191 protein-coding genes, 5 tRNA genes, 1 other RNA gene and 2 pseudogenes (2 of these 199 running past the window's edge) are annotated in these 230686 nt (G+C 61.8%); 102 read left to right on the top strand and 97 right to left on the bottom strand.

The features are described 5' to 3' along the window. Nucleotides 1-1418 carry the 3' portion of a selenium-dependent molybdenum cofactor biosynthesis protein YqeB gene (gene yqeB / locus ACB032_RS05395; RefSeq protein WP_060389307.1) on the top strand. It extends 175 nt beyond the left edge of the window, so the window shows 1418 of its 1593 coding nt (coding positions 176-1593); the start codon falls outside the window, past its left edge; its stop codon occupies nucleotides 1416-1418. Between the two features lie 66 nt (nucleotides 1419-1484). On the opposite strand, the gene ACB032_RS05390 is transcribed toward yqeB, so the two are convergent. The 10 genes from ACB032_RS05390 to ACB032_RS05345 form a co-directional block, all read right to left on the bottom strand. Continuing rightward, nucleotides 1485-2408 carry a DMT family transporter gene (locus ACB032_RS05390; RefSeq protein WP_060389306.1) on the bottom strand — a complete coding sequence of 308 codons (924 nt, stop codon included), beginning with the start codon at nucleotides 2406-2408 and terminating at the stop codon, nucleotides 1485-1487. A gap of 181 nt (nucleotides 2409-2589) precedes the next feature. After that, nucleotides 2590-3522, bottom strand: a complete 933-nt coding sequence (gene arcC, locus ACB032_RS05385; RefSeq protein ID WP_060389305.1) for a carbamate kinase — start codon at nucleotides 3520-3522, stop codon at nucleotides 2590-2592. Between the two features lie 95 nt (nucleotides 3523-3617). After that, the gene (gene hydA, locus ACB032_RS05380) at nucleotides 3618-5042 is read right to left on the bottom strand and encodes a dihydropyrimidinase (RefSeq protein ID WP_324016651.1); all 1425 of its coding nucleotides are present in this window, start codon (nucleotides 5040-5042) and stop codon (nucleotides 3618-3620) included. Between the two features lie 118 nt (nucleotides 5043-5160). Continuing rightward, nucleotides 5161-6378, bottom strand: a complete 1218-nt coding sequence (locus ACB032_RS05375; RefSeq protein WP_324016652.1) for a YgeY family selenium metabolism-linked hydrolase — start codon at nucleotides 6376-6378, stop codon at nucleotides 5161-5163. Between the two features lie 96 nt (nucleotides 6379-6474). Continuing rightward, complete coding sequence (gene dpaL, locus ACB032_RS05370; protein ID WP_077095483.1) at nucleotides 6475-7674, bottom strand: diaminopropionate ammonia-lyase; 1200 nt, start codon at nucleotides 7672-7674, stop codon at nucleotides 6475-6477. Nucleotides 7675-7801: 127 nt separating this feature from the next. Continuing rightward, nucleotides 7802-8989 (bottom strand): knotted carbamoyltransferase YgeW, encoded by a 1188-nt coding sequence (gene ygeW, locus ACB032_RS05365; protein WP_324016653.1) that lies wholly within the window; start codon nucleotides 8987-8989, stop codon nucleotides 7802-7804. Between the two features lie 427 nt (nucleotides 8990-9416). Next, entirely contained in the window at nucleotides 9417-11351 is a 1935-nt protein-coding gene (locus ACB032_RS05360; RefSeq protein ID WP_371137513.1) for a sigma 54-interacting transcriptional regulator, read from the bottom strand. A 51-nt stretch (nucleotides 11352-11402) separates the two neighbouring features. Further along, complete coding sequence (locus ACB032_RS05355) at nucleotides 11403-11759, bottom strand: phage protease (RefSeq protein ID WP_371137512.1); 357 nt, start codon at nucleotides 11757-11759, stop codon at nucleotides 11403-11405. 207 nt (nucleotides 11760-11966) lie between these two features. Further along, a complete protein-coding gene (locus tag ACB032_RS05350) occupies nucleotides 11967-12458 on the bottom strand; it encodes a hypothetical protein (protein WP_029302950.1) in 492 nt (163 codons plus the stop codon). A 222-nt stretch (nucleotides 12459-12680) separates the two neighbouring features. After that, nucleotides 12681-12881, bottom strand: coding sequence for a Mor transcription activator family protein (locus ACB032_RS05345; protein ID WP_230581446.1), 201 nt, complete (start codon nucleotides 12879-12881; stop codon nucleotides 12681-12683). A gap of 350 nt (nucleotides 12882-13231) precedes the next feature. Between ACB032_RS05345 and ACB032_RS05340 the strand changes: the two genes are divergently transcribed. Both ACB032_RS05340 and ACB032_RS05335 read left to right on the top strand, forming a co-directional pair. Then, a complete protein-coding gene (locus ACB032_RS05340) occupies nucleotides 13232-13609 on the top strand; it encodes a hypothetical protein (protein ID WP_029302949.1) in 378 nt (125 codons plus the stop codon). A gap of 70 nt (nucleotides 13610-13679) precedes the next feature. After that, the gene (locus tag ACB032_RS05335; protein WP_371137511.1) at nucleotides 13680-14480 is read left to right on the top strand and encodes a toll/interleukin-1 receptor domain-containing protein; all 801 of its coding nucleotides are present in this window, start codon (nucleotides 13680-13682) and stop codon (nucleotides 14478-14480) included. A gap of 106 nt (nucleotides 14481-14586) precedes the next feature. On the opposite strand, the gene ACB032_RS05330 is transcribed toward ACB032_RS05335, so the two are convergent. The 5 genes from ACB032_RS05330 to fadI all read right to left on the bottom strand — a co-directional run bounded on the left by ACB032_RS05330 (nucleotide 14587) and on the right by fadI (nucleotide 20126). Then, a complete protein-coding gene (locus ACB032_RS05330) occupies nucleotides 14587-15471 on the bottom strand; it encodes an AEC family transporter (protein WP_371137510.1) in 885 nt (294 codons plus the stop codon). Nucleotides 15472-15482: 11 nt separating this feature from the next. Continuing rightward, complete coding sequence (locus tag ACB032_RS05325) at nucleotides 15483-16040, bottom strand: YaeQ family protein (RefSeq protein WP_016350817.1); 558 nt, start codon at nucleotides 16038-16040, stop codon at nucleotides 15483-15485. A gap of 192 nt (nucleotides 16041-16232) precedes the next feature. Continuing rightward, on the bottom strand, nucleotides 16233-16373 hold the full coding sequence (locus ACB032_RS05320; protein ID WP_005301193.1) for a TIGR02808 family protein: 141 nt from the start codon (nucleotides 16371-16373) through the stop codon (nucleotides 16233-16235). 295 nt (nucleotides 16374-16668) lie between these two features. Further along, nucleotides 16669-18816 (bottom strand): fatty acid oxidation complex subunit alpha FadJ, encoded by a 2148-nt coding sequence (fadJ, locus tag ACB032_RS05315; RefSeq protein WP_043162545.1) that lies wholly within the window; start codon nucleotides 18814-18816, stop codon nucleotides 16669-16671. Beyond that, nucleotides 18816-20126 (bottom strand): acetyl-CoA C-acyltransferase FadI, encoded by a 1311-nt coding sequence (gene fadI / locus ACB032_RS05310; protein WP_371137509.1) that lies wholly within the window; start codon nucleotides 20124-20126, stop codon nucleotides 18816-18818. The genes fadJ and fadI overlap by 1 nt, the downstream gene beginning before the upstream one ends. A gap of 193 nt (nucleotides 20127-20319) precedes the next feature. On the opposite strand from fadI, the gene ACB032_RS05305 reads away from it, so the two are divergent. The 11 genes from ACB032_RS05305 (at nucleotide 20320) to ACB032_RS05255 (ending at nucleotide 32710) form a co-directional block, all read left to right on the top strand. Continuing rightward, nucleotides 20320-21270, top strand: a complete 951-nt coding sequence (locus ACB032_RS05305; RefSeq protein WP_029302946.1) for a MoxR family ATPase — start codon at nucleotides 20320-20322, stop codon at nucleotides 21268-21270. 34 nt (nucleotides 21271-21304) lie between these two features. Further along, the gene (locus tag ACB032_RS05300) at nucleotides 21305-22195 is read left to right on the top strand and encodes a DUF58 domain-containing protein (RefSeq protein ID WP_371137508.1); all 891 of its coding nucleotides are present in this window, start codon (nucleotides 21305-21307) and stop codon (nucleotides 22193-22195) included. After that, nucleotides 22180-22755, top strand: coding sequence for a DUF4381 domain-containing protein (locus tag ACB032_RS05295; protein ID WP_371137507.1), 576 nt, complete (start codon nucleotides 22180-22182; stop codon nucleotides 22753-22755). Before ACB032_RS05300 ends, ACB032_RS05295 begins: the two co-directional genes overlap by 16 nt. Further along, nucleotides 22752-23765, top strand: coding sequence for a VWA domain-containing protein (locus ACB032_RS05290; RefSeq protein ID WP_166463733.1), 1014 nt, complete (start codon nucleotides 22752-22754; stop codon nucleotides 23763-23765). The genes ACB032_RS05295 and ACB032_RS05290 overlap by 4 nt, the downstream gene beginning before the upstream one ends. Next, a complete protein-coding gene (locus tag ACB032_RS05285; protein WP_371137603.1) occupies nucleotides 23765-25261 on the top strand; it encodes a tetratricopeptide repeat protein in 1497 nt (498 codons plus the stop codon). The genes ACB032_RS05290 and ACB032_RS05285 overlap by 1 nt, the downstream gene beginning before the upstream one ends. After that, nucleotides 25258-26778, top strand: coding sequence for a hypothetical protein (locus ACB032_RS05280; protein WP_371137506.1), 1521 nt, complete (start codon nucleotides 25258-25260; stop codon nucleotides 26776-26778). The genes ACB032_RS05285 and ACB032_RS05280 overlap by 4 nt, the downstream gene beginning before the upstream one ends. 33 nt (nucleotides 26779-26811) lie before the next feature. Continuing rightward, nucleotides 26812-27402 (top strand): sigma-70 family RNA polymerase sigma factor, encoded by a 591-nt coding sequence (locus ACB032_RS05275; protein ID WP_371137505.1) that lies wholly within the window; start codon nucleotides 26812-26814, stop codon nucleotides 27400-27402. After that, nucleotides 27395-28138 (top strand): DUF3379 domain-containing protein, encoded by a 744-nt coding sequence (locus tag ACB032_RS05270; protein ID WP_323962988.1) that lies wholly within the window; start codon nucleotides 27395-27397, stop codon nucleotides 28136-28138. Before ACB032_RS05275 ends, ACB032_RS05270 begins: the two co-directional genes overlap by 8 nt. A 410-nt stretch (nucleotides 28139-28548) precedes the next feature. Next, nucleotides 28549-29847, top strand: coding sequence for an outer membrane protein transport protein (locus ACB032_RS05265; protein ID WP_371137504.1), 1299 nt, complete (start codon nucleotides 28549-28551; stop codon nucleotides 29845-29847). Between the two features lie 253 nt (nucleotides 29848-30100). After that, nucleotides 30101-31357, top strand: a complete 1257-nt coding sequence (locus ACB032_RS05260) for an OmpP1/FadL family transporter (protein WP_371137503.1) — start codon at nucleotides 30101-30103, stop codon at nucleotides 31355-31357. A 129-nt stretch (nucleotides 31358-31486) separates the two neighbouring features. Then, the gene (locus ACB032_RS05255) at nucleotides 31487-32710 is read left to right on the top strand and encodes an EAL and HDOD domain-containing protein (RefSeq protein WP_371137502.1); all 1224 of its coding nucleotides are present in this window, start codon (nucleotides 31487-31489) and stop codon (nucleotides 32708-32710) included. Here ACB032_RS05255 and ACB032_RS05250 read toward each other — a convergent pair. Then, nucleotides 32707-33870, bottom strand: a complete 1164-nt coding sequence (locus ACB032_RS05250) for an acetyl-CoA C-acyltransferase (RefSeq protein WP_371137501.1) — start codon at nucleotides 33868-33870, stop codon at nucleotides 32707-32709. The two genes, ACB032_RS05255 and ACB032_RS05250, sit on opposite strands and share 4 nt — an antisense overlap. 121 nt (nucleotides 33871-33991) lie before the next feature. Here ACB032_RS05250 and ACB032_RS05245 point away from each other — a divergent pair, with 121 nt between their 5' ends. Next, complete coding sequence (locus tag ACB032_RS05245) at nucleotides 33992-34387, top strand: MerR family DNA-binding transcriptional regulator (RefSeq protein WP_016350830.1); 396 nt, start codon at nucleotides 33992-33994, stop codon at nucleotides 34385-34387. Between the two features lie 60 nt (nucleotides 34388-34447). Here ACB032_RS05245 and ACB032_RS05240 read toward each other — a convergent pair whose 3' ends face one another. Then, nucleotides 34448-35686: a dicarboxylate/amino acid:cation symporter gene (locus tag ACB032_RS05240; protein WP_371137500.1), complete on the bottom strand. Its 1239-nt coding sequence runs from the start codon at nucleotides 35684-35686 to the stop codon at nucleotides 34448-34450. A gap of 269 nt (nucleotides 35687-35955) precedes the next feature. Here ACB032_RS05240 and ACB032_RS05235 point away from each other — a divergent pair, with 269 nt between their 5' ends. From ACB032_RS05235 to ACB032_RS05225, 3 genes are all read left to right on the top strand, one after another. Beyond that, nucleotides 35956-36240, top strand: a complete 285-nt coding sequence (locus tag ACB032_RS05235) for a pyrimidine/purine nucleoside phosphorylase (RefSeq protein ID WP_371137499.1) — start codon at nucleotides 35956-35958, stop codon at nucleotides 36238-36240. A 203-nt stretch (nucleotides 36241-36443) separates the two neighbouring features. After that, the gene (locus ACB032_RS05230; RefSeq protein WP_371137498.1) at nucleotides 36444-37826 is read left to right on the top strand and encodes an L-serine ammonia-lyase; all 1383 of its coding nucleotides are present in this window, start codon (nucleotides 36444-36446) and stop codon (nucleotides 37824-37826) included. A gap of 277 nt (nucleotides 37827-38103) precedes the next feature. Next, a complete protein-coding gene (locus ACB032_RS05225; protein ID WP_011705996.1) occupies nucleotides 38104-39474 on the top strand; it encodes an L-serine ammonia-lyase in 1371 nt (456 codons plus the stop codon). Nucleotides 39475-39635: 161 nt separating this feature from the next. On the opposite strand, the gene ACB032_RS05220 is transcribed toward ACB032_RS05225, so the two are convergent. Together ACB032_RS05220 and ACB032_RS05215 are read right to left on the bottom strand one after the other, a co-directional pair. Beyond that, on the bottom strand, nucleotides 39636-40595 hold the full coding sequence (locus tag ACB032_RS05220; protein WP_371137497.1) for a lytic transglycosylase domain-containing protein: 960 nt from the start codon (nucleotides 40593-40595) through the stop codon (nucleotides 39636-39638). Continuing rightward, a complete protein-coding gene (locus tag ACB032_RS05215) occupies nucleotides 40592-40873 on the bottom strand; it encodes a YcgL domain-containing protein (protein ID WP_011705994.1) in 282 nt (93 codons plus the stop codon). The genes ACB032_RS05220 and ACB032_RS05215 overlap by 4 nt, the downstream gene beginning before the upstream one ends. Nucleotides 40874-40980: 107 nt before the next feature. On the opposite strand from ACB032_RS05215, the gene minC reads away from it, so the two are divergent. From minC to ACB032_RS05185, 6 genes are all read left to right on the top strand, one after another. After that, nucleotides 40981-41703, top strand: coding sequence for a septum site-determining protein MinC (gene minC / locus ACB032_RS05210; RefSeq protein ID WP_371137496.1), 723 nt, complete (start codon nucleotides 40981-40983; stop codon nucleotides 41701-41703). An 18-nt stretch (nucleotides 41704-41721) separates the two neighbouring features. Then, complete coding sequence (minD, locus tag ACB032_RS05205; RefSeq protein ID WP_011705992.1) at nucleotides 41722-42534, top strand: septum site-determining protein MinD; 813 nt, start codon at nucleotides 41722-41724, stop codon at nucleotides 42532-42534. Nucleotides 42535-42536: 2 nt separating this feature from the next. Continuing rightward, nucleotides 42537-42803 carry a cell division topological specificity factor MinE gene (gene minE, locus ACB032_RS05200; RefSeq protein WP_011705991.1) on the top strand — a complete coding sequence of 89 codons (267 nt, stop codon included), beginning with the start codon at nucleotides 42537-42539 and terminating at the stop codon, nucleotides 42801-42803. Between the two features lie 188 nt (nucleotides 42804-42991). Continuing rightward, on the top strand, nucleotides 42992-43318 hold the full coding sequence (locus tag ACB032_RS05195; RefSeq protein WP_016350836.1) for an HI1450 family dsDNA-mimic protein: 327 nt from the start codon (nucleotides 42992-42994) through the stop codon (nucleotides 43316-43318). Nucleotides 43319-43377: 59 nt separating this feature from the next. Next, on the top strand, nucleotides 43378-44085 hold the full coding sequence (gene mtgA / locus ACB032_RS05190) for a monofunctional biosynthetic peptidoglycan transglycosylase (protein ID WP_113995313.1): 708 nt from the start codon (nucleotides 43378-43380) through the stop codon (nucleotides 44083-44085). A gap of 297 nt (nucleotides 44086-44382) precedes the next feature. Then, complete coding sequence (locus ACB032_RS05185; protein ID WP_016350838.1) at nucleotides 44383-44706, top strand: HI1450 family dsDNA-mimic protein; 324 nt, start codon at nucleotides 44383-44385, stop codon at nucleotides 44704-44706. A 41-nt stretch (nucleotides 44707-44747) separates the two neighbouring features. Here the strand turns inward: ACB032_RS05185 and ACB032_RS05180 are convergent, their stop codons facing one another. Further along, complete coding sequence (locus ACB032_RS05180; RefSeq protein ID WP_201973768.1) at nucleotides 44748-45059, bottom strand: DUF1289 domain-containing protein; 312 nt, start codon at nucleotides 45057-45059, stop codon at nucleotides 44748-44750. Continuing rightward, entirely contained in the window at nucleotides 45060-45932 is an 873-nt protein-coding gene (locus tag ACB032_RS05175) for a S1 RNA-binding domain-containing protein (protein ID WP_039214397.1), read from the bottom strand. A gap of 212 nt (nucleotides 45933-46144) precedes the next feature. Between ACB032_RS05175 and ACB032_RS05170 the strand changes: the two genes are divergently transcribed. The 4 genes from ACB032_RS05170 to ACB032_RS05155 all read left to right on the top strand — a co-directional run bounded on the left by ACB032_RS05170 (nucleotide 46145) and on the right by ACB032_RS05155 (nucleotide 48526). Continuing rightward, on the top strand, nucleotides 46145-47359 hold the full coding sequence (locus ACB032_RS05170) for a UPF0149 family protein (protein ID WP_371137495.1): 1215 nt from the start codon (nucleotides 46145-46147) through the stop codon (nucleotides 47357-47359). 168 nt (nucleotides 47360-47527) lie between these two features. Next, complete coding sequence (locus ACB032_RS05165; protein WP_016350842.1) at nucleotides 47528-47998, top strand: MarR family winged helix-turn-helix transcriptional regulator; 471 nt, start codon at nucleotides 47528-47530, stop codon at nucleotides 47996-47998. Continuing rightward, nucleotides 47995-48183, top strand: coding sequence for a DUF4250 domain-containing protein (locus tag ACB032_RS05160; RefSeq protein ID WP_016350843.1), 189 nt, complete (start codon nucleotides 47995-47997; stop codon nucleotides 48181-48183). The genes ACB032_RS05165 and ACB032_RS05160 overlap by 4 nt, the downstream gene beginning before the upstream one ends. A 163-nt stretch (nucleotides 48184-48346) precedes the next feature. Then, nucleotides 48347-48526 carry a hypothetical protein gene (locus tag ACB032_RS05155; RefSeq protein WP_039214394.1) on the top strand — a complete coding sequence of 60 codons (180 nt, stop codon included), beginning with the start codon at nucleotides 48347-48349 and terminating at the stop codon, nucleotides 48524-48526. A gap of 96 nt (nucleotides 48527-48622) precedes the next feature. On the opposite strand, the gene ACB032_RS05150 is transcribed toward ACB032_RS05155, so the two are convergent. Next, the gene (locus tag ACB032_RS05150; protein ID WP_026080124.1) at nucleotides 48623-49210 is read right to left on the bottom strand and encodes an FMN-dependent NADH-azoreductase; all 588 of its coding nucleotides are present in this window, start codon (nucleotides 49208-49210) and stop codon (nucleotides 48623-48625) included. A gap of 225 nt (nucleotides 49211-49435) precedes the next feature. Here ACB032_RS05150 and ACB032_RS05145 point away from each other — a divergent pair, with 225 nt between their 5' ends. The 4 genes from ACB032_RS05145 (at nucleotide 49436) to ACB032_RS05130 (ending at nucleotide 52852) form a co-directional block, all read left to right on the top strand. Further along, nucleotides 49436-50326 carry a DMT family transporter gene (locus ACB032_RS05145; protein ID WP_252452353.1) on the top strand — a complete coding sequence of 297 codons (891 nt, stop codon included), beginning with the start codon at nucleotides 49436-49438 and terminating at the stop codon, nucleotides 50324-50326. An 85-nt stretch (nucleotides 50327-50411) separates the two neighbouring features. Then, nucleotides 50412-51590, top strand: coding sequence for a formate-dependent phosphoribosylglycinamide formyltransferase (gene purT, locus ACB032_RS05140; RefSeq protein ID WP_324016662.1), 1179 nt, complete (start codon nucleotides 50412-50414; stop codon nucleotides 51588-51590). Between the two features lie 129 nt (nucleotides 51591-51719). Further along, a complete protein-coding gene (gene hxpB, locus ACB032_RS05135; RefSeq protein ID WP_371137494.1) occupies nucleotides 51720-52379 on the top strand; it encodes a hexitol phosphatase HxpB in 660 nt (219 codons plus the stop codon). Nucleotides 52380-52648: 269 nt separating this feature from the next. Further along, nucleotides 52649-52852: a CPXCG motif-containing cysteine-rich protein gene (locus ACB032_RS05130; protein ID WP_005301298.1), complete on the top strand. Its 204-nt coding sequence runs from the start codon at nucleotides 52649-52651 to the stop codon at nucleotides 52850-52852. A gap of 89 nt (nucleotides 52853-52941) precedes the next feature. On the opposite strand, the gene ACB032_RS05125 is transcribed toward ACB032_RS05130, so the two are convergent. Continuing rightward, nucleotides 52942-53559, bottom strand: a complete 618-nt coding sequence (locus ACB032_RS05125; protein ID WP_324016664.1) for a riboflavin synthase subunit alpha — start codon at nucleotides 53557-53559, stop codon at nucleotides 52942-52944. Nucleotides 53560-53689: 130 nt separating this feature from the next. Between ACB032_RS05125 and ACB032_RS05120 the strand changes: the two genes are divergently transcribed. The 7 genes from ACB032_RS05120 to ACB032_RS05090 all read left to right on the top strand — a co-directional run bounded on the left by ACB032_RS05120 (nucleotide 53690) and on the right by ACB032_RS05090 (nucleotide 56155). After that, entirely contained in the window at nucleotides 53690-53896 is a 207-nt protein-coding gene (locus ACB032_RS05120) for a YaeP family protein (RefSeq protein ID WP_005301307.1), read from the top strand. A 146-nt stretch (nucleotides 53897-54042) separates the two neighbouring features. Further along, on the top strand, nucleotides 54043-55422 hold the full coding sequence (locus tag ACB032_RS05115; RefSeq protein WP_011705975.1) for an MATE family efflux transporter: 1380 nt from the start codon (nucleotides 54043-54045) through the stop codon (nucleotides 55420-55422). Nucleotides 55423-55582: 160 nt separating this feature from the next. Further along, nucleotides 55583-55659, top strand: a tRNA-Val gene (locus ACB032_RS05110). Between the two features lie 12 nt (nucleotides 55660-55671). Further along, a tRNA-Val gene (locus ACB032_RS05105) sits at nucleotides 55672-55748 on the top strand. Between the two features lie 17 nt (nucleotides 55749-55765). Beyond that, nucleotides 55766-55842, top strand: a tRNA-Val gene (locus ACB032_RS05100). A 121-nt stretch (nucleotides 55843-55963) separates the two neighbouring features. Further along, nucleotides 55964-56040: transfer RNA gene (locus tag ACB032_RS05095), tRNA-Val, on the top strand. A 38-nt stretch (nucleotides 56041-56078) separates the two neighbouring features. Next, nucleotides 56079-56155: transfer RNA gene (locus tag ACB032_RS05090), tRNA-Val, on the top strand. A 114-nt stretch (nucleotides 56156-56269) separates the two neighbouring features. Here ACB032_RS05090 and ACB032_RS05085 read toward each other — a convergent pair. Further along, nucleotides 56270-58708 (bottom strand): DNA polymerase II, encoded by a 2439-nt coding sequence (locus ACB032_RS05085; protein ID WP_371137493.1) that lies wholly within the window; start codon nucleotides 58706-58708, stop codon nucleotides 56270-56272. Between the two features lie 188 nt (nucleotides 58709-58896). Between ACB032_RS05085 and ACB032_RS05080 the strand changes: the two genes are divergently transcribed. The 3 genes from ACB032_RS05080 to ACB032_RS05070 all read left to right on the top strand — a co-directional run bounded on the left by ACB032_RS05080 (nucleotide 58897) and on the right by ACB032_RS05070 (nucleotide 61368). Then, nucleotides 58897-59388 (top strand): prolyl-tRNA synthetase associated domain-containing protein, encoded by a 492-nt coding sequence (locus ACB032_RS05080; RefSeq protein ID WP_242798937.1) that lies wholly within the window; start codon nucleotides 58897-58899, stop codon nucleotides 59386-59388. A gap of 208 nt (nucleotides 59389-59596) precedes the next feature. Further along, the gene (locus ACB032_RS05075; RefSeq protein WP_242798935.1) at nucleotides 59597-60835 is read left to right on the top strand and encodes a GGDEF domain-containing protein; all 1239 of its coding nucleotides are present in this window, start codon (nucleotides 59597-59599) and stop codon (nucleotides 60833-60835) included. Then, nucleotides 60835-61368 (top strand): GNAT family N-acetyltransferase, encoded by a 534-nt coding sequence (locus ACB032_RS05070; RefSeq protein ID WP_242798933.1) that lies wholly within the window; start codon nucleotides 60835-60837, stop codon nucleotides 61366-61368. The genes ACB032_RS05075 and ACB032_RS05070 overlap by 1 nt, the downstream gene beginning before the upstream one ends. A gap of 51 nt (nucleotides 61369-61419) precedes the next feature. Here the strand turns inward: ACB032_RS05070 and ACB032_RS05065 are convergent, their stop codons facing one another. The 4 genes from ACB032_RS05065 to ACB032_RS05050 form a co-directional block, all read right to left on the bottom strand. Continuing rightward, nucleotides 61420-62280: a PA4780 family RIO1-like protein kinase gene (locus ACB032_RS05065; RefSeq protein WP_043161761.1), complete on the bottom strand. Its 861-nt coding sequence runs from the start codon at nucleotides 62278-62280 to the stop codon at nucleotides 61420-61422. A 141-nt stretch (nucleotides 62281-62421) separates the two neighbouring features. Then, the gene (locus ACB032_RS05060; protein WP_324016666.1) at nucleotides 62422-63417 is read right to left on the bottom strand and encodes a lauroyl-Kdo(2)-lipid IV(A) myristoyltransferase; all 996 of its coding nucleotides are present in this window, start codon (nucleotides 63415-63417) and stop codon (nucleotides 62422-62424) included. A gap of 172 nt (nucleotides 63418-63589) precedes the next feature. Beyond that, the gene (gene lpxM / locus ACB032_RS05055; RefSeq protein WP_011705968.1) at nucleotides 63590-64579 is read right to left on the bottom strand and encodes a lauroyl-Kdo(2)-lipid IV(A) myristoyltransferase; all 990 of its coding nucleotides are present in this window, start codon (nucleotides 64577-64579) and stop codon (nucleotides 63590-63592) included. Nucleotides 64580-64846: 267 nt separating this feature from the next. Then, nucleotides 64847-65830: a TDT family transporter gene (locus ACB032_RS05050; protein WP_139705420.1), complete on the bottom strand. Its 984-nt coding sequence runs from the start codon at nucleotides 65828-65830 to the stop codon at nucleotides 64847-64849. 99 nt (nucleotides 65831-65929) lie between these two features. Here ACB032_RS05050 and ACB032_RS05045 point away from each other — a divergent pair, with 99 nt between their 5' ends. Continuing rightward, nucleotides 65930-66838: a LysR substrate-binding domain-containing protein gene (locus tag ACB032_RS05045; protein WP_101614901.1), complete on the top strand. Its 909-nt coding sequence runs from the start codon at nucleotides 65930-65932 to the stop codon at nucleotides 66836-66838. A 115-nt stretch (nucleotides 66839-66953) separates the two neighbouring features. Here the strand turns inward: ACB032_RS05045 and ACB032_RS05040 are convergent, their stop codons facing one another. The 3 genes from ACB032_RS05040 to ACB032_RS05030 form a co-directional block, all read right to left on the bottom strand. Further along, nucleotides 66954-67943, bottom strand: a complete 990-nt coding sequence (locus ACB032_RS05040) for a Gfo/Idh/MocA family oxidoreductase (protein ID WP_324016667.1) — start codon at nucleotides 67941-67943, stop codon at nucleotides 66954-66956. A 33-nt stretch (nucleotides 67944-67976) separates the two neighbouring features. Then, nucleotides 67977-68822, bottom strand: a complete 846-nt coding sequence (gene nfo, locus ACB032_RS05035) for a deoxyribonuclease IV (protein WP_324016668.1) — start codon at nucleotides 68820-68822, stop codon at nucleotides 67977-67979. Between the two features lie 164 nt (nucleotides 68823-68986). Further along, nucleotides 68987-69940, bottom strand: coding sequence for a LysR family transcriptional regulator (locus tag ACB032_RS05030; RefSeq protein WP_324016793.1), 954 nt, complete (start codon nucleotides 69938-69940; stop codon nucleotides 68987-68989). A gap of 126 nt (nucleotides 69941-70066) precedes the next feature. Here ACB032_RS05030 and ACB032_RS05025 point away from each other — a divergent pair, with 126 nt between their 5' ends. Next, nucleotides 70067-70822 (top strand): SDR family NAD(P)-dependent oxidoreductase, encoded by a 756-nt coding sequence (locus ACB032_RS05025; protein ID WP_118881147.1) that lies wholly within the window; start codon nucleotides 70067-70069, stop codon nucleotides 70820-70822. 45 nt (nucleotides 70823-70867) lie between these two features. Here ACB032_RS05025 and ACB032_RS05020 read toward each other — a convergent pair whose 3' ends face one another. Then, nucleotides 70868-72157, bottom strand: coding sequence for an HD domain-containing phosphohydrolase (locus ACB032_RS05020; RefSeq protein WP_324016669.1), 1290 nt, complete (start codon nucleotides 72155-72157; stop codon nucleotides 70868-70870). 302 nt (nucleotides 72158-72459) lie between these two features. Here ACB032_RS05020 and ACB032_RS05015 point away from each other — a divergent pair, with 302 nt between their 5' ends. Together ACB032_RS05015 and ACB032_RS05010 are read left to right on the top strand one after the other, a co-directional pair. Beyond that, a complete protein-coding gene (locus tag ACB032_RS05015) occupies nucleotides 72460-72945 on the top strand; it encodes a molybdopterin-dependent oxidoreductase (RefSeq protein ID WP_323966275.1) in 486 nt (161 codons plus the stop codon). Continuing rightward, nucleotides 72945-74870: a bifunctional diguanylate cyclase/phosphodiesterase gene (locus ACB032_RS05010; protein ID WP_324016670.1), complete on the top strand. Its 1926-nt coding sequence runs from the start codon at nucleotides 72945-72947 to the stop codon at nucleotides 74868-74870. The genes ACB032_RS05015 and ACB032_RS05010 overlap by 1 nt, the downstream gene beginning before the upstream one ends. Before the next feature lie 113 nt (nucleotides 74871-74983). Here the strand turns inward: ACB032_RS05010 and ACB032_RS05005 are convergent, their stop codons facing one another. Next, nucleotides 74984-76417 carry a glycoside hydrolase family 1 protein gene (locus ACB032_RS05005; RefSeq protein WP_241417835.1) on the bottom strand — a complete coding sequence of 478 codons (1434 nt, stop codon included), beginning with the start codon at nucleotides 76415-76417 and terminating at the stop codon, nucleotides 74984-74986. A 157-nt stretch (nucleotides 76418-76574) separates the two neighbouring features. Here ACB032_RS05005 and ACB032_RS05000 point away from each other — a divergent pair, with 157 nt between their 5' ends. Further along, entirely contained in the window at nucleotides 76575-77477 is a 903-nt protein-coding gene (locus tag ACB032_RS05000; protein WP_324016671.1) for a LysR substrate-binding domain-containing protein, read from the top strand. A gap of 327 nt (nucleotides 77478-77804) precedes the next feature. Here ACB032_RS05000 and ACB032_RS04995 read toward each other — a convergent pair. The 10 genes and pseudogenes from ACB032_RS04995 to ACB032_RS04950 all read right to left on the bottom strand — a co-directional run bounded on the left by ACB032_RS04995 (nucleotide 77805) and on the right by ACB032_RS04950 (nucleotide 88628). Further along, nucleotides 77805-78768: pseudogene (locus ACB032_RS04995) on the bottom strand (IS1595 family transposase). 324 nt (nucleotides 78769-79092) lie between these two features. Continuing rightward, an RNA gene (gene ffs / locus ACB032_RS04990) (signal recognition particle sRNA small type) lies at nucleotides 79093-79189 on the bottom strand. A 102-nt stretch (nucleotides 79190-79291) separates the two neighbouring features. Then, complete coding sequence (locus tag ACB032_RS04985) at nucleotides 79292-80080, bottom strand: sulfite exporter TauE/SafE family protein (protein WP_011705953.1); 789 nt, start codon at nucleotides 80078-80080, stop codon at nucleotides 79292-79294. 90 nt (nucleotides 80081-80170) lie between these two features. Then, nucleotides 80171-81607 (bottom strand): arginine-ornithine antiporter, encoded by a 1437-nt coding sequence (gene arcD / locus ACB032_RS04980; protein WP_324016672.1) that lies wholly within the window; start codon nucleotides 81605-81607, stop codon nucleotides 80171-80173. A gap of 389 nt (nucleotides 81608-81996) precedes the next feature. Beyond that, nucleotides 81997-82758, bottom strand: a complete 762-nt coding sequence (locus ACB032_RS04975) for an SDR family oxidoreductase (RefSeq protein ID WP_324016673.1) — start codon at nucleotides 82756-82758, stop codon at nucleotides 81997-81999. Nucleotides 82759-82817: 59 nt separating this feature from the next. Then, on the bottom strand, nucleotides 82818-83750 hold the full coding sequence (gene mmsB, locus ACB032_RS04970; RefSeq protein WP_324016674.1) for a 3-hydroxyisobutyrate dehydrogenase: 933 nt from the start codon (nucleotides 83748-83750) through the stop codon (nucleotides 82818-82820). Nucleotides 83751-83777: 27 nt separating this feature from the next. After that, nucleotides 83778-84881, bottom strand: coding sequence for an enoyl-CoA hydratase/isomerase family protein (locus tag ACB032_RS04965; protein ID WP_324016675.1), 1104 nt, complete (start codon nucleotides 84879-84881; stop codon nucleotides 83778-83780). 59 nt (nucleotides 84882-84940) lie between these two features. Further along, nucleotides 84941-85753, bottom strand: a complete 813-nt coding sequence (locus ACB032_RS04960; RefSeq protein ID WP_039214369.1) for an enoyl-CoA hydratase — start codon at nucleotides 85751-85753, stop codon at nucleotides 84941-84943. Nucleotides 85754-85893: 140 nt separating this feature from the next. Next, on the bottom strand, nucleotides 85894-87051 hold the full coding sequence (locus tag ACB032_RS04955; RefSeq protein WP_324016676.1) for an acyl-CoA dehydrogenase family protein: 1158 nt from the start codon (nucleotides 87049-87051) through the stop codon (nucleotides 85894-85896). Nucleotides 87052-87116: 65 nt separating this feature from the next. Next, a complete protein-coding gene (locus ACB032_RS04950) occupies nucleotides 87117-88628 on the bottom strand; it encodes a CoA-acylating methylmalonate-semialdehyde dehydrogenase (protein ID WP_324016677.1) in 1512 nt (503 codons plus the stop codon). Nucleotides 88629-88873: 245 nt separating this feature from the next. On the opposite strand from ACB032_RS04950, the gene ACB032_RS04945 reads away from it, so the two are divergent. The 9 genes from ACB032_RS04945 (at nucleotide 88874) to ACB032_RS04905 (ending at nucleotide 100970) form a co-directional block, all read left to right on the top strand. Next, a complete protein-coding gene (locus ACB032_RS04945; protein ID WP_324016678.1) occupies nucleotides 88874-90022 on the top strand; it encodes an isovaleryl-CoA dehydrogenase in 1149 nt (382 codons plus the stop codon). After that, on the top strand, nucleotides 90019-91620 hold the full coding sequence (locus ACB032_RS04940; protein WP_324016679.1) for a carboxyl transferase domain-containing protein: 1602 nt from the start codon (nucleotides 90019-90021) through the stop codon (nucleotides 91618-91620). The genes ACB032_RS04945 and ACB032_RS04940 overlap by 4 nt, the downstream gene beginning before the upstream one ends. Nucleotides 91621-91629: 9 nt before the next feature. Beyond that, nucleotides 91630-92469: an enoyl-CoA hydratase-related protein gene (locus ACB032_RS04935; protein WP_101150071.1), complete on the top strand. Its 840-nt coding sequence runs from the start codon at nucleotides 91630-91632 to the stop codon at nucleotides 92467-92469. Between the two features lie 109 nt (nucleotides 92470-92578). Next, a complete protein-coding gene (locus ACB032_RS04930; RefSeq protein ID WP_371137492.1) occupies nucleotides 92579-94543 on the top strand; it encodes a biotin carboxylase N-terminal domain-containing protein in 1965 nt (654 codons plus the stop codon). Further along, entirely contained in the window at nucleotides 94540-95496 is a 957-nt protein-coding gene (locus tag ACB032_RS04925; RefSeq protein WP_101150069.1) for a hydroxymethylglutaryl-CoA lyase, read from the top strand. Before ACB032_RS04930 ends, ACB032_RS04925 begins: the two co-directional genes overlap by 4 nt. An 11-nt stretch (nucleotides 95497-95507) precedes the next feature. Next, nucleotides 95508-95930, top strand: coding sequence for a MerR family DNA-binding transcriptional regulator (locus tag ACB032_RS04920; protein WP_016350898.1), 423 nt, complete (start codon nucleotides 95508-95510; stop codon nucleotides 95928-95930). 37 nt (nucleotides 95931-95967) lie between these two features. Next, nucleotides 95968-96729 (top strand): ABC transporter substrate-binding protein, encoded by a 762-nt coding sequence (locus ACB032_RS04915; protein ID WP_203091832.1) that lies wholly within the window; start codon nucleotides 95968-95970, stop codon nucleotides 96727-96729. Between the two features lie 48 nt (nucleotides 96730-96777). After that, nucleotides 96778-99678: a DUF748 domain-containing protein gene (locus ACB032_RS04910; RefSeq protein WP_371137491.1), complete on the top strand. Its 2901-nt coding sequence runs from the start codon at nucleotides 96778-96780 to the stop codon at nucleotides 99676-99678. A gap of 695 nt (nucleotides 99679-100373) precedes the next feature. After that, complete coding sequence (locus ACB032_RS04905; RefSeq protein WP_011705937.1) at nucleotides 100374-100970, top strand: GPR1/FUN34/YaaH family transporter; 597 nt, start codon at nucleotides 100374-100376, stop codon at nucleotides 100968-100970. Nucleotides 100971-101052: 82 nt separating this feature from the next. Here the strand turns inward: ACB032_RS04905 and ACB032_RS04900 are convergent, their stop codons facing one another. Then, nucleotides 101053-101862 carry a zinc-dependent peptidase gene (locus tag ACB032_RS04900; RefSeq protein ID WP_371137490.1) on the bottom strand — a complete coding sequence of 270 codons (810 nt, stop codon included), beginning with the start codon at nucleotides 101860-101862 and terminating at the stop codon, nucleotides 101053-101055. 18 nt (nucleotides 101863-101880) lie between these two features. After that, nucleotides 101881-102318, bottom strand: coding sequence for a GNAT family N-acetyltransferase (locus ACB032_RS04895; RefSeq protein ID WP_371137489.1), 438 nt, complete (start codon nucleotides 102316-102318; stop codon nucleotides 101881-101883). Nucleotides 102319-102632: 314 nt separating this feature from the next. On the opposite strand from ACB032_RS04895, the gene ACB032_RS04890 reads away from it, so the two are divergent. The 5 genes and pseudogenes from ACB032_RS04890 to ACB032_RS04870 all read left to right on the top strand — a co-directional run bounded on the left by ACB032_RS04890 (nucleotide 102633) and on the right by ACB032_RS04870 (nucleotide 109448). Then, the gene (locus tag ACB032_RS04890; RefSeq protein ID WP_011705934.1) at nucleotides 102633-104132 is read left to right on the top strand and encodes a sodium:alanine symporter family protein; all 1500 of its coding nucleotides are present in this window, start codon (nucleotides 102633-102635) and stop codon (nucleotides 104130-104132) included. Nucleotides 104133-104224: 92 nt separating this feature from the next. Beyond that, nucleotides 104225-105195 (top strand): annotated as a pseudogene (locus ACB032_RS04885) (replication endonuclease); the annotation flags it as partial. A 315-nt stretch (nucleotides 105196-105510) separates the two neighbouring features. Then, the gene (locus ACB032_RS04880) at nucleotides 105511-105915 is read left to right on the top strand and encodes a hypothetical protein (protein WP_371137488.1); all 405 of its coding nucleotides are present in this window, start codon (nucleotides 105511-105513) and stop codon (nucleotides 105913-105915) included. 67 nt (nucleotides 105916-105982) lie between these two features. Further along, nucleotides 105983-108472 (top strand): hypothetical protein, encoded by a 2490-nt coding sequence (locus tag ACB032_RS04875; RefSeq protein ID WP_371137487.1) that lies wholly within the window; start codon nucleotides 105983-105985, stop codon nucleotides 108470-108472. Further along, entirely contained in the window at nucleotides 108459-109448 is a 990-nt protein-coding gene (locus tag ACB032_RS04870; protein ID WP_371137486.1) for a hypothetical protein, read from the top strand. Before ACB032_RS04875 ends, ACB032_RS04870 begins: the two co-directional genes overlap by 14 nt. Before the next feature lie 247 nt (nucleotides 109449-109695). Here ACB032_RS04870 and ACB032_RS04865 read toward each other — a convergent pair whose 3' ends face one another. Then, on the bottom strand, nucleotides 109696-109947 hold the full coding sequence (locus tag ACB032_RS04865; RefSeq protein WP_371137485.1) for an ogr/Delta-like zinc finger family protein: 252 nt from the start codon (nucleotides 109945-109947) through the stop codon (nucleotides 109696-109698). A gap of 164 nt (nucleotides 109948-110111) precedes the next feature. Between ACB032_RS04865 and ACB032_RS04860 the strand changes: the two genes are divergently transcribed. Beyond that, nucleotides 110112-110276 (top strand): hypothetical protein, encoded by a 165-nt coding sequence (locus tag ACB032_RS04860; protein ID WP_244832183.1) that lies wholly within the window; start codon nucleotides 110112-110114, stop codon nucleotides 110274-110276. Nucleotides 110277-110359: 83 nt separating this feature from the next. Here the strand turns inward: ACB032_RS04860 and ACB032_RS04855 are convergent, their stop codons facing one another. Then, nucleotides 110360-111166 (bottom strand): crotonase/enoyl-CoA hydratase family protein, encoded by an 807-nt coding sequence (locus ACB032_RS04855; protein ID WP_371137484.1) that lies wholly within the window; start codon nucleotides 111164-111166, stop codon nucleotides 110360-110362. 176 nt (nucleotides 111167-111342) lie between these two features. On the opposite strand from ACB032_RS04855, the gene ACB032_RS04850 reads away from it, so the two are divergent. The 5 genes from ACB032_RS04850 (at nucleotide 111343) to ACB032_RS04830 (ending at nucleotide 117661) form a co-directional block, all read left to right on the top strand. Continuing rightward, nucleotides 111343-113130: a putative nucleotidyltransferase substrate binding domain-containing protein gene (locus ACB032_RS04850; protein ID WP_371137483.1), complete on the top strand. Its 1788-nt coding sequence runs from the start codon at nucleotides 111343-111345 to the stop codon at nucleotides 113128-113130. A 2-nt stretch (nucleotides 113131-113132) separates the two neighbouring features. Further along, a complete protein-coding gene (locus ACB032_RS04845) occupies nucleotides 113133-113759 on the top strand; it encodes a 3'-5' exonuclease (protein ID WP_371137482.1) in 627 nt (208 codons plus the stop codon). A gap of 109 nt (nucleotides 113760-113868) precedes the next feature. Further along, entirely contained in the window at nucleotides 113869-114180 is a 312-nt protein-coding gene (locus ACB032_RS04840; protein ID WP_011705924.1) for a DUF485 domain-containing protein, read from the top strand. Continuing rightward, nucleotides 114177-115832, top strand: coding sequence for a cation acetate symporter (locus ACB032_RS04835; protein ID WP_017408234.1), 1656 nt, complete (start codon nucleotides 114177-114179; stop codon nucleotides 115830-115832). The genes ACB032_RS04840 and ACB032_RS04835 overlap by 4 nt, the downstream gene beginning before the upstream one ends. A gap of 236 nt (nucleotides 115833-116068) precedes the next feature. Further along, nucleotides 116069-117661 (top strand): ABC-F family ATPase, encoded by a 1593-nt coding sequence (locus ACB032_RS04830; protein WP_011705884.1) that lies wholly within the window; start codon nucleotides 116069-116071, stop codon nucleotides 117659-117661. Nucleotides 117662-117887: 226 nt separating this feature from the next. Here the strand turns inward: ACB032_RS04830 and ppiD are convergent, their stop codons facing one another. The 6 genes from ppiD to tig form a co-directional block, all read right to left on the bottom strand. Next, nucleotides 117888-119801, bottom strand: a complete 1914-nt coding sequence (gene ppiD / locus ACB032_RS04825) for a peptidylprolyl isomerase (protein WP_323937965.1) — start codon at nucleotides 119799-119801, stop codon at nucleotides 117888-117890. A gap of 151 nt (nucleotides 119802-119952) precedes the next feature. Next, nucleotides 119953-120225 carry a nucleoid-associated protein HU-beta gene (gene hupB / locus ACB032_RS04820; protein ID WP_005315375.1) on the bottom strand — a complete coding sequence of 91 codons (273 nt, stop codon included), beginning with the start codon at nucleotides 120223-120225 and terminating at the stop codon, nucleotides 119953-119955. A gap of 240 nt (nucleotides 120226-120465) precedes the next feature. Then, nucleotides 120466-122820, bottom strand: coding sequence for an endopeptidase La (gene lon, locus ACB032_RS04815; RefSeq protein WP_011705882.1), 2355 nt, complete (start codon nucleotides 122818-122820; stop codon nucleotides 120466-120468). A gap of 141 nt (nucleotides 122821-122961) precedes the next feature. Further along, nucleotides 122962-124236, bottom strand: coding sequence for an ATP-dependent protease ATP-binding subunit ClpX (gene clpX, locus ACB032_RS04810; RefSeq protein WP_005301524.1), 1275 nt, complete (start codon nucleotides 124234-124236; stop codon nucleotides 122962-122964). A gap of 146 nt (nucleotides 124237-124382) precedes the next feature. Further along, on the bottom strand, nucleotides 124383-125006 hold the full coding sequence (gene clpP, locus ACB032_RS04805) for an ATP-dependent Clp endopeptidase proteolytic subunit ClpP (RefSeq protein ID WP_005301526.1): 624 nt from the start codon (nucleotides 125004-125006) through the stop codon (nucleotides 124383-124385). Nucleotides 125007-125092: 86 nt separating this feature from the next. Continuing rightward, a complete protein-coding gene (gene tig, locus ACB032_RS04800; RefSeq protein ID WP_102988637.1) occupies nucleotides 125093-126403 on the bottom strand; it encodes a trigger factor in 1311 nt (436 codons plus the stop codon). A 428-nt stretch (nucleotides 126404-126831) separates the two neighbouring features. On the opposite strand from tig, the gene ACB032_RS04795 reads away from it, so the two are divergent. After that, nucleotides 126832-127266 carry a YccF domain-containing protein gene (locus ACB032_RS04795; RefSeq protein WP_011705879.1) on the top strand — a complete coding sequence of 145 codons (435 nt, stop codon included), beginning with the start codon at nucleotides 126832-126834 and terminating at the stop codon, nucleotides 127264-127266. Nucleotides 127267-127339: 73 nt separating this feature from the next. Next, nucleotides 127340-127930: a 5'-deoxynucleotidase gene (gene yfbR, locus ACB032_RS04790; protein WP_371137481.1), complete on the top strand. Its 591-nt coding sequence runs from the start codon at nucleotides 127340-127342 to the stop codon at nucleotides 127928-127930. An 83-nt stretch (nucleotides 127931-128013) separates the two neighbouring features. Here the strand turns inward: yfbR and lolE are convergent, their stop codons facing one another. The 3 genes from lolE to ACB032_RS04775 all read right to left on the bottom strand — a co-directional run bounded on the left by lolE (nucleotide 128014) and on the right by ACB032_RS04775 (nucleotide 131265). Then, nucleotides 128014-129255, bottom strand: a complete 1242-nt coding sequence (gene lolE / locus ACB032_RS04785; protein ID WP_024943966.1) for a lipoprotein-releasing ABC transporter permease subunit LolE — start codon at nucleotides 129253-129255, stop codon at nucleotides 128014-128016. Further along, entirely contained in the window at nucleotides 129255-129953 is a 699-nt protein-coding gene (lolD, locus tag ACB032_RS04780; RefSeq protein ID WP_020480138.1) for a lipoprotein-releasing ABC transporter ATP-binding protein LolD, read from the bottom strand. Before lolD ends, lolE begins: the two co-directional genes overlap by 1 nt. Nucleotides 129954-130029: 76 nt before the next feature. Further along, nucleotides 130030-131265: a lipoprotein-releasing ABC transporter permease subunit gene (locus ACB032_RS04775; protein WP_371137480.1), complete on the bottom strand. Its 1236-nt coding sequence runs from the start codon at nucleotides 131263-131265 to the stop codon at nucleotides 130030-130032. A gap of 76 nt (nucleotides 131266-131341) precedes the next feature. Between ACB032_RS04775 and ACB032_RS04770 the strand changes: the two genes are divergently transcribed. Together ACB032_RS04770 and mfd are read left to right on the top strand one after the other, a co-directional pair. Next, complete coding sequence (locus ACB032_RS04770) at nucleotides 131342-131917, top strand: hypothetical protein (protein ID WP_011705874.1); 576 nt, start codon at nucleotides 131342-131344, stop codon at nucleotides 131915-131917. A 9-nt stretch (nucleotides 131918-131926) separates the two neighbouring features. Then, a complete protein-coding gene (gene mfd, locus ACB032_RS04765; RefSeq protein WP_371137479.1) occupies nucleotides 131927-135388 on the top strand; it encodes a transcription-repair coupling factor in 3462 nt (1153 codons plus the stop codon). A gap of 217 nt (nucleotides 135389-135605) precedes the next feature. On the opposite strand, the gene fbp is transcribed toward mfd, so the two are convergent. Next, on the bottom strand, nucleotides 135606-136640 hold the full coding sequence (fbp, locus tag ACB032_RS04760; RefSeq protein ID WP_011705872.1) for a class 1 fructose-bisphosphatase: 1035 nt from the start codon (nucleotides 136638-136640) through the stop codon (nucleotides 135606-135608). A 384-nt stretch (nucleotides 136641-137024) separates the two neighbouring features. Here fbp and ACB032_RS04755 point away from each other — a divergent pair, with 384 nt between their 5' ends. Next, on the top strand, nucleotides 137025-138641 hold the full coding sequence (locus ACB032_RS04755) for a peptide ABC transporter substrate-binding protein (RefSeq protein ID WP_371137478.1): 1617 nt from the start codon (nucleotides 137025-137027) through the stop codon (nucleotides 138639-138641). 49 nt (nucleotides 138642-138690) lie between these two features. On the opposite strand, the gene ACB032_RS04750 is transcribed toward ACB032_RS04755, so the two are convergent. The 3 genes from ACB032_RS04750 to sixA form a co-directional block, all read right to left on the bottom strand. Further along, a complete protein-coding gene (locus tag ACB032_RS04750; protein WP_024943970.1) occupies nucleotides 138691-139608 on the bottom strand; it encodes a DMT family transporter in 918 nt (305 codons plus the stop codon). A gap of 201 nt (nucleotides 139609-139809) precedes the next feature. Then, nucleotides 139810-140016, bottom strand: coding sequence for a DUF1107 domain-containing protein (locus ACB032_RS04745; protein ID WP_016350921.1), 207 nt, complete (start codon nucleotides 140014-140016; stop codon nucleotides 139810-139812). 133 nt (nucleotides 140017-140149) lie between these two features. Next, complete coding sequence (sixA, locus tag ACB032_RS04740; protein ID WP_371137477.1) at nucleotides 140150-140617, bottom strand: phosphohistidine phosphatase SixA; 468 nt, start codon at nucleotides 140615-140617, stop codon at nucleotides 140150-140152. Nucleotides 140618-140779: 162 nt separating this feature from the next. Between sixA and ACB032_RS04735 the strand changes: the two genes are divergently transcribed. Then, a complete protein-coding gene (locus ACB032_RS04735; RefSeq protein ID WP_371137476.1) occupies nucleotides 140780-143554 on the top strand; it encodes an insulinase family protein in 2775 nt (924 codons plus the stop codon). A 308-nt stretch (nucleotides 143555-143862) separates the two neighbouring features. Here the strand turns inward: ACB032_RS04735 and ACB032_RS04730 are convergent, their stop codons facing one another. Together ACB032_RS04730 and ACB032_RS04725 are read right to left on the bottom strand one after the other, a co-directional pair. After that, complete coding sequence (locus tag ACB032_RS04730; protein ID WP_371137475.1) at nucleotides 143863-144516, bottom strand: thiopurine S-methyltransferase; 654 nt, start codon at nucleotides 144514-144516, stop codon at nucleotides 143863-143865. A gap of 215 nt (nucleotides 144517-144731) precedes the next feature. Continuing rightward, nucleotides 144732-146081, bottom strand: a complete 1350-nt coding sequence (locus ACB032_RS04725) for a leucine-rich repeat-containing protein kinase family protein (RefSeq protein ID WP_371137474.1) — start codon at nucleotides 146079-146081, stop codon at nucleotides 144732-144734. Between the two features lie 324 nt (nucleotides 146082-146405). Between ACB032_RS04725 and ACB032_RS04720 the strand changes: the two genes are divergently transcribed. Together ACB032_RS04720 and ACB032_RS04715 are read left to right on the top strand one after the other, a co-directional pair. Then, the gene (locus ACB032_RS04720) at nucleotides 146406-147170 is read left to right on the top strand and encodes an SDR family oxidoreductase (protein ID WP_201355901.1); all 765 of its coding nucleotides are present in this window, start codon (nucleotides 146406-146408) and stop codon (nucleotides 147168-147170) included. A gap of 51 nt (nucleotides 147171-147221) precedes the next feature. Then, complete coding sequence (locus tag ACB032_RS04715) at nucleotides 147222-148049, top strand: bifunctional transcriptional activator/DNA repair enzyme AdaA (RefSeq protein WP_371137473.1); 828 nt, start codon at nucleotides 147222-147224, stop codon at nucleotides 148047-148049. Nucleotides 148050-148455: 406 nt separating this feature from the next. Here ACB032_RS04715 and ACB032_RS04710 read toward each other — a convergent pair whose 3' ends face one another. The 6 genes from ACB032_RS04710 to guaB all read right to left on the bottom strand — a co-directional run bounded on the left by ACB032_RS04710 (nucleotide 148456) and on the right by guaB (nucleotide 155250). Continuing rightward, complete coding sequence (locus tag ACB032_RS04710) at nucleotides 148456-149373, bottom strand: phage exclusion protein Lit family protein (RefSeq protein ID WP_371137472.1); 918 nt, start codon at nucleotides 149371-149373, stop codon at nucleotides 148456-148458. A 147-nt stretch (nucleotides 149374-149520) separates the two neighbouring features. Further along, nucleotides 149521-150057: a hypothetical protein gene (locus ACB032_RS04705; RefSeq protein ID WP_371137471.1), complete on the bottom strand. Its 537-nt coding sequence runs from the start codon at nucleotides 150055-150057 to the stop codon at nucleotides 149521-149523. Between the two features lie 91 nt (nucleotides 150058-150148). Then, on the bottom strand, nucleotides 150149-150940 hold the full coding sequence (locus tag ACB032_RS04700; protein ID WP_371137470.1) for a hypothetical protein: 792 nt from the start codon (nucleotides 150938-150940) through the stop codon (nucleotides 150149-150151). 522 nt (nucleotides 150941-151462) lie between these two features. After that, nucleotides 151463-151735: a hypothetical protein gene (locus ACB032_RS04695; RefSeq protein WP_371137469.1), complete on the bottom strand. Its 273-nt coding sequence runs from the start codon at nucleotides 151733-151735 to the stop codon at nucleotides 151463-151465. A gap of 378 nt (nucleotides 151736-152113) precedes the next feature. Further along, nucleotides 152114-153703, bottom strand: coding sequence for a glutamine-hydrolyzing GMP synthase (gene guaA / locus ACB032_RS04690; protein WP_371137468.1), 1590 nt, complete (start codon nucleotides 153701-153703; stop codon nucleotides 152114-152116). 83 nt (nucleotides 153704-153786) lie between these two features. Then, nucleotides 153787-155250 carry an IMP dehydrogenase gene (gene guaB / locus ACB032_RS04685; RefSeq protein ID WP_011705859.1) on the bottom strand — a complete coding sequence of 488 codons (1464 nt, stop codon included), beginning with the start codon at nucleotides 155248-155250 and terminating at the stop codon, nucleotides 153787-153789. A 465-nt stretch (nucleotides 155251-155715) separates the two neighbouring features. On the opposite strand from guaB, the gene ACB032_RS04680 reads away from it, so the two are divergent. From ACB032_RS04680 to xseA, 6 genes are all read left to right on the top strand, one after another. Next, nucleotides 155716-157584 carry a potassium transporter Kup gene (locus tag ACB032_RS04680; protein WP_323970848.1) on the top strand — a complete coding sequence of 623 codons (1869 nt, stop codon included), beginning with the start codon at nucleotides 155716-155718 and terminating at the stop codon, nucleotides 157582-157584. Between the two features lie 251 nt (nucleotides 157585-157835). Further along, a complete protein-coding gene (locus ACB032_RS04675) occupies nucleotides 157836-158606 on the top strand; it encodes an energy transducer TonB (RefSeq protein ID WP_371137467.1) in 771 nt (256 codons plus the stop codon). A 2-nt stretch (nucleotides 158607-158608) separates the two neighbouring features. Continuing rightward, complete coding sequence (locus ACB032_RS04670; RefSeq protein WP_371137466.1) at nucleotides 158609-159364, top strand: MotA/TolQ/ExbB proton channel family protein; 756 nt, start codon at nucleotides 158609-158611, stop codon at nucleotides 159362-159364. Continuing rightward, a complete protein-coding gene (locus ACB032_RS04665) occupies nucleotides 159364-159783 on the top strand; it encodes an ExbD/TolR family protein (RefSeq protein ID WP_371137465.1) in 420 nt (139 codons plus the stop codon). The genes ACB032_RS04670 and ACB032_RS04665 overlap by 1 nt, the downstream gene beginning before the upstream one ends. A gap of 138 nt (nucleotides 159784-159921) precedes the next feature. Continuing rightward, nucleotides 159922-160851, top strand: a complete 930-nt coding sequence (locus tag ACB032_RS04660) for a DMT family transporter (RefSeq protein ID WP_371137464.1) — start codon at nucleotides 159922-159924, stop codon at nucleotides 160849-160851. Between the two features lie 107 nt (nucleotides 160852-160958). Beyond that, the gene (gene xseA, locus ACB032_RS04655) at nucleotides 160959-162323 is read left to right on the top strand and encodes an exodeoxyribonuclease VII large subunit (protein ID WP_208201252.1); all 1365 of its coding nucleotides are present in this window, start codon (nucleotides 160959-160961) and stop codon (nucleotides 162321-162323) included. Between the two features lie 73 nt (nucleotides 162324-162396). Here xseA and hutW read toward each other — a convergent pair whose 3' ends face one another. Next, entirely contained in the window at nucleotides 162397-163767 is a 1371-nt protein-coding gene (hutW, locus tag ACB032_RS04650) for a heme anaerobic degradation radical SAM methyltransferase ChuW/HutW (protein WP_371137463.1), read from the bottom strand. Between the two features lie 261 nt (nucleotides 163768-164028). Between hutW and ACB032_RS04645 the strand changes: the two genes are divergently transcribed. Then, entirely contained in the window at nucleotides 164029-165624 is a 1596-nt protein-coding gene (locus ACB032_RS04645; protein WP_371137462.1) for a methyl-accepting chemotaxis protein, read from the top strand. Between the two features lie 104 nt (nucleotides 165625-165728). On the opposite strand, the gene aroG is transcribed toward ACB032_RS04645, so the two are convergent. From aroG to ACB032_RS04620, 5 genes are all read right to left on the bottom strand, one after another. Next, entirely contained in the window at nucleotides 165729-166784 is a 1056-nt protein-coding gene (gene aroG / locus ACB032_RS04640; RefSeq protein ID WP_011705850.1) for a 3-deoxy-7-phosphoheptulonate synthase AroG, read from the bottom strand. Nucleotides 166785-166997: 213 nt separating this feature from the next. Beyond that, nucleotides 166998-168281 (bottom strand): 3-phosphoshikimate 1-carboxyvinyltransferase, encoded by a 1284-nt coding sequence (gene aroA, locus ACB032_RS04635; RefSeq protein WP_010633771.1) that lies wholly within the window; start codon nucleotides 168279-168281, stop codon nucleotides 166998-167000. 171 nt (nucleotides 168282-168452) lie between these two features. Next, complete coding sequence (serC, locus tag ACB032_RS04630) at nucleotides 168453-169541, bottom strand: 3-phosphoserine/phosphohydroxythreonine transaminase (RefSeq protein ID WP_024943986.1); 1089 nt, start codon at nucleotides 169539-169541, stop codon at nucleotides 168453-168455. Between the two features lie 223 nt (nucleotides 169542-169764). Continuing rightward, nucleotides 169765-170691 (bottom strand): electron transfer flavoprotein subunit alpha/FixB family protein, encoded by a 927-nt coding sequence (locus ACB032_RS04625; RefSeq protein ID WP_371137461.1) that lies wholly within the window; start codon nucleotides 170689-170691, stop codon nucleotides 169765-169767. 100 nt (nucleotides 170692-170791) lie between these two features. Next, nucleotides 170792-171541 (bottom strand): electron transfer flavoprotein subunit beta/FixA family protein, encoded by a 750-nt coding sequence (locus ACB032_RS04620; protein ID WP_039213551.1) that lies wholly within the window; start codon nucleotides 171539-171541, stop codon nucleotides 170792-170794. Between the two features lie 124 nt (nucleotides 171542-171665). Here ACB032_RS04620 and ACB032_RS04615 point away from each other — a divergent pair, with 124 nt between their 5' ends. The 3 genes from ACB032_RS04615 (at nucleotide 171666) to ACB032_RS04605 (ending at nucleotide 175388) form a co-directional block, all read left to right on the top strand. After that, the gene (locus tag ACB032_RS04615) at nucleotides 171666-173309 is read left to right on the top strand and encodes an electron transfer flavoprotein-ubiquinone oxidoreductase (protein ID WP_371137460.1); all 1644 of its coding nucleotides are present in this window, start codon (nucleotides 171666-171668) and stop codon (nucleotides 173307-173309) included. A gap of 511 nt (nucleotides 173310-173820) precedes the next feature. Continuing rightward, entirely contained in the window at nucleotides 173821-174768 is a 948-nt protein-coding gene (gene corA, locus ACB032_RS04610; RefSeq protein WP_011705843.1) for a magnesium/cobalt transporter CorA, read from the top strand. A gap of 149 nt (nucleotides 174769-174917) precedes the next feature. Next, on the top strand, nucleotides 174918-175388 hold the full coding sequence (locus tag ACB032_RS04605) for a DUF2919 domain-containing protein (RefSeq protein WP_041218541.1): 471 nt from the start codon (nucleotides 174918-174920) through the stop codon (nucleotides 175386-175388). Between the two features lie 60 nt (nucleotides 175389-175448). On the opposite strand, the gene ACB032_RS04600 is transcribed toward ACB032_RS04605, so the two are convergent. Then, a complete protein-coding gene (locus ACB032_RS04600) occupies nucleotides 175449-176201 on the bottom strand; it encodes a hypothetical protein (protein WP_371137459.1) in 753 nt (250 codons plus the stop codon). A 250-nt stretch (nucleotides 176202-176451) separates the two neighbouring features. Between ACB032_RS04600 and ACB032_RS04595 the strand changes: the two genes are divergently transcribed. From ACB032_RS04595 to ACB032_RS04575, 5 genes are all read left to right on the top strand, one after another. Continuing rightward, nucleotides 176452-177681 (top strand): siderophore amonabactin export MFS transporter, encoded by a 1230-nt coding sequence (locus tag ACB032_RS04595; RefSeq protein ID WP_016350952.1) that lies wholly within the window; start codon nucleotides 176452-176454, stop codon nucleotides 177679-177681. A 57-nt stretch (nucleotides 177682-177738) separates the two neighbouring features. Next, a complete protein-coding gene (locus ACB032_RS04590; RefSeq protein ID WP_045789626.1) occupies nucleotides 177739-179712 on the top strand; it encodes a siderophore amonabactin TonB-dependent receptor in 1974 nt (657 codons plus the stop codon). A 67-nt stretch (nucleotides 179713-179779) separates the two neighbouring features. Beyond that, nucleotides 179780-180796, top strand: coding sequence for an amonabactin ABC transporter permease subunit 2 (locus ACB032_RS04585; RefSeq protein ID WP_011705838.1), 1017 nt, complete (start codon nucleotides 179780-179782; stop codon nucleotides 180794-180796). A 13-nt stretch (nucleotides 180797-180809) separates the two neighbouring features. Further along, nucleotides 180810-181877, top strand: coding sequence for an amonabactin ABC transporter permease subunit 1 (locus ACB032_RS04580; protein ID WP_043123393.1), 1068 nt, complete (start codon nucleotides 180810-180812; stop codon nucleotides 181875-181877). A 43-nt stretch (nucleotides 181878-181920) separates the two neighbouring features. Beyond that, the gene (locus tag ACB032_RS04575; RefSeq protein ID WP_371137458.1) at nucleotides 181921-182724 is read left to right on the top strand and encodes an amonabactin ABC transporter ATP-binding protein; all 804 of its coding nucleotides are present in this window, start codon (nucleotides 181921-181923) and stop codon (nucleotides 182722-182724) included. A gap of 61 nt (nucleotides 182725-182785) precedes the next feature. Here ACB032_RS04575 and amoD read toward each other — a convergent pair whose 3' ends face one another. Then, nucleotides 182786-183571 (bottom strand): amonabactin biosynthesis phosphopantetheinyl transferase AmoD, encoded by a 786-nt coding sequence (gene amoD, locus ACB032_RS04570; RefSeq protein WP_341771269.1) that lies wholly within the window; start codon nucleotides 183569-183571, stop codon nucleotides 182786-182788. Between the two features lie 156 nt (nucleotides 183572-183727). Here amoD and ACB032_RS04565 point away from each other — a divergent pair, with 156 nt between their 5' ends. Then, nucleotides 183728-184672: an amonabactin ABC transporter substrate-binding protein gene (locus ACB032_RS04565; protein ID WP_371137457.1), complete on the top strand. Its 945-nt coding sequence runs from the start codon at nucleotides 183728-183730 to the stop codon at nucleotides 184670-184672. Between the two features lie 68 nt (nucleotides 184673-184740). Here ACB032_RS04565 and amoH read toward each other — a convergent pair whose 3' ends face one another. From amoH to amoC, 7 genes are all read right to left on the bottom strand, one after another. Continuing rightward, on the bottom strand, nucleotides 184741-186285 hold the full coding sequence (gene amoH, locus ACB032_RS04560; protein WP_371137456.1) for an amonabactin biosynthesis glycine adenylation protein AmoH: 1545 nt from the start codon (nucleotides 186283-186285) through the stop codon (nucleotides 184741-184743). Continuing rightward, nucleotides 186282-192581 (bottom strand): amonabactin biosynthesis non-ribosomal peptide synthetase AmoG, encoded by a 6300-nt coding sequence (gene amoG, locus ACB032_RS04555; protein WP_371137455.1) that lies wholly within the window; start codon nucleotides 192579-192581, stop codon nucleotides 186282-186284. Before amoG ends, amoH begins: the two co-directional genes overlap by 4 nt. A gap of 14 nt (nucleotides 192582-192595) precedes the next feature. Beyond that, complete coding sequence (gene amoA, locus ACB032_RS04550; protein ID WP_214005762.1) at nucleotides 192596-193345, bottom strand: amonabactin biosynthesis protein AmoA; 750 nt, start codon at nucleotides 193343-193345, stop codon at nucleotides 192596-192598. Nucleotides 193346-193365: 20 nt separating this feature from the next. Next, nucleotides 193366-196482: an amonabactin biosynthesis non-ribosomal peptide synthetase AmoF gene (gene amoF / locus ACB032_RS04545; protein WP_371137454.1), complete on the bottom strand. Its 3117-nt coding sequence runs from the start codon at nucleotides 196480-196482 to the stop codon at nucleotides 193366-193368. Beyond that, on the bottom strand, nucleotides 196479-197402 hold the full coding sequence (gene amoB / locus ACB032_RS04540; protein WP_124253025.1) for an amonabactin biosynthesis bifunctional protein AmoB: 924 nt from the start codon (nucleotides 197400-197402) through the stop codon (nucleotides 196479-196481). The genes amoF and amoB overlap by 4 nt, the downstream gene beginning before the upstream one ends. 24 nt (nucleotides 197403-197426) lie before the next feature. Further along, complete coding sequence (gene amoE, locus ACB032_RS04535) at nucleotides 197427-199088, bottom strand: amonabactin biosynthesis (2,3-dihydroxybenzoyl)adenylate synthase AmoE (RefSeq protein WP_371137453.1); 1662 nt, start codon at nucleotides 199086-199088, stop codon at nucleotides 197427-197429. Between the two features lie 76 nt (nucleotides 199089-199164). Further along, nucleotides 199165-200358 (bottom strand): amonabactin biosynthesis isochorismate synthase AmoC, encoded by a 1194-nt coding sequence (amoC, locus tag ACB032_RS04530; protein ID WP_371137452.1) that lies wholly within the window; start codon nucleotides 200356-200358, stop codon nucleotides 199165-199167. A gap of 325 nt (nucleotides 200359-200683) precedes the next feature. On the opposite strand from amoC, the gene ACB032_RS04525 reads away from it, so the two are divergent. After that, nucleotides 200684-201235 (top strand): lipoprotein, encoded by a 552-nt coding sequence (locus tag ACB032_RS04525; protein WP_324015433.1) that lies wholly within the window; start codon nucleotides 200684-200686, stop codon nucleotides 201233-201235. A gap of 145 nt (nucleotides 201236-201380) precedes the next feature. After that, nucleotides 201381-203381 carry a hypothetical protein gene (locus tag ACB032_RS04520; RefSeq protein ID WP_371137451.1) on the top strand — a complete coding sequence of 667 codons (2001 nt, stop codon included), beginning with the start codon at nucleotides 201381-201383 and terminating at the stop codon, nucleotides 203379-203381. Between the two features lie 77 nt (nucleotides 203382-203458). Here the strand turns inward: ACB032_RS04520 and glgC are convergent, their stop codons facing one another. Beyond that, nucleotides 203459-204733: a glucose-1-phosphate adenylyltransferase gene (glgC, locus tag ACB032_RS04515; protein WP_011706313.1), complete on the bottom strand. Its 1275-nt coding sequence runs from the start codon at nucleotides 204731-204733 to the stop codon at nucleotides 203459-203461. A 188-nt stretch (nucleotides 204734-204921) separates the two neighbouring features. Between glgC and ACB032_RS04510 the strand changes: the two genes are divergently transcribed. Beyond that, the gene (locus ACB032_RS04510; RefSeq protein ID WP_371137450.1) at nucleotides 204922-206562 is read left to right on the top strand and encodes an EAL domain-containing protein; all 1641 of its coding nucleotides are present in this window, start codon (nucleotides 204922-204924) and stop codon (nucleotides 206560-206562) included. On the opposite strand, the gene ACB032_RS04505 is transcribed toward ACB032_RS04510, so the two are convergent. From ACB032_RS04505 to ACB032_RS04445, 13 genes are all read right to left on the bottom strand, one after another. Continuing rightward, complete coding sequence (locus ACB032_RS04505) at nucleotides 206525-207019, bottom strand: hypothetical protein (RefSeq protein ID WP_017408190.1); 495 nt, start codon at nucleotides 207017-207019, stop codon at nucleotides 206525-206527. The two genes, ACB032_RS04510 and ACB032_RS04505, sit on opposite strands and share 38 nt — an antisense overlap. A gap of 168 nt (nucleotides 207020-207187) precedes the next feature. Then, the gene (locus tag ACB032_RS04500; RefSeq protein WP_010674427.1) at nucleotides 207188-207550 is read right to left on the bottom strand and encodes a DUF2750 domain-containing protein; all 363 of its coding nucleotides are present in this window, start codon (nucleotides 207548-207550) and stop codon (nucleotides 207188-207190) included. A 187-nt stretch (nucleotides 207551-207737) separates the two neighbouring features. Continuing rightward, nucleotides 207738-209042 (bottom strand): inosine/guanosine kinase, encoded by a 1305-nt coding sequence (locus ACB032_RS04495; protein ID WP_011706316.1) that lies wholly within the window; start codon nucleotides 209040-209042, stop codon nucleotides 207738-207740. 179 nt (nucleotides 209043-209221) lie between these two features. Beyond that, on the bottom strand, nucleotides 209222-209614 hold the full coding sequence (locus tag ACB032_RS04490) for an MAPEG family protein (RefSeq protein WP_011706317.1): 393 nt from the start codon (nucleotides 209612-209614) through the stop codon (nucleotides 209222-209224). Nucleotides 209615-209686: 72 nt separating this feature from the next. After that, nucleotides 209687-210661 carry a ferrochelatase gene (hemH, locus tag ACB032_RS04485; RefSeq protein WP_026080103.1) on the bottom strand — a complete coding sequence of 325 codons (975 nt, stop codon included), beginning with the start codon at nucleotides 210659-210661 and terminating at the stop codon, nucleotides 209687-209689. Between the two features lie 114 nt (nucleotides 210662-210775). Continuing rightward, the gene (gene adk, locus ACB032_RS04480) at nucleotides 210776-211420 is read right to left on the bottom strand and encodes an adenylate kinase (protein ID WP_011706319.1); all 645 of its coding nucleotides are present in this window, start codon (nucleotides 211418-211420) and stop codon (nucleotides 210776-210778) included. A gap of 254 nt (nucleotides 211421-211674) precedes the next feature. Continuing rightward, nucleotides 211675-213588 carry a molecular chaperone HtpG gene (htpG, locus tag ACB032_RS04475; RefSeq protein WP_029300565.1) on the bottom strand — a complete coding sequence of 638 codons (1914 nt, stop codon included), beginning with the start codon at nucleotides 213586-213588 and terminating at the stop codon, nucleotides 211675-211677. 210 nt (nucleotides 213589-213798) lie between these two features. Then, nucleotides 213799-214401 (bottom strand): recombination mediator RecR, encoded by a 603-nt coding sequence (recR, locus tag ACB032_RS04470; RefSeq protein ID WP_010633741.1) that lies wholly within the window; start codon nucleotides 214399-214401, stop codon nucleotides 213799-213801. Nucleotides 214402-214526: 125 nt separating this feature from the next. Then, nucleotides 214527-215384 carry a formate dehydrogenase accessory sulfurtransferase FdhD gene (gene fdhD / locus ACB032_RS04465; protein ID WP_371137449.1) on the bottom strand — a complete coding sequence of 286 codons (858 nt, stop codon included), beginning with the start codon at nucleotides 215382-215384 and terminating at the stop codon, nucleotides 214527-214529. Nucleotides 215385-215395: 11 nt separating this feature from the next. Then, a complete protein-coding gene (locus tag ACB032_RS04460; protein WP_371137448.1) occupies nucleotides 215396-217525 on the bottom strand; it encodes a sigma 54-interacting transcriptional regulator in 2130 nt (709 codons plus the stop codon). Between the two features lie 354 nt (nucleotides 217526-217879). Continuing rightward, nucleotides 217880-218278 carry a hypothetical protein gene (locus tag ACB032_RS04455; RefSeq protein ID WP_005301849.1) on the bottom strand — a complete coding sequence of 133 codons (399 nt, stop codon included), beginning with the start codon at nucleotides 218276-218278 and terminating at the stop codon, nucleotides 217880-217882. An 81-nt stretch (nucleotides 218279-218359) separates the two neighbouring features. Then, the gene (gene fdhF / locus ACB032_RS04450) at nucleotides 218360-220504 is read right to left on the bottom strand and encodes a formate dehydrogenase subunit alpha (protein ID WP_371137447.1); all 2145 of its coding nucleotides are present in this window, start codon (nucleotides 220502-220504) and stop codon (nucleotides 218360-218362) included. Nucleotides 220505-220550: 46 nt separating this feature from the next. Continuing rightward, nucleotides 220551-221150: a 4Fe-4S binding protein gene (locus ACB032_RS04445; RefSeq protein ID WP_005301859.1), complete on the bottom strand. Its 600-nt coding sequence runs from the start codon at nucleotides 221148-221150 to the stop codon at nucleotides 220551-220553. A 769-nt stretch (nucleotides 221151-221919) separates the two neighbouring features. On the opposite strand from ACB032_RS04445, the gene ACB032_RS04440 reads away from it, so the two are divergent. From ACB032_RS04440 to ACB032_RS04405, 8 genes are all read left to right on the top strand, one after another. After that, a complete protein-coding gene (locus ACB032_RS04440) occupies nucleotides 221920-222828 on the top strand; it encodes a hypothetical protein (protein WP_080973211.1) in 909 nt (302 codons plus the stop codon). A 189-nt stretch (nucleotides 222829-223017) separates the two neighbouring features. Further along, nucleotides 223018-223404 carry a hypothetical protein gene (locus ACB032_RS04435; RefSeq protein WP_127908169.1) on the top strand — a complete coding sequence of 129 codons (387 nt, stop codon included), beginning with the start codon at nucleotides 223018-223020 and terminating at the stop codon, nucleotides 223402-223404. 167 nt (nucleotides 223405-223571) lie between these two features. Further along, nucleotides 223572-224156, top strand: a complete 585-nt coding sequence (locus ACB032_RS04430; protein WP_152691924.1) for a hypothetical protein — start codon at nucleotides 223572-223574, stop codon at nucleotides 224154-224156. Nucleotides 224157-224698: 542 nt separating this feature from the next. Continuing rightward, nucleotides 224699-226567, top strand: a complete 1869-nt coding sequence (kup, locus tag ACB032_RS04425) for a low affinity potassium transporter Kup (RefSeq protein ID WP_011706326.1) — start codon at nucleotides 224699-224701, stop codon at nucleotides 226565-226567. A 474-nt stretch (nucleotides 226568-227041) separates the two neighbouring features. Continuing rightward, on the top strand, nucleotides 227042-227707 hold the full coding sequence (locus tag ACB032_RS04420) for a 4Fe-4S dicluster domain-containing protein (protein ID WP_371137446.1): 666 nt from the start codon (nucleotides 227042-227044) through the stop codon (nucleotides 227705-227707). After that, nucleotides 227707-229590 (top strand): hydrogenase 4 subunit B, encoded by a 1884-nt coding sequence (gene hyfB / locus ACB032_RS04415; protein ID WP_371137445.1) that lies wholly within the window; start codon nucleotides 227707-227709, stop codon nucleotides 229588-229590. The genes ACB032_RS04420 and hyfB overlap by 1 nt, the downstream gene beginning before the upstream one ends. Before the next feature lies 1 nt (nucleotide 229591). Next, nucleotides 229592-230545 carry a respiratory chain complex I subunit 1 family protein gene (locus ACB032_RS04410; protein WP_190284188.1) on the top strand — a complete coding sequence of 318 codons (954 nt, stop codon included), beginning with the start codon at nucleotides 229592-229594 and terminating at the stop codon, nucleotides 230543-230545. Between the two features lie 80 nt (nucleotides 230546-230625). Next, nucleotides 230626-230686, top strand: partial view of an NADH-quinone oxidoreductase subunit C gene (locus ACB032_RS04405; protein ID WP_049047265.1) — the 5' end (the start) only. Its footprint extends 1658 nt past the window's final position; 61 of the gene's 1719 nt are visible here — the first part of the coding sequence; the start codon lies at nucleotides 230626-230628; its stop codon lies beyond the right edge, outside the window.

Here is a 230686-nt window from a genome sequence, read left to right as displayed (position 1 = left end):
AGGAGGCAGTGGCCGCCATTGCCGAGCGCAAACCGCGCATCTTCCACGGTCGGATGGCCCGCAACGGCGAACATGCAGTGGGCTCGGATTGCGGCGGCGCCATGTCGGTCTATATCGATGTCTATGGTCTGCGACCACGGCTGGTGCTCATTGGCGCCGGCCACGTCAACCGGGCGCTGGCCCATGCCGCGGCGCCGCTCGGCTTTGATATCCACGTGGGGGATTGCTTCGAGGGGAGCCTCAGCCCCGATCTCTTCCCGGCCGGCACCCATCTGCAGCAGGCCGATACCATCAGCGCGGTGATCGAGAAATTGGCCATCGAGCCCGCCAACTTCGTCATCATCGCCACCAACCATCAGGACAAGGAGGCGCTGGATCGGCTCATCAGCCGTCCCCTTGCCTACCTGGGGCTGCTCGCCAGCAAGCGCAAGGTGCAGACCTTCACCCAGGCCCTGCGCCAGCAAGGGGTGAGTCAGGAGCAACTGCAGCGGCTGCACGCCCCCATCGGCTACAACATAGGTGCCGAAACCCCCGAGGAGATCGCCATCAGCATCCTCGCCGAGCTGCTGCAGGTGAAAAACGGCAAGGCTGGCGGCCTGATGCAGGATGACGTGCGCCTCAAGCGGGATCAGCTGGTGGTGATGCGCGGCTCCGGCGATATCGCCACCGGGGTGGCGCTGCGCCTCTACCATGCCGGCTTCAAGGTGGTGATGCTGGATCTCGACAAGCCAACGGTGATCCGCCGCACCGTGGCCTTCGCCCAAGGGATGTTCGACGGCGAAACCAGCGTCGAGGGGGTGCGAGCCAAGCGGGTCGAGAGCGTCGAGCAGGCGTTCGAGCAGCTGGATCTGGGCATCATACCGCTGCTGGTTGACCCCGAGGGCGCGACCCTCGCCGAGCTTAAGCCCCGCTATCTGGTGGATGCCATCCTCGCCAAGCAGAATCTCGGCACTCACAGAGAGATGGCCCCCATCACGGTGGCCCTTGGCCCGGGTTTTGAGGCGGGGCGCGACTGCGATGCGGTGATCGAGACCAACCGCGGCCACCATCTGGGGCGGGTCATCTATCAGGGCCCTGCCCAGCCCAATACCGGCATTCCCGGGGTGATCGAGGGGCACTCCGCCCGCCGGGTGGTGCGCGCCCCCGTCGCCGGGGTGATGAAGAGCCTGATCAAGCTCGGCGATCTGGTGCAGGAGGGGGACGTGATTGCCCACGTGGGGGATGCTCCCATCATTGCGCCGCTCTCCGGCATGGTGCGGGGGCTGCTCAGCGATGGCATCGAGGTCACCGTCGGCTTCAAGATCGGTGACATCGACCCCAGGGGCGAGCGGGCCGATCCCACTACCGTCTCTGACAAGGCGCGGGCGATCGGCGGCGCCGTGCTGGAGGCCATGATGCATCTGGCCCAGCGCAGGTAAGCCAGTGCGCAACACAAAGGGCCCGCCATGATGGCGGGCCCTTTTTATTTTTTTCCGACAATCGACTTAGCCGTGCTTGATGCGGGTCTCCCCCGCCACCGACACCACGGAACGCTTGCCTTTGCGGCTGATGACGATCAAGGCCAGCACGATAAGGCCGATGCCACTCCCCTCCACCGGTCCCGGATTTTCACCGAGCAGCCACCAGGAGAGCAGCACGCCACTCACCGGCACCGCCAGGGTACTGAGCCCGGCGATCCCCGCCGGCAGCTTTTTCAGCACGAACAGCCAGAGGCTCCAGGCCAGCGCGGTGGCGAAGATGGCGCTGTAGGCGAGCGCACCAAACACATAGGGCTGCCAGTCGATGGGTCGCTCCGGCACCAGCGCCGCCACCAGCGCCATCACCAGGGTGGCGTAGATCATCTGCCAGGTGGTGAGAGACATCAGATCCACCGACGGGTGGCGGGCATACATCCGCTTGGCGATGATGGCGCTGATCCCCCAGCAGATGCCGGAGGCAATCCCCAGCAGCGCGCTCTTCATGGAATCCAGGTGCAACTGCCAGGGCTCGATCACCAACAGCAGGCCGCAGGCCGCCACCCCGACCGCCAGATAGTGCAGTTTGCGCATCCGCTCACCCAAAAAGAGTGCCGCGAAGATCACCACCCAGAACGGCATGGTGTAGCTCAGAATGGCCACCTTGCCCGCCCCGCCGCTGATCAGCGCCCACTGGGCCAGCCCCACCATGCCGCAGGTCTGGAACAGGGCGATGGCGAGGGTATAGCGAAACGGGGTGGGTTTGAGATAACGACGGCCGCGCAGGCACTGCACCAGCAGCAACACCAGGGATCCGCACAGGCAGCGCAGGGCGGTGAACTCGAACGCCCCCGCGTAGAGCATCACCTGCTTCATCACGATCCAGCTGTAACTCCAGATGGCGGTGAGCAGGACCAATCCCCCCAGCGCCGCCATGTTCAACTTGCTATTCATTGTGCTGCCTTGTTGCTGCGGTCGGTGCGTCCGCCATTCGGGGCGCAATCTTACTCCTCTGCCGCCCCTCTGCCCACCGCGGATAAGAGCTGGCCGCCCATGCTTTCCCTCTGCCAATCCCCTGCACCAGCCAACAGAAAGGGGGCCTTGGGCCCCCTGTTTGCAACCATCAAAGACGAGGCTACAGGCTGATCAGGGTACCGGTCTTGCCGGCAATGCCGTCGGCGGCCTTCTCCAGCAGGGTGATCAAGGATTTGCGCCCCACCATGGAGGTGGCGAACGAGAGAGCCGCCTCCACCTTGGGCAACATGGATCCTTTGGCAAACTGCCCCTGTGCGATAAAGCTGTTGGCATCGGCCACGCTCAGGGTATCGAGCCACTGCACCTCGGGCTTGCCGAAGTTGATGGCTACTTTTTCTACCGCAGTGAGGATGATCAGCATGTCGGCATCGATGAGCTCCGCCAGCCTGGCACTGGCCCAATCCTTGTCGATCACCGCGCTGGCACCGCGCAGGTGGTTGCCCTCCCGCAGCACCGGAATGCCACCACCACCGACGGTGATCACCACCTGACCGGCGGCCAGCATGGCAGAGACGGTCTCCTTCTCGATGATGTCAATGGGTTTGGGGGATGCGACCACCCGGCGATAGCCGCGGCCGGCATCCTCTTTGAGCCGCTCGCCCCTGACCATCAATGCCTCGGCCTCCTCCTTGCTGAAGAAGCCACCGATGGGTTTGCTGGGGTCGAGGAAGGCGGGATCGTTTTTATCCACCTCCACCTGGGTCACCAGGGTGGCCACCGGCTTGTGGATGCCGCGCTCAAGCAGGGCCTCGCGCAGGGCGTTTTGCAGGTCATAGCCGATGTAGCCCTGACTCAGGGCCACGCAAACCGACATGGGCAGATGGGGCGCCTTGGGATCGTGGCGGGCCGCCACCTCGAACGCCTGCTGGATCATCCCCACCTGCGGGCCGTTGCCGTGGGTCACCACCACCTCGTGCCCCTGGGCAATCAGGTCGGCAATGGTGCCCGCCGTGCTCTGCACCGCCTTCATCTGCTCGGGCAGGTTGTTGCCCAGCGCATTGCCGCCAAGGGCCAGTACGATTCGCTGTTTCATCTTGTTATCTCCAGTGAGGGGACAAGCCGGTGCGATACCGGCCCACCTTTCGTTGTTCACATAACCTTGCTGAACTGCGTGTTTCGAACGGATTGTCAGCCTGCCACCACGGGGCAAGGCGAGTGCAGCTCCGGCGCCAAGGCCGGGTCAAAGGGCGCTCTGGCCAAAAAGCGGCCGTGACCACGCCGCCCCAGAAACTCACCGTCGCGAGCCACTATCTCACCGCGACTCAGGGTCAGCCTGATCCGGCCCGGGCAATGCATCCCCTCGTAGGGGCTGTAGTCGCCGTTGTCGTGCAGCAGTGGGTGAGAGATCAGGGTGTCACCGCGGGGATCCATCACCACCAGATCGGCGTCAGACCCAAGTTGCAGGTTGCCCTTGCGCGGCCAGAGGCCAAACAGGCGCGCCGGATTGGTGCTGGTGAGGGCCACAAAGCGGGACGGCGAGATGCGCCCGCCGAGCACTCCGTGGGCAAACAGCAGCAGCATCCGGTTCTCCACCCCGGGCAAGCCGTTGGGGCAGCGGCTGAAATCGCCGCCAGAGAGGGTCATGCGCTGGGCGTGGGAGAAGTTGCAGTGATCGGTCGCCACCGTATCGATGTCACCAGCTGCGATGCCGACCCACAGCTTGTCCTGCTCGCTGCGCCCCCGCAGCGGCGGACTCAGCAGATAGTCGACCCCGTTCTCCTTGTAATAACACTGCTCATCGAGCAGCAGATATTGCGGGCAGGTCTCCACCCAGACCGGCTGCCCCTGGCGGCGCGCCAGTTTCAGATACTCCAGCCCCAAGCCGTTGGAGAGATGGACGATATAGAGCGGCGCATTGCCCGCGAGCCCCGCCAGATTGATCATCCGGGCGATCGCCTCGGCTTCACACTGCAGCGGACGGCTTTGCGGGTGATACCAGGGCTCACAGTGGCCGGCGGCCAGCAGGGCCGCCCGGCGCGCCGCGATGGCGGCGTCGTTCTCGGGGTGGACGGTGGCAAGCGCCCCCACCTCCTTGAGGCGGGCCAGGGCACGCAGCACGTCGTGGTCCCCCAGCTTGTACTGGTAGGTGAGATAGAGCTTGAAGCTGCTGATCCCCTCCTCCTGCACCATGGCGGCCATCTCGTGGAGGATGGCGTCATCCACATGCTGAACAACGCCATGAAAGCTGTAGTCGATCACCGCCTGCTCGGCGGCGTAGTCGTGATAGCGGGCCAGCTGGTGATGCAAATTGCACCCTGCCGGGCCAAATCCCATGTGATCGACAACTGTGGTGGTGCCACCACAGGCGGCGGCACGGGTACCGCTGAAAAAATCATCGCAACTGCGGGCAATCCCGACATCGATGTTGAAGTGGGTATGGACGTCGATACCGCCCGGCATCACGTAGCAGCCGCTGGCATCGATCAGCTCGGTCTCGCCATCGGGCTCGATAGCGGCGGCGCGCTCAAGGATCACCCCGTTCTCGATCAGCAGATCCTGACGATATTCACCCTGCGCATCGACCAGCACACCGTGTTTGATCAGCCGTTTCATCCCCACCCCCTCGCACATCCGATCGCGTCAAACAGCAAGGCCCCGCCTGCGAAAGACGGGGCACTGGCCACACTTGCAACAGCCGGGCGGTGATGGCAGTCACCACCCGGCAGCCCCCTTACTTGTCCAGCTCGGCCAGATAGAGCATGGGGATCACCGCGTACATGGCGGCGCACTTGACCAGATGCTCCTTCCAGGTCTTCTCGTTCGGCGCGTGAGCTTCCGGCTCTTTACCCGGGCCAAAACCGATGACCGGGATGCCGTGACGACCCATGATGGAGACCCCGTTGGTCGAGAAGGTCCACTTGTCCACAACCGGCGCCTTGTTGAACAGCTGGGTGTACGCCTTGGAGAGGGTCTTGACGGTGATGTGATCCTCTTCCACCTTCCAGGTCGGGAAGTAGCACTCGGTCGGGTAGACCAGGCCGGTGTAGGCCGGACGGTCGTACTGGTACATGGAGACCTCGGCGCCGGCGGCTTTCACCGCAGGCAGGGCGCGGATCTCGTCGAGCGCCCCTTGCCAGGTCTCGCCCCAGGTGAGACGGCGGTCGATGGAGACGGCGCAGCTGTCCGCCACGGCGCAGCGGCTTGGCGAAGTGAAGAAGATCTCGGAGACGGTCAGGGTCCCCTTGCCGAGGAAGTCGTCATTGCCAAGGTTGTGGCTCAGCGCCTGCAACTCGCCCAGGATGGGGCCCATCTTGAAGATGGCGTTGTCACCGCGCTCCGGCGCGGAGCCGTGGCAGCTGACCCCCTGCACCTCCACGCGGATCTCCATGCGGCCACGCTGGCCACGGTAGATCTGACAGTCCGTGGGCTCGGTACTGACCACGAACTCGGGGCGGATCTTGCTCTGCTCGATGATGTACTGCCAGCAGAGGCCGTCGCAATCCTCCTCCTGCACGGTACCGGTCACCAGCAGGGTGTACTCGTCTTCCAGCCCCAGATCCTTGATGATCTTGCCGGCGTAGACCATGGAGGCCATGCCCCCTTCCTGATCGGAGGCGCCACGGCCACCGATGATCTCGTGATCTTCCATCCCCTCATAGGGATCGAAGGTCCAGTTGGCCATGTTGCCGACCCCCACGGTATCGATGTGGGCATCCATGGCGATCAGGTGCGGGCCGTGGCCGATATAGCCCAGCACGTTGCCCATGGGGTCGATCTCGACCTTGTCAAAGCCGACCTTCTCCATCTCCTGCTTGATGCGCAGCACCACCCGCTCTTCATCGCAGCTCTCGCTCGGGATGGCGATCATATCGCGCAGGAACTGAGTCATCTCGGCCTTGTACTGGTAGGCCTTCTCCAACACCATTTCAAACGGAATTTGCTTGCTCATTGTGTCTCTCCATAACCAACCTGGGGTGCGGGAGTACGCCTCCCGCCCGCTACTCGTCATGGCACCCGCCGGGCACCATCCTGTTTCAATTCGTGCCTAGTCGCAGGCGGGGTGCTTGCCTTCCCACACCACTTCCCGGTAATGGGCCACGTCGGTGTCCCCTTCGGTGTTGATCACCAGCACCACCGACTGCTCATCGAGCCCCAGCCGGGCCATCAGCGCCGCGCGATCCGGGTGATGGCGCACCGCCGCCAGCACGCCGGTGCCGACCGAACCGGATTCGCCGGAGATGATGCGGGGATCATCGCCAAGGGGATTGCCGAGCACGCGCATGCCGAGCGCCGAGACCTTGTCGTGACAGGAGATGAACTGGGTGGTGCAGCCGCGCAGCACCGGCCAGCCGAGGGGATTGGGTTCACCGCAGGCGAGACCGGCCATGATGGTGCGCATGTCGCCCCCCACGTTGACCATCTCCCCCGCCACGCCGGAGCGGTAGATGCAGTCGGCCTGATCCGGCTCGACCACGATACTGTGCAGGTTCTTCGCCCCGAAGCAGTCCACCAGATAGCCGAGCACGCCGCCCGCCAGCGCCCCGACCCCTGCCTGCAGCAGCACGTGGGTGGGTTGTTTGATGCCCATGGCCTGCATCTGCTCGACCGCTTCGTCGGCCAGGGTGGCGTAGCCCTGCATGATCCAGGTCGGGATCTTGGTGTAGCCCTCCCAGGCGGTGTCCTGCACTATGTACCAGCCGCGCTCCTCGGCCATCTTCATGGTCAGGCGCACTGTGTCGTCGTAGTTCATGTCGGTGACGATGCACTCGGCCCCCAGCGCCAGAATGTGATCCACCCGCTCCTGGGCAGAGCCCTTGGGCATGTAGACCACCGCATGCTGGCCCACCTGCTTGGCGGCCCAGGCGACGCCACGACCGTGGTTGCCATCGGTGGTGGTGGCGAAGGTCATCGGCTCCTTGATGGTGCGCTTGATGAGATCGAAGGTGAAATCCTCTACCGCCACCCCGTATTTTTCACAGAGCAGGTTGGCGATGGCGTAGACCCCCCCCAGCATCTTGAAGGCATTGAGGCCAAAGCGTTTGGACTCATCCTTCACCAGGATGTTCTTCACCCCGATATAGCCGGCGAGCGCTGTCAGATCGCACAGGGGGGTGGGTTCATAACCGGCCAGTTTTTTATGAAAGGCGCGGGCCTTTTGCGCCTGCGCACGGGAAAACAGGGGCAGCGACTCACCGGTAAAGAAACGGTTATCGGCAATCTCCATCTTCAGGGAAAATTGGGACATGAATACCTCGCAAAGAGTCATCTCGCCGGGGATCATCGAGTGAAAAGCGCCCCGGGGAGAGAACCCGTGACAATAATTGCGTGATGACGACGGCCGGGCGGGACTTATTTCCCGCCCGGTCAGGCCATTATTTGACGCGTTTTTGAGCCTCTTTTATCAAACCATCGAGGGCGGCGCCCGGCGCCGAGAATTTACGGGCGACAATCATGGCGGCGATAATATAGGGCTTCCAGCTCGCCTCTTTATAAGTGGCGATCCGGTATTTCTCGAATACCCCTTCACTCACTTCCCCTTCCTTGCAGGAGACACCGGAAATATCCGCCGGCAGGCAGTGCATATAGAGCGCCTCGCCCCCCTTGGTGAGGGCCATCATCTCTTCGGTGCAGTGCCAATCCTTGTGCTTGGCGTTCTGTGCCAGGCAATGCTGCTCCAGCTCTTTGAGGCCAGCGTGATCGTTGGCCCGCAGCAGCTCGGTGCGCTGCTCCATCACCTGATAGGGCGCCCAGGACTTGGGATAGACGATGTCGGCATCCTTGAAGGCCTCTTCCATGGAGGTGACCTGGCGGAAACTGCCGCCGGAGGCCTTGGCATTCTCCTTGGCCACCTCGATCACGTCCGGGATCAGGTCATATCCCTCTGGGTGGGCCAGGGTCACGTCCATGCCAAAGCGGGTCATCAGGCCGATGATGCCCTGCGGCACGGAGAGCGGCTTGCCGTAGCTCGGCGAGTAGGCCCAGGTCATGGCAATCTTCTTGCCCTTGAGGTTCTCGAGGCTACCGAAGTGCTCCTGCAACCAGGCGAGATCAGCCATGGACTGGGTCGGGTGATCAATGTCGCACTGCAGGTTGACCAGCGCCGGGCGCTGGGGCAGCACGCCCTTCTCGAACCCCTCGTCGAGCGCCGCGCCCACTTCACGCATGTAGGCGTTGCCGGCCCCCAGGTACATGTCGTCGCGAATGCCGATGGCATCGGCGCAGAAGGAGATCATGTTGGCGGTTTCACGGACCGTCTCGCCGTGGGCAATCTGGGACTTGCCCTCGTCCAGATCCTGCTGGGTCAGACCGAGCAGGTTGAGGGCGGAGGCGTAGGAGAAACGGGTACGGGTGGAGTTGTCACGAAACACCGAGATGCCAAGGCCGGTATTGAACAGCTTGGTGGCGATGTTTTCGGCGCGCAGTCCCTTGAGGGCCTCGGCCAGTTTGAGCACCAGCGCCAGCTCCTGAGGGGTCTGCTCCCAGGTCAGCAGGAAGTCTTTTTCATGCAGGTTGGACTTGAGTTCATTGATCTCTTTGATTAACTGGTTCACTGCTTTCATCGTTAGCCCCAATCTGTTGATGAGAAATGCATTGCTCCCCTTCCACTCACAGGTCACCGAAACAAGGGCCATTGGGTGAGTTCATCGGTCAGCGTCAAATAAGGGCAATCAATAAGCGTGCCAACGCATAAATAAGCGGGAAATAACCAGAAAATTCGTCTTGAATGTGAGCCGGCGCACAGCCTGAGGCTATATGCGCCCCGCCAAGGCAGGTGAGATAGCTTATTTTCAAGCGGATGGCTGCACGCCACAGAAATAGCGCGAGAATAGTGCAAGAAGAGACGAAGCCGGCCCTGATAATTATCAGTCCGGCTATCACCAGAGCCTGCCAATTGATAGAAAGCGGGACCATATTCTCATAATGATAACGCCGCGATTGTCGGTCGCGGCGCGGTCAAGCGGGGCCGTCAGGCGACCCGAAGCGGGCTCAGGCCTGCACGGCTATCTCGTACTTCTTGATCTTGCGATAGAGGGTGGCGATGCCGATCCCGAGTGCCTGGGCGGCCAGCTTCTTGTTGCCAAGACGCAGCAGGGTCTCCTCTATCATCTGCTTTTCCATGTTCTCCAGCCCGTTTTCGCCAAGTGGCAGCGCCAACCCGCGCTCGACCTGGCCGGCAGCCGGCTCTGGCAGGCTTGCCTCTGGCGATGACCAGGGCGTCCCGCTAGCCGATGCCGGGTTGCCAGCGGCAGGGCTAAGCCCAGCATCGGTCAGCACGCCATGGGAATAAGGGTCGGGCGAGAGCGGCATGCGCGCGATCTGCGCCGTGCTGCGTGACGGTTCGTCCGCCCCACTGCGCTGGTTGCGCAGAATATTGGGGGGCAGCAGGATGCTCTCGATCACCTCCCCCGCCTGCACCACGTTCACCAGGTACTCGATGAGGTTGCTGAGCTCGCGCACGTTGCCGGGCCAGCGGTAGCCCTCCAGCAGAGCCATCACCTCCGGGCTCAGTCCCGGATACAGCAGGCCGATGCGGCTGGTGTGCAGGTTGAGGAAGTAGTGGGTCAGCAGCGCCACGTCCCCCTCCCGCTCGCGCAGGGGCGGCAGGTGGATGGGAATGACGTTGAGGCGATAGAAGAGATCCTCGCGAAACTTGCCCTCGGCGATGTACTGCTCCAGATGCTGATGGGTCGCGGCTATGATGCGAATGTCCACCGGCACCGGCCGGCTGGCGCCGATGGGGGTCACCTCCCGCAGCTCCAACACCCGCAGCAGCTTGGCCTGCATGGTGAGCGGCATGTCCCCTATCTCGTCGAGAAACAGAGTGCCCTGCTGGGCGGCCTGGATCAGCCCCTGCTTGCCGGTGCTGGAGGCCCCGGTGAAGGCCCCCTTCACGTAGCCGAACAGCTCGCTCTCGAGCAGCTGCTCGGGGATGGCGGCGCAGTTGATGGCGATGAAGGGCTTGTCGCGGCGCGGGCTGAGCCGGTGGATGGCGCGGGCCACCACCTCCTTGCCGGTGCCGCTCTCGCCGCACACCAGCACGCTGGAGGGGCTCAGGGCGATGCGATGGAGCAGCTTTTTCAGGGCTCGCATCGGCTTGCTCTCCCCGATCAGCATGCTGACTCCCTCATCAGGCTCCAGCGGCTGGCTCGGCGTGCCGTGGGACTGGTGAAACGCCATCAGAAACAGCTGCTGGCCCTGCACGTGGTGCAGCTGGCCGATGATCAGCTCCTGACGATCCCCCAGGGTGACGATGTGCTGCAGGTGGCCGGTCAACCCCTGCTGGGCAAAGGTGAGCGGTCGCAGCCCAATCTCGCAGCCCAGCAGCGCCTCCTGCTGGCAGTTGAGCTGCTTGAGCGCTACCTCGTTGGCGTAGAGCACCTGACTCTTCTCGTCGAGCAGCAGGCAGCCCTGATCCATGTGGTTCATCAGGCTCAGAAAGACCTTGTTGACCCCGTCCGACAGGCCGCGCGAGTCGAGCAGCTTGGCCACGAAGATGCTGGAGATGTGCTGCACATAGTCGCACACCTCCTGCAGGTTGTTGTTGAGGCGGGCCTGCTGCTCCGGGTTGAAGGCCACCAGGCTGATCACCCCGATGCAGTTCTCCTCCACCATGATGGGTACCCCGAGAAAGGCCCGCTCCCGGCAGCTCTCCTTGCAGCTGCACCCCTCGCAGACCGGATCCTCGCTGGTGTGGGTGACGATCTTCTCGCGCTGATGCTCGATGACGTAGCGCAACAGGCGGGAGTCCCCCTCCAGCTGGCGACCGAAGAACTTGCCGTAAGGACCGGTTCCCGCCACCCGCACCATGTTGGCGTCCACGATTTCCACTTCCAGTTGCAGCACGCTGGCCAGCATCTTGGCAAAGCGCAAAATGGTGGGCTGGATCTGCATCAACAAACATTGGTTACTGACGGACATCATGTTGTAAATCCCCTGGCTCCCACCCCGGGTGGGATTCATGCTGGCCAGATATTATGCCAATTCGATGGCAGCGACTTCGCCGAGGATCACGAAAAGGGAACTTGCACCCGCCCCGCAACCGGGAGTGAGAGCTGGCGCAGGCTGGCCATTCTGGTCAATCTTGAGGGTCTGGTGGTCGTAATCGATCAGGATGTCTTGCCCAAGGGCTTTGCCACGGGCAATCAGGGCTGCAGCGATCTGCCAGTCCAGTTGCCAATGGCCACTCGCCATATCGACCGGACGGCCATCATGAGCCTTGAACGGGCCAACCGGCAGCAGCTGGTACCAGCCATCGCCTTGGGGGGTGAGCTGCGCATCGAGCACCGCCAGCCACTCCCCGCTGACGGGGTTGGCTTGGAGGATGACCACGAAGGGCGCTGAGTATGGGGTCTTGGATATGTTCATGCCGCCATAGTGCGGCGGCATGAAGGGGGATGGGGTTTATAGTGGGTTACTTCAATAACCTATAGCTTAGGTTGTTAACCCTACTATTTATTATCAACTGGCTGCAATATTGTTTCCGAAAAAATCAGAGCAGTACCTTACACCGTGTTCCAGTTAAACTATTTACGATATTCACTGTGCAAATAGCTTCCCCATCAAGTCACCAAAACCCCAGACTATAGTTCCTACAAACCCAATTAAAAATTGCGTTCTACGAACATCGGAAAAAATCTTTCTTTCGAGAACCAAGTTTATATTAGTCATTCTTTGTGCATGTTCTTTTTTTGTAATCTGATCGATTTCATCTTCAGATTCATTGCCGGTCAGACCATACATATGTGGTTGACGAAGAACCTGCATTTTCACAATTTCTTCAGTGAGAGCAGCTGAAAAATAAATTATTTTATCTATATATTTTTGAACTACCCCAGATGCTTCAATTAACAAAGAAACGATTACAATCAATGCCCCAAATCTGGCAAACCACATCCAATCCGCACTCGTGTAGCTTAAAAAGCCGCCTGCCAATAAAATAATAAAAACAATAAACCAAGTAATTAAAAAATATAAACGAGGTATTTTTAAAGAGTCCAAAAATGACTTTGGCAATTTCTGATAATACAAGTTACTCTCCACATCTATTTGTTAACATGAAATTTCATCAGGCATAATATGTACCTACACGGCAAGCCGATTATGTAAGACCTGAGCTTACGGTCTTTTTTGTAACAAAAAAACGTCAACTTCTCAATAGACTTTTAGTTCTTCTGCACTATAGCGAAAAGTTAAATAAAACTACCTTCACTGATGAAGAAAACCCGACGAGAGTTAAATATTTTAAAATAACTAGAACAATTCCGCCTGAATTCGTTTCCTCATCAGCTGTCGTTGTTCAGCCACCACCGCATAAGTCTGCGGCACTGAGAGGCCGTGCTTGCGCGCAAGCTGGTCGATATTACGGCCATTGAACTCGTCCCAGATGGCACGGTCGCACAGCGCTGCCTTGAGATGATCCCCGGTGGAGATGTAGTAGGCACGGCCGCCCATATATAGTGGCCTGTACCAGCGCCAGCTTTCGGGCCTGAGCCTTGGCCTGCTCGGGCCCCATCCCCCCTCTAACCAATTCGCAGGATAGCACATCCACTAGCTCGCTCAGGGCTTTGGGCCATTTGGCCGTCAGTTTGGAGGCCGGGATCTAGTCGAGGCGATCGACCTGCTGCCCCAGCGAGGCGTGATCATCAGCAAAGAGATCCTGATTCTGTTCCATGACTCCCCCGGCAAAATAAAAAAAGCGGTGCGCCGATTAGAACACAGGCCACTTTACGCGCACATTTTTTAGCGCATACTGAGTCCCTTAACTCTCTCTCCAACAAGATTCATGGAAAGGTCTTTGAACTATGAGCCGACGGTACTATCGACGGAGAAACCAGTCACTTATCACCGGCACCGCCAACACTATGCTGATGAGTTCCTGGTGGGGTGCTCTACTGCTGGGACTGATCGGATATGGGCTTTTCTACTGGCTACTACCCGCATGGATCATCAGCAAGATTCAAGAAATCCCTCAGCTCACAACCGGTTTGGATATCCGCACCATGGCCTTCCAAGCTGTTGCGCGCAGACTACATTGGTCTGAGTTCATTGGAATGGCATTCCTATGGTTAGGTCTCCTGATTGCAGGTATCAAGCTGTTGGCAACGGAACTGGAACCGAGCCAACACCATTCAGGGCTGCTCGGTTTTCTAGCTCGCTTGCTGGCGCGGTGGAGTGACTAGGATTCTGCTGGCCCCTGTTTCACCCATCAGATAAAATCCTCCTTCAATCAGCAGGTTAATGGGGTAAGCGATGAAGGTATTTCTGAGTTGGTCGGGAGAACGCAGCAGATTGGTGGCCACCTTGCTGGATGAGTGGCTGCGTTGCGTATTGCAGGCGATCCGCCCGTGGATTTCGACCAAAGACATTGATCGTGGAGCTCTCTGGTTTAATGAAATTCAGGATCAGCTGCAAGATACTACTACCGGTATTATTTGTCTGACCCAAGAAAACAAGGAAAGACCTTGGATACTTTTTGAGGCGGGTGCGCTTGCCAAGGGACTATCCACTTCTCGAGTCTGTACCCTACTTGTAGATCTAAAACCCAGCGATATCAAAGACCCACTTGCTCAGCTAAATCATACCCTACCCGATCGGGAGAACATGTTTGAACTCGTTCGAACTCTCAACAACAGATTGGCGAATCACGCATTGGACCCCCGGATTCTGGAAACAGTATTCAATACCTATTGGATGCAGTTTGAACAAGATTTCAAAGTTATTCTAGAGCGAACAAAAAACCCTGAAAATCCAATTCCACGCACTGATCAAGATCTTTTAGGCGAAATACTGGACATCACCAGATCCCTAAATAGCAGGGTTAACCATATAGAAAAATTTACAGCATTAAGAACACATATTGCTCCGCCCCCTCCACCGCCACATGTGTCCTCAAAGAGGACTGAGTTTAACATGACTGATGCTGACATATGGATGTCTTACAAGTCAGGAAAATCGGTTTCAGAAATATGTGAAATGTTCGATTTAACCCATCAAAGGGTTCAAGAGGCCATCAATAAGTCTTCGTTTCCTAATATTAGTACGGCTACCTAAATATCACTCTAGCAGGACCGTAGGTTCGATTAGCGAAGCGTAATCGGACTTTCGTGGTAGCAACAAAAAGGACGCCCTCAGGCGTCCTTTTTGTTGCTGAACACGATCAACTACCCAGATGCAGGGCCAGCCAGACTGCCAGCGGGATCACCAGGACCGAGAGCGCATTGCCGCCGAGCACGATGCTGGCCACCTTCTCGGGCTGGCACTGGTACTGCTCGCACAGCATGTAGTTGAGCACCGCCGGGGGCAACGCCACCGACAGCATCAGCAGCGGGATCCAGGCCGGCTGCAGCGGCAGCAGCCAGACCGCCAGACCCAGGGAGATGCCACCGGCCAGCAGATAGAGCAGGTTGCACTTGAGGGCGAGCCCCAGGTGATCCAGCTCCCCTTCCATCAGCCGGATGCCGAGGGCAAACAGCATCAGCGGCACCGATATCTGGCCGAGCAGAGAGGCGCTGGTCACCAGGTATTCGGGCAGCGGGATGTGCAGATTGGCCACCAGCAGGCCGGCGAGGGCGGCCCACAACACAGGGCTTTTCAGCCAGAGCCAGCGGGAGGTGTTGGCCGAGAGGATGAACATGCCCACCGAGAAGTGGAGCAGGTTGGAGAGCACGAACAGTATGATGATGGCGCCCAGCTGCTGCTCGCCGAAGGCCAGCACCATCAGCGGAATGCCGAGGTTGCCGGTGTTGCGAAACATGGCGGGCAGGATCAGGGCCGGTCGGCTGATGCTGCGAAGCCTGAGCAGGGAGAGCAGCAGCCCCGGCAGCAGGATCACCAGGGCCCCCGCCGCGATGAGCGAGAGGTGGGCCATCAGATCCAGCGGGTATTTGACCAGCGCCGAGAATACCAGCGCCGGGGTGAACAACTCGATATTGGCCCGGTTGACGTAACCCAGCACACCGCCCGGACGCAACCGGCCGTAGAGGGCGCCAAGCCCCACCACCGCAAACACCGGAATGACGATATTGAGCAGCGCGCTGAACATGGGCGAGTCCTTTACAGTTCGCGGGCGGGGGTTCCCATCAGCAGCACGGGATCCAGGGTCACTTCTTGGCGGCCGTTGCTCACCCAGAGCTGGCCGTCGGAGATGGTGCAGGTGAGTTGCATGGTACGCTCCACCATTTCGGTCAGCGGCAGGGTCTGGCTGTCGGAGAGCTCAATCACGGTGAGGTTGTCGTGCAGACCGAGTTTGCCCTGGTTCTGCTTCCACCAGACGCTGGTGCCACGGCCGCCGTAGAGGTAGAGCACCACATGACGGGAGCGGTTGCACGCCTTCTTGAGACGGCGCTCGTCAGGCTGACCGAGTTCGATCCAGAGTTCAATCTCGTCGGAATAGTTCTTGCGCCAGAGTTCCGGCTCGTCATCGGCAGAGAGGCCCTTGGTGAACTCCAGTCGCTCGGCGGCGTGCCAGGCGAAGGCCGCCAGCCGGATCATCATCCGCTCGTCGGTCTCGGAGGGGTGACGGGCCAGGGTGAGAGAGAAGTCCTGATACAGATTGCGATCCATGTCGGACAGGCTGAGCTGAGCCTTGAATACGGTTGCCTTGAGAGCCATAGAAAACCTTGAATACCTTGGGAAGCGGGCCGAAACGAAAAACTGCGCGCCAGTGTAATCAAAATCGGCGGCCGGTTCGACCTCAAGCAGCACACATTTGGCCCCTGGAGCGCAGATAACTGCCTGCCAAGGCTCAAAAAACAAATGCCAGTCCGAAGACTGGCATTTGGCGGTATGAACGAAAGAAGCGGATCACTTCTCGGCGGACTTGACCCCGAAGGCATTGAGCAGCAGGCAGCAGGTCACTGCCACCGCCACAAACCCGCTCAGGAAGATAAAGGGCATGGCCCCGTATCCCAATACAGTCCAGATGGTTTGTTCAAGCAGACTCATTATGTGTCCTTCATCCAGTGAAATGGGTGTCCCTTTCGTGACGGGGTTATCCCCCCGTTCCTGATGATGCTATTTGACCCCAACCAGCGCCTGAGTCCTATGCCACCAAAGTAATAAATAGGGGGCTAGTTTGAGTTGGATCAACAATTTATCCCTTGCCGAGGGAAAATATGGACGGGATTCAACCAGTTGTCAGCCTGCGGCCCCCGCATTTTCCATCCAGGCGCCAAAAAGAAGGAGGCGGCCCCGGGGTCGCCTCCTTGTCGGTTGGTCTGTTGCCGCGAGCGGCGCACCCTCAATAGAAGCGCTGCTGCTCCGCCGCCATCGCCTTGAGGCGATCGCAGGGGGCGAAGCGGTCACCGTAGCGCTTCTGGTAGTGCTCAAGGCGCCCCACCAAGTGCTCGATGCCGAGGCTGTCCATGTAGCGGAACGGGCCACCCAGGAACGGCGGAAAGCCGATGCCGAAGATGGCGCCGATGTCGCCATCGCGAGCCGAGGCCACCACGCCGCTGTCCAGCGCCATGGCCGCTTCGTTGAGCATCATCAGCACGCAGCGCTCGGCCAGCTCCGCCTTGGCCAGCTTGGCCTGGGGCGAGATGCCGAGCACACCGTAGACGCTCTCGTCCACCGTCTTCTTGCCCTCTTTGCCGGTGAGCTTGCTGCGCGGGGCCGCCTTGCCGTAGAGGTAGAAGCCCTTGCCGTTCTTGCGCCCCTTGCGATCGTTTTGCAACAGCTTGTCAAAGGCCGCCGGGGCCTGGAACTGCTCGCCCCCCAGCTCTTTTTCGAGGATCGGGGAGATCTTGGCACCCACGTCGATCCCCACCTCGTCCAGCAAGGTGATGGGACCCACCGGGAAGCCGAAATCGAGCAGGGCGCCGTCCAGCACCTCCACCGGCTCCCCTTCCAGCACCAGGCGCGCCGCCTCGTTCATGTAGGGCGCCAGGATGCGGTTGACATAGAAGCCCGCCTCGTCCTTGACCACGATGGGGGTCTTGCCCTGAGCGCGGGCAAAGGCCAGGGTGGTGGCGACCGTCTCGGCACTGGTGCCGGCGTGGGGGATGATCTCCGCCAGCGGCATCTTGTCCACCGGGCTGAAGTAGTGCAGCCCCACCACCCGCTCCGGGTGCGCCGCCGCCGAGGCGATCTGGTGGATAGGCAGAGAGGAGGTGTTGGAGGCAAACACGGTGTGCTCGCCGCACTCGCGCTCCACGTCCTTCACCATCTGGTGCTTGAGGGAAAGATCTTCAAACACCGCCTCCACCACCATGTCGACCCGGTGGAAACCGGAGTAGTCGAGGGTGCCGGTGAGCAGGCTCATCTGCTTCTCAAGCTCACTGCGCAGCAGTTGGCGACGCTTGAGCTTCTTGGCCAGGATGTCGTAGCTGTAGCGCATGGCATTGCCGATACCGCTGCTGGCCACGTCCTTGATCCGCACCGGCACGCCCGCCTTGGTGGCGGTGACGAAGGCGATACCGCCCCCCATCAGACCGCCACCCAGCACGGCGGCATGACCCACCTTGCGCGGTTCGGCCCCCTGATAGGTGACCTCCTTCTTCATCTCTGTGGTGGCAAAGAAGATGGAGCGCAGGGCGGCGGATTCGCTGGTCATCACCAGCTCGCCAAAGTGGCGGGATTCGGCAGCAAGGCCTGCCTGCATCCCCTCTTCCACCCCGATGCGCACCACTTCCAGGATCAGATCCGGGGCCGGATAGTTGCCGCGGGTCTTCGCCTTCACCCCCTTGCGGGCCTGATCGAACAGCACCTTGCGGCCCAGCTTGTTGGTCTCCAGCAGCTTGCCCTGCAGATCCCGCTTGAGCTCATGACGGGGCTTGCCCTTCTTGGCCAACTTGATGGCGGCATCCAGCAGAATGGAGGGCGGCACCACGTCGTCCACCAGCCCCAGTTTCTTGGCCTGCTTGGCCCGCACCTGCTTGCCGGTCAGCATCAGGTCGAGCGCCTTGGCCACCCCGATGAGGCGCGGCAGACGCTGGGTCCCGCCGGAGCCCGGCAGCAAGCCCAGTTGCACTTCGGGCAGGCCGAGTACCGTCTTGCCGTGATCGGTGACCACCCGGCCATGGCAGGCCAATGCCAGCTCCAGCCCGCCGCCGAGGCAGGGGCCGTGAATGGCGGCGATCACCGGAATGGGCAGCGACTCGATCTCGGCGAAGATAACCTGCCCTTCCCGCGACAGCGTCTCGGCATCCTTGGCGCTGGTACAGGCTGCCAGCATGCTGATGTCGGCGCCGGCGATGAAGGAGTCCTTCTTGCCGGAGACCACCACCAGGCCGATCAGCTCTTTATTGGCTTTCACCTCGGCCAGCACCGCGCGGATCTCCTCCACGAAGGCGGCCTTCAGGGTATTCATGCTCTCGCCCGGCACATCCATGGTGAGAATGCCAATGCCATCCTGGCGCACTGCCAGGGAAAAAGTCTTCTCGCTCATCACTCTACCTCCAACACCATGGCCACGCCGAGACCGCCCGCCGCACAGGCGGTGTTAAGCCCCAATCCCCCACCCCGGCGCCGCAGCTCGTGCAAGGTCTGGGTGATCATGCGCGCACCGGTCGCGGCAAAGGGGTGACCAAAGGCCAGGGAGCCACCGAGGACGTTGAACTTGTCCATGTCCACCTCGCCGATGACCTGATCGCGGCCCAGCTTGCTCTGGGCAAACTCTTTGCTGGCAAACATCTTGAGGTTGGCCAGGGTCTGGGCGGCAAAGGCCTCGTGCATGTCGATCAGGGTGAGATCGCTGAGCGTGATGCCGGCGCGGTCCAGCGCCAGCGGGGTGGCGTAGGAGGGGCCCATCAGCATGTCCTGCCACACGTCGATGGCAGAAAACGCGAAACTGCGGATATAGCCGAGCGGCTCGAGGCCAAGCTCTTTGGCCCGCCCTTCGCGCATCAGCAACACGGCGGCGGCGCCGTCGGTGAGCGGGGTGGCGTTGGCGGCAGTGACGGAGCCGTGTACCCGGTCAAACACCGGCTTGAGCTTGGCGTAGCTCGCCAGATCCGAGCTTTCGCGGATGTTGTTGTCTCGCTCCAGCGGCGCCTTGTAGGGCGGCACGTGGGCGGTAAACACCTCGCCACTGAGCTTGCCATCGGCCCAGGCCTGCGCGGCCAGGGTGTGGGAGCGGTGCGCCAGCGCATCTTGCGCCTCGCGGCTGATCTGGTGGCTCTTGGCCATCTGCTCGGCGGTCTGCCCCATGGAGAGACCGGTGGAGTACTCAGCCACGGCGGGCGGCACCGGCAGCAGATCCTTGACCCGCAACTGACGCAGGATATTGAAACGCTGCTGCAGATTGCGCGCCTTGTTGAGATCCACCAGGGTGCGAGCCAGCTTCTTGCTCACCCCGATGGGCAGCACGGACGAGGAGTCGGCGCCGCCGGCGATGGCGATGTCCACCGTGCCGGCCATGATGGATTCGGTGACGTTGGCAACGGCCTGGAAACTGGTAGCGCAGGCGCGCGACACGCTATAGGCATCGGTGCTGACGCTCATGCCGGTGCCGAGCACGATCTCGCGGGCAATGTTGGGGGCTTCCGGCATCTGTACCACCTGGCCGAACACCAGCTGGTCGATGAGCTTGGGATCGAGATCGGTGCGAGCGAGCATCTCGCTCACCACCAGTTTGCCCAGATCCACCGCAGGCACGCCGTGAAAGGCGGTGGCCTGCTTGGCAAAGGGAGTGCGCAAACCCGCCACGACGGCAATCCGTTCGCCCTGGCGAGTCGTCAGTTTCAATGGCTCTTTCATCCTGGCTCCTTGGTTAAACGAGAAGACTAAAGGGAGAGGTCTGACCTCATTGCGCCACATCTTAACAATCCACTCACAAATTTCATACGGCTGATTGAAACTAAATTGCCGCCATCTTGGCCCCCTCCCTCGCCCTTGTACGCCAACTGGAGTATAAAAAGATCAACTTCTATGAAAACAACGGGTTTATTGCATGGCAGCGGCCGAGTTCAGAGCGCTTGGAGACTATCTGGGTAGTCAAATTCTGGGACAGGGCCCCCTCATCGAGGGGCTGCTGATCGCCCTGTTATGTGAAGGACATGTGTTGATCGAGGGCGCCCCCGGTCTTGCCAAGACCCGGGCCGTCAAGGCGCTGGCCGGCGCGGTGGAGGGGCGCTTTGCCCGCATCCAGTTCACCCCCGACCTGCTGCCTGCCGATCTCACCGGCAGCGAGGTGTTTCATCCCCAGGATGCCAGCTTCGTGTTTCAGCCCGGCCCCCTCTTCAACCACCTGGTGCTGGCGGACGAGATCAACCGGGCGCCGGCCAAGGTCCAGTCCGCCCTCTTGGAGGCGATGGCCGAGCATCAGATCACCGTGGGCAAGAAGAGCTGGCGCCTGCCGCCGCTCTTTATGGTGGCCGCCACGCAAAACCCCATAGAACAGGAGGGGACCTATCCCCTGCCGGAGGCCCAGCTCGATCGCTTCTTGCTCAAGCTGCTGGTGGACTACCCTAGCCCCGCCATGGAGCTGGCCATCCTCCAGCTCAACGCCCGCGGCGACACCCTGCCGACGCCGCCGCTCACCCTGAGCCAGGCCGATCTGCTGGCGGCCCGCAGCGCGGTGCAGGCGGTGCAGATGCAGGGGCGCCTCGAGCACTACCTGGTGCAGCTGGTCTGTGCCACCCGGCCGGGCAGCGGCCTGTGTCCGGAACTCGAACCCCTGGTCGCGGTGGGCGCCAGCCCCAGGGCTAGCATAGGTTTGGCCAGAGCGGCTCGCGCCAGGGCCTGGCTGGCCGGACGGGATTTCGTGCTGCCCGAAGACATTCAGCAGCTGGCACCGGCCGTGCTGCGCCATCGCCTCATCCCCAGTTATCAGGCGCTGGCGGACAACCTCGACAACGAGGCGCTCATCACCCTGCTGCTGGACGCGATCCCATGCCCCTGAGCCCGCTCGTTTCCTCTGTGCGGGCCCTGTTGCCATGACGAACGTCGCCGATCCCCTCGCCCATCCCGATATCGCCCTGCCGCTCGCCAGACTGCTGGCGATCAGGCTGTGGGCCCGGCAGGGGCCGCGCTCGCGCATTCAACCGGTGGCGCAAGGCCGGCTTGGTCGCACGCCGGGGCTCACCTTTCGCGAGCTGCGCGCCTATCAGGCCGGTGACGAGGTGCGCCATATCGACTGGCGGGTGACCGCCCGCCTTGGTCGTCCCTATACCCGGCTCTACAGCGAAGAGCAGGATCAGGCCCACTGGCTGCTGCTCGATCTCTCTCCGGCCATGTACTTCGGCTCTTGCCACCAGCTCAAGGCGCGCCTGGGTTGCGAGCTGGCCGCCGCCCTGCTCTGGCAAGGGGAAAAGCAGGCCAATACCCTGATCTGCCACGGTGTGGAGCCGCATCTGCAACACCAGCGCGGCCCCCTAGTGCCCTTGCTGGAGGCCCTCTGCCACCACTACCGGCTGGGGTTGGCGCGCACGCCGCCCCCCCACGCCCTGGCCCATACCCTGGCCCGGCTCAACCTGCCCCACGGTGCCAGACTGACTCTCATCACCGATCACAGCCCTCTCGACGAGGCACTCTGCCGCCAGTTGCAACTGCTCGGCCGGCGCCACGACCTGCATTGCTGGCAAATTCGGGATCCACTGGAGGCAGCCCTGCCGGCCCAGGGCCGCCTGGCAGTGCGCGCCGGCCAGCAGAGTGGCTGGCTCGAGGCTGGCGAACCGGGGTTCGCCTGGCGCTATCAAGAGGCTGCCGAACAGCTGGCCCGCCAGAGCCATCAGCAACTGCTGCCGCTGGTGCAGCGCCTCTACCGGCTCGACAACGGCCAGCCGCTGCAACGCCAGTGGCAGGAGGGGGCATGCCGTCAATTCTGAACTGGCTCGCCAGCGCCGTGCCGGGCAGCAGCGTCCACACTTCCCCGCTGGCGGCCCAGCTGCGCGACATTCACCCCGGCCCGCCGCTGCAGCTGGCCTCTGATCCCCGCCTGCTGGGCTGGTGGTGGCTGCTGATCGCGCTGCTGGTCGGCGCCATGATCATCCTCGGCGTGCAGAGCCTGCTGCGTTATCACCGCTGGCGGCGACAGCTCGACTGGCAGTCCCCCGACCTGGTGCCCCAGCTGCAGGCCGTGTTGCGCGAGGCCGTGCTGCCCCGCTGGCCCGAGGCGGCCGTATTGCAGGGCGCGCCCTGGCTCGCCTTTCTCGATTCTCTGGGGCTCAATTCTTTGGGGGGCAGCCGCTTTCGCGAGCTGGCCCCGCACTGGTCTGCCTGGCTCTACGGCGGTCAAAGCCCGGATGCGCAGCAGCGCCAGGCGCTGCGCCGGGCCTACCTCGCATGGGGACGCAGCTGCATCAGCCCGCCAGCCTGGTTGCTGGACCTGCGCACTCGCCGGCGGCGGGCCCGCACCAGCGACGCGCACGCCGGGAGACGGCCATGATCCTCGCCTGGCCCTGGTTTGCCCTGGCGCTGGTGTTGCCGCTGCTGGTGCGCTTTGGTCTGCCGCCCCGCCCCCGCGGCGCACATGATCCTGGCGTATTGACCCATGCCGGCTTTCCCCTGCTGCGCCCCCATGCCGGCCAGCCCCTGTGGCGAATGGCACTGTGCTGGTGCGCCCTGGTGCTGGCGCTCTGCCGCCCCCAGTGGCAGGAGCCGCCTCAGGTAAGCTATCAGAGCAGCCGGGATCTCATCCTGGCGGTGGATCTTTCCGACAGCATGCGCACTCAGGACATGCTGGATGAAGGGGAGCAAAAAGACCGGCTCAGCGCGGTGCGCCAGCAGATAGACAGGCTCATCGCCGCCCGCCCCGGCGATCGTATCGCCCTCATCGTGTTCGCCGATCACGCCTACCTGCTCTCGCCCCTGACCCAGGAGACCAACGCCCTGCTCGGCCTGACCCGCGAGCTCGATTTCGAGCTGGTGGGACGCACCACCGCCCTCGGCGAAGCCATCCTGCTTGCGCGCCAGCACAAGGCCCCCAATCGCTCTACTGCCCTGTTGCTGGTCACCGACGGACGCAACACCGCCGGCAGCGCCGATCCCCTGCGCGAGGCCAAGCAGGCCGCCGCCGCAGGCATTCGCCTCTATACCCTGGGGGTGGGCGCTGATCCGGATACCTTTGCCGAGGCGATGGCCCCCACGCAGGCCCCGGCCCAGAGCGACCCCAGCGCCGAGCTGGACGAAGCCCTCTTGCAGCAGCTGGCCGAGGTGGGCCATGGCCGCTACTTTCGGGCGCGCACCCAGGGGGATCTCGAGGCCATCAATCAGGCGCTGGACACCCTGGAGCCCGTCGCCACCGCGCAGACCCGCTATCGCCCCAACCAGGAGCTCTACCCCTGGCCGCTGACGCTGGCCTGGCTGCTGCTAAGCTGGCCCGCCCGGTTGCGCTGGCCGCGGCGGCTGAGCCGCAAAACCACTGTGCCTGACAGACCGTCCCGAGGCGCCCCATGATGGAGCTCACTCTGCTGCGCCCGCTCTGGTTGCTGGCCCTGCTGCCCTGGCTGTGGCAGGGATGGCGCCGTCGTCGCCAGGCCCCGCTGCTGGCCCCCGCCATGCAGGCCTATCTGCTGCCGGGGCAGCGGCGCCACTTTCCCTGGCTCTGGCTGGCCTGCCTGCCGCTGATCCTGGCCTTGAGCGGCCCGGCCCTGCGCCAGCAGAGTCAGAGCACTCCGAGCCCGGCCCTCGACATCTGGCTGCTGGATCTCTCCCGCTCCATGCTGGCCACCGATCTGCTGCCGGACCGGGCCACCCGGGTGCGGGTGTTGCTGCAGGATCTGCTGGCTGACCGAGCGCAGCAGGAAGCGGCCCATCCCATCGCTCTCATCCTGTTTGCCGGGGATGCCTACCTCGCCATGCCGCCGACTCGGGATCACCAGGCCCTCGCCCTGCTGCTGCCCGACCTGCGCCCGGCCATCATGCCAAGGCAAGGCAGCGCGCCCGAGCGTGCGGTGACGCTGGCGCTCAAGCAGATCCCCGTCGGCCAGCAGGCCCGCCTGCTGTTGATCACCGACGACCTGACCGCCCGTCAGGCTGAGCGGATCAAGGCGGTGTGGCCCTGCCAGGGCAGCCTCTTTTGCCACGCCCAGGTACAAGCGCGCCTCGACGTCTTGCTGGTCAACAGCGGCCAGGCCAGTCGCCTGCCCGCCACCCTAGGCGGTGGCTTCGGCCGTGCCCTGCCGGCCCCCGACGTGGCAACCCTGCAACAGCTGACCGGCGATCTCGGCGGTCAACTGCAGTGGCTGCAACAGGGGGCGCCACGCTTTGCCCCCCTGCCCATGAGCCAGAGCACAGGTACGCACCAGGCCATGGATCTCGGCCCCTGGCTGCTGCTGCCCCTGCTGCCGCTGGCGCTGCTGGCTCGTATCGGCACCCTCTGGCTGGTGCTGGTGGGGGCGCTGCTGCTGACGCCACCCTCTCTGCAGGCCAATCCGGCGGTTGCCAACCCTCCCCCGGTCGGGGACAACCTGGCCTGGCAGGCCTTCTTGCAGAAGCGCTATCAGGAGGCCGCCCGCGCCTTTGCGGATCCCGTCTGGCAGGGCAATGCCTGGTATCGGGCAGGCGACTATGCCAAGGCGGCGGCCGCCTATGGCCGGGCCAGTACCGCCACAGCCCATTACAACCGGGGCAATGCCCTGGTGCAGCTCGGTCAGCTGGCGGCGGCCGAGCAGGCCTATCTGGCGGCGCTGACGCTGGAACCCAGCCATCAGGATGCGCGCTACAACCTGACCTTGCTGCGCGCCCAGCCGCCCGAGGCAACCCCACAGGCGCAGGATCCCAAGCCCATCGATGCCCCCGAGCAGGCCGCCGCCCCGGATGCCCCCCTGCCTCCGTCGCCTCCCGTCCTGCTGCTGGAGCAGCGGCTGCGCAAGGAAGATCAGCGCAGGCGCCAGCAGGAGAGCGATCGCGGCCTCGCCCCTGGCACATTGAAGGGAGAGGATCCTTGGTGAGCCGCCTCTTCGCCCCTGGCCATACCCTGTGCCTGTTGCTGCTCTGGCTGATGACGGCGCAGGTTTTTGCCGCCCCGCCCCGGGCCGAGCTGCTGCCGGGGGCCGATCGCCGCGACTGGTTGCTGATCATCGAAGCGGACGGCGAGCGCCAGAGCAGTGAGCTTGCCATCACCCCTCTGCTGCGCCAGTTTGCGGTGGGCAAGGTGACCATGAGCCGGGTCAGTACCCCGCAGCAGAGCCTGACTCGCTGGCAGATCCCCCTGCACCTGCTGGATACCAGCCCGCAGCAGGTGCCGGCCCTGCCACTGGGGGCGGAGCAGACTCCGTCCATCCCCTTTCCACCACGCAGCGAAGCCGGCAACCTGGCGCCAGCGCCTGCCATCTCCCCCATCGAACTGCAGGCCCGGGTGCTGCAACAGGGGCCGCTCTACCCCGGCCAGCCGTTTGTCTATCAGCTCAGCCTCTGGCTGCCGGCCAACATGGAGGCCCCCAACCTCACCGAGCCGACCAGCGATGCCTTCACCATTCGCCGCCTCGGCAACGATCAGTGGCAACCACCGGCAAGCCCCGGCCTGCCCGGCCGTCTGACCCGCAGCTGGCTGCTGCAGGCCAAAGAGGTGGGGCGCCATCCGCTGGAATCTCCCCGATTTCAGGGGCGCCTGCCGCAGGATGACGGTGGCAGTGATCCGCTCTCGGCCCGGGCGGCCACCCTGTTCGTGCAGATCGACGAGCCCCCGCTGCAACCGGTGGCGAGCCAGCTCACCCTGAGCCAGCGGCTGGATCCGCCCACGGCGGCCAGAGCGGGTGAGCCGGTGATCCGCACCCTGACCCTCACCCTGGAGGGGGGGGATGGCAATCGCCTCAATCTGGCACGCCTGATCGGCTCATCCGGCCTGCCCGCCGGCATCCGGGCCAGACCGGATGGGGAGCAGCAGCAGGAGCGCTATCTCGCCAAGGGGACGCTGCGCTTCGAGCGCGAGTGGCGCCAGGCCTTGACCGTGGACGAACCCGGTGACTACCTGCTGCCCGCCATCGAGCTGGCCTGGTTCAACACCCAACGCGGGCGCATCGAATATGCTCGGCTGCCCGCCACGCCCCTGCACATCGCCGCAAGCACGCAGGCGCAGCCGGTGCAGGATGGGCCGAACGACGAGAGCCTGCTGTGGGTGATCTGGGCCCTGCTGCTGCGGGCCTGCTGGCGCCACGGGCCGCGCTGGTACGCCTTCTATCGCCTGCAACAGGCGCTGTGTCGGGCCGATGCCGAGCAGGCCCGGGCCCGCTTGCTGGCGTGGGCCAGCCTGCGCTGGTCACTGCCCCATCCCCGCCTCGATGCCCTGCCCTGTCGCCGCGATCCCGTCCTGGCGCCCCACTTCGCCGCCCTGGAACGAGCCTGTTTTGCCGCCGCGTCCCCTGCTGAAAGCCACCCGCCAACCTGGACGGACTTTTCCAGCGCCCTATGCGGCCACGAAACTTTTGCGATAGCCTATGGCCTCAGGCAACTGGCCAGGATCGGTTGATCCTGGCCTTCATTCAAATAAGGAAGCCCAGCGATGGCTTTAGGTTTTTTCAGAAAAAAAGGTGCCACGGTCGGAAAGGATCCCACGGCCTCCCCGGTCTATGGAGGCATGGCAGACAAACAAACCAAATACGAAGCCTTGGTACATGCCCTGCACGGGGACATCTACCGCTACGCCTACTGGCTGTGCCGGGATCCGCAAGTGGCGGAAGATCTGGTGCAGGAAACCTTTCTGCGCGCCTGGAAGAGCATCGACGCCCTGCTCGACGACAAGGCCGCCAAGGCCTGGCTCATCACCATACTGCGGCGGGAAAATGCGCGCCGCTTCGAGCGCAAGCAGTTTGACCTCGTCGATCTCGACGAGCATCCCCAGAGCGATCAGGAGGCACTGCACAGCGAGCAGGAGATGGAGAACGAGTGGCTCAGACGCCACATCGCCCGCCTGCCGGCCGAATATCAGGAACCCCTGCTGCTGCAGGTGCTGGGGGGCTTTAGCGGCGACGAGATCGCCGCGCAGCTGGGGCTCAACAAGAACACCGTCATGACTCGCCTGTTTCGGGCCCGCAATCAGATAAAAGAGGCCATGGAGTCAACGACCCAACAGAGAGGACACACCAATGGATGAGCTGGAATTTCGCCGTCGGGCCATAGCCCATCCACAGGAGCAGGATCCCGCGTTTCTCGAGCAGGCCCAGCGCTCCCCTGCCAACCGCAAGCATCTGGACGAGATGAAGCAGCTCGATCGCAGCCTACAGCGAGCCATGGAGGTCGAGGTGCCTGCCGGGCTGGCCGAGCGCATCCTGCTCAGACAAGCGCTGGAAGCCGATCAGCCGCAGGTGGTTCCCCTGCCGGTGCGCCCGCGCAGCAACTGGCGTGCGCTGGCCATGGCTGCCTCGGTCGCCTTCCTGCTCGGCATGAGCACCCGCTGGCTGAGCTGGCCGCTAGCAGCTCCCGACGAGCTCTCGCTGGCCCAGGTCGCCATGGCCCACGTCTATGGCGAGGAGCCCTTCATCAAGGATGTGGACGAGCAGGTGAGCCTGCGCACCATCAACGCCAAGATGGAGAAATATGGCGCGACCTTGATGGGCATGCAGGGGCTGAAGATCACCTATGTCAACCACTGTTCCTTCTATCAAGGGCCGGCACTGCACATGGTATTGCAGGGCAAGATGGGCCCGGTCACCCTGTTCCTGGTGCCCAAGCACGTGCCACTCACCCTGCAGCCCACCTTTGAAGATGGCCAGCTCAAAGGCGAGATCCTGCAACTCAAGGGGGCCAACATGGTGCTGATCGGCGAGATGGAGGAGCCGCTGGCGCCGGTGGCAGAGCAGCTGGAATCCCGGCTGCACTGGTCGATTTAACAGGCATTAACCCAATCTTGACTCGCCTCGTAGCGGGTCAAGCCAACGGGCAGACCAATCAGGTTGGCTGCCCGTTTATCTCCTTTCCCGTCACGATTCTCCCCTATTCGCCGCTCATTCCCCGCAAATACCCAAAAATATTTTTGTGATGCAGATCGCTGTATGTGGGTGTTTTTTATCCAATTAATGGTAAAAGAGACTATTTAAGCGGCGAATTCAAACAAATGATTAACACTCTGGAAACTTTTATGTATTCTGCTGTCACTGGTCTGATTTCTTACCTCCTACCAGATCCATAGAATCACGCCAGAATTGAATGGGAAGAAGCTGAAATAACAACAGATCTTGTCACATACAGAGGCAAAATAGCCCTGATGCCGACGGAAAATCTGCCTACAAGAGAGAACACTATGACAACTGCCTTTTTCAAAAAGAGCCTGATCGCTGCCGCCGTCACCCTGGCCAGTACCCAAACCTTCGCCGCCGCGTTCCAATTGAACGAACACTCAGCCTCCGGCCTGGGTCGTGCGTATGCAGGGGAAGCCGCCGTGGCGGACAACGCCTCCGTGTTGTCCCGCAACCCGGCAGCCATGACCCAGTTTGACAAGATGGCGTTCTCTGTCTCCGGTACTTATATCAAGCCGGACGTGGATGTAAATGGTGACATCTATGCAGGACCAGTAAATAAAGGAAACGCGAGTGAAAGCGGCATCGCCCCAAGCGCCTTCGTGCCTGCCACCTACTTCATCCAGCCGCTGAACGACCAGTGGGCCTGGGGTATCGGCCTGTTCTCCAACTACGGTCTGTCGACCGAGTACACCGAGAACTTCAACGCTGGCTCCATTGCTGGCAACACCGAACTGCTCACCTTCAACATCAACCCGAACATCGCCTACCGCGTCAACCAGCACTTCAGCTTCGGCGCCGGTCTGAATCTGGTCTATGCCAAGGCTGAACTGAACCGCCGCGCCGGCGTACTGGCCGCCGTGCCGCCGCTGAGTGGCGTGCCGGGTATCGGCAAGGACACCATCGTCAGCCACCTGAAGGGCGACGACTGGGGTTACGGCTGGAACGTGGGCACCATGTATGAAGTGAACGAGAACAACCGCTTCGCGCTGACCTATCGCTCCCAGGTAGACCTGAAGTTCAAGGGTGACTATCAGGGCACCTCTTCCGGCTTCAAGACCGTCGGTGGCGAACTGCCGCTGGATCTGCCGGCCCAGGCCGAGTTCGCCGGTTACCACCGTCTGAACCAGCAGTTTGCCGTGCACTACTCCGTCAACTGGACCGACTGGAGCGCCTTCCAGGAGCTCAAAGCCACCAGCGGTCAGTGCAACAGCACCGACGGTGCCGGCGTCTGCCTCTACAAGCCGGAGAAGTTCAAGGACTCCACCCGTTACTCTCTGGGTGGTACCTGGTACGTCAACCCGTCCTGGGAAGCTCGTATCGGCTTTGCCTACGACAACACCCCGATCGAGCCGGAATACCGCAGCCTGAGCATCCCAGATTCCGACCGCGTATGGTATAGCGCTGGTGCCACCTACCACATCGACAAGGACATGAGCGTCGACTTCGGCATGGCCTATCTGGACGGCAAGAAAGTGGACGTCAACGAGAAGCTGGTCGAAAGCAACGAAGCCCTGCGCTGGAAAGGCACCTCCCACGGCAACGCCTTCCTCGCTTCCGCTCAGTTCAACATGAAGTTCTGATAATCAGCGAATTGACCAGAGCGCCTGCGGGCGCTCTTTTTTTATTCCGAATTCATGTTTCAGCGTACATCTGTAGTAAACAACTGTACGCTTTTCTTTTTTTATCAAGCTATTAGCAGCACATCCCCCAGCATTTAATCCCGTTTTCATCCGCTCGTCCCCACGCCCGTTGCCTTACTGGTCATACCATATAAAATCCTGCCTCCAACCATAAGAACGTTCGAACTCCAGGTTCATTTTCAAGGACAATGCAATGCACTCCATCATGAAGCCGTCTCTCATCGCCCTGCTGGTGCTGTCGAGCCAGGCCCAGGCGGCAGGTTTTCAGCTGGCCGAACAATCCGCCACCGGCATGGGCCGCGCCTTCGCCGGCGAAGCCGCCATCGCCGACAATGCCAGCGTGCTCTCCCGCAACGCCGCCGCCATGACCCGTTTCGATACCATGGCCTTCTCCGGTGGCTTCATCTATGTTCGCCCCGACGTCAACATTGAGGGCACCACCCGGGTGCCGACCCCCAAGGGGCCGGTCAGCCTGGATGCGGCGGCCCACGACATCGCCGATGATGCCTGGGTACCCAACGCCTACCTCATAGTACCGCTCAACGACCAGTGGCGCCTGGGGCTGGCTGCCACCTCCTATTACGGGCTCGGCGTCAAGATGCCGGACAACTACAATGCCGGTCACTTCGGCAATGTCTCCGACATCAAGACCGTGGATCTGGGTGCATCGCTGGCCTACCGCGTCAACCGCGTCTGGTCCGTCGGCGCCGGCCTCTCCGCCATTCAGGGCGAAGGGGAAGTGGGTGGCACCTTCCCGTCCAACAACCAGATCGCCAAGCACCTGAAAGGAGATGGCTGGGCCATGGGCTGGAACCTGGGCACCCTGCTGGAACTGTCGGAGGCGACCCGCATCGGCCTCTCCTACCGCCATGACGTCACCCTGAAACTCTCCGGCGACGCCATCGGCATCGACCAGAACGGGCAGCCCTTCACCGATACCGGCAGCCTGGATCTGCCGCTGCCCGCCACCGCCGAGCTGGCCCTGTTCCATCAGCTGACGCCGGCACTGGCGCTGCATTCGAGCATCAACTGGACCAACTGGAGCAAGTTCGTGCAGCTGGAGTCCGAGCTCGACCATCACGGTGTCATGCATATCAAGGACGAGCACTGGGAAGACAGCTGGCGCTACGCGCTGGGCCTGACCTACCAGCTGGCGCCGCAATGGCAGCTGCGCTCCGGTCTTGCCTACGACCGCAGCCCGGTCCCGGCGGATCGCCGCACCATCTCCATCCCCGACTCGGATCGGGTCTGGTACAGCGCCGGGGTGGGTTATCAGATCTATCGCAACCTCTCGCTGGATCTGGGGGTGACGCTCATCGATGGCAAGAAGGTGGACGTGAGCGAGACCATGCAGCTCAAACCCGGCATCCCGCAGACCACCTCCACCTTCCAGGGCACCTCGGAAGGGGATGCCTGGCTGGCCGGCCTGCAGCTCAATTACCTGTTCTGAAGCGGGCGGGCATCCCCTGCCCGCCCACTCAAGCACTATGCCAGTTATTGACCGTTTCTGGCCTCCAAGCGCTGGCATAGTGCGCGGCTTCACAATAAAATCAATCCAGTACACACGCTGGAGAGATGCATGTATTCATACGTAGCAAGGCAGCCCATCCTGGATCGGGAGTTGAACACCCACGCCTATGAGCTGCTGTTTCGCGACAGTCTGGATAACGTGTTCCCCCCCATCTCCTCCCAGCAAGCCACCGCCAGACTGGTGGTCGAACAGTTCCTGCAACAGAACATCGATCAACTGCTCGGCGGTCGCCCCTGCTTCATCAACTTCCCTCATTCGCTGCTGCTGGAAGGGCTGGCCGAGTGTCTGCCGCCGGAGAAGGTGGTGATCGAGATCCTGGAAGATGCCGATCCCGACGATGCGCTGCTGGCCAAGGTGAAACAGCTACACGGGCTGGGCTATCAGCTCGCCCTCGACGACTTCACCCTGTCGCCGGACTGGGAGCGCTTCCTCCCCTACATCCACATCATCAAGTTCGATCTGCGCGCCACGTCGCTGCTGCAGATCAAGGTGTTCATTCAGCAGCACCAGCAGCTCAAGCTCACCTATCTGGCGGAGAAAGTGGAGGACAAGGCGGAGTTTGAGCGGGTCAAGCGCCTTGGTATCGACCTGTTCCAGGGCTTCTTCTTCAGTCGACCCGAGATGGTCAAACAGGCAACCATGGAGCCGGCCCAGGTGGTGGTGATGCAACTGCTCAACGTGGTCAACCAGCCTGAGCCCGACCTCAACCGCATCGAGCAACTGCTGAGTCAGGACATCTCCCTGTCCCTCAAGCTGCTGCGTTACGTCAACCACCTCAAGAGCCACGCCAACCCCATCTCCTCCTTTCGCCAGGCCGCCGTCTATCTCGGCCACACCCAGCTCAAACGCTTCGTGACCCTGGTCGCCGCCACCAGCGCCGGTTACGGCAAGAGTGCCGAGCTCTATCAGATGTCGATGATCCGGGCCCGCTTCTGCGAACTGCTGGCCCACACCCATGCACCAACTCAGGAAGCCCAGCAGGCCTTCATCACCGGCCTCTTCTCCCTGCTCGATGTGTTGATGGAACAGCCCATGGACAAGCTGCTCGGCACCATTCCGCTGATCGAGGAGATCCGGGTCGCCCTGCTGGAACGCAAGGGCAACCTGGGATTCTACCTGTCGTTTTGCGAGGATTACGAGAGTGCGAACTGGCAGCGGATCACGGCCAGAACGGCCCGGCTCGGGCTCAATGAAGAGAAGGTCAGTCAGCTCTATCTGACCGCCACCGCCTGGGTCAACCAGCAACTCCAGGCGATGGCGGAGACAGATTAACCCAGCTCGATGGCGACCGCCGTCGCCTCCCCGCCCCCGATACACAGACTGGCCACCCCGCGTTTGAGACCGCGCTCGCGCAGAGCATGGATCAGGGTCACCAGGATCCTGGCGCCACTCGCCCCCAGCGGATGACCGAGCGCGCAGGCGCCGCCATTCACGTTGACCTTGTCATGGGGCAGCTGGCAACCAGCCATCGCCAGCAGGCTGACCATGGCAAACGCCTCGTTGACCTCGAACAAGTCCACCTCCTCCACCCGCCAACCCACCTTGGCCAGCAGCCCCTTGATGGCCCCTATCGGTGCGCTGGTAAACTCGGCCGGCAGGGCCGCGTGGCTCTGATAACCCACCAGTCGCGCCAGCACCGGCAGCCCCAGCTGCGCGGCAGTGTCGCCCCGCATCAGGATCAGCGCAGCCGCCCCGTCCGAGATGGAGCTGGCATTGGCCGCCGTGATGGTACCCGTCTTGCTGAAGGCCGGCTTGAGCTGGGGGATCTTCTCGGGCCTGGCCTTGGCAGGCTGCTCATCCTCGGCCAGCAGCAGGGTATCTCCTACCATCACCGGTGCCAGCTCCGCCGCAAAGGCACCGCTGCGCTGGGCCGCCAGCGCCCGCTCCAGCGATGCGATGGCAAAGGCATCCATGTCGGCACGGGTCAACCCGGCGCGATCGGCGCTCAGCTGGGCATAATGACCCATCAGCTGCCCTTCGTAGGCATCCTGCAGCCCGTCGAGGAACATGTGATCGAGCACGCTCTGGTGCCCCATCCGAAAACCGCTGCGCGCCTTGTCGAGCAGATAGGGGGCGCGGCTCATGCTCTCCATCCCGCCGGCGATCACTACCTTGGTATCGCCGAGCCGCAGCCCATCGGCTGCCAGCATCACCGCCTTCATGCCGGAGCCGCACACCTTGTTGACCGTGGTGCAGGGGATGCTGTCCGGCAGGCCCGCCTTCAGCACCGCCTGACGGGCGGGTGCCTGGCCGACCCCGGCACTCAGCACGTTGCCCAGATAGGCTTCATCGATCTGCTCTCCCCTGAGCCCGACCTCTGCCATGGCCGCAGCAATGGCACAGGCGCCTAGCTCGGGAGCCGTCAGGTTGGCCAGGGCTCCCTGGAAGGCCCCCATGGGGGTACGTTTGGCCGCAACAATCATGATATCCATCAATTGCACTCTCCTTGTTACATTGGAATAACATATGCTGCCGCCGCTGCGGGAACAAGACTTGCGGGGCAGTTGACGTTTGGGTAAGGTGCCAGCCAGGATTGACAGCCAAGATAGCGCCATGAACCGAACCAAGGATGACACGCGGACCTACAGCATCAGCGAACTGGCCCGTGAATTTGATGTTACGACCCGAAGTATTCGTTTTTATGAAGATCAGGGACTTTTGAATCCTGCCCGTCAGGGACAGACCCGGATCTACAGTCGGCAGGACAGAGTGCGGCTCAAGCTGACCCTGCGCGGCAAGCGACTGGGCTTCAGCCTGGCGGATATCCGCGATCTGTTCGATCTCTACGATGCGGACAAGAGCAGCCGTACCCAGCTGCAGACCATGCTGGGGCTGGTAGCCGACAAGCGGGAGACCCTGCAGCAGCAGCTGGAAGACATCAAGATGGTGCTGCTGGAGCTGGACGCCGCCGAGCAGCGCTGCCAGCAGGCACTCGCTCAGCTCGGCTGACGCTCACAGCAACAAGCATAAATAAAGGGGCCCGCGGGCCCCTTGTTCATTGCAGCTGGATTATTTGTTCCAGCGGTTCGGATCGTAATCCGGGCTGTAGCGGTCGACGATGACGGCGCAGGCCGCATCGCCAGTGATGTTGAGGGCGGTACGGATCATGTCGAACAGACGATCCAGCGCAAACAACAGCGGCAGCCCTTCGATGGGGATCCCGGCGGCCAGCAGCACGGCGACCACCAGGAAGCTCGGGCCCGGCACGCCGGCCTGACCGATGGCTCCCAGGGTGGCGGTCACTATGATGGCGGCCCAGGCACCCATGGAGAGATCGATCTGGTAGACCTGGGCGAAGAAGATGGCAACCAGACCGTAATAGATGGCGTTGCCGCTCATGTTGATGGTGGCGCCCAGCGGCAGCACGAAAGAGGCCGTGGCATTGGTCACCTTCAACTCCTCCTCGCAGGTCTCCATGTTGACCGGCAGGGTCGCCATGGAAGAGGCGGTGGAGAAGGCGACGATCTGCGGCTTCTTCATGGCAGACAGGTATTTGCGTACCGGCGTGTTGGAGAAGAGCACGATCAGCAGCGGATAGACCACGAAGGCGAAGATCAGGATGGCGGCCAGATAGACCACGAACAGCTTGAGCACCAGGGTCAGCACGTCGAAACCGTAGGTGCCGATGGCATCGGCCATCAGGCCGAACACGCCGAGCGGCGCGATCAGCATCACCTTGTTGATCATCCAGACGAAGGCATCCACCAGGGTGTTGAGGCCGTCCACCAGGGGTTTGGCCCGCTCGCGGGGTTGCTTGGCCAGAGCGATGCCGAGGAACATGCAGAACACCAGGATCTGCAGGATGTTGGCTTCGTTGAGCGACTGGAAGACGTTGGTCGGGATCATCCCGAGCAGGGTGGCGACCGCATCAGGCAGCGCGCCCTTGTCGGCATAGTCACCGGAGAACATGGAGGCCATGGAGCCGAACTCGACCCCGACACCGGGCTTGAAGATCTGCCCCATCACCAGGGCCAGCAGTACCGCCAGCGCCGAGGTACCGAGGAAGAAGGCCAGCGTGGTGACGCCAATCTTGCCTGCCGCCGGGCTGGCGCCGAGGTTGGCCGCCCCCGACAGGATGGCCACCGCCACCAGCGGGATCACCAGCATCTTGATCAGCTGGATGAAGAGAGTACCGAGCGGCGCAAATACGGTGGCTTGTTCACCCATGAACGCCCCTACCAGTGCCCCCAGCACCATGGCGACCACTACCTGGAAGCCAACGTTCTTAATGAGTCCTTTTGTTAACACAGAATGTTCCTTTAAGTAGCAAATATTCGCACTTTCCCAGTGCAATCAACCAAACAGGGGATGAACAGCTGTCCATTCCCCTGAGCGCGCGCTTTATCTCATATTTATTCGCTGTTTTAAATCGTCAAATCGTTAACGGGAGTTATTGATAAGTTTGCAACAAAGTAAAGATTCAAAAGGCTCACGGCGATTTTTCCCGCTTTATTCATGACAACTGGCAAAAGATTGTGCTACTTTGGCTGGGCAAACGTGCATACAGGGATGAAAACATGCTGAAAGTTAACGAGTATTTTGATGGAAATGTAAAATCCATCGGTTTCGATCAAAAAGGCGACAAAGCCACCGTGGGTGTGATGGAAGCCGGTCACTACCAGTTCAATACCGCCGCCCCCGAGCGGATGACGGTGGTCAAGGGTGCGCTCACCATCCAGCTGGCCGACGAAGATGAATGGCATACCTATGAGCAGGGTCAATCCTTCGACGTGGCCGGCCACTCCTCCTTCAAGCTGGAAGTGAAAACCCCTACCGCCTATCTGTGCGAGTTTCTCGATTAAACCGCCAGCAACCCTTGCCTGAACACGCACAAAGGAGCAGCCCCCGGGCCGCTCCTTCTTTTTTTGGCACAAACTGCCCTCCTCTTTGCTGCCCATCCTTGCTTTCATTTGCGTGCCGCCATCACACCCCTCGGTTTTCCCGCTTTCCATCGACTACAAAAAATTTACAATATTTAGACGAAACCCATAATCGGAGTGGTGTCATGATCAGTGTCTTCGACCTGTTTTCCATCGGGATCGGTCCCTCTTCTTCTCATACCGTGGGGCCGATGCGCGCCTCCTATGCCTTTGTCACCGCGCTCAAGCAGCAGGGAGTGCTGCCCAGTACCGAACGGGTAGAAGTGGAGTGCTACGGCTCGCTCGGTCAGACCGGCAAGGGCCATGGCACCGGCAAGGCCATCATCCTGGGACTGGCCGGTTTCGAACCCGAGTCGGTGGACATCGAAGCCATCCCCGCCTTTTTGACCGAGGTGGAGCGCAGCCAGTCGCTGCTGCTGGCAGGTGAACAGCCGAGCCAGTTTGCCCGCAGCGGCGCCATCATCTTCAACCGGCGCAAGACCCTGCCCGCCCACTCCAACGGCATGACCCTGCGCGCCTTTGCCGGGGAACAGCTGCTGTTTAGCCAGACCTACTACTCCATCGGCGGCGGTTTCATCATCGAGGAGAGCCACTTCGCCAACGCCAAGGAGGAGGCCGCCCGCTTCGATGCGGCCCACCCCATTCCCTACCCGTTCGAGAGCGGCGCCCAGTTGCTGGCCCACTGCCAGGAGAGCGGCCTCTCCATCTCCGGCGTGATGCTGGCCAACGAGAAGGTGTTTCGCACCGAAGCCGAGATCAAGGCGGGCCTGCGCAAGATCTGGCACGCCATGCAGGGCTGTGTCGAGCGTGGCTGTCGCAGCGAAGGGGTGCTGCCCGGCGGCCTCAAGGTGAAACGGCGGGCCCCGGCGCTCTATCGCCAGCTCAGCTGCGAGACCAATTTCAACAAGGATCCGCTGATGGTGATGGAGTGGGTGGATCTGTTTGCACTGGCCGTCAACGAGGAGAACGCCGCCGGCGGCCGGGTGGTGACCGCCCCCACCAACGGCGCCGCCGGCATCATTCCCGCCGTGCTGCACTATTACGATCGCTTCGTGCGCAAGGTGGATGACGAGCTGCTGCTGAGCTACTTCCTCGCCGCCGCCGCCATCGGCATCCTCTACAAGAAGAACGCCTCCCTCTCAGGTGCGGAAGTTGGCTGTCAGGGGGAAGTGGGGGTGGCCTGCTCCATGGCGGCGGGGGCGCTGACCGAGATCTTGGGCGGCAGCCCGGCGATTGTCGAAAACGCCGCCGAAATAGGCATGGAACACAACCTGGGGCTCACCTGCGATCCTGTGGGTGGCCAGGTGCAAGTGCCCTGCATCGAGCGCAACGCCATGGGCGCGGTCAAGGCGATCAACGCCGCGCGCCTGGCCCTGCGCGGTACCGGCGAGCACAAGGTATCGCTGGACAAGGTGATCAAGACCATGTGGGAAACCGGCAACGACATGAAGACCAAATACAAGGAAACAGCCCGCGGCGGCCTGGCAGTTAACATTACCGAGTGTTAAAAATCGGTAACTTGCTCCATTTGATTCCTAAATACCCGGCATTGTCGGGTATTTTTATGGGCAAACGCTTAACAAAATGGATAAGCATCAAAATAAATTTTATACTCGCCCGCTCTGATTCAACAAAAATAGATCTATTTCAACTTTTTTTGGGCTTTGAACCGTTACACTGTGGTTATCTGGTTCATTGACCTCGGCGACGACGCCCTCGTCCCATGGATCACCCCGTTTCTGCGAGTGGGCATGGCGCCCCCTTCTATCCTGAGGTAATTGTTACATGATCAGCGTTTTTGATATCTTCAAAATCGGTGTTGGCCCCTCCTCTTCCCACACTGTCGGCCCGATGAAAGCAGCCAAACAGTTCGTGGATGAACTGCGTGCAGGCGGCAAGATCCGTGACATCACCCGGATCCAGGTCGATGTCTACGGCTCACTCTCCTGGACCGGCAAAGGTCACCACACCGATACCGCTATCATCATGGGTCTGGCGGGCAACCTGCCGGAAAATGTCGACATCGACGGCATCCCCGAGTTCATCTCCCGCGTCGAGCAGACCGGTCGTCTGCCCATCGGCCTGCACTGCCATACCGTCAGCTTCCCGCGCGATGCCATGGTGTTCCATGACGAAGCCCTGCCGCTGCATGAAAACGGCATGAAGCTGACCGCCTTCATCGAAGATGCTGCCGTCTACAGCAAGACCTACTACTCCATCGGCGGTGGCTTCATCGTTGACGAAGAAAACTTCGGCAAGGCCGACAGCGGCGACATGTCCGTCAGCTACCCGTTCAAGAGCGCGGCCGAGCTTATCGCCCACTGCAGCCAGACCGGCCTCTCCATCTCCGCCCTGATGATGGAGAACGAGAAGTGCTTCAATACCCCGGAAGAGATCTACAAGAAGCTTGGCAAGATCTGGACCACCATGCGTGAAGGGATCGAGCGTGGCTGCCGCACCGAAGGCGTTCTTGCCGGCCCGCTGCGCGTACCGCGCCGCGCCGCGCCGCTCTATCGTCAGCTGACCACCAACGAGAACCTCTCCAACGATCCGATGAACATCGTGGACTGGGTCAACATGTTCGCCCTGGCGGTGAGTGAAGAGAACGCGGCCGGTGGCCGTGTAGTGACCGCACCGACCAACGGTGCCGCCGGCATCATCCCGGCCGTGCTCGCCTACTACGACAAGTTCATCCAGCCGGTTGGCCGCGACGACTACACCCGCTTCTATCTGGCTGCGGCTGCCGTCGGCATGCTCTACAAGATGAACGCCTCCATCTCCGGCGCCGAAGTGGGCTGTCAGGGTGAAGTGGGCGTCTCCTGCTCCATGGCCGCCGCCGGTCTGACCGAGTTGATGGGCGGTAGCCCCGAGCACGTCTGTGAAGCCGCCGAGATCGGCATGGAACACAACCTGGGTCTGACCTGTGACCCGGTCGCCGGTCAGGTGCAGGTGCCCTGCATCGAGCGCAACGCCATCGCTGCCATGAAGGCGGTCAACGCCTCCCGCATGGCGCTGCGTCGCACCTCCAAGCCGCGTGTCTCGCTGGACAAGGTGATCGAGACCATGTACATCACCGGCAAGGACATGGACTCCAAGTACCGTGAAACCTCCCGCGGTGGCCTGGCCATCAAGGTGATGCAAGTCGCCTGCGAATAAGTAGGCATGACAACAATAAAAACGGCGGGAATTCCCGCCGTTTTTATTGTCTGCCGTTTGGATATTGCGCCCCGTCTCGCCCGGCGAGTTCGCCGCATCCGATCGTTATTCCCACGCTGGCTGCTTGCCCACCGCGGCAAATTCGGCGCTACTGAGATCGATTATTCCACGATACGATCGGCCAGGGTGCCCACCGCCACCACGAAATAGTGGGAGCGATTCCAGTCGCGCAGCACCCGATAATTGGGATAGGCGAGATAGGCAGCCCCACCCTCCCCATCGGGCTGCACCAGCGAGGCTTGCAGCGACGCCCGCGGCAAGTCTGCCCCATCCGCTTTGCGCACTCCGAGGGCCTGCCATGCCGATAGCGCCCGGGTCTCCTCCAGCCCGACCAGCGCAGGATCCAGCCCTGCCGGTGCCCTTACCCGACGACCCCAGGTTTCATCCCCGTGCCAGCCGTTCTGATGCAGATAATTGGCTGCCGAACCAAACACATCCGCCAGATTGCCCCACAGATCCTGCTTGCCGTCCCCGTCCTGATCGACCGCATATTTGAGATAGGACGAGGGCATGAACTGCACCTGCCCCATGGCGCCGGCCCAGGATCCCTTGAGATCGGCTGGCGCCATTTTCTGCTGCTCCAGAATGCGCAGGGCGTCAAACAACTGCCCCTTGAAGAAGGCTTCACGGCGCCCCTCCCAGGCCAGGGTCGCCAGCGACGACACCAGCGGATATTTGCCGGTCAATTTGCCGAAATTGGTTTCAATGCCCCATAGCGCGACAATAAAACGAGGTTGCACATCATATTCCGCCCCTATTGTTGTGAGCAGCGGCAAATACTGACGATATAGCCGTTTGGCTTGATTGACTTTCCATTGCGGCACGGCGCGAGGAATATAAGTGGCGAGGGTCTGTTTAAATTCCGGCTGATTTTTATCGTGCCGAATGGCGACCTCGATCAGGTGAATATCGGCGAAGGCGATGGTGACCGTCGCCGGCGAGATCCCGGCGGCCAGGGCCTCTTGTTTGAGACCCGTCACATAATGTTCAAAATCGGGGCTGGCCTGCAGCGGGTAACTGACGATCCCGCTTATCAATAACAGAGCCAGCCGACCCTTCATTCCCGTTCGGCCTTTAATTGGGCCTTGTGTTGTTCCAGCAGGTTTTCCGGTGGCGGTGGCACCTGCAGATAGAAGCCCTGGCTCTGCAGCGCCTCCATCACCCGGCTGGTGGAGGCGATCCCCAAGGGCTTGGCTGGGTCCAGTTTGGTCATCAATACCAGTTCGGGACGGCCGAATGCACTCATCAGCACCTCGGGTACGCGGGAAAAATCCTCTCTTCTTTCAACAAAAAGATAGGTCTCGGCTTTTTTGCGACTTTTATAGACTGCACACAACATGGAAATTGATATAATCCAACCGGTTTATTGCCTCTGAGGATGGCAAACTATAACATCGGGAATTGAATAACAATAACGGATTACCGTCTCTGTCTCGGGGAAGATTCATGGTTGAGCGCGATAACGAATTGAAAGGGACCACCTTCACTATTTCTGTGTTGCATATCAGCGATGGCAAACCTGAGCGGATCCGCCAGTTGCTGGCGGCCAAAGTGGCTCAGGCGCCCCAGTTTTTTAATTGTGCCCCCCTCGTCATCAATGTGGAACGGCTCACCGATATCCCCGACTTCGAACAGCTCAAGGAGCTGGTGGAATCGGAAGACTTCGTGCTGGTCGGGATCACGGGGGCCCAGAGCGAGGCGATGAAGACGGCCGCCAAGGCGGCCGGACTGGCGGTGATGGCCTCCGGCAAGAGCCGCAAGGCCGAGCCGCAACCCCAGCCAGAACCGGCACCAGCCCCGGCCCCCATCGGCGAGGTGAAAGCCGTGCCGGCTCCGCTGATAGCGAGCAAGGTACATGTGGGCCCGGTGCGATCCGGCCAGCAGCTCTATGCCGCCGGCACCTCGCTGGTGGTGCTGGGTTCGGTCAGTCCGGGCGCCGAGGTGATCGCCGACGACAGTATTCATATTTATGGCACTCTGCGCGGCAGGGCCATTGCCGGTGCCAAGGGCAACCCCCAGGCACGGATCTATTGCCAGCAATTGCAGGCCGAGCTGCTCTCCATCGCAGGCACATTCCAGCTGAGCGATGCATTGCCGGCCGGCCTCATCCAGCAGCCGGTTCATGTCCGGCTGGATAACGAACAACTCCGTATAGACCGTATCAAATAGAGTTACAAGGAAGCGAGAATGGCGCGAATCATAGTCGTTACATCGGGTAAAGGTGGCGTTGGCAAGACCACAACCAGCGCGGCCCTGAGTACCGGTTTAGCTCAGCGTGGCCACAAGACCGTGGTCATCGATTTTGACATTGGTCTGAGAAATCTGGACCTCATCATGGGCTGCGAACGGCGCGTGGTGTATGACTTCGTCAACGTCATCAATGGCGAGGCCAACCTTAACCAGGCCCTCATCAAGGACAAGCGCTGCGAAAACCTGTTCATCCTGCCCGCCTCCCAGACCCGGGACAAGGACGCCCTCACCCGTGAAGGGGTTGAGAAGATCCTGGATCAGCTGACCGAGATGAAGTTCGACTACATCGTCTGCGACTCCCCGGCGGGGATCGAAGCGGGTGCCCTGATGGCGCTCTACTTCGCCGACGAGGCCATCGTCACCACCAACCCGGAAGTCTCGTCGGTGCGCGACTCGGACCGCATCCTCGGTATCCTGGCCTCCAAGTCCCGCCGCGCCGAGCGTGGCGAAGACCCGATCAAGGAACACCTGCTGCTCACCCGCTACTGCCCTACTCGCGTCAACCGTGGCGACATGCTGAGCGTGCAGGACGTGCAGGAGATCCTGGCCATCAAACTGCTCGGGGTGATCCCGGAGTCCCAGGCGGTGCTGCGTGCCTCCAACTCGGGGGAGCCCGTCATCCTGGACAAGGAGTCCGATGCCGGTCAGGCCTATGAGGATGCCGTTGCCCGTCTGCTGGGCGACACCAAGGATTTTCGTTTTCTGGAAGAAGAAAAGAAGGGCTTCTTTAGCCGACTGTTCGGGAGTTAAGCATGTCATTATTGGATTATTTTCGTTCCAACAAGAAACAGAGCACCGCACAACTGGCCAAAGAGCGGTTGCAGATCATCGTGGCTCACGAGCGTTCATCCAGAGGGGGGCCGGATTACCTGCCCCAGCTCAAGCAGGATATCCTCGACGTGATCCGTAAATATGTGCAGATAGACCCTGACAAGATCACGGTCCAGCTGGACAAGAAGAGTGATGAGTTGTCCGTGCTGGAGCTCAACATCACCTTCGCCGATGACAAGAAGGGATGAGCTGACGCCCTATGCGTGACCCCTTCCCCCAATGAAGACCGGATCCTGTGCCAGGATCCGGTTTTTTATTGCCACGGCGCCGCCAGCCGTACTCGCCAAGCAAGCAGGGGCCAGCTAAAATACCGCGCGCCACCGCCCGGCCTTACCGACGGGGTTTTTCTTTTATTTTCAGCTGGAACAGACCGCTTATGTCTTTGAACGACGAAATGCACAGCGTCGAGGAACTGCTCGACACCGCTCTGGAACTCTTCATGGAACTGGCCTCCGACAACCTGCCGGAGCAGGAGATTGCCCGCTTCAATCAGGAGTTCAACGATCGCGGCCTGCTGGCGGAAACCGATCCGGCCGATGACTGGGAAGCGGATGTCGGGTTCGAAGTCAGCGACGCCGACTATGCCGAAGTCTGGATCGGGCTTGGCAACGAGCAGGAAGAGTACGAGCACCTGTTCGCCCGCATGCTGCTCTCCCGCCGTGTTGACGAGAAGTTCTGCCACATCGAATGGCTGCCCCAATAATTCCGGATCCCGATGATCCCAGCCACTACGTCTGGGAGCCAGAACCGGAGCCCGACCCCGTGCGTCCCGCCCTCGCCAGACGCCTGCTGAGCGGGCTCGGCAAACTGCTGCTGGCGGCGCTGCTCAGCACCATCGTCTCGGTGGCATTGCTGCGCTTCATCGATCCGCCCATGTGGACCTGGCGCCTCGAGCGGGCGCTGTTTCCACCGGCCAAGGTGGCCGAGGTGAAGCACGACTGGGTGCCGCTCGAGCAGATCTCCCGCGAGCTGCAATTGGCCGTGATCGCCGCCGAAGATCAACGCTTTGCCGAACACAATGGCTTCGACATGGATGCCATCAGCTCGGCGCTCAAGCACAATCAGCACAGCGAGCGGGTGCGCGGCGCCAGTACCCTCAGCCAGCAGACCGCCAAGAATCTCTTCATGTGGAGCGATCGCAGCTTCCTGCGCAAGGGGATCGAGGCCTGGTTCACCCTGCTGATGGAGCTGGGCTGGGACAAGTCCCGCATCCTCGAGATGTACCTGAATATCGTGGAGTTCGGGCCCGGCATCTACGGCGCCGAGGCCGCTGCCAAGCACTACTTCGGTAAACCGGCCGCCCGCCTGACCCGCTACGAGGCCTCCCTGCTGGCCGCCGCCCTGCCCAATCCCTGGCGCTACCGGGTCAAGCCTCCCTCGCCCTACGTTCAGCAGCGCTCGGCCTGGATCCGCCGTCAGATGGGCCAACTCGGTCAGATCACCCTCAACAAGGTGCATGAGGCCGATTGACCAACTGGCCGCCAAGGCTCAACTACTGGCGGCCGGATCGTCTGCCGGCGGGCCCAGATGGCCACCTATAGTGCCCCGGTGCAGCGGCAGATAGTGCCACCACCAGGCCTCTCGCCGCCGTTTGATCTGCTGTCGCCTTGTCCGTCGTTTCATGGCACCTCTCCCTTGGCCATCCCCCTTCAACCATACCCCTTTGCCGGCGTCCTTGCCCAGACCTGGCGCACCATGGCCACTGGTCTGGCCGCCACCGCCAATAATTGCTACAGTAGCGAACCTCGATGTATCTGGAGTGATTTCATGGAACAGCGTACCCCCGATCAACTGGTCGAATGGGCCTATGATCAGTTTCTTGAGCAGGCCGCAGACATGCTGGCCCCCGAACAAATCGTCGACATCACCCTGGAGTTCGAACAGCGTGGCGCCGTCGAGGCGACCCTGCCCAACGCCGACTGGTCAGCCGAACTCGGTGTGCCGGTCGACATGGAGCGCTGGGTCGAGGTGTGGGTCGGCTTGCTGGATCATCAGGAGGAGTTTGAGGTGATTTTTGCCACCTTCCTGCTGCCCCGCCATCTCAATGAACACGATGTCCATGTGCGCTGGCACCGCCAGCAACAGGCATGAAAAAGGCGCCCTCGGCGCCTTTCTCTTTTCTGCAGAGCCCCTCAGGGGCGGGCCGCCATGGCCTTGACCAGACAGCGGCGGCACCAGCAGGCGCTGGCCTCCCCCATGGGCAAGGCCGGCAACTGGCTGCACCAGCACTCCGTGATGGTCGCGCCGGCTGACACGGCGCAAAAGGCCGGCTCACCGCAGCCGGGGCAGCGGTGGGTGCTGGTTGAACCGTCCAGCTGTGCCATCACCGCCAGCTGGGCATCACTGTCCATGGCGGACCAGCGACCTATCTCGGTCAGGGTACGGCCGCAGCCAAGACAGAGGCCATCTTTCGCCTGGCAATGGCCAATGCAGGGGCTCGGCACTTATTCGCCATCCGGCGCGTTATCGGCAGCCACGAGTGTGATACAGTTATCCTCGAGCACAATCTTGCCCTGCTTGTAGAGGCCGCCGATGGCCTTCTTGAAGGTGCCCTTGCTCATGCCGAGCAGCTTGTAGATGAGCTCGGGTTCGCTCTTGTCACCCACCGCCAGGCTGCCGCCCTGCTTCTTGAGACGGGCCAGGATCAGCTCACCGGCATCGTCCATCCGCGCCATGCCCGGCTTTTGCAGGGTCAGGTCCAGCTTGCCGTCATCACGCACCTGCTTGACCCAGGCGGTCAGCGGCCGGCCCGTGGTCACCCGGCCGAACACCTCGTTCTTGAACAGCATGCCGGCGTATTCGCCGTTGACGATCGCCTTGATACCGAGTGGCGTACGCTCGCCGGGCAGGGCAGTCACTTCGTCACCCGCCTTGAAGGGGGGCTTGTCGGTGCGCAGGAAGCGCTCGAGGCGGCTGGTGCCTACCATGCGCCCCTCGTGATCGAGCATCAGCCGCACCAGATAGACGTGGCCCACCTGCATCGGCTTGTTCTGCTCACGGGTCGGCACGAACAGATCCTTCTTCATGCCCCAGTCGAGGAAGGCGCCGATCTTGTTGGCATTGACCACCTTGAGACCGACGATGTCGTCCACCATGGCAAACGGCTTGTCGGTGGTGATCACCGGCTCGCAGTCGGCATCCAGATAGAGGAAGACCTTGACCTCACTGCCTTCGGCCACCCCTTCCGGCAGTTGGCGTTTGGGCAGCAGCAGCTCGCCATATTCGTCGGCCGCAAGCCAGGCGCCGCGCTCTTCGAGCTCGACTACGGTAAGGGTGTTCATCTTGCCAATCTGTAGCATGGTGTTCTCTTCTTTCATTGTCCGGATGGCCAATTTTTCATTGCCCGTATGGGCGCGCATGTTACCCCAAGAGCGGTAACAGGGCCTAGTCCCTTGCCCTGTTCACGGGTGATTTTCAGGGCCTTTTGGCAGCGTCACGGCGATATAATCGCCAGTCAGCCGCCCTTTAGCTGCAAATAACCCCACTTTTGGGTAGACTTCGCCGCTGTCAAAATCCAGAGGAACTGTCGATGAATCCATCCACTCGTACCCGTCATCTCAATCAATGGATCCAGACCCACAGTGGGCAGGACATGACCTACCCGGCGCTGCACGGCTTTTTGTGCGCCCGCCTGGTCGGGCCGGATGCCCCTGACTGGCAGGCCCCGCTGGCCAGTCTGTTGCCCCATGACGCCGAGCTGGATGAGAAGAGCCGCGACGCGCTGCACCATCTGATCGCCGAGCTGGAAGCCCAGGCCGATGAGGCCCAGCTCGCCCTGCCGAGCCAGTGCCGCCTCTCCACCGAGAACCCGGAGCAGGTCTTCGAGCAGAGTCACCCGCTCGGTCAGTGGTGCTACGGCTTCAGCCAGGGCTTTGCCACCTGGCCCAAGCCCAAGGATCTGAACGACCCGACCACCCAGTACCGCTTCAGCCTGGCCGCCGAGCTGAGCCTGTTTCGCGACAAGCCCATGGCGCAGATGCTGCACTCGGCCGCCGGCAGTGACCTCCCCTTCATGGAGTTTTGCAAGCGCCAGCGCCAGAACATGAAGACCGCCCTCAACCAGCTGCTGCAACTGGACGAGTATCAGGCCGTGCCAAGCACGCAGCAGACCCTGGACAGCGAGCAGGCAGAGCAGTGGCAGCAGTGGTTCGAACTGGCCGATGCCAGTCGCGATCCGCACAGCCGTCTCGGCTGGTTTGACAAGGTGATCGCCGACGCCGAGCCGCTGTTCGACGCCGCCTTCTGGCAGCAGATTGCCGGCCATGGCTGGAGCGCCCACGAAGCGCGCCCGCTGCTGGCTGCCCGGGCCGGACGGGCCGACTGTCTGCTGCGCCTCGGCCAGCTGGAACAGGCGCGCAGCGAATATCTGGCGCTGCTCGAGCTGTGCGTGGCCGACGAACTGGGTTGCCGCTATCCCCTCTCCAGCCTCTATGCCCTGCAAGGGGAGTGGCAGGCGCTGCAGGACCTGCTGGTACGCTTTGATGAGGCCTCCAGCTGGCTGCTCTACAACAAGGCGCTGATGACGTTCGTCTGCGCGGGGGCCGAGGCTGCGCAGCCGCTGCTGAGCGCCGCCATCAAGGCCAACGCCCATGTGCCGGCCTGTCTGCTGGGCCAGCGCAAGCTGCCCAAACAGGAGCCCCACAGCTGGCAGGCGGGCAGTCGCGACGAGGCGGCGCTCTACACCCTGCAAAGCCGCGAGGCCTGGCTCAAGCACAACGCCTTGATCTGGCTGCGCAAAGGCTGAGCCGCAGCCACAAAACCAGCCTCGAACAGACCCGGTTGCGGCGGATGACGTGCGCAACCGCACATTTCTCTGGTGCATGTTCAGACAAACGGCCTTGTGTTACGTATCATCAAGGCCAAAGTATCAAGAGAAACTGCACCCGATGCAGCCGTCACAGCAGGATGTCATATGTCAAAGATCATAGAGCTGCTTGCCCACTATCCCCCCTATCAGCTGGTTCACGCCGCCGAGATGGTGCGCGACACCTTTGAGCAGTTTTACCAGCAGCGCTATCAGCTGACGGTGCCCCAATGGCGCCTGATGATGGTGCTCGGCCCCAACTATCCCATCAGCCAGAAAGAGCTGGTCGAGGCAAGCGGGATGGACAAGGTGCGGATCTCCCGCGAGATTCACCGACTGGTGGAGAAAGGGATCCTCTTTACCGAGAGCAGCGAGCACGACAAGCGGGTCAGCCTGGTTTCCTTCACCCAGGCGGGGCTCACCCTGTTCCAACAGCTCAAGACCGAAGCGGGCAGCTGGCAGCACACCCTCACCGACTACCTGCCGGCCGAGGCGCGCCAATCCATTCGCCTGCACCTGCAAAGCGTCAGCGACGCCATCGAACAACTTCACCTGCTGGATAGCGAGCGCCCCTCATGAACCTGAACAACTTTGCCACCATGGACGTCAACATGCTGCTGAGCCTGGTCAACATGCAGCTGCGTGATCGCTTCGATGATCTCGATGATCTCTGCAAGGCGCAGGATCTCGACAAGGCGGCGCTGGTCGCCAGGCTGGCCAGCGGTGATTTCCACTATCAGGAAGATCAGAAACAGTTCAGATAGGGATCCGGATCACAACCCGGCCCATGCCGCTGGCTCCGGCGGCAAAAGCTGCTATGGTGATGGCTACCCCGGTCAACTGACCTGCGGCAAGAGGTACGGATACATCTTGCTGTCACAGACCGCGGTTAGCCTTCTATTCACCAGCCGCAGCCAAGGATGACCCATGATGTTCCTGACCCGCCCGACCAGCCTGATCACCCTCTGTGCCCTGCTGATGATCAGCCTCTTGTCACCGCGCCTGCCCGACAGCGCCGAGCAGTGGCTCACCACCCTGCTGCTGGGCTCCCTGGTGGCGGTCTGCCTGATGGTCGGCAGCGGCTGTCGCCGCTTTCTGCGGGATTGACCTGCCCGGCCCCATTCGCCACAAGGCCCCAAAACAGACAACGCAGCCCGAGGGCTGCGTTGTCGCTTTCTGACGCCTGGCAAAGTGCCGTCTTGATCAGAGTGCCAGGGTCTCCAGCTGGCCTTTGGCCTGCTCGATGCCCTTGGCCTGGGCATCCGGGCCCATGCCCATGCCTTCGGCGTAGATGAAATCCACATCCTTGATGCCGATGAAGCCCAGCACGGTACGCATGTAGGGGGTTACCAGATCGGTGGCGCTGCCGACGTGCATGCCGCCACGGGGGCTGATCACCAGGGCGCGGGTGTTTTCCACCAGGCCGACCGGACCGGTTTCGGTGTAACGGAAGGTGACGCCGGCGCGGGCTACCAGATCGATCCAGTTTTTCAGCTGGGTCGGGATGTTGAAGTTGTACATGGGGGCGGCAATCACCACCAGATCGCTTGCCTTCAATTCGGCAACCAGCTCGTCGGACTGGGCCAGCACGGCCAGCTGACGCTCATTGAGGTTCTCACCACCGCGCAGGCCCATGGCCAGCTCGCCATCCAGCACCGGCAGGTTCAGGGACGCCAGATCACGCACGGTGACGGTGTCGGACGGATGGTCGGCCAGGAAGCCGTCGATCAGGGCGTTGGATTGGGAATATTGGCCCAGGATGCTGGACTTGAGTACGAGGATATTGGCCATGGTGAAACTCCATTTGGTTGTCGGTTGAACAGCGGTGCTGTCGATGGAGGTCACTCTAAACATTGGGCTTCTATACAGATAGCGAAAATAGATGCTCAACTTATTCAAAATATTTGATGTTAGCTCACTCTCTCGCCAGCCACCGCTCCTCCGCCCCGCCAAGGCTTGGCAGAACAAACGATTGCCGTTATGATCCGCCGCACTTTTTTCAGCGTTCCGGATCCCATGACACCCTCGCGCAGGCACTCTCCCTTTGCCGGTGCAGTCTGGATGATGGTAGCGGGCCTCTGCTTCGCCGCCGTCAACAGCCTGAGCCAGTATGTCAGCTTCAAGCTCGGCCTTCCTTCGACCCAGGTCGCCTTCCATCAATATCTGATTGCCCTGGTCTGCCTGCTGCCCTGGCTCATTCGGCACGGTCTGCGCCAATCGCTGATGACCAACCAGCTGCGGCTGCACCTGCTGCGGGTCGCCCTGGCGGTGGTCGGCATCCAGTTCTGGCTGTGGGCGCTGGCGGTGCCCGTGCCCATCTGGCAAGGGATAGCGCTGCTGATGACGTCGCCACTGTTTGCCACCCTGGGCTCTGCGCTCTTTCTCAAAGAGCAGGTGAGCCGGGCCCGCATTATGGCGACCCTAGCCGGTTTTGTCGGCGCCATGCTGATCCTGGCCCCCTGGACCGACGATTTCAGCTGGGCCTCGCTGCTGCCGGTGGCGGCGGCGCTGTTCTGGGCCGGCTACTCCTTGCTGGTGCGCTATCAGGCGGCGAGCGAGTCGTCCCACACCATCGTCGTCTACCTGCTCATCTTCAGCACCCCGTTCAACGCCATGCTGGCGCTGCCGGAGTGGCAGTGGCCGAGCGAAACCCAGTGGCTGCTGGTGGCTGCCTCCGGCGTGCTGTCGGCACTGGCCCAGATGTCCATCGCCCGCGCCTACAGCGTGGCCGAGGCCTCGTTCGTACAACCCTTTGATTTTGCCAAGCTGCCGATGAACGTGCTGGCCGGCTGGCTGGTGTTTGGCTGGGCGCCGCCCGGCCGACTGTGGCTCGGGGCCGCCATCATCATCGGCGCCATCACCCTGCTCACCCATCTGGAGCAGCGCGCCCACAAATCCGTTTCCTGAGGTACGCCATGCGTGCCTCTTTTTTTGCCCGCTATTCGCGCAATAGCGGCCATCAACCGTCACTCACGACATCAGGAGAGATCACATGTTTGGAACCGCTACCCGCCCCGGCGCCACCCGCGCCCTGCTGCTGGGCTCCGGCGAACTTGGCAAGGAGGTCGCCATCGAGCTGCAACGCTTCGGCATCGAGGTGATCGCCGCCGACCGCTATGCCGATGCCCCCGCCATGCAGGTGGCGCACAGAGCCCATGTGCTGGACATGCTGGACGGCGCCGCCCTGCGCGCCCTGGTCAACGAGGTCAAACCGGATCTGATCATCCCCGAGCTTGAAGCCATCGCCACCGATACCCTGGCCGCCCTGGAGCAGGAAGGGGTCAAGGTGGTACCGAACGCCCGCGCCACCCAGCTCACCATGAACCGGGAGGGGATCCGCCGCCTCGCCGCCGAGACGCTGGACCTGCCCACCTCCCCCTACCGCTTTGCCCAGAGCAAGGAGGAGTTCGTCGCCGCCGTTGACACCATCGGCCTGCCCTGCGTGGTGAAGCCGGTGATGAGCTCGTCCGGCAAGGGCCAGAGCGTGCTGCGGGACCTCGCCAACCTTGACGAGAGCTGGACCTATGCCCAGGAGGGCGGTCGCGCCGGTCGTGGCAAGGTGATCGTCGAGGGCTTCGTCCCCTTCGAGTACGAGATCACCCTGCTCACGGTACGTGCCGTCGACGGCATCCACTTCTGCCAGCCCATCGGCCATCGGCAGGAAGATGGCGACTACCGCGAATCCTGGCAGCCACAGACCATGAGCGAGCTGGCACTGGCCCGCTCCAAAGAAGTCGCCGCCAAGGTGGTCGAGGCCCTCGGTGGTTACGGCCTGTTCGGGGTCGAGCTCTTCATCAAGGGTGACGAGGTGTGGTTCAGCGAAGTGTCGCCGCGCCCCCACGACACCGGCATGGTAACCCTCATCTCCCAGGATCTCTCCGAATTCGCCCTGCATGTGCGCGCCATTCTGGGGCTGCCCATCGGCACCATCACCCAGTACGGGCCGAGCGCCTCCGCCGTGGTGCTGCGCGAAGGGCACAGCCAGGATATCCGTTATCAGGGGATTGGCGAGGCGCTGGCCCTGGTGCCGGGCGCCCAATTGCGGCTGTTTGGCAAGCCGGAGATCGCCGGTCGCCGCCGTCTCGGCGTGGCACTGGCCCGGGCTGAAGATTGCCGTGAGGCGGTCGAGCAGGCCAAAGCCGTGGCCGCCAGGGTGGACGTGATTTTCTGACCGCTGTTTTTTGTCTCGCACAAACAAACGTTTGCCTGCGTGATCCGGCGCAAGGGGCATGGCAATGCCCCTTTTGCATTGAGGCGCCTCGCTTATAATCCCCCCCTTCACCTATGTCAGGAGTACAAGATGTTAACTGCCGTGATCTTCGATATGGATGGTGTTCTGATCGACTCGGAACCCTTTTGGCAACGGGCCCAGATGGCCGTGTTCTCCGAGCTGGGCCATCCCCACACGGTGGAAGATTGCGAATCGACCATCGGCGTGCGCATCGATCAGCTGGTGGCCCACTGGTATCGCCTGCGCCCCTGGAGTGGCCCCAGCCAGGAAGAGGTGGTGCAGCGCATCCTGGATCGGGTCAACGCGCTGATCCTCTCCGAAGGTCAGGCCAAGGCCGGCGTACTGGAGGCGCTCGATCTCATCGAGGCCCAGGGCCTTAAAGTGGGTCTGGCGACCTCCTCCCCCTTCGCCATGGTGGAAGCGGTGCTCGGCAAGCTCGGCATTCGCGATCGCTTCCTGGCGGTTCACTCCGCCGAGGTGGAGCGCTTCGGCAAGCCACACCCGGATGTTTATATCCACGCCGCCGAGAAGCTGGGAGTGGAGCCGGTGCATTGCCTGGCCATCGAGGACAGCTTCACCGGCCTGCTGGCGGCCAAGGCGGCCTCCATGACCGCGCTGATCGTGCCGGACCCCGCGCTGGTGGGCGATCCCCGTCTGGCCATCGCCGATCATCAGCTACGCTCGCTCACCGAGCTGGATGCCAAGATGCTGGCCAACTGGACCAAATAAACAACAAACAGGCGCTGATCGTTCCCATGCACCCTGCATTAGTGGGTGATCCCCGTCTGGCCATTGCCGATCATCAGCTACGCTCGCTCACCGAGCTGGATGCCGAGATGCTGGCCAACTGGGTCAAGTAAACAGCACGCAGGTGCTGCCGGAGTGACCTCCTGCCTCCCTTGATCCCGGTCATAAACGTGCGCTTGCTCGCGGTCAGGATAGTGCGAACCAACTAGAATCAGGGGAGATAGGCGGCCCACGGGCCCGAGGAGGTCATCATGATCGAGTACACCAGCAAGCGCATCGTCTGCCCCCACTGTGGCCATCATACCCGGGTCGAGCTGGATGCCAGCCAGGGGGATCAGGAGTTCTACGAGGATTGCATGGCCTGCTGCAACCCCATCCATCTGCGACTGCACCGGGATGAGGCGCGCGACTGCCTGCAACTGTTTGTGGACGCAGACGACGAACAGATGTTCTGACTGCGAGTGAACCCACCCACCAGATCGCCAAGGGCCTGCATGATGCAGGCCCTTTTCAATGACAAATCCCTAAGAGCGCGTTGGTCAGCTTACCCCGGCTGACGGGCCGCCAGTACCCGCTCCACCGTGTCGACGATGGTCTGGGTCTGGGGATCAATCTCGATGTTGGTGTGCCAGCCGGCTTTGACCCAACCCAGGTTGGTGCGGGCCAGCGTCTCGGGAATGAGATTGACGCAGAACTCGTTGCCGCGCACTTCCCCCACGGTGAGGCTGATGCCGTCGATGCCGATGTAACCCTTGGTCAGCACGTATTTCATCAGCGTTGGGGCGAGGCGATACCATACCTGCCGGTTGTTGGGAGTGTCGATGACCGACACCACCTGCGCGGTGCCCATGATATGGCCGGACATGGCGTGGCCGCCAATCTCGTCGCCAAAGCGGGCGGCCCGCTCCACGTTGACCTTGTCCCCCGGCTGCAGCTGGCCGAGGTTGGTGAGGCGCAGGGTCTCCTGCATCAGATCGAAGCTGACCAGCTCCCCCTCGACCCGGGTGACGGTCAGGCAGCAGCCGTTGTGGGCCACGGAGGCGCCCAGCGCCAGCCCCTCACCCCAGGCCAGGCTCGGCATGCGGATCACGTGGGTACGAAAGTTGGGCAGCTCGTCGATGGCCACCAGTTCGGCGGTCCCCTGTACTATGCCGGTGAACATGTCTCGTCTCCTGCTACGAAAAAAGGCAGGGTAACCTCGCCCCGGGCCCCAGACAAGCGCGCTGGCTGACAAGCGGGCGGCCGATCGCTATAGTGACGGCATTCAAACCAGCGCTGACAAGGAAATAAAAATGCAGGTATATCAATGCTGTGAAGCCATTCGCATCGCCTACAACCAGATTGGCTCCGGGGAGCAGGGTTATGTGCCGCAGGCCATTGCCGCCACCATCAGGGCGCTCAACGCCGTGGCATCGGACGAGCGGGTGCCGGCGGATCTGCGCGAACAGGCCGCCTACGCCGCCGCCAACCTGCTGATCAGCGATCACGAAGACGCCTGATCCGGCCCTTGTGCCAAACGTTTCGTCCCGGATGAATTTCAGGCTAGAATGACCCCCCCGCACTTTGCATTCCCGTTTCGGGAGTGCAAAGGCTCTTTCCGCTACCCGCTCTTTTTACGCTTTATCTGATCCACTCGGAGGTGTCAGTGCAACGTTATTGGTCCGAGGCGAGGCAACTCGTTCGTCTAGCCAGTCCCATTCTGGTGGCCCAGGTGGCCCAGGTCGCCATGAGCTTCGTCGATACCGTGATGGCGGGCCAAGTCAGCGCCGTGGATCTGGCGGCGGTGTCGGTGGCCTCCAGTTTCTGGCTGCCGATCATCTTGCTGACCCAGGGCATCATCATGGCGCTCACCCCCATCGTCTCCCAGCTCAACGGGGCCCGCAAGCGGGACGAGGTACGTCCCGCCGTGCATCAGGGCTTCTGGCTGGCGCTGATGGTGATCCCGATCGCCATGCTGGCGCTCTATTTCAGCCCGTTGGCGCTGCACCTGATGAAGGTGGATCCCGTCATGGCCGCCAAGACCACCGGCTTTTTGCACGCCATCATGTGGGGCCTGCCCGCCTTCGTGCTGTTCCAGGTGCTGCGCAACTTCAGCGAGGGACTCTCCCACACCATGCCGACCATGGTGATCGGCTTCGTGGGGCTGGCGGTCAACATCCCCGCCAACTATGTCTTCATCCACGGCCACCTCGGCATGCCCAAGCTCGGCGGGGTCGGCTGCGGTGTGGCCACCGCCATCGTGCTGTGGGCCATGCTGCTGGCGATGATCGTCTATGTGAAGCTCTCCTCCCACTTCAAGGAGATCAACCTCTTCTCCCGGCTCGCCCGCCCCAACGGCAGCCGGATCTGGCGCCTTTTCCGGTTGGGCTTCCCCATCGCCATGGCCATCTTCTGCGAGGTGACCCTGTTTACCGTGGTGGCGCTGATGCTGGCCCCCTTCGGGGCGGAGACGGTGGCGAGCCACCAGATAGCCCTCAACTTCTCCAGCCTGGTGTTTATGCTGCCCTTGTCGATTGGGGTGGGTGTCACCATCCGGGTCGGCCACAGCATCGGCGAGGGTCAGCCCGAGCACGCCCGCGTCGCCGCCCGCACCGGCCTGATGCTGGGCATGGCGGTGGCTGCCGGTACCGCCGCCCTCACCGTGCTGCTGCGCGAGCATATCGCCAGTATCTACACCGACGACCTGCAGGTGATCACCCTCGCGGCCATACTGCTGTTCTTCGCCGCCATCTATCAGATCTCCGACTCGGTGCAGGTGGTGGCCGCAGCCGCCCTGCGTGGTTACAAGGACACCAAGGCGATCTTCTACGTCACCATCGTCGCCTACTGGGGACTGGGGCTGCCCACCGGCATGATCCTGGGGCTGACCGACTGGCTGGTGCCGCGCATGGGGCCGCAGGGCTTCTGGATCGGTTTCATCGTCGGCCTGACCGGCGCCGCTCTGATGCTGGGTGCCCGCCTGCGTCATATCTATGGCCGCTTTGCCAGCCCGGAGGCCTGTAGCGCCCTCTCCAAGGCGCAATAGGGCAAACTCGCCTGCAAAATCAACAGGCTGCGCAAGAACTGGGCAAACAGTCTGCTTTGTGCGTGCGGCCTGTTGACAGCCTTGGGGGGCATGGGTAGTATGCCGACCACGCCAGCAGTGCTGGTGTGGTGAAACGGGTTTCTGACCCGGTTTGCAAAGTGGGTTTATAGCTCAGTTGGTTAGAGCACTACCTTGACATGGTAGGGGTCGTTGGTTCGAATCCAATTAAACCCACCACTTTTCCGTGATGCGTCCTTAGCTCAGCTGGTTAGAGCACCACCTTGACATGGTGGGGGTCGGTGGTTCGAATCCACTAGGACGCACCATCATGGAAACCTGTTATGCGTCCTTAGCTCAGCTGGTTAGAGCATCACCTTGACATGGTGGGGGTCGGTGGTTCGAATCCACTAGGACGCACCATAACAGCTTGAATATATTGCAGATATAAGTTTGATACAGGCTTATAGCTCAGTTGGTTAGAACAGTACTTTGACATGGCGTAGGCGATGTCGTTGGTTCGAATCCAATTGAACACAGATGTGGGTTTATAGCTCAGTTGGTTAGAGCACTACCTTGACATGGTAGGGGTCGTTGGTTCGAATCCAATTAAACCCACCACTTCCCTGCAATCAGATTAAAGTCGCCTTGCGCACCCTGCGTCCTTAGCTCAGCTGGTTAGAGCATCACCTTGACATGGTGGGGGTCGGTGGTTCGAATCCACTAGGACGCACCAGATTAGAAAAGCCCGCTCCTCGAGCGGGCTTTTTGTATTTCCCCTGCTGACTCCTCACCCGCCATACGCTCAATCGTGCCTAGCAGGCCAACCTCCCCGCCAACTCCACACAGCTTAAAAGAGATCGAGCTGCTGGCCGCAGATCCGCTCGAACGACTCGCCGATAAAGGGGAGGATCGCATCGGCAATGGGCCTTAACTGCTTGTCGATGTAGTGCTCGTAGTCGATGGCGCTGCGCCGGTATTCCAGCGGCTCGGGGCCATTGAGGGTCATCAGGTAGGCGATGGAGCCCCGATGCTGGTAGCGCTGGGGCAGGCCACGGCGCAGGTTCTCCTCGTCCGCCAGACGCGCCGCCCGCACATGGGGTGGCACGTTCTTCTGATACTCCTCGAGTTTTTGGCGCAGCCGCTTGCGATAAACCAACAACTCGTCGTGCTGGCCGGCCCGGGTCTCGTCCACCATGGTGCGCACATAGCCGCTGGGATCCTGGTCGTGAAACACCATTTCATAGAGGCGGGTCTGAAACGCCTTGGCAAGGGGCGTCCAGTCGGTGCGCACCGATTCGAGCCCCTTGAACACCAGTTGCTCCTCTTCACCTGCCTGATGGCCCGCCACCAATCCGGCATAGCGCTTCTTGCTCCCCTTCTCCAGCCCGCGAATGGTGGGCATCAGGAAGCGGCGATAGTGGGTCTCGTACTGGATCTCCAGATAGCTCGGCAAATCGAACTCGCGCGTGATCAGTGCCGCCCAGTTGTTGTTGATCATCTTCGCCAGCCGCCGGCCAATCTCGTCCGCCTGCTCGGGGCTGGCATCCCGCCCCAGGTGCACGAAGGTGGAATCGGTGTCGCCATAGATCACCTCGAAGCCCTCCCCTTCGATCCACTCCCGGGTCTGCTGCATGATGCCGTGACCGCGCAAGGTGATGGAGGAGGCAAGCCGCGGGTCGTAGAAGCGGCATCCCCCCGAGCCCAGCACCCCATAGAAGGAGTTCATGATGATCTTGATGGCCTGGGAGAGCGCCTTGTTGCTGGCGGCCTTGGCCCGATCCCGCGCCGCCCACAGAGTAGCGATGAGATCCGGCAGGAAGTGCCGCTCGCGGGAGAACATGGCGCCGCGAAAGCCCGCAATGGCGTGCTCGGGATGCTGCAGCCCCTCGATGAGCCCCATGGGATCGATGCAGAAGGTGCGAATGATGCTGGGATAGAGGCTCTTGAAATCGAGCACCAGCACGTGGCGATAGAGGCCGGGTTTGGAGTCCATCACATAGCCGCCGGGACTCGCCAGCCCGCCGTCGGCCGGCAGATTGGGGGCCACGTAGCCACCGCGATGCAGCCGCGGCAGGTAGAGGTTGGTAAATGCCGCCACCGAGCCCCCCACCCGGTCCAGCTCAAGGCCGGTGAGGGAGGCGCGCTCGATGGCAAAGGGGATCAGGTGGCAGAAATCGAAGATCTCCCACACCAGCTTGCAATCTTCCAGGTTGTAGCGGGCCAGCGCCTCCTTGTCGGAGTGGAACAGCTCGGTGATCTTCTCCCCCCGGTTGGCCACGTCCTCGATATCCTTGCCACGGCCGAGCAACTCGCTCGCCACCGCATCCAGGCTGTAGCTCGGGAACTGCCAGGTGGCGCTCTTCAGGGTATCGATGCCATCGAGCACCATGCGACCGGGAATGATGACGCTGCCGCTCTGGGGATCATTGCGCGATGAGCGCCAGAAGCAGAGCTCGTGGCCGCGCCCCAGCCGCAGCCGCCGCTTGTTGAGCTCGGCGCGGCGCAGCAGCAGGCGAAAGTCGAAGTTGACCACGTTCCAGCCGATGACCAGATCCGGGTTGTGCCGCACAAACCAGCGCTCCAGCGCACTCAGCAGGGCGCTCTCGTCCGCCACCCACTCGACCTGGGTCCCCCAGCTGTCGGCATCCGCCTCCGGCGTACCGATCATGATGACCCGCGCATCCTGTTCGCTGTAGAGTCCCACCGAGAACAGCGCCCCGTCCATGGCACACTCTACGTCGAGGGATACCCAGGAGAGGGTCGGCGTCACCGCCTGCGGTGCGCAGCGCGCATCGTTTACTTCCCAGTATCCGTGCTTGCCCCCTTTCTTGAGGGTACGCCCCTCGAAGCGCACGCCGGCGGTGATGAAACGCTCCATCAGATAGCGCTCCGGCAGCCGAATATCCGCCTCGAAGTGCTCCAGCCCACGGATGAGCAGCAGCTCGATGGCGCGGTGAAAGGCGCTCAAGGTGGCAAAGTAGCACCCCACCACGGCGCGGCCATCGAAGGTGTGCATCGGCAAGCGGCGAAACCGCCCGCTCACCCCCGCCCCCTTGAACAGCTCGGCGGCTTCTTCCATATGGCTCTGGGGCAGGAAGAAGACCGGCTCCTGCCCCGGCACCACCACCCGTACCGGCCCCTGCTCGCTCCAGAGCCACATCACGATCTCGGTGCGTTCGCCATGTCCATTGCGGCCGCGCACATCCCGCCCGTGACGGGTCAGGATGAAGCCGTCTCGCGGTGGTGTAGTGGATGGGATGGGCGAGTGATCGGTCATGCAAGTCATCGGATCAACATGGAAATGGGAGTATTGTACGTTCATACAGTGCTTTGCTGCAATCGGCACGCCCAGCCGCCATGGCCACGCCAGGCTGCGAGTCGCACCGCAAACTGGTAAGCTCGGCCAGAGTGGCAGCTTTATGCGCCATGCCATTCATCCAACACTCCACTCTTCACCCGACATCAGGAGGTCATGTGGCACTCTACTCTCTGCTGGATCAGCTGGCCATTCCCTATCAGCGCATCGATCACGCCCCCGTCTTCACCTGCGAGGAGGCCAGCCGGCTGCTGCCCAAGCTGCCCGCAGCCAAGACCAAGAACCTCTTCCTGCGTGACCCGAAGAGCGAGCGACTGTTTCTGGTGGTGACGCCGGAAGAGAGCCGGGTCGATCTCAAGGCACTGGCTGCCGCCCTTGGCGTCAAGCGGCTGAGCTTTGGCTCGCCCGAGCGGCTGGAATCCGTGCTTGGCCTCACCCCGGGTGCGGTCACCCTGCTCGCCATGGTGCGCGACAGGGAAAAAGCGGTGGAACTGGTGGTGGACGAAACGATCTGGCAGGCCGAGCGGGTGCAGTGCCACCCGCTGGTCAATACCGCCACCCTGCTTATCCGCCTCGACGACGTGCGCCGCCTGCTGGCCCACCTCGGCCGGGAGGCCACCATCATGCGGCTGCCGGTCGTGAGCGACTGACCCAAGAGGGAGGGAAGCATAAACGCCCCGGCGTCATGCCCCGCCCCTGATTAATCGAGTCAGCAGCCCTCTTGTGGCGGTTGTTGCCGCGATCGTGCCAGGATCACTTAAACCATTGCTCAGCGGCGCAATTCATGCTGTGATCCGGCCCAGTCACCCGGCCCTGAGGTCGCTGCGCCGTTCCCGGCAGGAAGAGCCCACACCCTTGATGCAGAGTCTGTTTTCCTCGGCCCAGTTGCTGAGTCTGGTGCTGTTCGTCAGCCTGTCGCACATCGGGGTCGCGGCCATTTTCGCCTACCTGTGGCATACCCAGCGACCGCTGCGCTCCCTGCTCTACTGGTCAGCCAGCGAACTGGCCATCGCCGCCGCCTTTGGCTGCCTGCTGCTGCGAACCCTCACGGGGGATAGCTCCCTTGCCAACATCCTGCTTACCAACCTGCTGATCATCGCCACCCCGCTGCTCTATGAGCGGGGGCTGCGCCACTTTTTCCGGCGCGAGGCCGACCGTTTTGGCTGGCTCTGCCCGCTCCTCGCCCTCGCCGGCTTCCTGCTGTTCGCCGTCACCGCCGCGCAGCTGCCGCCGGATGACATACACAGCCGGATCGTGGTGCTCTCCGGGGCCATCTCGCTGCAGATATGCCTGCTGCTGTGGCAGCTCTGGCGCTATCAGCGGCTGGCACCCGCCTACCGGGTGCTGCGCTTCGCCATCCTGTTGCTTGCGCTGCAACTGGCCCTGCAGCTGGTCAGGATGGCCAAGCATCAGTGGTGGCCGGAGTCGGCCGCCTCCAGCCTCACCGATCCCCTGCTCGGCCCGGTGATCCTGCTCAGCCTGCTCTTTACCATCGCCCGCAGCTTCATTTTGCTGAGCCTGGTGCACACTCGCCAGCAGCAGGCGCTGCTTGCCACCCAGCGCGAGCTGGAGCGGCGCGCCAACCTGGATGCCCTGACCGGGCTGGACAGCCGCCACCATTTCGAGCAGCAGCTGGCGGCGCGTGCCTGTCGCAGTGCCCGCCCCTGGCAACTGCTGCTGATCGACCTGGACAACTTCAAGCAGATCAACGACCGCCACGGTCACCCCGCCGGCGACGCCATGTTGCGGGCGGTGGGCCGGGTGATCCGGGAGAGCCTGCCGCCGGCGGGGCTGGCCGGCCGCCTTGGCGGCGACGAGCTGGCGCTGCTGGTGATGGAGACATCGCAAACGCTGCCGGTCTGCTGCCAGACCCTGCAGCAGCGGGTCGCAGACGCCACCCAGCCGCTGGCCGGCGGCCCCATCAGCCTCAGCATCGGGTTGACTTCGCTGCAGCAGGGCGAGAGCTTCGAGCAGGCCTATCTGCGCGCGGATCGGGCACTCTATGCCGCCAAACAGGCCGGCCGCCAGCGCGCCTGCATCCAGGAGCCGCACCACAGCGAGCCCAGGCTGCTGTGGCCCCTGACCACCCAGACCTGATGCGACCCCTCATCGAGTGCCGGGCCGCTCGGCTGACCGACGCCCCCGCCTACCGCCGCTATGTGGCCGAGTGTGGCGCCGCCGGGTTGTCGCTCTATCAGGTGGCGCAATTCGACCCGGATCAGTGGCTGCAGGAGTTGCTCGCCCATGCCGATGGGCTGCATCTGCCACCGGGCTACCCACCCACCACCACCTATTTTGCCCTCGAGGGGGAGGAGATCCTCGCCACCTTGCGCCTGCGTCACGGCGACAACCCCGCCACCCGCCAGTGGCTTGGCCACATCGGTTACGAGACCCGTCCCACCCGCCGGGGTGAAGGCGTCGCCCGCACCCTGCTCGGCTGGCTGCAGCGCCATGTGCTGAGCGAACCCGTGCTCATCAGCTGTGACGAGGCAAATTCGGCCTCGCTCAAGGTCATTGCCGCCGCCGGCGGGCAATGGCTGGATCGCCGCTACCATGCCGGCGATCGCTGCTGGCTCCGGTTTTACCGGCTGGCCCCGGCCAAGGGGCCAGGACTGAGCGGCAGACAATAAAAAAGAGCGCCACTGGCGCTCTTTGTTCACTGGCCACGGCCACCGGCAAGATCAGTAGCTGTCTTCCTCTTCGGCCTTCATCCTGGCCTGACGGGCCAACGCCTCCTCCTGGGCGCTCTCGATCTCGTGCAGCACGGAGTCGAGATCCACCTGCTCGCGGCTCTCCTCGAACAAGCCGGTCAGCTCGCTGTCGGGGGTCAGTTTGCCATCTTCATAGAGGGCCCACATCTCCCGGGCGTAGCGGGTCTTGAGCAGCTCGGGGGCATACATGCCGTAGTAGTTGCGCATGTTGTTGACGTCGCGCTCCAGCATTGCCCTGGCCTGGTTGTTGGCGGCGGCATCCACCACCTGGGGCAGGTCAATGATGACCGGGCCCTGTTCATCCACCAGCACGTTGAACTCGGAGAGATCGCCGTGGATGAGGCCGGCGCAGAGCATGCGCACCACATAACGGATCACCTTGCCATGGTCGATGACCGCCTGCTCAGCAGAGAGCGCCACGTCGTTGAGGCGGGGGGCGACATTGCCCTCTTCGTCGGTGATGAGCTCCATCAGCAGCACGCCATCGAGGCAGACATAGGGCCTGGGCACCCGCACCCCGGCCGCCGCCAGTTTGAACAGGGCATCCACTTCGGTGTTCTGCCACACCTCTTCGTGCTGCTTGCGACCGTATTTGGAGCCTTTCTCCATGGCGCGGGCATCGCGACTGCCGCGCACCTTGCGCCCTTCCTGATAGACCACGGCCTGCTTGAAGCTGCGCTTGGACGCCTCTTTATAGACTTTGGCGCAGCGGATCTCGTCGCCGCAGCGCACCACATAGACGTCGGCCTCTTTGCCGCTCATCAGCCGGCTGATGACGTCATCGACCAGGCCGTCATCAACCAGAGGTTGGATTCGATTTGGAATTTTCATGGCCGCCCTTTTACCCTATTTGCGCATCAGAAGATAGCCCCTCCCGGGCCACTTGCCTATCCCTGTTTCCTGACGGCGCCCGGCGTGCCGGCAACCGCGATGATCCCGGTGCGATAACCCACGCCGCCGGGTCGGCCGGCCTCACTCCCCGGGAGGGAGATCGCCACGGATCCGCTTAATGCCCTCTTCGTAGAACCCATCCGATCCCTGCTGGTGCTCCATGGTCTCGAAAATCTTGAGAAACCACATGTACTGCTCGGGATGCTGGCGCAGCTGCTGCTCCACCATGCCATTCATGGCACAGACATCGGCCACCAGATCCGCACCGGGATAAGGATCGAAAGGCGGCTCGATCTCCAGCCGGTAGTAGCCCTCCTCCTCGTCATAGCAGGCAAGAATGGGCACCGCCCTGGCGCCGGTCAGTTTCACCAGCTTGGGCAGGGCCGGCAGGGTCGCCTTGGGATGGCCGAAGAAAGGCACGAAGATGCTGGCCTCGCGACCGTGATCCTGATCCGGCAGGTAGAAAAAGCTGGCGCCGCTGCGGATCGCCTTGATGGCCGGTTTGATGCCGACGCTGCGCTCATATACCTTGCCGCCCTTGGCCCGCTCGCGGTTGATGTACCAGTCAAACACCTGATCCTTTGGGCTCTTCATCATGGTGCACATGGTCAGCCCCCGAATGGCGAAGTAGCGGCCGATCATGTCCACCGCCCAGGTGTGGGGCACCACCAGGATCACCGACCGGCCGGCGGCCCGCTCTGCCTCGATATGCTCCCAGCCACGCACCTTGACGCGGCTGGCCAGATGAGCGGCACTGCGCAGGGTCAGCTCGGCAAAGCCCATGAAGGTCTTGAGACCGACCCGGATCGATTTGAGCAGCAAGGCCTGACGGCCTGCCTCGTCCAGCTCGGGAAAACAGATCTTGAGGTTGGTCTCGGCAATGTAGGCCTGCTTCTTTGACATTCGCAGCAGGGTAGGCGCCAGACGATTGGCGAGCCGGTCGCGCAGACCATGGGGCACCAATGCCAGCAGACAGAGCAGACCGAGCGCCAGCCAGCTGCCCCACCAGCGCGGATGCAGCAGACGGGGATGAAATGAGGTGTCAAAAACCGGATCGTGTGAGGACATGGCCGCCATCAAGTCATAGAAAATAAACGGTTATTTTAATTATCCTGACAGATTTTTCCACTTTGGCGGCCACGCCCCCCGGCCACCGGGCTGGCCGGCAAGGCAGCCCTCCCCCCATGACGGGTCACCATCGCCAATAAAAATGGCCCCGCAGGGCCATATGACATAAAGGCGTGTTGCCTCAGGGCAGCGGCTGCAAGCCACTGCGGATGCGCTGGATCCCCGCCTCGTAGCGGCCATCCAGGCCCACCTGATCCTCGCGGGTGTCGAAGATCTTGAGGAACCACATGTACTGACCGGGGTCGCGGCAGAGCTGCTGCTGCACCATGTCGTTCATCCGGCAGGTGTCGGCCATCACGTCCTCGGTGGGATAGTTGTCAAACGGCGCGTCGATCTCCAGCCGGTAGCAGTGCTTGGCCTCGTCATAGCAGGCCAGCAAGGGCACCGCCTTGGCGCCGCTCACCTGCACCAGCCGTGGCAACGCCGGCAGCGTCGCCTTGGGGTGCCCGAAGAAGGGGGCAAAGATGCTCTTCTCGCGGCCATGATCCTGATCCGGCAGATAGAAGAAGCTGCGACCGCCCTTGATGGTACGGATCACCGCCTTGATGCCGGCACTGCGCTCATAAACCCGGCAACCGTTGCGGGCGCGGGCCCGATTAAGGTGCCAGTCAAAGACCGGATTGCGCGCCCGCTTCATCATGGTGCACATGGGCACCCCGCGCCGGGTGAAGTAGTAACCGGCCGCATCCACCGGCCAGCTGTGGGGCACCACCAGGATCACCGGTCGGCCGGCGGCCTGCTCCGCCTCGATATGTTCCCAGCCGCTGACCTGCATCCGGCTCATCAGATAGGCGGGGCTGCGCACGGAGAACTCGCCAAAGCCGAGCAGACTCTTGAGACCGACCCGGATCGAGGTCATCAGGATGGCGTCGCGTTCGGCCTCGCTCTTTTGCGGAAAACAGAGTGCCAGGTTGGTTCTGGCGATATAGATCTGCTTTTTCGAGATACGGAACACCAGCGGTGCCAGGGCGGCGGCGAGACGGTCGCGCAGACGGACCGGCACGAACGCCAGCAGCATCAGTACGCCAAGCGCCAGCCAGCTGAGCCAATAGCGTGGATGCAGGAATCTGGCCTCGAAGCGGGTGTCAAACACGGGATCATGGGAAGACATGGATGGGGATCAAGCTAAGAAAATGGAGCTGCATTGTATTCGTCCTGACAGGTAATACCAGTGAAATTCATCATTGTCCCCCCAGGCTGGGCGCTGGCGCAAAAAACGGGGCGCCAACGGGCATGAATGGCACCTTTCGCTGCCAGAACCGGTACAAAAAGCGCTTCACCCGAAGGTAAAGCGCTTGGTCATTATCCGGTTGATGGCCCCTGTCTGCTGCAAGGTTGCTCATCAACGCCCCGTATCCCGGCTCTCGCCGTCCTCTTCTTAGCGACGAACCATGCCGTGCGTCACCTCGTCGCTGCCGTCGAGCGGCAGGAAGAACATCAGGTAGCGCAGGGCCACATAGCCGACGATCAAGGTGGCGGCGCCCAGTTCGAAGTGGGCCAGCAGCCGGATCTGCTCGACATACTCGGCAGCCTGGGGCCACTGCTCGACCAGGTGGCTCACCTTGAACAGGGCGGTGGCGCCGATCACCAGCGGGAAGGTGAAGGCGGCGTAGCCCGGTGAGAACGGCAGACGCAGCAGCTTGATGAAGGCCAGATAGATGATGCCGGTCATCAGCACCGCAATCCCCAGCAGCACGGCCACCAGCAGCAGGGAGGGTTCCTCGCTCACGGTCAGGTAACCGGCCAGTGACAGGCTGGCGGGGGCCGCCAGGATGGCGATGGTCGGCTTGGCGGCATCCGGCACTTCATGGCTGAAGATGAGGCGATAGAGCATCAGCGGCAGCATCAGGCCGTAGCAGAGCATGCCGAACCAGAGCAGGCCGTTGGCCAGCGCCGCAAACTGGCCGCCCGGGAAGGCGACGTCCGCGACGATGATCCCCACCGGCGGCACGAACCAGCTCGGCACCATGTGGTGGATTTCAAACTGTTTGGCCCGATGCCAGACGAAAGTGGCCAGGAACGCCAGGTGCAGCAGCACGGCAAACAGCCAGAGCCCCTCGCCCAGACCGGCGTCGAGCATGCCGACCGCCTTGGAGACCACCATGGTGCCCATGGCATAGGTGGGTACCACGCTGCCGACCACGGGGTGGGCCAGATCCTGCCACAACAGGCGCGGGTGCAGCAGAAACTTGAAGGTCAGGATCACCAGCAGCACGGCGGCAATGGCTGCCCCCAGCAACTGCAGGCGGCCATCGAAGTGACCGGCATTTTCCCAGCACCAACCGAGACTGGCGATCCCGAGCGCCAGCCCTGCCATGGGAGTCGGGGCTTTGCCTAAGGATTGACGGGTTCTTGCGATCATGTCTGAAACCTCTGATGAGAGACGATGGGCATAGGATAATGGCCCCGTATCGTTTACGATATCTAAATGAATTAAATCAATCGTTCAGGATATCCAAACATGAAGCTGACCCTGCAACAACTCAAGGTCTTTGCCACCATCGCCCGTTACGGCAATCTGGGGCTGGCCGCCAATGAACTGTGCCTGAGCAAGGGCGCCGTCTCCCAGTCGTTGCAGGAGCTGGAGCGCCAGCTCGCCACCCCGCTGTTCGATCGCATTCATCCCAGATTGCAGCTCAACAACGAGGGACGCCTGCTGCAACCGGCGGCCGAGGAGCTGCTGACCCGGATGCAGGACATCGAAACCCTGTTCAGCCCGGATGCCGAACCGAGCGGCCAGCTGCGTCTGGGCGCCAGCCAGACCATCGGCAACTACCTGCTGCCTGCCCTGCTCGCCACCAGCAAGCAGGAGCTGGGACAGCCACCCCGCGTCACCATCACCAATACCCACCAGCTCTGCCACCTGCTGGCCAACTTCGAGCTGGATCTGGCGCTGATCGAGGGGGAAAACCATCACCCGGACCTGGTCAGCGAGCCCTGGCTCCACGACGAGATGCTGATCGTGGCCCAGCCCGCGCACCCCCTCGCCGGCCGCAGCCGTCTCTCCCTCGCCCAGCTGAGCGATGAAACCTGGGTGCTACGCGAGCCCCAGTCCGGCAGCCGCGAGCAGTTCGAGCAGCAGATCCAGCCCGAACTGCCCCGCTGGCAGGCCGGGCTCGAACTCAATACTCTGGAGGCGGTGATGCTGGCGGTCGAGAAGGGGCTCGGCATCTCCTTCATCTCCCACCTGGCGGTGTCGGATCGGTTGCAGGCCGGCCGCCTGGTGGCCCTGCCCCTGACCCGCCGCTTCCCCCGTCAGCTCTCCCTCATCTGGCATCGGCAGAAGTATCACTCCGCCACCCTGCGCCGCTTTCTGCAATTTTGCCGCGCCCAGGAGGATGTGCTCTCCAGCGAGGCCAGCAGCACCTGAGCCAATGGGATGATCGGGCAGCAGATTGCCCTGCATTGCCCTTGCCACTAGGATATCGGTTGCAATAGAAGAGGGAGAGCCTAGGCTCTCCCTCTTTGTCATTCAGCCTTGTGACTCAGCGTTTCGCGGGCTGCAATCCCCGCTCGACCCAGCCCAGCACTTGTCTGCTCAGCGCCTGCGGCACCCAGGGCGAGTCGCTCAATCCTTGTCTGACGCAGGCGGCAAAGTGATCCGCCTCGTGCTGCATGCCGCCGCCCGCCACCGGCAGCGCGATGTCGTGTGGCCAGGCCGGCAGGGGATCGCCACCACGCCACGCTATCTGCTGGGGATTCCACCACTTGCCCACCAGCTCCAGCGCCCAGCCGGGCCCGGACAGCCAGGCCGACTTGTCGAGATCTGCGACGATGGAGGCAGCAAGTTCGGCCTTGAGCGGGCCGGAAAAATCAAAGCGGGCAGCTTCGTCCACCTCGCCCGCCTGGCGAGACAGCGTGACCTCGGGCTCACCCGCCGCCAGCCCGAGCTGGTGACAAAGAGCGGCATAGAGCCAGAGCGGATAGACCCCCACATCCCAGGCGGCGCCGCCGGCCAGCGCCGGGTCGAACAGCTTGCCGTCCCGCGCCTGCACCGAGCCAAAGGCGGCCCGCAGTCTGTCGGGGGCTGGCAGGGCCGCAAGCCGCCCCAGCAATTCGCGCATGGCGGGGAAGCACATCACCTTCATCGCCTCCATCAGCAGCAGGCCCCGCTCGGCGGCGAGCTGCACCAGCCGATCCCAGTCCGCCACCCGGGTCACCGCCGGTTTTTCCACCAGCACGTGCTTGCCCGCCAGCAGCATGAGCTCGATCAGGGCGGCGTGCTCCGGGTGGATCACCGCCACATAGACCGCCTCCACCTGGGGGCTGGCCGCCAACGCCTGATAGCTGCCATGGGCGTGGGACAAGCCCTGCTCATCGGCAAAGGCCTGCGCCCGCGCTTGATCACGGGCGGCGATCGCCACCACCCGGCTGCCACTGGCGTGCCCGTTCACATCCTGACAAAAACGGCGGGCAATGGCCCCCGCGCCGGCAATCCCCCAGCGCAGCGGCTGGTCGCTTGATCTCTGTTGCATCCCTGTTTCCTTATGCTGTCTGCCGGTCGGTCATCATGCCTTCGCCAGGCTGCGCAACCAGCGGATCTCGTCGCCCCAGATGGACTCGTCGATGGTCTCCAGGATCAGCGGAATGCCGTCGAAGCGATGGTCATTCATGATGTGATGGAACACCGCCTCCCCCAGGTTCCCCTCGCGCAGGCTGTGGTGGCGATCAACCCGGCTGCCGAAGGCGCACTTGGCGCCGTTGATATGCATCCCCTTCAGGTACTGAAAGCCGACCGTCTGTTCGAACTCGGCAAAGACGGCGGCGCAAGCGTCTGCGGTGCGCAGGTCATAACCGGCGGCAAAGGCATGGCAGGTGTCAAAGCAGATGCCGACCCGGCTCTTGTCTTCCACCCCGTCGATGATGGTGGCCAGATGCTCGAACGACCAGCCGAGGTTAGTGCCCTGGCCGGCGGTATTTTCGATCACCGCCGTCACCCCCTGGCTACGCTCCAGCGCCCAGTTGATGGATTCGCTCACCAGCTTGAGGCTGGCCGCCTCCGGGATCTGCTTCAGGTGGCTGCCCGGATGAAAATTGAGGTAGCAAAGCCCCAGCTGTTCGCAGCGCTTCATTTCGTCCAGAAAGGCGTCGCGGGACTTGGCGAGACCATCGGGGTCCGGATGACCCAGATTGATGAGGTAGCTGTCGTGGGGCAGGATCTGCTCGGGGCGAAAGCCCCCCTTCTCGCAGGCCAGCTTGAAAGCGCGGATGCTGGTCTCGGAAAGCGGCGCCGCCTGCCACTGGCGCTGGTTCTTGGTAAACAGGGCGAAGGCATTGGCGCCGATGGCCTGGGCACGGGCGATGGTGTTCTCCACCCCGCCGGCCGCACTGACGTGGGCTCCGATAAATTTCATCTCATCTCCTCTGCACTGTTGCTGGGTCTGGCCGCGCAGCAAAGGAGCGGCCAACATGGGGCGTCATTATGCCCAAGCCCGCCCCTTGCGCCAAACCGGGATTGTCGATGGCAACCATAGAGAGGCCCGCAGTGCCGGCCGCCGATGAGAGTAACGTCAAGGAGTCAATCGGCCACGTCGTTCCCGCTGCTTGGCTGCCCGCCATCGCGCAGTCCGTCAGGCTCCAGCGCCGATGCCAGGATGCCGCTCAGCCACAGGATGAACGCCTGCACCCGGGGGGCCAGCTGACGGCGATGGGCATAGAGGGCGTGAATGGGCAGCGGCGGCGCCTGCCACTTTGGCAGGATGACCACCAGCTCGCCGCTGGCCAGCAATGGCTCCACCCCGACTCGCGGCAGCTGAATGATGCCAAGCCCGGCCAGCGCCGCCGCCAGATAGGATTCGCTGTCGTTCACCGTGAGCGCCCCGCGCATCGCCAGCACGGCGCGAGAGCCATCCGCCTGCAGGTACTCGAAACCGCTCTCCCTGGGCCCGCTGCCGCCACCGTAGTGCACCAGCCGATGGTTGCTCAGCTCGCCCAGATTGCGCGGTGTTCCATGGCGGGCCAGGTAGGCCGCGCTGGCACAGTTGATCTGGCGGTAGTGGCCGAGGGGGCGCGCCACCAGGCTGGAGGACTCGAGAGCCCCGACCCGGATCACGCAGTCAAAGCCCTCCCGCACCAGATCGACCCGCCGGTCCGTGCTGCTCAGCAGCAGTTGCAGGTCGGGGTGGGCCGCAAGCCAGGCGGGCAGCGCCGGGATCACCAGATGACGGGCCATCCGGCTCGGCATGTCCACCCGCAGCTGGCCGCTCAGCTGCCCCTGCTGGCGAAACAGCGCGTTGAACTCCTCCATGTCCGCCAGCAGATCCTGGCAGCGGGCGTAACAGAGCTTGCCATCCGGGGTCAGCTGCACCCGCCGGGTGGTGCGTTGCAGCAAGCGGGTGCCCATCTGCTCCTCCAGCCGCCGAATGGCCGCCGAGAGCGTCGCCTTGGGAACACTCAACTGTTCGGCACTGCGGGTAAAGCTCTCCAGCTCAGCCACCCGCACAAACATCCTCATCGCATCCAGTTGATCCATGCCGCCATTGTCTCGCCAATTGGAACAGTGCATTCATTATCACCTTATTTATCCAATCAACAACGGACAATAGAGTGATCACACCGGCTCATCCCGAGCGCATTACCCACAGACAGGAGTCCCCTCATGGCCCACCCCATCGCACTCATCACCGGCGCCAGCCGCGGCCTTGGCAAACAGGCGGCGCTGACCCTCGCCGCGCGCGGCATCGATCTCATCATCACCTATCGCAGTCAGGCCGATGAAGCGGCGGCCGTGGTGGCCGAAGCGACCGCACTCGGCGTCCAGGCCCACGCCTTGCCCCTCGATGTGGCCGACAGCAGCAGCTTTGCCGCCTTCGCCCGCCAGGTACAGGAGCAGCTGGGCACATGGCAGCGCCAGCAGATCGACTTTCTGGTCAACAACGCCGGCATCGGCATTCACGCCACCATAGAGCAGACCACCGAACAGCAGTTCGATACCCTGTTCAACATTCACCTGAAGGGGGTCTTCTTTCTGACTCAACAGCTGTTGCCGCTGATCCGCGATGGCGGGCGCATCCTCAACCTGTCGAGCGGACTCACCCGCTTTGCGCTGCCCGGTTATGCCGCCTATGCGGCCATGAAGGGGGGTGTCGAAGTGCTGACCCGCTATCTGGCCAAGGAGCTGGGGCCGCGCGGCATCGCCGTCAACGTGGTGGCACCGGGGGCCATCGAGACCGACTTTGGCGGGGGTGTGGTGCGGGACAATCAGGCCGTCAACGACTTCATCGCCAGTCAGACCGCCTTGGGACGGGTGGGCCAGCCGGAAGACATCGGCGGCGTGATTGCCGCCCTGCTCTCCCCTGACAGCCGCTGGATCAATGCCCAGCGCATCGAAGCCTCGGGCGGCATGTTCCTCTAGACCTGTCCCCGCAGAGGATACGGCGCTGCCAACAGCGGCAGCCCGTCAGTGGCTTGAGCTGACGTCAGGCGCCTGCCCGCAGGCGGCACACAGCGCCTGCGGCAGATGGGCGGCCAGGGTCGCAACCACTTCCACATCGACCCGGCTCTGGCTGGCCAGTTGCTGCAAAAAGCCGAGCGCCTGCCCGGCGCTCAACCCCTCCCGGTAGGGTCGGTTCTGCACCATGGCCTGGAAGATGTCGGCCACCCGCAGGATCTTCGCCTCCAGCGGCATCGCTTCGGCGGTCAGGTGGAAAGGGTAACCGCAACCATTGGGCTCTTCATGGTGATAGGAGGCCCACAGGGCGATGGCCTCGAAGCCGTCGATATGGCGCAGGATCTGATAGGTCTCGAAACTGTGGATATTGATGATGGCCCGCTCCCGCTCATCGAGTGACCCCGCCTTGTCGAGGATTTCGTCAGGCACCCGCAGCTTGCCGAGATCGTGCAGCAGCCCGGCAATCTCCAGCTGCTCGCAGTGCCCCTCTTCAATGCCCATCAGCTCGGCCAGCAGCCGGGCCAGTCTGGCCACGCCGAGGGAGTGGGCCACGGTGAAGGGACTCTTGGCATCGACGATGGCCGAGAAGATCCGCGCCAGCTGCTTGAGCTCGCCGTTGCTGGTGAGACAGGGTTCCCGCTCGCTCAGCATGTCGTGCATGTAGTCGCTGATGGCGCGCCCCTCCAGTTGCAGCCAGAACGCCTCCGAGCGGGATGCCAAGAGGAAGGCCGCCACCAGTTCGGGATCGAAAAACTCGCCGGCGCACGCCTCGATCCGTTGCCGGATCTCGTGGGTGTGCATCAACAGAGAGCCGTCACCGTAATGAGGTGCCGCCAGGGCATCCACCCGGTCCACCAGAAAAATGAGATTGGCCTGGCGCATCACGCCCGCCGCCAATCCGGGGGTTTGTACCAACCGGTGCCAGTGGGTGTGGTGATAACGGATGGGCTCCGCCAGGGGCGCCAGCGGTGGAAAGTCCTTGAGCAGGTCATGACCGACCTCGCAGTGGAACTGGGAGGACTCCCAGTCAAACTCGCTGACCAGATGACAATGAATAAAGGTGGAGGAGACGCCGATGTCGTGCAGCACCCCCAGTTCGAACAGGCAGGCTCGCTCGCTGGCATTTGCTCCCAGCGCCTTGCCGCACTCGGCGGCCATGATGCCGACCCGCTTGCCGTGCGCCACATCACCGATGCCGACCAGATCCAGCGACGCCGACAAGGCGTATACCACCTGGCGCAAATCAACCTGCTGGGAAACGTGCTCACCGCTGCGGGTGTATGGGGTGTTGCTGTTCATGATGCGTGCCCACATCTGCCAACGTGAAACATCCCGTGTCTGGGGCCGGGTAAACACATTGAATTTAAATCAGAATATGAACTCTGGTGGTAGCTTCACCCAGATACCCCTCATCTAATTGATAAAAAGATGAGTTGGATCAATTTGGCAAGGCACGTGCCGGTTGTGTAATAGATGTGAAGAAAATGAGGCATTGTGGTTGCCTTAAAGCATCATCAATAGTCATTCGGAAATGGTCTATGGTTAGAGCGAAACGGCCTCAACAGGCTGGATATCAATAAGTTGCCCATAAGGAACCAACCATGAAAGCGCTAACCTTACCCCTGTTTTACCTCTTGTCTTTACTCTTCTGCGGTCAGGCCTACAGTGCCGATGAGGTCATCCTCAGCGTCGCCGCCAAGGGTTGCTGCAACAACGCCGGCAAGATGGAATACAGCCGCACCCAGCTGCAGGCGCTGCCGCAAGCCAGCGTCACCACTACCACTCCCTGGACCAAGGGCTCCCATGTCTATCGCGGCGTCTTGCTCAAGACGGTGCTCGATACCCTCGGCGTCACTGCCGACAAGATAAAAGTGATGGCCCAGAACGACTACTTTGCGGTGATCCCGCGGGAAGATGTCGAGAAATACCCCGTGCTGCTGGCCATCGAGGAAGATGGCAAGGCACTGACCCTGCGCAACAAGGGCCCAGTCTGGGTCATCTACCCCCTGTCGGACCACCCCGAGCTCAATATCGAGCAATATCACAGCCTGATGGTGTGGCAAGTGCTCAAGCTTGAAGGGATGTAATGATGATCAAGGGCAAGTTCCTCTCCCTTGCCTTTATCATGGTCTCCTTTCTGGGGGTGACCATCTGGTCACTCTTCAATTACGATCGCACCTTCAATGACATGGTCAAATACAACCAGCTCTCCGCCTGGTCTCTGGCCCAGCTGGAGCTGGAGCTGCACGGTTTTGACGAGCAGCTGTCGCTGTATCGCAGCGGTCAGACCGATGCCGGGCAGTTGAACAAAGCTTATGACATCGCCTGGAACCGGCTGGACATCTTCCTGACCGGACAGGAGACCGCCCTTATTCGTTCCCGCTACCAGGCCAGCGAGAGAGTCGGCGCCTTCTTTGAGGTGCTCAAGGAGTATGAGCAGGACGTGGTCAACCCCACCCCCGATTCAGCCCGGCTGGCCGAGATGGAAGGCAGAATGAACAAGCTGCTGCCTTCCATCCGGGATCTGATGGTGATGAACTTCACCGGCCCCTCCGCCATCAAGCAGCGTCAGGAGCTGCAGCAGTCCAAGGAAGGGCACGTACTGGTACTGGTCGCCCTGCTGGCCATCGGCCTGCTCATCCTGTTCGTGGTCTCCCGGGAGATGAAGCTGCAATACTTCCTGGCCTGGAATGACCCACTGACCCTGCTGCCCAACCGGGCCGCCTTCATGACCCGGCTGGAGCGGCTGGCCAAGGGCAAACAGCCCGCCGACTGTACCCTGACCATCTGCCTGGTCGAGTTGAACAACTTCAAGGAGGTCAACGACAGCCTGGGCTATGCCGCCGGAGATGAACTGCTCACCATGGTGGCCAACCAGATCAGAGAGTATGCCCATGACCAGGCCTTCATCGCCCGCATGGGCGGCGATGAATTTGCCCTCTTCATCTATGGTGCCATGCCCATCGAGCACCGTGTTCCCTACCTTGTCCGGCTGCTGGATGAATTAAGGCCCACCGTCTTTCAGGCCGATCCGGCGCACCGGGTGCGCGTCAGCATGGGAATAAGCCAGCACCCCATCACGGCCCACAAGATTGAGGAGCTGATCCTGTTCGCCGACATTGCCCTCGCCAATGCCAAAAAGCTCAAGGAGAACCACCTGCAGGTATTCAACCACCGGATGTTCGAGCACTACAGCCGCAACCGGAAACTGGCCGCCGAGCTGCGTGAACATTTGAATATCATCTCCAACAGCACCCTCTATCTGCACTATCAGCCGGTGATAAAACCGGGCAATGCCTACAACATGGGGGCCGAGGTGCTGATCCGCTGGCATCACCCCGAATACGGCTTCATCAACCCGCTGGACATCATTGCCATGGCGGAGGAGAACGGCCTCGGCGAGCTGCTCGGCAAATGGATCTTCAGCCGGGTCAACCACGACATGTCGCAACTGCCGGCCAGCTTCGTGGACAAGCTGGAGCTGGCCATCAACCTCTCCAACTCCATGTTCACCCCGGCCCTGTTCCACCAGGTCAACGAGATGCTGCAACAGAGTCCGCTGCGCGCCGAACAGCTCATTCTGGAGCTGACCGAAACCATCGCACTCGACGATCTGCCGCTCAGCCAGCGCATCTTCAAGGAGCTCAAACACATCCACGTGCGCATCGCGCTGGATGATTTCGGGACCGGCTGGTCCTCTTTCTCCTATCTGATGTCCCTGAGCTTTGACAAGCTCAAGATTGACAAGTCTTTCATCAGCAACATCGAGACCGACCCGCGGCAATTCATGTTCGTCGAGTCCATCACCAAGCTATCCCATCAGCTGGGGCTGGTTGTGGTGGCCGAGGGGGTGGAGAGCCTGCATGAACTGCAGCAGCTGGCCCATATCGGGGTGGACGAGATCCAGGGCTACTACTACTCCAAGCCGCTCTCCCCTGCCGAATTCTTCATCTATGCCATGACCCATCTGGCCCACAGCACCGAAGAGAGCGTGGACGTCAGCTATCACTGAACGCATACCCCATTGCGGACCACCCTATCTTTCGCCTCACCATCCCGTTCCCACCAAAAACAACAGGCCCCGCCGATGGGCGGAGCCTGTCAAAGTACTGCTGCTCGATTTGCTTAGAGCGTTTTGCCGCCCGAGCTTATTACCGTCTGGTACCAGTAGAAGCTGTCCTTCTTGAGCCGGCGCAGGGAGCCGCCCTGCTCGTCACGCTCCACAAAGACGAAGCCGTAGCGCTTCTGGTAGCCGTTAAGCCAGCTCAGGATGTCGGTGAACGACCAGGCGCAATAGCCCAGCAGTTCCACCCCGTCCTGCAGCGCCTCCTGGCACGCCTTAACGTGGCTGCGCAGATAGTCGATGCGGTAGTCGTCGTGCACCCGATCTCCCGCTGCCAGCTTGTCGAACTCGCCGAGGCCGTTCTCGGTGATCATCAGCGGCAGACCGTAGCGTGAGGAGAGCCGGCGCAGGGCGATGCGCATCCCGGTTGGGTCGATGGCCCAGTCCCAGTTGCTGGTCTCAAGGTGCGGGTTGGACGCCGTCTTGTAGAGGCCGGGAATGCCGCTCGAGGGGGTGGTGCCCTTTTGCCCCGTGGTGTTGATGCGCTGCAGGGTCTGGCCGCCGAGCGGGTTGTCGGTGAAGGTCAGGGTGTAGTAGTAGTTGACGCCGATGTAGTCGGGCGTCCCTTCCCGCAGCAGCTCGAGATCGCCCGGCAGGATATCCGGCGCCTCGCCGGTTTCCCGCAGGTAGGCAAGCGCCGCCTGCGGATAGCGGCCAAAGCAGTAGGCGTCGAGCCACCAGAGGTTGGTGAACTCCTCGGCGTTTTCAAACGCCAGCATGTCTTTCGGGTCGCACGACGCCGGATAAGCGGGCGAGTAGGCGAAGCTTGGGCCGATCAGCCCCCCCGGCACATGCTGGCGGAACGCCTTGATGACCCGGGCGTTGGCCAGGAACGCGATGTGGTTGGCGGCAAAGAAGCGCTTGCGATCCTGCACTGCGGGCGGGTGAGTGCCGAGCTGATAGGCGTTGGTCAGGTTGTAGTTCTGCTCGTTGAGCGACACCCAATATTTCACCTTGCCGGCAAAACGTTGATACAGGGTCACGCAGTAGCGCTCGAAATCCTCGATGATGCGTCGGTCTTCCCAACCACCGTACTCATCCTGCAGCGCCTGGGGCAAGTCCCAGTGATAGAGGGTGAGCACCGGCTCTATCTGGTGAACCAGCAGGGTATCGATGAGTTTCTCGTAGAAGGCCAGCCCCGCCTCGTTCACCTCACCGCGGCCGGTGGGATAGATACGCGGCCAGCTCACCGAGAAGCGGTAGGCCTTGAGCCCCATTTCCGCCATCAGCGCCACGTCCTCCTCCATGCGGTGATAGTGATCCACCGCCACGTCGCCGTTGCTGCCCTCAAAGGTCTTGCCCGGCAGCTTGGTGAACAGATCCCACACCGAGGGGCCCTTGCCATCGGCGTTCCAGGCCCCTTCCACCTGGTAGGCGGCGGAGGCGGCGCCCCATAGAAAATCGGCGGGGAAGTCGTTGAACTTGTGGTGATGCATCTGGGGTTGCTCCTTATGCGGCGGTGGCACCTGCCACCTTTATCGCGCCGACTGGCGGCGCCCAATGGAATTGGCATAAGCATCGAACAGTTATAAAATTCCGTCCAATGACAAATCAAAGCATTCAACATTCCAAACAGGAATCATAGGGGCCGGAATGGAGTTACGGGATCTGAAAGCCTTCGTCACCCTGGGAGAAGTGCTGCACTTCGGTCAGGCAGCGGTGCGCCAGCACGTCACCCAGTCGGCCCTGAGCAAGCAAATACGGCGGCTGGAAGAGGAGCTGGGCGGCGAGCTGTTCGAGCGCAATGCCAGCAGTACCCGCCTCACCGTGATGGGGCGGGCCCTCTATGAGGATGCCCGCGCCTTGGTGGCGGCCAGCGAGCAACTCGGTCGCACCGCCCGTGATGTGCTGGCAGGCAACAGCGGCACCCTGCGTATCGGCTTTGGCGTTGCCACCAAGATCCTGGTGCCCGCCGCCATCGCCCGTTTTCGCACCGAACGCCCACAGGTCACCATAGAGCTCAACGACCTCTCCACTCACCACCAGTTGCTGGCTCTGAGCGAGGGCAAGCTGGACCTCGGTTTTTGCCGCCTGCCCGCCCCCAAGGGGTGGCACTGTCTGCCGGTGGTGCGGGCGCACTTTGTCGCCGTGCTGCCGGCCAGCTACGCCGGTGTGCGCGGACTGGCGGATCTGGTGGACAAGCCGCTGGCTATCTTGCGCCGGGACAAGGCCCCCTCGTTTTATGATCACCTGATGAACTATCTGGCCCAGAGCGGGCTGCGCTTTCGCGATATCCAGTACGTCAACGACTTCGCCGCCGGCGTCGCCACCGCCGCCGCCGACATCGCCTGGACCCTGGTGCCCTCCTCCACCACCATAGAGCACCCGGATGTGCTGACCCTGCCGCTGCGTGATACCGAGGCGAGCTGGATCATCGGCCTCATCCGCCCGCCCCACAGCAAGGGCCCGCTCATCGACGCCTTCTGGCAGATTGTCGCCGACCTGAGTGAGCCGGCTCCCGCGCTGCAAGCGGGGTCTTATCCAGAGCAGCCATGAGCCTGCTCGGCGCCTCTGTCTTCCCGCCTGGCAGGCGGCAACTTGGTGGTAGCGCTGACATCCCATTAAGGTTTATCTCTGTCTGCCGTCGCGGGCACGCCGGCCAAGATGTGGGTGTTGATGGATTGCTTGATAGAGAAGCGAGCACTCTTGACCTGATAACCCTGCGCGGGCCGTTGCCAGCGCATCAGCCAGCAAGTAGTTGACGCACTTCTTCAAATAAGCGATCGGGGTTACTGATTACCAGGTGCTTTCCGGGCTTGGGCGTTGGTGCACGGCAAGCACTTCTCTTTCGAAAAAGGATCGTAGAGGGGTGGAAATAAAAGGCTATGTCCCAATTACGTGTTGCATGGGGCGCCCCAGCGCCTCATGCAAGCAACGTGAGATATTCACTTCCCTCCCATAGCGCTCCAACATCCTTCGCCAACCCAGATAATTCCTCAGATAGTGGGTCGCGACCCCATGGAACCGCTCCATCCACTCCTTCAATCGCCTGTGGTACCCGTTCACATGTTGGATGTGATATGCACCCACCACCCGCTCTCCCGCACGGTTGTGCACCACTTGGTGGGTCATGCCCTGCGACTTGCTGAATACTCGCATACACCCCGGCACCATCGCTGCACAGGACGGCATCCGGGGCGATAAGCGGTTCAAGCACCGCCTTCACTGCCCTGGCATTCAGCTCTTCCAACTGGAAGTCAGCCAGGTGGCCTGCTCGGTCTTGCACCACCATCACCGGGATGTAATCCGGCCCTGTGCCTCGGGTACGGCCTTTGCCGCCACGATGGCGGGCCGGGCGGGGCAATTCGCGCTGTCCTTTGAACGACGCTAAGAAGAAGGTCTCATCGACCTCGACGATCCCCTCTTCCCGTACCGCCTGGTGGCTAGCCATGGCCTTCAGGAAGCGGTGGCGCCATAAAAAGGCGGTGTTTTTACCGACCCCACAGCGGAGCGCCGCCTGCCGGACGGTCAGACCGTCGATGAGGGCCTGTGCATAGTCTTCCCAGCATTGTGGCTTGCGAAGTCGGGCGAGAGGCGTGTTAGTGAGCACGGAACTGGTGCGCAAACACTGCTTGCAGCGATAACGGCGCAGCCCTCGAGACCAGCCCCAGGGAGCCAGCAGTGTGGCCGCGGCCTGGCAGTGAGGGCAGCATTGGCATGCGGGCAGTTGAGTGGCCAACGAGGTGATGGGGTGAGGGGTGGTGAGTTCCTGTTGCGCGAGACGACGCTGACGCAAAGTGAGCAATGTGAAGAGGGACAGTAGATGTTGAAAGGCTTGGGTATCCATGATGGCGGCCCTCAAGGTGATGACCTACTTCAAGGTTAGCCTTTCAACACATAACTGGGACAGAGCCAAATAAAAAGGATGAAATGGCAATAGAGGCCACGGAAAGTGACTGAAGGGAAAATGCTCGCGTAAAGTGCCTGCCCTGAAGAGCAAGGGGAAGTTTGCGCCAGACTCCAGGACACCTTGCGGTCGTACCTGATAGGTTGCTGCAGAGAGTCGGAGATCCGAGATGAAGACTCCTGACTCATCCACACAAAGTGGATTACCAAGCGGTATGAAGGGGGAATTAGCTGTAACTTATTGAATTGCAGAAACAAGTGGTGGCCCTACCAGCCACATCCCGGCACTCGAGTCCCCCGCCTTGGCTGCTACCTTCCGGTCCTGACCAGGTCGACGGGTTATCAATGCGAGAGGACCAATAGGACCACCGGCGAGGAGAATAGGCAAACTGGCCTCTCAATGCAACGGCTTTCTGCCCTCGCCCATGCTGTTCGCCTTATTTTTCAACAATCTGGCCAAGGGTTCAGCTAAACAGCATGAATTTGGCGCCCACCAGCAGCATCAGCAGGGCGAACGCCTGCTTGAGTCGCTGGGGAGAGAGCCGGTGCGCCAGCTTGGCCCCCACCCGGGCAAACTGGGTACTGGTGAGCACGATGCCGAGCAGCGCCGGCAGGTAGATGAACCCCAGGCTCCACTCTGGCAGGTCTGGATTGTTCCAGCCGGCGTAGAGGTAGCTGAGGCTGCCCGCCAGGGCGATGGGCATGCTGCAAGCGGCGGAGGCCGCCACGGCATTGCGCATCGGCACGCTGTTCCAGCTCAGATAAGGCACGGTCAGCGAGCCGCCACCGATACCGAACAAGGCCGACATCCAGCCGATGACGGTGCCGGCGATGCCGGTGCCGAGCGCCCCCGGCAGATGACGCTCCGCCTTGGGCTTGAGGTTGAGCCCCATCTGCAGCGCCATGGTCCAGGCGAAGCAGCCGATGATGATGTTGAGGGTGCTGGCACTGAGCAGGTTGGCGGTCATGCCGCCGAGCCAGGCCCCGACCAACATGCCGGCGCCGAGCCGGCGGATCATCACCCAGTCGACCGCACCGGCCTCCTGGTGGGCACGCAGCGAGCTGAAGCCGGTGAAGATCATGGTGGGCAGCGAGGTGCCGAGTGCCAGATGGGTAATGATGTCGGGCGCAACGCCCTGGGCGTGAAAGCTCAGCACCAGCACGGGCACTATGATGAGACCGCCGCCGATGCCGAACAATCCCGCCAGCATGCCGGCGAACGCCCCCAGCAGCAGATAACCCATAAACAGCATAAAAATTCCTTCCGAGGCGGTGCAGCGAACAAATGGAGCGCTGCACATAAAAAAAGAGATGGCCCTTGGGCCATCTCTTTATTGTGCCGGTTAACTCAAGGGAATGGTACCGTCCATCACCTTGTAGAAGGCCAGCACCGCACAACCGAGCAGGGCCGCCGTCATCCCCTGCTCCAGCCGGTTGAGGCCGCGCAGCCCGTGGTGCTGGCGCGCCTTCCAGTAGATGAAGATGCCGGGGCTGTAGAGCAGCGCCACCAGCAGCAGGTACTCGACCCCGGCGGCATAGACCAGCCAGCAGCCGTAGCCGGTAGCCGCCAGCGCCAGGAACAGATCGCGCTTGCGCTGATGAGGTTGACCCGCGTAGGTCTCCCCTTTCAGCGCCAGCTTCAGCCCGTAGGCACCGGAGAAGACGTAGGGCACCAGCGCCGCCGAGGTGGCGATGTTGACCAGCGCCAGATAGGTGCTGCTCTGGAAGTAGATGATGATGAGGAAGGTCTGCACCAGGCAGGTGGAGCACCAGAGCGACACCTGCGGCGAGCCGTTCTTGTTCTCCTTGGCAAACCAGCCGGGGAACACACCGGTCTTGCCCGCGATGTAGGGCACTTCCGCCGCCAGCACGGTCCAGCTCAGCAGGGCCCCCATTACCGAGATCACCAGGCCGATGTTGATGAGCCAGGCGCCCCAGGGGCCGACCACGGCTTCCAGAATCATGGCGGTTGAGGGGTTCTTGAGGGCTGCCAGTTGCGGCTGGTTCATGACCCCCAGCGAGAACAGGGTCACCATCACGTAGAGCGCCAGGGCCCCCAGCAGCGCCAGCACGGTGGCACGACCCACGTCCTTGCGATGGCGGGCACGGGCGGAGACCACCACGGCCCCCTCGATGCCGATGAAGACCCAGAGCGTCACCTTCATGGTGGACTTGACCTGATCCATCACCGAGCCCAGCTCAGGCGTGCCCTGACCCCAGATATCCAGGGTGAAGGTCTCCATGTTGAAGGCAAGCAGGATGGCCACGCAGAACACGATGAGCGGCACCATCTTGGCGATGGTGGTGACTATGTTCACCAGCGCCGCCACCTGAATGCCGCGCAGCACCAGGGCATGCACCGACCAGATGAGCAGGGAGGCGAGCGTGATGGCCACCGGCGTGTTGCCGTCACCGAAGATGACCTTGTCCGGCGTGTCGAAGAAGTAGCTCAGCGCACTGAACACCACGATGGCGTAGGAGACGTTGGCCAGCAGCTGACAGAGCCAGTAGCCCCAGGCGGCGTTGAAGCCGATGAAATCGCCGAAACCGGCCTTGGCATAGCTGAAGATGCCGCCATCGAGATCCGGGCGACGCATGGAGAGGTTCTGATACACCAGCGCGAGGCAGATCATGCCGATACCGGTGATGGCCCATCCCAGCGCGACGGCCCCGGCACTGGCATGAGCGGCAATATTTTGCGGCAGACTGAAGACTCCGGCACCGACCATGGAGCCGATCACCAGCGAGATGAGGGCACCAAGCCCCAGTTTCTTGTCCATCTCAATCCTGTTTAATTAGGCGGCGGCAGAGCGTCCGTATTCATACTGCGCGCAATATGGGAGGGGCTAGAAATCCGTACCCCGTGAAAAAGGCGGCAACTATATTGCATGACTATTCCGACCGCAATCCCTCGTACCGTCAATCATGCACCGTCTTGACCGCGCGCAATTTTACAGCACTGACCCCGGGGGCCTGTGAGCTGGTTCAAATTAAGAAAGACCCGTTGATATTTCACATTTTTCCATGACCTGAGCCCCGTTTTTACGGATCAGACCTGCATGAGAATGCAGCTTGCAGCCGAGGTCGACAAACCCGGCTGCTGACAAACGTTTCAATAAAAATGCCCCTGCGCCGGGGGCCAGGGGCATCTGCAACAGAGCGCCGATATTCAGAGGCGCAAGCCGCCGTCCAGCTCGATCATCCTCCCAGACAGATAGTCATTGGCGAGAATAAAATGCACCGTCTGGGCCAGCTGCGCCGCCTGCCCGAGGGTGCCCACCGGGATGGCCTGCTGCATGCGGGCCATCGCCTCCGGTTTCATCGCCGCCGTCATGTCGGTGGCAAACACCCCCGGAGCGATGCCCATCACCCGAATGCCGTGGCGGGCCAGCTCCTTCCCCCAGGTGACCACCAGCGAGGCCACCCCCGCCTTGCTGGCGGCATAGTTGCTCTGGCCGATGTTGCCGGCGCGAGCGATGGAGGAGATGTTGATGATGACGCCCCCCTCCCCGCCGGTGGCCATCAGCGCCGCCCCTTCGCGCCCGCACAGGAAGGTGCCGGTGAGGTTGACGTCGATGACGCTCTGCCACTGAGCCAGGCTCATCTTCTCCGTCAGCGCCCCCTCCTTCACCTTGATCAGCATGCCGTCGCGCAGAATGCCGGCGCAGTTGATGAGGCCGTGCAGGGCACCGAACTGCCCCTGGATGGCGGCAAAGGTGGCCTCGACCTCCGGCTCGCTCGCCACGTTGCAGACGAACAGGGCGCACTGGCCGTCACGGCTGCGCACTTCCGCCTCGGTCACCTCCAGATCGGTGCGGTTGACGTCGATGAGCGCAAGTTGCGCGCCCTGATCCGCCAGACTCAGGGCGATGGCGCGGCCCAGCCCCCTGCCCGCCCCCGTGATGGCGATGACTTTCTGTGTGATATCCATGAATGCTCCTTGTTGCCTTGACCCGGACGGGGATGCCCCCTCAAAGATGAAACCCAGGGTCACTGCCGACCCGAAGTCTCCCCGGGCTGGTCCAGATAAAGTTCGACGATGCTGGAAAAATCCCGTGCCCCCAGCCCCTTGCTGGCGTGCAGGTTGAAGAGGTTGCGGGCCAGCGCCCCCATCGGCACGGCGCTGTGGGCATGCTCGGCCAGGGCCATGGCGAGCCCTAGGTCTTTGACCATCAACCGGGTCATGAAGCCCCCCTGATAGTTGCGCGAGGCCGGTGCATTTTCCATCACCCCGGGCCAGGGATTGTAGCGCTCGAGACTCCAATTGTTGCCCGAACTCTTGCCCATGATGGTGGAGAGCACCCCCGGATCCAGCCCCTCCTTGACCCCGAGCGCCAGCGCCTCAGCGGTGCCCGCCATGTGGATGGCAAGCAGCATGTTGTTGCACATCTTGGCGATCTGGCCGGCGCCGAGCGCCCCGGCGTGAAACAGGTTCTGCCCCATGCAGGCCAGCACGGGTTTGGCCGCTTCAAAATCCGCTTGTTCACCACCGACGATGAAGGTGAGCGTGCCCGCCGCCGCGCCGGCCACGCCCCCCGAAACGGGGGCATCGAGAAAACGGATGCCGCGCGCCTGCGCCGCTGCCCCCACCTGACGGGCCGAAGCCACATCGATGGTGGAGCAGTCGATGACCAGGGCGCCGAGCGGCAGGGCCGCCAGCAGATCCTGCCCGCCCCGCTCACCGGCACCCTCGCCCAGCCAGAGGCTGCGCACATGCTCCCCCGCCGGCAGCATGCTGATCACCAGCTCGCAGCCGCTCACCGCCTCGCGGGCATCGCCGGCGGCGATGCAGCCGGCCTCGATGGCGCGGGTCAGGCTGTCGGCCACCAGATCAAACACCTGCACTGTGTGCCCCGCCCTGGCCAGGTTGGCGGCCATGGGGCCCCCCATGTTGCCAAGTCCGATAAATCCAATCCTTGTCATGGTCTGTTCCTTGTGTGTGATCGTCCGTCAGCAGGGACGCAGGGGGTTATTCCCCTCGGGCCAACGATAGAAGCCATCCAGCCAGGCCTCGCCCGCCTGCGGGGCCTGCCAGCGGGGTGATTTGTCCTTGTCGATGAGCAGGGCCCGTACCCCTTCCACAAAATCCCCTTTGAGTACGCAGTTGACCGAGAGGGCCAACTCGTCGGCAAACACCTCGGCCAGCGACTGGCGCCGTGCCTGCCAGAACTGGCGCCAGAGGATGGCGCGGCTGATGGGGCTGCCGCTTTGACAAGTCTCCCGCGCCTGAGCCAGCGTCGGTTCAGCCAGCTCGGCCCCCTCAAGGCGTGCCAACACCCCTTGCAGGGAGCGGCCGGCCAACAGCGCATCGATGCAAGCCTGGTAGGGCAAGAGCACGGGGGCCGGCAGCGTCTGGCCAAGGGATCGCTGCAAACCGGCGAGCAGCCCCTCGATCTGCTCGCCACTATCGACAGAGTCAGACCAGTCGAGGGCGGCGAGGCGCGCCGGCAATTCGGTCCGCTCGCGGCTCGCCATGGCGTGATCCGCAAGACCCAGGCCGATGGCGTCCGCCCCGTTGAAGCGGGCCCCGGTGAGGCCGAGCCAGAGCCCGAGCCGCCCCGGCATGCGGCTCAAAAACCAGCTGGCCCCCACATCCGGATAGAGGCCTATGGTCACCTCCGGCATGGCAAACAGGCTCTTTTCGGTCACCACTCTAAAACCAGCCCCGGCAAAGAGACCGATGCCGCCGCCCATGCAGATGCCGTCCGCCACGCAGATGAGGGGCTTGCTGTAGCAGTGGATGTGGTGATCGAGCCGGTACTCCTGCAGGAAGAAGTCGCGGGCATAGCCAAACAGCGCAGACTCGTTTGCATCCCGTTTGCGGTAGTAGAAGGAGCGGATGTCGCCACCGGCGCAAAACGCCTTCTCGCCGGCGCCCTGCAGCAGCACGCAGACGATGGCCGGATCCTGCTCCCAGCGGGTCAGCGCCGCCTGCAGCAACTGGATCATCTCAAGGCTCAGGGCGTTGAGGGAGGCGGGGCTGGCCAGGGTCAGCATGCCGATGTGGCGGCCATCCGCCGTGGGGTGGGTCTCGATGCGCACAGGCTCACTCATGGCGAGCCCCCGCAGACAGGTTATCAGCCCCTGCGACACGGCGGGCCGCCATCATTACCTCATTCATCCTTCACTCCCTCACTCTTCACCGGCTTGGATTGGTCGTAATGCCAGCGCGGGGCTCGCTTCTCGAGAAAAGCGGCCACCCCTTCGCGCTGGTTGGCATCGTCAAACAAGGTGAGGAACAGGCTGCGCTCGAGCGGCAGCGCCGCGTCCCGATGGCCGCTGCGCCCCTGGTTGATGAGCTGCTTGCAGGCACGCAGGGCGCTCGGGCTCTGGCGCTCCACCAGCTGGGCCATCTGGTGTGCCGCCTCCCAGGCGTGGCCCTCCTTCACCACCTCCTCCACCAGCCCCATCTCGTAGGCCAGGGTGGCGCTCACCTTCTCGCCGCAGAGGATCATCCGCTTGGCCCAGCCCGGCCCCACCAGTTCGGTCAGGCGCTGGGTGCCGCCGGCGCAGGGCAACAAGCCCACCGAGGCCTCCGGCAAGCCCAGCTTGGCCTGCTGCTCGGCGATGCGGATGTCACAGGCCAGCGCTACCTCGAGACCCCCCCCCATGGCATAGCCATTGATGGCGGCGATGCTGACCCCGTGAAAGCGGGCCAGCGCCTCGAAGGCGCGGCCAAAAGCCTCGGCCACTTCGCGGGCGTGCTCCAGGTTGCCGTCGGCAAACATGTTGAGGTCGGCGCCGGCACAGAAGAATTTGTCCCCGGCCCCGCGGATCACCAGCGCCACCACGTCGGGGCGGCTGTCGAGCTCCACCATCATCTGCAGGAAGGCCTGCAGGCTGGCGAGGGTCCAGGTGTTGGCGGGAGGATGGTCGAGGGTGATGTAGGCCACGTGACCGTGATATTCGAGCCTGATCCTTGTCATTGCGTTGTCCTTGTCAAAAAACCTGCCCCATGATGACAGGGTTGAATGGAGCCGACCTGCGGCTGGCTCACAAAGCCTGACGACGCGCCACGCCAGCCGCGTCGTCAGGGCGGGCTGCCGGGTACGGCGGCCCCACCTCGCTACTCCAGCGCCAGCCCGGGCTCGGCCAGCAGACGGCGGGCGATGATGAGCCGCATCACTTCATTCGTCCCTTCCAGAATGCGGTGGACCCGGGTATCGCGCAGGTAGCGCTCGAGCGGGTACTCGCGGATATAACCATAGCCGCCAAAGAGTTGCAGGGCGTCGTCACAGATGCGGTGACCCACGTCGGTGGCAAAACGCTTGGCCATGGCGCACCAGGCGCTCTTGTCCGGCGCCCCGGCATCGAGCCTGGCGGCCGCCTGACGCACCAGCAACCGAGCGGCCGCCAGTTCGGTGGCCATGTCGGCCAGGCGAAACTGCACGCTCTGGAATTCGCTGATCGGGTGGCCAAATTGCTGGCGCTGCTGCACATGGGCCAGGGCATCGTCGAGGGCCTGCTGGGCAGTGCCCACAGAACAGGTGGCGATGTTGATGCGCCCGCCATCGAGCGCCTGCATGGCGAACTTGAACCCTTCCCCCTCCTGCCCCAGCCGGTAACGGGCGGGAATGCGCACGGCGCTGAAGTTCACCTCCCGGGTCGGCTGGCTGTTCCAGCCCATCTTCTCCTCCGCCTTGCCATAACTCACGCCGGGGGTCTGGGCCGGTACCATGAAGGCGGAGATCCCCTTCGCCCCCTCGCTACCGGTGCGGGCCATCACCACCAGCACGTCGGTGCTGCCGGCGCCCGAGATGAACACCTTGCTGCCGTCGATGACGTAATCCTCGCCATCGCGCACGGCGCGGGTCTTGAGGGCCGCGGCATCGGATCCGGCGCCCGGCTCGGTGAGGCAGTAGGAGCCCAGCAGCTCGCCGCCGGCAAGCCTTGGCACCCACTCTTCGGCCACCTCGGGAGGCAGCCAGCTGCCCAGCATCCAGCTCACCATGTTATGGATGGTCAGATAGGCGGTGGTGGAGGTGCAGCCCATGGCGAGGCGCTCGAAGATGAGGCTGGCATCGAGCCTCGGCAGGCCGAGGCCGCCATACTGCTCCGGCGTGTAGAGGCCACAAAAACCAAGCGCCGCCGCCTGCTTGATGGTAGGGATGGGGAACTCATGCTCCTTGTCCCAGCGCGCGGCGTGGGGCTTGAGCGCCTCCTCGGCGAAAGCGCTGGCGGCCTCCACATAGGCCTGCTGATCCGGGGTCAACGTAAAATCCATCTTGTTCGCTTCCTTGTACTTGTTCGATCCGTTTCTGTCAGTGGGTGCGCCCGGGCAACCGGCCATCAGCGCAGCTGAATGGTCATGTTGGGGCCGCTGGGAATGTCTTCGTCGAACCAGCGTTCGGTGACCGTCTTGGTCTCGGTGTAAAAACGCACCGCCTGCTTGCCGTAGGCGTGCAGATCCCCGTAGAAAGAGCCGCGCCAGCCGGTGAAGGAGAAGAACGGCAGCGGCACCGGGATAGGCACGTTGATCCCCACCTGGCCCACCGCCACCTCGTGACGAAACTTGCGGGCAGCCGCGCCACAGCCGGTGAAGATGGAGGTGCCGTTGCCGTAGGGGTTGTCATTGATGAGGGCGAGCGCCTCATCGAGGCTCGCCACCTCGAGACAGGCCAGCACGGGCCCGAAGATCTCCTCCTTGTAGATGCGCATCTCGGGGGTCACGCCGCGAAACAGGGTCGGCCCCACCCAGTTGCCCACCGGGTAGCCGGCCACGTCGCAAAAACGGCCGTCCAGCAGGCACTCGGCCCCCTCGGCGATCCCCGCCTCGATGAGCCCCTCCACCCTGACTTTCGCCTCCGGGCTGATGAGGGGGCCGTAGGCGGCCTCGGGATCGTGCCAGACGCCGGGCTTCACCTTGGCAAACTCGGCGGCGAGCTCGGGGAGCCACTCCCGGGCACTGCCCACGAACACCGCCACGCTGATGGCCATGCAGCGCTGACCGGCGGCGCCGACCCCGGCCCCCACCAGATTGCTCAGCACCTGCGCCTTGTTGGCATCCGGCATGATCACCATGTGGTTCTTGGCACCGACAAAACACTGGGCCCGCTTGAGCTGGGAAGTGGCGCTGCGATAGACGTGGCCGCCAACCCGGGCCGAGCCGACGAAACTGACCGCCTTGATGTCGGGATGGGCCAGCAGCGCATCCACCTGCTCGGCGCCGCCATGCACCACCGACAAAATGCCCTTGGGGGCACCCGCCTCGGCAAACAGCTCGGCCAGCCGCATGGGGGTGAGCGGATCCTGCTCGGAGGGCTTGAGCACGAAGCCGTTGCCGCAGGCCACCGCCAGCGGGAACATCCAGAGCGGGATCATGGCTGGAAAGTTGAAAGGAGTGATGCCAAGGCAGACCCCGAGCGGCTGCACCCAGGAGTGACCGTCGACCCGCCGCGCCACGTTGCCCATGGTCTCCCCCAGGGTCTGGCTGGCGATGGCGCAAGCCTGCTCCACCACCTCGATGCCGCGCCACACATCCCCCTTGGCATCCGCCAGATTCTTGCCAGTCTCCTGGGCCAGCAGGGCCGCCAGCTCGTCGTGATGCGTCTTCAAGAGATGCTGGTAGTTGAACATCACCCGGGCTCGCTCGGAGGCCGGCACCTCCCGCCACAGCAGATAGGCGTCGTGAGCGGTGCGCACCGCCAGTTCAATTTCCGCCGAGGTGGCTTTGGGCACCCGCGCCAGCAGGCTCTGATCCGCCGGGTCGGTCACCTCGATCCACTGCTCGCTCGTGGAAGGATACGCCTCCCCACCGATGTGCAGCGGCACGTCGCCGAACCGGGTCTGATGGTTGTTCATGGGCACTCTCTCCTTGCTGGCACATCATGGGCCGTTTGCGGACGGACCATGGGCACTCCTGTGACGGGGGCCATCACGACCGGGCAATCGTCCTTGCCGTCATGGCGCAACAAATTTACCTTAGACTAACAATCAATTTACGTTTACGCTAACGTAAACTTAAATCACAAATGGACTGACCAGTTTGGCCCCCTGTTTCAGCTCAGCCGCCAAGCTGTCATCCCCTTCATATGAGGAGAGCAAGGATGCATGCAGTGATGGACGAGACCCTGTGCGCCCTGACCGAGCAGGTCGAGGCCTTCTGCCAGAAAGTGATCGCGCCGCGCGCTGGCGACATCGATCAGAGCAACACCTTTCCCCGTGATCTCTGGCCCCGCATGGGGGAGCTGGGGCTGCACGGCATCACGGTGGCGGAGGAGTATGACGGGGTGAACCTCGGCTATCTGGCCCACGTGCTGGTGATGGAGCAGGTGAGCCGCGCCAGCGCCTCGGTCGGCCTCTCCTACGGCGCCCACTCCAACCTCTGCATCAACCAGATCCACCGCCACGGCACGCCGGAGCAGAAAGCGCGCTACCTGCCCCCGCTGGTGAGCGGAGAGCATGTGGGGGCGCTGGCCATGAGCGAGCCGGGCGCCGGCTCCGATGTGGTGAGCATGCGCCTGACCGCAGTGCGCGAGGGGGATCACTTCGTGCTGAACGGCAACAAGATGTGGATCACCAACGGGCCCGATGCCGACACCTTCGTCATCTATGCCAAGACCGATGCCGCCGCCGGTCCCAAGGGGATTTCCGCCTTTATCGTCGAGGTGGGGACTCCCGGTTTCTCCACTGCCCAGAAGCTCGACAAGCTGGGCATGCGCGGCTCCAGCACCTGCGAGCTGGTGTTTGACAACTGCCGGGTACCGCAGGAAAACCTGCTGGGCCCCCTGCATGGCGGGGTCAAGGTGCTGATGAGCGGGCTGGATTACGAACGGGTGGTGCTGGCGGCGGGCCCCCTTGGCATCATGCAGGCCTGCATGGACGTGGTGCTGCCCTATGTGCGCGAGCGCAAGCAGTTCGGCCAGCCCATCGGCGAGTTTCAGCTGGTGCAGGGCAAGCTCGCCGACATGTACACCCGCCTCGCCAGCAGCCGGGCGCTGGTCTACTCGGTGGCGAGCGCCTGCGATCAGGGCCGCACCAGCCGCAAGGATTGCGCCGCCGCCATTCTGTTTGCCGCCGAAAATGCCACCCAGATGGCGCTCGATGCCATCCAGCTGCTCGGCGGCAACGGCTACATCAACGAATACCCCACCGGTCGCCTGCTGCGGGACGCCAAGCTATACGAGATAGGTGCCGGCACCTCGGAGATCCGCCGCTGGCTCATCGGCCGCGAGCTGATGGGGGATAATGCATGAGCAGGATCCACTCCCGCCTCGACACAGCCAGCCCCGACCATGAGGCCAATCGGGCCGCCATGCAGGCCCTGGTCGACGATCTCAATGCCCGCCTGGAAGAGATAGCCCTGGGCGGCGGCGCTGCCAACAACGCCCGCCATCAGGCCCGTGGCAAGCTGCTGCCCCGCGAGCGCATCAACCAGTTGCTGGACCCAGGCTCCCCCTTTCTCGAACTGTCGGCGCTGGCCGGCTGGCAGGTCTATGACGAGCCGGTGCCCGCCGCCGGCATCATCACCGGCATCGGCCGGGTCTCGGGCCGGCTGTGCATGCTGGTGGTGAACGACGCTACCGTGAAGGGCGGCACCTACTACCCGCTCACGGTGAAAAAGCACCTGCGCGCCCAGGCCATCGCCGAGCGGCTGCGCCTCCCCTGCCTCTATCTGGTGGATTCCGGCGGTGCCTTCCTGCCGATGCAGGACGAGGTGTTCCCCGACCGGGATCACTTTGGCCGCATCTTCTACAACCAGGCCCGCATGTCGGCCCAGAACATCCCCCAGCTGGCGGTGGTGATGGGCCTCTGTACCGCCGGCGGCGCCTACGTGCCCGCCATGGCGGACGAGTCGATCATGGTCAGGGAGCAGGCCACCATCTTTCTGGCGGGGCCGCCGCTGGTCAAGGCCGCCACCGGCGAGGAGATCAGCGCCGAGGCGCTGGGCGGGGCCGAGGTGCACTGCGCCCACTCAGGGGTGGCGGATCACATGGCCCGCGACGATGGCCACGCGCTGGCCATCGCCCGCACACTGGTGACCCACCTGGGCAACGAACCGGTAGAGACCAGCCCCGGTTATGAGCCCCCCTGCTACCCCATCGAGGATCTCTACGGCCTGGTGGGCACCAGCCTCAAGCGCCCCTATGACGCACGGGAGCTGATCGCCCGGCTGGTGGATGGCTCGGACTTTGACGAATTCAAGGCGCTGTTCGGCACCACACTGGTGACCGGCTTTGCCCGGATCTGCGGCATGCCGGTGGGGATCCTCGCCAACAATGGCGTGCTGCACAGCGACAGTGCCCAGAAGGGGGCCCACTTCATCCAGCTCTGCAACCGGCGCGCCATCCCGCTGCTCTTTTTGCAGAACATCACCGGCTTTATGGTGGGAAGCCAAGCTGAGCGCGAAGGGATCGCCAAGCACGGCGCCAAGCTGGTCACCGCCGTGGCCTGCAGCCGGGTCCCCAAGATCACCCTGATCGTCGGCGGCAGCTTCGGTGCCGGCAACTACGGCATGTGCGGCCGCGCCTATGAACCCGATTTTCTCTTTAGCTGGCCCAACAGCCGCATCTCCGTCATGGGGGGGGAGCAGGCGGCCGGGGTGCTGGTGCAGGTGCGCCGGGACAAGCTGACGGCCGAGGGCAAGAGCCTGAGCGAGCAGGAAGCTGCCGCCATCCGTGCCCCGGTCATAGAGCAGTATGAGCGCCAGGGTCACCCCTACTACGCCAGCGCTCGCCTGTGGGATGACGGCGTCATCGACCCGGCCCAGAGTCGCACCGTGCTGGCGCTGGCGCTGGCGGCCTGTCAGGGGGCCGAGACCGGCCCGGAACAGTACGGCATCTTCCGGATGTAAGGAGTTCACATGTCCGATCCACTCAGTCACGCTCTCCAGCCCGGTTTTCGGCTGGAGCGACACGGCCCGCTGGCCGAGCTGGTGCTCGACCGCCCGGCCCGCCACAACGCCTTTGACGCCGACCTGATGCTGGGACTGCTCGACTGCCTCGACGAGCTGGCCCACACCCACGGCCAGGCCCTCGCCGATCGCCCCCACGCCTTGCTGCTGCGGGCCGAAGGCAAGCATTTTTGCGCCGGCGCCGACCTCAACTGGATGCGCAACCTGGCTCACGCCGATTTCGAGCACAACCGGGAAGACGCCCGTGTGCTGGCCCGGCTGATGCAAACCCTGGACGAGCTCCCCTTTCCCACGGTGGCGCTGGTGCAGGGCGCCGCCTACGGCGGAGCACTGGGCCTCATCTGCGCCTGCGATCTGGTGCTGGCCGCCGATGACGCCCGTTTCTGCCTCTCCGAGGTGAGCCTCGGGCTGGTACCCGCGGTGATCAGCCCCTACGTGGTGCGCACCATGGGGATGCGCCAGGCCCGCGCCCTGATGCTCTGCGCCGAACCGTTCGATGCGGTAACCGCCTGCCGCCTCAACGTGGCGCACCGGCGCTGCCCGCCGGATCAGCTGCTGGCCGAAGGGCGCGCACAGGCCCTGCGCCTGTGCCGCAACGGGCCGGAGGCGATGAAAGAGACCAAGCGGCTGCTGGCCGCCCTCGAGAGCCATGGCGCCAGCCTGCACGAAGAGAAAACCGTTGAGACCATCGCCCGGGTAAGGGTCGGTCTCGAGGCCCAGGAGGGGATGCAAGCCTTCTTCGACAAACGCCCCCCCGCCTGGCGCCCCCGTTTCAAGGACGAAGCATGACTCAATACCACCCCATCAAGCGCCTGCTGATCGCCAACTGTGGTCAAGATAACGGGAGTGTGGATCAACACGCTTCGCACTTGTGCGCCTTGAACAACAGGGAGCCAGCATGACCCATCACACTCCAATTAAGCGCCTGCTGATCGCCAATCGCGGCGAAATCGCCGTGCGCATCATCAAGACCGCCCGGCGCCTCGGCATTCACACCATCGCCCTCTACTCGGACGCCGATGCCCACGCCATGCATGTGCGGGAAGCCGACGAAGCCTGGCATCTGGGGCCGGCCCCCGCCCGGGAGAGCTACCTCGACACCGGCAAGGTGCTGCGCATCGCCCAGCAGGCGAACGCCGACGCCATCCACCCGAGCTACGGTTTTCTGTCCGAGAACAGCGACTTTGCCACCGCCTGCGAGCAGCGGGGCGTGCGCTTCATCGGCCCAAGCGGCGCCGCCATCCTCGCCATGGGCGACAAGTCAGGCGCCAAGGCGCTGATGCAAGCCGCCGGCGTGCCGGTGCTGCCCGGTTATCACGGCGCAGATCAGCACCACGACTTTTTGCGCGATCAGGCGAGCCAGGTGGGCTTCCCGCTCCTTATCAAGGCGGCCAGCGGCGGCGGTGGCAAGGGGATGCGCCGGGTCGATCAGCTCGCTGACTTTGACGACGCCCTGGCGGCGGTCAAGCGGGAGGCAAGCGCCGCCTTCAGTGACGACCACGTGCTGCTTGAGCGCTATCTCGCCCGCGCCCGCCACGTGGAGGTACAGGTGTTTGCCGATACCCTTGGCAACGTCATCTATCTGGGGGATCGGGACTGCTCGTTGCAGCGCCGCCACCAGAAAGTGATCGAGGAGGCCCCCGCCCCCGACATCGCACCGGCGCTGCGCCGTGCCATGGGCGAGGCCGCCGTCGCCGCTGCCCGGGCCATCACATATCGGGGAGCCGGCACCATCGAGTTTCTGCTGTGCGGGGAGGAGTTCTTCTTCATGGAGATGAACACCCGGCTGCAAGTGGAACACCCGGTCACCGAGGCCGTCACCGGCCAGGATCTGGTGGCCTGGCAGCTGGCGGTGGCCGAAGGCAAGCCGCTGCCGCTCACTCAGGAGGAAGTGGTGCTGCGCGGCCACGCGGTGGAGGCGCGTCTCTACGCCGAGGACGTGGCCGCCGGTTTTCTGCCCGCCAGCGGCCCCATCAATTGGCTCCACTGGCCGGCTGGCGTGCGCATCGACACCGGCGTCGGCGCTGGCGATGCGGTGAGCCCCTATTACGACCCCATGATCGCCAAGCTGATCGCCCACGCACCGAGCCGCAGCGAAGCCTTTGCCAGCCTGGCCGACGCGCTAGCGACACTGGAACTCGGCCCCTTGGTGCACAACGGCCCGCTCTTGCTGCGCCTGTGCGAAGAGCCAGAAGTATTGGCCATGGACCACCACACCCAGTGGCCCATTCCCACCGATACCCTGCCCGTTCCAGCGCTCGCCTGGCCGCTCGCCGCGCTCTGGCTCGCCACTCGCGAGCACGGCGCCTCCCCCTGGCAGCAGGCCGCAGGCTTTCGGCTGGGGCCTACCCGCAGCTTTAGCGCAGCGGTGCGCATCGGCGAGGAGGCCCGCGTGCTGACCCTCACCGAACGGGCCGGCTCCCTGCTCTGGCAGGGCGAGCTGATCCCATTCGAGCTCGGGGCGGATCAGATCCGTCTGCAGCAGGCCGGCAGCTGGCAGCGCTACCCGCTGCACGCCCTCGGCGAGGGCGACTATCTGCTGCAACTGGCGGGCAGGCGCATCCGCTTCTCGGTCGATGATCAGCATCATCAGCTGCACCATGATCACCAGGCCGGCGACGCCCCCGGCATCCTGGCCCCCATGCACGGCATCGTCGTGGCGTTGCAGGTCGAGGCCGGCCAGCCGGTCAGCAAGGGGCAACCTCTGCTGGTGCTGGAGGCGATGAAGATGGAACACGTCCTCAAGGCCGACCGGGATGGGGTGATAGAGGCGCTGCAGTGCCGCCAGGGCGAACAGGTGAGTCAGGGCGCCCTGCTGGTGCGCTTTGCCGAGCAGCATACCGCGCAGGAGGAGCGCTCATGAGCCGAGCACAGGAGAGCCGGGACGACAAGGTCAGCCTGGTGGAGATGGGGCCGCGGGACGGCCTGCAAAATGAAGCCGCCACCCTCTCGCTGGTGCAGCGGCTGGAGCTCATCGCCCGCCTGGCCGAGAGCGGGCTGCAGCGCATCGAGGTGGGCGCCTTCGTGTCGCCCAGGAAGGTGCCGCAGATGGCGGATTCCGCCGCACTGTTCAACGCCCTGCCGCGCAGGGGGCCGACCCGCTATGGCGCCCTGGTGCCCAATCTGCAGGGTCTGCAGGCCGCCATTGCCGCCCGCGCCGACGAAATAGGCCTCTTCACTGCCTGCTCCGACGGCTTTACCCGGGCCAACATCGGCATCAGCGTGGAGGAGTCGCTGGTGCGCTTCGCCCCGCTGGTGCAGGAGGCACGCAGCCTCGGCATCAAGGTGCGCGGCTACCTCTCCACCGTCATCGCCTGCCCGTTCGATGGTCCGACCCGGCCCAAGCGGGTCGCCGCCATGGCCGAGCGGCTGCTGGATCTGGGTTGCCACGAGATATCCCTCGGCGACACCATCGGCGTCGGCACCCCGGGCACCGTGGCCCCCATGCTGGATGCGGTGCTGCACGAGATCCCGGCCGGCCGGCTCGCGGTCCATTTTCACGACACCTATGGCCAGGGGCTGGCCAACCTGCTGCCCGCGCTGGAACGCGGCATCCGCACCATCGACAGCTCGGTGGCCGGGCTCGGCGGTTGCCCCTATGCCCCCGGCGCCTCCGGCAACGTCGCCTCGGAGGAGGTGGTCTACCTGCTGCACGGCCTTGGCATGAGCACCGGCGTGGATCTCGACCAGCTGGCTGCCACCGGCCAGTGGGTCAGCGAGCAGCTCGGCCGCCCCAACGGCTCGCGGGTCGGCCGGGCCCTGCACGCCAATGCCGAGCGGCTGCGCACCCGGCTGTGCCAGCCATCCCCGCAATAAGGAGCCCCGCCATGTCCAATACCCTCGCCCACGGGCTCGCCGGCAAGGAGGTAACCTACAGCATCTCCGAGCTGGCCCACGAGTTCGACATCACGCCGCGCACCATCCGCTACTACGAGGACGAGGGGCTCATCACCCCGACCCGGGAGGGGCAGACCCGCATCTACAGCCACAAGGACAAGATCCGCCTGAAACTGACCCTGCGCGGCAAACGCCTCGGCTTCAGCCTGGCGGAGATCCGCGAGCTGTTCGACATGTATGACACCGACCGCTCCAGCAAGACCCAGCTCAACTCCATGATCCAGCTCATCGAGGCCAAGCGTCACTCCCTGCGACAGCAGCTGGAAGATATCCAGATGGTGATGGCCGAGCTGGAGGCGGCCGAGCAGCGCTGTGTTAATTCCCTTAACAGCTTGAAAACCAGCGCAGATTAACCGAATCTGGGATCAACTTTGCCTGCTGGAATACCCCATGAAACGCTGGTGCTGGTTGTTGCTGCTGCTCTGCTGTACGGCATGGGGCCACCCGCTGATCCGGGTCGGTGGCTACCCCTATGCCCCCTTCGTCGTCAAGGACGACAGCGGCCACTATCGCGGGCTGACCCTGGATCTCATCGCCCTGCTCAACGACATCCAGCAGGATGTGCACTTCGTGTTCGTGCCCACCTCGGCCCCCCACCGCTACAAGGCGCTGGCCCTCGGCCGCTTCTCGCTGATGCTGTTCGAGGATATCCGCTGGGACTGGAATGCCGATCAGGTGCGCATCAGCCGTCCGCTGCTGCTGGGTGGCGAGCGCTATGTCGCCCTCAAGGCGCCGGGGCGGGATCAATCCTTCTTTGACAACCTGGCCGAGCGCCAGCTGATCGGGGTCAGCGGCTATCACTACGGCATCGCCGACTTCGACGCCACCGCGAGCACGCTTAAGCAGCGCTTCAATATCACCCTGGTCAAGGACAACATCAACGCCCTGCAGGGGCTGTTCAAGGGGCGCGGCGAGGTGGCCATCCTCAACCTCTCCTACCTCAACCAGTTCGACAAGGAGTACCCCGAGCAGGCAAGCCAGCTGCTGCGCTCCAACCGGTGGGATCAGCAGTATGAGCTACGCGCCCTGCTCAGCCCGGACGCCGGGATCTCGGTACAGCAGCTGGAACAGTGGCTGGCGCAGCTGAAAGAGAGCGGGAAATTGGCAAGCCTTTGGACAAAGTACGGCGTACAGCATCAAGTGGCACCATGATCATGACCTGAAAGTTTGTTACCCTATGCGCATCAATTGGAGACCCTCATGCCCAAGCCTCTGCGTGCCCGTCTGCTGCGCTACGCCCTCTACCTCTGCGCCGCCCTGCTGCTCTCCCTGCTTATTCTGTTATGGCAAGCCCCCACGCTGACCCAGCGCCACCTGCCGACCTGGCTGGCCAAACACTACGGCCTGCACCTGAGCCTGGGGGAGATCGACGTCGGCCTGCGCCACCCCTCCCTCGCCATCGGCCCCACCACCCTGTTCGATGACCAGCAGCAGCCCCTCGTCGCTTTTGAACGCCTGCAGCTCATCCCCTTGCTAGGGGAAAGCTGGCGCCAGCGCGCCCTGATCCTCGCCGAGGCGCGCCTCGTCAAGCCCACCGTCAACCTGGTGCGGCTGGCGGATCAAGGCAAAACCGTCCGTTTCAACCTGACCGAGGCGCTGGCCAGCCTGCTCACCCCGAGTGAAACCACGGACACCGACAGCAGTGCCCCCTTGCTGGTGCAGCTCAACCAACTGGCGGCAGAGCAGGGCCACATCGCCTATCAAGACAGCCGCAAGCAGAGCAGCCCCGGCTGGGTGCCCACCCTGACCCTGAGCGGGCTCGACCTGAAACTGCCGACCTTCTCCACCGCCCCTGGCCGCGCCAACCCCTTCGTGCTCGCCGCCACCCTCAATCAGCAGAGCCCGCTCAAAGCGAGCGGTGAGCTCGACATCATGAGCGGTGCCGGCAAGGGTAAGATCAGCCTAGGCAAGCTGGCGCTCGCCCCCTTCGCCCCGCTCTGGGCCCCTTATCTCGACGTCAAGCTGGCCAAGGGCGAGGCCAACGCCGAGCTGGCCTACCAGATAGCCGAGGGGAAGCAGGGGCTGAGCTGGCAACTATCCAAGGGCAAGTTGACCCTCAATGACTGGCAGCTCCAGCGCCGCAAGGGCGGCGAATTTGCCCGCTTCAAGCAGCTGGCGCTGACCGGCATCGCACTCGACGGCAACAAGCAGGCGCTGCAGATCGACCGGCTGGCGCTCAAGGCGCCGGCCGTCAGTGCGGTGCTCGATGCCAACCAACAGCTGGATCTGGCAACCCTGCTGATCCCCCAGCCGCCGGTCAACACCAGTAAAGCGGCCAAACCGGCGGCGCCTGGCCAACCCTGGCGCTGGAGCCTCAAGCAGACTCGCATCGAGCAGGGCCAGCTCAAGCTGACCGAATCGAGCAGCGGCAAACCGCTGCTGCGCGAGCTCTCCGCCCTGACGCTGGCGCTGGGTCCGCTGGGCAGCCAGAGCGGACAGAGCAGCCCGCTCACCTTGAGCGGGGCGCTCAACAACCAGGCGAAACTGGACTTTGACGGCGACCTCGCCCTCACCCCCTTCAGCCTCAACGGCGAGATCAGGCAACAGGGCCTGCCGCTCAGCTGGGCCCAGCCCTATCTGCAGGATCTGCTGCGCATCAGCGTGCGCGACGGCCAGCTTGCCAGTCGCACCAAGCTGGCGCTGGCCACCGATGCCAAGGGGGCATTGAGCAAGCTGGAGTTGAGTGGTGGGCTCGATATCGAACGGCTCAACGTGCTGGATCGGGCCGACAACCAGCGCCTGCTGCAAATTGAGCAGTTGCAGCTGAGCGGCCTGCACTACGACGGCATCAGCCAGCAGGTGAAGATCGACGACATCCTGCTGCGCAAACCCTTCGCCCGCATCGAGATCAACGAGGACAGGGTCACCAACGTGCAGCAACTGCTGCTGCCGCAACCCGCCACGGCCAAGCCCGCCAGCAGCGGACCGGCCCCCCGCGTCAGCATTGCCCAGGTCCGCACCGAGCAGGGCAACCTGCGCTTTGCCGATCGCAGTCTGAGTCCGGAATTCGTGGTGGACATCGCGGCCCTCAGCGGCCAGAGCCGCCACATCAGCAACATCCCAGGCCAGCGCTCCGAGCTGGCCTTCAACGGCAAGGTGGACCGCTACGCCCCGGTGACCATCCGCGGCGGCACCAACCTGCTGATCGAGCAGCCGGTGCTGGACGTGGCCGTCACCTTCAACAACCTGGAGCTCACCACCTTCACCCCCTACTCCAGCACCTACGCCGGCTATGCCATCGACAAGGGCCAGCTCTCCATGAAGCTCAACTACCAGTTGCAGGGCAACCGGCTGGAGGGGGACAACGACATCACCATCAAGAAGCTGCAGCTGGGGGAAAAGGTCAAAAGCGAGCAGGCCAAGGATCTGCCGCTGGGGCTGGCGGTCGCCCTGCTGAGCGATGCCAACGGCGTCATCCAGATGAACCTGAAGGTGAAGGGCAATCTGGATCAGCCGGACTTCAGCCTCGGCAACATCTTCTGGGATGTGCTCGGCAACACCCTGCGCAAGGCGGTCACCTCCCCCTTCTCGCTGCTCGCCTCCCTGGCGGGCGGCAGCGAGGATCTCGATGAGCTGCCCTTCCTGCCCGGTGAGCCGGATCTCACCCCCACCCAGCAGGAGAAGCTGGCCAAACTGGCGCAAGCCCTCAAGGACAGGCCCAAGCTCAGCATGAACATTCGCGGCAAGGTCAACTTCAACGAGGAGCGCCCCATCCTGCAGCGCCAGAAGCTGGAGCGGGCGCTGGCCAAGATCACCGGCGGCCCGGTAGACCTCGAGCTGCTGGAGCAGGACCCCGCCATGCAATCGGCGCTGGCACAAGCTTATGAGGCCCGTTTCAACGAAGATCTCGGGGATCTGGCCGATCGGCTGAAACTCGATGAACAGAGCCCGGCCCTGCGCGCCCAGGCGGTTCTTCTGCTGCGGGATCAGCAGCTCATCACCGCCAAGTCCCTGCGCAATCTGGCCATGCGCCGTGCCCAGAACACCAAGGAGTTTCTGGTGGACCGCCAGGGGATCGCACCAGAGCGGCTGTTCGTGCTGGACAGCCAGGTCAAGGAGGCCGACAAAGAGGCCAAGGTGGTGCTGACCCTGGACGATTGAGCCGGTGACCTCAGCAGGATGAGGGGGCCCCCCCCTCCTCATCCTGCACGTGGCACGCTCACCCCTCCTGGCACCCATCGCCAAATCCATTATCTCGCCGCAGTCTTGCTCTATCCTTGCTGCAGCCAGCCACCGACTCTCTCGACAATTCAGCCACCGCACGGCCACGCCTGCGCACGATGACACAACCATAGCCACTTATCGGCCAGGATTTTCTCACTCAGCCCCCTAGCCTTCGGTCGTTTAAGCCCTCAACCTTCTCAGCTAACCAGTCCGGCGCCTAACAAGCCCAACACAAAGGCCCCTGCTCAGCCTTGTCGATGCTGCGAAGAGACAGCTTGGCCGTTTGCTTTTATCAAGGAATAAACACCTCTTGTCTGATGGCATATGAGAGTATTTTTTAACCTCAAATGTGCTCAGGCTTGGCGATGGAAATACTGTCGACTACCCGGCTCAGGCCGTCGGCCATATTTGTATGAAACTTTCATAATCGTGCTACTAAATACAATTTTTCAACCTTGTCCGCACCATTCATTCACCTGTCATCTACCTGGATCGCACGAATGGTCAGTCAGGTAAAAAATCCCGTTATTTTTTTACCTTTTCGACCATTCCCCCCCTTGCCCAGCGCCAAGAGCCTGCCTAAAATCGCGCGTCTTTTATCAACCCCCACCTCTATTTTTGGAGAACGCCACGTGAGCGAAAAATTGGCCAACCCTGCCCCTCTGGGTCTGATGGGTTTCGGTATGACCACCATTCTGCTGAACATCCATAACGCAGGTTTCTTCCCCATCAGCGCCATGATCCTGGCCATGGGCCTGTGCTATGGCGGTCTGGCCCAGATCATCGCCGGTATCATGGAGTACAAGCGCGGCAACACCTTCGGTGTGACTGCCTTTATCTCCTACGGCACCTTCTGGTGGAGCCTGGTGTTCCTGCTGGTGATGCCGACCATGGGTCTGGCCGAAGCCACCCCGCACGCCTACATGGGCTGGTACCTGCTGATGTGGGGCATGTTCACCCTGTTCATGCTGATCGGGACCGTCAACTACCCGCGCGTGAAGCAGTTCGTGTTCGCCTCCCTGACCGTGCTGTTCTTCCTGCTGGCCGCCCGTGACTTCACCGGCAGCACCCTGATCGGCACCATCGCCGGTTTCGAAGGCATCATCTGTGGCGCCAGCGCCATCTATCTGGCCATGGCCACCGTGATCAACGAGCAGTTCGGCCGCACCGTGATGCCCATCGGCGATCACAAGAAAGCCGCCGCCGTTCAGCTCAAAGCCGCTGCATAAGCATCCGGCCGACACAGCTGTCACGAAAAAGGCACCCCGCGGGGTGCCTTTTTGTTGGGCGCGATTTGCCAGGATCGCCTGGCTAGCCGTGATACTCGGGCTCCCCCGCCAGCAGCCGGGTGGCAGGAAAACGCGCTGCCGGTTGCTGGCCGAAGAAGCGGGTGAGCTGCTGGTACACCGCCGGATAGGTGTCGCGCAGGCGCAGCGGATCGGTAAAAAAGCACTCGCTGCACACCGCAAAAAATTCGGCCGGGTGCGAGGCGGCATAAGGATCGATGGCGGTAGGCTCGTGGCGATCCAGCTGTGCCTGCATGGCATCGAATGCCGCCTGCAGCGCACCGCTCCACTGGCGCGGATCCATGCCCGCCGGCAGTGGCGGCGCCCCGTCGGCCTCCCCTCCCAGCATGTCGAGCTTGTGGGTCAGCTCGTGGATCACCAGATTGAAGCCGTCCCAGTCCCCGTCCTGCTGCAGCTCGCTCCAGGCCAGCACCAGCGGCCCCTGCGGCCAGGATTCGCCGGCGTTCTCCTCTTCAACCTCGCTCACCAGCCCGAACTCGTCCTGCACCTGCTGGCGGCGCACCACCGGCTCGGGGATCAGGATGATCTCGTGAAAGCCCCGATACCAGTCGAGCCCCAGGTGCAGAATGGGCAGCGCCGCCTGCAGGGCCAGCACCGCCTGCTGACGGGGAGTGAGTGACACCCCGATCTGGGTCAGGGTCTTGCGGGCCAGCAGCTGCTGCGCCAGCCCGATCAGGGTCTGCTCCTCCTCCCGGGAAAAGCCCTGCAAAATGGGCACTGCAGCCAGGGCCTGCTGCCACTCCAGCGCGCCAGGCCCATTGTCATCTTGCCGGGACGCACCACCAAACACACTTCGTAAGCGGGACCAGAACACGCAGACTCCTCTTGCTGATCAGACTGTTTTCACAAACCGTTTCGGACGCTCGACATACCCCTGCGCCAGATAGAAGCGATGGGCCCCCTCCCGCTTGAGGCTGCTGGAGAGCTCCAGCTGGCTGCAACCCTGCGCTCGCGCCCGCACCTCTGCCGCCACCAGCAGGGCGGCGCCAACGCCGCGTCCCCTTGCACCCTCATCGACAACCAGCGCCGAGATCAGGCCCCACGCTGGTGCAACGTGCAGCGGGCTGAGCCAGTGCCACACCAGCACGCCCGCTATATCCTCCCCCAGGCAGGCCACCAGCACCTCGCCGGCCGGATCTTGCGTCAACCAGCGATCCCCAAGCACCTGCGGGCTGACCGGGTAACCCAGCTGGCCGAACAGGTCGGCCATGGCGGCCGTATCCTCGGCACACGCCGGGCGGATCATCGCGATTTCTTGCTCCATCTTCATCCTTGGCCTTGATTTTGCTCTCCCTCTACCGCCGCAAAGGGCCGACGAAAGAGGAGATGATACCGGGCCGGCACCGCATTCTGTCCAGTTGCACCGGCCATTTGTTAATGTCAATTCACAAATCAACAAGATAACAACATATTTCGCTGGGAAGCCCCAACACAAATCGATATGTTAAAACCCGCGGACTGGCCAGTGGAAACATCCACCGACCCGTCCCACACCATAACGAGTGACCCGAGGGTCACCACCAATTTGAGGGAGCGGGGCACAGACCCCGCCAACAAGACAGCACAACAAAGGAGTTGTTGTACATGAATGAGATCGTCAATGCCATCAATGGTGTGATTTGGAGCCCGGCGCTCATCTATCTGTGTCTGGGGGTAGGCCTCTACTTCTCCTTGCGCAGCCGCTTTTTGCAACTGCGTCACATCAAGGAGATGATCCGGCTGATGTTTGATGGCAAGAGCACGGATGCGGGCGTCTCCTCCTTCCAGGCGCTGGCCATGACCCTGGCCGGCCGGGTGGGTACCGGCAACATCGCCGGGGTCGCCACCGCCATCACCTTTGGCGGCCCGGGTGCCATGTTCTGGATGTGGATGGTGGCCTTCCTCGGCTCCAGCTCCGCCTTCGTGGAGTCCACCCTGGGTCAGGTCTACAAGGAGAAGATCAACGGCGAATACCGCGGCGGTCCGGCCTTCTACATCGAGAAAGGGCTCGGCATGAAGTGGTACGCCTGGACGTTCGCCATCGCCACCATCTTTGCCTGCGGCGTATTGCTGCCGGGGGTGCAGGCCAACTCCATCGGCGCCAGTCTGCAGACTGCGTTTGATATCGATCCGAACGTCACCGCCGCCGGTCTGGCGCTGCTGCTCGGCTTCATCATCTTCGGCGGCGTCAAGCGCATTGCCAACTTCGCCAGTACCGTGGTGCCCTTCATGGCGCTCGGTTATATCATCGTCGCCTGCGTCATCATCGCCCTCAACATCCACGCCCTGCCCGGCGTGATCCTGCTGATCTGGAAAAGCGCCTTCGGCTTTGATGCCGGCTTCGGCGCCATTCTGGGTCTGGCCATCATGTGGGGAGTCAAGCGCGGGGTCTACTCCAACGAAGCGGGTCAGGGTACCGGGCCGCACGCCTCCTCCGCTGCTGCGGTGAGCCACCCGGCCAAACAGGGCCTGGTGCAAGCGTTCTCGGTCTACATCGACACCCTGTTCGTCTGCTCCGCCACCGGCTTTATGCTGCTAATCACCGGCCTCTACAACGTGCAGGGACCGGACGGCGCCGCCCTCTACACCGGCATCGCCGGCGTGGCCGCGGGCCCTGGCTACGTGCAGACCGCCATGGAGAGCATGATGCCCGGCTTTGGCAGCATGTTCGTGGCCATCGCGCTGTTCTTCTTCGCCTTCACCACCATCGTTGCCTACTACTACATCGCCGAGACCAACATCGCCTACATCAACCGCAAGGTGAACCGTCCCTGGCTGACCTTCGTGCTGAAATTGACCCTGATGGCCTCCACCGTCTATGGCACCGTCAAGACCGCCGAGCTCGCCTGGGGCATGGGTGACATCGGGGTAGGTCTGATGGCTTGGCTCAACATCATCGCCATCCTGCTGCTGCAAAAGACCGCCTTCGCCTGCCTGCGCGACTATGAAGCGCAACAAGCCAAGGGGCTGGATCCGGTGTTCCACCCGGAGAAGCTCGGTATCAAGAACGCCGACTACTGGGCCGGCCATCGCTCCGAAGACAACCTGGAGCAGGAAAAATCCGGTCACCCCTTCGAACCGGACCAAGATCGCAAGATCTCCTGATCGCGCACCACTCCCCAACAAAAATGGCAGCCGAGGCTGCCATTTTTATTTCTTTAATCTCAATAGCTTGCATCAACATCCATTAGTTGAGTGCCAAAAGCATCGACGGCGCCTACCTGGACAATGACGAAGAGGCCGGCACTGCCGCCGATGAGGGTGCCCTGCACGCCGTGGCCTGGGCCAGTTGGTGGGGCATTCGCACCTTCCAGCAGATAGGCGGCCCCCCAGTCGGGGTATGGCGCGAGCTGCGCCGCATCAGCAATGCCAAGAAGCATGCCGAATTGGTTGACCCACCCAAGCCAGTGCTGCAAGACCCGCGCTTTGAGGCGGCCCGCTTTGCCGCTGATAACGGCATCTTTCGCTGCTATCTGCACGCCATGGGCGGCGCACTGGCCACCCGTGCCGAACACCCCATCAAGCTGGCCCACCTCATCGAGGAGCAGGCCAACAGCCATGACGAAGACATCAAGCGCCTGATGGGCATTACCTCCGCTCGCCTGGGCATCAAGACCCGCCTGCAAGGGTGGGAAGTTGTGCCTGCCGGCACCCATGAAGCTAGGAAAGCCGCCGAGGCTGCAGCGAGGGGGTTGAGGTTAAGACGGGCGACAGCCCGGCACCTTGGAGCTCTGACAATAACTGTACGCTACCTGACCCTGGTGTCTTCACAGACCAGATCATGAGGGAACAATGGGGATTATCGCCTTTCTCCATCGACCGATTGCGGGTTGGTGCCAGTGTCAGGGCCGACGGTTTCACCCTCTGGCTTGAGAACAGACAGGTGCAATCGTGCAGATCGCACCCAAGCGAACCAGATTGGCAGCCAGAAGGACTGTGGCCCGCCGAACAGGACCAGCCGGATGAATACGCGGTGCCGGAAGGCGATCCGGACTGGCCGATGCTGGTTGAGCTATGCGGCAAGGTGTACCAGGCACAAGGCCATGCAGGGACACACCAATGGATTGAGATGCTGCCACAGCCCTATCAGTCAGAAATGTGGCGGGTATTGGAGGGGCTGGACACACAGGAGTGGCAACAGGATGACTACAGCGGTGAGTGGGTATGAACAACACACCGAATGCTTGGTGGTGTTTTTCGTCGCCACTCCTTGGTTGTGTTTTTACTCAGCGGCAGAGGTAACGCCAAAAGAAGCCAAACGAATACACCTAGACATATGAGATACACTGGTAATATCATGTTCTAAAAGAGGTTTTTTACTATTAGTTATGAGGGCGTGGTGGGGCTATACAGAAGGCTATATTAACGGATTAATACCTCCGTCCATCTAATTACTGTTCAGCACCACAAGTAGGATTTGCAAATGTCACTAATACAAGAAATCTCACGTGTCCTAGCTTAAAGCCGTGTAGAACGACTGAAAATGATTGTTGCCTTGTTAGCTGGCTTACTCAGCATTGGCGTTTCTTTTTACCAAGCATATGAGAAAGCGCAGTTCAAAAAAGAGAGCCTGACGTTTGAATCTCAAATGGAGACCCTTACCGAAGTTCAAAAAAGTATAAATAACTTATCCACATTTGTTGCAACTCAAAAAGAACAACTAAGACAATCAGAAGAAGCCATTAATTCACTAAAAAAAGAAGAAGAAGCCCTTAAACCCATGGTTAACGCTGATCGAGATGTTGTCGACTCAATATTGAGACTACAAGCCGAACGAGCAGCTTCAAGTGCTTGGCAGGAACGACTCATCGGGTTTGGTTTAGGAATTGTAGGTTCACTTATTGCCTCACTAATTTGGTCTGGGTTCAGGCGAGGTAAAAGCGTCTAACCAATGATTCAACAAGCGCAACGTTTTATAACATAGATTGGATATAAACATATAACAGGAGAGCTTTTTGATTGACAGATTTAAAATCTTGGTGAGTTCCAAATCCTGGTTTTGGAAGTTCCTAGCAAGGTTAGGGAAAATTAGTTTTTCCTTCGAGCGCAGCGCGTACAAGATAAGATCCTCCGCCTCAAAAACAAAGGGAAATACTCGAATTTTAGGCTCTTTTATATGGGGCGGCGTGAAAGGCTTGTTTTGGGTTATTTTGTGGTTGGCAATCTTAATGTTGGTTGAACATCTTACCAATAACAACCTATCTTCTCTCCCACTACTTAGCGAAGAAGACAAAAAATTTAATATCGATCAGCTCAGACTGTACGCCCAACTGCTCACTGCAATATTCTCAATCTATTTTGCGACAATTGGCATTATACTGAGCGCTGGTTACACTAGGCTTCGCCGGGATATCATCCAAATGCTCACTAACGAGCAAGTCGGTAGCGTCTACTCTCGAGTTTTGGTTTTTTCAGCTATGTTCTGTTTAGCCGCAACAGCCTTACCTTTGTTTGGCTTAGAACCCGGCCTTTTCGTTTATGTCAGTGGTACTATTTTGACTCTGTTGAGCACATTGGTTTTATTTCCATTGGGCCAGAGATTATTTAATTTCTTTGACCTAAACATTCTAGTTCATAGTGAAATACTTCCCAACATTGTGCGTCATATTGAAGGTGCTTCAAACCATAATAATTCAATTTCTTTAGCTAACCATCATTCAAAGGCTGCAAGACTAGGTCTTGAACAACTCTCATATATTGATGAACGTGTAAAATCTAGCAATGAAGGTTTAGAAGATAACCTTCCTGCGTTGACCGACGACTATACTGCTTTGCTTTTTCATTACCTTCAACGAAAACACTCAATAGACCAGGAAAGCTATTGGTTTCCAAGACGGCGCAAGCATAAGCAATGGTTTTTTGCGGATGACACAGCCACTTCGATGGCACTTAAGATGAGTAGCCAGCAACAGCTAATTGAAGAAAAACCTGATTATCAATGGCTCGAAAACGAGATTATCGACAGATTGGCTGGCCATATTGAGCTCGCATTTAAAATCGGAGACCTTGATCTCGCATTAAAACTCATAGCTCGCTTTTCGACTCGAATTCCAGCTTATGCTGCACGGTTTCAATTCGATATTGGCATGCAAGAGATTAAGAGATTCAAGGGCATAATTGAACAGGCTTTCGCCTCATTGAATCCCATGGCTGATGACATTTCAATGAAGGCGCAGATTGGTATTGCTGACATATGGGCTGCACTAGGGAGCAATCTCTGTTTAGAAACACTACGCGGAATAATTACCTTTGAGAAAGAACTGAAAACATTCTTTGAGAAGGACGAGTGGACCGAGCAGTCTCTACGCCGTCTACCCGCCTCTTTGCAAGTAGATCTCGCCTTTATCGTCGAACGTATTGAATTTGAGAAAATGGTCGAAGGGAAACGCCTATCCAAGCCAAAATACGTCCAGCAATTGGCAGTCCAGAGATTGTTGCAGCACTATGCGAACGTTCTACCTGCAGTATGCGACTTTTACCAAAGTTTGCTTCCAGACTTTGTGGACTCACTATCAAAACTCAATATGTCCGAGTCCGCAACACAAGTTGTCCTAGCAAGCTTACATAGTCATTGGAAACTACCAAGATGGTTCGACAATATTACCGAGCTCTTGGAGCGGTATTATGAATATGAGCACTACACCCAAGATCAGTACAAACTACCGGAGATAAACACTGCAGAGATGACTCAGCAGCTTTCCTCTGCCCGAGATGTTGCAATTACCAGGCTCGGCAATGGAACCATGGTCAGACATATTTTCGAACAAAAACACAACGATGAACTGCCAGACCATTTTGGGCAGATTTACTTCGAGCTTGCCGAAGCATGTATAAGTGCTCTTGAGCAAAATGATATAAGCAAGCTGGATAAGGTTCTACTGACATTCATGTCCCTTGCGATTCTTGCGGCAGATTCGAGATTTGTGGACCCATCGCTGGATGTAAGCAATGAGTTCAGATTTCATCTCATTTCAACAGTGATCAATGATTTGGCTTCGGTCTTAGGCTTTGCCATTCTTTACGGGGCATACTTCGACAACAAAAAGTTATCTGCGGGTGCAATAGAGAAGTTCGATGCTTGGATTGAGCACGTCAATGACAAGCAGCAGTACTTCAAGAGAATGATACTCCTATCAAACCCGCACAATTTTAGTATGATCACATCACCGCGAGATCTAATCAGAATTAATTGGAAAATATCGTTTGAACAGCGTGCAAGGCGCGATGGTTTTGAGGTCAAAATGGGAATGATGCGAGGGAAGCTGCACCCAAACAAAATTGTGAGGGAATTCTTGATGACGCATTCCGATGCGTCTCACTTGTTTTTCGCAAAACATGTCCTGCCGCAACTCGGCCCAATAGACTTCGAGATAGACTACCGTATCACTAATCTTACTCGCCGGTTGCAAGAGGAAGGTAAAGAGGTTCAGAATGAAAATATTTAGGGCCGAACCTTTACTTTGGTACCATCATGAGGCAGACCTTGGGTTAATTGACAAGCTCTTTATTAAGAGCGTTCAAGAGAGGCCTAATTTCAATCGTCAAATGTTTGACGAAGATTTTACGCGATTCTTTGATTTAATAAATCATCGAAACGGAAATGTCTTCGCAATCGTGTCGAATGATGACAAACTAATGCGAAAGCTACTTGGCAATGATAATACGAGATACTCACCATATACGATTGACGAGTCAATAAATAACGTAGTTAAGGATATTGCTCAGTCGCTAATATGGTCCGGGAAAGCGTACTTCTTCCTTCATGAGGATACAGAGCAAGAAGAAATCCACATACATTCAATCAGCTCATGTGGCGTTATACGCTTCTGTGGTGTAAATATTCAGTGGGTACCCAAAAGATGGGAAAGACACTGGAATCAAGAGGACGAGAAACTTCCAAGAGAAATACGTATCTTGGATGAGACCAAAGTAATGCGTTTCGACATTCCCACACCAATCAAACGCATGTTGTCCACACAGAACAGGACTTTGGCAGTCCTTGACAAAAACCAACTTGGGGATGCTAACTTTTACTCTCAGGCAACATACGAGAACCCGAATCCAACCAGCTATTTCGATTTTCGTGTGTGGAGAGATATGCAAGATCAGGTTTTGTATCGTGCCACTCGAAGAACTGGCTGGAACGGTAGAAAGTATGACTCGAAAAAGCGTTCAGACTTCTTCGATTGTCACCGTCTTATCCGCTTTCGACGAAACCAACTTTTGCTCAGAGACAATATTTTGAACCAGCTCAGCAGTGAGCTCTCGAGGATTGGTAGAGGTTACAATGCCAAATTCTCGATTAAAATATCGGTAACTGATGAATTACCTAATGTTGCACACCTTAACGAATTGGAGGAAAGGCTGGTGCATGAGGAGGTGGGATTCGATGAAATCATCGATTATTGCTACAATCGTTGATTAGCTGCTTCGAAGGCCGCAATGCAGTACGCGAAAGTCTGATGAATGCCAGGTGTGAGCAAGAAATAGTCGTAGATGATTACGTTTATTGATTGCATGGCATACATAACAATGCAAAATTACTCAGGCGCTAAATGCGTTTCTCGTTTCTCACTTTGCATTTTACGTTTTTGATTTTCCGATATTAGGTCGCGACGAAACAACATGAAAAATTTTATTACGATATAGGGTGTAACGAACAAGGGGGCTACTGCGCCCCCAATCCTTTCAATACTAACTGCTGCCCCTCTGGCGTGAGCGACCCCATCAAGCTGAGTACCAGCTGATTGGTGGTCTTGGCCGAAGGGCTTAGGGTGTGGGCGAACGACAAGGTGGCCACCCAGCTGTGGCCACACTCGGCATCGGTGCACTGGCAGTAGAGATCCGAGACGTCATCGCTCAGTCGGTTGGCCTTGGTAATGCGGCCTCGCTGGCCACACACTTTGCAATAAACCCGCATTGCCCCCTTTACTACTCAAATCAACAGCCTGTCTTGCCACAGCAAACTCTGATACCTACCATCCGACCTATTACACCGCCGTCATCTGACCCGATCACAATCGCGGGTCCGGCCATGGCACGGTACAGGCGCTCAAGACCGAAGAGGTCAATGACCAGCTCAAGCTGTTTGCCATCCTCTGCCCGAATCGGGATCTCATTTACTACAACCAGAGCGGCCTGTATCAGTTCTGCTCCATCGAGCCGATCGAGCAATTCTCCGATCTGGAGCGCCCCTACCTGCTGGGCCTCAGTGTCACCAACGGGCCCAACCCGCAGATAAGGAAATGAAACCAGAACAGTTCGATCAGATGCTGGGGGCCCTCAATGGCCTTGGCACCAGATCGATACCATTTCTTGTTTATCCCTGGCTGTCAGAGCGCGTTGCGGCGCGGCCCGAACGGCAGGCGCCAGCGAAACAGGCTGTTGAGGGTGGAGCGCCACTGGTTGGGGCGTCCCAGGATCTGCTTTTGCAGCCGGGTCTCTTCTTTCAGCATCGCCTCGTCGCTGCGGGCCCAGGCCTGGTTGTAGAGTTGCTTGATCCCCGCCAGCGCGTCCGGTGACTTGGTGATGAGGGTCTTCGCGAACTCCCGCGCCTCGGCCAGCGGATCGTCGCAGACCCGGCTCACCAGCCCGAGGGACTTGGCCTCAGGCGCCGGCAGCTCGCGCCCACTCATGGCCAGCTCCATGGCGGTATCCACCCCCATCAGGTTGCGCATGGTGACGCTGCCGCTCATGTCGGGGATGATGCCCCACTTGATCTCCATCACCGAGAAGCGGCAATCGGGGGTGCTGAAGCGAAAGTCGGCGCCAAGTGCAATCTGCAACCCACCGCCAAAGCAGACTCCCTGGGTCACGGCGATCACCGGCACCGGCAACTGATGCCAGCCATAGGCCACCCGCTGGGCCAGGTTGGTGGCTTCATCCGCCTCGCGTTTTAAGATCTCGAGCGCCGCCACCGGCTGCTTGAGCATGGATTTCACATCCAGCCCGGCGCAAAAGGCCCGCCCCTCCCCGTGCAGGATCACCGCCCGCAGCCCCTTGTGCTGGCGCAGCTGGTCGAGTACCCCGTCGATGGCGCTGAACATGGCCCTGTCCAGCGCATTGAGCTTGTCGCCCCGTGCCAGCATCACCTCGGCGATGCCGTCCCGGATCTCGCATTTGACCCTTGGTTTTTCCATTTTCCCCTGTCCTCTCCTGAGTTCGCACTGGTCATACCACCACGTTATCAGAGTGTTATCGCCGGGTACAGCGAGGAGCCCGATTTCCCACTGTCGAGGCGCGTGCGACTAAAGTCGGCTGGCTGGTCAGGCGGCGCTTTGTCAGACTGGCTTGACGCCACCGGCCAAGGATTGCCATGACCAGCCTGTTCAACTTTGCCCGCCCGCCGTTTGACTGCCTGAGCGCAGAGGAGCGTCAACGGCTCGAGCAGCACCTCTCCATCTGCTACTTTCGCGCTGGCCAGCCAGTGCTCAAGGCGGGCGATGCGCCCCCCGGCCTCTATCTCGTCCTCAAAGGAGCGGTGGAGGAGTCGAGCCCCCATCACCAGTTTGGCGACTATGGCGAGGGGGACCTGTTCGACGTGCGCGCCCAGTTCGACGGCCACTGCCGCCACCAGTTCAGTGCGCTGGAAGATCTGCTCTGCCAGCTGATCCCCAGAGGCACCTTCATCGAGTTGTGCGAGGGCAATCCCGCCTTCGCCCGCTACTTCACCGCCAGCCTGGCACAGCGGCAACAGCAGCAGGAGCAGCGCGCCCAGCTGGGGCAGAAGAATCTGGCGGAGTTCATCCTGACCCGCATCGAACCCGGCCATCTGCAGCCGCCGCTCATCGTCGACAGCCGCCTGTCGCTCTTGGCCGCCACCGAAGCCATGGTGGCCAAGGGCACCGACTGCCTGCTCTACCCGGCCACGGATGGCAGCCTGAGTCTGGCGACCCGCAAGACCCTGCTGCACGCCCTGACGCTCAAGGGACTGCCGCTGACGACGCCGCTGGCGGTGCTGGATCCGACCCCGCTCATCGGCCTGCCGCTGGACAGCTATCTGTTCGACGCCCTGCTGCTGATGACCCGCCATCGCATCAAGCGACTGGTGGTCTGGCAGGGGCAGGAGGTGGCGGGGATCTTGCACCTGACCCAGGTGCTCGGTCTCTTCTCGACCCACTCCCATGTGCTGACCCTGCGTATCGCCCGCGCCGACACCCTGCCAGCGCTGGAAGCGGTGGCCCGGGAGCAGCAACAGCTGACCCGCTCGCTGTTCGGCCAGGGGATCCACACCGCCTTTTTGATGAAGCTCATCGCCACCATCAACGAGCAGCTGATCGCCAAGGCCTTTGCACTGGTGATCCCGCCTGCGGTGCAGGAGCGGGTCTGCCTGCTGATGCTGGGCTCGGAGGGGCGCGGCGAGCAGATCCTCAAAACCGATCAGGACAATGCCCTGATCCTGCCTGCCGACCTGTACTGGCCGACCCAGCAGGCCGACCTGGCCGCCTTCAGCGAACTGCTGGCCCGGCTCGGCTACCCGCCCTGTCCCGGCCGGGTGATGGTCAACAATCCGGCCTGGGTGAAGCCCCTGGCGCACTGGCAGCAGGAGATCGAGCGGGCCTGCGTCGAGGCCAGTGAAGCAGACCTGCTCTGGCTCGCCACCCTGGCCGACGCCCACCCCATCGCCGGCGATCGCGCCCTGCTTCCTCCTCTTGCCCGCAAGTTGCGCGAGCAGCTGGCCGAGCGGGGAGATCTGCTGGCGGAGATGGTGCGACCGGCGGTGGCGTTTCATGCGCCGCTCACCCTGTTTGGCCGCCTGGAACGGGCGCCGGAGGGACTGGATCTGAAACGCGGTGGCCTCTTCCCGCTGGTACACGGCATTCGCATGCTGGCGCTGGAAGCCGCCATTCTGGAGACCTCTACCCTGGCACGGATCGAGGCGCTGGTGGCGGCCGGGCGGCTCAGCGCCGGCTTTGGCGACAATCTGGCGGAGGCGTTCAGGCTGTTCGTCCGCTTGCGGCTGCGCAGTCAGCTCAAGGAGGGGGAGAGCCGGGTGCAGGTGAATGATCTCAGCCACGGCGAGCGGGATCTGCTGCGCCAGGCGCTGCATCAGGTGAAGAAGTTCCAGCAGTGGCTCACCTTGCACTTTCGTCTGAGGCAGTAGCCATGTTGAGCCGCCTGTGCCGTCATTGGCATGGCCGCCGCGTTCAAGACCCGGCGTTTGCCCCGCTCTATGCCGACCCGCCCGCCGACGAGTGGGTGGCCCTCGACTTCGAGACCACCAGCCTGGATCCCGCCCAGGCCGAGATCGTCGCCATCGGCGCGGTGCGCATCCAGGGCAACCGGGTGCTGACCGGCGAGGCGCTGTCCATCCGGGTGCAAGCGCCGGCCAGCCTGAGCGAACACTCGGTGGTGATCCACGGTCTGCGCCATCAGGATCTGCAACAGGGCATGACGCTGGAGGCCGCGCTGCGCCTGCTGCTCGCCTTTATCGGCCCGCGCGAACTGGTGGGGTATCACGTCGCCTACGACCTGCGCATCCTCAACCTCGCCTGCCAGCGATGCTGGGGGCTGACCCTGGCGCAGCGCGGGATAGAGGTGAGCCGGCTTTACCACGATCACCTCTATCGCCGCTATCCCGATGCCGCCATCGATCTGCATCTGGCCGCCATCAGCAGCCACCTGGGCCTGCCGGCCCTGCCCGCCCACGATGCCCTGAGTGACGCCATCACCGCGGCCCTCATCTTCTTGCGCCTCACCCGGGGCGGGCCACTGGCTTATCCCAAAGTCTAATTGTCCACAAATAACATTTGATTCACATTTTGCTTACATGAGCAGCCCTGCTGCTCGGTAGGGACCTCCCTTCATTCACCGCCGACACTCAATGTCATGGAGCACTGCAATGGAACAGCAACCGTATCTTCGGATCCAGCAAGATCCCAACTTCCAGGAGCTGGTCGCCAAGCGCCAGCGCTTTGCCTGGTCCCTCTCCATCCTGATGCTGGGGCTCTATCTGGCCTTCATCATGCTCATCGCCTTCGCCCCCGGCTGGCTTGGCACCCCCTTGAGCGAAGGGTCCACCATTACCCGCGGCATCCCGGTCGGGGTGGGCCTCATTCTCTCCTCCTTCGTGTTGACCGGCATCTATGTGTTTCGGGCCAACGGCGAGTTTGACGAACTGAACCAGAAGATCCTCAAGGGAGCCCAATCATGAAAGGCAAGTCTCTGCTGTTGCTGGCCACGCTGGCCTCCTCCCCCCTGCTAGCAGCCGATGCGCTGACCGGCGAGGTGCATCGCCAACCGCTCAATATCTCGGCCATCGTGATGTTCGTGATCTTCGTGGCGGCCACCCTGTTCATCACCTACTGGGCCTCCAAGCGCAACCGCTCGGCCTCCGACTACTACGCCGCCGGCGGGCGCATCACCGGCTTCCAGAATGGCCTGGCCATCGCCGGTGACTACATGTCCGCCGCCTCTTTCCTCGGCATCTCCGCGCTGGTCTACACCTCCGGCTACGATGGCCTCATCTACTCCATCGGCTTTCTGGTGGGCTGGCCCATCATCCTGTTCCTGATCGCGGAGCGGCTGCGCAACCTCGGCAAGTACACCTTTGCCGACGTAGCCTCCTACCGTCTCAAGCAGACCGAGGTGCGCACCCTCTCCGCCAGCGGCTCGCTGGTGGTGGTCGCCCTCTACCTCATCGCCCAGATGGTGGGCGCAGGCAAGCTGATCGAGCTGCTGTTCGGCCTGCAATACCATGTGGCCGTGGTGCTGGTCGGCATTCTGATGGTGCTCTACGTGCTGTTCGGCGGCATGCTGGCCACCACCTGGGTGCAGATCATCAAGGCGGTGATGCTGCTCTCCGGTGCCAGCTTCATGGCCATCATGGTGATGAAGTCGGTCAACTTCGACATCGGCACCCTGTTCAGTGAAGCGGTCAAAGTGCACGAGAAGGGCATCGCCATCATGAGCCCGGGCGGTCTGGTCGCCGATCCCATCTCCGCCATCTCGCTGGGTCTGGCCCTGATGTTCGGTACTGCCGGCCTGCCCCACATCCTGATGCGCTTCTTCACCGTGAGTGACGCCAAGGAAGCGCGCAAGAGCGTGTTCTATGCCACCGGCTTTATCGGCTACTTCTACATCCTGACCTTCATCATCGGCTTTGGCGCCATTCTGCTGGTCAGCACCAACCCGGACTTCAAGGACGCCACCGGCGCCCTGCTGGGCGGCACCAACATGGCCGCCATCCACCTGGCCGATGCGGTGGGCGGCAGCCTGTTCCTCGGCTTCATCTCCGCCGTGGCGTTTGCCACTATCCTGGCGGTGGTGGCCGGGCTGACCCTGGCCGGTGCCTCGGCGGTCTCCCACGATCTCTATGCCAGCGTCATCAAGAAGGGCAAGGCCAACGAAGCCGACGAGCTGCGCGTCTCCAAGTACACCACTGTGGTGCTGGGTGTGGTGGCCATCGGGCTTGGCATCCTGTTCGAGAAACAGAACATCGCTTTCATGGTGGGGCTCGCCTTCTCCATCGCCGCCAGCTGCAACTTCCCGGTGCTGTTCCTCTCCATGTTCTGGTCTCGCCTGACCACTCGCGGCGCCGTCTACGGCGGCTGGCTGGGGCTGGTGAGCGCGGTCAGCCTGATGATCCTGGGCCCGACCGTGTGGGTGAAGGTGTTGGGCCATGCTCAGGCCATCTTCCCCTACGAGTACCCCGCCCTCTTCTCCATGGCGGTGGCCTTCGTCGGGATCTGGCTGTTCTCGGTCACCGACAAGTCGCAAAATGCGCTCGACGAGCACGCCAAGTTCTTCCCGCAGTTCGTCCGCTCCCAGACCGGACTGGGGGCAGCCAGCGCCAGCTCCCACTGAATCTTCGATTGACGGTTGCAAGCCGGCCCCCGGGCCGGCTTTTTTCATGCCGAGAGGCAGTAAGTTAGCGCCCGTTGCGATCGGAACGATGCGGCCATGGCCACCGGGGTGCGCGAGCACACGGCACCACCCTCTCTATCCCCTCTGCAATAGGCCCGGATCACAGTTCTTGCTAAAACTTTCGGGGGATCTGTGCCATAATGCGCGCCATTTGACAGACCAACCGGGACATTCCAGTGCTTTCAAGCAATAACATCACCATGCAGTTCGGCGCCAAGCCGCTGTTTGAGAACATCAGCGTCAAGTTTGGCGGCGGCAACCGCTACGGCCTTATCGGTGCCAACGGCTGTGGCAAGTCCACCTTTATGAAGATCCTCGGCGGCGATCTGGAGCCCACTGGCGGTAATGTGAGCCTGGACGTCAACGAGCGTATCGGTAAGCTGCGTCAGGATCAGTTCGCCTACGAAGAGATGCGCGTACTGGACGTGGTCATGATGGGTCACACCGAGCTGTGGGCCGCCATCGCCGAGCGCGATGCCATCTACGCCAACCTGGAAGCGACCGACGACGACTACATGAAGGCCGCCGAGCTGGAAGGCCTGGTCGCCGAGTATGACGGTTATACCGCCGAATCCCGCGCGGGCGAGCTGCTGCTGGGTGCCGGCATTCCCATCGAGCAGCACAACGGCCCGATGAGCGAAGTAGCCCCGGGCTGGAAACTGCGGGTGCTGCTGGCACAGGCGCTGTTCTCCAACCCCGATATCCTGCTCTTGGACGAACCGACCAACAACCTGGACATCAACACCATTCGCTGGCTGGAACAGGTGCTCAACGATCGCGAGAGCACCATGATCATCATCTCTCACGACCGTCACTTCCTGAACTCCGTCTGCACCCACATGGCGGATCTGGACTACGGCGAGCTGCGCGTCTACCCGGGCAACTACGACGAGTACATGACGGCAGCCACCCAGGCCCGTGAGCGCCTGCTGGCCGACAACGCCAAGAAGAAGGCCCAGATCGCCGATCTGCAATCCTTCGTGTCGCGTTTCAGCGCCAACGCCTCCAAGTCCAGCCAGGCCACCTCCCGCCTCAAGCAGATCGACAAGATCAAGATTGAGGAAGTGAAGGTCTCCAGCCGGCAAAACCCCTTCATCCGCTTCGAGCAGGAGAAGAAGCTCTACCGCAACATCCTGGAGATCGAAGGCGTATCCAAGGGCTATGGCGAGGCTCCGCTGTTCAAGGGCCTCAACATGATGCTGGAAGTGGGCGAGAAGGTCGCCATTCTGGGTACCAACGGTATCGGTAAATCCACCCTGATCAAAACCCTGGTGGGCGCGCTGGCACCGGACACCGGCACCATCAAGTGGTCCGAAAACGCCCAGATCGGTTACTACGCCCAGGATCACGCCGAGGACTTCGACACCGATCTCAACGTGTTCGACTGGATGGCCCAATGGAAACAGGAGAACGAAGACGAGCAGGCGGTACGCTCCGTACTGGGCCGTCTGCTGTTCTCCCAGGACGACATCAAGAAGCCGGTCAAGGTGCTGTCCGGTGGTGAGCAGGGCCGCATGCTGTTCGGCAAGCTGATGATGCAGCGCCCCAATATCCTCATCATGGATGAGCCGACCAACCACCTGGACATGGAATCCATCGAATCCTTGAACCTGGCGCTGGAGATGTACAAGGGCACCCTGATCTTCGTCTCCCACGACCGTGAGTTCGTCTCCTCCCTGGCGACCCGCATCCTGGAGCTGACTGAAGATGGCATCCGCGACTTCGGCGGTACCTACGAGGATTACCTGCGCACCCAGGGCGTGGTGTAACCCCCTCCTGCCCGCATATCCCGTCAATGAAAACCGGCACCTCTGTGCCGGTTTTTTTATGCCTGTGATTCTGCTGGACGATGCGGAACATCCCGTGCGCCATATGCCCTTCCCCCTGCCAGGACTGGATTGTCATCCCTCCAGAAAGGAGACCGAACGGCGCCTCGCAGATAAAGAAACGGCCCCATCAAGGGGCCGTTTTCACATGGATTGGGATCGGTTCGACTTATTCGACCGTGGCTTCCACATCGGTGAAGTACTCGATCTTGGCAGACTTGCGCAGCTCGTCGATGAGAGACTTGTAGCTTACCTGAGCCTTGCCCTGACCCAGCTGGCCTTGCAGCAGCTTGGCCATGCCGGACGGCTCCTTGGCGACAGTCACCTTGTCCAGGGCCACCACCACGCGGTCGCCATTGGCTTCGGTCACCAGTTCGACGCTCGGCTTGCCGTCAACCGGATGAGGCATGCGGAAGGCCTGCGCCACCAGGTTCTGATCCAGATCCTGAGCGAAGCGGGCTACCCCGTCATGATTCTCCACCTTCAGACCCAGCGCGGTCAGCTCGGCCTGGATATTCTCGCCAGCCTTGAGCTTGTCCAGCAGACCCTGCGCCTTGCCACGGGCCACTTCACTGGCCTTGTCGTGCTTGATGGCTGCAATCACCTGGTCTTTCACCTCCGCCAGCGGTTTGGCCGCTTTCGGCTGGTGACCGGTGATGTGCATGACCAGCGCCTTGCCATCCGCCAGCTCGATCACGTCGGAGTTGGTGTTGTCATCGCGCAGCTGCTCGGAGAAGGCGGCGGAGAGTGCCTTGGGATCGTTCAGCGGTGCCGGTGCATCAGCCTGGCTGAAGTAACCGGTGGACTGCACCTTGAGACCCATGGTGTCGGCGGTCAAGTCCAGCGAATCCGGGTTCTCGAAGCTGCTGTCGGCCATCTTCTGCTGCTCGGCAAAGAACAGCTCCTTGGCCTTGTCCGCCTGCAGACGGCTGATGGTCTCTGCTTTCACATCGGCAAACGGCTTGGTCTGGGCCGGTTCAACCCCCAGCAGCTTGATGACGTGGAAACCAAACGGGCTCTTCACCACGGTGGAGAGATCGCCGGCCTTGGTCAGTGCAAACGCGGCCTTCTCGAACGCCGGATCCATCACCCCTTTCTCGAACCAATCCAGCTCGCCGCCTTTTTTGGCGGAGAAGGTATCGGAGGAGTCAGCCTTGGCCAGCGCGGCGAAATCGTCACCGGCCTTGGCTTTGGCCAGCACGGCCTCGGCCTTCTGCTCGGCGGCTTTCTCGTCCTTGCCGAACGGGATCAGGATATGAGCCACATGACGACGTTCGGCACGCTGGAACAGATCCTGGTGCTGATCGTAGTAATCCTGGGCATCCTGCTCGCTCACCTTGACGTCTTTGCCAAGGGTGGCGGCGTCCAGCAGCAGGTAGTCAACCTTGACCTGCTCGTCATTCATGAAGTGGCTGCTGTTGGCCTTGTAGTACTGCTCCACCTCTTCATCGGAGACTTTCACGTCCCCCAGGTAGGCTGCAGCGGCCAGGCGCACCAGACGCAGATCGCGAGTCTGGTTGTAGAGCTTGTCCAGTTGCTCGGCTTCACCCTTGAGTGCAAATTCGGTGCCCAGCAGGGCGCCCATCAGTTGCTGGCGAACCATGTCCTGGCGCAGGGAGTCACGGAACATCTCCGGGGTCATGCCAGCGCGGCGGATCAGTTGCAGATATCGATCGTTGTTGAACTTGCCATCTTCGGCAAACTCGGGCATGGCGACGATGGCCTGCTTGATCTGCTCATCGCTGACACGCAGACCCAGTTCACGGGCCTTGCTGTCGAACAGGGCCTGATCGATCAGACGGTCCAGCACGCCACGGCGGAACTGCTTCATGTAGTCAGGATTGGCGGCCAACTGGCTGAAAGACTCCCCCATTTGGGATTCCATGCGGGCCCGCTCGTTGCGATAGGCATTTTCCAGCGCAGCGGAGCTGATGTCATTGCCGTTGACGGTGGCGGGGGCGGTACGAGCCGGGCCGTTGAGGTAGCTACCTACACCGGCCAAGGCAAAGGAGAGGATGATCAGGCCCAAGATAACCTTGGCTACCTTGCCCTGCGCCCCTTCGCGTAGTTTATCCAACATCATGTTTGTACTTATGCTCCCGAACTCGATGGGCGTAAATAATGAAAAGGCGCACCGATTGCGATGCGCCTTGGTCAATCAGTATGAGGGAGAGCCCTCTCACTTGTCTGGTCTGTGACCAAGGACGGTGGCCGATGTGATATCAGCGCCCGGCTTAGTTGACAGCGTCTTTCAGGGCCTTACCGGCTTTGAAGGCAGGAACTTTACCAGCGGCGATTTCGATGGTCGCGCCAGTTTGCGGGTTACGGCCAGAACGGGCAGCACGCTCGCGCACGGCGAAAGTACCGAAACCTACCAGAGCAACCTGGTCACCCTCTTTCAGGGCTTCACCCACGGCGTCAATGAAAGCATCCAGCGCACGGCCAGCAGCGGCTTTGGAGATATCAGCACCGTCTGCAATCTTGTCAATCAGTTGAGATTTATTCACTCTTATATTCCCCTTTTATCGAACATCGCTGCGGCGCCGATTTCCCTGGCCACAACAAGTGGAGGTTTTATAGCAAGCCTCCTGATCAGTTGCAAGTGACAATCTAGCGCAAACCCGCGCCACATCACGCATTGCGACTCATCATGAGTACCCGATCGGTGGTCAAGGCTACTTCCGTTATCCGGCGCATGCAAGCCTTAACCACCCCCCGAATGCGCCAAATTTGCGGCGCATCAACATTTACACGACAGAAACGCGCTCAAACCCTTGCGGATTGTCCTGCAACGCCAGTTCCAGCACCTCGTCAATCCAGCGAACCGGATAGATTTCAAGGTCTTGTTTGACGTTGTCCGGGATCTCCTCGAGGTCACGCTCGTTCTCTTTCGGGATCAGCACCCGCTTGATGCCACCGCGATGGGCGGCCAGCAGCTTCTCTTTGAGACCGCCAATCGGCAACACTTCACCGCGCAGGGTGATCTCCCCCGTCATGGCCACATCAGCACGAACCGGATTACCGGTCAAGCTGGAGACCAGGGCGGTACACATGGCGATACCGGCGCTCGGACCGTCTTTCGGGGTCGCCCCTTCCGGTACGTGCACGTGGATATCGCGCTTCTCGTAGAAGTCGGCATTGATGCGCAGCTTCTCGGCACGGGCCCGTACCACCGTCATGGCGGCCTGAATGGACTCCTGCATCACGTCCCCCAGGGAACCTGTGTAGGTGAGCTTGCCCTTGCCCGGCATGTTGGTGGTCTCGATGGTGAGCAGATCGCCCCCCACCTCGGTCCACGCCAGACCACACACCTGACCCACCTGGTTCTGGTCGGTGGCCTTGCCGTAGTCAAAGCGCTGCACCCCGAGGAACTCCTTGAGGTTGGCCTGATTGACCTGAACATGCTTGATGCTCTTGTCCAGCAGGATGCGCTTGACTGCCTTGCGACAAATCTTGGAGATCTCGCGCTCCAGGCTACGCACCCCCGCCTCGCGGGTGTAGTAGCGGATCACCCCGACCAGAGCGGAATCCTCGATGGTGATCTCGGACTCTTTCAGGCCGTTGCGCTGGATCTGCTTGGAGACCAGATGCTGCTTGGCGATGTTGAGCTTCTCATCTTCGGTGTAACCGGAGAGGCGGATCACTTCCATCCGGTCCAGCAGCGGACCCGGGATGTTCATGGAGTTGGAGGTGGCCACGAACATCACGTCCGACAGGTCATAATCCACTTCCAGATAGTGATCGTTGAAGCTGTTGTTCTGTTCGGGATCCAGCACTTCCAGCAGGGCTGAGGCGGGATCGCCACGCATGTCCGAGCTCATCTTGTCGATTTCATCGAGCAGGAACAGCGGGTTCTTCACGCCGACTTTCGCCATCTTCTGGATGAGCTTGCCGGGCATGGAGCCGATATAAGTACGGCGGTGACCACGGATCTCCGCTTCATCACGCACCCCGCCGAGCGCCATGCGCACATATTTGCGACCGGTGGCCTTGGCGATGGACTGACCGAGCGAGGTCTTGCCCACGCCGGGAGGCCCTACCAGACAGAGGATCGGTCCCTTGAGCTTGTTGACGCGCGCCTGCACCGCCAGATACTCGAGAATGCGATCCTTGACCTTCTCCAAGCCATAGTGGTCGGCATCCAGCACCTCTTGCGCCTTGCCCAGGTCTTTCTTGACCTTGGAGCGCGCCTTCCACGGCACCTGTACCATCCAGTCGACGTAGCTGCGCACCACGGTGGCCTCGGCCGACATGGGCGACATCATCTTCAGCTTGGCGAGCTCGGCCTGCGCCTTCTCACGGGCATCTTCCGGCATGCCGGCCTCTTCAATCTTGCGATTGAGGGCTTCGAACTCATCCGGACTGTCTTCCAGCTCACCCAGTTCTTTCTGGATGGCCTTCATCTGCTCGTTGAGATAATACTCGCGCTGGCTCTTCTCCATCTGCTTCTTGACCCGGGAGCGGATGCGTTTCTCGACCTGCAGCAGGTCAATCTCCGACTCCATCATGGCCATCAGAAACTCGATGCGCTCGGACACGGAGGCGATTTCCAGCACCTTCTGCTTGTCTTCGAGCTTGAGCGGCATGTGGGCGGCCATGGTATCGGCCAGGCGCGCCGCATCGTCGATCGCCGAAATCGAGGTGAGCACCTCGGGCGGGATCTTCTTGTTGAGCTTGATATAGCCTTCGAACTGACCGATGGCGGAGCGCACCAGCACATCCTGGTCCTTCTCCTCAATCGCCTTGGAGGCGATGTACTGCGCCTCGCCAACGAAGAAGTCCCGGTCGTCGATCATCCGCTCAAGACGGGCACGCTGGCCCCCTTCCACCAGCACCTTGACGGTGCCATCGGGCAGCTTGAGCATCTGTAGAATATTGGCCACTGTCCCGACGGAGAAGATCTCCTCCACCGTCGGCTCATCGGTTGACGCATCCTTCTGGGCCACCAGCAGAACTTTCTTGTCCTGCTCCATGGCCGCTTCCAGACAGCGAATGGATTTTTCCCGCCCCACAAAGAGTGGAATGACCATGTGGGGGTAAACCACCACGTCACGAAGAGGCAGGACGGGAATCTCGATGCGTTCTGAACGCTCTAGGTTCATATATGTCCTCTCGGCTTGTTATACCGTTGGCAAAGCGCTTGGCTGAGTATATGGGGGCGCTTAGATGAGATTCAATCGCCGAAACCGCAAAAAGCATGAAAGGGGCAAAAAGCCCCTTTCATTTGATTAAAAATCAGACATTTACTCTGATGCAGCGGCCTGGGTCTCGGGATTTTCGTAGATCATCAAGGGCGCGGAGTCCCCCTTGATCACGGTTTCGTCGATCACCACCTTGCTGACACCGTCCAGCGACGGCAGGTCATACATGGTATCGAGCAGCACGGCTTCCACGATGGAACGCAGACCGCGGGCGCCGGTTTTACGCTCCATCGCCTTGCGGGCAATGGCGTTCAACGCGTCGTCACGGAACTCCAGCTCCACCCCTTCCAGATCGAACAGCGCGGCATACTGCTTGGTCAGCGCGTTCTTCGGCTCTTTCAGGATCTGGATGAGGGCAGCCTCGTCCAGCTCGGTCAGGGTCGCTACCACCGGCAGGCGGCCGATGAACTCGGGGATCAGACCGTATTTGATCAGATCTTCCGGCTCCACCTTGGCAAAGCTCTCGCTCAAGGTCGCCTTGGCGCTCTTGGACTTGACCTCGGCACCAAAACCGATGCCGGTGCCCTTGACGGAGCGCTGCTCGATCACCTTGTCCAAACCGGCAAAGGCGCCACCACAGATGAACAGGATCTTGGAGGTATCAACCTGCAAGAACTCCTGCTGCGGGTGCTTGCGACCACCTTGCGGCGGCACGGAAGCGATGGTCCCTTCGATCAGCTTGAGCAGGGCCTGCTGCACCCCTTCCCCGGACACGTCGCGGGTAATGGAGGGGTTGTCCGACTTGCGGGAGATCTTGTCGATCTCGTCGATGTAGACGATGCCACGCTGGGCCTTCTCTACGTCGTAGTCGCACTTCTGCAGCAGCTTCTGGATGATGTTCTCCACGTCCTCGCCCACATAACCGGCTTCGGTCAGGGTGGTGGCGTCGGCCATGGTGAAGGGAACGTCCAGCAGACGAGCCAGAGTTTCAGCCAGCAGAGTCTTGCCGCTACCGGTCGGGCCGATCAGCAGGATGTTGGATTTGCCCAGCTCTACGCCACCGGACTCGCTGCCGCTGCGCAGCCGCTTGTAGTGGTTGTAGACGGCTACCGCCAGCACCTTCTTGGCGTACTCCTGCCCGATCACATAGTCATCCAGATGAGCGCGGATTTCATGAGGGGTCGGCAGCTCGCTACCATCGCGCTTGGGCGAGATCTCACGGATCTCTTCGCGGATGATGTCGTTGCACAGCTCGACACACTCATCACATATGTAGACGGAAGGGCCAGCGATCAGCTTGCGCACTTCATGCTGGCTTTTGCCGCAAAAAGAGCAGTAGAGCAGCTTATCACCCTCACCCTTGCGTTTTTCTGTCATTCAGCAACCTCGTTTTATCAATAGAGGATGGATTGTCCTGTTGAGTTTACAACAGTCCGGAACACCCTGCCCATGCCTGATCTGCCGATTGAGGGCATCATCAAACCAGATGATGCCCTCGACGATGGTTCGGGCTAGCTCGTGGCTCAGCCGCGGCGACTCAGGACACCGTCAACCAGACCATAAGCCACGGCCTGCTCGGCCGACATGAAGTTGTCACGGTCGGTGTCACGCTCGATGGTGGCCATGTCCTGACCAGTATGGAAGGCCAGACGCTCGTTCAGGGTATTCTTGATCTTCAGGATCTCCTGGGCATGGATCTGGATATCAGATGCCTGGCCCTGGAAACCGCCCAGCGGCTGGTGGATCATCACGCGGGCATTGGGCAGGCAGAAACGCTTGCCCTTGGCACCACCGGCCAGCAGGAAGGCACCCATGGAGCAGGCCTGCCCCATGCACACCGTGCTGACGTCCGGCTTGATGAACTGCATGGTGTCATAAATGGACATACCGGCCGTGACGGCCCCACCCGGAGAGTTGATGTAGATGCTGATGTCCTGATCCGGATTTTCAGACTCCAGGAACAGCAGCTGAGCCACCACCAGATTCGCCATGTGATCTTCAACCTGACCGGTCAGGAAGATCACCCGCTCCTTCAGCAGACGAGAATAGATGTCGTAGGAACGCTCCCCTTTCGCGGTTTGCTCTACCACCATCGGGATGAGCGCATTGCGTGGGGATTCAGTCACATCGTTATAGTTCTTGTACATAAGGCATTGTCCCTAAAATAAAATGGCCCGAGTGGAGATCACACGAGCCATTATACTTAACAGTCTTGACCTTAAGTCAAATGTTCTTAGGCAGCGGCACCGGACTTGTTGATCACTTCGTCAAATGCAACTTCCTTCTCGGTCACCTGGGCCTTGGACAGGATCAGGTCGATGGCTTGATCTTCAACTGCCAGGTTGCGAACGCCGTTCAGCATCTGTTCGTTCTTCTGGTAGTACTCGATCACTTCCTTCGGATCTTCGTAGGCAGTGGCCATGGATTCGATGATGCTGTTGACGCGCGCTTCATCAGCCTTGATCTCGTTGGTACGGATCACGTCGCCCAGCAGCAGACCTACGCGTACACGACGCTCGGCCTGCCCCTGGAACAGCTCGGCCGGCAGTTCAGGAGCGTTGCCACCCTGGAAGCCACCGAAACGCTGCAGCGCCTGCTGACGCAGGGCATCGATTTCCTGAGCAACGGCAGCCTTCGGCAGATCGATCTGGTTGGCTTCAACCAGACCGTTCAGCACCTGCTCTTTCACGCTGTTTTTCAGGGCTTGAGCCAGTTCGCGCTCCATGTTCTTGCGCACTTCGGCTTTCAGCTCTTCAACGTTGCCGCTCTCGATGCCGAAACGCTTGACGAACTCTTCGGTCAGCTCAGGCAGGATCTGCTCTTCAACCTTGTTCAGCTTGGAAGCGAACTTGGCAGCTTTGCCTTTCAGGTTTTCAGCGTGGTAGTCAGCCGGGAAGGTCACGTCGATGGTGAACTCGTCGCCAGCTTTCTTGCCCATGATGGCGTCTTCGAAGCCCGGGATCATGCGACCGGCACCCAGAACCAGGTTGAAGCCTTCGGCCTTGCCGCCGTCGAACTCTTCACCGTCGATGGAACCGACGAAGTCCATGGTCACACGCATGCCATCGGCAGCGGCGGTGTCCACTTCACTCCAGGTAGCGTGCTGCTTGCGCAGGGTGTCGATCATGTTGGCCAGATCTTCATCCTTCACGGTAGCAACCGGCTTCTCGACCTTGATGGTCTCAAGGCCAGCCACTTCAAACTCGGGGTACACTTCGAAGGTCGCGGTGAATTCGAAGTCCTGACCTTCCTGGATCTCTTTCGGATCCATGGTCGGGGCACCGGCCGGGCTCAGTTTGTTTTCGATGATGGCCTTGATGAAGTTGCTCTGCATCATTTCGTCAGCAACGCGAGCATGAGCCATGGCGCCGAACATCTTCTTGATGATGGCAACCGGAGCCTTGCCAGGACGGAAACCGTCGATGCGACGGGTTTTGGCCAGGCCGTTCAATTCTTTGCGCACGGCGGCGTCAACGGTAGCGGCCGGTACGGTGATGGTAAGACGGCGTTCCAGACCCTGGGTTGTCTCTACAGAAACTTGCATTCTTCTACCTCGTTCAACTCAGCACTGCGTGCTGACCCTTTATTGCCCCTGGGCAAAGCCCGGAGTCTTCCTGTTTATAAAGACAACGACTGTCTTTGTGATGAGAAAATATGACGCGACATTATAGCGGCGCACTTTGATCGAGTCGAGCCACACGTCCCCCAACCGGGCAGGGGATGGCACAATTCCCGCCAAACTGCCCCTTATATGGGGAATAGCGGAGCCGACTTCAAGCACGCAAGCCGCAAGAATTTGCACTTGCTCACCTTTTTTCGTGCAAGAGCCTACTTTTTCACCTCACATCCCTCCATAACGGTCTCTTTTCACCCCCTGCGACCCAAATTGTCCACCCCGCCCCTTCAACCATTGCGTCCATGACCATCGCTCGTTATGGTGGCAGCCATCTTGATAAGTCTGGAGTCACCGACATGGCCTTTTTCCGCTTCTTGTTCAATCTGCTCTGGTTCGTACTGGGAGGCGTCTTCATGGGGCTGGCCTGGTGGCTGGCCGGGCTGATCTGTTTTATCTCCCTCATCGGGATCCCCTGGGGACGCGCCTGCTTCGTCATCGGCACCTTTACCTTCTTCCCGTTCGGCAAGCAGGCGGTCAACCGCAAGACCATGACCGGTCTGAGCGACATGGGTACTGGCACCATGGGGCTGATTGGCAACATCATCTGGTTCGTACTGATCGGGATCTGGCTAGCCATCGGCCACATCGCCTCGGCGCTGGCCTGCTTCGTCACCATCGTCGGCATCCCGTTTGGCATCCAGCACCTCAAGCTGGCGCTCATCAGCCTGGCCCCCATCGGCCAGATGATCGTCACCAATCAGGAGGCCGAATCCGGCCGTTATATTCGCTGAAGGCGATGCCGCTAGCCGTAAAAAAGGGCAGACTAGGGTCTGCCCTTTTTCATTGTTATCTTCGAGGTCATCCATGCTGCCCAGCCACTTCTTCGCCAATCTCGCCCGCATGAAGCTCATCTATCGCTGGCCGCTGATGCGCAACATCCAGCCCGAAAACATCGCAGAGCACAGTCTGCAGGTGGCCATGGTGGCCCACGCCCTCGGCCTCATCAAAAACCGGCTCTTTGGCGGCAACGTGGATGCCGATCGCGCCGCCGTCATGGCCCTCTATCACGACAGCAGCGAGGTGCTGACCGGCGATCTGCCCACGCCGGTCAAGTACTTCAATCCCGAGATTGCCCGCGAATACAAGAAGATTGAGCTGGCCGCCGAGCAGCGCCTGCTGGGTATGTTGCCGCCCGAGCTGGTCGAGGATTTTCGCCCGCTGCTCGATTCGGCAGCCCAGGATGGCGAACTGGCCAAACTGGTGAAGGATGCCGACACCCTCTGCGCCTATACCAAGTGCCTGGAAGAGATCAATGCCGGCAACCGGGAGTTCGAGCCGGCGCGCAAGCGCCTCGAGCAGATGCTGGCGGCCCGGATGAGCGACGAGATGCGCTACTTCATCGACATCTTCGTGGCGAGCTTCTCGCTGCCGCTGGATGAGCTCAACGCCCACTAAACCAGCCAGATCCCCCAAACGAAGGGCCCGCCGGTTTGCACCGGTGGGCCCTTCGTTTTTATCAGCAGACAAGATGCCGCCTATCAGTGCCCCAACTCGCGCGACGGCACCAGCCCGCTCGCCCGCCAGGCGGGGTAGAGGGTGGCCAGCAGGCTCATCAGGATGGCGGCGCCAGTCACGATGAGCAAGTCCTGCATGTGCAGCTCGGTCGGCAGGAAGTCGATGAAGTAGATGTCCGGGTTGAGGAAGCGATGGCCAATGAGCTTCTCGATGACACCCAGGATCTGGGTCAGCTTGCTGGAGAGCAGGCCGCCCAGCAGGGCGCCGAGCAAGGCACCCGCCACCCCGTTCACCATCCCCTGAATGACGAAGGTGAGCCGGATCTGACCCGGGCTCGCCCCCATGGTCTTCAAGATGGCGATCTCGCTGCGCTTCTCGTTCACCGCCATCACCAGGGTGGAGACGATGTTGAAACAGGCCACCGCCACCACCATCAGCATCACCACGTACATCACGGTGCGCACCATCTGGATGTCCTGATAGAGATAACCCTGGCGGCTCATCCAGCTGCTGATGTAGACGTAGTGCGGGAACTTCTGGGCGGCTGCCACCGTGATGGACTGCGCCTTGAGCACGTCGTTCACCTTGAGGCTGAAGCCCTCCACCGCGCTGCCCATGCCGGTGATGGCCTGGGCATCCGCCAGATGCATGAAGCCGAGCACCCCATCGAGCTGGCCACCGATCTCGAGCAGCCCCACCACGGTGAGAGACTCGCGCTTCGGGTTCTTGATGCCGGCGGCATCGCCACCCTGAGGCAGCAGCAGGGTGACAGTGTCCCCTATCTTGACCCCCAGCTTGTCGGCGATGGTCTTGCCGAGGATGAGGCCGTGCTCGCCGGCTTCCAGCTCGCGCAGACCGCGGCCCGTCATGTAGTTGCCCGCGTCAGACAGATTGGCCTCGAGCTCCGGCAGCACGGCGCGCACCTGCAGTCCCTTGAGGGCACTGCCGTGCTCCAGCAGGCCGTCGAGCCGGATCACCGGGGCGGCAGCCTCCACTCCGGGCTGGGCCAGCAGGTAGTCCCGTAGCTTGGGCCAGTTGGGGAGCGGTGCCTCCATCCCCATCAGCTCGCCGTGAGGCACCACGGAGAGCACCCGGTTTTTAAGCTCCCGCTCAAAGCCGTTCATGGCGGAGAGTCCCAGGATCAGCGCCATCACCCCGAGGGCGATACCGATGAGGGAAGAGGCGGAGATAAAGGCGATGAAGCCGTTGCGACGGCGAGAGCGGCTGTAACGCAGGCCCAGAAACAGGGGCAGCGGTTTGAACATCAGGCGACCTCCGCCATCACGCCGCTCACCAGGGTCACCCGGCGATGGAGCTTGGCTGCCAGGCTGAGATCGTGGGTCACCACCACGAACGCGGTGCCGAGCTCACGGTTGAGCTCGCAGAGCAGCTCATAGACGGCGGTGGCGCTGGCGTGATCCAGGTTGCCGGTGGGCTCGTCCGCCAGCACCAGGCTGGGTTCGTTCACCAGGGCACGGGCGATGGCCACCCGCTGGCGCTCACCACCGGAGAGTTCGGACGGTCGGTGGTTGAGACGGTGGGAGAGCCCTACCCGCCCCAGCATCCGGCTCGCCTTGTCGGTCGCGCTCTTCACCGACTCACCGGCGATCAGCAGCGGCATGGCAGCATTTTCCAGCGCGGTGAACTCGGAGAGCAGGTGGTGGAACTGGTACACAAAACCCAGCTCCTGATTGCGAAACTTCGCTTGGGTACGGCTGTCCCAGCGATGGATGTCCTGCCCCTTGAACAGCACGGCGCCGCTGGAGGGGTTGTCGAGCGCCCCCATCAGGTGCAGCAGGGTGGTCTTGCCGGAGCCCGAGCTGCCCACCACCGCCAGCATCTCGCCGGGCGCCACGCTAAGATCGATGCCCTTGAGTACCTGGGTCTCCAGATCGCCCTCTTTGTAGACATGGTTGAGGGCCTGACAGCGCAGCAGCGGCTCGCAGGAGACGGATTGATTCATAAAGGAGGCTCCACTTGCACCTGTAACAACGCCGGCGCCGGCAGCAACACCGGCACCAGTAACAACAGAAGATGAATTATTCATAACGCAGCGCCTCGGCCGGTTTGACCCGGGCCGCACGGGCCGCCGGGTAGAGGGTGGCGCTGAAGCTGAGCAGCACGGCACCCAGCAAAATGGTCACGACCTGGGTGGGTTCGACGATGACCGGCAGGCCCGAGCCACCGGCCGTCATGTAGAGGTTGAGCCCCACCGCATCGAGCAGGGGGTTGAGCCCCATGGAGAGCGCCAGTCCCGCCAGACCGCCGAACAGGGCGCCGATGACGCCGCTGGAGGCCCCCAGCACCATGAAGATCTTGACGATGCCGGCTTCGCTCATGCCCATGGTGCGCAGGATGGCCACCTCCCCTTCCTTGTCGGTCACCACCATCACCAGGGCGGAGAGGATGTTGAAGGTGGCGACTGCGATGATCAGCACCAGCATCAACCCCATCATCCGTTTTTCCATGGCCACCGCCTGGAACAGCTCGCCGCGCTCGCGGCGCCAGTCCTGCCACTCCAGCCCGTCCGGCAGCTCCGTCTTGATCACCTCGTCGGCGGCGAAGGGATCATCCAGCCAGAGGCGGATGCCACCCACCTGATCCGCAGGCAACCGCAGCATGCGCTGGGCATCCCCCAGCGCAATCAGGGCGACCTGGCTGTCCACGTCGGCACCGACCCCGAAGATGCCGGAGACGGTAAAGAGGCGCTGGGCCGGCACCCGGCCAAACGGGGTGAAGCGGGTGCCTTCGGTCAGGATCAGACGGACCTGGTCGCCCATGGAGACCTTGAGGCGATTGGCCACCCCCTGCCCCAGCACTATGTGGTATTCGCCGGCCTGCAGGCTGTCCAGACGCCCCATCTGCATCTGGGCGTGCAGGATGTCGTCCTTGGGCCACTGGGCGGGATCGATGCCCTGCACGCTGACGCCGGTGAGCTGACTGGGGCTTTGCAACATGCCTTCGCTGTCGAGCATGGGGGCATGGGCAATCACGTGCGGCAGCCTGGCCAGATCGGGCAGGCCCTGCGGCGCGACATCGATGCGCCCCGCCGGGCTGGTCACCACCACATGGGGGATCACCCCCAGGATGCGGCCCTTGAGCTGCCCTTCAAAACCGTTCATCACCGAGATGACCACCATCAGGGCGGCGACCCCGATGGCGATGCCAAAAGTGGAAAACAGGGAGATAAATGAAACGAAGCGATTGCTGCGTCGCGAGCCTGCATAACGCAGGCCGATGGCCAGCGACAGTGGCTGAAAAAGTCCAGTCTTCAAGGATATCTACATTGCCAACAAAATAAGATACCGGATAATAAAGGGAAACCGTCTATGACAACAAGGGATAGCCTCCATGCAGGAACAGTTCTTCAGTGTCACCCATGCCACACCGGTCAATGTGATCCCCATGCCCGGTGACTTTCATCTGCCCTCGCTGGAAGCACTGGAGGCCGAGCTGCCCGAACCGTTTCGCATCGCCTCCGCCATTACCTCCATCGACATGGTGACCAGCCGCCTGATCCGCAATCAGAACGATTCGATGCACGATCTGGTGGAGATCATCAACCAGCAGTCGCGCAAGATCGACATGATCATGGGCTATGTGCTGTCGGTGCAGGATCACCCGGAACATCGCTTCCACACCCTGCGCTTTGGCGCCGGCCAGCTGACCTACCTGCATCCGCGCCAGGGCCACGGCGAGGTGCCGCACCTGCACCAGATAGTGCGGCTCAAGATTTTCCTGCGCGAAGAGGCCTCCGCCATCTACTGCTACGGCCAGGTCAAGCAGCTGGAACCGAGCGAGCATGGCACCCACGTGATGCTCGACTATGTGCGGATCCGCGAGGATGACCGCGAACTGCTGGTGCGTGCCAGCCTGCATATCCAGTCCAAACAACTCAAACTTCGTGCGCAAGACCGTCAACGTTAAAAGAATCGAATGATGCCAATGAAGCTTCCCGCCTTGCCCGCCAAGGCGGGCCAAAAGTTAACGCTCGGCCAGCTGACAGGCAGCAGCCTCTCGCTGATGGCCGCCCGCCTCACCCAGGAGGCTCATCGCCCCGTCCTGCTGGTGACCGCCGATACCCCGAGCGCCCTGCGCCTCGAACAGGAACTGCAATACCTGCTGGCCGACACGGGCTGTCCGGTGCTGCTGTTCCCGGATTGGGAGACCCTGCCCTACGACACCTTCTCTCCCCATCAGGACATCATCTCCCAGCGACTCGAGACCCTCTACAAGCTGCCGCAGATGAGCAGCGGCGTGCTGATCGTGCCCATCTCCACCCTGATGCTGCGCACGGCGCCCCGGGTCTATCTCGACAAGTACAGCCTGATGGTGAAAAGCGGCCAGCGCCTCAATCTGCAGCAGCTGCGCGCGCGCCTCGCCGAGGCGGGCTATGTGGCGGTGGAGCAGGTGCTGGAACACGGCGAATTTGCCGCCCGCGGCTCCCTGCTCGATCTCTTCCCCATGGGCAGCAGCAGCCCCTATCGCATCGACTTCTTCGACGACGAGGTGGACTCCATCCGCCCGTTCGACCCCGAGACCCAGCGCTCCAGCGAGCCGGTCAAGAGCGTCAGCCTGTTGCCAGCCCGGGAGTTTCCCACCGACGAGGGAGCCATCGAGCTGTTTCGCGGCCAGTATCGCGAGCAGTTCGAGATCTCCCGCGCCGAGGGCTCCGTCTATCAGGAGGTGAGCAAGGGGCGCTGGCCCGCCGGCATCGAGTACTATCTGCCGCTCTTTTTCCAGCAGACCGCCAACCTGTTTGACCACCTGCCAGAGAACACCCTGCTGCTGACCGTGGGGGAGATCTACCCCGCCGCCCAGCGCTTCTGGAACGACATTGCTCAACGCTACGAGGACAGGCGCTGGGACAATACCCGTCCCCTGCTGCCCCCCCAGCAGATCTATCTGCCGGTGGAGCAACTGTTTGCGGCGCTCGGCCAGTACGCGGCCGTACGGTTGCAGGAAGCACCCACCGCCGGTGATGCGGGCCAGCACGACCTGCCCATCTCGGCGCTGCCCGAGCTGCAGCTCGATCACAGCAAGGAGCAGCCGCTGCTGGCGCTCAACCAGTTCCTGCAAGGTTTTGCCGGCCGCACCCTGTTTGCGGTGGAGTCCGAGGGGCGGCGCGAGGTGCTGGGCGATCTGCTGGCCCGCATCGCGCTGCAGCCCAAGGAGTTCGCGTCACTGGACGCCTTCATCACCAGCAAGGCCCGTCACGGCCTGCTGGTGGCACCGCTCGAGCGCGGCTTCTTGCTGCGAGAGCCGGGGCAAGAGGAGCTGGCGCTCATCACCGAGACCGAACTGCTGGGTGGCAAGATCCGCAGCAAACGGCAACGGGAGAAGAGCAAGAACCTGAGCTCCGATGCGGTGATCCGCAACCTCGGCGAGCTGACCCAGGGTCAGCCGGTGGTGCACCTGGATCACGGGGTCGGCCGCTATCTGGGGCTGGAAACCATCGATGCCGGCGGCCTGCCCACCGAGTTTCTGACCCTGGAATATGCCGGCGGCGACAAGCTGTTCGTGCCGGTCACCAGTTTGCACCTGATCAGCCGTTATACCGGCTCGGACAACCCGCCCAGCCACAAGCTTGGCGGCGAGGCCTGGGTCAAGGCCCGGCGCAAGGCGGCCGAAAAGGTGCGCGACGTGGCGGCCGAACTGCTGGATGTCTATGCCATGCGGGCGGCCCGTCACGGCTTTGCCTTCAAACACGACCGCGAGGCCTATCGCCAGTTTGCCGCCGGCTTCCCGTTCGAGGAGACCGATGATCAGCTCAACGCCATCAATGCGGTGCTCGGCGACATGTGTCAGGCCAAGAGCATGGATCGGCTGGTGTGCGGCGACGTGGGCTTCGGCAAGACCGAGGTGGCGATGCGGGCGGCGTTTGTGGCAGTGCACGGCGGCAAGCAGGTGGCCGTGCTGGTGCCCACCACCCTGCTCGCCCAGCAGCACTACGACAACTTCCGCGACCGCTTCGCCAACTGGCCGGTGCGGGTCGAGGTACTGAGCCGCTTCCGCTCCGCCAAGGAGCAGACTGCGGTGATGAAAGAGCTGGCCGAGGGCAAGGTCGACATCATCATCGGCACCCACAAGCTGCTGGGCGCCGAGCTCACCTTCAAGGATCTGGGGCTGCTCATCGTCGACGAGGAACATCGCTTCGGGGTGCGCCAGAAGGAGAAGATCAAGGCGCTGCGGGCCGATGTGGACATCCTCACCCTCACCGCCACCCCCATTCCGCGTACCCTCAACATGGCGATGTCGGGCATGCGGGATCTCTCCATCATCGCCACCCCGCCCGCCAAGCGGCTCGCCATCAAGACCTTCGTGCGCCAGCAGGAGCCGGCGGTCACCCGCGAGGCGGTGCTGCGGGAGTTGAAGCGCGGCGGCCAGGTCTACTACCTGCACAACGACGTGGAGAGCATCGAGAAGTGTGCGGCGGATCTTGCCGAGCTGGTGCCGGAGGCGCGCATCGGCATCGCCCACGGCCAGATGCGCGAGCGTGAGCTCGAGCGGGTGATGTCGGACTTCTACCACCAGCGCTTCAACCTGCTGGTCTGCACCACCATCATCGAGACCGGCATCGACGTGCCGAGCGCCAACACCATCATCATGGACCGGGCAGATCATCTCGGTCTGGCCCAGCTGCACCAGCTGCGGGGTCGGGTTGGTCGCTCCCACCACCAGGCCTATGCCTACCTGCTCACCCCCCATCCCAAGCTGATGACCAAGGATGCGGTCAAGCGGCTGGAGGCCATTGCGTCCCTTGAAGATCTCGGCGCCGGCTTTGCGCTGGCCACCCACGATCTGGAGATCCGCGGCGCCGGCGAACTGCTCGGCGACGATCAGAGCGGCCAGATTGAATCGGTCGGCTTCACCCTCTACATGGAGATGCTGGAGCAGGCGGTCGAGGCGCTGAAATCGGGCAAGGAGCCGTCGCTCGAACAGCTCATGAGCCAGCACACCGAGGTGGAGCTGCGCCTGCCGGCGCTGTTGCCGGACGACTACATCCCGGACGTCAACATGCGGCTCTCCATGTACAAGCGGATCGCCAGCGCGGTGGACGAGCAGGAGCTGCGCGAACTGAAAGTAGAGCTGATCGATCGCTTCGGCCTGTTGCCGGAGCCGACCAAAACCCTGCTGGAGCTGGCCGCCTTCCGCCAGCGCACCACGGCGCTGGGCATTCGCCGGGTGGAGATGAGCGAGCGCGGCGGCTATCTGGACTTTACCCAGGAGACCAGGGTCAACCCTGCCTATCTGGTCAAGCTGCTCTCCGAGCAGCCGCGCATCTACAAGATGGACGGGCCGACCCGGTTGCGCTTCCAGGTGCCGACCCAGGACAGGGCCATGCGCCTCAAGCTGGTGGACGGCTTGCTGGCGGATCTGGCCAACAACAGCCTGTAGGCGGAAAGCGAAACAAAACGGGAGCCACTGTGGCTCCCGTTTTGTTTATGTTGGCTGGTGACGAGCGTCTCCCTTCTCCCCTTGTGGGAGAAGGGTCGGGGATGAGGGGGGCAGTGAAAACCATTCCCATCACCCTGCCCTCTCCCAGAGGGAGAGGGAATCGCACCGGTAAACGTTGGGCTTCGCTGCGCTCAGCACCAACCTACACCTCTGACGATCAACCCTGATTAGCCGGATCCTCATGGGAAGAGAACTCGCGCATGAAGGCCTCGGCCCGATCCACCATCTTGGTGGAACCCACGAAATAGGGGGTACGCTGGTGCAACGCGGTGGGCTGGATGTCCATGATCCGGCCAAAGCCGTCTGATGCCTTGCCACCGGCCTGCTCCACCAGGAACGCCATGGGGTTGCACTCATAGAGCAGGCGCAGCTTGCCGTTCGGCGAGTTGGTGCCGGACGGATAGATGTAGATGCCGCCCTTGAGCAGGTTGCGGTGAAAATCGGAGACCAGCGAGCCGATGTAGCGGGAGGTATAGGGTCTGTGGGTCGCCTCGTCCCGCTCCTGACAATATTTGAGGTACTTCTTCACCCCGTCCGGGAACTTGATGTAGTTGCCCTCGTTGATGGAGTAGATCTTGCCCTCCTCCGGAATGCGGATGTTCTCGTGGGAGAGGCAGAAGCAGCCGATGGAGGGGTCGTAGGTAAAACCGTTGACGCCAAAGCCGGTGGTATAGACCAGCATGGTCGAGGAGCCGTAGACCACGTAACCGGCGGCGACCTGGCGGTTGCCCGGCTGCAGGAAGTCTTCCAGAGTGACGCCGGCACCCGGCTTGCTGACCCGGCGGTAGATGGAGAAGATGGTGCCGACGGAGACGTTGACGTCGATGTTGGAGGAGCCATCAAGGGGGTCGATCAATACCACGTACTTGGAGTGACGGGAGAGCTCGGAATCGAAGGAGACGAAGTCTTCCTCCTCTTCGGAGGCCATGCCGCACACTTCACCACGGGCTTCCAGCGCCGCCTTGAAGCGCTCGTTGGCGTAGACGTCCAGCTTCTGCTGCACCTCGCCCTGCACGTTTTCAGCGCCCATGGAGCCGATGATGTCCGCCAGCCCCGCCTTGTTGATCTCCCGGTTCACCACCTTGGCGGCCAGGCGGATGGAGCTGAGCAGCGAGGTCAGCTCGCCGGTCGCGGTGGGATAATCCGCCTGCTTTTTGACGATGAACTCGCCCATGGTGATCATGTTTCGCATTATTGTTCCTTTAAGATCGTTTCCGTTGGCTTTGAAAACGTTTGCACGCATAGACAAAAAAAGTGCCGATCCTCGGCAGCCTTGTTTTGTAACCTAATGTAACGCCTGTTTTTTGTTTTTGCAGCGAATTAAGCCGCTGAATAAACGCACATCTCCCCCACCTTTTTCGCCCTAAACCGCCCTCAAACTGGTTTCAATCGGTAACTTTTTCGATGTTAATTCGTGGCAAAAACTCACGAATATGTCGCCATGAGGATGGCAAGATCCCCGCCATGCCCCCTATCTGGGACGCATGCCATGGGGGACCTGCCTGCCTCTTGAGATCTCGCCATCAATCCCGCACACTGGCCCGGCTTTGGAAGCAAAAAAACATAAGGATATTCAATGAAAAGGACACTCATTGCCGGCACGGTTGCCGCCCTGTTCGCACTCCCCGCCATGGCAGCCCAGGTACCGGCCGGTACCCAGTTGCTGCCGGCAGAACAGCAAACCTTCATCCGCAACATAGGTACCGAACCCGCCTCCATCGACCCCCAGATGGTGGAAGAGAGCGCGGGCAGCGAAATCGTCAACGACCTGTTCGAGGGACTCTACACCCTGGACGGGGACGGCAAGTTGCAGCCTGCCGGCGCCCTTGGCTACGAGCTCGACCCCACGGGCACCGTCTACACCTTCAAGCTCAGACCCGATGCCAAATGGTCCAACGGCGAACCGGTGACGGCGGCCGATTACGTCTATGGCTGGCAGCGGGCGGCGGACCCCAAGAATGCCTCCAACTACGCCTGGTTCATCGAGCTGACCGGCGTCACCAATGCCGCCGAGGTCATTCAGGGCAAGCAGAGCCCGGATACGCTGGGCATCAAGGCGCTCGATGCCCATACCCTGCAGATCACCTTGAAAAACCCGGTGCCCTTCTTCCTGAAGACCCTCTCCCACTACACCACCTTCCCGGCGCCGAGGGCGACCATCGAGAAGTTCGGTCATGAGTGGGTCAAACCGGGCAACATCGTCTCCAACGGGGCCTTCGTGCTCAAGGAGTGGACCCCCAACGAGCGTCTCATCTCCGAGCGCAACCCCCATTACTGGGACAACCAGCATACGGTGCTGAACAAGGTGTTCTATCTGGAGATCGTCTCCGACACTGCCGCCTACAACCGCTATCGCGCCGGCGAGCTGCACTACACCAGCTATCCGCTCGAGCAGTACAAGCAGCTTAAGCAGCAGAGCCCGCAGGAGCTGGTGAGCGTGCCGACCCTGGCCACCTACTACTACGTGTTCAACTCCCAGCGCAAACCGTTCGACAACCCCAAGGTGCGCAAGGCGCTCTCCCTGGCCATCGACCGGGACACCATCACCGAGAAGATCCTGGGGCAGGGCCAGATCTCCGCCTTCAGCCTGACGCCGCCCATAGTGGACGGCTTCGAGCTCAAGCGACCGGCCAGCGAGCAGATGAGCAAGGAGGAGCGGATCAAGCAGGCCAAGGCGCTGCTCGCCGAAGCGGGTTATGGCCCGGGCAAGCCGCTGGCTGTGGACATCCTCTACAACACCAACGAAGGGCACAAGAAGATAGCCTTGGCCATCTCCTCCATGTGGAAGCACAACCTAGGAGTGCAGGCCAAGCTCAACAACATGGAGTGGAAGACCATGGTGTCGGCCCTCAACGAAGGGGACTTCGGGGTCAGCCGCTACGCCTGGAACGGGGATTACAACGATGCCTCCACCTTCCTCGACATCATGACCTCCAGCAGCAGCGCCAACAGCGGCAAGTGGTTCAACAAGCAGTATGATGCCCTGCTGGCCAAGGCCCATGACGCCAGGGATCCGGCCGAACGCAACCAGCTCTATCAGCAGGCCGAGGCCCTGATCGATGCAGAAGCGCCCATCGCCCCGGTCTATTTCTACGTCAAGTCCCGCCTGCTCAAACCCAACATCAAGGGTTACCCCTATCAGAACCCGCAGGATCTGGTCTACTCGAAAGACCTCTATCTGACCGCGCAATAAGGTTCGCTACCCCGCAGACAAAAAGACCGCCTTTCGGCGGTCTTTTTTCTCACTCGTCCCGGCAGGCGGCCAACGCCACCCTGCGCCGGCGCAGCACCACAGGCTGCACCAGCAACTGGGCCAGCAGCACCCCAAACAGGGTCATGCCACCACCGATCAGATGATAACTGGTCAATCTCTCGCCGAGCCAGCTGATGGCCAGAGCGGCGGTCATCACCGGCAGCAGGTTCATGAAGATGGCGGTGCGGCTTGCCCCGAGCAGGGCGATGCCCTGCATCCACAGCCAGGGCGACAAGGCCGAGGTTGGGATCCCCGCATAGAGGATCAGCCAGAGTGCCCGGCCGTCCGGCCACTGCCCATCCACCAGCAGGTAGAACGGGGTGAGGAACAGCAGGCTGCAGAGCACCTGGCCGTAGAGCATGGACCAGTTGTCGAGCCCCAGATCCCACTTCTTGAGCAACACGCTGTAGAGCGCATAGGTACCCGCCGACAGCAACATGTAGACGGAGCCGATGTGGATGCCCTGGGTAAAGAGGCGGGCGGGATCCCCCTGCCCCAGCAAGATCGCCAGCCCCAGGATGGAGATGACGCCGCCAAGCAGCGCCCCCCAAGTGGGACGCTCGCGCAGCAACCAGATGCTGAGCAGCACCGTCATCAGCGGAGTCAGCCCCATCATCAGGCCAATCTCGGTGGCTCCCAGGGTCTGCGCCGCGTAATAGCCAAAGGTCTGGTTGAGCACCATGCCGAGCAGGGCCAGCGCAGCCAGCTGATAGAAGCCGGCGCGCAGCTTGGCGCGATCCCGCCAGGCCCGGTGCGCAAGGAACGGCGTCAAGATGATGGCGGCCACCATCCAGCGCGACCAGGCCAGCGCCGCCGGCGAGAGCACGCCCACCGCCAGTTTGCTGACGATGGCGTTGCCGGCCCAGATGGCCATGCAGGAGAAGGGAAACAAGAAGGCAAGTGGCATCGCTATATCCAGAAAAAAGCAGCGGGTATTTCTGGCGGCAGTATAGGGGGGTCAACAGGATTAGCAAGCGCCGCGCCGCCAAGGCAGAATTGGCTGACATAAAGGGGGTTCGAACAGCGCTGAATAGGCCGGAGGGAGCCCAAAAACAATCATGCCCGCACGGTGGCGGGCATGACGCGGATCAGCGAGGTGACGAAGCAATCACGCCGCATCCATGTGCAGTCTCGAGATCAACTCGTTGACCTCGACCACGGTCTGGCGGTGGGGAATGTCCGCCGACGTGGGCATCATCAGCAGGCCGGACTGGAAGTCAAAGCGTCCTCTGCCGTGGATGTAAATCCGCCCCTTGAAGAAGGTTTTGACATGTTTTGCCACCATCAGCGGCAGGTACTTCTTGAACACTCTCATCGTTTGCAACCTCTTGCAGTTGTATCCGTATGACAGCAGCTTCTGCGAAATAATTCCGTAAATTCTGTATAAAAATCCGGAAAAATCGCGACTCTCTTCCCCAAAAAACCAATCTATAACTTTTTATTAACTTTTAGCGTATTGTATGTGGTCCTTCCAACCAGAGCAAGACCCCCTTGCCATCTTGCCACTCGATACAGGCCAGACCTGAGGTGGCAAACATGGGGGCACCGGCCGCCGGACAGAGGCTCTGCACCAGATAGCCCACCAGCGGCAGGTGGCTCACCATCAGGATGCTGTCGTGCTTGGCCGCCAGCGCAGTGAGGTAACTCGCCACGAAGGCCGGATCGCCATAGGGGGTGATGTCACCGCTCTCTTCGATGGCCCCTGCCTTGGGTAATTCACTGCATATGCTCTGCCAGGTTTGTTTGGCGCGCAGATAGTTGCTGTGGATCACCCGATCCAGCTTGTCGCCAAGCTGGGGGGCCAGCCAGCGGGCCATGTGGATGGACTCTTCGATTCCCTGCTCGGTCAGTGGACGCTGTTCATCTGTTTTCGCATTCATGCCAGCCTGGCCATGACGCATGATGTAGATTTTCATTACAACCTCGCCCAACGGGCCTGTTTTGATAGCGGGGGGATCTTACCCCGCCATGCCGGGGGAAACAATTGCGCTACCTCTCAGAAAAGGGTTTGCCTCACCGGGTAGCGGGGTCGATAATCATGTTTAAATTCAAATAAATCCAACAAGAGTCACGCGCCAATGAGCCCATATGCCAGTCCCAACGACCATCGGCAGTACCACTATCTGGAGCTGGCAAACCGGCTCAGGGTCTTGTTGATCTGCGATCCCGACACCGACAAGTCTGCCGCCTCCCTGGCCGTCAACACCGGCCACTTCGACGATCCGGCGGACCGGCAGGGGATGGCTCATTTCCTTGAGCATATGCTGTTCCTTGGCACCTGCACCTATCCCAAACCTGGTGAATACCAGCAATTTATGAGCCGTCATGGCGGCAGCAACAACGCCTGGACCGGCACCGAGTTCACCAACTTCTTCTTCGAGATCGACAACGGCTTCTTCGAGGCCGGGCTGGATCGCTTCTCCCAGTTCTTCATCTGCCCCACCTTCGATCCCGAGTGGGTGGACAAGGAGCGCAACGCGGTCGACTCCGAATACCGCCTCAAGCTGCAGGACGACGTGCGCCGCAGCTACCAGGTGCATAAGGAGACGGTCAATCCCGCCCACCCCTTCGCCAAATTCTCGGTGGGCAATCTGGATACCCTGGCCGATCTGCCCGGTCGGGATCTGCGCTCCGACCTCATCCGGTTTTACGAAACCCACTACAGCGCGGATCGCATGGCGCTGGTGATGATCTCGCCAGCCACCATCGAGACCCAGCTCGGCTGGTGCGATCGCTTTTTCGCTCCCATTTTGAATCGCAATTTGGGAACGCCAACCCTCGAGATGCCCCTCTACCGGCTCGATGACCTGGGCATTCGCATCGAGATCAACCCGGTCAAGGAGACCCGCAAGCTCGCGCTCACCTTCCCGTTGCCCAACGTGGATGAGTATTACGACAAGAAACCCCTCACCTTCCTGAGCCACCTCATCGGCTACGAAGGGGACGGCAGCCTGCTCTCCCTGCTCAAGGCGAAGGGCTGGGTCAATCAGCTCTCCGCCGGCGGCGGCATCAGCGGCGCCAACTTCAAGGATTTTGGCGTCAACTTCGGGCTGACCCCGCTCGGGCTTGAACACGTCAACGAGATAGTGGCGGCCCTGTTCGGCTACTTGAAGCTCATCGAGCGCGGCGGGGTGGAAGCCTGGCGCTATGAAGAGAAGCGCACCGTGCTTGAATCCGCCTTCCGCTTTCAGGAGCGGGGCCGGGCGCTCGACACCGTCTCCGGGCTGGTGTTGAACCTGTTCAGCTATGCTCCCGATGACCTGCTCTACGGCGACTACATGATGCGCGCATACGACGAGCCGCTCATTCGTCGCCTGCTTGCCAAGCTCACCCCCCACAACCTGCGCCTGACCATCACGGCGCCGGAGCTCGGCACGGACCGGCTGGCCCGCTGGTATCAGACCCCCTACAGCGTGGCCACCATCACCGAGGCGGAGAAGATCCGCTGGCAGCAGAGCGAACCGGATCCGGCGCTGGCCCTGCCGCTGCCCAACCCTTTTATCAGCAACCGGCTCGACGTGCGCACGCCCGAGCTCACCGCAGACATGCCCGCCTGCCTCATTGATCGGCCCGGCTTTCGGCTCTGGCACCTGCACGAGCATCAGTTCAGCGTGCCCAAGGGCAACCTCTACATCTCCATCGACAGCGAGCATGCGGTCAAGAGCCCGCGCCACATCGCCATGGCACGCCTCGCGGTAGAGCTGCTCACCGACCACCTCAACGCCCTCACCTACCCGGCGGAGCTGGCGGGGCTCGGTTACCAGATTTATGCCCACCAGGGCGGCTTTACCATCAACCTGAGCGGCTTTGCCGACAAGCAGCCGTTGCTGCTCGACATGATCCTCGGCAACCGTACTCTGGGTTACCCGGATCCGGCCCGCTTTGCCGAAATCAAAGAGCAGCTCATTCGCAACTGGGACAACCAGTCCAAGGCGCGCCCCATCTCCCAGCTGTTCAACCAGCTCACCAGCCTGCTGCAGCCCAACAACCCCCCGTTCGAGCAGTTGCTGCGCCACCTGCGCAGCGTCGAGCTGGGCGAGATGCCTGCCTTCGTGGCCAGCCTCTTTGCCGAGGTGCACGTAGAGACCCTGGTGCACGGCGACTGGACCGCCGCCGAGGCCCTCGAGCTTGCCGCCCTGCTGGAGAGCCACCTCGGCGTCAACAGCCAGCCCAGTGCCGAGACCCGTCGCCCGCTCATCTCCATTCAGGACAGGGGCACCCTCATTCGCGAACAGGGCTGCGAGCATGAAGACTCGGCCCTGCTGGTCTACTACCAGTCGCGCACCACCCGGGCGCGGGATCTGGCCTGCTTCACCCTGGCCAACCACATCATGTCCTCCACCTTCTTTCACGAGCTGCGCACCCGTCAGCAGCTCGGTTACGTGGTGGGGGCCGGCAATCTGCCCCTCAACCGCCATCCCGGCCTCATCTTCTACATCCAGTCGCCGGTGGCCGGGCCGCAGATCCTGCTGGATGCGGTGGAGGAGTTCATCGACCTGTTTCCGCTGGCCATGCTCGAGCTCACCGCCCGCCAGTGGCAGGACAGCAAGGCGGGCCTGCAGGCCCAGCTGAGCGAGCGGGATGCCAACCTGCGCAGTCGCGGCCAGCGGCTTTGGGTCAGCATCGGCAACAAGGATCTCGGCTTTGATCAGCGCGAGAGGGTGTGCGAGGAGGTGGGCAACCTGAGCCGCGCCGATCTGGTGCGCTTTATCACCCAGCTGAGATCGAGAACGTCGGATCGGCTGATCCTCTGCAGCTATGGCCAGGGCCACGAGCACGACGAGCGCATCACCGGCCAGTTCATCGACGACCCCCGCGCGTTCCGGCTCAATGCCGCCACCTTCGAGGCCTGATCAGGCCGCCTGTTCCCCTTCTTGCAGCCAATAAAAAGCCGACCCCGTGGGGTCGGCTGGAAAAACCATAATCAATTGCGACCAGAGCCGCCAAAAGTGAACATGAGCGTGAAAATCAGACACTGAGTTGATGGTCGGCGGGCAGTCCCAAACCAGAGCGCGCCTGCCGATGACAACAGTGATTGAGAAACAGGCTCATCTTAGGCACTCCCCTCCCTTGTCACGTTGATCTATGTCAAAGGAGGTAATAAAGAGTCAACCAGCTGCAGTTTTATGGCGAATTTTATCGCCTCAGCTCACGCTTTTGGTCAAGCCTCTGGACGGCGCACCAGCCGGTAGGCCACCTCGTCGAAGTAGGAGAGCTGGCCCGACAGCACCCTGGGGTGATCGAGCTCGGCCGCTCGCCCCAGCACCTCGACCTGGAAGTGGCGCTCGAACAGGGTGCGCACCTCCATCTCCCCCACCGAGAACGGCGGCTGGCGCTGCTGCTCCGGCTGATATTCCAGAGTCACCAGCAGGACCTGGCCACCCGCCTCGATAAGTCGGCTCATCAGCTCGGCATATTGACGGCGCATGGCGGTCGGCAGCGCGATGAGGGCCGCCCTGTCATAGGCCAGCCGATAGCGGCGGCCAAGTTCGGGGGCGGCGAAAAAATCCCCCTCATAGATGCGCAGGCTGTCGTGCTGATGGCATTGATAGGGCCCCTCGGCACTCACCGTGTCGCTCAGCTTGTTCTCGCTGAAAAAGCTGTTGATGGCGACGGACGAGAGCTCGAACCCGTCGACCGGATGGCCCTGCCCGCTCAGCCAGAGCATGTCGCGGGACTTGCCGCACAGGGGCACCAGCACGGGTTCGCCCTGCTGCTGGGCCGACCACCAGGATTGCAGCCAGCGATTGAAATCCGCCTGATGAAAGCCGATCCGGTTCTCTTCCCAACGCTGATGCCAAAATGCCGCTTCCATCCGGTAACCCCTGTCATGTAAAGATGCCTCAATATCACAACTTAGCCCGCTGCACGCAAGCACCAACAAGGCGGCAGCCACAACTTTTGCCCAAAAAAGCGGAACAAAACAAAAAAGGGCCCGAAGGCCCCCTTTTGACATCTTTTTGTCATCCACTCCGGCTCTTTTTCGCCTGCTTTGCGCCTGCTACTACAGCGACGGCAGGGCGAGTCGGATCACAGCAAAACTGGCTCGGCGCAGATGACCGGCGCCACCGCAGCCAGCCTGGCCGCAATCTCGGCAAAGTCGGGGCGCGCCGCCACCACCTCGGCAAGACAGTCATACACCAGCACATGCAGGACATCCAGCCTGTCATCACGGGGAGCACAGCGGGCCAGCAGCTCTTCCAACAGGCAGCCGAAGGCTCTCACTTCCAGGCGCTCCAGCAAGCCGGCCAGCTCACCATCGGTTCGCTCATAACAGGAGGCGGCGCCGAAATCCCCGAGCAGCAGCCGGCCCTCCCCTTGTGAGGCGTACAGCATGTTGTGGGCGTAGAGATCGCCGTGCAGGATGCCGCGCCCGTGCAGATGCAGCGCGGCGCTCGCCACCCCCTGCGCCATGGTCAGCAACGCAGCCGGGGTAAAGCGGGCATCGGCTTGATAGATGTCGCGAGTGCAGGAGTCCAGGCTCGGCGGTCCCGCCAGGTTGATAAAATCAGGGTCTATCAGCGCCATCACCAGCGCCGGAATGCCGGAGGGGTGATCGCCCACCCGCCCCTCGACCCCGACCAGATGGGGATGACGACCAGCCGCCAGCGACACCGCCAGCTCACAGCGGGGCAGCCCATCACTGGTCACGGCCCCCTTGAAGCATTTGACCGCCACCGCCCGCGGCCCTGCCGGTGTGGCCAGCTCGGCGCGATGGATGACACCGGATGCCCCCTGCCCCAGCAGCTCGCCCACCGTCAGCGCAGCCCACGGAATGTCGGCTACCGAGGCGCACTGACCCAGCCGCTGCTCCTGCTTGTCGCTGAAGAGGTTGCCCGCATACGCCAACCAGGCAAGACGCGGCAGCCTCGCCAGCCAATCCGGCAGCGCGTCGAGCCGGTTGGCGGCGATGCGCACCAGCTCCAGACGCTGGCAGTTGGCAAGGGCCACCGGCAACTCGCGCAGGCGATTGCCCGAGAGCATCAGCTTTTGCAGGGCGCCGCACTGACCCAGCTCATCGGGCAGCTGCTCCACCGCGTTGTCGGTCAGGATCAACCAGCGCAGCCCCGCCGGCAGCGACGCGGCGGGCACAGTGGCGATCTTGTTGGCTTTGAAGCCCACCATGGTGAGCGCCGGACAGCGCCCCAGCACCTCGGGCAGCTCGGTAAAGCGGTTCTCGGAGCAGAAAATGATGCGCAGCTTGCTGAACTCGGCCAGCTCGTCAGGCAGCCGACTCAACTGGTTACCGGTGAGATCCAGCACCTCCAGCGTCTCTTTGAGACTAAAGATCTCGGGTGGGAACACCGTCAGGTTTTCGGCGAGTTTGAGGTGGCGGGCGCCGCAGAGTTTACCTGCGCGCAGCTGTTCCAGGGTATGCATGACATCGTCTCTATCGGGGTGGCCGGCTCGCGGCCAGCGGCGCTGCCGGTAGTTGGCCCAGCAGTCAAACCGGCAGTCAAAAAATGAGGGGGCATTATAGAGAATGACGGCCGAAGATCCCCTGTTTTGTTGCCGCAAGGACCGGTATCAGCGCGCAGCAAAGCGGCATGGGGGCAAAGAGAGCAAGATCCGGGTCGTCTCTGCGAGGGCCTGTTGCCATAGTGGAGCCGAACCATCGTGGGGTCGAACCCATTGAGGTTTCAACCCACTGCCAACACTGTGCGCCACTTAGCTGGCGCACAACACACCTGCGAGGGAACTGCCATGTCATCACTGTCCAACAAGGTCGCCATCATCACCGGCGCCAGCTCCGGTATCGGCCGCGCCAGCGCCATCCTGTTTGCCCGGGAGGGGGCCAGCATCGTCGTCGGCGCCCGCCGCCAGCCCGAGCTGGATCTGCTGGTGGAGGAGATCCGCCATGAGGGGGGCCAGGCGGTAAGCCTGGCGGGGGATGTGAAAAGCGAAACCTATGCCCGCGCCCTGGTGGATCTCGCGCTGACCCGTTTCGGCGGGCTCGATATCGCCTTCAACAATGCCGGCACCATGGGGACACCGGGCAGCGTGCCAGCGCTTGAACTGGCGCAGTGGCAGGAGACCCTGGATACCAACCTCACCAGCGCCTTTGTGGGGGCCAAGTACCAGATCCCCGCCATGCAGGCACGCGGCGGCGGTTCGCTTATCTTTACCTCCACTTTCGTCGGCCATACTCTGGGGCTGCCCGGCATGGCGGCCTATGCCGCGAGCAAGGCGGGCCTCATCGGCCTGACCCAGGTGCTGGCTGCCGAATATGGGGCACAAGGGGTGCGGGTCAACGCCCTGCTGCCGGGGGGCACCGACACCCCCATGGGACGGGCCTTTACCGATACGCCGGAAAGCCTCGCCTTTGTGCAGAATATGCATGCCCTCAAACGGCTGGCCCAACCGGAGGAGATCGCCCGCTCAGCCCTTTATCTCGCGTCCGATGCATCCAGCTTTACCACCGGCATTGCCCTGCTGGCCGATGGTGGGGTATCTATTTGTCGCACATGACCTTGTCGCACCCAAGATCCTGCGGCTGCAAACCTATCGTGAGAGCGCCTTATGTCTGATTACGCCCGCATCGCCGATGCCATCCGTTTTATCGCAAGCCAGGTGGCGCGCCAGCCCACCCTGGACGAGATAGCAGCGCACGTGCACTTAAGCCCCTTTCACTTCCAGCGGCTGTTCAGCCGCTGGGCAGGGGTAACGCCCAAACGCTATCTGCAGGTACTGACCCTGGAGCGGGCCAAGGCGCTGTTGCAGGAGTCGCGCCCGCTGCTGGAGGTGGCCGATACCCTGGGCCTGAGCAGCGGCTCGCGGCTCTACGATCACTTCGTGCAGCTCGAGGCGGTGACGCCGGGCGAGTACAAACAGCGCGGGGCCGGGCTGATCATCGATCACGGGGTGCACGACACCCCCTTCGGCCAGGCGTTTGTCGCCCTGACCCCGCGGGGGGTATGCAACTTCTCGTTTCTCGATGACCAGGCCCCACAGACGCCGCTGACCACCCTCGCCCACAACTGGCCAGAGGCGGAGCTGCGAGAATCGCCATCACGCATCCAGGGGGTCATCCACACCATGTTCGACAGCAGCAAGGCACCGGATCGCCCCATCTCCTTGCACGTGAGCGGCACCAACTTTCAGATCAGCGTCTGGCGGGCGCTGCTGCAGATCCCGCCCGCCAAGGTGGTGAGCTACGCCCAGGTGGCAAGCGCCGTCGGCAACCCCAAGGCCGCCCGCGCCGTGGGGCTGGCGGTGGGTGCCAACCCCGTCGCCTTGATGATCCCCTGCCACAGAGTCATCCAGCAAAACGGCAAACTCGGCGGCTATCACTGGGGCGAGACCCGCAAACAGGCGATACACGCCTGGGAAGCGGCGAGGTATGAGTGAGATAGGGTCGTGATGCTCTGCCTGACAGGGGAAACACAGAACCTGCAGGTCAAAAGGCAACAGACCATCAGATATCGCCGGACAGTCACTCGGCGATATCTGATGGTCTGTATGAGAGAAATTTAGAGGAGGAAAGCCCCCCTTTGCAACTTTGTCACGGGCACGATAGTGTTCGGATATCCATGTTCCGCGACCACAAAGGTTTTAAAAGCAAAGCCAATGCAGTACGGCTGACCCAAGATCATTAACACCTTGTGTGCCCATAATTCTCGTTTATGTAGCCTAACGCCTTGTTAAGGTATAAGGCACGCAATACCAACACTTCTGAATACCACCTTAACCACTAGACCTAACGCATGGTAAAAATGTCACGCGTACCGAATCACTCTTAAACAATTTGTTAACTTTAATCAAGTTGATGGGAGAGGGATTCAAAGAGACTCTTAAATGTTGGCTTTTCTTCCCAAGCCAACTCAACTGAATAGTTTGTTGACCATAAACCTAAAGCCGCACATGCTATTAACCAAGCTGTATCATTATCATCCACTTGGAATTCATTTAAAGCGTTCATGATGCGTAAATCTGAATCTGGATGAATTTTGTTAGATACTTTTGACTTAAAAAATAGAAGAGACGATAAAGCAATCGAAACTCCGTATTTTATCGCGGCCTCATTATTTAGATATATACCTTCAGAAAATAACCTAACTGCATTCGCGTCTGCTTGCTGTTCAAATTCCATCTTCTCAAGAACTGTCAGGAACCCATTAGATGATTCATAAGATTTACAATGACCTAAGTCCACATGTGAGTACTCGTGGCACAAAATAAAATTCAATCCATATAGGAAGAGTTCATTTGTTTTCTCGATATCTGCGGCTAGGTTTAAATCGTAAACCTCTGGATTGGGAAGATTATTTTTATCCCAATCATGATAACCGTCGATTAAACTCAAGGCATAGTCAAAAGTTTTATCTGCCCACTTCTTTTTTTCGTTGTCATCCTCGAGCTTTCCAGAAAGGATTAGATCTGTGTATATATATAAACTAAATGTCACACACCATAAATATGCTAAAAATGTTTCATGAATATTTATTTCTTTTGACGAACTGTATACAAAAGGACCTTTGACTTTTTCTCCTTTTTGAGAGCTTATATTTACCTTGTAAATAATTTCTGTTTTTAGTCCTTTACTCCTCACAGTCTCCAACGTGTCATTTAGAAAGTTAGAAGTTGTATTCTCAAACTGCGCAATAATATTATGTTGCAGAACCCGGATAGGTAAATGCCCTTTGTGACTTCTATTGTAGTGATTAACCTTCATATTTTCCCTTTAAAGATAATGTCTTGTTAAGGTGTGTGCAATACCAAAGCCACCGGATGCCACCTTAAACACTTAAATCAACGCATGGTAAAAATGCCACACGTTGCGAATCCATCTTAAATGGCTTGTTATGTTATCATCTAGTTTTCATTCTAATTTTTGATTTAAGCGATCTGAAACACTCTTTGATACACCTAACCACTCCATTGCTTCAGCCTTAGTAAGATCAATTCCACTCACATGCACAATTTCATTTCTTAAACGATATATCTTCAAGATTAAATCAGCTAAACCACTGTCAATTTTATCTGAATTTTGTAATTGCTTAACCAATTTGTAAATTGGCTGACGTTTGCCATCGGAACCCTTAGTTATAAGGATATTCTCGATGTTTTGCCAAGACTGTAAAAAAGCCCATTCAGGTGCCATCTGCACTAACTCCAAATCACTAACACTATAAACAGAGCTAGGATAAGCAATCGTAATTCCGAGTTCTATTGCATCACCTTTGACCTCATCAATAGCTTCAATAAGATCAATTTCCATATCGCCATACTTTGCTTTTTTAACTCGCTGTAATAATTTGGATACATCTTTCTTGAAATAAAACAATGCGCCTACGACTACTGCAGGCCAAACCAAATGCCCCACAAGATCAACAACTAACTTAAAATAATCGATCATTTATTTTTCCACTTGAGTAACATGACACCGTGCTCTACGGCAAGTTTGGAGCGAAGCGGAAAATTGTCCGACAGCAGCACTTTGTTAGTGCCTATTGCTCAGGTGTGATAAACACAGTCACCGGAACGCCATTAATTTCTTTTGTAAGGTCACTTTCAATCCCTCGGGGATTTGCGACACGCCCTTCCGGATCATAAACAAAGCATACTAAAGTGTTACAATCCGGATGGGCTTGATATCGCTGCGAGTCGATTATAAGCTGCTCACCAACGTCTTTTGCAGATAAACCCTGTCTAGTCTTCTTAATCTCGATAATTATTTTTTCTTGCTTAAGTAAAAAATCAACTCGCGACGAAGCCCCCGCGTAACTTGGTGTATACTCCTCAGCCCTTACATCATCAAAATAGATTCGTAATAGAGAATGAAAAAGGTCTTGAACATCATATTCATCTTCTATTTCGATTGTTTTTCTCGAACCGTGTCTAGATCGAAGCTGTCGCGCTACTCTGTGGAATCGGCGAATTAGCAATTCAACTTTATCAATAGCGGACAATTCTTGCATATGAGACTCTGGTTCATCCTCCCAATACTCTTTAACCTCATCAATCAGTGACTCCAATACAGAGATAGCATTTCTTACCCCACCACGATAGGCATTTTCAAATGAGGAATCTGGAGTCCCTGATGTAAACATCATTAATGAATAGTGAATGTCTGTAAAATCTTTCAAATGCCTAGTTCCCTCACCAAAAATACGCTCTATAGCCACTTCCGTATCTCGATGCCATTTTTTGAATTCTTGACTCCCTCTTGGCATGCTAGCTAATTGAGCTGCTCTCGCCTTTAAACTATCTAGCCTTTCAACTGCTTCAGCTTTGTTCAATGCTTATTCTCCTTGAACACTAACAATGATTAGAAAGAAGGCGATACTAATCCAATAGCAGAACCTTCCGTATAACTCTGCTTCATCTTCATAGCCACATAAAAATCATTTTAAATCATTGCATTAAAAAAATTTCACTGGTATCTGACCGTATTAGCGTCCATCCACTATGGCGCTCGATATGCTCATGCCAGTACCGAATTACAGCCAAGCTACCGCACGACAGCCACCAGTTTGCTGCTTTTGATCCACGCGATGTATCTGGCCTGATTCATTGGTGACTCCAAAGAGACCATATCCAGACGGATATCTTAGCCAGCAAGGCAGATAAGCAAAAGCGGATGATGATAATTTTCTGAGCAAGATCAATAAATTAATCGATAAGTTTCCATGCTGGCAGCACATCAGAAGCGCTGGATTATAGATAAAGAAAAGACGCCCTCGGGCGTCTTTTCTTTTTTATGAGGTGTGAGGCTAGCCGATCGGTGGCTTTGTCCTCCTCCCGGCTTCCCTACTACCGGATCAGATCGGGGTGATGGATGTGATATGGGCCGAGCCATCCAGGTACTGGAAGATCTGCACCACGGCTTCCCCGTGGATCGGATTGGGCAGCGGCACCGTGGTTTTGCATTTGAAACGGTAGTTGGTGCCAGCGACGACCTGGGTCGAGACTTCAAAGGGGGTGTACTGCACCCCGACAAATCCTTCCAGCGCCTGGTTGAATACGGCCTGATCTTTGGCGCTCAGCTTGTGGTAGGCAGTCCATCCGCCCAACAACACTGCTTGTTCTGACATAACAAACCCTCCGTGATCTCTTGTCCCTACTCGTTTGGCTGTTCGGGTTCCGCCCCGTTTATTCAAGTGGTGTCCGGACTCCACCGGGAGCCACACCAGATTTGGTATGTCCGGTGTCGACAGCGCACATGAAGACTTTGCTGTCGCCACCCTCCCCTGCTGCCACGACCACCACCTCACGGCGCCGGTCTCAATTGGCATGGCTGAGCCTAGTGCGAGATCCATAAAACACCCCCTGTCAGATATGACAGAGGCAGAGAGGTGAGAGAGCGGCTAGCGAGGGGAAAAGTGAGGCGCAAACGATTGGAAAAAGAAAAGACGCCGCAAGGGCGTCTTTTTTACATTTTTATGCGTGAAGGGTGAAAGGGCGTTAGCCGCTTATTCCCATTCGATAGTTGCGGGCGGCTTGCCGGAGACGTCATACACCACGCGGGAGATGCCGTTGATCTCGTTGATGATGCGGTTCGACACGTGACCCAGGAAGTCGTACGGCAGGTGGGCCCAGTGGGCGGTCATAAAGTCGATGGTTTCGACGGCGCGCAGCGCAATGACCCAGTCATATTTGCGACCATCGCCCATCACGCCAACGGAGCGCACCGGCAGGAAGACGGCGAAGGCCTGGCTGACCTGGTTGTAGAGGTCGGCCTTGCGCAGCTCTTCGATAAAGACCGCATCGGCCTTGCGCAGCAGATCGCAGTACTCTTTCTTCACTTCGCCAAGCACCCGCACGCCCAGACCCGGACCCGGGAACGGGTGACGGTAGAGCATGTCGTAGGGCAGACCCAGCTCGAGGCCAACGCGGCGCACTTCATCTTTGAACAGCTCGCGCAGCGGTTCCACCAGACCCATCTTCATCTCTTCCGGCAGACCGCCGACATTGTGGTGAGACTTGATGACGTGGGCTTTGCCGGTCTTGCTGGCGGCCGATTCGATGACGTCCGGGTAGATGGTGCCTTGCGCCAGCCAGCGGGCGTTTTTCAGCTTTTTCGCTTCATCGTCGAACACTTCGACGAAGACGCGGCCGATGATCTTGCGCTTGGCTTCCGGCTCATCTTCACCCGCCAGGGCAGAGAGGAAGCGCTCTTCGGCGTCGACCTTGACGATGTTCAGACCAAAGTGATCGCCAAACATCTCCATCACCTGCTGACCTTCGTTCAGGCGCAGCAGACCGTTGTCGACGAAGACGCAGGTCAGGCGATCGCCGATGGCGCGGTGCACCAGCATGGCAACCACGGAGGAGTCCACCCCGCCGGAGAGGCCCAGGATCACCTCGTCGTCACCCACCTGCTCACGGATGCGGGTAACGGCGTCGTCGATGATGGTGGCCGGGGTCCACAGGCATTCGCAGCCACAGATGTCTTTGACGAAGTGCTCCAGCATGCGGGCACCCTGACGGGTGTGGGTCACTTCCGGGTGGAACTGCACACCGTAGAAACGCTTGGCTTCGTTGGCCATGGCGGCGTGCGGGCAGGTGGCGGTCTGGGCGATGGTGGTGAAGTCAGCCGGGATGGTGGTGACCTTGTCACCGTGGCTCATCCACACATCCAGCAGCGCATTGCCGTTGTCGGCGATGGCATCTTCGATGTTGCGCAAGAGGGCACTGGTCTTGCCAGAGTTGCCCAGCACTTCCACCTTGGCGTAACCGAACTCACGCTCGGTGGAGGATTGCACCTTGCCACCCAGCTGCTCGGCCATGGTCTGCATGCCGTAGCAGATGCCGAACACCGGCACGCCGGCGTTGAACACGTACTCGGGGGCGCGCGGGCTGCCCGCTTCGGTGACGGACTCGGGGCCGCCGGAGAGGATGATGCCGCTCGGATTGAACTCGCGGATCTGCTCTTCGGTCACATCCCAGGCCCACAGTTCGCAGTAGACGCCGATTTCGCGCACGCGGCGGGCGATCAGCTGGGTGTACTGGGAACCGAAGTCGAGGATAAGGATACGGTGCTGGTGAATGTCTTTAGTCATTTTATTCCTGCATCAGGCTGCTGTTGTCACAAAAAGCACGGGATAAAAAAGCGGTGGAGAAACGGGGCCGCAGCCCCGTTTTATCAGCCCATCCGATAGTTGGGGGCTTCTTTGGTAATGGTCACGTCGTGAACGTGGGACTCTTTCATCCCGGCGCCCGAGATGCGCACGAATTCAGCCTTGGTGCGCATGTCGTCGATGGTGGCGCTGCCGGTCAACCCCATGGAGGAGCGCAGGCCGCCCATCTGCTGGTGGATGATCTCTTTGAGGCGGCCCTTGTACGGCACGCGGCCTTCGATCCCTTCCGGCACCAGTTTGTCGGCGGCGTTGTCGGTCTGGAAGTAACGGTCGCTGGAGCCCTTGGACATGGCGCCCAGAGAGCCCATGCCACGGTAGGATTTGAAGGAGCGACCCTGGTAGAGCTCGATCTCGCCCGGCGCCTCTTCGGTACCGGCGAACATGGAGCCGACCATGACGCAGCTTGCGCCCGCGGCGATGGCCTTGGCCACGTCACCGGAGAAGCGGATGCCGCCATCGGCAATCACCGGGATGCCGGTGCCTTCCAGCGCGTCGACGGCGTCGGAGATGGCGGTGATCTGGGGCACGCCCACGCCGGTCACGATACGGGTAGTACAGATGGAGCCCGGGCCAATACCGACCTTGACGGCGTTGACGCCAGCCGCGGCCAGCGCCTTGGCACCGGCGGCGGTGGCGACGTTGCCGCCGATGATCTGCAGATCAGGATAGGCTTCGCGGGTCGCCTTGATGCGATCCAGCACGCCCTGGGAGTGGCCGTGGGAGGAGTCGATCAGCAGCACGTCCACACCGGCTTCCACCAGGGCGGCGACGCGCTCTTCGTTGCCGGCACCGGCACCGACGGCAGCCCCCACCCGCAGACGACCCTTGTCATCTTTACAGGCGTTCGGCTTGCGCTCGGCTTTCTGGAAGTCTTTGACAGTGATCATGCCCTTGAGTTTGAAGTCGGCGTTGACCACCAGCACCTTCTCGATACGGTGCTTCTGCATCAGGCCAACCACCTCTTCGCGGGGGGCGCCTTCACGCACGGTGACCAGACGATCCTTCTGGGTCATGATCTGTTCGACAGTCTGGGAAAGATCAATTACGAAGCGCACATCACGACCGGTGATGATGCCCACCAGCTGATTGCCCTCGGTCACCACCGGATAACCGGCGAAACCGTTCTTGTGGCTCAGCTCTTTGATCTGGGCGATGGTCATGTCGGGGCGTACGGTGACGGGGTCAGTGACCACGCCGCTCTCGTACTTCTTGACCTTGCGCACTTCGGCAGCCTGCTGCTCGATGGACATGTTCTTGTGGATAAAGCCGATACCGCCTTCCTGGGCCAGTGCGATAGCCAGACGGGCTTCGGTCACTGTGTCCATGGCAGCGGAGATCATGGGGATGTTCAGGCTGATGGCAGAGGTCAGCTTGGTACGCAGATCGGCAGTATTGGGAAGAACTTCGGAGTGGGCGGGAACCAACAGTACATCGTCGAAGGTTAACGCTTCTTTGGCAATCCTGAGCATGGCAATATCTCACCGTTGAGGAAGTGGGGGTGTAAAATATTGCCGACGAAGTTTACTCACGCATTGGTCACTGGTAAAGAAGTTTTTTGAATTTTTTATGGCGTTTTGGCCTTTTCAGCCGCCAAGCCGCTAAAAAACCAACATTTTCAGTCGCAAAACAGCCTTTTGGGGACAAAAGAGTTGTCTCATTACGGTTTTATGCAAAAAAGTTCCCGTTTCATTTTTTCACACAGCCCCGCTTCCCCTCCCCCGTTGCAGACCGTTTGGCCCTGGTCGAGCACACTCGACAGCAAGCTCATGCGCGCTTGGCCATCCCCCTCAAACACTAAATCCAGCAGGGCAACATCCGGGCTGTGTCACCCAACCCGGCACTCCAAACGCAGGGACCTTTTCGTGGTGCGGGTTTCCTTTGTGCCTGTGCCTGCGTATCATGATTAACAGTCTGAATTGAAATGGAATTTCATGATGAGCCACGGACACCAGCAAGGGCGCATGGCTATTACTCTGGCGGCACTGGGGGTCGTCTATGGCGATCTCGGTACCAGCCCGCTCTATGCCCTCAAGGAGAGCTTCGCTGGGCACCTGGGTCTGCAGCCCACTCCGGAGGGGATCCTCTCCATCGTCTCCCTCTTCTTCTGGACCATCATGATCGTGGTCTCATTCAAATATGTGCTGCTGGTGCTCCGGGCCGACGACAAGGGAGAAGGGGGCATCCTCACCCTCGCCTCGCTGGCCTCCCGTCGCCTCCCGGCCAGGCCACGCGCCCTGCTCATGCTGCTCGGCCTGGTCGGCGTGGGGCTGTTTATCGGGGATGCGGTGATCACCCCCGCCATCTCGGTGCTCTCGGCGGTCGAAGGGTTGCAGGTGATCACCCCGGAGCTGGCGCCGTTCGTGCTGCCCATCACCCTCACCGTGCTGGTGATCCTGTTCGGGGCCCAGCATTACGGCACCGCCGGCATCGGTCGCCTGTTCGGCCCCATCATGCTGATCTGGTTCGGGGTGCTGGCGGCGCTCGGGGCCTATGAGATCGCGCAAAACCCCGCCATCCTGCAGGCCGTCAACCCGCTCTACGCCCTCGATTTCATGGTCAACCGACCGGGTATCGCCTTCATCACCCTGGGGGCCGTCGTGCTCTGCGTCACCGGGACGGAGGCGCTCTACGCCGACATGGGCCACTTTGGCCGTGGCGCCATCCAGCTGGCCTGGGGTTCTCTGGTGATGCCCGCCCTGCTGCTCAACTACTTCGGCCAGGGAGCCCTGCTGCTGCGCAATCCCGCCGCCATCGAAAATCCCTTCTACCTGCTTGCCCCCTCCTGGCTGGCCTTTCCCCTGCTGATCCTCGCCACCCTGGCCACCGTCATCGCCTCCCAGGCGGTGATCTCGGGCACTTACTCGGTGGTGCGCCAGGCCATTTTGCTCGGCTACCTGCCCCGTCAGGAGATCCGCCACACCTCGGAGCACGAGATAGGCCAGATCTACCTGCCACTGGTGAACTGGCTGCTGCTGGGAGGCATCGTCATCGTCATCCTCTGGTTCCAGAGTTCAAGCAACCTGGCCGCCGCCTACGGCATCGCGGTGACCGGCACCATGGCGCTCACCACTTTGCTGTTGATGGTGGTGGCCGCCCGCCGCTGGAAGTGGTCGCGCTGGCTGATTGCGCTGGTGTGCGCGCCGCTGCTGCTGGTCGATGTCACCTTCTTTGCCGCCAATACCACCAAGTTTCTGGCCGGTGGCTGGCTCCCCATCCTGTTTGCGCTGCTGGCCATCATAGTGATGACCACCTGGAAGCGCGGACGGGAGCTGGTGCTCGACAAGCTGGAGCACAAATCACTGGCGCTGAAGGGGTTTGTTGACAACATGCAGGCACACCCGCCGCTGCAGGTCCCCGGCACCGCCGTGTTTCTCTCCAAATCGGTACAGGTGGTGCCCCACGCCATGCTGCACAACCTCAAACACAACAAGATCCTGCACGAACGGGTCATTTTCCTGACCGTTCAGATCAAGGATGAACCCTGGCTCTCCTTCAAGGAGCGCATCGAGCTCACCCACCTTGGCGAGGGGTTCTGGCAGGTGGTCGCCCACTTTGGCTACAAGGAGGTGCCCTCCATGGAGGAGATCTTCCAGGCCTGCGCCCAGGAGGATCTGAAGGTCACCATGGCCAAGACCTCCTTCTTCCTCTCCCATGAGAACCTGGTCAGCACCGATCTGCCCGGCATGGCGCGCTGGCGGGAGGGCCTGTTCGTCTGGATGAACCGCAACTCCCTCAAGGCGACCGACTTCTTTCATATTCCCGCCAACCGGGTGGTGGAGCTGGGGGTATTGCTGGAGTTGTGACGCATCCAGACAACAGGGGGGCAAGACCGATGCCGGCCCACACCGCTCAACCCGTTGCCAGCCGGGAACGCAGCTTGCCGACCCGGCTTCTTATTTTCTGGGAGCCGGTCTCACCACGATTAAAATGCGATTGATAATGGTTGTTGTTTGTGATTCTCATTATCAGGCATGCTAGCTGCCTGACGCCTGTTCTGGCGCCTTCACACTAGCCGTTTGAGTATGAATATGAAGACCAGGAAGGGAGACAAGTGATGGACTCCTGCAGCCCGAGACCAGCACTGCCCGCCAACGATCCCGACGCCGCCCGTCTCGTTTGCCTTGCCATCGCGATCGCCCTGCATCTTGCCGCCTTCTGGTGGCTCTATGCGCACCAGCCTGCGCCCATCACCCCGCCCTTGCCGCTGACCCTGTCGGCCCGCTGGGTTGGCGAGGCCGCAACCAATGACGCCCCCGCCCCTGCTCCCACCGCGCAGCAAGTACAAAAAGTGCCGCAAAAAGCCAAGCCGTTGCCGACACCCAAAAAACCGCCGCTCAAGCCAGTCAAGAAAAGCGTCAAGCCGGTGGTCAAACCGCTTAAAAACCGTACCCCGCCGGTGCAGCCCGCCAAGGTCATGCCGGTGAGCAGTCCGCAACCGCCGGTCACCGCGCCCGCCCCTGCCACGACGGCAACGGCCGCACAGGCAAGTGGCGGAAGTGCCAGTCAAAGTCCTGCCCGCAAGGCTGGCGGCGGCGCGGGCAACAGCGCCCCCATCGCCCGCGATGCACGGCTCAACAACCCCGAGCCCCAATACCCCTATGAGTCGAGACGACGGGGAGAAGAGGGGCGGGTCATCCTCAATGTGCGGGTGACGGCCGAGGGCACCGCCGCCTCGGTGGAGGTGGACAAGAGCAGCGGCTATCGGCGGCTGGACATGACGGCCCGCAAGACCGTCAGCCGCTGGAAATTCATTCCTGCCAAACAGAACAACGTGGCCGTCGAGGCCTCGGCAAAAGTCACCATCATTTTCAAATTAAGGGCTTGAACATGGATCCTGAAATCGCAAGCAACGGCATGGGCATCGCCCACCTGCTCAGCCAGAACAGTGGCGTGGGGCTGATCCCCTTCATCCTGCTGGTATTGATGTCCCTTGGTACCTGCTACTACGCCCTGCTCAAGAGCTACCTCGCGCAGCGGGAACAACGCTTCAACGCCCGCTTCATCGCCGATTTCTGGCAGCACGACAGCGTGCAGGAGATGGAGCGCCAGCTGGCCCACCTGCCGCCGCAGGAAGCCTATGGCCGGCTGACCGGCGCCGCGCTGGCGGCCGTGGCCCAACTGAACCGGGCCGAGGAGCGTGCGGTCAGCTGCAAGCTGGGCTCGCCGGATGAATATCTGCTGCGCGCCATGCGCCGGGCCATCACTCAGGAGCGGGTGCGGCTGGAGCAGGGGCTGGCCTTCCTCGCCTCGGTGGGTTCGGCAGCCCCCTTCATCGGGCTGTTCGGCACCGTCTGGGGTATCTACCATGCCCTGCTGGCTATCGGCGCCGCCGGTCAGAGCAGTCTGGACAAGGTTGCCGGCCCCGTGGGTGAAGCGCTGATCATGACCGGCTTCGGCCTCGCGGTCGCCCTGCCGGCCGTGCTCATCTACAACTTCTTCGTGCGGCGCAATCGCCTCAGGCTCGCGGCGCTGGAGGAGTTTGGCCACGATCTGTTCACCCTGCTGGTGACCGGCTTCGAGCAAGTCGCCACCAACAACGTCACCCCGCTGGTCGAGCGGGAAACCAGACAGGGGCGCGGCTGATGGCATTTGGCAAACTGTCGGACGAGGGGGACGATCAACCCCTCTCCGAGATCAACATGATCCCGATGATCGACGTCATGCTGGTGCTGCTCATCGTCTTCATGATCACCGCCCCCCTGCTCACCAACGCGGTCAAGCTGGAGCTGCCAGAGGCCAGCAGCCAGCTCAACCAGCCAGACAAGCAGGACATCAACCTCGCCATCGATAGGGCCGGCAAGATCTACTGGAACGATCAGCAGGTCGACGAAGCCGCCCTGCTCGCCAAGATGGAGAGCGCCGGCCAGGCCGAGGGGGAGCTGCCCGAGATCCAGCTGCGCATTGATCGCAAGGTGGAGTACGGCATCATTGCCAGGGTGATGGCCCAGGCCTCCCAGCACGGCCTGCACAAGATTGCCTTCGTGAGCCAGCCGGAGCCGTAACGCTCCCGTCACCCACACACCGGTACGCCAGGGCATGGATGCCCTGCTGCCATCCAGGCAGTTGCCAGCACAGGCACCTTGTCGGCATCATGCCGATGCAGCGCCAATATTGGCCACCATCACCTCAAGGACGACACCATGAAACCTGCCGATTACGGGCGCCTGCTCCTGCTGGCCGCCATCTGGGGCGCCAGCTTCCTGTTCATGCGCATCGCCGCCCCGGCGTTTGGCGCCGTCAACACCACCTTCCTGCGGGTACTGTTCGCCCTCATCGGGCTTGCCGTCATGCTCCTGCTGCTGCGCGCCCCCATGGGGTTTCAGGGCAAGCTCAAGTCCGCCATGCTGCTCGGCGTCATCAACTCCGCCATCCCGTTTCTGATGTACGCCATCGCCGCCCTCTGGCTGCCGGCCGGCTACTCGGCCATCCTCAACGCCACCACGCCGCTGATGGGGGCCCTCATCGGCTTTTCCTGCTTCAACGAGCGCCTTGATAGGCGCAAATGGCTGGGGGTGGTATTGGGGGTGATCGGGATCAGCCTCATCACCACCACCGGCGAGGTGAGTGCCGGTGGGCATCTGCTGCCCGGGGTGCTGGCCTGCCTGTTTGCCACCGCCTGCTACGGCCTCGCCGGCTTTCTCACCCGCAGCTGGATCACCCATCGCGGCGGGCTCGATGCCAAGCTGGTGGCCTTTGGCAGCCAGCTGGGTGCCAGCCTGTTCCTGCTGCCCTTTTTCGCTTACCAGCTGGCCGCCGGCCCTGCGGTCGACTGGGCCGTGCCCACCGCCTGGGCCAGTGTGCTGGCGGTCGGCGTGGTCTGCACCGCCCTCGCCTACCTGCTCTATTTTCGACTGATCGCCGATATCGGCCCGCTGCGCAGCCTCACCGTCACCTTCCTCATTCCCCCCTTCGGCATCTTGTGGGGGGCGCTGGTGCTGGGCGAGACCTTGAGCCAGGGCTTCGTGCTGGGGGGCCTGGTCGTCTGCCTCTCGGTCTGGCTGGTGACCAGCCAGGCCAGTGCCCCGACCGTTCAGGCCCAGGCGCAGCCTCAGGATCCGGACACACGCTGAACCCGACAGGGCCAGCGCCGCTCGGCGTTCGCCCCGAACTGCGTTAAGATGGCGCCATTGTTTTATGCCCCCGCCCCCAAGGCGGGGCACACAGTGCAGGACCAGCCTTGAACTACCGCAACGAACCGAGTCAAAGCAGACAACAGCAGGTCTTTACCGTCACCCGCCTCAACAGCGCCGTGCGCATGATCCTGGAGCAGGATCTGGGGCTGGTGTGGTTGACCGGCGAGCTCTCCAACCTGGCGATGCCAAGCTCCGGCCACTGGTACTTCTCCCTCAAGGACATGTCGGCCCAGGTGCGCTGCGCCATGTTCAAGGGCAACAACCGGCGGGTCGCGTTTCGCCCGCAGGATGGCATGCAGGTGCTGGTGCAGGCGCGGGTCTCCCTCTATGAGCCGCGCGGCGACTACCAGCTGATCATCGAATCGATGCAGCCAGCGGGCGACGGCGTGCTGGCGCTGCGCTTTGAGGAGCTCAAGCGTCGCCTTGGCGCCGAGGGGCTGTTCGACGAGGGGCGCAAGCGGCCGCTGCCGCGCGAACCGCGGGCGGTGGGCCTCATCACCTCCGCTACCGGTGCTGCCCTCCATGACATGTTGACCGTGCTCAAACGCCGCGCGCCGGATCTGCCGGTGTTTATCTACCCGACCCAGGTGCAGGGCAGCGCCGCCATCGGCCAGATCGTCTCTGCCATTGCCCTGGCCAACCGCCGCGCCGAGGTGGATGTGCTGATCGTCGGGCGCGGCGGCGGGTCGCTCGAAGATCTATGGTGCTTCAACGAAGAGGCGGTGGCGCGCGCCATCGCCCACTCCGCCATCCCGGTGGTGAGCGCGGTGGGCCACGAGGTGGATGTCACCATCAGCGACTTTGCCGCCGACTTGCGCGCCCCGACCCCGTCGGCAGCCGCCGAGCTGGTGGCGCCGGATCAGAGCGCCCGCGCCCAGCGCCTCGCCCATCTCAAGCAGCAACTGCTGCAGGCCATGAACCGCCAGCAGACCGCCGCCCGCCACGATTTCATTCTGCTGCAAAAGCGGCTCGATCATCAGGATCCAAAGCGGCGGCTGGAGCAGCAATCCCAGCGCCTCGACGAGCTCTCCGCCCGTTTGCAGCAGCTGATGAACCACAAACTGCATCAAGGGGAGCGGCGCCTCGCCAACCTGGAACTGCGCCTGCAGGGCAAGAGCCCGGAGCGCTTGCTGGCCGCCGGCAAGCGTCGCCACCAGCTGGCCGAGGAGCGCCTCCATGCCCTCATCGCCAAGCGCCAAGACCTTGCTAGCCACCGCCTCGCCATGCTCAGCGCCCGCCTCGACGGGGTGAGCCCGCTCGCCACCCTGGGGCGCGGCTACTCCATCACCCGCACCCAAAGCGGTGAGGTGATCAGCCGCGCCGCCCAGGTGGATGCCGGCCAGACGCTGGTCACCCAGCTTGCAGAGGGGCAACTGCGGGTACGGGTGGAAGAGGTCCACCAGCCATAACGAACAAGGGGGGCACATCAGGTGCCCCCTTGTTTATTATCCTCTCTTTGTCAGGCCCTTTCGGCCAGTGCACTCACACCAGCGAATGGCGCACCGCCTGCGCCGGATCGGCAGGTGGCGTACCCGACCCCGCCAGCGGGTTGAGCTGCAAGTATTCAAACAGCCCCGCCTGCAGATTGACGTTCCAGAAACGCCCCGCCAGGGTGAGTTCGAGCCGCGCCTCGCTCAGCGTCGCCAGCCCATGTTGCTGCCAGGCCTCGAACAAGGGTTGCAGATGTGCCCGCAGCGGCGTCGGCAAACGGGCCAGCACCAGCCAGCCGCTGTCGAGCGCGCCGCGCAGCAGGCCATCGAGGCGGCCATTGGGATTGCGTCCCATCACCATGCCGGGGGCCCGCAGATCCGCCGCCAGCGCCTCGTGCCAGAGCGCCAGATCCCGGCCATACATGAGGCCGTGCCCATGCACGTTGCCGCCGGCCCCGGCCCCGAAGGGGAGGATCTCGGCGCCGCGCTTGGCCATCTGGTTGTAGCGGCTCTGCTCGGCCTCGCCGCGCCGCCAGTGGCTGCAGGAGAGCCGCTGCCAGCCCCCCTGCTCCAGCGTCTGGGCGCCATAGGCATACATGGCAGCCCGCTGCTGGCCATCGGCGGCCCAGCCGAGCTTGCCCTTCGCCTCTGCACGGGCCAGATTGGTGCCGGCCATGGCGATGAGTTGATAGAGATCCACCCCGTGTACCCCGCTCGCCATCACATCCGCGATGTCCTGACGCCACACGGCATCATCCTGGCCCGGCAGACCGAAGATGAGATCGGCCACGATCACCGCGTCGTCGTGACGGGTCAGCTCCCCCAGCCGGGTCAGCAGGGTCTCCCGGTCGTCGAAGCGGGCCGCCTCCTGGCGCACCTCGGTATCAAAGCTCTGCACCCCGAACGAGAAACGGTTGAAGCCGCCCGCCAGCGCACTGTGCCACTTGGCATCATCAAAACCGTTGAGGCGCCCCTCCAGGGTGACCTCCGCATCCGAAGTCAAAGGAAAACGACGGATGGCGGCGGCCAGCATCACCAGCTCGTTGGCGCTCATGTCCGTCGGCGTACCGCCCCCCACATAAACGGCCGAGAAGGGGCGGCTCTGGGTGAAGGGTGTCTCGGCAGCCCGAGCAAGCGCGCTACAGAGCGCATTGACATAGCGGGTGATGCGGGCCGGGTTGGCGCCATTTTCAAAGAAATTGCAGAAGCTGCAACGCTTGCGGCAAAACGGGATGTGGATATAGAGCGCTCGCTCATCCGCCTCGCTCTCGCGGTGCCACCAGGCTTGCCAGTCGGCGTGGTCGAGGGTAAGCGGGCGCATGCCGCCGCGACTGGCGTGGGCCGAGGCCTTGGCGCCAAAGGCGAACTTGAGGGGATCCGGGGTGGCAAGACCGGTCATGGTCGGGGTCAGCAGTGGTGTCATGGCAGGCAAGGTTATCAAGTGAATAATGCAAATGATAACCACTATCAATAAATACCAAGTTTGTGCTGGATCAACTCAACGACGAACAGCTCTCGTTTGCTACGCACCATTAACCTCCAACACGGATCCAGTTAACAGATAATTTACTCAAGATGAGGTAGGGTGTGCCGATAGAGAACCATCTTCCCCGTTCTGATGAGCGAGCGCGGGGAGAGTCATCAACCATTGACGATCGCTCTCCTGCGCATGGACCTGCCAACGATGCAAAATCTGTCTCTGAACTGGAAAATCTTTCTCCCCCTCGCCCTGGTCATCGGCTGCACCTTCGCCCTCAGCTTCGAGCTCTCCGCCTGGCTGCAACGAGATCTCGCCATCCGGCTGGCGGGTGAAAAGGTGGAGAGCGCCGCCAACACCTACATGGATCAGCTCAACGTGCTGATGATGACGGGAGCCATCGCCAACCGCCAGATCGTGCAGACCAAGCTCAAGAGCGAGGCCGGCATCGTCGAGGCCCGTCTGATCCGCGCCCCGGCGGTGACCAGCCTGTTCGGCCCCGGCCATCCGGATCAGCAAATTGAAGACAAGCTGGACGAGCGCGCCATCAACCAGGGCGAGACCATTCTCGAGCAGCAGGGCAACCAGCTCACCCTGATCAAGCCCTTCAAAGCCTACAAGGAGTACCGCGGCACCCAGTGCACCACCTGCCACCAGGTGGCGGAAGGCACCGTCATGGGGGCGGTACGCATCAGTTACGATCTCAGCCACACCTTTGGCGAGATCCATCGCAACAACCTGATCCTGAGCGGCAGCCTGGTGGCGGTGTTTGGGCTCGGCTTCGGCCTGCTGGGCTGGGTGCTGCAGCGCTACATCAAGCGGCCGGTGCGCCATCTGCAGCTGGCCATGACCCGCATGGCCAAGGAGCGGGATCTCTCCCTCCCCCTGATCAATCCCAACCGGGATGAGCTGGGCGAGATGACCCGCGCCGTCAGCGACATGGTGCAGGGGTTTCGCCACAGCCTGCAGGAGGTGGAGAGTGCCACCCACCAGCTCTATCAGGAGTCCAACCAGATCCGCCAGGTGGCGACCCAGACCGAAGGATCAGCCCGCCAGCAGGAGAGCATGACGGTACAGGTGGCCGCCGCCGTGAGCGAGCTGGCCGCCAGCTCCCACGAGGTGCGCGAGCATGCCCGCAAGAGCGCCGAGCTCTCCGCCCTTACCAACCAGGATGCGGCCAACACCAGTCGCCTCGCCCAGCACTCCATCAACGACATGGGCGAGATGTCGGCGGAGATCGAACGGGTAGACAGGGTGATCCAGCAGCTCGACAACCGCTGTCTGGCGGTCGACGGGGTACTGGAGGTGATCAAGGGGATCGCGGATCAGACCAACCTGCTGGCCCTCAACGCCGCCATCGAGGCGGCCCGGGCCGGCGAACAGGGCCGCGGCTTTGCGGTGGTGGCCGACGAGGTGCGCGCCCTCTCCAACCGCAGCCGCGCCGCCAGCGAGGAGATCTCCCAGATGATCGCCGCCCTGCAGAACGAGGCCCAGAGTGCGGTGTCGGTGATCGGGGATGCCAAAGCCAAGGCGGACGAGAGCATCCACAAGACAGAAGCGACCCTGGCCGCCATGCAGAACATCATCGGCCGCATCAGCAGCATCAACGACCTCAACGCCCAGATGGCGCAATCCGCCGAGGTGCAGGACAGGGTCTGCAACGAGGTGGACGGCTCGGTGAGCGACATTCGCAACACCTCCAACGACACCCTGGGCCAGGCCCACGCCGCCAACCTCGCCAGCGTCCAGCTGGTGGAGCAGTGCCGCAAGCTCGAGCAGTTGCTCAAGACCTACCGCTGGTGATCATGCCTGCCGCCCGCTCTGGCCAATAAAAAAGCGCGACCCGGGGTCGCGCTTTTTTTGTGTGTCGTAGCTACGGCGCGCCATGCGGCGCCGCCAGGCCGAAATTAGCCTGCGTTGCGGGTGGCCACCGCATCGGCCAGATTGCGCAGCAGAATTTCGGTGTCGGCCCAGCCGATGCAGGCATCTGTGATGCTCTGACCGACGGTGAGCTCGCACCCTTCCACCAGATCCTGACGCCCTTCCACCAGATGACTCTCCACCATGACGCCGAACACAGCCCGGCTGCCGGCACGCAGCTGACCGGCCACGTCCTCGGCCACCAGCATCTGGTTCTTGAACTGCTTGCTGCTGTTGGCGTGGCTGAAGTCGATCATCACCTTCTGCGGCAGACCGGCCTTGTCCAGCCCCTTCACCACCTCGTCCACGTGGGCGGCGCTGTAGTTCGGCTCACGACCGCCGCGCAGAATGATGTGGCAGTCCGGGTTGCCCCGGGTCGCGACGATGGCGGAGTGGCCGTACTTGGTCACCGACAGGAAGTGGTGCGGCGCACTGGCGGCCCCGATGGCGTCGATGGCTACCTTGATGGTGCCGTCGGTGCCGTTCTTGAAGCCCACCGGACAGGAGAGACCGGAGGCCAGCTCGCGGTGCACCTGGGATTCGGTGGTACGGGCACCGATGGCGCCCCAGCTCATCAGATCCGCCACGTACTGCGGGGTGATCATGTCGAGGAATTCGGAGGCGGTCGGCAGCCCCATGTCGTTGAGATCCAGCAGCAGCTTGCGACCGATGCGCAGGCCGTCGTTGATCTGGCAGCTGTTGTCGAGGTAAGGGTCGTTGATCAGCCCCTTCCAGCCCACCGTGGTACGCGGCTTCTCGAAGTAGACCCGCATCACGATCTCCAGCTGGCCCTTGAGTTCGTCACGTAGCACCTTGAGGCGCTTGCCGTACTCCAGCGCGGCGGCCGGGTCGTGAATGGAACAGGGGCCTATCACCACCAGCAGGCGCTGATCTTCACCGGCCAGGATCTGATGGATGGCCTGACGGGATTCAAAGACCGTACTGGATGCGGTCTCGGTGGCCGGAAACTTCTCAAGCACTGCAACCGGGGGCAATAACTCTTTGATTTCACTGATACGAACGTCGTCGGTTTGATGCTGCATGACAAGGCTTCCTGCTAGATGACTGCGATAAAGAAACTTCAATCTAGCCCGCACGGGCAGCGGTGTAAATAGAAAATTACATTATCTAGGAAGGAATTTTCCTATCCTGCCTTGCAAGTTTTAATAATGCTGCTAAGCGAGGGTGACGAGAGGGGGGAAGCAGAGCGGGACAGCCCAAAGAAACAGGCCCGCAGCGAGGCGGGCCTGGGTTCATCACGCGCGCTGACTGATGCTGGCCAGCTTGTCGAAGTAGTCCGGGAAGGTCTTGGAGGTACAACCCGGATCATTGATGGTGACGGCGGTATCGGACAGCGCCACCAGCGAGAAGCACATGGCGATGCGGTGGTCGTTGTAGGTATCGATGGCCGCATGCTTGAGCTGCGCTGGCGGGGTGACGGTGATGAAGTCACGCCCCTCCTCCACCTCGACACCCAGCTTGCGCAGCTCGGTCGCCATGGCGTGCAGGCGGTCGGTCTCCTTCACCCGCCAGTTGTAGATGTTGCGAATCGAGGTGGGCCCCTCGGCAAACAGTGCGGCCACGGCAATGGTCATGGCCGCATCGGGGATGTGGTTCATGTCCATGTCGATGCCGTGCAACGGCGCCTGCTCGGCCTCGATGAAGTCATCGCCCCAGGTGATGCGCGCGCCCATCTTCTCCAGCACGTCGGCGAAGTGGATGTCGCCCTGAATGCTGTGCTTGCCGATGCCGGTGACCCGTACCTTGCCCTTGATGGCGCCTGCCGCCAGGAAGTAGGAGGCGCTGGAGGCATCCCCTTCCACCAGGAAGTCACCCGGGCTGACATAGCTCTGGTTGCCCTTGATGTAGAACAGCTTGTAGTTGTCGTGCTCGATGACCACCCCGAACTGCTTCATGATGTGCAGGGTGATGTCGATGTAGGGCTTGGAGACCAGCTCCCCCTTGATGTGGATGCGGGTGTCGCCCGCCGCCATCGGCGCCGCCATCAAAAACGCCGTCAGGAACTGGCTGGAGACGGAACCGTCAACGTGCACATCGCCGCCCCACAGCCCTTTGGCATCCACCACCAGCGGCGGGTAGCCGTCTTTTTTCAGGTACTGGATATGGGCGCCCGCTTCACGCAGGGCATCTACCAGATGGCCGATAGGGCGCTCTTCCATGCGCGGTTCTCCGCCCAAGGTGTATTCGCCGGAGCCCAGACACAGTGCGGCGCACAGCGGTCGCATGGCGGTGCCTGCGTTGCCGAGGAACAGATTGACCGGCTCCTTCACCGCGAAGCTGCGACCCAGACCGTGCACGGTGCACTCGGTCTTGTCGGCGGAGAGCTTGTACTTGACCCCGAGCTGGGTCAGCGCCGCCAGCATGTGACGAATGTCATCGCTGTCGAGCAGGTTGGTGAGCCGGGTGGTGCCACGGGCCAGGGCTGCCAGCAGCAGGGCCCGGTTGGACACGCTCTTGGAGCCGGGCAGATTGACCTCACCGGCCACACGGGAAATAGGTTCCAAACGCAACGAATTCATAGACTTCCTGTACGATCTCAAAAAAATGACCTGACCGGACGTTAGCAGCCCGCGCCCTGCTCGGCAAGACTGCGGGTGGCACAAAAACAGGCCGCGGTTACGGCCGGTCCGGCATCACGGAAAAAACAGACGCCGGGGAGTCCCCGGCGTCGGCAATCGGGGAAAAACGCCTCAGCCGTGGCGCTTGGCAAAGCCGTCCATAAAGCTGACCAGCGCCTTTACCCCTTCCAGCGGCATGGCGTTGTAGAGGCTGGCGCGCATGCCGCCGACGATGCGGTGGCCCTTGAGCGCCAGCAGGCCGGCGGCTTCCGATTCGGCCAGGAACAGCTTGTCCAGCTCGGCATTTTTCAGCTGGAACGGGATGTTCATTCGCGAACGGCAGCTGGCATCCACCTGGTTGCCATAGAAGCTCGACTGATCGAGATAGCCGTAGAGGAAATCGGCCTTCTCCTTGTTGCGCGCTTCCATCGCGGCGAGGCCACCCTGTTCTTTCAGCCACTCGAACACCAGCCCGGCCAGATACCAAGCGTAGGTGGGCGGGGTGTTGAACATGGAGTCGTTCTTGGCGGTGAGCTGGTAGTCGAAGATCGACGGCACATCGGCGCGGGCCTGGTTCAGCAGATCGTCGCGCACGATGGCGATGGCCAGCCCAGAGGGGCCAATGTTTTTCTGGGCGCCGGCATAGATGATGCCGAAGCGGCTCACGTCGATGGGACGGGAGAGGATGGTGGAGGAGAGATCCGCCACCAGCGGCACATCACCGGTTGCCGGGATGTCGAACATCTCGATGCCGTCGATGGTTTCGTTCGGGCAGTAGTGCACATAGGCCGCATCGGCGCGAAACGCCGGGGTCGGCAGCAGGTGGGAGATGCCCTCGGCACTCTTGGCCACCCCGTCAAAGGTCTGGATATCGCCGTACTTGCGCGCCTCGTCCACGGCACTCGCAGCCCAGACACCGGTCAGCAGATAGTCAGCCTTCTTGTTGGCGCCCCCCAGCAGGTTCATGGGCACGGCGGAGAACTGGCCACGGCCGCCGCCGTGCATGAACAGCACCTTGTAGTTGTCCGGCACCGCCAGCAACTCGCGCAGATCGGCTTCGGCCTTGGCGGCGACCGCCATGTAGGGCTTGCCGCGGTGGGAAAGCTCCATGACCGAGGCTCCCAGCCCCTGGAAATTACAAAATTCGCGCTGGGCGCGCTCCATGACTTCGACCGGCAACATGGCGGGGCCGGCGCAGAAGTTGTAAATCTGTTTGCTCATGACGCTTTCCGTGAGTGGATGAGTGTGATCGGTGACTTGTCTGGTTTTACACAAGTGCAGCCCCCGGATCAAAGGCTTTTTGGGAGCTGGCTCAACCTTTTGTCGACCCGCCGCCAGCACAGTTGGCAGAAAAAAGCCCTGAACGGGTCAGGGCTTGCAGAGAACATGCGTGGAAACGGGCGCTTGCCGGTGCTCAATGCCCCCGGCCCCCTTTTTTACCAGGTTACAGCTTGGCGGTGAGCTCCGGCAGCAAGGTGAAGAGATCCCCTACCAGCCCGTAGTCGGCCACCTGGAAGATGGGAGCCTCGCTGTCCTTGTTGATGGCGACGATCACCTTCGACTCCTTCATCCCCGCCAGATGCTGGATGGCACCGGAAATGCCGACCGCAATGTAGAGCTCGGGGGCCACCACCTTGCCGGTCTGGCCCACCTGCAGATCGTTGGCGACAAAGCCCGCATCCACTGCCGCCCGCGACGCCCCTACCGCGCCGCCCAGCTTGTCGGCCAGCGCCTCGATCAGGGCGAACTGCGCCTTGGAGCCCAGTGCCCGCCCACCGGAGACGACCACCCGCGCCGCCGCGAGTTCGGGTCTGGCGGAGCGGACGGCGCGCCGTTCGATGAGCCGGGTACGGCAGGCCACCTCGCTCACCGGCAACCGCTCCACCTGAGCCTGGCCACCGCTCGCCGCCTTGGCGAAGGCAGTGGGTCGGATGGTCAGCACCTTGATGGGGGCGCTGCTCGCCACCCGGGCCACGGCGTTGCCCGCGTAGATGGGGCGCAGGAAGGTGTCGCCGCTCTCGATGCCGGTCACCTCGGAGAGCATCTCCATCCCGAGCCTGGCCGCCACCCGCGGCAGCAGATCCTTGCCCTGGGTGCTGGCGGCCATCAGGCAGTGCTGATAATCCCGCGCGATATGGGCCAAGAGCGGATCGACCCCGTCGCTCAGCCCCTCCGCCAGCATGGGATGCTCGGCCAGCAGCACCCGGCTCACTCCCTGCAGGACGGCAGCCTGCTCGCCCGCCTCGGTCAGCCCCTGCCCCAGCAACAGCAGATGCACCTCGCCGCCCAGCTGGCTCCCGGCGGTGACCAGGCGGGCCACGTTGTCGGCCAACTGGCCCTGATGATGTTCGGCAATGATCAATACGCTCATGACTGCCCCTTGCTATCGTCCGTTGATGTCCCTGCCTGTGCGCCCATCACGCCCCCGAGCTTGTCGCCGGCGGGCGGGGTTCTGTTGATTGCTGGCAGCATCAGAGTACCTTCGCTTCGTGCTTGAGTTTGTCCAGCAGCTCGTCCACCGAGCCCACCATGATGCCGGCGCTGCGGGCAGCGGGGGCCATCACCCCGAGCAGCCGGGTCTGACCGGCCGGCTCGACGCCGAGGTCGGCGAAGGGCGCGCTCTCGAGCGGCTTGCGCTTGGCCTTCATGATGTTGGGGAGCGAGGCAAAACGCGGCTCGTTGAGGCGCAGATCCACGGTCACCACCGCCGGCAGCGGCATGCCGAGGGTCTCGAGGCCGCCGTCGATCTCGCGGGTCACCTGCAATTCCCCCTCCACCAGCTTGATGGCGGAGGCGAAGGTGGCGAGCGGCCAGTCATTGAGGGCCGCGAGCATCTGGCCCACCTGGTTGTTGTCGGAATCGATGGACTGCTTGCCGAGCAGCACCAGATCGGGCTGCTCCAGCTCGCACACCTGTTGCAGGGCGCGAGCCACGGTGAGCGGGGTCAGGGTCTCGCCAGTCACGTAATGACGTGCCCGATCCGCCCCCAGCGCCAGGGCGTGACGCAGTTGTTCGGCTGCCGCTTCGGGGCCGAAGGTCACCACCACCAGTTCGCTCGCCACGCCGGCTTCGCGCAGCCTGACCCCCTCCTCCACCGCAATTTCACAAAACGGGTTGATCCCCATCTTGACGTTGGCCAGCTCCACGTCTGAGCCATCGCTCTTGACCCGGACCTTGACGTTGTAATCCAGCACCCGCTTGACCGCGACCAGCAGCTTCATGACGCGCATCCCTCGCTTCTGTTGAGTGAATCCATGAAAACCCTCACATTTTTTTGCTTACATTTACTTTACGTTTACGTAAACTACCAGCACTACCCTAGGCCAAGTCGAGCACAGAGGCAAGATGGAACGCGAAGCAATGGAATTTGATGTCGTCATCGTCGGTGGCGGCCCGGCGGGACTCAGTGCCGCCATCGCCCTCAAACAACACAATGCCGAGCTGTCGGTCTGCCTGCTGGAGAAGGGGGCGGAGATCGGCGCCCATCTGCTCTCCGGCGCCCTGCTGGATCCCGTCGCCCTCAAGGAGCTGCTGCCAGAGAGCTGGCAACAGGCCCCGCTCGGGGTCGAGGTCAACGACGATCAGGTGCACCTGCTGCAAAGCGACAGTCGCGCCCTGCAACTGCCCAACTGGGCGGTGCCGCCGCGCATGCACAACGAGGGCAGCCACATCATCAGCCTCGGCAACCTCTGTCGCTGGCTCGGTCAGCAGGCCGAACAGTTGGGAGTCGAAATATACCCGGGTTTTACCGCAAGCGAACTCATCATGGAAGCGGGACGGGTCAAGGGTGTGATCACCGGCGATCTCGGGCTGGATCGAGCGGGCAATCCGAAAGCGGATCACGTGCCTGGCATGGCGCTGCTCGGTCGCTACACCCTGTTTGCCGAAGGGGCGCGCGGCCATCTCGGCAAGCAGCTGATCGCCGACTTTCAGCTGGAAAACGCCGCCCAGCCGCAGCACTACGCCATCGGCTTCAAGGAGCTGTGGCAGCTCCCTCCCGGCCAGGGCAAACCGGGCCGGGTGCTGCACGGCAGCGGCTGGCCGCTCTCTGAGGGGAAGGAAGACAAGAGCCAGGGCGGCTTCTATCTCTACCATCTGGAGCAGGATCAGGTGGCGGTCGGTCTCATCGTCGATCTCAACTACCGCAACCCCTGGCTCAGCCCGTTTGACGAATTTCAGCGCCTCAAGCACCACCCGCTCATCGCCGCAGCATTGCAGGGGGGCGAGCGCATCAGCTACGGCGCCCGCGCCATCGCCAAGGGGGGCTGGCACTCCCTGCCCCGCATGCACTTTCCTGGCGGCCTGCTCATCGGTTGCGATGCCGGCACCCTCGACTTCTCCCGCATCAAGGGGATCCACACCGCCATGAAGTCCGGCATGCTGGCGGCCAAGACAGTCGCCATGAGTCTGCGCGGCGGTGATGAAGGGGGCCGGGATCTGGCCGAATACGGCGATGCGCTGCAACAGAGCTGGCTGGCCTATGAGCTCAAAACAGCGCGCAACTTCGGCGCCGCCCTGCACCGCTGGGGCCCCTGGCTCGGCGGCGCCTTCAACTGGCTGGAGCAGCGGCTGTTTGCTCGCACCTCGCCGTTCACCCTGCTGGACAAGGAGCCGGACTACCGCCAGCTGCGCATGGCCAGCCGCTGCCAGCCCATCGACTATCCCAAGCCGGACGGCAGGCTCAGCTTCGACAAGCTCTCGTCTGTCTATCTCGCCAACACCAGCCACGACGAGGATCAACCCTGCCACCTCAAGCTGCAGGATGAGACTATCCCGGTGGCGGTCAACCTGCCCACCTGGGCCGAACCCGCCCAGCGCTACTGCCCGGCCGGGGTGTTCGAGATCCTGGGTTCAGAGAGCCTGCCCCACCTGCAGATCAACGCGGCCAACTGCATCCACTGCAAGACCTGCGACATCAAGGATCCGAGCCAGAATATCGTCTGGACACCGCCACAAGGCGGCTCTGGCCCCAACTATCCCAACATGTAACAGGCTTGCCCATGCAGACCTGCGCAGATAACAAGGATGCACAGCCCGGAACATCGTCTGGACACCGCCGCAGGGCGGCTGTGGCCCCAACTATCCCAATATGTGATGAAAAAACCGCTGTGCAGACAACAAAAATGCTCAGCCCCAACACATCAAATAGAGGCGGTTTCCGGCGCACGGCCGAGGGATGTCGCAGGGCACTCGGCAGCCCGTCATCCCTGCCTGTGAGCCCGACTCCTCCCGCGTGCCAGGGGGAATAAAGGAGGCGACGCCGGGATCACCCGTTTCGAGGTCGGCGTGGCTGCTCCGACCTCGCTGTTTTTTTGAGCGAACAGGCTGAACCTCCGATGAATAGGCCCTGACAAGCGCGGCCCGCCCCTGTATAGTTCGCCGCATTCAGGTTTTCCATCGGCCCGTTCAGCTTGTCCACGGGATCGCTTTCTACGCGCTCTAAGGCCGCATGACCTGTGCAACCATCCCTGATTACCCATGACTTCTTAAGGGGGGACAGATGATCACCGCCTACATTCTCAATAACAAGGTACTGGACATAGTCACGCTCGGGCCTGACGACATAGTGCCTGACAACACCGTCTGGCTGGATGCCTACAAGCCGGACACGGCGGAACGAGAATGGTTGACGGGCCTGTTTCTGGAAGAGGTGCCCGACAAGGAGGAGCTCGATGACATCGAAGCATCCGCCCGTTTCTACTGGGATACCGACGGTCTGCACATTCACTCCCTGTTTCCCCAGCGGATCGGCCGTGACACCAAGGGTGTCCACGTCTCCTTTACCCTGCGCAACAACTTGCTGATCAGCATCCGCGAGGATGACATCGGCCTGGTGCGCCTGCTGCGCCACTACATGCGCCAGGATCGGCTGGAGGTGGAGGACGCCCTCGACATCCTGCTGGAGGTGCAGAACCTGAAAGTCGAATACCTCTCCGATCTCATCGAAGATGGCTACAAGACCCTGGAAAACACCGCCGATCAGATCTTCGAGCCGGATCAGATCAATCCCATGCTCAAGGAGTTGATGGCCCAGGAAGAGGCCAACGGCCAGATCCGTCTCTCCCTGCACGATACCCGTCGCGCCCTGCGCTTCTTGAAGCGCAGCCTGCGCCAGCGGATGAGCAACGAGCAGAACAAGTGGATCGACGAGATGCTGCACGACGTGGAGTCCCTGCTGCCCCACACCCAGTTCCTGTTCGACAAGATCAACTTCCAGCTGGAGGCCTCCATGGGGGTCACCAACCTGGAGCAGAACAAGGTGATCAAGATCTTCTCGGTGGCCGCGGTCATCTTCCTGCCGCCGACGCTGATCGCCAGCATCTACGGCATGAACTTCGGCCGCATGCCGGAGCTCGCCTGGGAGTACGGCTATCCGCTCTCCCTGGTGCTGATGGTGATGTCATCGCTCGGCACCGGTCTGTTCTTCAAGCGAAAAGGCTGGCTGTGACGTGACGCCGGCGGGCCGGCACGAAAAGAGATAAGCGGATTGGGGGGCATGGCCCCCCGATTAATTCCCGTCCCCCACCCCCGCCTTGCAAAGGGCCCCCCTTCGCCCCATATCCCCTTCATCCTTTGCACAGACGACCCCGGGCAACCATGACCCTCTACCCCGAACACAGATATGACGATCACGGCCAGCTGCGTCCTCCGCTCTGGTTCTGGCCCATCGCCCTCTTGCTGACCCGCTCGGTCTGGCTGTTTCTGATGGCCGGCGTCACCCGCGAGAGCGGCAGCGCCATCCTGACCCTCTTCTACCCGGACCGGCTCGCCCTCTACATCAGCCTGCTGACCGACGTGCCCGCCATACTGGCGCTGCTCGCCTGTGGCGGCACCTATCAGCAGACCCGCAGCATCCGGGCCTGGCTCAGGCGCCACAGCCCCTTGCTGCTGCTCTGCTCTGCCGTCAGCGGCCTGCTGATGCAACTGCACAGCCTCAATCTGCAGAAGTGGTCGTTCAGCTGGCCCACAGCTTTGGTACTGGTCGCTACCCTCTGGTCACTCTGGTATCTGCTGCGCAGCCGCCAGCTGCGTGAATACGCGGCTGATCAGCCCCACGCCGGCAACTGATCAGTCAGGTTCAACCGGGATGGCCAGGCACCCGAGGAGCGAGCTGATCAGCCAGGCACCTCACTGGCGCGTGACCCGGATCTGCAGGGTCTGGCGATCGCTCTGACTGCCACTGCCCCCCTGCAACTGGGTGCCCAGACTGCTGCCCTGCTGCGCCGCGCTGGTGGAGAGTTCCCCCACCGTCAGCCACTGACCGGGGGCACCGCTCACCTCGGTGGCACTCTGCCCCCGGTTGATGGTGCCCTGCTCCAGTCTGGCCTGCTCGCTGCTGAGTGTTATCTGCACCCTGTCGCCGATCAGGGTGGCGGTGGCATAGAGGCCGTTCACCAGCGGCATCAGCCCCACTACCTGGCCTCCGCGCCACTGATAGAAGGTGACCGGTTGATAGGTGCCCATCTGCAATAGCACCGGCCGACCCGACAGGCCACGTACCTGCCAGCTGTCGTTCTGGCTGCGCTGATACTGCTGGGCATTGCCCTCCAGCAACCACTGCCGCTTGACGGCATCCTGGCCCAGCCCCACCCCGGCCTGCTGACCACTGGAAGCGCCATCCACCCGCCACTCGATGAGCAGGCTCTGGGGTGGCTGGTTGAATTTGGCCAGCGCCGCTTCGGCCTCCTGCAACTGGGCGGCGCTGCCGCTCAGCACCAGCTGGTTGCCCATGACGCTCACCCCCAGCTCCGGGTAGAGATCCTTGAGGGTCTGCACCGCCGCCTGGGCCTCGAATACCGGGATCACCTTCACCTCGGCCCGCAGCGGCAGGCACCAGAGCCCCCACAGCAGCCAGAGTCCAAACCCGCGCCATCTTCTCATCTTCTCCTCCCGTCCCACTCGGCGGCCAACCAGATCATGGCCTGCTCATCACCTCGTCATCATGGGCCATCCACCCCGCTTTTCAATGATTTTGCCCGTGAGCAATGCGCGCCGTGAAGGTCAGGCCCTTCATTTTTCTATGAAAAGAGCGGAGACAGATCAAATAACACAAATAAAAATGATTACCATTTGTTGTCACGAAAAAATCGCTCGGATACAATTCGGTCTCATTTTTTTGAGCTTGCCGTCGATGAAGCCAGTGACCACCACCCCCGCCGCCATCCACCTGGCCCTGCTTGTCAACATGCTCTCCATGGGCAGCATGATGATGGTGATGCCACTCGGGCCGGATCTGGTCATCAGCCTCGGCATGCTGCCGGAACAGACCGGCTACTTCAGCGGCGGTGCCACCCTGGGGGCCGCCCTGATGGGGCTCATCGCCGCACCCTGGCTCGATCGGGTCAACCGAAAACCCGCCCTGCTGGTGCTGCTCACCCTGCGTTTTCTGCTGCTGATGGCCTGCGCCCTGGTACAAAACAGCCAGCAGCTGCTGGTGCTGTTCGTCCTGTCGGGCTGTGTGGCAGGGCCGCTCGCCGCCATCCTGATGGCAGCCGTGCTGGATCTGGTGCCGCCGGCCGAGCGGGGCCGTCGCCTCGCCTACGTGGGCATGGCCTTCTCGCTGGCCGCCATCCTGGTGGTGCCCATCGCCCTGGTGCTGGCCCAGTGGTTTGGCTGGCAGAGCCCCTTCCTGCTGTTTGGCGTCTGCGGCTTGCTGCTGGCCCTGCTCTGTGCCACCCTGCTGCCTTCGCTGCCGGTCAGCCGCGCCCCTCACGGCAGTGGCCTGCGCCAGTTGCTGGCCTCCCCACTCTGCCAGGGCGCCCTGTTTATCCTCTGCCTGCAGATGTTCGGTCACTTCCTGCTGATCCCGCACTTTGCCAACTACTTCCAGTTCAACCTGGCGTTCCCGCGCGAGCAGATCGCCGCCCTCTATCTGTGCGGAGGCCTCGCCAGCATGGCCACCATGCGGCTGTGCGGCAGCTGGATTGATCAGGGCCGGGCCCAGGCCGCCATCCTGATCACCAGCCTGCTGCTGGCACTGATCACTTTGCTCGGTTTCGCCATGCCGGTCGGCGTGCCCGTCTACCTGCTGTTCACCCTGTTCATGGCGCTGAGCTCGGCCCGCTCCAGCACCACCCTCGCCATCACGGCCTCCATCCCAGCCCCGCATCAGCGCGCCGCCTTCATGTCTTTTCAGGGCACGGTCACCAATGTGGCGGCCGGGCTCGGCAGCCTGCTCTCCGCCAGGTTGCTGGTGTCGGATCAGAGTGGCGTGCTGCACGGATTTGCCCATCTGGCCTGGATCAATATCGGCTGCGGCCTGCTGGCCTGCGGCGGTGTCTGGCTCCTGCTCAAGGGGCTGGCACAGACAAGGAATAACAATAACCCCGAGTCTGGCACCGCCAGACAAGGAAGTCAGTGAGCCACCGGCCCCAGAGCCGGACCCCATAACCTCTGTTTTATTCATGGAGTTTTGACTATGCAGTTGCAGCCTGGCGTATTTCGCTTGAACCCGATTTTGCTCTCCCTCGGCCTGTTTGCCTTGCCGGGCCTGGCCCAGGCCGAAGCGGTCAAGGCCAACGAGACCATGGTGGTCACCGCCACCCAGACCCAGCACACCGAACTCTCCGCCCCGGCCAGCGTCTCTGTGGTGACCCGCGCCGATCTGGACAAGATGAACGCCAACAACGTCGGCGAAGCGCTCAAGCACGTGCCCGGCGTCAACATCATCGGCACCAACCCCACCGGCCGCAGCGAGATCAAGATCCGCGGCATGGGCGGCGACTACACCCTGCTGCTGATCAACGGCAAACGGGTCAACGCCCGCGAAACCCTGGGCAGCTCGTTTGGCAATGACTTCGACTTGAGCTCCATCCCCATGGCCGCCATCGAGCGCATCGAGGTGATCCGCGGTCCCGTCTCCTCCCTCTATGGCGCCGACGCCCTCGGCGGCGTGGTCAACGTGATCCTGCGCCAGGCCAAGGAGCAGACCGAGGCGGCCTTCGGCTACACCCACACCATGCCCACCAAGGGTGATGGCGGTGATGCCAACCGTGGCAACGCCTTCGTCTCCGGCGCCCTGATCGACAACAAGCTGCTCGGCAGCCTGGTGGTGGAAGGCTATCAGCGCGACCGCTGGCACAGCGATCAGTCCAACAACAAGGACGCCGATGCGCTGGAGAAACGGGAAGTGGTCAACATGCTCTCCAGCCTGAAGTGGCTGGTGGCCGACAACCAGGATGTGGAGTTCGATCTGGGCTACAACCAGAACGACATGGACAGCTACTTCAACAACGTGCCGCGTGCCCCCACCGCCCCGGCCACCCCGCACAACGTGCAAAAACTCGATCGCCTGAGCCTGGGGCTGACCCACAACGGTCGTTGGGAGCACTTCGACAGCCGCGCTCGCTACTACTTCGAGCAGACCGATCTGATGGATGACTCCCAGCTCAACGGCGGCGCGGCTGATGTCACCCAGACCAACCACACGGTCGACGGCCAGCTGAGCGGCTACCTGGGGGATCACCTGCTGACCTCAGGGGCGGAATTCCGCAAGACCGAGCTGGAGCACAGCCGCAGCATCACCAATGGCAGCGTGGATGCGAGCCAGAGCGCCCTCTACCTGCAGGATGAATTCAGCCTGGGTGATCTGGCGCTGACCCTCTCCGGTCGTCTGGATCACCACGAGACCTATGGCAACGAGTTCAGCCCGCGCGCCTATGCGCTCTACAAGCTGAGCGACGAGTGGGTGATCAAGGGCGGCGCCGGCAAGGCGTTCAAGGCCCCGACCCTGGCCCAGTCCAGCGAAGGCTTCGCCACCACCGCCTGCCGCGGCGCCTGCAAGGTGATCGGCAACCCGGACCTGAAACCGGAAACTGCCGTCAGCTACGAGCTGGGCACCGCCTATGAAGCCGCTCGCTTCGGCGCCGGCCTCACCGGTTTCCACAACGACATCGAGGATCTGATCCAGAGCGATCAGTGGGGCCCGGGCTACCGTCCAACCGTCATGACCTACCTCAACGTCAAGAAGGCCCGGGTCAAGGGGCTGGAGCTGACCGGCTGGGTCGATGTGATGGACGACCTCAAGCTGACCGGCAACTGGACCATGCTGGACTCCGAAGACAAGAGCACCGGCGACGATCTGGCCAAGACCCCGGATCACACCGGCAACCTGAGCCTGGATTGGCAGGCCACCGAGATCGTCAGCACCAACCTGGCCTGGCAGTACGTGGGCAGCCAGTTCATCAAGGTGCCGATGCACAACTCCCAGGCGCTCAAGTCCGACAGCTACCAGACCCTGGACGTCAACACCAAGTGGAAGGTGACCCCGGCGCTCGACTTCAAGCTGGGCATCACCAACCTCACCAACACCAAGCGTGACCAGGTCGCCACCGACGCCGACTTCATTCTGGAAGGTCGTACCGTCTACGCCGGCGTGGATTACAAGCTGTAAACCCCGCAGGGAGCCCGTCAGGGCTCCCTTTTCTGCTGTTATTGCCTCGACGTGAAGGAGTAGCCGGGTGCACAGACACCAAACACACCTGTTCTGGCTGGGAGTGGTTCTCCTGTTCCTGCTTATCTGTCTCTCACTGGCCACCGGCGCCGGTGTCTATGGTGGCCGCGAGGTCGCCGGATTTCTGCTGGGCGATCCCGCCCTCATGGCCGATGAAAAGCTCGCCATGATCGTTCATACCCTGCGTCTGCCCCGCACCCTGTGTGCCCTGGTGGTGGGCGTCTGTCTCGCGCTGGCGGCCTCCATGCTGCAAAGCGCCACCCGCAATCCGCTGGCCGAACCCGGCCTGCTCGGGGTCAACGCCGGCGCCGTGTTCGCTCTGGTGATCGGCCTCACCTATTTTGGCGTCGAATCCGCCTACGGTTACCTGCTCTGGTCCGGCATGGGGGCCCTGCTCGGCAACCTCATCGTGCTCGGCCTCGGCCTGATGGTGGGGCGCTCCAACCCCCTCAAGCTCATCCTGGTGGGGGTCGCCCTCTCCGCCACTTTCGGCGGCCTCTCCAACTTCCTGCTGCTCTCCAACCAGGTGGTGCTGGAGCAGTTCCGTTTCTGGAATCTGGGGTCGCTGGCCGCCTCGGATCTCGATGCGGTACTCACCGTGATGCCCTTTGCCCTGCTCGGCCTGCTGCTGACCCTGGCGCTCTGTCGTCAGCTCACCCTGATGCAGATGGGTGACAACCAGGCGCTGGCGCTCGGCATCCGGCCGACCCGGGTGCGCATCGGCGTGCTCCTGGCCGCCACCCTGTTTACCGCCTGCGCCATCGCCATCGCCGGTCCCATCGGCTTCGTCGGTTTTCTCGCCGCCTACTGCGCCCGTCTGGTGGAGCCGGTACGCCTCGCCATCCAGGTGCGCTTCTCCGCCCTGTTCGGGGTGCTGTTTCTGCTCGGCGCCGACATCCTGGCGCGCTGGCTGATCCAGCCGTTCGAGCTGCCCAACGGGGTGATCCTGGCGCTGATCGGTGCCCCCGTGCTCATCCTGGTGGTGCGCAGCGGCGGCTTCCGCTCCCTGCTGGCCGTCAAATAAGGTTGCCTGCCTCATGAACAATTCCATCCCTCCCTCCCTCACCACGGCGCTTCCCACCGGCACCGTCTGCCTGCGCATTGGCAGCCGCACCCTGTTGCTGCACCGCCGCGCCTGGCTGATCACCCTGGGGCTGCTGGTCGCCCTGGTGCTGCTCTCCCTGCTGGCGCTGACCCTGGGCTCCGGCAAGCTCACCATGCTGGGGGTGATCCAGACCCTGCTTGGCGAGGGCAACCGGCTGAGCGAGGTGACCGTCTTCAAGATCCGGCTGCCGCGCATCGTCGCCGTGCTGGTGGCGGGCGCCGCCATGGGCCTCTCCGGCTGCCTGGTGCAGACCCTCATTCGCAACCGCCTCGCCACCCCGGACATGATCGGGGTCAACGAGGGGGCCTCCTTGGCCATCATCGCCTTCTCCCTCTACCTGACCCTCGGCAGCTGGCCTTGGTGGGCCGCCCCGCTGGGCGCCCTGTTTGCCGCCGCCGTGCTCTATGCCCTGTGCAACAAGCCGGGGGAGCAGGGCTACCTGTTCGTGGTGATCGGCATCGGCGTCTCCGAGCTGATGAACGCCATCGGCCAGTTCGTGATGTCCACCCAGTCGCTGGTGCACCTCACCAGCCTCTACCTGTGGAACATGGGCAACTTCGTCGGCCAGGGCTACAGCACTGTGCTGCCGGTGGGGATCCTGATCCTGCTGGTCTGCCCCTGGATCATTTATCTCTCCCGGGCCCTGGGCGTACTTCGCCTCGGCCCCGTCACCGCCCAGAGTCTGGGGGTGAACGTCAATCGGGTGCAGCTCGGCGTGCTGGCCCAGGCCATCGTCGTGGCGGCGCTCGGCACCGCCATCGGCGGCCCCGTGGTGTTCATCGCCATGGCGGCCCCGGTGCTCGCCTCTTGGCTCAGCCGGGATCGCATCGTGCCGCTGTGGATTGCCGCCCTGTGCGGCGCCCTGCTGCTGCTGGCCAGCGATACCCTGGTGCGGGTGCTGGCCAGCCCCCACGAAGTGGCCACCGGCATCATGACCCGTATTCTCGGCGGCCTGCTGCTGCTGTTCATCCTGCTCAAAGACCGCCAGAAGGCCGACTGACGATGCCATTCATCCATTTTCAAGACCGACCGAGGGCCGCCTGATGACGCTCACCATCAATCACCTGCAATTTGGCTATCATCACAAGCCCGTCTTCAACGACATCTCCTTCACCATTCCCCAGGGCAAGCTAGTGGGGATCGTCGGCCCCAACGGCGGCGGCAAGTCTACCCTGCTCAAACTCCTGGCAGGCCAGGAGCAGCAGCAAGCCGGCGAGATCCTGCTCAAGAGCAAGCCGCTGGCCAGCTACGGCAAGAAGGCGCTGGCCCGCGAGCTCGCCTACCTGCCCCAGCGCCCGCTGGTGCCCGCCGGCATCCAGGTCGAGCAGCTGGTGCAGTACGGCCGCCATCCCCATCAGGGCTGGTTCAATCAGTGGAGTGAGGAGGATGCGCGCATGGTGCGCTGGGCCTGCGAGCGGATGCAGCTGGGCGACATTTTGCAGCAGAGCGCCAGCTCTCTCTCCGGCGGCCAGGCCCAGCGGGTGTGGCTCGCCATGGTGCTGGCCCAGGATGCGGACATCATCCTGCTGGATGAACCCACCAGCGCCCTCGACATCGGCCACCAGACCGAGGTGATGGAGGCCATCCACCAGATCACCGCCGAGGGCAAGACGGTACTCATCGTCATCCACGATCTCGCCACCGCCGCCCGCTACTGCGACGAGCTGATCGCGCTGGGAGATGGCGGCATCCAGGCCATGGGGCCGGCCCGCGAGGTGGTGACCAAGTCCCTCATCGACCGCCTCTACCAGACCGACGTGGACATACTGCACGCCCCCGGCGACGGCGCCCCCATCATAGTGCCGCGCCGCAGACCGCATGCCTTTGCCATGCGCCAACCGGCCTGAGCCCCATAAAAAAACCGCCGAGAGGCGGTTTTTTTATGCTTGTGTCTCGGCGCGCCGCCACTCACAGCAGCAGGCTGGTGAGCACCCCACCCGGCTGTGTTTGCCAGTGCCCTGTTTGCCAATGCAGTGTCTGCCAGTACATTGCCTGCCAGTAGAGCGTACAGCGCCAACCGGCAGGCAGCTCTGGAGTCAGCCCACCCACCAGTTCGAGGGTGAGGGTCTGCTCCGTCATGGTCAGCCAGCGGGCATCGAGAAAGTCAAAATAGCGCCCCACCCTGGGGTAGAGCGCCTTGAACAGGCTCTCTTTGGCCGAAAAAATCAAGGTGAGCGCCTCAGCCCTGCTCAGGCCGACGGCGTGGGCAGCGGCCGCCAGCCGGGCCCACTCCTCCCCGCTGGCAATGCCGGGCCAGAGCTCGCTCGCCTGCCCCTCTGCCAGCCAGCCCTCCAGATCCAGCCCCATTCCCGCCCGGCCCGGGCGCACCGCGCACAGCGCCATGCCGCACCCCTGCAACAGGCTGTGGCTGATGCTGCCCTCAAACCCCGCAGGCCAGCAGGGTTCGCGGGCCGCCCCGATACTCACCTGCTGCTGGCCCAGACCAAAGGGGTGCAAGGCCCGGCGCGCCGCCAGCCGGCCGGCCAGAAACTCACCCAGCCGCTTGGGAGCCGCGCGCTGCAAGCTGGCGGGCAGCACCATGCCGGCCGCGTCGTAGCAGGCCGGGGTGAAGGCGGCGGGGTCAAAGCAGACCCGTTGCAGCGCCAGATGCGCCGCGCCGGGCAGCGGCAGGCTGTCGGCCTGCACGATGAAGCGGTCCAGTGAACAGGCTGGCGCGGTGGCAATGAACATCACGAAGAGCCCTTGGTGGGTGAGCCAGCATGGTAGCAAATCGCAGCCTCCCCACGCCACAAACACAAATGACAATTCTTATCATTTGAATTTGTGGTAGCATGAGTCCGCCCGTTTGGGACCCAGTGTTCCACTGATTTCACCAAGAAGGATGTAACGATGAAGATCTCCTCTCCCCTGGCTGCCGTGCTGATGCTGGCCAGCCTGGTCGGCTTCCAGGCACAGGCCGGCAGCGAGACCCGTCAGGTGACCGATGCCGACGGCAAGACCCAGGTCGTACCGGCCCAGCCCAAACGGGTGGTGGTATTGAGCGAAATCGATCTGGACAGCGCCCTGACCCTGGGGCTGCAACCGGTCGGCACCGTCAATGGCCGCGGCCAGTCCACCCTGCCCCGCTACCTGCTGCAACAGGCGGGCAAGGAGATCGCCGTGGTCGGCGATCTGGACAACCCCAACCTGGAGAAGCTGATCGATCTGGAACCCGACCTCATCCTCACCGGCCAGACCAAGCCCGAGCTGCTGGCCCTGCTCAAGGAGATCGCCCCCACCGTGGTCACTGGCAACTGGGGTGACTCCTGGAAAGAGATCTTCAATCGCAGCGCCCACATGCTGAACCGGGACGCCGAAGCCAAGACCTTCCTCGCCCAGTATGACGCCCGCCTGCAGGAAGCCCGCAGCAAGCTTGCCAAGCATCAGGGCGAGCGCCTGAGCATAGTGCGCTGGAACCCCAAGGGCCCGAGCTACATGCACAGCGGTACCTTCGCCAGCAGCGTGGTGGAAGAGATGGGGCTGACCCGGCCGACCCACCAGATCGGTGACAAGACCCCCCACTCCCCGGCCCTGAGCCTCGAATCCCTCAATCTGCTGGACGGCGACTGGCTGGTGATCGGCACCCTCAGCGCCAGCGGCGATGCGGTGGATGCCATGAAGCAGGCCGAGCAGACCCCGGCCTTCCAGCAGCTCGGCGCCATCAAGAGCAAGCGCTTCGGCGCCGTGGACGGGTCGCTCTGGACCTCCACCGGCGGCCCCCAGGCGGCCCTCAAGGTGATCGACGACGTCGAACAGCTGCTGGCCAAACCCGATGCGGCCCCCATCACCCAATAAGCCCGCGTGATCAGCGCCCACAAAGAAGCCCGCATATGCGGGCTTCTTTTTTATCTGCTGCGCGGCACTTACTCGGGCAAGGGCAGCGCCTTTCTGTCCAGCTTGCCGCTGCCGGTCTTGGGCAGGGCATCCAGCAGGATGAGCCGCGCCGGCACCATGTAGTGCGGCAGCGTCGCCTGCAGCCCCTTGCGCAGGGCGAGGCGATTGAGGATCACCCCGGACTTGGCCTCCACGTAGCCCACCAGCATGGCGTCATCCCCCTCGCCCACCAGACGCACCGCCGCCTCCTGCACCCCGGCCTGACGGCGCAGCCCCGCCTCCACCTCGCCGAGCTCGATGCGAAAACCGCGCAGCTTGACCTGATCGTCGCGCCGCCCCAGATAGAGGAAACGGTCCGCCCCCAGTCGGCGCACCCGATCGCCGGTGCGATAGAGGCGATGGGTGGCAAGGCGCAGGAAGGCGGCGCTGGTCAGGGCCGGCTTGCGCCAGTACCCCTCGCACAGGGCCGGGCTCTCGATGCAGAGCTCGCCGCACTCTCCCTCTGCCACCGGCTGCCCCGCCTCGTCCAGCACCCAGTGCCGATAGCCGGGCAGGCTGTGGCTGATGGTGATCTGGCCATCAGTCGGTGGCCAGATCACCTCGCTCACCAGCGACCAGACGGTGGCCTCGGTGGGCCCGTAGCAGTTCCACAGCCGCCGGGTGCGGGCACAGAGCTGCTCGGCCAGACCTGGGTCCAGCGCCTCACCGCCGCACAGGGCGGTGAGGGTATTGCGCCCCTGCCAGCCGGCCTTGAGCAGCATGCGCCAGCAGGCCGGGGTCGCCTGCAGCCAGTTGATGGAGGGATCGGCCTCGAGCAAGGCCTGCATCCCCAGCGGATCCTTGTTGTGCTCGCCGCCGGCCACCGTCAGCCGGCCACCACCCCAGAGCGGCCCCAGCATCTCCAGCAGCGAGATGTCGAAGGCCGGGGTGGTGATGAAGAGCCAGTGGCAGCCAGGTGAGAGCCCGAGCCGCTCGCGGATCCCGTCGAGGAAGCAGAGCAGGGCCCGCCGGCTGATGACCACCCCCTTGGGCTCGCCGGTGGAGCCCGAGGTAAACATCATGTAGGCGGCCAGGGCGTCATCCACCTGGGGCCAGGAGACGGGCCCTGCCGCTGCCGGCCCATCGAGGGTGCGCAGCGGACAGCCGAAGGCGGGAGCCGGCCTGTCGCCGTCGCAGATCACCGCCGACAGGCGCGCCTGACGGGCGATCCCTTGCAGCCGCTCGACCGGAAAATCCGGCTCAAGGGGCACGAAGGTGAGGCCGAGGCGCAGGCAGGCCAGCAGGCTGGCCACCAGATCGGGGCTGCGGGAGAGATAGAGGCCGACCCGCTCCCCCACCGCCAGCCCCTGCAGGCGGGCGGCAATCTGGGCCACCCGATCATTGAGCGCGCCGTAGCTAAGCCACTGCTCATCTGATCCGCCCTCACTGATGCCCTCCCCGCCCATACGAATGGCGGGGGCCAGAGGGGTGGCGGCCAGACATGCCGCCAGCCGCGCACCCAGATTGGCCGCCCCCTCGCGGGGGGCAGGCCGGGTTTGCACGAGCGAAGCCTCATGCTTGATGGTCACTGTCATAGCGCGGCCTCCGTTTGGCGCACCAGCCAGTGCCAATAGAGCCGGCTGGGGGATGGATGGGCCTTGAGCATCTGCAGGGTAAGCGGCGCCCGCTCCTGGCCAAACGCCTCGTTGAGAGCCGCCAGCAGGGCGAGCTGCTGCACCGAATCCACCCCGAGTTCACACAGGGTCTGCTGCCAGATGCCGGGCACGCCGCACTGGCGCTCCCACAGGGCCACCAGCGCGCGGGCCTCGGCCGGCGGCTGAGCCAGGCCGGACTCAACCTTGGTGGCGGCCACTTGTGTAACAGTCGATGGTGTGGCTGCTCCTTGCGCTGGGGACGGCACGGCCGCCGCCACTCTGGCCGGCTGGCTCAGGTCCGCCTGCGCCAGCCAGTCGAGCTCAGCCAGCCAGTCAGCCAGCACAGCCTCGGCCCGGGCCTCGGGGATCTGCTCGCCGTCGAATTCGAGCCGCAGCTGGAGCATCTCGCCCCGGCTGCTGACCACCAAGGAGAGCGGCAGCTCCACCTTCTCCACCACGGTGCCAAAGCGCGGCACCAGCTGGTGGGGTTCGGGGGCGGCAGGGACCGCCGGCATGGGGTAGTTCTCGAACACGAACAGACTCTGGAACAGGCGTGCTCGGCCTTTGGTCAGTGCTGCCAGCGACTGGGTGCCGTGCTCGTTGAGCGCCATCAAATCGGTCTGCAACCGGGCGATATGCTCGGCCAGCGTCAGCTCGGTGCACCACGCCAGGGCCAGTGGCAGGCTGTTGATGTAGAGCCCGACGCTCGCGGTGATCCCCTCGATGGGATAGTCCCGGCCCGGGGTCACGTTGCCCACTAGGGTGACGGCATCGCCAGAGCGGCGTGCCAGCAGACGGTGCCAGGCATATTGGGCCAACAGGCCCGCGGTCACGCCAAGGTCGCGGGCACGATGGGCGAGCAAGGTCGCCACCTCGGCCGGCAGCGCCGTGGCGCACACCGCCGGTCGCTGCTGGGTATGGCGCCCGCTTGAGCTAGCGTCCAGCGTCACCCCGAACAGGCAGGCGAGATCGTTAGGCTTGGCCAAGAGCTCGCCCCGCCCCTGCCAGTAGGCGTCGGCGCTGCGGGTTTGGCTCGCGATATGGCGGCCAAATTCGAGCCAGGCGGTATCCGGCTCGCCCTGCGGCAACAGGCCGTTCATCAGCGCCTGATAGCCGCGATGCAAGGAACCCAGCAACACGGGACCACTCCAGCCATCCAGCACGCCGTGATGGGCGCTGAAGATCACCTTGTGGTGATCGGGGGCCAATTTGAAGCAGGCAAGGCGCAGCAGGGGCGCCTGATCCAGCGGGATCGGGCGGGCCAGATCCTGCTGGCGGTAGGCCTGGACCCGTGCCTCTGCATTTTCCACTTCAGACAAATCCTCATAGTGGAATGGCAACTCGGCGCGCTTCAAGATGCGCTGCAGCGCAACCCCGTCCGCCAGTACCAGTTCACTGCGAAGGACCGGCCAGCAGGCAATCTGCCCCTGCCAAGCCTGACGGTAGACCGCCACGTCCAGCGGCTGGTGATAGTCCATCTCGGTCTGCAGGTGATAGGCGTGATCCCGGGGCAGCAACGCCCTGTGATGGAACATGCTCTGCTGAAGCGAGGTCATGGGCAGCAGGGTCTCCACCTCGCGTCCGCTCAGCACCCGATCGAGCGCGGCTTGCGAGAGGCCAAGCCCCGGGAAGTCGCTCGGGGTGTGGCGTGGAGCCTTCAGGTTGCAGCAGTGCTCCACCAGCGCCGTCAGGTTGTCCGCCAGCCGCGCCATCAGGGCATCGCTCGCCTGCTGGTTGAGGGCGCCGACCTGGCGCAGGGTGAGGCGACCGTTGTAGACACCCCCGTGCAGACTGACCAGCTCGCGCGGCAGGTTGTCAGGGGACGTGGGAGCCCCCGGCGCCAGCGGCAGGGGTTGCCAGGGTTGAGCGGCCTCGCCCTGATGGCTGACCCCCAGATAGTTGAAGACCACCAGGGCTTCGGGCAGTGCCCAGCCACGGGGGTGGTGCAGCCGCAGGGCGTTGAAGCCCACCCCCTTGTCCGGCACGGCGCGCAGCTGCTCCTTGGTGGCGCACACCAGCGCATCCCACGCCCCGGCATCCGCCAGCGCCAGCGGGTAGGTGCTGGTGAACCAGCCCAGGGTACGGCTCACGTCCAGTTCAGCATCGATGGTCTCACGGCCGTGCCCTTCCAGCATCACGCAGTGACGGCTGCCGTAACCCTGCTCGCTCAGGGTACGGGTCAGGGCCGCCAGCAGCAGGTCGGGCACCCGGGTGAAGTAGGCCTGGTTGGCGGTGTCGATGAGGCGGGCCGTGGTCTCCTGACTCAGTTGCAGCAGGCTGGCGGCGGCGCGGCCATCGGCAGCGCGCGCCGCTTCCAGCAGGTGACCCTGGCTGCCTTCCCCCTGAGCCAGCCAGAAGCCAAGCTGTTCCTCTTCCCTTTTGGCGTAGGCCGCGAGCCCCTCGCCCCACTGGCGATAGCTGCTGCCCTTGACGGGCAGCGGCTCACCCCTGCTCACCCGTGCCAGATCTTCGGCCAGGATGCGCCAGGAGACCGCATCGATCACCAGGTGATGGAAGGCGAGGAAGAGCCCCTCCACCGTCTCGCCCTCGCGATCCCCCTCGAGGGCGAGATTGCGCAGGCGGGCCCAGGCCAGGGTGTGGCCGCTGGCAGGGTCGAGATCCCCCTGCAGCTCGGTCAGGCGGGCCTGCAGTTCGGCCTCATCGAGGTTGCCGGCATCCAGGGTCGGCAGCGGCGGCAATGGCAGTTCGGCCAGGTAGCGCTGGCCGGTCGGGGTCACCGCCAGACGCAGGGCATCGTGGTGCTGGCGCAACGCATCCAGCCAGCCGCGCAGGGCCTCATCGTCCACCCCGGCCGGCAGGCGCAGGATCACCCCCTGGTTCCAGTGACCGGACTTGGCAAAGCCCTGCTCGAAGAACCAGTGCTGAATGGGATGAAGCGGGAACTCGCCGGTCAGGCTGCCCTGCTCGCTTCTGTGGCTGACGGCCTGCTGCTGGCCGAGCTGGCGGCAGAGGCGGCGCACCGTCTTGGCTTCGAACACGTCCTTCACGCTGCAGTGCAGTCCCGCATCCCGCAGCCGGGTGGTGAGCTGGATGCTGAGGATGGAGTCACCGCCCAAGCGGAAGAAGTCATCCTCCACCCCGAGCGGTTGCTTGAGCACCCCTTGCCAGATGGCGAGCACGGTCTGCTCCAGTTCGTTTTGCGGCTCGCCCTTGCTCTGCTGCCAGACGATGGCGGGCAGGCGGCGCAAGTCCAGCTTGCCGTTGGGGGTGAGCGGCATCTCGGGCAGCCAGCACAGGCGCGCCGGCACCATGTATTCGGGCAGGCACTCGCCGGCCCGCTGCAGCAGGGCATCGCCGTCGGGCTCGCTGGCCCCGGCCTGCAGACAGGCGTAAGCGAGCAGGCGCCCCTCCTGCACCACTACCTTGATCTGGCGCATCGCCGGGCACAATTCGGCGAGCCGGGTCTCTATCTCCCCCGGCTCGATGCGATAGCCGCGCAGCTTGATCTGCTCGTCTATCCGGCCCAGATACTGGATGTTGCCGTCGCGGCGCAGCAGGGCCCGATCGCCGGTGCGATAGAGGCGATGGGGTCGATCAGCCAGCGCCAGCTCGATAAAGGCCTCCTGGGTGCGCTCCGGCAGATTGAGGTAGCCGCGGGCCAGCCCCAGCCCCGCCAGGCAGAGCTCGCCGGGGACCCCCACCGGGCAGAGGTTGCCCGCCTCGTCCAGGATCAGCGCCTTCAGGTTGTTGACGGGTCGACCGATGGTGATGGGCGCCCCCGGGTTGAGCCGCGCGCAGAGCGCGGTGACGGTACACTCGGTCGGGCCGTACATGTTGAACAGGGCCACCCGCTCTCCCCAACGCTCCACCAGGCTGCTCGGGCACGCCTCACCGCCAAAACCGATGGCCTTGAGGGAACCGAGCTCCGCCGGTGGCAACAGGTTTGCCAACAGCGCCGTGGGCAGGATCATGTGGCTGGCACCACAATCGATCGCGGCACTGATCACCCCCTCGCCCGGCTCGCCGAAGTGCAGGGCCGCGCCGCAGTACAGGGGCAGCAAGCTGGTCATGTTGCCCGCATCGAACGAGAGGGACATGCAGTTGAACATGGCGCCATTCTGATCAAGGGCGATGCGATCGCCGTGATCCGCCATCAGGTTGACCAGGCTGCCCTGCTCCACCATGACTCCCTTGGGCAGGCCGGTGCTGCCGGAGGTATAGATGATCTGGGCCAGCATGGTGGCGTCCCGAGGCAATGCGGGCATGCTGGTTGGCATCTTGTCCAGCGCAAGCTGGTGCAGATCGTGATACTCGGCAGTCGTGCCCGCCAGCGCCTCGCCAAGCCGCGGGTCCGGCACGCCACCCAGCACCAGGCTGATGGATGCATCGCCAAGGATATGAGCCAGCCGCTCGGCGGGATAGGCAGGATCGAGGGGCACATAGGCCGCCCCCGCCTTCCAGCAGGCGAGCAGGGCGATGACGAAGGCGACATCGCGTCTGGCCTGGATGCCGATGGCGGCGCTCGGGGTAACGCCGCAGGATTGCAGCCAGTGGGCCAACCGGTTGGCACGCACCTCCAGCTCGCCATAGGTCAACGATTGCACGCCGTCGCTGACCGCCAGCGCATCCGGCAACTGAATAGCGCGCCGCTCGATATGACAGAGCAGGGTGTCACGGCTCGGGTAGTCCAGCGGCAGGTCGGCAAGCTGTGCGGCCAGCGCCGCCTGGTCGGTGCCCGCCTCCAGCGGCAGTTGCCAGATGTCGGTCTCGGGGGCCGCCACCACGGCGCGCATCAGGTGCAGCAGGCGATCGGCGTAGGCCTGGATGGTCTCTCGCTCGAACAGGGCGGTGGCAAACAGCCAGTCCACTCTGACGGAGTCCATCAGCTCGGTCACCTTGACCGAGATGTCGGTCTTGGCCGGCAGCACCGGCGAGGTCTCCTCCACCAGCTGGCAACCGGGGATAAGATCGTTGAAGTCCACCTTGGCCTGATAGACCAGCATGATCTGGAAGATGGGGTTGATGGCGGTGGTGCGATCGGCGCCGATGGCCTCGGCCAGCGCCTCGAAGCGGTAGAGTTGGTGATCGAAGGCCGCCAGATCCTCCTCCCGGCACTGCTGCAGATAGTCGACAAAGCTGGGGCGCCCTGTCAGCTGGGTTCTCAGCACCAGGGTGTTGACGAAAAAGCCCACCAGCGACTCGATCTCGTGGCGCTCGCGATAGGCGAGCGGGGTGCCGATCACCACCTCCTTCTCGCCGCTCTGGCGCACCATCAGCAGGGCAAACAGGGCGTGCAGACCGATGAAGTTGGAGGTGCTGTGGCGCTGACACAGGCGCTTGAAGCTCTCCCACAGCTCATTGTCGATGGTGGAGAAGACCAGCTCGCCGCCGCTGTCCTGATGGGCCGGACGCGGCTTGTCCAGCGGCAGACCGTGTACCTCGGGGCTGCCACCGAGCCGGTCGACCCAGAACGGTTTGAACTCGGCGTGATAATCGAGAAAACGGTCCGAGTTGAACCAGCGGGCATAGTCGATGTAGGTGAGCGGTAGCTCGCTCACCTGCAGGGGCTCGCGGTTCTGATGGGCAAGAAAGGCGCGCTTGAGATCCGCGAACATGTTCTTGACCGACCAGCCGTCGGAGATGATGTGGTGCTGGGTGATCAGCAGCACGTGCTCGCGGCTGCCGAGCCGGATCAGGTGCACCCGGCTCAGATCCCCCTGGGTCAGGGAGAAGGGACACCCAATCTCTTCCCGCACCCGGCGGGCCACATAGGCCTCCCGCTCGGCAGCGGGCTCTGCGCTCACGTCCTCAATCTGCAACGTGAAGGGCGTGTGGGGCAGGATCTCCTGTGCCCCCCTGCCCGCCTCGTCCTTGATGAAGCGGGTACGCATGCTGGGGTGGCGGGCAAACAGGTGGTCGAAGGCAAATTCCAGCGCCGCCGTGTCCAGCTCTCCCTTGACGCGAAAATAGACCGGCATGTTGTAGAGGTGGGAGGCCTCCTCGTACTGCTCGATAAACCAGAGCCCGCTCTGGGATGACGAGAGCGGCCCCTGCCGGGCGCCCTCGGCATCACGTTGCGCAAGAATGGGCGCCTCGAAGGCGGCACGGGCCGCCAGGCAGCGCACCAGCTCATCCTTGTGGGCCTTGATGGTGGCGCCGATGGCCGGTGTCACCGCCTCCTTGCTCGACTGGGAGATAAGCTGGCCCTTGTCGTTCAGCGCCAGCTTGACCCCCTGCCGTTCCAGCTGTTTCAACAGCAAAATCATATTGTTCATCTGTTTCTCAAGCCTCAGGCACTCAGGGTGGCGCCGCCGTCGACGACCAGATCCTGCAGCGTGATGTGGCTGGCCAGATCCGAGGCCAGGAAGAGGACGGTATGGGCGATCTCCGCCGGGGTGGCGACCTTGCGCAGGGGAATGCCGAGCTTGAACTGCTCCGGTAACCCGGCAATGGTGCGGGCCATGGCCTCCTCGCTTGGCAGCATGCCGCGCAGCATGGGGGTATCCGTCGAACCCGGTGACACCAGGTTGGCGCGCACGCCGAAGGGGGCCAGCTCCAGCCCCACCGTCTGGGTCAGGCTGGTGACCGCCGCCTTGGAGGCGCAATAAGCCGCCATCTGCATGCGCGGCACATGGGCCGCGTTGGAGCCGATGGTGACGATGGCACCGCGCTGCTGCCCCTTGAAGTGGGGCACCAGGGCCCGCAGCAGGTAGAAGACGCCGCTGGCGTTGACCGTCATGCAGTCGTGCCAGTCGTCATCGCTTAAAGTTTCGGTGGGGCCGAGGCGCAGCACCCCGGCCCCGTTCACCAGCACATCCAGCCCGCCGTCCGCCAGCAGCGCTGCGCAGCAGGCGTTGACCGCCTTCGAATCGCCAATATCGAGCAGCCGGGTGGCATAGGGGTAATCGGCTTCGGGAAACGCCAGATCCAGCCCCACCACGATTGCTCCGGCCGCCACGAACTGCGTTGCCACCTCGCGGCCGATGCCGCGCCCGGCCCCGGTCACCCAGACCCGCTTGCCAGTGAAATCAAAGGCCATTGCTTGTTGCTCCTTGCTCATCACCACACCATCTCCACGCTCTCTTCGTCCTCGGAAAGCAGGCCGTCGAGGAAACGGCAGAAGTCATCGAGGCGCGGGTGATCGAACACATCGGAAACCTTGACCTGCACCCCGAACTCGGCGCCGAGCCGGTTGACGATCTGGATGGTCTGCAGGGACTGGCCCCCCAGTTCGAAGAAGTTGTCGGCGGGCGCCATGGTGGCGAGCCCCAGGATCTGCTGCCAGATGGTGCCGACCCGGTTCTCGGTCTCGCTGCCCAGGGTCAACGCTGCGCCGCCCGCCTGGTAGGCGGCCAGCAGGGCCTTGCGATCCAGCTTGTTGGAGCCGGTGCGGGGCAGCTGGTCATAGTGGCGATAGTCGGTGGGGATCATGGCGGCAGGCAGCACCTTGGCCAGCTGCGCCTTGATGACCCGACTGTCGCGCTCCGGCCCCGCCACGAAGGCCACCAGCCGGCGCACGCTGCCGATGCTCACCCCCTGCACGCAGGCCTCATCCACCCCCGGCAGGGCCAGCAGCTGGGCCTCCACCTCGCCGGGCTGGATGCGATAGCCGCTTATCTTGAATTCGTTGTCGCGCCGGCCGAGGTAGACCAGCCGGCCAGCCACCAGCCGCACCCGATCGCCGGTGCGATAGACGGGCAGCTCCTCCCCACCTATCCGCAGGGTGCCAAAGCTGCCTTGTACGCCCCCCACGTAGCCGTTGGCCAGCTGCGGGCCGAGCAGCACCAGCTCCCCCTCGCTGGCGGGTTGCTCCCCCGCCCCCAGGATGAGCGCCTGCATGCCGGGCAGCGGCAGGCCGATAGGCAACTGGGTCTGGCTCGGGTCTTCCTGCTGCAGCTCCTGGGTGGTCACCACCACTGTGGTCTCGGTGGGGCCGTAGGTGTTGAACAGGCGCACATCGGAGCGGCCCTGGCGCTGCCACTGGGCCAGCTGCTCAGGGTAGACCGCCTCGCCGCCGATGATGACGGTGGCCAGATTGGCAGGAATGTGGGCCTGGCCCGCCGTCAGCGCCACCACCCACTCGTTCCAGAACGCGGTGGGCAGGTCGAGGTGGGTGATCCCCATCTGCTCCACCCCGGCCGCAAAGGCGGGCATGGATTCGAGCAGGGCGTCGGTGCGCAGCACCAGGGTGGCACCGGCGCTCAGGGTGGCGAACACCTCCTCGATGCTGGCGTCGAAGTTGAAGGGGGCGAATTGCAGCATCCGCGCCTCTTCATCCAGGTGATAACGGCAGCGGGCCGCAGCGGCGAAGTGATCCAGCGCACCGTGACTGACCGCCACCCCCTTGGGCAGACCGGTCGAGCCCGAGGTGAACATCAGGTAGGCGACGGCGCGGCCGGCTGCCGGCTGGTTCAAGCGGTTATCGCTCACCAGATCCCCCGCCAGAAGATCCCCAACCAAGAGAGTACGCCCCTCAAACAGGCTGGCCAGCTTGTGACGGTACTCGGCCTGGGTGATCAGGGTCTTGACCTCCCCCAGCCGCAGAATATGGCCCTGACGCTCCAGCGGCTGCTCGGGATCGAGCGGCACGTAGACGGCGCCGGCCAGCAGCACCGCCAGCTGGGCGAAGATGGCCTGGGGGGTGCGGGCCAGCATGACCCCCACCTTGTCGCCGGGGGCGACGCCTGCGGCCTGCAGGGCAGCCGCCATCTGTTCGGATCTGGCCAGCAGCGCCTCGTAGCTGAAGCGGGCCTCTCCCTGCTCCGTGCTCTGAATCAAGGCGATCTTGTCCGGGGTCTGGGCGGCGAAGTGGCAGAGCGCCTCCAGCACCGGCCGTGCCTTGAGCATTTCATGGGCGGGGCCGGCGATCAGGGCGCTGGCCCGCTGCTCCGCCAGCCAGTCGGCCTTGAGCGCACCCAGGGTCTGGGCGGGCTCGGCCAGCCAGCGGCCCAGCAGGGCAAACAGGGTATCGGCGATGGCTGCCAGATCCGCCTGACAGTAGCAGCCGGGGTTGGCGTCCAGATCCAGTCTGGGCTGGCCATCGACGCCGACCTGCACCTCGATGGTGAGATCCTCAACCGGGCCGGCGCTGATGTTGAGAATATGGGCAGATAGCGGCCCGAAGCGGCGAGCGTGATCGAACGGCATGATGTTGACCAGTGGGCCGAACAGGCGCTTGTCGCCCCCCACCAGGCCAAGGTCGCGGCGCAGCAGTTCGTAGCGGTAGTGCTGGTGTTTGCGCACCCCGCGCTTGGCCTTGGCCACGGCGCCGGCGGCCTCCGCCAGACTCAGCCCCTCTTCGAGCTCCAGAGCAAGAGGGGTGATGTTCATCTGCATGCAGGGCACGGTCAACGATGCCGAGCCGATGCGGTTCATCATCATCAGGCCGAGCAGGGTCTTATCCTGGCCGCTCGACAGCGACAGTTGGGCAGAGAGGCCGGCCAGCAGCAGATCGGGCCAGCCCTGCTTGTGCTCGTCGGCAAAGCCGGTCAGGGATTGCCACAGCGCAGCCGGCAGCGGACGGCTCTCGCGGAGAAATTCGGCCGCGATGGGCGCGCGGGTCTCGCCAAAGGACTTCACCTCGGGCCAGCCTTGCAGCTGCTCCTGCCAGAAGGTGCGGGCGGCGGCGTTCTTGCCGCTCTGCTCGCGGCTCGCCTCTTCCGCCAGCACCTCAGCCAACGAGCCGAAGGGGGATGGGGAGTGCATCTCACCGGCCAGCCCCTCTGCATACAGCTCGGCGATGCGCTGGAACAGCAAGGTGGTACCAAAACCGTCGAGGGCGATGTGGTGCACGCAGCTATAGAGATAATCGCGGCCGGGGCCGCGCAGCAGGGCGAAGCGGCAGGGCGCCTCTTGGGTCAGCTCGAACGGGCGGCGCAGATCGGCCCAGGCCCAAGCGCGGGCCAGCGTCTCGTCATCGCGCTCGAGGGAGACCTCTTCATAGGCCAGAGGCTGCTCAGCCGGGACGAAGCAGACCGCCTCGCCGTTTTGCTCGAAATGGCCCTTGAGCGCCTCGCACTCCCCCACCGCCTTGGCAAGGGCCGCGGCCAGCACGGCCGCCTCGACCTTGCCATCGAAGGCGATGCACTCGGCGGTGTTGAACATCGCCTTGTCGTCGTTGAGCAGATGTCCGGACCAGAGCCCCTGCTGGGGAATGGTCAAGGGGAAGCGGTTCATGGGGTCACCTCCAGCGCCTGGGCTGCCAGCTTGGCCTCGATGAGGCGCCACCAGCCATTGAGGGTCGGCAGCTTGGCGAGATCCACGAAGCCGAGCTCGACCCCGGCGGCGCGCCACTCGGTGAGCAGGGCCATGATCCGCACCGAATCCAGACCGTAGTCGATGAGGTTCTCGTCGGGGTCAAACTCCCCTTCGTCCTCGTCGATATGGCTCAGCAGCCGCGCCTTGAGCCCCTCATACGTCAGCAACGGATTGGTCAGGAGCGGATTAGTCTGGGCGGCAGAAGCGGAAGCCGGGGCAAGGGCCAGCACCTCCTCGCAGGGGATCACCTTGCCGCAGCGGGTCGCCACGTAGTCGAGCGCCATCTGGTGATCGGCCAGGGAGAAGTCCGCCACCCCGTCCGCCAGGAAGAAGGGCTGGATGTCGCGCATGAAGGCATCGCAGGCGGTCATCATGCAGCCGATATGGCCGTAGATGCCGCCGATGATCAGCTGATCCCGCCCCAGCGCTTTGAGCATCTGCTCGAGCTCGGAGCGCTGGAAGGCGCTGTAGCGCCACTTGACCAGCACGGTGTCATCCCGCTCTGGGCGCAGTGCTGCCACCACCTGCTGCTGTTCGGGCCGCTTGTTGAGACCCGGGCCCCACATGTCGTTGAGCAGGGCGCGATCTTCAGGGGATTGATCCTTGGGCTGGGCGGTGTAGAAGACCGGGATGCCGAGGGCCTTGCACTGCTTGCGCACGGCGGCCAGGCGCTCGGTGAGCGCCGCGATCAGCGGGCTGTTTTCACCATAGAAGGCGGTGAAGTACTCCTGCATGTCGTGGATCAGCAGGGCGGCGCGTTTGGGATCCAGAGACCAGTCGACCTTGTTGGCCTTCCACTGGCTGGGCATGGCGTAATTGTTCAGGGTTGGGATAGCCATAACGTCATGATTCCTTTTTTAGTTTTATGCTGTTGTCAGGGGCTGGTTGGCGGCGATGGCGTGCGCAATGCGCGCCCGCAGCCCCTGCTTGTCAATCTTGCCCACCGCCGTCATGGGCAGGGCGTCCAGGGTTTCGAAACGGTCGGGCAGCTTGAAGTCCGCCACCCCGCGCTCGCGCAGAAACTTGCGCAAGGCCAGCGGCTTCAAAGCGGGATCCGTGCTGACGATGAAGGCGCAGCTCTTCTCCCCCATGGCGCTGTCGGGCATGGAGACCAGGGCCGCATGGGTGATGGCCGGGTGGTGCAGCAGCTGGTTTTCCACCTCTTCCGCCGCGATCTTCTCGCCGCCCCGGTTGATCTGATCCTTCTGCCGCCCTACCACGGTGAGGTAACCATCGGCATCCTGCACCACCAGGTCGCCGGAGCAGTAGAAGCCCTCGGCATCGAACACCCGGGCGTTGTGGGCCGGGCTCTGGTAGTAACCGCGGAAGGTATAGGGGCCACGGGTGTGCAGGGCGCCAGGCTCGCCGGGAGCGACCGGGTTGCCCGCCTCATCGAGGATGCGCACTTCGTCATCCGGGCTCATGGGGCGGCCCTGGGTATGGATCACCTTCTCGTCGGGGTCGTCCAGCCGGGTGTAGTTGACCAGCCCCTCCGCCATGCCGAACACCTGCTGCAGCCGGCAGCCGAGCAGCGGCCCAATCTTGCTGGCCACCGCCTCCCCCAGCTTGGCGCCGCCCACTTGCAGCAAGTCGAGGCTCTCGAGCTGGGTGCGCGCGGTGGGATCCGCTTCCGCGGCCTGCAGCCAGAGCGAGACCGCCGGCGGCACCAGCGAGGTGAGGTTGACCCTGTGGCGGGCGATCAGCGGGAAACAGCTGATGGGGCTGGGATCGGGTGCGAGCACCACGGTGCCGCCCGCCTCGAATACCCCGAGCGCCCCGGGGGAGCTCAGGGGGAAGTTGTGGGGCGCCGGCAGGGCGCACAGATAGCGGGTGTGGGGCCCCAATTCACAGATTTCATTGCTGCGGCGCACGCTGTACAGGTAGTCATCGTGGGTGCGGGGGATGAGCTTGGGGGTGCCGGTGCTGCCACCGGAGAGCTGGAAGAAGGCCACCTCGTCCGCCGGGGTCGGGCCACGTTTCACCGGCTCACTCTCAGCCCCCTTCGCCAACCAGTGGGTCAGCCCCAGCTCCCCCCCATCGCCATCGAGCAGCACCAGCTCGGCGCCTATGGTTGTCAGCAGCTCGCTCTCGCGACCCTTGCTCGCAAACAGCGGATGAGCCAGCGAGCCGATAAAGAGGCGCGGCGTGATCTGCTCGGCATAAGAGAGGAGCTCCAGCCGGTTGTGGCTAAAGAGCGCGTTGACCGGCGCGATACCGGCCTTGAGCAGGGCAAAGAACACCAGATAGAACTCGGCCACGTTGGGGAGCTGCACCAGAGCTGTGCCCCCTACCTCCAGGCCATGGCGGGCCAGATTCGCGGCCAGCCGGCTCGAAGCGGCGTCCAGTTCGCCATAGCTGAAGCGGCGCTCGCCGCAGAGGATGGCCTCGGCGTCGGGGGCCAGCTCACACTGGCGCGCCAGCATGGCGGTCAGCGGCTCGCCGCGCCAATAGCCCTTGGCGCGGTACAGCTCCGCCAACGCGTCAGGCCAGCGGGTATAGGGCAGGAAGCGGTTGGGCTGGGTCATTGCGCCACCTCCGGACTCAGGCCCAGGGCTTGCAGATTCGGCTGCCCACTCTGCCAACCCAGATATTGAAGCTGGCTCATTGCGCCACCTCCAAATCCAGGCCCAGGGCTTTGAGCATGGTCCCCAGCTTGGTGCCGGTCTCGGCCCACTCCATGGCGGGATCAGAGCCCGCGACGATACCGGCGCCGGCGAACAGCTCGACCTGATGGCCGTCGAGCACGCCGCAGCGGATCACCACGGCCCACTCGCCGTTGCCCTGGCTGTCACACCAGCCGACGATCCCGCTGAACAGGGCGCGCCGGAAGGGCTCCTGCTCACGGATGAACTGGCGGGCCAGATCGGTGGGATAGCCGCACAGGGCCGGGGTGGGATGAAGCTGGCAGGCAAGTGACAATACCGATGCCTCGCCGCCATTGAGCCGCCCGGCGATGGGGGTGCCCAGATGCCAGAGGGTATCCGTGCTCATCAACGAGGGATGAGCGGGGATCGCCAGCTCGCGGCAGTGGGGGGTCAGCACCCGGCGGATCTCGTCGATCACCAACTTGTGTTCATGCTGATCCTTGCGGGAGGCCAGCAGATCCCGGGCCACCATTTCGTCTTGCGCCGGTTCGCTCGCCCGACGGGCGGAGCCCGCCAGCGGGTGGGTGAACACCTCTCCCCCGCTGACCCGCAGCAGCAGCTCGGGGCTGGCGCCAAGCAGGCGACGGTCCTGGCCGAGCGGCAGGGAGAAGTGGAAGGCGTGGGGATTCTGGGCCATCAAACGGGCCATCACCTGCTTAGGATCGGCGGGCTGGTGCAGGGTAAGAGTGAGTTTGCGCGACAACACCACCTTGGCGAGCTTGCCTTGGGCAAACGCATCCAGCGCCGCGCTGACCGAGGCCTGGAATTCGCTGGCCGGCGGGGTGCTCTGCACCGAGATGACCCGGTTGGCCTCGGCGGCCTGCTCTGCCATCGCCGCTGTCACCGGCGCCTGTGCTGCCGGGACAGGGCGATCGCCCCGCTTATAGCGGCCGGGCACATAGAGGCAGGAGGCTTCCGCCGGGTCGAACGCGAAGGCACCGATCAGCAGGGGGTTGGCCTGGCCGGCGGCGCTGGCCGCGGCCAGCGCGTCGGCAATCTGTTGTTCTAGCAAAAGCCATTCACAGGCGGGGGTGGTGATAGGCTGGCCCAAGTCAGTGGCACTGAGCGTGCCCTGACTCGAGGTAAACAAGAATTCGGGCGAAGACGCAGCCTGGGCAGGCGCGCTATTTTCCATCACAAGAGTATCCACGTTACACCCTCAAATATGATTCAAAATGATAATGATTATCAGTTTGTATTTGTGCGGCGGTAAAATACTCGCTTTGAAATCCCCCGGTCAATGGGATTTTTATGCCGATAAAACTGGAACTTATCTGTGGATATGGCGGGTGCCACGGCTGCGGCGGCCCACCGTGCAGGTCCGGCCAGCCTTGTCCGTATGAGCACCGCAGCCAACCCCCCATATGAGGCTGCGACAAAAACCGCGGGCTCGCCGCCCACGCTGGCAGCGAACGCCATTTCCCCCTAAGATGGCGCCATCTTTATGACCATTGTCTCAACCCACGGGATCCTCGATGTTAAAGCACCTGCTTCTGCTCCCCCTCGGCCTGCTGCTGGCCGCCTGTTCACTCACCCAGTACAACGTCAGCGAAGGGGAGATCAACCAATACCTCAAAGAGAGGGTCGCCTTTGAAAAGCAGCTGGGGATCCCCGGCATCATGTCGAGCAAGATCCGCCTCGATGAGATGCAAAGCCGCATCGGTCGCCGCCAGGCCGACCGGGTCGAACTGGATGCTGCCGGCGATCTGCAGGTGGCGAGCCCCCTTGGCAGCCAGCAGATGAAGATCCGCCTCTCCCTGAGCGCCCGCCCCGACTACGTGGCCGAGCAGGGCGCCATCTACCTGCGCGATCTCGAGCTCATCTCGGTCAAGACCGAGCCGGCCGACGTGGGTACCGCTCTCACCCCGCTGCTGCCCACCTTCAACCAGTCGCTCTCGCTGTTCCTCTCCCAGACCCCCGTCTACCGGCTTGACGGCAGTCGCAAGAACGAAGCCAGGATCAAGGATAAAGTCGAAGCCCTCAAGGTGGAACCCGGCCGGCTGGTCATCCCCTTCAAGCTGCTCTGACCCCCAACCGCGCCCCTCTTCTCTTCAACTCCCGGGGCGCGGTTTTTTCTTCTCAAGCTCCCCCCTTTGCCTCATAATGCACACCATTCTCATTTAGATTCATGAGAAGCGTCATAATAAAATCAAACATATGGTGAGAAGGGACATGAGAAAAACCGTACTGGTCCAGGCGATCGCCTGCGCGATCCTGAGCGGCGCCGCACACGCCGCCGTCAAGGTAGAAGACAAGACATTCAACACCGCCGCCAACATGCTGGCCTACACCGAGTTCGAACTCTCCGGCGAGCCGCTGGCCGAGGCCCTCGGTCTGGATCTGGATGTGCTGGACGCCAACCGAGCCGATGAGCCGACCCCATTCGACTTCGCCGCCGGCATCGAATCCTACGAATACTCCGAAGAGGCGATGTACGCCCTCAACTACCAATCCGGCATGGGCCCCCATCTGGTGAACGGTCCGCAAAACCAGGCTCGCGGCGGCACCATGGCCTCCCTCGGCCAGCGGGTGCTGGCCATGGCCGATGCGGTCGGTTTCCCGGCCGATGAAGTGCCGCAGGGCATGTACCCCCTCTCCCTGCCCTACTCCTCCGCCAACCCGGAGTTCGCGCAAGCCGTCAACGCCACCCCGGTCAACGGCGACCAGATCACCATCAAGACCGCCAAGGGCAACGAGAAGAGCGTCAAGACCCAGGTACCGGCCTACTTCCGCGACTACGCCACCCTGCGCTGGAGCGGCAGTGACAACCTGCTGGTGCCGGCAGCCGTGGGCGGCATCCTGCTCAAAGAGGTGATGTGGTCCCAGGACTTCCTCGGCGGCATGCACGTGGCCGACACCGATGAAGAGGTGGAAGCCGCGTCCGCTACCATGGATCAGGACGGCAAGCACAAGCTGGGCGTCTCTGCCGCCGACGGCTTCAACGGCATGATGCTGACCGAGCAGTCCATCGACAAGCTGGCCATCCTGCAGGGTCAGCTCGGCTTTGACGGCAAGCAGCTGGGTGCCAAGATCACCCCGCAGTACGATCCGGCCAAGGGGATCGTCTACTTCCCCCATCAGGTGAAAGTGACCGAGACCGGCAAGAACGACGTCGGCGCCATCGGCAAGCTCGAGGTGGTGGACGGCTCCGCCCAGCTGCGCGACGCCTGGATGATGCTGTGGCCGCTCTCCGAGTTCTACGCCTTCACCGATCAGCGCAGCGCCAACACCAACCAGAACCCGGCCTTCCACGCCGTGTTCGACGGTGCCCCGTTCGCCGCCGCACCGGCCGCCAACAAGGGCAGCGATGCCGCCAAGCTGGTGGCGGGTGACGATGCCTTCTCCCTGGCGCTGAACCTCTCCGGCATGGTGTTCAAGAACCTCAATGCCCTGCACTTCGAGCCCAAGGCCGGCACCCTGGTCGACAGCTGGCAGGCCGGCAAACAGGGCAAGCACGTCACCACCTTTGACGCCGCCTACAGCCTGGTCGCCCTGCAGATCTTCCAGCGCGCCCAGGATGCGCTGCCGGTCGGTTACGCCGCCGGTGACAATGGCGAGCTGAACCTGAAAACCGCTCAGGGCCAGCAGGCGCTGGTGCTCATTCGCCAGCAGGCTGACTTCATCCTCGCCAATCTCAAGGGCAAAAATGGGCTGGTGCACGATGGGGTCACCCTGGGTGGCAAGCTCGATGCCGGCCAGTCCATCGATGCGCAGTTTGCCGCCATCCGCGGCCTGACCGCCGCCTTCCTGGCAACCTCGGATGCCAAGTACCGCACGGCGGCGCGCGAGCTGTTCATCGCCGCCGACAAGGCCTACTTCAATGCCAAGGCCGGTACCTGGCTCGCCGGCAAGCAAGGCGAATACACTCCCTGGACCCAGGCCGCCATCTCCGGCGCCCTGCGCTCCGCCATGCTGAACCTGCGCAACGAAGGCGGCGAGAAAGCCCCGGCGCTGGAGCTGGCCCAGCTGACCCAGCGCTATGTGAGCTGGTTCCGTGGCACCGTCAACGGCGGCATGCAGATGGCCGAGTGGATCGGCGACTCCGGCGAGAACGTCATCGAAGGGGCCGGTGGTGACACCGACGAAGATGGCGTCCCGCAAGTGACCGCCGCCGGTGGCAAGCACGGCACCGCCATGGTGATGGCCGCCAAGGCACTGATCACCGAAAAATAATCAGCCACTCGCTGAATAGAAAAAGGGAGCCATATCGGCTCCCTTTTTAGTTGTGGCGTCTGGCGTTGGGCGTGACATCACCCCAGCTTGGCCAGCATCTCCTTGGTTACCAGCACGATACCCTGCTCGGAGCGATAGAAGCGGCGGCTGTCCTCGTCGGCGTTCTCCCCCACCACCAGCCCATCGGGCAGTTTGCAGCCCTTGTCCACCACCACCCGCCGCAACCGGCAACCCGAGCCGATCTCGACGCCGGGGAAAATGATGGCCTGATCCAGGGTGCAGAAGGAGTGCACCCGCACATGGGTGAACAACACGGAGTTGAGCACGAAGGAGCCGCTGACGATCGAGCCCCCCGCAAACATGGAGTTGATGGTCATGCCGTGCTGGCCATTTCTGTCCTGCACGAACTTGGCCGGCGGCGTCATGGTCTGGCTGGTCCAGATGGGCCAGTTCTCGTCATAGATGTCGAGCTCGGGCACCACGGAGGCGAGATCCATGTTGGCCTCCCAGAACGAATCCAGGGTACCCACGTCGCGCCAGTAGGGTTTCTGCCCCTCCTTGGCCCCCACGCAGGACATGGTGAACGGGTGGGCAAACGCCTTGCCCTCCCCCACGATGCGCGGGATCACGTCCATGCCGAAATCGTGTTTGGACTCCTGATTGTGGATGTCCTCTTCCAGCAGCTGATAGAGGTACTCCGCCTCGAAGATGTAGATGCCCATGGAGGCCAGGGAGACGTTTTCGTTGCCCGGCATGGCGGGCGGATTGGCTGGCTTCTCCACGAAGGCGCGGATCTTGCGCTGCTCGTCGATGTCCATCACCCCGAAGGCGGAGGCCTCCGCGCGCGGCACCTCGATGCAGGCCACCGTCACCTTAGCACCGAGGCGCACGTGGTCGAGCAGCATGGCGGCGTAGTCCATCTTGTAGATGTGATCCCCCGCCAGCACCACTATGTATTTGGGGCCGTAGTCACGGATGATGTCGACGTTCTGGTAGATGGCGTCGGCGGTGCCGCGATACCAGTGCACCTCGTCCACCCGCTGCTGGGCGGGCAGCAAGTCGATGAACTCGTTCATCTGGTAGCGCAGGAAGGACCAGCCCGATTGCAGGTGGCGCAGCAGGCTGTGGGACTTGTACTGGGTCACCACCCCGACCCGGCGAATGCCGGAGTTGATGCAGTTGGAGAGCACAAAGTCGATGATGCGGAACTTGCCGCCAAAATGGACGGCAGGCTTGGCGCGGTTGTCGGTCAACTGCTTCAGGCGACTGCCCCGTCCCCCCGCGAGCACCAAGGCCATACTCTGGTTCAATAGTTGCCGTGCTTTGGCAGTATTTACGGGTTCTAACAACATAATTACCTCTGCCTTGTTTTGGTCCATTTTCGATTCATCTTCGCCTGTTTCCGGCGCCATGAAAGTGGTTTCACTCACATTTAACTGATTTCAATTGGCCCTTTTCCAGGAGTTGAGCGGGATCTCATGCTTTGCGGCGCGAGCTTGGTTAGAATTTCAACATCAACGACATCATCAAGGATGACACCATGTTGAACAAGCTCGGGAGCAACCAGCTGCTGGTGATCGCTCTCCTCTGTGCTCCCCTGCTGCTGTTGCAGGGGCTCTTGCTCGCCTTCACCAGCACGCTGCTGACCCTGCTTATCATCCTCGCCACCAGCCTGCTCGGCTTTGGCTTGCTGAGCATGCTGACCCTGCGCCTCCAGCAGGTGGAGCGCAGTCACCAGGAGCAGGTGTGGTGCCGGGCACTGCAACTGCGTGACCCCACCTGTCTGACCACCCCCGAGGCCCAGGCCGCCCTGCAGCAGCTGCTCGCCCACTTCAACGAGGCCGAGCGCGACGCCCACCGCCAGATCAGCGAACTGCACAACCAGGCGACCCAGGACGAGTTGACCCAGCTGCAAAACCGCCACGCCTTTCGCCGCGACATGACCGAGCTGCTGCAGCGGGATCAGGATACCCAGACCGCGACTCTGGTGCTGATCCGCGCCACCGAGCTTGGCAAGCTCAACGCCCAGCGCGGCTTTCAGTCGGGGGATGCCTACATCAAGGATATCGCCAATATCATCACCAGGGTGGTGAGCCGCTTCCCCGGCCATCAGGTCTATCGCATCTCGGGGGCCGACTTCGCGGTGCTGGTGCAACCGGTCGCCAATATCCCGCCCCCCCTGCTCGGGCGGGATCTGAAGATCGCCTTCGATCACTATCAGCAGCAGCATGAACTGGAGAGCGCCGCCTACTCCGGGCTGACCCGGCTCAGCAGCGGCCAGAAGATCGAGGCCATTCTGGCCAGGGCGGATCTGGCGCTGGCCCGTGCCCAGACCGAGACGGTCAACGGCTGGGCCATCCAGCAGGATGACAGCGTGGTGGAGCTGCAGGGGCAGCATCACTGGAAGCTGGTACTGACCGAGTTGCTGGAACAGGAGCGGATCAGCTTCACCTACCAGCCGATCCAGCCGATGCACCGCAGCATGCTGGCCTACAACGAGATCTACACCCGTTTCAGCAGTGCCGACGGCACTGTGCTGCCCACCGACACCCTGTTCGCCATGGCCCAGCGGCTGGACATGGTGATGCGGCTGGAACAGATGCTGGTGACCCACGTCATGCGCCAGTACCGGGCCTTTGGCTCGAATCAGAGTCGCTGGGGCATCAACCTCTCCAGCAACCTGCTGCAAAACAGCGCCTTTCTGATCTGGCTGGACCGACAGCTGCTCAACGACCCCAACACCAGCGCCAACCTGGTGTTCGAACTGGATGAAGAACATCTGGAGCGCAACCTGACCGGAGCCAAGCGGGTGTTCGAGCTGCTCAGGCGCAACGGCAGTCGCTCCGCCATCTGCAACTTCGGCAAGGGGATAGGGTCATTCAACCTGTTTCGCGAGCTCAAGCCCGACTACATCAAGCTGGATCCCGCCCTCATCACCGGGCTGGAGCAGGATCTGACCAACCAGCAGTTCGTGCGGATGATCGTCGACGTGTCACACCGGATGGGTTGTCAGGTGATTGCGGAAGGGGTGGAGCAGCTGGGTCAGAAGCAGCTGCTGCAGGGCATGTATGTGGACGGGCTGCAGGGCTATCTCATCGCCAAGCCCCAGCAGTTGCGGCCGGATATCAGCCAGCTCGGGCTGTTTACTGAGGATGCTTCAACTTCAACAGAGTCAGAATGATGTCGTTGAGCTGGCGATAACGCTCCAGCTCCTTCTGATCGTAACGGGTCGCCAGGGTGGTGGGATTGTGGCGATTCTTGAGGTAACGGTTGATCTGCAGCCGGTTGAAACCGGCCACCTGATAAACCTGCCCCAGCAGGGCATTGAGCTCTTCGTGTTCAAGACCGGCCTTGGCGAGGTAATCCTCCTGGGCCGGGCTCTCCAGCTGGCAGCTCTGCTTGGCGATGCGGCCGGTCTCCTGCAGATAGCTGAGCCACTGCTCCAGGTAGAGCGGCTTGCAGCCCGCCAGCAGATTGAAGAAACCCACCGCATCGCAGCGGCAGTCGGTCAGCAGCAGCACCGCCAGTTGATCGTCATCACAGCGGAAGGTGACGGGGCCGCTCTGCCCCCAGTCCAGCGCCTGAACCCGGATCTCGGCTCGCGCCCCTGCAACGCCGGTGACGTCGAATACAAACATGGCTCCTCCCGCTCGGCAAAAGGTTGATGATGGACCATCCCTCTGGCGGGTGCAAAGCCAAATCGCCTTTTCATTCAGTATTCTGCAAGCCGGCCATAAAAAAACCGACATCCTCGCGGATATCGGTTCTCGTCAGACGGGCCAAGACCCGGCTCAATGCAGTGTGGTTCAGGCGTCCAGTTCCACCAGCGCCTTGGCCAGCTCGATGGGTTCGAGCTCCTGCCCTTCCAGATCGGCGTTCCAGTTCGGGCCGACCAGCACGTCGTCTTCGTCCAGATCGTTGATCCAGATGTCGAGAAACTCTTCCAGCTCGATCACTTCCGGCTCGTAATCGGCCCACTCGTCCACGCAGTGCAGGCGGGCATCCCCTTCGGCAGACCAGAGCGGCATCACGTCGGCATCTTCGAACTCGGCAGAGCGGCAGACGACCCAGTCTTCACCGTAACGCAAGCCCCATACCTGACCCGACTCGCGGACTTCTTCGATGAACAGTTGGAAATTGGCGTCAAGATTGTCAGTTAACTTACTCATGGGGCTCTCTCTCTATCGGGTGCTGCGGCCACGGCAGTGCCGAGTGGCAATGCGGTGGCCAAATGGTGTCGCAAAAGTGACATGGACTCAAGCATCTTGGGGTTTATCACACAAAAAACTGCCTACGGCCGGGTTTTACCTGACAAAACGCCTCCCGAAGGAGGCGTTTTCAGCGCAAGGGGCGGGATCAACGCTCCCAGTACACTTCTTCCAGGCTGTCTTCCTTCTCCGGCAGACCGCGCGACAGGCGCGGGCTGCTCTGGGCCAGCACCTCGTAGCTCACCCGGTTGGCGTACTTGCACACCTGGGAGAGCGAGGAGTAGGTGAGGAACTCGGCCACGTGCTTGGCGGAGTTGGGTACGGCGCTGCGGTGATAGGCGTTGGCCACCATATCGTGCAGCACGGCGGAGAGTGCCCCGTCCCCTGCCCCGTTGGTGTTCTTGATCTTCTCCGGCCCGCCCATGTAGGGAGAGATGTGGGAGTAGATGCGCTTGGGCACGCGGCAGCCACTGCGAGTCATGGGGCGGCTGAACTCGTACATGTTGAACTCGGGGATGACACCGGGCAGCAGCGGCAGCGTGGTTTCGCGCTTGAAGTCCTCTTCGGTGTAGGCAGCCATGTAGAGCCCCACCGGCCCTGCGGTACAGAGCACCATGTCGGCCCAGTCCAGCGCCTTGTCGGCGGCAGCCAGCGGATCGGAGAAGCCGGTCAGGGCTTCGCCCTCCTCCTCATTCATGGCCAGCACGGTGACGTTCTCGCTGATGAAATCGCGCCACCACTGGGGGTCGGACTCGATGACGAAGCGGGTACCCAGGGTCAGCACCACCGGCACGCCGGCCTCGCGGGCATAACGCACCGCAGTCATGGCCGCGTCCTTCATCGGGGTGCCATCTTCACCGCGCACCAGATAGGCGGTGATGACCAGGGCGGAGGACTCCTTGATGATGGTCTCGGGGATGTGGGCCACATCCAGATGGTCCATCTTGCCGGCGTTGATGCCGAAGCTGCGCTCGCCCCCTTCGGTGATGAAGGTGAAGCAGCGGCCGACCGGGCCATCTACCGGTTGCAGGTAGTCGAGGTTGACCCGTGACGAGGTGTTGCACAGGTAACGGTAGGCGTAGCTGCCGATGCGGATGTCCTGGCTCATGACGCCGAGCAGGATGGAGTGGGAGTCCGCCAGCACCGAGTAGTTGTGCATGGTGTTGCCGATGGTGCCGCCGGCAAACTCGCTCACCACCATGTTGTTGCTCTTGAGCTCGTCGTAGATCTGCTCGGCCACGTCGTCGGAGATGAGCATGGAGTGGCCGCGGCTCAGGCCGTACCGCTCGAGAAATGCCAGATCAACATGCGCTTCGATGTCGACCAGTGTCTGGTCAATCCCGACCACATAGGCCTTGCCCCGCTCCGCAAGCACCGCGCTCTGGGAGATGAGGGGATCACGACGATCCACTGGAAAGTAGTGTTTGGACTTGCGCTGACCGGGAAATTTCATGGCAATGTTCTTGTGCTCTGGGGGAAAGAGGGGCGGGATTTTAACACAATCCGCCGCGCCGAAAAGTCGCCTGATTAAAATATGAAGTCAGTATAGACACGGGCTGCAGAGGAAAACGTTTACCAAAACCCATCAAAAAAACCACCTCGCAAGGAGGTGGTTTTTGCAGCGGACAAGACTCAGCCGGCGGCGAGCCCCTGTGCCAGCGCCAGCACCGAGAAGAGCCCCAGCGCCAACCAGAACAGCAGGGTGCCGACCAGCCTCGGCAGGTTGGGCGCCTTGGGGATCTGGATGCCGATGGCATGCAGGATGCGCCCCACCAGCAGCGCCAGACCGCCGGCATGGAGCCAGAATGCCCCAACGCCCGCCAGCTCGCACAGCGCCATCAGCAGCAGGGTGAGCGGCACGTACTCGGCAAAGTTGCCGTGGGCCCGGATGGCGGCGCGCATCTCCGGCGCCTCCCCTTCCCCTATCATCACCTTGAACTGGGCCCGGCGCTTGACCACCCAGAAGGAGAGCAAGAGGAACAGCAGCCCCAAGAGGCCGGCGTAAATCAGGGTGATATGCATCATGGTGAAACTCCTTCTCCTTGGATAGCGAACGGCTGGCAGCCGGTGCCATGGGCGGCACCGGCTGTATGTCTGTCAGGCCAGCTCGCGGCAGATCAGCGACACCATCATGCGGATGTGGGCCTGATCGCTGTTGAGGGCCGGAATGTATTCAAACTGCTCGCCACCGGCGGCCATGAAGATCTCCCGGTTCTGCACCTGGATCTCCTCCAGGGTTTCGAGGCAGTCAGCCGCAAAGGCGGGGCAGATCACGTCAAGCCGCTTGATCCCGGTTGCCGGCAGGCCGCCGATGGTCACGTCGGTGTAGGGCTTGAGCCACTCCTCCTTGCCAAAGCGGGACTGGAAGCTGGCGGTCCACTGGCTGGCCTCCAGCCCGAGCGCCTCGGCCAGCAGGGCGGCGGTGCGCCGGCACTGGTGACCATAGGGATCCCCTTCCCGCTCGTAGCGCTCGGGAATGCCATGGAACGACATCAGCAGGTGCTCGCCCTGGCCGTGCTGTTCCCAGTGGCGGCGCACGCTCATGGCCAGCGCCTGGATATATTCGGGGTGAGCATGGTAATCACGAATGAGCCGCACCACCGGCAGGTTGCGCTCTTTTTTCATCGCCTTGGCCCAGCCATCGAACACCGAGGCGGTGGTGCTGACCGAATACTGGGGATAGAGCGGCAACAGGATCACCCGGTTGACTCCCTTGGCCTTGAGTGCCTGCCAGCCCTCATCCAGCGAAGGGGAGCCGTAGGTCATCGCCAGCTCCACCGGCACCTCGACCCCTTCGCGCTTGAGCTCCTGCTCCAGCGCCGCGCGCTGCTGCTTGCTTATCACCATCAGCGGTGAGCCCTGCTCGGTCCACACCTGCTGATAGAGCTTGGCCACCTTGGGAGAGCGGGTCGGCAGGATGATGAAGTGGAGCAGAGGACACCAGAGGTAGCGCGGCAGGTCGACGACCCGCTGATCGTGCAGAAACTGGCTGAGAAACGCCTTGACGGCGGCCGTGGTGGGCGCGGCTGGGGTACCCAGATTGACCAGCAAGATCCCGGTTTTCGTGGTCACGTATGCTTCCTGTCGTTCTGTTGTTATGTCTGAATGCAAGAAAGGGCCCATGCCGGGCCCTTGTCTCACTGGCACATTGCCGCTGGCCCCTTGGGGACGATGGCAATGGCGGGCTTAGCCCAGGATGGTCGCCAGCTGCTTGCTGACCAGATCCACCGGCTGAGTGCCATCAATCTTGACGTAACGGGTGTTGCCCGCTTCCGCTTCCTTGCCGTAGAAGCCGATGAGCGGAGCGGTCTGCTGATGGTACACATCCAGACGCTTGCGCACAGTGGTCTCTTCGTCGTCGGCACGGATCACCAGATCTTCACCGGTCACGTCGTCCTTGCCTTCCACTTTCGGCGGGTTGAACACCACGTGGTAGGTACGGCCGGAGCCGGAGTGAACGCGACGACCGCTCATGCGCTTGACGATCTCTTCGTCCGGCACGTCGAACTCCAGCACGAAGTCCACGGCAACACCGGCGTCCTTCATGGCTTGCGCCTGGGGAATGGTGCGCGGGAAACCGTCCAGCAGGAAGCCGTTGGCGCAATCCGGTTGGGCAATACGCTCTTTGACCAGGCCGATGATGATGTCGTCAGAGACGAGCTGACCTGCGTCCATCACGGCTTTGGCCTTGAGGCCCAGCTCGGTGCCCGCCTTGATCGCGGCACGCAGCATGTCGCCGGTGGAGATCTGCGGAATACCGTGTTTTTCCATGATGAACTGAGCCTGAGTACCCTTGCCGGCACCCGGAGCCCCCAACAGAACAATGCGCATACACGCTCCTATTGATTGGTTATTCAATTCTTGAGAAGGCAAAAAACTACACGGTTTCGCCCATTTTCACAAGCTTGCCCCGTGTGAGTGGCTTATTTTTCACCATCTTTCCGACATGGCAATACGACCATTGGCGCAGATCCGTGTACGAAAAATGAGTGAAAATGCAGCAGCGCTGCACGCAACTGGCGCCCGCCCCAAACGGGGCAGGCGCCAGAAAAGAAAGAGCCCACTGCACGCAGTGGGCCCAAACATCATGCCTGGAGTAACAGACGGTTGATACGGGAGACGAAGCTCGCCGGATCATTGAGCCCGCCCTGCTCGGCCAGCTGGGCCTGTTCGTGCAAGAGGGTGACCCACTCGCCGAACAGCGCCTCGTCCTGGATGGTATCGAGCTTCTTCACCAGGGCGTGATCGGGGTTCAGTTCCAGAATGTACTTCTGCTCCGGCACCGGCTGGCCGGCGGCGCGCATCAGCTTGATCATCTGGGTGCTCATGCCGTGGGCATCGGTGACGATGCAGGACGGTGAGTCGGTCAGACGGTGGGTGACGCGCACCTCTTTTACCGCATCCCCGAGGCTCTGCTTGACCCGCTCCACCAGACCGGCGTTGGCTTTTTCAGCCTCTTCCTGCGCCTGTTTGGAGGCTTCATCTTCCAGATCGCCGAGATCCAGCTCGCCACGGGTGACGGAGACCAGCTGCTTGCCGTCGAACTCGGTCAGGTGGCTCATCAGCCACTCGTCGACCCGCTCCCACATCAGCAGCACTTCGACGCCCTTCTTGCGGAAGATCTCGAGGTGCGGGCTGTTCTTGGCAGCGGCATAAGAGTCGGCGGTGATGTAGTAAATCTTCTGCTGGCCTTCCTTCATGCGGCCAACGTAATCCTCCAGCGACACGGTCTGGGCTTCGCCCTCGCCGGCGGTGCTGGCAAAGCGCAAGAGCTTGGCGATCTCTTCGCGGTTGGCGTAATCCTCGGCCGGGCCTTCTTTGAGCACATTGCCGAACTCGCTCCAGAACTTGGCGTACTTCTCGGCATCATCCTTGGCCAGCTTGGCGAGCATGGTCAGCACGCGCTTGGAGCAGGCCTTGCGCAGGGAGACGGTCACCTTGTTGTCTTGCAGGATTTCACGGCTGACGTTGAGCGGCAGATCGTTGGAGTCCAGCACTCCTTTGACAAAGCGCAGGTAAGCCGGCATGAACTGCTCGGCGTCGTCCATGATGAAGACGCGCTGTACGTAGAGCTTCAGGCCGTGTTTCTGATCCCGGTTGTAGAGATCAAACGGGGCGCGGGCCGGCACGTAGAGCAGGCTGGTGTACTCCTGCGCCCCTTCCACCCGGTTGTGACCCCACAAGAGCGGATCTTCGAAGTCGTGAGCGACGTGCTTGTAGAACTCCTGATACTCCTCGTCCTTGATCTCTTTCGGGTTGCGAGTCCACAGCGCAGTGGCGCGGTTGACCTGCTCCCACTCGCCCGGGGTGCCGACGATGGTTTCACCGTCTTCTTCCCGATCCGGGGTGCCCTCTTTGAACATCTCCACCGGCACGCTGATGTGGTCGGAATATTTGCTGACCACAGAGCGCAGACGCCAGTCGTCGAGGAATTCGTCCTCTTCGGCGCGCAGGTGCAGGATGACGTCGGTACCGCGGCCCTCCTTGGTCACGTCAGCCACGGTGAAGGAGCCTTCCCCTTCCGATTCCCACTGCACGCCCTGCTCCGGAGCAGTACCGGCGGCGCGGGACACCACGGTTACCTTGTCGGCGACGATGAAGGCGGAGTAGAAGCCCACCCCGAACTGACCGATCAGCTGGGAGTCACGGCCCTGATCACCGGAGAGGTTCTTGAAGAACTCGGCGGTGCCGGACTTGGCGATGGTGCCCAGGTGCTCGATCACCTGATCACGGGTCATACCGATCCCGTTGTCGGAGATGGTCAGGGTCCGATTTTCTTTATCAACCACCAGGCGAACGCGCAACTGGCCGTCGTTTTCGAACAAAGAGGCATCGGAAAGCGCCTTGAAGCGCAGCTTGTCCGCCGCATCGGAGGCGTTGGAAATAAGCTCGCGCAGGAACACTTCTTTGTTGGAGTAGAGGCTGTGGGCCATCAGGCTCAGCAGTTGTTTGACTTCAGTCTGAAACCCGTGGGTTTCGGCATGAACGCTTTGGGTCATCGACACTATCCTCAGGCGATTCGGGTTGAACATATTCCCGATCCAAGATGGGGCCGGCGATCGCCATTTCAAGGGGGACAAAACGTCGAGGCGTGCGAATGGCGATTTTTGCGCCAATCGACCCTGTTACCCAACCAAAAACCCGCCGAGGCGGGTTCTGGTATTGCTGCTGAGTCGCGACGCAGATTCAGCTCAGTAACTGACGCTGACTTAGTTCAAAGGCTGGCGCCCCATCAGGGAGTGGGAGAGCGTGGTGCCATCCACCAGCTCCAGCTCGCCCCCCACCGGCACCCCGTGGGCAATCCGGCTCACCTTGACGCCAGCGGCGCGGGCCATGTCGGCGATGTACCAGGCGGTGGCATCCCCTTCGATGGTGGGGTTGGTGGCCAGAATAAGCTCGCTGATCGCCTCGTCTTTCAACCGTCGCTCCAGGATCTCCAGTCCCAGCTCTTCCGGGCCAATGCCGTCCAGCGGCGAGAGGTGGCCCATCAGCACGAAGTAGCGGCCGGAGAACTGGCCGGTCTGCTCGATGGCGGCCACGTCCGCCGGGCTCTCCACCACGCACAGCAGGCCGTTCTCTTCGCGCTTGGGATTGGCGCAGATCTCGCAACGCTCGTTCTCGGTGAAGGTGCGGCAATGGCTGCAGTGGCCAATCTCGGTCAGGGCGCGAGAGAGCAGCTGGGCCAGCCGCAAGCCGCCGCTGCGCTCACGCTCGAGCAGGGTAAATGCCATGCGCTGGGCCGACTTGGGGCCGACACCCGGCAGCACCTGCAGGGCTTTCATCATCTCATCCAGCAGCGGGCTGAATTTCATGGGCTTGGTATCCTTTGACGCTGTGTCGGCCGCGGCGCCCTGAAGGGCAAGGAGCGCGGCCGAACCTATCTTGTTGGCGCAGGACTATACCCGAGCCAACCCCGAGCGCCAATGGCCTTGTGCCCTCAGCCCTCTGCCGAAACGGGGGATGATGCCGCGCTCGCCAGCAGGATGCGCTGGCGACCGCTGTAGATCTCGGCTCGCCCCGGGCGGCAAAAGCCCACCAGAGTGAGCCCGGCCTGCTCGGCCCGCTCGACCGCGAGCTCGGTGGCAGCCGAGATGGCGAGCAAGATCTCCACCCCGGCGCTGGCGCACTTTTGCACCATCTCGAAGCTGGCGCGGCTGGTCACCAGGATGGCGCCGTCGCGCCGTTGACTTCGCTGCAGGTGCCCCACCAGCTTGTCCAGCGCGATATGGCGTCCCACGTCCTCGCGAATGGCGAGGATGTTGCCCTCGCCGTCCACGTGCACGGCGGCATGGGTCGCCCCCGTGCTCTGCCCCAGCAACTGGAGCGGGCGCAACGCGCTCAGCACTTTGTCGATATGACCCACTGCGAAGCGCTGGCTGTCGGGCAGCCTTGGCTGGGCGCGCACCACCTGTTCCAGGCTCTCGCTGCCGCAGATGCCGCACCCGGTGCGCCCGGCCAGGGTGCGCCGCTTCTCTTTCAGGCGATGGACGCAGCGATTGGCCAGGGTGATGTGCAGCTCGATGCCGCGGCAGGCGCTCTGCTGCTCGATGTCGTGGATATCGAGCAGGCTGTCGATGATCCCCTCGGAGAGCGAGAAGCCGATGGCAAAATCTTCGAGATCAGCGGCCGAGCACATCATCACGCTGTGGGCGATGCCGTTGTAGACCAGCGCCACCGGGGTTTCGCAGGGCAGTTGCATGACACTGTCGGTGGTGACGCCGCGCTGATGGTAATGGACCACCTCGCGGTGAGCGCTGAGCGCCTGCGGGGTGTCGGGGTCGAGTTCAAGCAACATCTGGGGGCCCCTTAGTTGAGGGTGCGGGGATCTTTGGCCGAGATCCCGAGCCGTTTCATTTTCGACAGCAAGGTGGTGCGCTTCATGCCAAGGCGCTGGGCCGCGCCCCGTTCGCCGGCAACGATGCCGTTGCACGCCTTCAACGCCCGGATGATGCTGACCCGCTCATCCTCCCCCTGCGCCTCGTCACTCTGCGGCAAGGCGGGCAGCGGCTCACGGAACAGCTCCCGGGCCGGCTCGTCATAGACCAGGGTCTCTATCTTGTGAAAGCCCTTGAGGGGCAGCAGCTCGTCCGGCGAGAGGTTGAGCACATGGCCACGGGTCATCACCACCGCCCGCTCGATGATGTTTTCGAGCTCGCGGATGTTGCCGTACCAGGGGAGCGACACCAGCATCTTCATGGCGTCGGCCGGGATGGAGGTGATGGTGCGGCGCATCCGCTTGGCGATCTTCTTGATGAAGAAGTTGACCAAGAGCGGAATATCCTCGCGCCGCTCGCGCAGGGGCGGCAGCTCGATGGGAAAGACGTTGAGCCGGTAATAGAGGTCGCTTCTAAAGCGCTTGTTCTTGACCATGGAGAGCAGATCGCAGTTAGTGGCCGCCACCAGCCGCACGTCGATGGCAATGGGATTGCTGTTGCCCACCCGCTCCAGCTCGTGCTCCTGCAAGACCCGCAACAGTTTGGGCTGCAGATCGAGCGGCATGTCCCCCACCTCGTCGAGGAACAGGGTGCCCTTGTGGGCCCGCTCGAAGCGGCCGATACGCTGGGTCAGTGCGCCGGTGAAGGCCCCCTTCTCGTGGCCGAACAGATCGCTCTCGATAAGGCCGGTGGGAATGGCGGCGCAGTTCACCTTGACCATTTCGTGATCGTGGCGGGCACTCAGGGCGTGAATGGCCTGGGCGATCAACTCCTTGCCGGTGCCGGTCTCCCCCAGAATGAGCACGGTGCAGTCGCTCTGGGCCACCAGCTTCACCTTCTCCAGCACCTTCTCCATCACGGCGCTCTGGTAGATGATGTTGGCAAAGTCCCCCTGCGGCGCGGGCCCGTCGACCCGAAGCGTCTTCTCCCTGGCGCCGGTAGTGTTGGAGATCTCCTGCTGCGCCTGCACGTTGTTCATGGCAATCGCCGTGCGCGCCGCCACTTGTTCGAGCAGCGAAATATCGAGATCGGCGAAAAAATCCGCCTGTGGGTGAGAGAGGATCAACACCCCCAGCAGATTGCCCCGATAGCGCAGCGGCAGGATGCAGGAGCTGTCGGCGTCGGGGGGCAGGATCTGGGAGGTGAAACGGCAGCTCGACTGGCAGCCGTGGCCCTGCTCGCGATAGAGGAAGAAGGGCTCGCTGTGGCCGAGCGCCCCCTGCAGGCAGTTCTTCTCAAAACACGAATGATTGATGATGCCGGGCTGTTCGCGCTGCTGTTGATTGACCAGGTAACTCTTGAAGCTGTCGGAGGTGGCGTTGTACTCGGCCAGGCACAGACTGCTGATGCCAACGTGGTGGTGCAGGATGGTGAATAGACTCTGGGGCAACTCGGCGATGCGCACTAACTTAATCACCGCGTTGGTCACGTCCACCAGGATCTTGCAGCTGTCGCGCTCAAGGCGCAGGGAGTTGGCCTGCTCCAGGGTGCGCTCCTTGTCGAGCACGTTCTCCAGCGCAATGGCGACGATGGCCGCCAGCTGGGTCAGCTTGGCCAGGGTCTCCATCGGGAAGGCATTGGCCTCGCGGCTGATGAACTCCACCCCGCCCAAATGGCTGCGGGCAGTGGTGATGGGCAGCTGGCAGTAAGAGTGCAAGCCGTCATAGACAGGGGTGCTCGCCAGCTGTTCGCAGCGGTGGCGAAAGCGGCTCGCCGGCAGCACGATGGCCTGCTCGCGGGAAAAATGGAGATCGGCCTTGCGGCAGATGAGGTGAGCCGGCCCCTGCTCCCCCAGATAGTAGAAGACCGCCTCCTCCCCCGTCCCCAGGTTGAGGATGAGGTTGACCCGATCCACCTGGCGAAAGCAGGGCTGGATCCGGTTCAGCTTCTTGATGAAGTCATCCAGGGTGACGGCAGAGAGCAGGTTCTTAGAGAGGGAGAGAAAGCCGTCATCCCAGATGGGTGAGATGTCGGCCAACGGAATGGCACTCACATTCAGCATTCAGGCCTCGCATTACATCTAGATGGGTACCCTTGCCGGCCAATTGCAGCACGGCAACAACGGTAAACAATGCATCAGCCATCGCAGTCAGATGTTATAATTAATTTTTAAAAACTTAACGCTTAATTATAAAAACTAACATGCACCGAAATAGCATCGCGCAGATTATCGCAGGATGGTTGGCATAATAAGTTAGCCCCATCCCCATTACAACCAAGCCGGCCCTGGCACATATTACAGCTCCGTCAGCGGATATTTCCCGCCACGCCCAGATATGGCGTCACTATCGCCGTCATTCGCCGCATATCGCCGCCAACTGGCCCATCCTCTGCCCCTGTTGCCGCTGTCGCAGGCTCATGAGGAGAGCAGCCGGTAGTTGTGCAGCTTCAACCCGCCGAAGATGAAGGCGGCGGAAAAGAGCTGAAGCCCCAGCAATAACCCACTGATATTGTCAGCTATTTCCACCGACACTACCCGATGGGTGAGGTAGACCCCGAGCCCCAGCACGCCCGCCAGCAGGCAGTTGACCAGGGTGGTGGAGAGAAAGGCGATGAGCCAGGCCGCCTGCACGCTCAATGCCGCCAGCACGGCACTCATGGCGATGCGCGCGGCGATAAAACAGCCGAAGAAGGCAAACCCCAGCAGAAATATCAATTCGTCGTGCCATAGAAAACACCCAATCCCTAACAACATCACCAGCAAATAAGCGGAGACATAAAAGATCCCGAACGAAAGATTTAATTCATTTTTCATGATGGACACCTGCCAGCTGAAAAAAGGATGAGCGGATCCGGGCCCTGTATACAGAGCCTGGATCCACTTTATTAACGACGATTACCCTTTGGCGGCGCTGCGCAATTTCGCCTTGAGCGCGCTGTATTCAGTCTGGACGTACACTTCCGCCCCCGGCTGATCCTCGATACGCTCAATTTTCACTGCGCAGTACTTGTACTCCGGCGTGTAGGAGACGGGGTCCACGTGCTCGATGGTGAGCTCGTTGCAGGCCCCGATCCACCACTGGTAGGTCATGTAGACCACCCCGGCGTTGACCCGCTCGTTGTAGTTGGCCCGGGTGATCACCTTGCCACGGCGCGACGAGATCCAGACCAGCGCCTGATCCTTCACCCCGAGCTTCTTGGCATCGCTCGGGTGGATCTGCACATAGCCAGGCTCATCGGCCAGGGTCTGCAGCGCCGAGCAGTTGCCGGTCATGGAGCGGCAGGAGTAGTGACCCACCTCGCGCACGGTGGAGAGCACCAGCGGGTACTCGGCACAGGGCTGCTCCAGCGGTGGCCGCCACTCGGAGGCAATCAGCTGGCCCTTGCCGCTCGGGGTGGTGAACACATTCCCCTCGAACAGGGTGCTGGTGCCCGGGTGATCCTCGGTCGGACAGGGCCACTGCACGCTCTTGAGATCGGCCATCTTGTCATAGCTGACCCCGGCGTAGAGCGGGCAGAGTCCGCGCAGCTCGTCCCAGATCTGTTCGGTGTCGCGATACTCCATGGGATACCCCATGGCGGTGGCCATCAGCGAGAAGATCGCCCAGTCCGGCTTCACGTTGTCCGGCGGTGTCACCGCCTTGTAGAAGCGCTGGAAGCCGCGATCCGCCGAGCTGTAGACCCCCTCGTGCTCGCCCCAACTGGTGGCGGGCAGAATGACGTCGGCCATCTCGGCAGTCTGGGTCATGAAGATATCCTGCACGATCACCAGCTCCATCCCCGCCAGGGTACGGCGGAACTGACCGAGATCGGCCTCGGTCTGGGCCGGATCTTCCCCGAAGATGTAGAAGGCCTTGCACTTGCCCTCCTCCACCTTGTGGCCAAGCTCGGTCAGGCGATAGCCGGGTTTCTGAGAGAGTGACTCCACGCCCCACGCCTTGGCGAACTTGGCGCTGATGGCGGGATCGGCCACCGACTGATAACCCGGGAACTGGTGCGGCAGCATCCCCATGTCGCAGGTGCCCTGCACGTTGTTCTGACCGCGTACCGGCCCGCAGCCAGTGCCACGGCGACCGAAGTTGCCGGTCAGCAGCGCAATCCCCGCCAGCCCCTTGACCACGTCCACCGCCTGACCGTACTGGGTCACCCCCATGCCCCACAGGATCATGGAAGCAGGCGATGCGGCATAGGTGCGAATGGCGGCGCGGATATCGGCGGCTTTGAGGCCGGTTATCCCCTCCACGTATTCCGGGGTGTACTTGGCGACCGTGGCCTTGAAGGTGTCGAACCCTTCGGTGTAGTTGGCGACGAACGCCTTGTTGTAGAGCCCTTCATTGATCAACACGTTGGCGAAGGCGTTGACCAGCGCCATATTGGAACCGTTTTTGAGCGGCAGCCACTGATCGGCGATGCGGGCGGTCTCCACCATGCGCGGATCACACACAATCACCTTGGCCCCGTTTGCCTTCGCCTTGAGGATATGGCGGGCGACGATGGGGTGAGAGTCAGCAGCGTTGTAACCAAACACCAGCAGGCACTTGGTCTCTTGAATTTCGGGAATGGCGTTGCTCATGGCGCCGTTGCCTACAGTTGTCTCCAGACCGGAGACTGAGGGTGCGTGTCACACCCTCGCGCAGTGGTCGACGTTGTTCGTCCCCAGCACAGCGCGGGCAAATTTCTGCATCACATAGTTGGCTTCATTGCCGGGGCCACGGGCAGAGCCGGTGGTCATGATGGCGTCCGGGCCATACTTCGCCTTGATGGCAGCCAGACGACTGCTGGCGAACTCGATGGCTTCGTCCCAGGAGACGGCTTCGAGCTTGCCACCGCGCTCGCGGCGGATCATCGGGCTCTTGAGACGGGGGGTCAGCAGGTTGGTGTCGTTCAAGAAATCCCAACCGTAATAGCCCTTGAGGCAGAGCTGCCCCTCGTTGGTCCGGCCGTTGGCGCCTTCGGCCCCCACCACCTTGTCGTTTTCAACCAGCAGGTTGATTTTGCAACCGGTGCCGCAATAGGGGCACACGGTAATGACTTTTTTCATGACTCACACTCTTGTTTGTTAACGATAAACGGCTCGGCAAGCCCGCTCACACCCGCGCTGGCATCGCCAGCAGGGCCTCAGCACTGGCCAGCTGCTTCTGCCGGTTCAGGGTGTCAAGGTGGGCCGGCGTGACCAGCCGCAGCGCCTGGGTCGGGCACACCTCGACACAGGCCGGGCCCGCCTCGCGGTGCTGGCAGAGATCGCACTTGAGCGCCTGCGCCTTGGTCTGCGGCCGCTTGAAGAGCGAATCGGCCGTGGGGGCCACCTCTTTCACCACCACCGCCATGGCGCCGTAAGGACAGGCCACCACGCAAGACTTGCAGCCGATGCAGCGCGCCTGCAGCACCTTGACGCAGCCATCTTCGGTGACGATGGCGTTGTTGGGGCAGGCCATGGCGCACGGCTTGTCTTCACACTGGCGGCAGAGCACCGGCGTGGTCACCTTGCTGCCCACGATCACCTTCAGGCGTGGCTGAAAATGGCTGTCCTTGGAGACCAGATGTCCATCCTCGATGGCAAGATGCAGGCCGCCCTCCCGCTCAAGGGTCCCGCTGCAGGACCCTGACTGGTGTGAAACGGCGCAGGCCACCTCACAGGTACGACACCCAATACAGAGACTGGGATCTGCAATCACGAAGCTGTTCATAGAGAGGGATCCTAAATGGTTCGTTACACCCGACCGCCCTCACCCACCTGGCAGGCGACAACACGGTCTGCCCCCACAAAGCATTTATCAGACCAACACCGGCAGATGGCCCGTCATAAAATCACAAGCCAATGAAAATAAAGGAGTAATCTGGATGATGAAGGCGGTATTTGCCGTAACTGACGAGGGTGACGAAGGGGGCCAGCTCCCTGTTCGACATGACAAAAGTGACGAGGTCGACACTGGCTGAGAAGCCCCTGCCCAACCGTGCTACGGAGCAGTTCAAAGGGGATTGGCTCAAGGATGGGGCACGCAAGCAAAGGGGCGAAATTCGGGGAGGCAAGCCAAGAGCCAAAAATGGGATGGGCAGCATACAGAAGCAGCTAGGGACAACGGCAAATTGTTTGGTTTTGCTATCTAGCCTGCAGGTCAGGCATCAACCCAAATAGAACAAAAATGAGCCACCTCTTGGCTGATTTGTTGAGCCAGAGCCGGTTTTATGCCCCTGCCCCTTCAGTTTTCTATCCCTCAGGTTACTATGTGCCACTTGGCAACCAACTCCGTTGGGGGCGTTTTCATACATATAAGCAACACGACACCATAGGTAAAAAGCAGCAGTCTAGGAGCTGGAACTTAGGGGCGGTAGCGATGACATAACGCAACTCTAAAACGGACTCCAATCAAAAATATTTCTAGTTTTTTAGTCAGGACATCAAGCAGATAACAGCATATGTCCATTTAATATGCACAAGATACTTTCAGGAAAAAAATGGAACTTATTAACTACCACCCCGTAATGGTTAGTTATGACGGGAACGGAGACAGAATAAAATCTCATCGGATGAAAGCAAGTTATGTGTCATCTAGTATCAATGGTTTAGATATTATATACAAAGAGGCTTTTAAAGAAGCGAATAAGATATATAAATCTCAAGTTAATATTGACACTTTGTTAGAAGGTGGTTTCAAAGAGGGATCTTTATGGTGGTTACTGCAGCTTTTTACACGGGAAGGTGAGTCACAAATACAGCTCAATAAAACATCTATAATCAACTCTGTGATTCAATCCATTCAATCTGCAATAAATTTATTGAGACAAATGGATATGAGCACAACAGAAATATTGATAAAAGATACTCATGATGGTTATGAAATAGATATTAATGGTGAAAAGGTTGTTTTGAATGAACTCCAGTGTGCAATTCTGACCAACCCAAAAATCCGCTCTGCAATTAGTGACATCGCAGCTCCTCTGACCGAAGATGGTATTGATTCCTTAACAATTGATCATGGATTATCTATTTGCCCCAAAATAAAAATATCAAAAGAAGATAATAATAACTTAGTTATAAAAAGAAATCATAGGCACATTATAGAAGAGGGAAAAATATCCGGCTTTTACTATGTTGAAACACTAAGCTATAATCCCAAAGCAAAATGGAAATTAATTTCTAAAGACAACCCAGCCAATAGCATTACCGTTGTTATTACAGACTCTGTTTTTTTAAAACGAGTCTCAGATAACCAAGAGCGCTTTTCAAAAGATGACTTACTTAAAGTTGATGGGGTCTGGTATAAGGAAAAAATTAAGCTGACAGGTAAAACCTTTATAAATTATACGGTAACAGATGTAAGGGAGCATATACCTGCCGAGGAACGACAATGGAAACTTCTATAATAATAGCAATAGCAGTCATGTTTGCTATCATCCTTAACTATATCAAGCCGATTATCATTCATAGAATTAGAACTAGGAAAGTACGCGTAATTGTAATTGATCGTCTCGGCCATAAAAACATTAACATTCTGTATTTATATCCTGATGACCCTCTATGGGAAGTCATCCAAGCTCATCGAGGTAATAAGCATGTCTCATGAGTTACAACCTCAACATACAAAAGAAATTCAAAAAACTGATGTTTTGAGCAGTGCTGCTATTACCGCACTAATAACTTTTATTGTATTAACTTGGTCAAAAACAATTTCCTATGATGCAGCCATATTCCCATATGTTACAGAACAGACGATATCGTTCGTTGCCGGTCTTGCCTCCTATCTTGTCACAATCGCTTTAGCTTTCCTAAGATATGAAGTGCGCTTATTGCTATATCGGAGAGACTACACAAAGAAAATTAAATATTTAGACCAAATCATCGACACTACCACTTGTCAACACACCAAAGCCGATTTGGAAAGACAAAAGAACAGCCTACTGATTGCTGCCGCCAAGGCTATTTCTGAAGAGAAAGTGTAATAGTGAGTTTAATTTTCATACACGTAGATTTATTATACAACGATAGTTAAATTTCACTTCTTAGATATTCATAATGCCAATAGCACTTTGAATAGCTTAAAAACCAATATTAATTTAGTAAGTAAACGTGTAGTTAAACCAAAGCAATATAGATATAAGACATTGATATGGAATATTTTTTCGAATCATTAAATAAAGTAAGATGCATTATAGAGTATATATTTTCAATATCAGCCAAGAGGTTATGGTCAAGACTACTAGTTATATGCATATTTTGCTTTGCTCCTATTATTGCATATTATGCATTATTTAACTATTTTTTATATCAAGCACAGGCTGAAGACTCCGATAACAAAGACGTCATTGAACTCACAACAAGTATAAATATATACAAAAGTGTTTATGCAGAACTGAAATTATGTATTGATTCGGAAAGCAAAAAACATAGATTAACAGATTGGTATTGTAATGAAGCTATAGATGCATACAAACACATCTCGAATGGGTGGCCACCTGAAAGAAGAACTGCACTTATAGATAAAAAAGCATATGAGGGGATGCTAATTGATATTTCTTACTATACTTCTGTCCTTGAATCTAGATTGTCCGAAGCCAACACAAAAAAAGAATACTACCCTTCAAAATTAGACTTAATTGTCAATGGCTGGTCATTTTTATTTTTGATTTTATTTTGCATTACAATCTCAATTTATACTTTTTATAGATTTCACAGTATGGCTAAAAAAATTTAGCTAAATACTTACCACTTTCATCATTGGTTGCTGTATTACCATAGCTGTAGCACCTCTTGCATTTTAATTAATGGTGCAATTCACTTCGTTCATTGCACCCTACTTCCTGTCTCTTGATAAATAAAGACTCCATCGCAGCCTTACCCCCTATCTTTTACTGCCAGAGCTCCTCTTTATTGGTCAGCATTTTATCGTTTATTTCTTAGCCAACTTGATGCAAAACGCTGGCAAAAATGGATAGCCAGCTAAAACAATCACTTGCCAGGGTCTGGGCGGGGTATTTCAATCGCTGGCCAATTAATAATTTCGTTAGCCACCCCTTTTTGATTATTTATACCTGAGCATAAACCCACGACGGGTGTGTCATTATACCCTTAACGGCAGATGAACAGACTGTGTCCCATGATGAGCCTCTTTATATCCAGTTAGCTCCCTTTCCCATCGCAATCCATTAATGCGTTCCTGCGGCACCTGCCGCACGCCCGATAGACGGGGGCGGCCCGTGCTGGCCAATCGTCACCATCAAACTGACAGACAACTTCATGAACGGTAATCACAAACAAGCCCTGTCCGGCGTTACGCTGGCGGCGATCGGCGTGGTCTATGGCGACATCGGCACCAGCCCGCTCTATACCCTGCGCGAGTGCCTCTCCGGCCAGTTCGGTTTCGGGGTAGAGCCCGCCTCCATCCTGGGCTTTCTTTCACTGATCTTCTGGCTGCTGATCCTGGTGGTCTCGGTCAAGTACCTCTCCTTCGTGATGCGGGCCGACAACGCCGGCGAAGGGGGCATCCTCACCCTGATGTCGCTGGCCACCCGCAACACCCCGGCCAAGTGGACCCCCTTGCTGATCATCCTGGGGCTGATTGGCGGCAGCTTCTTCTATGGCGAGGTGGTGATCACACCGGCCATGTCGGTGATGTCGGCCATCGAGGGCTTGAACATCGCAGCCCCCTCCCTCGACCCCTATATAGTGCCGCTCTCGGTGCTGGTGCTGACCCTGCTGTTCGCCATCCAGAAACACGGCACCGCCACCGTGGGCAAGCTGTTCGCCCCCATCATGCTCACCTGGTTCATCACCCTGGCGGTGCTGGGTCTGAACAGCATCTTCCAGCATCCCGAGGTGCTGGGGGCGCTCAACCCCGTCTGGGCGCTGCGCTTCTTTGCCAAGTACCAGACCGCCTCCTTCTTTGCCCTCGGCGCCGTGGTGCTGGCCATCACAGGGGTAGAGGCGCTCTACGCCGACATGGGCCATTTTGGCAAGAGCCCGATCCGGCGCGCCTGGTTTATGGTGGTGTTGCCCTCTCTGGTGCTCAACTACTTCGGCCAGGGGGCGCTGCTGCTGGCCCATCCCGAAGCCATCACCAACCCCTTCTTCCTGCTCGCACCGAAATGGGCGCTGCTGCCGCTGCTGCTGCTGGCGACCCTGGCCACGGTGATCGCCTCGCAGGCCGTGATCTCCGGGGTCTTCTCCCTCACCCGGCAGGCGGTGCGGCTCGGTTATCTCTCACCCATCCGCATCGTGCACACCTCCGAGCAGGAGTCCGGCCAGATCTATATCCCGGTCATCAACTGGATGCTCTATATCTCGGTGGTGATCGTCATCATGAGCTTCGAGCACTCCAGCAATCTGGCGGCGGCCTACGGCATCGCCGTCACCGGCACCATGGTGCTCACCTCCATCCTCTCCTGCTCGGTGGCACGCCACAGCTGGCACTGGAACAAGTACCTGGTGGCCGCCCTGTTTGTCGCGCTGCTGGCCATCGACGTGCCGCTGTTTGCCGCCAACCTCGCCAAGATCTTCTCCGGCGGCTGGCTGCCGCTCACCCTGGGGGCGGTGATGTTCACCGTGATGACCAGCTGGAAGAGCGAGCGCTTTCAGCTTATTCGCCGCCTCAACGAGCACGGCAACTCGCTGGAGCCGATGATCGCCTCGCTGGAAAAATCCCCGCCGACCCGGGTGGCCGGCACGGCGGTCTATATGTCGCGGGTGGTCAACGTGATCCCCCATGCGCTCCTGCACAACCTCAAGCACAACAAGGTGCTGCACGAGCGGATCATACTGCTCACCCTGCGGGTGGAAGAGGTGCCCTACGTTCACAACGTGCGCCGGGTCTGCATCGAGCAGCTCTCCCCCACCTTCTGGCGGGTGGTGGCAAGCTACGGCTGGCGCGAGACCCCCAACGTGGAGGAGATCTTCCACCGCTGCAACGCCGAGGGGCTGAGCTGCCGGATGATGGAGACCTCCTTCTTCATGGCTCACGAGTCGCTGATCATGAAAGAGCGCCCCTGGTATCTCTACCTGCGCGGCAAGCTCTTCATGCTGCTGCAGCGCAACGCCCTGCGCGCGCCGGATCAGTTCGAGATCCCGCCCAACCGGGTCATCGAGCTGGGATCCCAGGTGGATATCTGATGGCGGGTTGATGGCCTCTTAATGGCATAGAAAACGTCAGCAAATAGAGAGGGAGGCATGGGCCTCCCTCTCTTGTTTCTGCTAACCCCGATTACGGCCCCTCATCCCCAGCCCTTCTCCCACGACGGGAGAAGGGAGCACACCACGGCGACCCCCACAGACATCCCACCGTAGGGTGCAACAAGCGCAGCGCCGTGCACCGCGAACATATGTTGGAGAGCGGTGCAATTCACTTCGTTCTTTGCACCCTACTCATGCTGTGTTTTCCAAGGTGACGAACCCTCTTGGCGGCTTCGTCACAAGTGACGAACGTCACAGTTCGACAGCCACACCAGCCCTTTCATCCAACCACGAGAATGTTTTTATTAATTTAAAAACAGTGACTTAAAACCAATTTGTCTGTAAAAACCATTCTGGCCCGTATCTTGCCAACCTGCCCCTACTTTCTCCGTTCGCGACACGACAAGGTAGGCTATGAACCGCTTCGTTATCGCTGACCCCAAGCTTTGTATCGGCTGTGGCACCTGTATGGCGGCCTGCAGCGAGGTACACAAGGCGCAAGGTTTGCAGCAAGCCCCCCGTTTAACCGTTATGCGACACGAGCAGGCGACCATGCCGGTTCAGTGCCGTCACTGTGACGATGCCCCCTGCAGCAAGGTGTGCCCGGTCGAGGCAATTCGCCAGACCGGCAATTGCGTGCAACTCAACGAGTCGCTCTGCATCGGCTGCAACCTCTGCGCCGTGGCCTGCCCGTTTGGTGCCATCCAGAGTGGCGGCAGCCGTCCGGTGGCCATGGCCACCAGTTACGACACCTATATCCCCAGCTCCATCCGCTCCAGCAACCCCTCCACCTCCGCCGGCCTGCGCTGCTTTGGCGAGGATCTGCTGAGCTGGGAGCCGGGCGTGCGCAGCATCGCGGTCAAGTGTGACCTGTGCGAGTTTCGCGCCGACGGCCCGGCCTGTGTCGGAGCCTGCCCCTCCCAGGCACTGAAGCTGGTCAATGACGGCGACACCGAACGCGCCGCGCGTATCCGTCGCCAGCAAGCAGCCGACACCAACCCGCAAGGGGCCTCTGCCTTCTCGGCGCCTGCCACGGCGCTCCCTGCATCCGATTTATCCACCACAGAGGGAGCGTGCTGATGTTGTCCCCCCTTGTTATGGCTACGCTCCTGCTCTTTTTGCTGGGCGCTGCCGCCGGTTTGTTACTGCAAAAGCTGCCCGCACTGGCCAATCGCCTCAATAGCGGCCTTGCCCTGCTGGGCTCGCTCGCGGGCCTCATCGCCGCCATCCAGAGCTTTGCTCAAGGCACTACCGTCGACGGCCAGCTCTGGCTGCTGGGCTCGGTTCACCTCGACATGCTCTCCGCGCTGATGCTGCTGGTGATTAGCACGGTCGGCGTCGCCGTCGCCCTCTACTCCTTTGCCTATATCCGCGAATATCAGGGCAAGGGGGATGTGGCCATCGGTGCGCTGATGAACCTCTTCCTCTTTGCCATGGTGGGCATGGTACTGGCCGACAACGCGCTCGGTTTCTTGCTCTGCTACGAGCTGGTGACCCTCACCACCTACTGGCTGGTCAAAACCAATCCGGAAGCTGCCAAACAGAGCCGGCTTTACTTGGTGATGAACCATATCGGCATGGCGCTGGTGCTGATCGCCTTCTGGCTACTCTGCCGCGAAAGCGGTTCGCTGGAGTTCGCTGCGCTGCGCGAGCACCATCTGGCGGGCGGATTGGCCTCCCTGGTGTTCCTGCTCAGCTTCTGCGGCTTTGGCCTGCGCGCCGGTTTCGTGCCGCTGCACGGCTGGCTGCCGGTGGCCGAGCCCGTCGCCCCTTCCCATATCTCGGCGCTGATGTCCGGCGTCATGGTCAAGCTTGGTCTCTTTGGCATCTTGCGGGTCAGCATCGATTTTCTCGGCGCCAGCCAGCTCTGGTGGGGCTATGTGGTGCTGATCTTCGGTGCCTGCTCAGCAGTGCTCGGGGTGCTGTTTGCGCTGGCCGAGCACGATCTCAAGCGGCTGCTCGCCTACCACACGGTGGAGAACATCGGCATCATCCTGATGGGGATGGGGATCGGCATGATCGGCATCGCCAACCAGCAACCGGCGCTGGTGGTGCTGGGGCTGCTCGGCGCCCTCTATCACCTGCTCAACCACGCCATCTTCAAGAGCCTGCTCTTTATGGGCACCGGCTCTGTGATGTTCCGTCTGCACACCCGCGATATGGACAAGATGGGGGGGCTGGCCAAGCTGATGCCCTGGACCGCGTTGGCGTTTCTCATCGGTGCCATGGCCATCTCGGCGCTGCCGCCGCTCAACGGCTTTGTCAGCGAGTGGTTTATCTATCAGTCGCTCCTTTCCATGACCAAGCTCGGCACCTCCGTCGTCGCGCCGCTCGCGGTAGTGATGCTGGCGGTGACCGGCGCCATGGCGGTGATGTGTTTCGTCAAGGTGTACGGCATCTGCTTCTGCGGCGCACCGCGCAGCGAACACGCGAGCCACGCCCGCGAAGTGCCGGGCGCCATGGTGGCAGGCACCCTGCTACTGGCCGCGGTCTGTCTGGTGCTGGGTCTGGGCGCCCCCTGGATTGCCCCCCATATCGCCAGCTATGGCCAAGCCTTGGTAAGCGGCCAAATGAACGTGGCCACTGGCGCCACCCTGCTGCCACTCGACAGCTCACAAGCGATCCTCTCCCCGCCCGTTATCGCCATCACCTTGCTGGGGCTGTTCCTCATCCCACTGCTGGTACTGACCATCTTCAAGGGGCCCAAGCTGGGTCGTCGTCACGCTGGCACCCCGTGGGCTTGTGGTTACGCCTATGAGGAGCGCATGAGCCTCACCTCTGGCGGTGTCACCCACACCTTGCGCCAGCTCTGCGCGCCGCTCTATCGCAAGCAGCCGCAGCTCGATCTGGCCAGCGCCCTGCACGGGGTGAGTGATGCCAGCAGCAACACCGGCAGGCTGCTGCTCTCTTTAATAAATGGCGTGGTGCTGGTGCTCTTTATCCTGATGGCTGTAGGAGTCTGATATGCCTGTTCTTGAAATGCCGAGCTGGGGCATGGTTGCCCTCGCCCTGACCCAGGCCATCGCCATGCTGGCGCTGGCGCCGCTCGCCACCGGTTTCAACCGGGTGCTGCGGGCCAAGATGCACTCCCGTCAGGGGCCGGGCCTGCTGCAGGATTACCGGGATATCGCCAAGCTCCTGCGCCGTCAGGAGGTGACCCCGGAGCCTGCCGGCATCATCTTCAACCTGATGCCTGCACTGCTCATTGCCGCCCTGCTGCTGGTAGGGATGGCGCTGCCGACCCTGACTCATGAGTCCCCCTTCCCCATCGCCGGAGATCTCATCACCGACATCTATCTGTTCGCCATCTTCCGCTTCTTCTTCTCCCTGGCGGGTCTGGATAGCGGCAGCATGTTTGCAGGGATCGGTGCCCGCCGCGAACTGACCCTCGGCATTCTGGTGGAGCCCATTCTGGTGCTCGCCTGCTTCATCATGGCGATGATGGTGGGCAGCTCGGATCTGGGCAATATCAGCAGCTATGTGGCAACCCAGCCGCTGGCAGCGCCCATCGCCACCCTGCTGGCCGGCGCCGCCTGCGCCTTCGCGGTGTTTGTCGAGATGGGCAAGCTGCCCTTTGACTGCGCCGAAGCCGAGCAGGAGCTGCAAGAAGGGCCGCTCACCGAGTATTCCGGGGCGGGGCTGGCCCTGCTCAAGCTCTCCATCGGCCTCAAGCAACTGGTGGTGGTGCAGCTCTTTCTGGTTATTTTCCTGCCCTTCGGCAAGGCGGCCAACTGGAGTCTGCCTGCGCTGATTGGCGCGGCGCTGATCCTCGCCTGCAAGCTGCTGGTGGCCTTTTTACTGGCAGGCATCATCGAAAACGCCATGGCCCGTACCCAGTTCGTGCGCACCCACAGGCTCACCCGCTACGGGTTGGGGCTGGCCCTGCTGGCGCTGCTCGCCTATCTGGTCGGGATCTGAATCATGCCCGCCAGCACAGCAACTTTTTCCGATTTCATCATTTGTGAATGCTCATTCCCGAACATTAAAGTGAGAACTGCATGACCATCGCCATTTCGGATCGCATCGGCTGCGACTACATCCAGCAGGTGCGAGCACAAC

The sequence above is a fragment of the Aeromonas sp. S5(2024) genome (genome assembly GCF_041403025.1).
Classification (GTDB): domain Bacteria; phylum Pseudomonadota; class Gammaproteobacteria; order Enterobacterales; family Aeromonadaceae; genus Aeromonas; species Aeromonas hydrophila.
Note: the sequence above shows the minus strand (reverse complement) of the source record. Positions and strands in the feature narration are given on the sequence as shown.

Excerpts from the sequence above, each read along its gene's own strand:
- ACB032_RS04670 (WP_371137466.1), top strand. The coding sequence starts at position 158,609 with ATGGATCCTGAAATCGCAAGCAACGGCATGGGCATCGCCCACCTGCTC.
- guaA (WP_371137468.1), bottom strand. The coding sequence starts at position 153,703 with ATGACTAAAGACATTCACCAGCACCGTATCCTTATCCTCGACTTCGGT.
- ACB032_RS04835 (WP_017408234.1), top strand. The coding sequence starts at position 114,177 with ATGAAAGGCAAGTCTCTGCTGTTGCTGGCCACGCTGGCCTCCTCCCCC.
- fbp (WP_011705872.1), bottom strand. The coding sequence starts at position 136,640 with ATGCGAAACATGATCACCATGGGCGAGTTCATCGTCAAAAAGCAGGCG.
- arcD (WP_324016672.1), bottom strand. The coding sequence starts at position 81,607 with ATGGACAAGAAACTGGGGCTTGGTGCCCTCATCTCGCTGGTGATCGGC.
- ACB032_RS05005 (WP_241417835.1), bottom strand. The coding sequence starts at position 76,417 with ATGCATCACCACAAGTTCAACGACTTCCCCGCCGATTTTCTATGGGGC.
- ACB032_RS04490 (WP_011706317.1), bottom strand. The coding sequence starts at position 209,614 with ATGATGCATATCACCCTGATTTACGCCGGCCTCTTGGGGCTGCTGTTC.
- ACB032_RS05270 (WP_323962988.1), top strand. The coding sequence starts at position 27,395 with ATGGATGAGCTGGAATTTCGCCGTCGGGCCATAGCCCATCCACAGGAG.
- ACB032_RS05120 (WP_005301307.1), top strand. The coding sequence starts at position 53,690 with ATGCAGGTATATCAATGCTGTGAAGCCATTCGCATCGCCTACAACCAG.
- ACB032_RS04660 (WP_371137464.1), top strand. The coding sequence starts at position 159,922 with ATGAAACCTGCCGATTACGGGCGCCTGCTCCTGCTGGCCGCCATCTGG.
- fadJ (WP_043162545.1), bottom strand. The coding sequence starts at position 18,816 with ATGAGCGAGAAGACTTTTTCCCTGGCAGTGCGCCAGGATGGCATTGGC.
- fadI (WP_371137509.1), bottom strand. The coding sequence starts at position 20,126 with ATGAAAGAGCCATTGAAACTGACGACTCGCCAGGGCGAACGGATTGCC.
- ACB032_RS04505 (WP_017408190.1), bottom strand. The coding sequence starts at position 207,019 with ATGTTTGTATTCGACGTCACCGGCGTTGCAGGGGCGCGAGCCGAGATC.
- ACB032_RS05290 (WP_166463733.1), top strand. The coding sequence starts at position 22,752 with ATGATCCTCGCCTGGCCCTGGTTTGCCCTGGCGCTGGTGTTGCCGCTG.
- ACB032_RS04410 (WP_190284188.1), top strand. The coding sequence starts at position 229,592 with ATGCCTGTTCTTGAAATGCCGAGCTGGGGCATGGTTGCCCTCGCCCTG.
- hxpB (WP_371137494.1), top strand. The coding sequence starts at position 51,720 with ATGTTAACTGCCGTGATCTTCGATATGGATGGTGTTCTGATCGACTCG.
- ACB032_RS04460 (WP_371137448.1), bottom strand. The coding sequence starts at position 217,525 with ATGCTGAATGTGAGTGCCATTCCGTTGGCCGACATCTCACCCATCTGG.
- ACB032_RS04935 (WP_101150071.1), top strand. The coding sequence starts at position 91,630 with ATGTCCGATCCACTCAGTCACGCTCTCCAGCCCGGTTTTCGGCTGGAG.
- ACB032_RS04495 (WP_011706316.1), bottom strand. The coding sequence starts at position 209,042 with ATGAAATTTCCCGGTCAGCGCAAGTCCAAACACTACTTTCCAGTGGAT.
- ACB032_RS04715 (WP_371137473.1), top strand. The coding sequence starts at position 147,222 with ATGTCTGATTACGCCCGCATCGCCGATGCCATCCGTTTTATCGCAAGC.
- fdhD (WP_371137449.1), bottom strand. The coding sequence starts at position 215,384 with ATGTTGCTTGAACTCGACCCCGACACCCCGCAGGCGCTCAGCGCTCAC.
- ACB032_RS05000 (WP_324016671.1), top strand. The coding sequence starts at position 76,575 with ATGGAGTTACGGGATCTGAAAGCCTTCGTCACCCTGGGAGAAGTGCTG.
- tig (WP_102988637.1), bottom strand. The coding sequence starts at position 126,403 with ATGCAAGTTTCTGTAGAGACAACCCAGGGTCTGGAACGCCGTCTTACC.
- aroG (WP_011705850.1), bottom strand. The coding sequence starts at position 166,784 with ATGCAGCATCAAACCGACGACGTTCGTATCAGTGAAATCAAAGAGTTA.
- ACB032_RS04510 (WP_371137450.1), top strand. The coding sequence starts at position 204,922 with ATGTTGAACAAGCTCGGGAGCAACCAGCTGCTGGTGATCGCTCTCCTC.
- minC (WP_371137496.1), top strand. The coding sequence starts at position 40,981 with ATGGTTGAGCGCGATAACGAATTGAAAGGGACCACCTTCACTATTTCT.
- ACB032_RS05020 (WP_324016669.1), bottom strand. The coding sequence starts at position 72,157 with ATGAACAGCAACACCCCATACACCCGCAGCGGTGAGCACGTTTCCCAG.
- ACB032_RS05160 (WP_016350843.1), top strand. The coding sequence starts at position 47,995 with ATGAACCTGAACAACTTTGCCACCATGGACGTCAACATGCTGCTGAGC.
- nfo (WP_324016668.1), bottom strand. The coding sequence starts at position 68,822 with ATGAAATTTATCGGAGCCCACGTCAGTGCGGCCGGCGGGGTGGAGAAC.
- ACB032_RS05245 (WP_016350830.1), top strand. The coding sequence starts at position 33,992 with ATGAACCGAACCAAGGATGACACGCGGACCTACAGCATCAGCGAACTG.
- ACB032_RS05345 (WP_230581446.1), bottom strand. The coding sequence starts at position 12,881 with ATGGGCGGCCGTGCCTACTACATCTCCACCGGGGATCATCTCAAGGCA.
- mmsB (WP_324016674.1), bottom strand. The coding sequence starts at position 83,750 with ATGACAAGGATTGGATTTATCGGACTTGGCAACATGGGGGGCCCCATG.
- lpxM (WP_011705968.1), bottom strand. The coding sequence starts at position 64,579 with ATGTCTTCCCATGATCCCGTGTTTGACACCCGCTTCGAGGCCAGATTC.
- ACB032_RS05195 (WP_016350836.1), top strand. The coding sequence starts at position 42,992 with ATGTCTTTGAACGACGAAATGCACAGCGTCGAGGAACTGCTCGACACC.
- ACB032_RS04730 (WP_371137475.1), bottom strand. The coding sequence starts at position 144,516 with ATGGAAGCGGCATTTTGGCATCAGCGTTGGGAAGAGAACCGGATCGGC.
- ACB032_RS04590 (WP_045789626.1), top strand. The coding sequence starts at position 177,739 with ATGCAGTTGCAGCCTGGCGTATTTCGCTTGAACCCGATTTTGCTCTCC.
- ACB032_RS05145 (WP_252452353.1), top strand. The coding sequence starts at position 49,436 with ATGACACCCTCGCGCAGGCACTCTCCCTTTGCCGGTGCAGTCTGGATG.
- arcC (WP_060389305.1), bottom strand. The coding sequence starts at position 3,522 with ATGAAACAGCGAATCGTACTGGCCCTTGGCGGCAATGCGCTGGGCAAC.
- dpaL (WP_077095483.1), bottom strand. The coding sequence starts at position 7,674 with ATGTCCCAATTTTCCCTGAAGATGGAGATTGCCGATAACCGTTTCTTT.
- ACB032_RS05265 (WP_371137504.1), top strand. The coding sequence starts at position 28,549 with ATGACAACTGCCTTTTTCAAAAAGAGCCTGATCGCTGCCGCCGTCACC.
- amoH (WP_371137456.1), bottom strand. The coding sequence starts at position 186,285 with ATGACAGTGACCATCAAGCATGAGGCTTCGCTCGTGCAAACCCGGCCT.
- ACB032_RS04930 (WP_371137492.1), top strand. The coding sequence starts at position 92,579 with ATGACCCATCACACTCCAATTAAGCGCCTGCTGATCGCCAATCGCGGC.
- ACB032_RS04440 (WP_080973211.1), top strand. The coding sequence starts at position 221,920 with ATGGAACTTATTAACTACCACCCCGTAATGGTTAGTTATGACGGGAAC.
- ACB032_RS05250 (WP_371137501.1), bottom strand. The coding sequence starts at position 33,870 with ATGGATATCATGATTGTTGCGGCCAAACGTACCCCCATGGGGGCCTTC.
- ACB032_RS05075 (WP_242798935.1), top strand. The coding sequence starts at position 59,597 with ATGCAGAGTCTGTTTTCCTCGGCCCAGTTGCTGAGTCTGGTGCTGTTC.
- ACB032_RS04945 (WP_324016678.1), top strand. The coding sequence starts at position 88,874 with ATGCATGCAGTGATGGACGAGACCCTGTGCGCCCTGACCGAGCAGGTC.
- ACB032_RS04575 (WP_371137458.1), top strand. The coding sequence starts at position 181,921 with ATGACGCTCACCATCAATCACCTGCAATTTGGCTATCATCACAAGCCC.
- ACB032_RS04895 (WP_371137489.1), bottom strand. The coding sequence starts at position 102,318 with ATGAAGATGGAGCAAGAAATCGCGATGATCCGCCCGGCGTGTGCCGAG.
- ACB032_RS04795 (WP_011705879.1), top strand. The coding sequence starts at position 126,832 with ATGGCCTTTTTCCGCTTCTTGTTCAATCTGCTCTGGTTCGTACTGGGA.
- sixA (WP_371137477.1), bottom strand. The coding sequence starts at position 140,617 with ATGAAAATCTACATCATGCGTCATGGCCAGGCTGGCATGAATGCGAAA.
- htpG (WP_029300565.1), bottom strand. The coding sequence starts at position 213,588 with ATGACCCAAAGCGTTCATGCCGAAACCCACGGGTTTCAGACTGAAGTC.
- kup (WP_011706326.1), top strand. The coding sequence starts at position 224,699 with ATGAACGGTAATCACAAACAAGCCCTGTCCGGCGTTACGCTGGCGGCG.
- ACB032_RS05155 (WP_039214394.1), top strand. The coding sequence starts at position 48,347 with ATGATGTTCCTGACCCGCCCGACCAGCCTGATCACCCTCTGTGCCCTG.
- ACB032_RS05340 (WP_029302949.1), top strand. The coding sequence starts at position 13,232 with ATGAGCCGACGGTACTATCGACGGAGAAACCAGTCACTTATCACCGGC.
- adk (WP_011706319.1), bottom strand. The coding sequence starts at position 211,420 with ATGCGCATTGTTCTGTTGGGGGCTCCGGGTGCCGGCAAGGGTACTCAG.
- ACB032_RS04725 (WP_371137474.1), bottom strand. The coding sequence starts at position 146,081 with ATGCATACCCTGGAACAGCTGCGCGCAGGTAAACTCTGCGGCGCCCGC.
- amoA (WP_214005762.1), bottom strand. The coding sequence starts at position 193,345 with ATGGCCTTTGATTTCACTGGCAAGCGGGTCTGGGTGACCGGGGCCGGG.
- hydA (WP_324016651.1), bottom strand. The coding sequence starts at position 5,042 with ATGAAACGGCTGATCAAACACGGTGTGCTGGTCGATGCGCAGGGTGAA.
- ACB032_RS05260 (WP_371137503.1), top strand. The coding sequence starts at position 30,101 with ATGCACTCCATCATGAAGCCGTCTCTCATCGCCCTGCTGGTGCTGTCG.
- ACB032_RS04675 (WP_371137467.1), top strand. The coding sequence starts at position 157,836 with ATGGACTCCTGCAGCCCGAGACCAGCACTGCCCGCCAACGATCCCGAC.
- ACB032_RS05285 (WP_371137603.1), top strand. The coding sequence starts at position 23,765 with ATGGAGCTCACTCTGCTGCGCCCGCTCTGGTTGCTGGCCCTGCTGCCC.
- ACB032_RS05125 (WP_324016664.1), bottom strand. The coding sequence starts at position 53,559 with ATGTTCACCGGCATAGTACAGGGGACCGCCGAACTGGTGGCCATCGAC.
- ACB032_RS04605 (WP_041218541.1), top strand. The coding sequence starts at position 174,918 with ATGACCCTCTACCCCGAACACAGATATGACGATCACGGCCAGCTGCGT.
- ACB032_RS05015 (WP_323966275.1), top strand. The coding sequence starts at position 72,460 with ATGAAAGCGCTAACCTTACCCCTGTTTTACCTCTTGTCTTTACTCTTC.
- glgC (WP_011706313.1), bottom strand. The coding sequence starts at position 204,733 with ATGTTGTTAGAACCCGTAAATACTGCCAAAGCACGGCAACTATTGAAC.
- purT (WP_324016662.1), top strand. The coding sequence starts at position 50,412 with ATGTTTGGAACCGCTACCCGCCCCGGCGCCACCCGCGCCCTGCTGCTG.
- ACB032_RS04435 (WP_127908169.1), top strand. The coding sequence starts at position 223,018 with ATGTCTCATGAGTTACAACCTCAACATACAAAAGAAATTCAAAAAACT.
- ACB032_RS04520 (WP_371137451.1), top strand. The coding sequence starts at position 201,381 with ATGAGAAAAACCGTACTGGTCCAGGCGATCGCCTGCGCGATCCTGAGC.
- ACB032_RS04500 (WP_010674427.1), bottom strand. The coding sequence starts at position 207,550 with ATGAGTAAGTTAACTGACAATCTTGACGCCAATTTCCAACTGTTCATC.
- ACB032_RS04430 (WP_152691924.1), top strand. The coding sequence starts at position 223,572 with ATGGAATATTTTTTCGAATCATTAAATAAAGTAAGATGCATTATAGAG.
- ACB032_RS04620 (WP_039213551.1), bottom strand. The coding sequence starts at position 171,541 with ATGAAGCTGCTGGTCGCGGTCAAGCGGGTGCTGGATTACAACGTCAAG.
- ACB032_RS04680 (WP_323970848.1), top strand. The coding sequence starts at position 155,716 with ATGAGCCACGGACACCAGCAAGGGCGCATGGCTATTACTCTGGCGGCA.
- ACB032_RS04985 (WP_011705953.1), bottom strand. The coding sequence starts at position 80,080 with ATGCTGTTTATGGGTTATCTGCTGCTGGGGGCGTTCGCCGGCATGCTG.
- minD (WP_011705992.1), top strand. The coding sequence starts at position 41,722 with ATGGCGCGAATCATAGTCGTTACATCGGGTAAAGGTGGCGTTGGCAAG.
- ACB032_RS05330 (WP_371137510.1), bottom strand. The coding sequence starts at position 15,471 with ATGTTCAGCGCGCTGCTCAATATCGTCATTCCGGTGTTTGCGGTGGTG.
- ACB032_RS05225 (WP_011705996.1), top strand. The coding sequence starts at position 38,104 with ATGATCAGCGTTTTTGATATCTTCAAAATCGGTGTTGGCCCCTCCTCT.
- lon (WP_011705882.1), bottom strand. The coding sequence starts at position 122,820 with ATGAACCTAGAGCGTTCAGAACGCATCGAGATTCCCGTCCTGCCTCTT.
- ACB032_RS04615 (WP_371137460.1), top strand. The coding sequence starts at position 171,666 with ATGGAACGCGAAGCAATGGAATTTGATGTCGTCATCGTCGGTGGCGGC.
- ACB032_RS04880 (WP_371137488.1), top strand. The coding sequence starts at position 105,511 with ATGATTGTTGCCTTGTTAGCTGGCTTACTCAGCATTGGCGTTTCTTTT.
- ACB032_RS04950 (WP_324016677.1), bottom strand. The coding sequence starts at position 88,628 with ATGAACAACCATCAGACCCGGTTCGGCGACGTGCCGCTGCACATCGGT.
- ACB032_RS05215 (WP_011705994.1), bottom strand. The coding sequence starts at position 40,873 with ATGTTGTGTGCAGTCTATAAAAGTCGCAAAAAAGCCGAGACCTATCTT.
- ACB032_RS04580 (WP_043123393.1), top strand. The coding sequence starts at position 180,810 with ATGAACAATTCCATCCCTCCCTCCCTCACCACGGCGCTTCCCACCGGC.
- ACB032_RS04565 (WP_371137457.1), top strand. The coding sequence starts at position 183,728 with ATGAAGATCTCCTCTCCCCTGGCTGCCGTGCTGATGCTGGCCAGCCTG.
- ACB032_RS05325 (WP_016350817.1), bottom strand. The coding sequence starts at position 16,040 with ATGGCTCTCAAGGCAACCGTATTCAAGGCTCAGCTCAGCCTGTCCGAC.
- ACB032_RS05390 (WP_060389306.1), bottom strand. The coding sequence starts at position 2,408 with ATGAATAGCAAGTTGAACATGGCGGCGCTGGGGGGATTGGTCCTGCTC.
- ACB032_RS05275 (WP_371137505.1), top strand. The coding sequence starts at position 26,812 with ATGGCTTTAGGTTTTTTCAGAAAAAAAGGTGCCACGGTCGGAAAGGAT.
- amoG (WP_371137455.1), bottom strand. The coding sequence starts at position 192,581 with ATGAACAATATGATTTTGCTGTTGAAACAGCTGGAACGGCAGGGGGTC.
- ACB032_RS04965 (WP_324016675.1), bottom strand. The coding sequence starts at position 84,881 with ATGAGTGAGCCTGTGCGCATCGAGACCCACCCCACGGCGGATGGCCGC.
- recR (WP_010633741.1), bottom strand. The coding sequence starts at position 214,401 with ATGAAATTCAGCCCGCTGCTGGATGAGATGATGAAAGCCCTGCAGGTG.
- ACB032_RS05305 (WP_029302946.1), top strand. The coding sequence starts at position 20,320 with ATGGCAGCGGCCGAGTTCAGAGCGCTTGGAGACTATCTGGGTAGTCAA.
- ACB032_RS04420 (WP_371137446.1), top strand. The coding sequence starts at position 227,042 with ATGAACCGCTTCGTTATCGCTGACCCCAAGCTTTGTATCGGCTGTGGC.
- ACB032_RS04720 (WP_201355901.1), top strand. The coding sequence starts at position 146,406 with ATGTCATCACTGTCCAACAAGGTCGCCATCATCACCGGCGCCAGCTCC.
- ygeW (WP_324016653.1), bottom strand. The coding sequence starts at position 8,989 with ATGAAAGCAGTGAACCAGTTAATCAAAGAGATCAATGAACTCAAGTCC.
- mfd (WP_371137479.1), top strand. The coding sequence starts at position 131,927 with ATGATGCCAATGAAGCTTCCCGCCTTGCCCGCCAAGGCGGGCCAAAAG.
- lolD (WP_020480138.1), bottom strand. The coding sequence starts at position 129,953 with ATGAATCAATCCGTCTCCTGCGAGCCGCTGCTGCGCTGTCAGGCCCTC.
- ACB032_RS04910 (WP_371137491.1), top strand. The coding sequence starts at position 96,778 with ATGCCCAAGCCTCTGCGTGCCCGTCTGCTGCGCTACGCCCTCTACCTC.
- ACB032_RS04975 (WP_324016673.1), bottom strand. The coding sequence starts at position 82,758 with ATGGATATCACACAGAAAGTCATCGCCATCACGGGGGCGGGCAGGGGG.
- ppiD (WP_323937965.1), bottom strand. The coding sequence starts at position 119,801 with ATGATGTTGGATAAACTACGCGAAGGGGCGCAGGGCAAGGTAGCCAAG.
- ACB032_RS04840 (WP_011705924.1), top strand. The coding sequence starts at position 113,869 with ATGGAACAGCAACCGTATCTTCGGATCCAGCAAGATCCCAACTTCCAG.
- ACB032_RS04850 (WP_371137483.1), top strand. The coding sequence starts at position 111,343 with ATGACCAGCCTGTTCAACTTTGCCCGCCCGCCGTTTGACTGCCTGAGC.
- ACB032_RS05300 (WP_371137508.1), top strand. The coding sequence starts at position 21,305 with ATGACGAACGTCGCCGATCCCCTCGCCCATCCCGATATCGCCCTGCCG.
- ACB032_RS04890 (WP_011705934.1), top strand. The coding sequence starts at position 102,633 with ATGAATGAGATCGTCAATGCCATCAATGGTGTGATTTGGAGCCCGGCG.
- ACB032_RS04595 (WP_016350952.1), top strand. The coding sequence starts at position 176,452 with ATGAAGCCAGTGACCACCACCCCCGCCGCCATCCACCTGGCCCTGCTT.
- ACB032_RS05170 (WP_371137495.1), top strand. The coding sequence starts at position 46,145 with ATGAATCCATCCACTCGTACCCGTCATCTCAATCAATGGATCCAGACC.
- ACB032_RS05185 (WP_016350838.1), top strand. The coding sequence starts at position 44,383 with ATGGAACAGCGTACCCCCGATCAACTGGTCGAATGGGCCTATGATCAG.
- ACB032_RS05130 (WP_005301298.1), top strand. The coding sequence starts at position 52,649 with ATGATCGAGTACACCAGCAAGCGCATCGTCTGCCCCCACTGTGGCCAT.
- ACB032_RS05220 (WP_371137497.1), bottom strand. The coding sequence starts at position 40,595 with ATGAAGGGTCGGCTGGCTCTGTTATTGATAAGCGGGATCGTCAGTTAC.
- clpP (WP_005301526.1), bottom strand. The coding sequence starts at position 125,006 with ATGTACAAGAACTATAACGATGTGACTGAATCCCCACGCAATGCGCTC.
- corA (WP_011705843.1), top strand. The coding sequence starts at position 173,821 with ATGATCACCGCCTACATTCTCAATAACAAGGTACTGGACATAGTCACG.
- amoF (WP_371137454.1), bottom strand. The coding sequence starts at position 196,482 with ATGAACCGCTTCCCCTTGACCATTCCCCAGCAGGGGCTCTGGTCCGGA.
- ACB032_RS05085 (WP_371137493.1), bottom strand. The coding sequence starts at position 58,708 with ATGACTTGCATGACCGATCACTCGCCCATCCCATCCACTACACCACCG.
- ACB032_RS05165 (WP_016350842.1), top strand. The coding sequence starts at position 47,528 with ATGTCAAAGATCATAGAGCTGCTTGCCCACTATCCCCCCTATCAGCTG.
- ACB032_RS05040 (WP_324016667.1), bottom strand. The coding sequence starts at position 67,943 with ATGCAACAGAGATCAAGCGACCAGCCGCTGCGCTGGGGGATTGCCGGC.
- ACB032_RS05335 (WP_371137511.1), top strand. The coding sequence starts at position 13,680 with ATGAAGGTATTTCTGAGTTGGTCGGGAGAACGCAGCAGATTGGTGGCC.
- yfbR (WP_371137481.1), top strand. The coding sequence starts at position 127,340 with ATGCTGCCCAGCCACTTCTTCGCCAATCTCGCCCGCATGAAGCTCATC.
- ACB032_RS04845 (WP_371137482.1), top strand. The coding sequence starts at position 113,133 with ATGTTGAGCCGCCTGTGCCGTCATTGGCATGGCCGCCGCGTTCAAGAC.
- ACB032_RS04735 (WP_371137476.1), top strand. The coding sequence starts at position 140,780 with ATGAGCCCATATGCCAGTCCCAACGACCATCGGCAGTACCACTATCTG.
- ACB032_RS04600 (WP_371137459.1), bottom strand. The coding sequence starts at position 176,201 with ATGAGAAGATGGCGCGGGTTTGGACTCTGGCTGCTGTGGGGGCTCTGG.
- ACB032_RS05235 (WP_371137499.1), top strand. The coding sequence starts at position 35,956 with ATGCTGAAAGTTAACGAGTATTTTGATGGAAATGTAAAATCCATCGGT.
- amoB (WP_124253025.1), bottom strand. The coding sequence starts at position 197,402 with ATGGCTATCCCAACCCTGAACAATTACGCCATGCCCAGCCAGTGGAAG.
- hutW (WP_371137463.1), bottom strand. The coding sequence starts at position 163,767 with ATGACACCACTGCTGACCCCGACCATGACCGGTCTTGCCACCCCGGAT.
- ACB032_RS04855 (WP_371137484.1), bottom strand. The coding sequence starts at position 111,166 with ATGGAAAAACCAAGGGTCAAATGCGAGATCCGGGACGGCATCGCCGAG.
- ACB032_RS04870 (WP_371137486.1), top strand. The coding sequence starts at position 108,459 with ATGAAAATATTTAGGGCCGAACCTTTACTTTGGTACCATCATGAGGCA.
- ACB032_RS04705 (WP_371137471.1), bottom strand. The coding sequence starts at position 150,057 with ATGATCGATTATTTTAAGTTAGTTGTTGATCTTGTGGGGCATTTGGTT.
- ACB032_RS04915 (WP_203091832.1), top strand. The coding sequence starts at position 95,968 with ATGAAACGCTGGTGCTGGTTGTTGCTGCTGCTCTGCTGTACGGCATGG.
- ACB032_RS05230 (WP_371137498.1), top strand. The coding sequence starts at position 36,444 with ATGATCAGTGTCTTCGACCTGTTTTCCATCGGGATCGGTCCCTCTTCT.
- ACB032_RS04745 (WP_016350921.1), bottom strand. The coding sequence starts at position 140,016 with ATGAGAGTGTTCAAGAAGTACCTGCCGCTGATGGTGGCAAAACATGTC.
- ACB032_RS05025 (WP_118881147.1), top strand. The coding sequence starts at position 70,067 with ATGGCCCACCCCATCGCACTCATCACCGGCGCCAGCCGCGGCCTTGGC.
- ACB032_RS05255 (WP_371137502.1), top strand. The coding sequence starts at position 31,487 with ATGTATTCATACGTAGCAAGGCAGCCCATCCTGGATCGGGAGTTGAAC.
- ACB032_RS04925 (WP_101150069.1), top strand. The coding sequence starts at position 94,540 with ATGAGCCGAGCACAGGAGAGCCGGGACGACAAGGTCAGCCTGGTGGAG.
- ACB032_RS04955 (WP_324016676.1), bottom strand. The coding sequence starts at position 87,051 with ATGGATTTTACGTTGACCCCGGATCAGCAGGCCTATGTGGAGGCCGCC.
- ACB032_RS04755 (WP_371137478.1), top strand. The coding sequence starts at position 137,025 with ATGAAAAGGACACTCATTGCCGGCACGGTTGCCGCCCTGTTCGCACTC.
- ACB032_RS04770 (WP_011705874.1), top strand. The coding sequence starts at position 131,342 with ATGCAGGAACAGTTCTTCAGTGTCACCCATGCCACACCGGTCAATGTG.
- ACB032_RS04865 (WP_371137485.1), bottom strand. The coding sequence starts at position 109,947 with ATGCGGGTTTATTGCAAAGTGTGTGGCCAGCGAGGCCGCATTACCAAG.
- ACB032_RS05360 (WP_371137513.1), bottom strand. The coding sequence starts at position 11,351 with ATGATGTCCGTCAGTAACCAATGTTTGTTGATGCAGATCCAGCCCACC.
- ACB032_RS05065 (WP_043161761.1), bottom strand. The coding sequence starts at position 62,280 with ATGAAAATTCCAAATCGAATCCAACCTCTGGTTGATGACGGCCTGGTC.
- ACB032_RS05295 (WP_371137507.1), top strand. The coding sequence starts at position 22,180 with ATGCCGTCAATTCTGAACTGGCTCGCCAGCGCCGTGCCGGGCAGCAGC.
- ACB032_RS04645 (WP_371137462.1), top strand. The coding sequence starts at position 164,029 with ATGCAAAATCTGTCTCTGAACTGGAAAATCTTTCTCCCCCTCGCCCTG.
- ACB032_RS05320 (WP_005301193.1), bottom strand. The coding sequence starts at position 16,373 with ATGAGTCTGCTTGAACAAACCATCTGGACTGTATTGGGATACGGGGCC.
- minE (WP_011705991.1), top strand. The coding sequence starts at position 42,537 with ATGTCATTATTGGATTATTTTCGTTCCAACAAGAAACAGAGCACCGCA.
- ACB032_RS05175 (WP_039214397.1), bottom strand. The coding sequence starts at position 45,932 with ATGAAAGAAGAGAACACCATGCTACAGATTGGCAAGATGAACACCCTT.
- ACB032_RS05375 (WP_324016652.1), bottom strand. The coding sequence starts at position 6,378 with ATGAGCAAGCAAATTCCGTTTGAAATGGTGTTGGAGAAGGCCTACCAG.
- guaB (WP_011705859.1), bottom strand. The coding sequence starts at position 155,250 with ATGCTCAGGATTGCCAAAGAAGCGTTAACCTTCGACGATGTACTGTTG.
- ACB032_RS05150 (WP_026080124.1), bottom strand. The coding sequence starts at position 49,210 with ATGGCCAATATCCTCGTACTCAAGTCCAGCATCCTGGGCCAATATTCC.
- ACB032_RS05070 (WP_242798933.1), top strand. The coding sequence starts at position 60,835 with ATGCGACCCCTCATCGAGTGCCGGGCCGCTCGGCTGACCGACGCCCCC.
- ACB032_RS05010 (WP_324016670.1), top strand. The coding sequence starts at position 72,945 with ATGATGATCAAGGGCAAGTTCCTCTCCCTTGCCTTTATCATGGTCTCC.
- lolE (WP_024943966.1), bottom strand. The coding sequence starts at position 129,255 with ATGTTCAAACCGCTGCCCCTGTTTCTGGGCCTGCGTTACAGCCGCTCT.
- ACB032_RS04665 (WP_371137465.1), top strand. The coding sequence starts at position 159,364 with ATGGCATTTGGCAAACTGTCGGACGAGGGGGACGATCAACCCCTCTCC.
- ACB032_RS04710 (WP_371137472.1), bottom strand. The coding sequence starts at position 149,373 with ATGAAGGTTAATCACTACAATAGAAGTCACAAAGGGCATTTACCTATC.
- ACB032_RS04445 (WP_005301859.1), bottom strand. The coding sequence starts at position 221,150 with ATGAACAGCTTCGTGATTGCAGATCCCAGTCTCTGTATTGGGTGTCGT.
- ACB032_RS04455 (WP_005301849.1), bottom strand. The coding sequence starts at position 218,278 with ATGAAAAATGAATTAAATCTTTCGTTCGGGATCTTTTATGTCTCCGCT.
- ACB032_RS04625 (WP_371137461.1), bottom strand. The coding sequence starts at position 170,691 with ATGAGCGTATTGATCATTGCCGAACATCATCAGGGCCAGTTGGCCGAC.
- ACB032_RS05060 (WP_324016666.1), bottom strand. The coding sequence starts at position 63,417 with ATGGCGGCCATGTCCTCACACGATCCGGTTTTTGACACCTCATTTCAT.
- ACB032_RS05050 (WP_139705420.1), bottom strand. The coding sequence starts at position 65,830 with ATGATCGCAAGAACCCGTCAATCCTTAGGCAAAGCCCCGACTCCCATG.
- ACB032_RS04525 (WP_324015433.1), top strand. The coding sequence starts at position 200,684 with ATGTTAAAGCACCTGCTTCTGCTCCCCCTCGGCCTGCTGCTGGCCGCC.
- ACB032_RS04940 (WP_324016679.1), top strand. The coding sequence starts at position 90,019 with ATGAGCAGGATCCACTCCCGCCTCGACACAGCCAGCCCCGACCATGAG.
- ACB032_RS04695 (WP_371137469.1), bottom strand. The coding sequence starts at position 151,735 with ATGTCAGAACAAGCAGTGTTGTTGGGCGGATGGACTGCCTACCACAAG.
- hyfB (WP_371137445.1), top strand. The coding sequence starts at position 227,707 with ATGTTGTCCCCCCTTGTTATGGCTACGCTCCTGCTCTTTTTGCTGGGC.
- amoE (WP_371137453.1), bottom strand. The coding sequence starts at position 199,088 with ATGACCCAGCCCAACCGCTTCCTGCCCTATACCCGCTGGCCTGACGCG.
- clpX (WP_005301524.1), bottom strand. The coding sequence starts at position 124,236 with ATGACAGAAAAACGCAAGGGTGAGGGTGATAAGCTGCTCTACTGCTCT.
- ACB032_RS04920 (WP_016350898.1), top strand. The coding sequence starts at position 95,508 with ATGTCCAATACCCTCGCCCACGGGCTCGCCGGCAAGGAGGTAACCTAC.
- ACB032_RS04960 (WP_039214369.1), bottom strand. The coding sequence starts at position 85,753 with ATGACAAGGATCAGGCTCGAATATCACGGTCACGTGGCCTACATCACC.
- ACB032_RS05045 (WP_101614901.1), top strand. The coding sequence starts at position 65,930 with ATGAAGCTGACCCTGCAACAACTCAAGGTCTTTGCCACCATCGCCCGT.
- serC (WP_024943986.1), bottom strand. The coding sequence starts at position 169,541 with ATGAGCAAACAGATTTACAACTTCTGCGCCGGCCCCGCCATGTTGCCG.
- ACB032_RS04750 (WP_024943970.1), bottom strand. The coding sequence starts at position 139,608 with ATGCCACTTGCCTTCTTGTTTCCCTTCTCCTGCATGGCCATCTGGGCC.
- aroA (WP_010633771.1), bottom strand. The coding sequence starts at position 168,281 with ATGAATTCGTTGCGTTTGGAACCTATTTCCCGTGTGGCCGGTGAGGTC.
- ACB032_RS05030 (WP_324016793.1), bottom strand. The coding sequence starts at position 69,940 with ATGGATCAACTGGATGCGATGAGGATGTTTGTGCGGGTGGCTGAGCTG.